This is a genomic window from Brevibacterium sp. Lmc1 (genome assembly GCF_057654315.1).
Map to the genome: position 1 here is coordinate 1,491,870 of NZ_CM172803.1, position 230,686 is coordinate 1,722,555.

At 64.6% G+C, this 230,686-nt stretch carries 196 protein-coding genes (2 of these 196 only partly in view); 106 read left to right on the forward strand and 90 right to left on the reverse strand.

All coding sequences use genetic code 11. The features are described from left to right. Both AC239G_RS06570 and ppk2 read left to right on the forward strand, forming a co-directional pair. On the forward strand, window positions 1-1,223 hold the 3' portion of the coding sequence (locus AC239G_RS06570; RefSeq protein ID WP_172168655.1) for an MFS transporter. 64 nt of this gene lie to the left of the window's left edge; only the last 1,223 of its 1,287 coding nucleotides appear in the window; its start codon lies beyond the left edge, outside the window; the stop codon is at window positions 1,221-1,223. Window positions 1,224-1,290: 67 nt separating this feature from the next. Next, complete coding sequence (ppk2, locus tag AC239G_RS06575; RefSeq protein ID WP_139469655.1) at window positions 1,291-2,193, forward strand: polyphosphate kinase 2; 903 nt, start codon at window positions 1,291-1,293, stop codon at window positions 2,191-2,193. 199 nt (window positions 2,194-2,392) lie between these two features. Here ppk2 and AC239G_RS06580 read toward each other — a convergent pair whose 3' ends face one another. The 5 genes from AC239G_RS06580 to AC239G_RS06600 all read right to left on the reverse strand — a co-directional run bounded on the left by AC239G_RS06580 (window position 2,393) and on the right by AC239G_RS06600 (window position 5,931). After that, entirely contained in the window at window positions 2,393-3,577 is a 1,185-nt protein-coding gene (locus AC239G_RS06580) for a TIGR01906 family membrane protein (protein ID WP_139469654.1), read from the reverse strand. 68 nt (window positions 3,578-3,645) lie between these two features. Continuing rightward, window positions 3,646-4,572: an AEC family transporter gene (locus tag AC239G_RS06585; protein ID WP_139469653.1), complete on the reverse strand. Its 927-nt coding sequence runs from the start codon at window positions 4,570-4,572 to the stop codon at window positions 3,646-3,648. A 161-nt stretch (window positions 4,573-4,733) separates the two neighbouring features. Further along, complete coding sequence (locus AC239G_RS06590; protein WP_229663872.1) at window positions 4,734-5,051, reverse strand: hypothetical protein; 318 nt, start codon at window positions 5,049-5,051, stop codon at window positions 4,734-4,736. A gap of 140 nt (window positions 5,052-5,191) precedes the next feature. Continuing rightward, on the reverse strand, window positions 5,192-5,539 hold the full coding sequence (locus AC239G_RS06595; protein ID WP_139907387.1) for a DUF202 domain-containing protein: 348 nt from the start codon (window positions 5,537-5,539) through the stop codon (window positions 5,192-5,194). Next, on the reverse strand, window positions 5,539-5,931 hold the full coding sequence (locus AC239G_RS06600; protein ID WP_139469651.1) for a YidH family protein: 393 nt from the start codon (window positions 5,929-5,931) through the stop codon (window positions 5,539-5,541). The genes AC239G_RS06595 and AC239G_RS06600 overlap by 1 nt, the downstream gene beginning before the upstream one ends. A gap of 51 nt (window positions 5,932-5,982) precedes the next feature. Here AC239G_RS06600 and AC239G_RS06605 point away from each other — a divergent pair, with 51 nt between their 5' ends. The 3 genes from AC239G_RS06605 (at window position 5,983) to hrpA (ending at window position 12,438) form a co-directional block, all read left to right on the forward strand. After that, entirely contained in the window at window positions 5,983-6,570 is a 588-nt protein-coding gene (locus tag AC239G_RS06605; protein ID WP_420097526.1) for a DinB family protein, read from the forward strand. A gap of 186 nt (window positions 6,571-6,756) precedes the next feature. Then, window positions 6,757-8,079, forward strand: coding sequence for an Nramp family divalent metal transporter (locus AC239G_RS06610; protein WP_218973669.1), 1,323 nt, complete (start codon window positions 6,757-6,759; stop codon window positions 8,077-8,079). Between the two features lie 51 nt (window positions 8,080-8,130). Next, window positions 8,131-12,438 (forward strand): ATP-dependent RNA helicase HrpA, encoded by a 4,308-nt coding sequence (hrpA, locus tag AC239G_RS06615; RefSeq protein ID WP_487489992.1) that lies wholly within the window; start codon window positions 8,131-8,133, stop codon window positions 12,436-12,438. Between the two features lie 178 nt (window positions 12,439-12,616). Here hrpA and AC239G_RS06620 read toward each other — a convergent pair whose 3' ends face one another. Beyond that, complete coding sequence (locus AC239G_RS06620; RefSeq protein ID WP_181270305.1) at window positions 12,617-12,985, reverse strand: hypothetical protein; 369 nt, start codon at window positions 12,983-12,985, stop codon at window positions 12,617-12,619. Window positions 12,986-13,148: 163 nt separating this feature from the next. On the opposite strand from AC239G_RS06620, the gene AC239G_RS06625 reads away from it, so the two are divergent. From AC239G_RS06625 to AC239G_RS06675, 11 genes are all read left to right on the forward strand, one after another. Then, on the forward strand, window positions 13,149-14,741 hold the full coding sequence (locus AC239G_RS06625) for a peptide chain release factor 3 (RefSeq protein WP_181270306.1): 1,593 nt from the start codon (window positions 13,149-13,151) through the stop codon (window positions 14,739-14,741). 152 nt (window positions 14,742-14,893) lie between these two features. Then, the gene (locus AC239G_RS06630) at window positions 14,894-15,979 is read left to right on the forward strand and encodes an inositol-3-phosphate synthase (protein WP_101545123.1); all 1,086 of its coding nucleotides are present in this window, start codon (window positions 14,894-14,896) and stop codon (window positions 15,977-15,979) included. A gap of 299 nt (window positions 15,980-16,278) precedes the next feature. After that, a complete protein-coding gene (locus tag AC239G_RS06635; RefSeq protein ID WP_181270307.1) occupies window positions 16,279-17,862 on the forward strand; it encodes an AbgT family transporter in 1,584 nt (527 codons plus the stop codon). Window positions 17,863-18,079: 217 nt separating this feature from the next. Then, window positions 18,080-18,862, forward strand: a complete 783-nt coding sequence (locus tag AC239G_RS06640) for a Bax inhibitor-1/YccA family protein (protein ID WP_139469709.1) — start codon at window positions 18,080-18,082, stop codon at window positions 18,860-18,862. Window positions 18,863-19,079: 217 nt separating this feature from the next. Next, window positions 19,080-19,976 (forward strand): dihydrodipicolinate synthase family protein, encoded by an 897-nt coding sequence (locus tag AC239G_RS06645; protein ID WP_139469645.1) that lies wholly within the window; start codon window positions 19,080-19,082, stop codon window positions 19,974-19,976. Further along, window positions 19,973-21,490 (forward strand): aldehyde dehydrogenase family protein, encoded by a 1,518-nt coding sequence (locus AC239G_RS06650; protein ID WP_139469644.1) that lies wholly within the window; start codon window positions 19,973-19,975, stop codon window positions 21,488-21,490. Before AC239G_RS06645 ends, AC239G_RS06650 begins: the two co-directional genes overlap by 4 nt. A gap of 53 nt (window positions 21,491-21,543) precedes the next feature. Next, the gene (locus tag AC239G_RS06655) at window positions 21,544-21,870 is read left to right on the forward strand and encodes a hypothetical protein (RefSeq protein ID WP_181270309.1); all 327 of its coding nucleotides are present in this window, start codon (window positions 21,544-21,546) and stop codon (window positions 21,868-21,870) included. Between the two features lie 20 nt (window positions 21,871-21,890). After that, window positions 21,891-23,489, forward strand: a complete 1,599-nt coding sequence (locus tag AC239G_RS06660) for a molybdopterin-dependent oxidoreductase (RefSeq protein ID WP_181270310.1) — start codon at window positions 21,891-21,893, stop codon at window positions 23,487-23,489. Window positions 23,490-23,655: 166 nt separating this feature from the next. Further along, the gene (locus tag AC239G_RS06665; protein ID WP_139469641.1) at window positions 23,656-23,862 is read left to right on the forward strand and encodes a hypothetical protein; all 207 of its coding nucleotides are present in this window, start codon (window positions 23,656-23,658) and stop codon (window positions 23,860-23,862) included. Beyond that, complete coding sequence (locus AC239G_RS06670) at window positions 23,859-25,397, forward strand: sodium/proline symporter (RefSeq protein WP_181270311.1); 1,539 nt, start codon at window positions 23,859-23,861, stop codon at window positions 25,395-25,397. Before AC239G_RS06665 ends, AC239G_RS06670 begins: the two co-directional genes overlap by 4 nt. A gap of 1 nt (window position 25,398) precedes the next feature. Continuing rightward, window positions 25,399-25,983: a hypothetical protein gene (locus tag AC239G_RS06675; protein WP_482401589.1), complete on the forward strand. Its 585-nt coding sequence runs from the start codon at window positions 25,399-25,401 to the stop codon at window positions 25,981-25,983. A 29-nt stretch (window positions 25,984-26,012) separates the two neighbouring features. On the opposite strand, the gene AC239G_RS06680 is transcribed toward AC239G_RS06675, so the two are convergent. Continuing rightward, window positions 26,013-26,435 carry a VOC family protein gene (locus tag AC239G_RS06680; RefSeq protein WP_482401590.1) on the reverse strand — a complete coding sequence of 141 codons (423 nt, stop codon included), beginning with the start codon at window positions 26,433-26,435 and terminating at the stop codon, window positions 26,013-26,015. Window positions 26,436-26,453: 18 nt separating this feature from the next. Between AC239G_RS06680 and AC239G_RS06685 the strand changes: the two genes are divergently transcribed. After that, window positions 26,454-27,365, forward strand: coding sequence for a DUF6597 domain-containing transcriptional factor (locus tag AC239G_RS06685; RefSeq protein ID WP_487489993.1), 912 nt, complete (start codon window positions 26,454-26,456; stop codon window positions 27,363-27,365). A gap of 6 nt (window positions 27,366-27,371) precedes the next feature. Here the strand turns inward: AC239G_RS06685 and iadA are convergent, their stop codons facing one another. The 7 genes from iadA to AC239G_RS06720 form a co-directional block, all read right to left on the reverse strand. Continuing rightward, window positions 27,372-28,526 (reverse strand): beta-aspartyl-peptidase, encoded by a 1,155-nt coding sequence (iadA, locus tag AC239G_RS06690; RefSeq protein WP_487489994.1) that lies wholly within the window; start codon window positions 28,524-28,526, stop codon window positions 27,372-27,374. A gap of 50 nt (window positions 28,527-28,576) precedes the next feature. Next, window positions 28,577-29,413, reverse strand: a complete 837-nt coding sequence (locus tag AC239G_RS06695) for an ABC transporter ATP-binding protein (protein WP_139469635.1) — start codon at window positions 29,411-29,413, stop codon at window positions 28,577-28,579. Beyond that, a complete protein-coding gene (locus AC239G_RS06700) occupies window positions 29,410-30,201 on the reverse strand; it encodes an ABC transporter ATP-binding protein (protein WP_139469634.1) in 792 nt (263 codons plus the stop codon). The genes AC239G_RS06695 and AC239G_RS06700 overlap by 4 nt, the downstream gene beginning before the upstream one ends. Continuing rightward, entirely contained in the window at window positions 30,198-31,130 is a 933-nt protein-coding gene (locus tag AC239G_RS06705) for an ABC transporter permease (protein WP_139469633.1), read from the reverse strand. Before AC239G_RS06705 ends, AC239G_RS06700 begins: the two co-directional genes overlap by 4 nt. Beyond that, entirely contained in the window at window positions 31,127-32,239 is a 1,113-nt protein-coding gene (locus tag AC239G_RS06710; protein ID WP_248284051.1) for an ABC transporter permease, read from the reverse strand. Before AC239G_RS06710 ends, AC239G_RS06705 begins: the two co-directional genes overlap by 4 nt. 2 nt (window positions 32,240-32,241) lie before the next feature. Further along, entirely contained in the window at window positions 32,242-33,804 is a 1,563-nt protein-coding gene (locus AC239G_RS06715) for an ABC transporter substrate-binding protein (RefSeq protein ID WP_139469632.1), read from the reverse strand. 212 nt (window positions 33,805-34,016) lie between these two features. Next, window positions 34,017-35,498: a malate:quinone oxidoreductase gene (locus tag AC239G_RS06720; protein WP_487489995.1), complete on the reverse strand. Its 1,482-nt coding sequence runs from the start codon at window positions 35,496-35,498 to the stop codon at window positions 34,017-34,019. Between the two features lie 64 nt (window positions 35,499-35,562). Between AC239G_RS06720 and AC239G_RS06725 the strand changes: the two genes are divergently transcribed. After that, the gene (locus AC239G_RS06725) at window positions 35,563-36,474 is read left to right on the forward strand and encodes a LysR family transcriptional regulator (RefSeq protein WP_487489996.1); all 912 of its coding nucleotides are present in this window, start codon (window positions 35,563-35,565) and stop codon (window positions 36,472-36,474) included. A gap of 69 nt (window positions 36,475-36,543) precedes the next feature. On the opposite strand, the gene AC239G_RS06730 is transcribed toward AC239G_RS06725, so the two are convergent. Further along, window positions 36,544-37,464, reverse strand: coding sequence for a LysR family transcriptional regulator (locus tag AC239G_RS06730; protein ID WP_139469629.1), 921 nt, complete (start codon window positions 37,462-37,464; stop codon window positions 36,544-36,546). Between the two features lie 113 nt (window positions 37,465-37,577). Here AC239G_RS06730 and AC239G_RS06735 point away from each other — a divergent pair, with 113 nt between their 5' ends. Beyond that, complete coding sequence (locus AC239G_RS06735; protein WP_139469628.1) at window positions 37,578-38,711, forward strand: PrpF domain-containing protein; 1,134 nt, start codon at window positions 37,578-37,580, stop codon at window positions 38,709-38,711. A 70-nt stretch (window positions 38,712-38,781) separates the two neighbouring features. Then, window positions 38,782-40,146 carry an SLC13 family permease gene (locus AC239G_RS06740; protein WP_139469627.1) on the forward strand — a complete coding sequence of 455 codons (1,365 nt, stop codon included), beginning with the start codon at window positions 38,782-38,784 and terminating at the stop codon, window positions 40,144-40,146. Between the two features lie 160 nt (window positions 40,147-40,306). Here the strand turns inward: AC239G_RS06740 and AC239G_RS06745 are convergent, their stop codons facing one another. From AC239G_RS06745 to AC239G_RS06755, 3 genes are all read right to left on the reverse strand, one after another. Next, window positions 40,307-42,442 (reverse strand): iron ABC transporter permease, encoded by a 2,136-nt coding sequence (locus AC239G_RS06745; RefSeq protein WP_258041918.1) that lies wholly within the window; start codon window positions 42,440-42,442, stop codon window positions 40,307-40,309. Between the two features lie 3 nt (window positions 42,443-42,445). Further along, entirely contained in the window at window positions 42,446-43,489 is a 1,044-nt protein-coding gene (locus AC239G_RS06750; protein ID WP_139469626.1) for an ABC transporter substrate-binding protein, read from the reverse strand. An 85-nt stretch (window positions 43,490-43,574) separates the two neighbouring features. After that, window positions 43,575-44,399 (reverse strand): ABC transporter ATP-binding protein, encoded by an 825-nt coding sequence (locus AC239G_RS06755; protein WP_139469625.1) that lies wholly within the window; start codon window positions 44,397-44,399, stop codon window positions 43,575-43,577. A gap of 122 nt (window positions 44,400-44,521) precedes the next feature. On the opposite strand from AC239G_RS06755, the gene AC239G_RS06760 reads away from it, so the two are divergent. Genes AC239G_RS06760 through AC239G_RS06770 form a run of 3 tightly spaced genes read left to right on the forward strand, consistent with a single transcriptional unit; the run spans window position 44,522 to window position 48,543 of the window. Next, window positions 44,522-45,655 (forward strand): metallophosphoesterase family protein, encoded by a 1,134-nt coding sequence (locus AC239G_RS06760; protein WP_487489997.1) that lies wholly within the window; start codon window positions 44,522-44,524, stop codon window positions 45,653-45,655. Beyond that, entirely contained in the window at window positions 45,652-48,255 is a 2,604-nt protein-coding gene (locus AC239G_RS06765) for an AAA family ATPase (RefSeq protein WP_139907408.1), read from the forward strand. Before AC239G_RS06760 ends, AC239G_RS06765 begins: the two co-directional genes overlap by 4 nt. Window positions 48,256-48,309: 54 nt before the next feature. Continuing rightward, window positions 48,310-48,543, forward strand: coding sequence for a hypothetical protein (locus AC239G_RS06770; RefSeq protein WP_139469622.1), 234 nt, complete (start codon window positions 48,310-48,312; stop codon window positions 48,541-48,543). Window positions 48,544-48,597: 54 nt separating this feature from the next. Here the strand turns inward: AC239G_RS06770 and AC239G_RS06775 are convergent, their stop codons facing one another. The 4 genes from AC239G_RS06775 to AC239G_RS06790 form a co-directional block, all read right to left on the reverse strand. Then, complete coding sequence (locus AC239G_RS06775) at window positions 48,598-50,316, reverse strand: class I adenylate-forming enzyme family protein (RefSeq protein ID WP_487489998.1); 1,719 nt, start codon at window positions 50,314-50,316, stop codon at window positions 48,598-48,600. Between the two features lie 85 nt (window positions 50,317-50,401). After that, window positions 50,402-51,607 (reverse strand): acyl-CoA dehydrogenase family protein, encoded by a 1,206-nt coding sequence (locus AC239G_RS06780; protein ID WP_139469620.1) that lies wholly within the window; start codon window positions 51,605-51,607, stop codon window positions 50,402-50,404. A gap of 82 nt (window positions 51,608-51,689) precedes the next feature. Further along, the gene (locus AC239G_RS06785) at window positions 51,690-52,484 is read right to left on the reverse strand and encodes an SDR family oxidoreductase (RefSeq protein ID WP_139907411.1); all 795 of its coding nucleotides are present in this window, start codon (window positions 52,482-52,484) and stop codon (window positions 51,690-51,692) included. Beyond that, a complete protein-coding gene (locus AC239G_RS06790; RefSeq protein ID WP_420097187.1) occupies window positions 52,481-53,503 on the reverse strand; it encodes a phosphotransferase family protein in 1,023 nt (340 codons plus the stop codon). The genes AC239G_RS06785 and AC239G_RS06790 overlap by 4 nt, the downstream gene beginning before the upstream one ends. Window positions 53,504-53,679: 176 nt before the next feature. Between AC239G_RS06790 and AC239G_RS06795 the strand changes: the two genes are divergently transcribed. After that, entirely contained in the window at window positions 53,680-54,651 is a 972-nt protein-coding gene (locus AC239G_RS06795; protein WP_139469617.1) for an NADPH:quinone oxidoreductase family protein, read from the forward strand. A gap of 12 nt (window positions 54,652-54,663) precedes the next feature. Here AC239G_RS06795 and AC239G_RS06800 read toward each other — a convergent pair whose 3' ends face one another. After that, window positions 54,664-55,830 (reverse strand): acyl-CoA dehydrogenase family protein, encoded by a 1,167-nt coding sequence (locus AC239G_RS06800; RefSeq protein WP_139907414.1) that lies wholly within the window; start codon window positions 55,828-55,830, stop codon window positions 54,664-54,666. A gap of 230 nt (window positions 55,831-56,060) precedes the next feature. Between AC239G_RS06800 and AC239G_RS06805 the strand changes: the two genes are divergently transcribed. After that, a complete protein-coding gene (locus AC239G_RS06805) occupies window positions 56,061-56,705 on the forward strand; it encodes a TetR/AcrR family transcriptional regulator (protein WP_482401599.1) in 645 nt (214 codons plus the stop codon). A gap of 42 nt (window positions 56,706-56,747) precedes the next feature. Here the strand turns inward: AC239G_RS06805 and AC239G_RS06810 are convergent, their stop codons facing one another. The 9 genes from AC239G_RS06810 to AC239G_RS06850 form a co-directional block, all read right to left on the reverse strand. Continuing rightward, window positions 56,748-58,364, reverse strand: coding sequence for a nuclease-related domain-containing DEAD/DEAH box helicase (locus AC239G_RS06810; protein ID WP_482401600.1), 1,617 nt, complete (start codon window positions 58,362-58,364; stop codon window positions 56,748-56,750). 131 nt (window positions 58,365-58,495) lie between these two features. Continuing rightward, window positions 58,496-59,878, reverse strand: a complete 1,383-nt coding sequence (locus AC239G_RS06815) for an MFS transporter (protein WP_139469613.1) — start codon at window positions 59,876-59,878, stop codon at window positions 58,496-58,498. Window positions 59,879-60,180: 302 nt separating this feature from the next. Further along, on the reverse strand, window positions 60,181-60,852 hold the full coding sequence (locus AC239G_RS06820; RefSeq protein WP_487489999.1) for a transporter substrate-binding domain-containing protein: 672 nt from the start codon (window positions 60,850-60,852) through the stop codon (window positions 60,181-60,183). A 526-nt stretch (window positions 60,853-61,378) separates the two neighbouring features. Next, on the reverse strand, window positions 61,379-62,836 hold the full coding sequence (locus tag AC239G_RS06825; protein WP_482401602.1) for an amino acid permease: 1,458 nt from the start codon (window positions 62,834-62,836) through the stop codon (window positions 61,379-61,381). A 162-nt stretch (window positions 62,837-62,998) separates the two neighbouring features. Next, window positions 62,999-63,724 carry a DeoR/GlpR family DNA-binding transcription regulator gene (locus AC239G_RS06830; RefSeq protein WP_482401603.1) on the reverse strand — a complete coding sequence of 242 codons (726 nt, stop codon included), beginning with the start codon at window positions 63,722-63,724 and terminating at the stop codon, window positions 62,999-63,001. A 66-nt stretch (window positions 63,725-63,790) separates the two neighbouring features. Beyond that, window positions 63,791-64,837 carry a 4-hydroxythreonine-4-phosphate dehydrogenase PdxA gene (gene pdxA, locus AC239G_RS06835; RefSeq protein WP_139469610.1) on the reverse strand — a complete coding sequence of 349 codons (1,047 nt, stop codon included), beginning with the start codon at window positions 64,835-64,837 and terminating at the stop codon, window positions 63,791-63,793. Window positions 64,838-64,902: 65 nt separating this feature from the next. Next, window positions 64,903-66,309 carry a four-carbon acid sugar kinase family protein gene (locus tag AC239G_RS06840; protein WP_253903671.1) on the reverse strand — a complete coding sequence of 469 codons (1,407 nt, stop codon included), beginning with the start codon at window positions 66,307-66,309 and terminating at the stop codon, window positions 64,903-64,905. Further along, window positions 66,306-67,751 carry a GntP family permease gene (locus AC239G_RS06845; protein WP_482401604.1) on the reverse strand — a complete coding sequence of 482 codons (1,446 nt, stop codon included), beginning with the start codon at window positions 67,749-67,751 and terminating at the stop codon, window positions 66,306-66,308. The genes AC239G_RS06840 and AC239G_RS06845 overlap by 4 nt, the downstream gene beginning before the upstream one ends. Before the next feature lie 346 nt (window positions 67,752-68,097). After that, window positions 68,098-69,159: a 2,3-butanediol dehydrogenase gene (locus AC239G_RS06850; RefSeq protein WP_482401605.1), complete on the reverse strand. Its 1,062-nt coding sequence runs from the start codon at window positions 69,157-69,159 to the stop codon at window positions 68,098-68,100. A gap of 143 nt (window positions 69,160-69,302) precedes the next feature. On the opposite strand from AC239G_RS06850, the gene AC239G_RS06855 reads away from it, so the two are divergent. After that, window positions 69,303-71,486: a heavy metal translocating P-type ATPase gene (locus AC239G_RS06855; RefSeq protein WP_487490000.1), complete on the forward strand. Its 2,184-nt coding sequence runs from the start codon at window positions 69,303-69,305 to the stop codon at window positions 71,484-71,486. A gap of 92 nt (window positions 71,487-71,578) precedes the next feature. Here AC239G_RS06855 and AC239G_RS06860 read toward each other — a convergent pair whose 3' ends face one another. Together AC239G_RS06860 and AC239G_RS06865 are read right to left on the reverse strand one after the other, a co-directional pair. Beyond that, window positions 71,579-72,529 (reverse strand): VOC family protein, encoded by a 951-nt coding sequence (locus AC239G_RS06860; protein WP_487490001.1) that lies wholly within the window; start codon window positions 72,527-72,529, stop codon window positions 71,579-71,581. Window positions 72,530-72,633: 104 nt separating this feature from the next. Next, complete coding sequence (locus AC239G_RS06865) at window positions 72,634-73,368, reverse strand: IclR family transcriptional regulator (RefSeq protein ID WP_180345666.1); 735 nt, start codon at window positions 73,366-73,368, stop codon at window positions 72,634-72,636. A 190-nt stretch (window positions 73,369-73,558) separates the two neighbouring features. On the opposite strand from AC239G_RS06865, the gene AC239G_RS06870 reads away from it, so the two are divergent. The 6 genes from AC239G_RS06870 to AC239G_RS06895 all read left to right on the forward strand — a co-directional run bounded on the left by AC239G_RS06870 (window position 73,559) and on the right by AC239G_RS06895 (window position 79,287). Next, window positions 73,559-74,908, forward strand: coding sequence for an RraA family protein (locus AC239G_RS06870; RefSeq protein WP_139469703.1), 1,350 nt, complete (start codon window positions 73,559-73,561; stop codon window positions 74,906-74,908). Then, a complete protein-coding gene (locus AC239G_RS06875; RefSeq protein WP_139469605.1) occupies window positions 74,905-76,326 on the forward strand; it encodes a TRAP transporter large permease subunit in 1,422 nt (473 codons plus the stop codon). Before AC239G_RS06870 ends, AC239G_RS06875 begins: the two co-directional genes overlap by 4 nt. A 30-nt stretch (window positions 76,327-76,356) precedes the next feature. Further along, window positions 76,357-76,623, forward strand: a complete 267-nt coding sequence (locus AC239G_RS06880) for a hypothetical protein (protein ID WP_218973667.1) — start codon at window positions 76,357-76,359, stop codon at window positions 76,621-76,623. Beyond that, on the forward strand, window positions 76,610-77,581 hold the full coding sequence (locus AC239G_RS06885) for a cyclase family protein (RefSeq protein ID WP_487490002.1): 972 nt from the start codon (window positions 76,610-76,612) through the stop codon (window positions 77,579-77,581). Before AC239G_RS06880 ends, AC239G_RS06885 begins: the two co-directional genes overlap by 14 nt. Before the next feature lie 115 nt (window positions 77,582-77,696). Beyond that, window positions 77,697-78,197 carry a thiamine pyrophosphate-binding protein gene (locus AC239G_RS06890; protein WP_487490003.1) on the forward strand — a complete coding sequence of 167 codons (501 nt, stop codon included), beginning with the start codon at window positions 77,697-77,699 and terminating at the stop codon, window positions 78,195-78,197. Next, a complete protein-coding gene (locus AC239G_RS06895; protein ID WP_487490109.1) occupies window positions 78,100-79,287 on the forward strand; it encodes an acetolactate synthase large subunit in 1,188 nt (395 codons plus the stop codon). Before AC239G_RS06890 ends, AC239G_RS06895 begins: the two co-directional genes overlap by 98 nt. Before the next feature lie 48 nt (window positions 79,288-79,335). Here AC239G_RS06895 and AC239G_RS06900 read toward each other — a convergent pair whose 3' ends face one another. Both AC239G_RS06900 and AC239G_RS06905 read right to left on the reverse strand, forming a co-directional pair. After that, on the reverse strand, window positions 79,336-80,235 hold the full coding sequence (locus AC239G_RS06900) for a DUF6282 family protein (RefSeq protein ID WP_139469603.1): 900 nt from the start codon (window positions 80,233-80,235) through the stop codon (window positions 79,336-79,338). Beyond that, window positions 80,225-81,514: an MFS transporter gene (locus tag AC239G_RS06905; protein WP_482401611.1), complete on the reverse strand. Its 1,290-nt coding sequence runs from the start codon at window positions 81,512-81,514 to the stop codon at window positions 80,225-80,227. Before AC239G_RS06905 ends, AC239G_RS06900 begins: the two co-directional genes overlap by 11 nt. 239 nt (window positions 81,515-81,753) lie before the next feature. Here AC239G_RS06905 and AC239G_RS06910 point away from each other — a divergent pair, with 239 nt between their 5' ends. From AC239G_RS06910 to AC239G_RS06955, 10 genes are all read left to right on the forward strand, one after another. After that, window positions 81,754-82,548, forward strand: a complete 795-nt coding sequence (locus AC239G_RS06910; protein ID WP_139469601.1) for an IclR family transcriptional regulator — start codon at window positions 81,754-81,756, stop codon at window positions 82,546-82,548. Between the two features lie 277 nt (window positions 82,549-82,825). After that, entirely contained in the window at window positions 82,826-84,094 is a 1,269-nt protein-coding gene (locus AC239G_RS06915) for a cytochrome P450 (protein ID WP_139469600.1), read from the forward strand. An 11-nt stretch (window positions 84,095-84,105) separates the two neighbouring features. Next, window positions 84,106-85,203 (forward strand): PEP/pyruvate-binding domain-containing protein, encoded by a 1,098-nt coding sequence (locus AC239G_RS06920; protein WP_487490004.1) that lies wholly within the window; start codon window positions 84,106-84,108, stop codon window positions 85,201-85,203. A 64-nt stretch (window positions 85,204-85,267) separates the two neighbouring features. Next, entirely contained in the window at window positions 85,268-87,154 is a 1,887-nt protein-coding gene (locus tag AC239G_RS06925) for a PEP-utilizing enzyme (protein ID WP_446655792.1), read from the forward strand. A 3-nt stretch (window positions 87,155-87,157) separates the two neighbouring features. Beyond that, window positions 87,158-87,904, forward strand: a complete 747-nt coding sequence (locus AC239G_RS06930; protein WP_487490005.1) for an SDR family NAD(P)-dependent oxidoreductase — start codon at window positions 87,158-87,160, stop codon at window positions 87,902-87,904. A gap of 65 nt (window positions 87,905-87,969) precedes the next feature. Then, entirely contained in the window at window positions 87,970-88,290 is a 321-nt protein-coding gene (locus AC239G_RS06935) for a 2Fe-2S iron-sulfur cluster-binding protein (RefSeq protein WP_446655790.1), read from the forward strand. 1 nt (window position 88,291) lies between these two features. Beyond that, window positions 88,292-89,608, forward strand: coding sequence for an NAD(P)/FAD-dependent oxidoreductase (locus tag AC239G_RS06940; RefSeq protein WP_487490006.1), 1,317 nt, complete (start codon window positions 88,292-88,294; stop codon window positions 89,606-89,608). Beyond that, window positions 89,605-90,366, forward strand: a complete 762-nt coding sequence (locus AC239G_RS06945) for an HD domain-containing protein (RefSeq protein ID WP_139469594.1) — start codon at window positions 89,605-89,607, stop codon at window positions 90,364-90,366. The genes AC239G_RS06940 and AC239G_RS06945 overlap by 4 nt, the downstream gene beginning before the upstream one ends. Further along, on the forward strand, window positions 90,363-91,880 hold the full coding sequence (locus AC239G_RS06950) for an aldehyde dehydrogenase family protein (RefSeq protein WP_487490007.1): 1,518 nt from the start codon (window positions 90,363-90,365) through the stop codon (window positions 91,878-91,880). The genes AC239G_RS06945 and AC239G_RS06950 overlap by 4 nt, the downstream gene beginning before the upstream one ends. Before the next feature lie 108 nt (window positions 91,881-91,988). Then, window positions 91,989-92,498 (forward strand): hypothetical protein, encoded by a 510-nt coding sequence (locus tag AC239G_RS06955; protein WP_139469592.1) that lies wholly within the window; start codon window positions 91,989-91,991, stop codon window positions 92,496-92,498. A gap of 12 nt (window positions 92,499-92,510) precedes the next feature. On the opposite strand, the gene rraA is transcribed toward AC239G_RS06955, so the two are convergent. From rraA to AC239G_RS06980, 5 genes are all read right to left on the reverse strand, one after another. After that, window positions 92,511-92,978, reverse strand: a complete 468-nt coding sequence (gene rraA, locus AC239G_RS06960) for a ribonuclease E activity regulator RraA (protein ID WP_101545050.1) — start codon at window positions 92,976-92,978, stop codon at window positions 92,511-92,513. Between the two features lie 38 nt (window positions 92,979-93,016). Then, window positions 93,017-94,039: a D-cysteine desulfhydrase family protein gene (locus AC239G_RS06965; RefSeq protein ID WP_139469591.1), complete on the reverse strand. Its 1,023-nt coding sequence runs from the start codon at window positions 94,037-94,039 to the stop codon at window positions 93,017-93,019. Between the two features lie 83 nt (window positions 94,040-94,122). Then, complete coding sequence (locus tag AC239G_RS06970; RefSeq protein WP_139469590.1) at window positions 94,123-94,563, reverse strand: hypothetical protein; 441 nt, start codon at window positions 94,561-94,563, stop codon at window positions 94,123-94,125. 202 nt (window positions 94,564-94,765) lie between these two features. Beyond that, window positions 94,766-96,085, reverse strand: a complete 1,320-nt coding sequence (locus tag AC239G_RS06975; RefSeq protein ID WP_139469589.1) for a dicarboxylate/amino acid:cation symporter — start codon at window positions 96,083-96,085, stop codon at window positions 94,766-94,768. Between the two features lie 168 nt (window positions 96,086-96,253). After that, complete coding sequence (locus AC239G_RS06980; RefSeq protein WP_096641259.1) at window positions 96,254-96,481, reverse strand: hypothetical protein; 228 nt, start codon at window positions 96,479-96,481, stop codon at window positions 96,254-96,256. A 174-nt stretch (window positions 96,482-96,655) separates the two neighbouring features. Between AC239G_RS06980 and AC239G_RS06985 the strand changes: the two genes are divergently transcribed. Beyond that, window positions 96,656-98,512, forward strand: coding sequence for an acyl-CoA dehydrogenase (locus tag AC239G_RS06985; RefSeq protein ID WP_487490008.1), 1,857 nt, complete (start codon window positions 96,656-96,658; stop codon window positions 98,510-98,512). Between the two features lie 6 nt (window positions 98,513-98,518). Here AC239G_RS06985 and AC239G_RS06990 read toward each other — a convergent pair whose 3' ends face one another. From AC239G_RS06990 to AC239G_RS07000, 3 genes are all read right to left on the reverse strand, one after another. Next, complete coding sequence (locus tag AC239G_RS06990; protein ID WP_248284046.1) at window positions 98,519-99,253, reverse strand: phosphatase PAP2 family protein; 735 nt, start codon at window positions 99,251-99,253, stop codon at window positions 98,519-98,521. Window positions 99,254-99,361: 108 nt separating this feature from the next. Then, window positions 99,362-100,027 (reverse strand): response regulator, encoded by a 666-nt coding sequence (locus tag AC239G_RS06995; protein ID WP_139469587.1) that lies wholly within the window; start codon window positions 100,025-100,027, stop codon window positions 99,362-99,364. Window positions 100,028-100,177: 150 nt separating this feature from the next. Then, entirely contained in the window at window positions 100,178-101,599 is a 1,422-nt protein-coding gene (locus AC239G_RS07000; RefSeq protein WP_482401618.1) for a sensor histidine kinase, read from the reverse strand. Window positions 101,600-101,758: 159 nt separating this feature from the next. Between AC239G_RS07000 and AC239G_RS07005 the strand changes: the two genes are divergently transcribed. Continuing rightward, window positions 101,759-102,559: a DUF4352 domain-containing protein gene (locus AC239G_RS07005; RefSeq protein ID WP_139469586.1), complete on the forward strand. Its 801-nt coding sequence runs from the start codon at window positions 101,759-101,761 to the stop codon at window positions 102,557-102,559. A gap of 2 nt (window positions 102,560-102,561) precedes the next feature. Here the strand turns inward: AC239G_RS07005 and AC239G_RS07010 are convergent, their stop codons facing one another. Together AC239G_RS07010 and AC239G_RS07015 are read right to left on the reverse strand one after the other, a co-directional pair. Continuing rightward, the gene (locus AC239G_RS07010; RefSeq protein WP_139469585.1) at window positions 102,562-103,350 is read right to left on the reverse strand and encodes a fructosamine kinase family protein; all 789 of its coding nucleotides are present in this window, start codon (window positions 103,348-103,350) and stop codon (window positions 102,562-102,564) included. A gap of 44 nt (window positions 103,351-103,394) precedes the next feature. Next, entirely contained in the window at window positions 103,395-104,138 is a 744-nt protein-coding gene (locus AC239G_RS07015) for a 3-keto-5-aminohexanoate cleavage protein (protein WP_487490009.1), read from the reverse strand. Window positions 104,139-104,357: 219 nt separating this feature from the next. On the opposite strand from AC239G_RS07015, the gene AC239G_RS07020 reads away from it, so the two are divergent. Together AC239G_RS07020 and AC239G_RS07025 are read left to right on the forward strand one after the other, a co-directional pair. Continuing rightward, complete coding sequence (locus tag AC239G_RS07020) at window positions 104,358-104,501, forward strand: GPGG-motif small membrane protein (RefSeq protein ID WP_167443931.1); 144 nt, start codon at window positions 104,358-104,360, stop codon at window positions 104,499-104,501. Between the two features lie 103 nt (window positions 104,502-104,604). Continuing rightward, window positions 104,605-105,615 carry a formylglycine-generating enzyme family protein gene (locus tag AC239G_RS07025; RefSeq protein WP_248284044.1) on the forward strand — a complete coding sequence of 337 codons (1,011 nt, stop codon included), beginning with the start codon at window positions 104,605-104,607 and terminating at the stop codon, window positions 105,613-105,615. Between the two features lie 2 nt (window positions 105,616-105,617). Here the strand turns inward: AC239G_RS07025 and AC239G_RS07030 are convergent, their stop codons facing one another. Next, on the reverse strand, window positions 105,618-106,550 hold the full coding sequence (locus AC239G_RS07030) for a LysR family transcriptional regulator (RefSeq protein ID WP_482401620.1): 933 nt from the start codon (window positions 106,548-106,550) through the stop codon (window positions 105,618-105,620). 175 nt (window positions 106,551-106,725) lie between these two features. On the opposite strand from AC239G_RS07030, the gene AC239G_RS07035 reads away from it, so the two are divergent. Continuing rightward, on the forward strand, window positions 106,726-108,075 hold the full coding sequence (locus tag AC239G_RS07035) for an MFS transporter (protein WP_482401621.1): 1,350 nt from the start codon (window positions 106,726-106,728) through the stop codon (window positions 108,073-108,075). Between the two features lie 10 nt (window positions 108,076-108,085). Then, window positions 108,086-109,591: a succinyl-CoA:acetate CoA-transferase ScpC gene (gene scpC, locus AC239G_RS07040; RefSeq protein WP_482401622.1), complete on the forward strand. Its 1,506-nt coding sequence runs from the start codon at window positions 108,086-108,088 to the stop codon at window positions 109,589-109,591. A 28-nt stretch (window positions 109,592-109,619) separates the two neighbouring features. Here scpC and AC239G_RS07045 read toward each other — a convergent pair whose 3' ends face one another. After that, complete coding sequence (locus AC239G_RS07045; RefSeq protein WP_139469580.1) at window positions 109,620-110,885, reverse strand: SLC13 family permease; 1,266 nt, start codon at window positions 110,883-110,885, stop codon at window positions 109,620-109,622. Window positions 110,886-111,196: 311 nt separating this feature from the next. On the opposite strand from AC239G_RS07045, the gene AC239G_RS07050 reads away from it, so the two are divergent. From AC239G_RS07050 to AC239G_RS07070, 5 genes are all read left to right on the forward strand, one after another. Continuing rightward, on the forward strand, window positions 111,197-111,676 hold the full coding sequence (locus tag AC239G_RS07050; RefSeq protein ID WP_139469579.1) for a YybH family protein: 480 nt from the start codon (window positions 111,197-111,199) through the stop codon (window positions 111,674-111,676). Continuing rightward, complete coding sequence (locus AC239G_RS07055; RefSeq protein ID WP_248284042.1) at window positions 111,673-113,046, forward strand: purine-cytosine permease family protein; 1,374 nt, start codon at window positions 111,673-111,675, stop codon at window positions 113,044-113,046. Before AC239G_RS07050 ends, AC239G_RS07055 begins: the two co-directional genes overlap by 4 nt. A 145-nt stretch (window positions 113,047-113,191) precedes the next feature. After that, entirely contained in the window at window positions 113,192-114,472 is a 1,281-nt protein-coding gene (locus tag AC239G_RS07060) for a sensor histidine kinase (RefSeq protein ID WP_487490010.1), read from the forward strand. Then, window positions 114,469-115,119, forward strand: coding sequence for a response regulator (locus tag AC239G_RS07065; RefSeq protein WP_487490011.1), 651 nt, complete (start codon window positions 114,469-114,471; stop codon window positions 115,117-115,119). Before AC239G_RS07060 ends, AC239G_RS07065 begins: the two co-directional genes overlap by 4 nt. Window positions 115,120-115,222: 103 nt before the next feature. Continuing rightward, complete coding sequence (locus AC239G_RS07070) at window positions 115,223-116,398, forward strand: fatty acid desaturase family protein (RefSeq protein WP_229663882.1); 1,176 nt, start codon at window positions 115,223-115,225, stop codon at window positions 116,396-116,398. 46 nt (window positions 116,399-116,444) lie between these two features. On the opposite strand, the gene AC239G_RS07075 is transcribed toward AC239G_RS07070, so the two are convergent. After that, window positions 116,445-117,272, reverse strand: a complete 828-nt coding sequence (locus tag AC239G_RS07075) for an MBL fold metallo-hydrolase (protein ID WP_139469576.1) — start codon at window positions 117,270-117,272, stop codon at window positions 116,445-116,447. 105 nt (window positions 117,273-117,377) lie between these two features. Continuing rightward, window positions 117,378-118,562 carry an ABC transporter permease gene (locus AC239G_RS07080; protein ID WP_139469575.1) on the reverse strand — a complete coding sequence of 395 codons (1,185 nt, stop codon included), beginning with the start codon at window positions 118,560-118,562 and terminating at the stop codon, window positions 117,378-117,380. 124 nt (window positions 118,563-118,686) lie between these two features. Here AC239G_RS07080 and AC239G_RS07085 point away from each other — a divergent pair, with 124 nt between their 5' ends. Then, window positions 118,687-119,256, forward strand: coding sequence for a TetR/AcrR family transcriptional regulator (locus tag AC239G_RS07085; protein ID WP_139469574.1), 570 nt, complete (start codon window positions 118,687-118,689; stop codon window positions 119,254-119,256). Between the two features lie 13 nt (window positions 119,257-119,269). On the opposite strand, the gene AC239G_RS07090 is transcribed toward AC239G_RS07085, so the two are convergent. Further along, the gene (locus AC239G_RS07090) at window positions 119,270-119,986 is read right to left on the reverse strand and encodes an MgtC/SapB family protein (RefSeq protein ID WP_181270631.1); all 717 of its coding nucleotides are present in this window, start codon (window positions 119,984-119,986) and stop codon (window positions 119,270-119,272) included. 156 nt (window positions 119,987-120,142) lie between these two features. After that, a complete protein-coding gene (locus AC239G_RS07095; protein ID WP_434594722.1) occupies window positions 120,143-122,518 on the reverse strand; it encodes an ABC transporter permease in 2,376 nt (791 codons plus the stop codon). Between the two features lie 133 nt (window positions 122,519-122,651). Between AC239G_RS07095 and AC239G_RS07100 the strand changes: the two genes are divergently transcribed. Beyond that, complete coding sequence (locus tag AC239G_RS07100) at window positions 122,652-123,308, forward strand: TetR/AcrR family transcriptional regulator (RefSeq protein WP_139469571.1); 657 nt, start codon at window positions 122,652-122,654, stop codon at window positions 123,306-123,308. A gap of 108 nt (window positions 123,309-123,416) precedes the next feature. Here the strand turns inward: AC239G_RS07100 and AC239G_RS07105 are convergent, their stop codons facing one another. From AC239G_RS07105 to AC239G_RS07115, 3 genes are all read right to left on the reverse strand, one after another. Next, the gene (locus AC239G_RS07105) at window positions 123,417-124,151 is read right to left on the reverse strand and encodes a DsbA family oxidoreductase (RefSeq protein WP_139469570.1); all 735 of its coding nucleotides are present in this window, start codon (window positions 124,149-124,151) and stop codon (window positions 123,417-123,419) included. 46 nt (window positions 124,152-124,197) lie between these two features. Further along, window positions 124,198-125,274: an Rv2578c family radical SAM protein gene (locus AC239G_RS07110; RefSeq protein ID WP_487490012.1), complete on the reverse strand. Its 1,077-nt coding sequence runs from the start codon at window positions 125,272-125,274 to the stop codon at window positions 124,198-124,200. 61 nt (window positions 125,275-125,335) lie between these two features. Then, on the reverse strand, window positions 125,336-125,866 hold the full coding sequence (locus AC239G_RS07115; protein WP_487490013.1) for a flavin reductase family protein: 531 nt from the start codon (window positions 125,864-125,866) through the stop codon (window positions 125,336-125,338). A 312-nt stretch (window positions 125,867-126,178) separates the two neighbouring features. Between AC239G_RS07115 and AC239G_RS07120 the strand changes: the two genes are divergently transcribed. From AC239G_RS07120 to AC239G_RS07145, 6 genes are all read left to right on the forward strand, one after another. Next, complete coding sequence (locus tag AC239G_RS07120) at window positions 126,179-127,510, forward strand: MFS transporter (protein WP_487490014.1); 1,332 nt, start codon at window positions 126,179-126,181, stop codon at window positions 127,508-127,510. 58 nt (window positions 127,511-127,568) lie between these two features. Then, window positions 127,569-128,948, forward strand: a complete 1,380-nt coding sequence (locus AC239G_RS07125) for an LLM class flavin-dependent oxidoreductase (protein ID WP_139469566.1) — start codon at window positions 127,569-127,571, stop codon at window positions 128,946-128,948. 89 nt (window positions 128,949-129,037) lie between these two features. After that, window positions 129,038-130,321 carry an MFS transporter gene (locus AC239G_RS07130; protein WP_434594736.1) on the forward strand — a complete coding sequence of 428 codons (1,284 nt, stop codon included), beginning with the start codon at window positions 129,038-129,040 and terminating at the stop codon, window positions 130,319-130,321. A gap of 113 nt (window positions 130,322-130,434) precedes the next feature. After that, on the forward strand, window positions 130,435-131,925 hold the full coding sequence (locus tag AC239G_RS07135; protein ID WP_139469564.1) for an MFS transporter: 1,491 nt from the start codon (window positions 130,435-130,437) through the stop codon (window positions 131,923-131,925). A gap of 333 nt (window positions 131,926-132,258) precedes the next feature. Beyond that, complete coding sequence (locus AC239G_RS07140; RefSeq protein ID WP_139469563.1) at window positions 132,259-133,776, forward strand: NCS1 family nucleobase:cation symporter-1; 1,518 nt, start codon at window positions 132,259-132,261, stop codon at window positions 133,774-133,776. Between the two features lie 13 nt (window positions 133,777-133,789). After that, window positions 133,790-134,620: an aspartate/glutamate racemase family protein gene (locus AC239G_RS07145; protein ID WP_139469562.1), complete on the forward strand. Its 831-nt coding sequence runs from the start codon at window positions 133,790-133,792 to the stop codon at window positions 134,618-134,620. Here the strand turns inward: AC239G_RS07145 and AC239G_RS07150 are convergent. Further along, window positions 134,506-135,285 (reverse strand): GntR family transcriptional regulator, encoded by a 780-nt coding sequence (locus AC239G_RS07150; RefSeq protein WP_139469561.1) that lies wholly within the window; start codon window positions 135,283-135,285, stop codon window positions 134,506-134,508. The genes AC239G_RS07145 and AC239G_RS07150 overlap by 115 nt on opposite strands. A 13-nt stretch (window positions 135,286-135,298) precedes the next feature. After that, window positions 135,299-136,972 carry a DUF885 domain-containing protein gene (locus AC239G_RS07155; protein WP_487490015.1) on the reverse strand — a complete coding sequence of 558 codons (1,674 nt, stop codon included), beginning with the start codon at window positions 136,970-136,972 and terminating at the stop codon, window positions 135,299-135,301. Between the two features lie 118 nt (window positions 136,973-137,090). Between AC239G_RS07155 and AC239G_RS07160 the strand changes: the two genes are divergently transcribed. The 3 genes from AC239G_RS07160 to AC239G_RS07170 all read left to right on the forward strand — a co-directional run bounded on the left by AC239G_RS07160 (window position 137,091) and on the right by AC239G_RS07170 (window position 139,951). Continuing rightward, window positions 137,091-138,287: an MFS transporter gene (locus AC239G_RS07160; protein ID WP_487490016.1), complete on the forward strand. Its 1,197-nt coding sequence runs from the start codon at window positions 137,091-137,093 to the stop codon at window positions 138,285-138,287. Between the two features lie 110 nt (window positions 138,288-138,397). Further along, entirely contained in the window at window positions 138,398-139,195 is a 798-nt protein-coding gene (locus AC239G_RS07165; protein WP_482401627.1) for a nitrilase-related carbon-nitrogen hydrolase, read from the forward strand. A 60-nt stretch (window positions 139,196-139,255) separates the two neighbouring features. Next, window positions 139,256-139,951 carry a TetR/AcrR family transcriptional regulator gene (locus tag AC239G_RS07170; protein WP_487490017.1) on the forward strand — a complete coding sequence of 232 codons (696 nt, stop codon included), beginning with the start codon at window positions 139,256-139,258 and terminating at the stop codon, window positions 139,949-139,951. Between the two features lie 46 nt (window positions 139,952-139,997). Here the strand turns inward: AC239G_RS07170 and AC239G_RS07175 are convergent, their stop codons facing one another. Together AC239G_RS07175 and AC239G_RS07180 are read right to left on the reverse strand one after the other, a co-directional pair. Further along, window positions 139,998-140,378 carry a hypothetical protein gene (locus AC239G_RS07175; protein WP_253903675.1) on the reverse strand — a complete coding sequence of 127 codons (381 nt, stop codon included), beginning with the start codon at window positions 140,376-140,378 and terminating at the stop codon, window positions 139,998-140,000. Next, window positions 140,375-141,955 carry an acyl-CoA carboxylase subunit beta gene (locus AC239G_RS07180; RefSeq protein ID WP_139470250.1) on the reverse strand — a complete coding sequence of 527 codons (1,581 nt, stop codon included), beginning with the start codon at window positions 141,953-141,955 and terminating at the stop codon, window positions 140,375-140,377. The genes AC239G_RS07175 and AC239G_RS07180 overlap by 4 nt, the downstream gene beginning before the upstream one ends. Before the next feature lie 67 nt (window positions 141,956-142,022). Between AC239G_RS07180 and AC239G_RS07185 the strand changes: the two genes are divergently transcribed. Together AC239G_RS07185 and AC239G_RS07190 are read left to right on the forward strand one after the other, a co-directional pair. Then, the gene (locus AC239G_RS07185) at window positions 142,023-142,895 is read left to right on the forward strand and encodes a biotin--[acetyl-CoA-carboxylase] ligase (RefSeq protein WP_139470252.1); all 873 of its coding nucleotides are present in this window, start codon (window positions 142,023-142,025) and stop codon (window positions 142,893-142,895) included. Further along, a complete protein-coding gene (locus AC239G_RS07190; RefSeq protein WP_487490018.1) occupies window positions 142,895-144,607 on the forward strand; it encodes an adenylate/guanylate cyclase domain-containing protein in 1,713 nt (570 codons plus the stop codon). Before AC239G_RS07185 ends, AC239G_RS07190 begins: the two co-directional genes overlap by 1 nt. A 136-nt stretch (window positions 144,608-144,743) precedes the next feature. On the opposite strand, the gene AC239G_RS07195 is transcribed toward AC239G_RS07190, so the two are convergent. The 3 genes from AC239G_RS07195 to AC239G_RS07205 all read right to left on the reverse strand — a co-directional run bounded on the left by AC239G_RS07195 (window position 144,744) and on the right by AC239G_RS07205 (window position 151,152). Then, window positions 144,744-147,500: a DNA gyrase/topoisomerase IV subunit A gene (locus AC239G_RS07195; RefSeq protein ID WP_139470256.1), complete on the reverse strand. Its 2,757-nt coding sequence runs from the start codon at window positions 147,498-147,500 to the stop codon at window positions 144,744-144,746. A 147-nt stretch (window positions 147,501-147,647) separates the two neighbouring features. Then, entirely contained in the window at window positions 147,648-148,202 is a 555-nt protein-coding gene (locus AC239G_RS07200) for a TetR/AcrR family transcriptional regulator (protein ID WP_139470258.1), read from the reverse strand. 277 nt (window positions 148,203-148,479) lie between these two features. Further along, complete coding sequence (locus AC239G_RS07205; RefSeq protein ID WP_376906828.1) at window positions 148,480-151,152, reverse strand: bifunctional acetate--CoA ligase family protein/GNAT family N-acetyltransferase; 2,673 nt, start codon at window positions 151,150-151,152, stop codon at window positions 148,480-148,482. A gap of 80 nt (window positions 151,153-151,232) precedes the next feature. Here AC239G_RS07205 and AC239G_RS07210 point away from each other — a divergent pair, with 80 nt between their 5' ends. The 9 genes from AC239G_RS07210 (at window position 151,233) to manA (ending at window position 163,900) form a co-directional block, all read left to right on the forward strand. Further along, entirely contained in the window at window positions 151,233-151,820 is a 588-nt protein-coding gene (locus AC239G_RS07210; RefSeq protein ID WP_101546592.1) for a DUF5998 family protein, read from the forward strand. An 80-nt stretch (window positions 151,821-151,900) separates the two neighbouring features. Continuing rightward, entirely contained in the window at window positions 151,901-153,010 is a 1,110-nt protein-coding gene (locus AC239G_RS07215) for an alkaline phosphatase family protein (protein WP_229663886.1), read from the forward strand. Between the two features lie 53 nt (window positions 153,011-153,063). Then, window positions 153,064-154,335: a methyltransferase gene (locus tag AC239G_RS07220; RefSeq protein WP_487490019.1), complete on the forward strand. Its 1,272-nt coding sequence runs from the start codon at window positions 153,064-153,066 to the stop codon at window positions 154,333-154,335. 66 nt (window positions 154,336-154,401) lie between these two features. Continuing rightward, on the forward strand, window positions 154,402-155,604 hold the full coding sequence (locus tag AC239G_RS07225) for a 5-(carboxyamino)imidazole ribonucleotide synthase (RefSeq protein ID WP_487490020.1): 1,203 nt from the start codon (window positions 154,402-154,404) through the stop codon (window positions 155,602-155,604). A 78-nt stretch (window positions 155,605-155,682) separates the two neighbouring features. Beyond that, on the forward strand, window positions 155,683-156,210 hold the full coding sequence (purE, locus tag AC239G_RS07230; protein WP_139470269.1) for a 5-(carboxyamino)imidazole ribonucleotide mutase: 528 nt from the start codon (window positions 155,683-155,685) through the stop codon (window positions 156,208-156,210). Between the two features lie 38 nt (window positions 156,211-156,248). After that, entirely contained in the window at window positions 156,249-157,397 is a 1,149-nt protein-coding gene (locus AC239G_RS07235; protein WP_139470308.1) for an acyl-CoA dehydrogenase family protein, read from the forward strand. A gap of 344 nt (window positions 157,398-157,741) precedes the next feature. Further along, window positions 157,742-159,262 (forward strand): LCP family protein, encoded by a 1,521-nt coding sequence (locus AC239G_RS07240; protein WP_487490021.1) that lies wholly within the window; start codon window positions 157,742-157,744, stop codon window positions 159,260-159,262. 265 nt (window positions 159,263-159,527) lie between these two features. After that, a complete protein-coding gene (locus AC239G_RS07245; RefSeq protein WP_218973680.1) occupies window positions 159,528-162,290 on the forward strand; it encodes an NlpC/P60 family protein in 2,763 nt (920 codons plus the stop codon). A gap of 290 nt (window positions 162,291-162,580) precedes the next feature. Continuing rightward, window positions 162,581-163,900 carry a mannose-6-phosphate isomerase, class I gene (gene manA / locus AC239G_RS07250; RefSeq protein ID WP_139470273.1) on the forward strand — a complete coding sequence of 440 codons (1,320 nt, stop codon included), beginning with the start codon at window positions 162,581-162,583 and terminating at the stop codon, window positions 163,898-163,900. 408 nt (window positions 163,901-164,308) lie between these two features. On the opposite strand, the gene AC239G_RS07255 is transcribed toward manA, so the two are convergent. From AC239G_RS07255 to AC239G_RS07270, 4 genes are read right to left on the reverse strand one after another with little or no spacing between them, the layout of a single operon-like run. Beyond that, entirely contained in the window at window positions 164,309-164,971 is a 663-nt protein-coding gene (locus AC239G_RS07255) for a CoA transferase subunit B (RefSeq protein WP_101546544.1), read from the reverse strand. Between the two features lie 12 nt (window positions 164,972-164,983). Then, the gene (locus AC239G_RS07260; protein WP_487490022.1) at window positions 164,984-165,754 is read right to left on the reverse strand and encodes a CoA transferase subunit A; all 771 of its coding nucleotides are present in this window, start codon (window positions 165,752-165,754) and stop codon (window positions 164,984-164,986) included. Further along, the gene (locus tag AC239G_RS07265) at window positions 165,742-166,434 is read right to left on the reverse strand and encodes a hypothetical protein (protein ID WP_139907464.1); all 693 of its coding nucleotides are present in this window, start codon (window positions 166,432-166,434) and stop codon (window positions 165,742-165,744) included. Before AC239G_RS07265 ends, AC239G_RS07260 begins: the two co-directional genes overlap by 13 nt. Window positions 166,435-166,478: 44 nt before the next feature. Then, window positions 166,479-167,606: a coenzyme F420-0:L-glutamate ligase gene (locus AC239G_RS07270; RefSeq protein ID WP_487490023.1), complete on the reverse strand. Its 1,128-nt coding sequence runs from the start codon at window positions 167,604-167,606 to the stop codon at window positions 166,479-166,481. A 349-nt stretch (window positions 167,607-167,955) separates the two neighbouring features. Here AC239G_RS07270 and AC239G_RS07275 point away from each other — a divergent pair, with 349 nt between their 5' ends. Genes AC239G_RS07275 through AC239G_RS07285 form a run of 3 tightly spaced genes read left to right on the forward strand, consistent with a single transcriptional unit; the run spans window position 167,956 to window position 172,948 of the window. After that, window positions 167,956-168,396: a WhiB family transcriptional regulator gene (locus AC239G_RS07275; RefSeq protein WP_276330045.1), complete on the forward strand. Its 441-nt coding sequence runs from the start codon at window positions 167,956-167,958 to the stop codon at window positions 168,394-168,396. Beyond that, window positions 168,393-171,494, forward strand: coding sequence for a glycosyltransferase family protein (locus AC239G_RS07280; protein WP_139470280.1), 3,102 nt, complete (start codon window positions 168,393-168,395; stop codon window positions 171,492-171,494). The genes AC239G_RS07275 and AC239G_RS07280 overlap by 4 nt, the downstream gene beginning before the upstream one ends. Beyond that, a complete protein-coding gene (locus AC239G_RS07285; protein ID WP_139470282.1) occupies window positions 171,491-172,948 on the forward strand; it encodes a DUF5719 family protein in 1,458 nt (485 codons plus the stop codon). Before AC239G_RS07280 ends, AC239G_RS07285 begins: the two co-directional genes overlap by 4 nt. Before the next feature lie 37 nt (window positions 172,949-172,985). On the opposite strand, the gene AC239G_RS07290 is transcribed toward AC239G_RS07285, so the two are convergent. Then, the gene (locus AC239G_RS07290; protein WP_139470284.1) at window positions 172,986-173,348 is read right to left on the reverse strand and encodes a metallopeptidase family protein; all 363 of its coding nucleotides are present in this window, start codon (window positions 173,346-173,348) and stop codon (window positions 172,986-172,988) included. Between the two features lie 88 nt (window positions 173,349-173,436). Between AC239G_RS07290 and AC239G_RS07295 the strand changes: the two genes are divergently transcribed. From AC239G_RS07295 to ahcY, 3 genes are all read left to right on the forward strand, one after another. Then, window positions 173,437-173,793, forward strand: a complete 357-nt coding sequence (locus AC239G_RS07295) for a DUF3499 domain-containing protein (RefSeq protein ID WP_139470312.1) — start codon at window positions 173,437-173,439, stop codon at window positions 173,791-173,793. Continuing rightward, window positions 173,790-175,274 carry a phosphohexomutase domain-containing protein gene (locus AC239G_RS07300; RefSeq protein WP_487490024.1) on the forward strand — a complete coding sequence of 495 codons (1,485 nt, stop codon included), beginning with the start codon at window positions 173,790-173,792 and terminating at the stop codon, window positions 175,272-175,274. Before AC239G_RS07295 ends, AC239G_RS07300 begins: the two co-directional genes overlap by 4 nt. Window positions 175,275-175,461: 187 nt before the next feature. Then, window positions 175,462-176,922, forward strand: coding sequence for an adenosylhomocysteinase (gene ahcY, locus AC239G_RS07305; RefSeq protein ID WP_139470288.1), 1,461 nt, complete (start codon window positions 175,462-175,464; stop codon window positions 176,920-176,922). A 119-nt stretch (window positions 176,923-177,041) separates the two neighbouring features. Here the strand turns inward: ahcY and AC239G_RS07310 are convergent, their stop codons facing one another. Further along, the gene (locus AC239G_RS07310) at window positions 177,042-177,866 is read right to left on the reverse strand and encodes an RDD family protein (RefSeq protein ID WP_248284099.1); all 825 of its coding nucleotides are present in this window, start codon (window positions 177,864-177,866) and stop codon (window positions 177,042-177,044) included. Window positions 177,867-177,979: 113 nt separating this feature from the next. Between AC239G_RS07310 and AC239G_RS07315 the strand changes: the two genes are divergently transcribed. Further along, window positions 177,980-178,978, forward strand: coding sequence for a stage II sporulation protein M (locus AC239G_RS07315; RefSeq protein WP_139470290.1), 999 nt, complete (start codon window positions 177,980-177,982; stop codon window positions 178,976-178,978). A 41-nt stretch (window positions 178,979-179,019) separates the two neighbouring features. On the opposite strand, the gene AC239G_RS07320 is transcribed toward AC239G_RS07315, so the two are convergent. Genes AC239G_RS07320 through AC239G_RS07340 form a run of 5 tightly spaced genes read right to left on the reverse strand, consistent with a single transcriptional unit; the run spans window position 179,020 to window position 184,419 of the window. Beyond that, on the reverse strand, window positions 179,020-180,306 hold the full coding sequence (locus AC239G_RS07320) for a DUF58 domain-containing protein (RefSeq protein WP_487490025.1): 1,287 nt from the start codon (window positions 180,304-180,306) through the stop codon (window positions 179,020-179,022). Continuing rightward, window positions 180,307-181,392 (reverse strand): AAA family ATPase, encoded by a 1,086-nt coding sequence (locus AC239G_RS07325; RefSeq protein ID WP_139470294.1) that lies wholly within the window; start codon window positions 181,390-181,392, stop codon window positions 180,307-180,309. Then, complete coding sequence (locus AC239G_RS07330) at window positions 181,389-182,648, reverse strand: DUF4350 domain-containing protein (RefSeq protein WP_172168862.1); 1,260 nt, start codon at window positions 182,646-182,648, stop codon at window positions 181,389-181,391. Before AC239G_RS07330 ends, AC239G_RS07325 begins: the two co-directional genes overlap by 4 nt. Next, entirely contained in the window at window positions 182,645-183,373 is a 729-nt protein-coding gene (locus AC239G_RS07335; RefSeq protein ID WP_487490026.1) for a DUF4129 domain-containing protein, read from the reverse strand. The genes AC239G_RS07330 and AC239G_RS07335 overlap by 4 nt, the downstream gene beginning before the upstream one ends. Next, window positions 183,370-184,419: a DUF7847 domain-containing protein gene (locus AC239G_RS07340; RefSeq protein WP_139470300.1), complete on the reverse strand. Its 1,050-nt coding sequence runs from the start codon at window positions 184,417-184,419 to the stop codon at window positions 183,370-183,372. Before AC239G_RS07340 ends, AC239G_RS07335 begins: the two co-directional genes overlap by 4 nt. Before the next feature lie 343 nt (window positions 184,420-184,762). Between AC239G_RS07340 and mtrA the strand changes: the two genes are divergently transcribed. From mtrA to secA, 7 genes are all read left to right on the forward strand, one after another. Then, complete coding sequence (mtrA, locus tag AC239G_RS07345; RefSeq protein ID WP_062861422.1) at window positions 184,763-185,443, forward strand: MtrAB system response regulator MtrA; 681 nt, start codon at window positions 184,763-184,765, stop codon at window positions 185,441-185,443. After that, a complete protein-coding gene (gene mtrB / locus AC239G_RS07350; protein WP_487490027.1) occupies window positions 185,440-187,383 on the forward strand; it encodes an MtrAB system histidine kinase MtrB in 1,944 nt (647 codons plus the stop codon). Before mtrA ends, mtrB begins: the two co-directional genes overlap by 4 nt. After that, window positions 187,380-189,110 carry an LpqB family beta-propeller domain-containing protein gene (locus AC239G_RS07355; protein ID WP_229663890.1) on the forward strand — a complete coding sequence of 577 codons (1,731 nt, stop codon included), beginning with the start codon at window positions 187,380-187,382 and terminating at the stop codon, window positions 189,108-189,110. Before mtrB ends, AC239G_RS07355 begins: the two co-directional genes overlap by 4 nt. A 137-nt stretch (window positions 189,111-189,247) precedes the next feature. Further along, complete coding sequence (locus AC239G_RS07360; RefSeq protein ID WP_139470303.1) at window positions 189,248-189,970, forward strand: ComF family protein; 723 nt, start codon at window positions 189,248-189,250, stop codon at window positions 189,968-189,970. A gap of 66 nt (window positions 189,971-190,036) precedes the next feature. Continuing rightward, window positions 190,037-190,699: a ribosome hibernation-promoting factor, HPF/YfiA family gene (gene hpf / locus AC239G_RS07365; RefSeq protein WP_139470306.1), complete on the forward strand. Its 663-nt coding sequence runs from the start codon at window positions 190,037-190,039 to the stop codon at window positions 190,697-190,699. A gap of 86 nt (window positions 190,700-190,785) precedes the next feature. Continuing rightward, window positions 190,786-192,027: a winged helix-turn-helix domain-containing protein gene (locus AC239G_RS07370; protein ID WP_259356631.1), complete on the forward strand. Its 1,242-nt coding sequence runs from the start codon at window positions 190,786-190,788 to the stop codon at window positions 192,025-192,027. A 54-nt stretch (window positions 192,028-192,081) separates the two neighbouring features. Then, window positions 192,082-194,772, forward strand: a complete 2,691-nt coding sequence (gene secA, locus AC239G_RS07375; RefSeq protein WP_139907480.1) for a preprotein translocase subunit SecA — start codon at window positions 192,082-192,084, stop codon at window positions 194,770-194,772. 18 nt (window positions 194,773-194,790) lie between these two features. Here the strand turns inward: secA and AC239G_RS07380 are convergent, their stop codons facing one another. Continuing rightward, entirely contained in the window at window positions 194,791-195,261 is a 471-nt protein-coding gene (locus AC239G_RS07380; protein WP_139466776.1) for an Rv3235 family protein, read from the reverse strand. After that, window positions 195,258-196,160, reverse strand: a complete 903-nt coding sequence (locus AC239G_RS07385) for a hypothetical protein (protein ID WP_487490028.1) — start codon at window positions 196,158-196,160, stop codon at window positions 195,258-195,260. Before AC239G_RS07385 ends, AC239G_RS07380 begins: the two co-directional genes overlap by 4 nt. A 149-nt stretch (window positions 196,161-196,309) precedes the next feature. On the opposite strand from AC239G_RS07385, the gene AC239G_RS07390 reads away from it, so the two are divergent. Then, window positions 196,310-196,825, forward strand: coding sequence for a hypothetical protein (locus tag AC239G_RS07390; protein ID WP_181270381.1), 516 nt, complete (start codon window positions 196,310-196,312; stop codon window positions 196,823-196,825). A gap of 37 nt (window positions 196,826-196,862) precedes the next feature. On the opposite strand, the gene AC239G_RS07395 is transcribed toward AC239G_RS07390, so the two are convergent. Then, a complete protein-coding gene (locus AC239G_RS07395; protein ID WP_025780784.1) occupies window positions 196,863-197,084 on the reverse strand; it encodes a helix-turn-helix domain-containing protein in 222 nt (73 codons plus the stop codon). 159 nt (window positions 197,085-197,243) lie between these two features. Between AC239G_RS07395 and AC239G_RS07400 the strand changes: the two genes are divergently transcribed. The 3 genes from AC239G_RS07400 to AC239G_RS07410 are packed head-to-tail and all read left to right on the forward strand — an operon-like array spanning window position 197,244 to window position 199,655. After that, the gene (locus AC239G_RS07400; RefSeq protein WP_181270382.1) at window positions 197,244-197,891 is read left to right on the forward strand and encodes an SAF domain-containing protein; all 648 of its coding nucleotides are present in this window, start codon (window positions 197,244-197,246) and stop codon (window positions 197,889-197,891) included. Then, window positions 197,891-199,168 carry a CpaE/TadZ family protein gene (locus AC239G_RS07405; protein ID WP_181270383.1) on the forward strand — a complete coding sequence of 426 codons (1,278 nt, stop codon included), beginning with the start codon at window positions 197,891-197,893 and terminating at the stop codon, window positions 199,166-199,168. Before AC239G_RS07400 ends, AC239G_RS07405 begins: the two co-directional genes overlap by 1 nt. Before the next feature lie 10 nt (window positions 199,169-199,178). Beyond that, entirely contained in the window at window positions 199,179-199,655 is a 477-nt protein-coding gene (locus tag AC239G_RS07410) for a DUF6912 family protein (RefSeq protein ID WP_139466789.1), read from the forward strand. A 19-nt stretch (window positions 199,656-199,674) separates the two neighbouring features. On the opposite strand, the gene AC239G_RS07415 is transcribed toward AC239G_RS07410, so the two are convergent. After that, window positions 199,675-200,139 (reverse strand): DUF2505 domain-containing protein, encoded by a 465-nt coding sequence (locus AC239G_RS07415; RefSeq protein ID WP_139466790.1) that lies wholly within the window; start codon window positions 200,137-200,139, stop codon window positions 199,675-199,677. Between the two features lie 141 nt (window positions 200,140-200,280). Between AC239G_RS07415 and AC239G_RS07420 the strand changes: the two genes are divergently transcribed. Together AC239G_RS07420 and AC239G_RS07425 are read left to right on the forward strand one after the other, a co-directional pair. After that, a complete protein-coding gene (locus AC239G_RS07420) occupies window positions 200,281-205,161 on the forward strand; it encodes an NAD-glutamate dehydrogenase (protein ID WP_248283826.1) in 4,881 nt (1,626 codons plus the stop codon). A gap of 234 nt (window positions 205,162-205,395) precedes the next feature. Continuing rightward, window positions 205,396-206,913, forward strand: a complete 1,518-nt coding sequence (locus AC239G_RS07425; RefSeq protein WP_216656708.1) for a sensor histidine kinase — start codon at window positions 205,396-205,398, stop codon at window positions 206,911-206,913. 213 nt (window positions 206,914-207,126) lie between these two features. Here AC239G_RS07425 and AC239G_RS07430 read toward each other — a convergent pair whose 3' ends face one another. Beyond that, the gene (locus tag AC239G_RS07430; RefSeq protein ID WP_009374875.1) at window positions 207,127-207,375 is read right to left on the reverse strand and encodes a WhiB family transcriptional regulator; all 249 of its coding nucleotides are present in this window, start codon (window positions 207,373-207,375) and stop codon (window positions 207,127-207,129) included. 283 nt (window positions 207,376-207,658) lie between these two features. Between AC239G_RS07430 and AC239G_RS07435 the strand changes: the two genes are divergently transcribed. The 4 genes from AC239G_RS07435 to AC239G_RS07450 all read left to right on the forward strand — a co-directional run bounded on the left by AC239G_RS07435 (window position 207,659) and on the right by AC239G_RS07450 (window position 211,501). After that, window positions 207,659-208,210, forward strand: coding sequence for a gamma carbonic anhydrase family protein (locus AC239G_RS07435; protein ID WP_139466793.1), 552 nt, complete (start codon window positions 207,659-207,661; stop codon window positions 208,208-208,210). Between the two features lie 126 nt (window positions 208,211-208,336). Continuing rightward, window positions 208,337-209,761 carry an NAD(P)H-quinone dehydrogenase gene (locus AC239G_RS07440; RefSeq protein WP_139466795.1) on the forward strand — a complete coding sequence of 475 codons (1,425 nt, stop codon included), beginning with the start codon at window positions 208,337-208,339 and terminating at the stop codon, window positions 209,759-209,761. Window positions 209,762-209,882: 121 nt separating this feature from the next. Further along, on the forward strand, window positions 209,883-210,224 hold the full coding sequence (locus AC239G_RS07445) for a YciI family protein (RefSeq protein WP_139907488.1): 342 nt from the start codon (window positions 209,883-209,885) through the stop codon (window positions 210,222-210,224). Further along, window positions 210,224-211,501, forward strand: coding sequence for an RNA polymerase sigma factor (locus AC239G_RS07450; protein WP_487490029.1), 1,278 nt, complete (start codon window positions 210,224-210,226; stop codon window positions 211,499-211,501). The genes AC239G_RS07445 and AC239G_RS07450 overlap by 1 nt, the downstream gene beginning before the upstream one ends. A 73-nt stretch (window positions 211,502-211,574) precedes the next feature. Here the strand turns inward: AC239G_RS07450 and AC239G_RS07455 are convergent, their stop codons facing one another. The 3 genes from AC239G_RS07455 to AC239G_RS07465 form a co-directional block, all read right to left on the reverse strand. Beyond that, window positions 211,575-213,386, reverse strand: coding sequence for an acetyl/propionyl/methylcrotonyl-CoA carboxylase subunit alpha (locus tag AC239G_RS07455; RefSeq protein ID WP_139466801.1), 1,812 nt, complete (start codon window positions 213,384-213,386; stop codon window positions 211,575-211,577). A 123-nt stretch (window positions 213,387-213,509) separates the two neighbouring features. Next, window positions 213,510-214,247: a Maf family protein gene (locus AC239G_RS07460; RefSeq protein ID WP_181270387.1), complete on the reverse strand. Its 738-nt coding sequence runs from the start codon at window positions 214,245-214,247 to the stop codon at window positions 213,510-213,512. Next, complete coding sequence (locus AC239G_RS07465; protein ID WP_229663892.1) at window positions 214,244-215,275, reverse strand: SGNH/GDSL hydrolase family protein; 1,032 nt, start codon at window positions 215,273-215,275, stop codon at window positions 214,244-214,246. The genes AC239G_RS07460 and AC239G_RS07465 overlap by 4 nt, the downstream gene beginning before the upstream one ends. A gap of 64 nt (window positions 215,276-215,339) precedes the next feature. Here AC239G_RS07465 and AC239G_RS07470 point away from each other — a divergent pair, with 64 nt between their 5' ends. Further along, window positions 215,340-216,800: an AI-2E family transporter gene (locus tag AC239G_RS07470; protein ID WP_139466805.1), complete on the forward strand. Its 1,461-nt coding sequence runs from the start codon at window positions 215,340-215,342 to the stop codon at window positions 216,798-216,800. A 125-nt stretch (window positions 216,801-216,925) separates the two neighbouring features. Here the strand turns inward: AC239G_RS07470 and greA are convergent, their stop codons facing one another. Both greA and AC239G_RS07480 read right to left on the reverse strand, forming a co-directional pair. Further along, window positions 216,926-217,420 carry a transcription elongation factor GreA gene (gene greA, locus AC239G_RS07475; RefSeq protein ID WP_101546580.1) on the reverse strand — a complete coding sequence of 165 codons (495 nt, stop codon included), beginning with the start codon at window positions 217,418-217,420 and terminating at the stop codon, window positions 216,926-216,928. A gap of 259 nt (window positions 217,421-217,679) precedes the next feature. Continuing rightward, on the reverse strand, window positions 217,680-218,105 hold the full coding sequence (locus tag AC239G_RS07480; RefSeq protein ID WP_139466807.1) for a DUF4307 domain-containing protein: 426 nt from the start codon (window positions 218,103-218,105) through the stop codon (window positions 217,680-217,682). A 123-nt stretch (window positions 218,106-218,228) separates the two neighbouring features. Here AC239G_RS07480 and mca point away from each other — a divergent pair, with 123 nt between their 5' ends. Further along, the gene (gene mca, locus AC239G_RS07485) at window positions 218,229-219,239 is read left to right on the forward strand and encodes a mycothiol conjugate amidase Mca (RefSeq protein WP_434594853.1); all 1,011 of its coding nucleotides are present in this window, start codon (window positions 218,229-218,231) and stop codon (window positions 219,237-219,239) included. Continuing rightward, window positions 219,236-219,619, forward strand: coding sequence for a hypothetical protein (locus tag AC239G_RS07490; protein ID WP_180987841.1), 384 nt, complete (start codon window positions 219,236-219,238; stop codon window positions 219,617-219,619). The genes mca and AC239G_RS07490 overlap by 4 nt, the downstream gene beginning before the upstream one ends. Window positions 219,620-219,716: 97 nt before the next feature. Here the strand turns inward: AC239G_RS07490 and trhA are convergent, their stop codons facing one another. Further along, window positions 219,717-220,502: a PAQR family membrane homeostasis protein TrhA gene (gene trhA, locus AC239G_RS07495; RefSeq protein WP_487490030.1), complete on the reverse strand. Its 786-nt coding sequence runs from the start codon at window positions 220,500-220,502 to the stop codon at window positions 219,717-219,719. Window positions 220,503-220,605: 103 nt separating this feature from the next. On the opposite strand from trhA, the gene AC239G_RS07500 reads away from it, so the two are divergent. Further along, a complete protein-coding gene (locus AC239G_RS07500) occupies window positions 220,606-221,367 on the forward strand; it encodes an isoprenyl transferase (protein WP_310650266.1) in 762 nt (253 codons plus the stop codon). Window positions 221,368-221,578: 211 nt separating this feature from the next. Continuing rightward, window positions 221,579-222,886: an RNA 5'-3' helicase PhoH2 gene (gene phoH2, locus AC239G_RS07505; RefSeq protein WP_139907495.1), complete on the forward strand. Its 1,308-nt coding sequence runs from the start codon at window positions 221,579-221,581 to the stop codon at window positions 222,884-222,886. Between the two features lie 150 nt (window positions 222,887-223,036). Here phoH2 and AC239G_RS07510 read toward each other — a convergent pair whose 3' ends face one another. The 3 genes from AC239G_RS07510 to glpX all read right to left on the reverse strand — a co-directional run bounded on the left by AC239G_RS07510 (window position 223,037) and on the right by glpX (window position 226,343). Beyond that, window positions 223,037-224,440 carry a class II fumarate hydratase gene (locus tag AC239G_RS07510; RefSeq protein WP_139907496.1) on the reverse strand — a complete coding sequence of 468 codons (1,404 nt, stop codon included), beginning with the start codon at window positions 224,438-224,440 and terminating at the stop codon, window positions 223,037-223,039. 91 nt (window positions 224,441-224,531) lie between these two features. Then, entirely contained in the window at window positions 224,532-225,158 is a 627-nt protein-coding gene (locus AC239G_RS07515; protein WP_139466820.1) for a carbonic anhydrase, read from the reverse strand. Window positions 225,159-225,218: 60 nt separating this feature from the next. Continuing rightward, window positions 225,219-226,343, reverse strand: a complete 1,125-nt coding sequence (glpX, locus tag AC239G_RS07520) for a class II fructose-bisphosphatase (RefSeq protein ID WP_139466822.1) — start codon at window positions 226,341-226,343, stop codon at window positions 225,219-225,221. 198 nt (window positions 226,344-226,541) lie between these two features. Between glpX and AC239G_RS07525 the strand changes: the two genes are divergently transcribed. Next, complete coding sequence (locus tag AC239G_RS07525; RefSeq protein WP_487490031.1) at window positions 226,542-227,111, forward strand: DUF4245 domain-containing protein; 570 nt, start codon at window positions 226,542-226,544, stop codon at window positions 227,109-227,111. A gap of 20 nt (window positions 227,112-227,131) precedes the next feature. Here the strand turns inward: AC239G_RS07525 and AC239G_RS07530 are convergent, their stop codons facing one another. Both AC239G_RS07530 and xseA read right to left on the reverse strand, forming a co-directional pair. Then, window positions 227,132-227,371 carry an exodeoxyribonuclease VII small subunit gene (locus tag AC239G_RS07530; protein ID WP_172168901.1) on the reverse strand — a complete coding sequence of 80 codons (240 nt, stop codon included), beginning with the start codon at window positions 227,369-227,371 and terminating at the stop codon, window positions 227,132-227,134. A gap of 52 nt (window positions 227,372-227,423) precedes the next feature. Further along, complete coding sequence (gene xseA / locus AC239G_RS07535; RefSeq protein WP_139907500.1) at window positions 227,424-228,731, reverse strand: exodeoxyribonuclease VII large subunit; 1,308 nt, start codon at window positions 228,729-228,731, stop codon at window positions 227,424-227,426. Between the two features lie 91 nt (window positions 228,732-228,822). Between xseA and AC239G_RS07540 the strand changes: the two genes are divergently transcribed. Beyond that, on the forward strand, window positions 228,823-229,839 hold the full coding sequence (locus AC239G_RS07540) for a 4-hydroxy-3-methylbut-2-enyl diphosphate reductase (protein WP_139907501.1): 1,017 nt from the start codon (window positions 228,823-228,825) through the stop codon (window positions 229,837-229,839). 72 nt (window positions 229,840-229,911) lie between these two features. On the opposite strand, the gene AC239G_RS07545 is transcribed toward AC239G_RS07540, so the two are convergent. Next, window positions 229,912-230,686 carry the 3' portion of a DNA recombination protein RmuC gene (locus tag AC239G_RS07545; protein WP_487490032.1) on the reverse strand. Its footprint extends 422 nt past the window's final position, so 775 of the gene's 1,197 nt are visible here — the last part of the coding sequence; its start codon lies off the right edge, out of view — the gene reads right to left on this strand; the stop codon is at window positions 229,912-229,914.

Genomic DNA, 230,686 nt, shown 5'->3' on the forward strand with positions numbered 1-230,686 from the left:
TGGCGGCGACCATCGCGATCGCCGGACCCGCCTTCCTCATCCCCTATATGCACTCCGACCTCGGGTTCACACTCACCCAGGCCGGCACCGTCGCGGCCGCACCGAGCTTCGGACTCATCCTCACCCTCATCGCCTGGGGCGCATTCGCCGACCGATTCGGCGAACGTCTGGCGATGACATTGGGCATCGGACTGACGGCTGCCTTCTCGGCCGCCGCCGTGCTCGTCGTCGACTCGCCGATCTGGATGGTCATTGTCATCGCCGCCTCCGGTGCCGCGGCCGCCTCGGTCAACTCTGCATCCGGCCGCGTCGTCATGGGCTGGTTCCCCCGCCACCGCCGAGGACTGGCCATGGGCATTCGCCAGATGTCCCAACCACTGGGCACGAGCGTGGCCGCTGTGACCATCCCACCGATCGCCGCGGCCGGCGGATTCCCCGCCTACCTCTGGTTCGTCGCCGCCGTGACCGGCGTCCTCGCCCTCATCTGCTTCGCCCTCATCCGCAACCCACCGGACCCGACCCCCACCCGCGCCGAGGTGGCCGACCCCGACCGCGACACCCTACCGGAGGCGGAACGACACGGACAGAACGAACCGGGCACCGCCTCGGCGGGGGAGGGGAAGCCCAGCGCCGCCTCGACGATCAATCCCTACCGCAGCGACTCCTTCCTGTGGCGCATCCACGCGGTCTCCGCGCTCCTCGTCGTCCCGCAGTTCGCGTTCTCCACCTACGGACTCGTCTGGCTCATCGTCGTCCAAGGGATCGGCGCGGGCGCCGCCGGAGCGATCGTCGCGATCGCGCAGATCGTCGGAGCAGTCGGCCGCATGGTCGTCGGCGCGCTCTCCGACCGCACGGGATCCCGCGTCGGCCTCATGCGCATCGTCGCCGTCGCAGCCGTGATCGTCGTCGTGGCCATCGCCATCCTGTCGTTGACGGAGCTGCCCGCCGTCGCCGCAGTCGTCTTCATCCTCGCCTCAGCCGTCTCCGTGGCCGACAACGGACTGGCCTTCGCCTCGGTCGCCGAAGCCGCCGGACCGCGCTGGTCGGGCAAAGCGCTGGGAGCCCAGAACACGGGACAGTTCGTCATGTCGGCCCTGCTCGGCCCCGGATTCGGTGCCCTGGTGACGGCATTCGGCTACCCGCTGTCCTTCGGACTCATCGCCATCGCCCCACTGTTGAGCGTCGGAATCATCCCGCGACGCGACGTCGATCGCATAACCTGATATTCATCTCGGCACATTATCGTGCACGAGGCACACCCCGGTGTCGACAGCGAAAGGGAAGGATCTCGTGAACAATCTGTTCCAAGAGAATCTGCGGGAGTACATCGACAAACTCCGCCTCGAAGGGTACACCGTCGAGGACAGTCAGACCACGGATCCGCACCTCATCGACCCCATGGGCCGGGCCGTCGAAACGTGGCGGGAAGGATACCCGTACGACGAACAGATGGACCGGGAAGAGTACGAACTCGAGAAGTACAGACTGCAGGTCGAACTGCTGAAATTCCAGTACTGGGGTCAGGACACGGGCGCCAAACACGTCATCGTCTTCGAAGGTCGTGACGCCGCCGGCAAGGGCGGAACGATCAAACGCTTCACCGAACACCTCAACCCGCGTGCCGCCCGCGTCGTCGCACTCAACAAACCCTCCGACCGCGAAGCCGGACAGTGGTACTTCCAGCGCTACATCTCCCACCTGCCCACGAGCGGGGAGATCGTCATGTTCGACCGCTCCTGGTACAACCGGGGCAACGTCGAGAGGGTCATGGGATTCTGCACCGACGACGAATACGAGACCTTCATGGAACAGGCTCCGGTGTTCGAGAAGATGCTCATCGACTCCGGAGTCCACGTCACGAAGTTCTGGTTCTCCGTGACCCAGAGAGAGCAGCGGACCCGGTTTGCGATCCGTCAGATCGACCCGGTGCGGCGGTGGAAGCTCTCACCGATGGATCTCGAGTCCCTCGATCGCTGGGACGACTACACGGAGGCGAAGGAAGAGACGTTCCGCCGCACGGACACCGACCACGCTCCGTGGATCACGATCAAGAGCAATGACAAGAAACGCGCCCGCCTCAACGCGATGCGCTACTTCCTCAACCAGTTCGACTATGAGGACAAAGACCCCTCGGTCGTCTACGAAGCCGACCCGCTGCTCGTCCGCCGCGGCCGCGACGCCGTCGACGACTAGCCCGCAGTCGTCCACCGTCACCGAGGCGGGGGATCGGAGATCGCTGGTCTCATACGCGGATGATTTCGGACAGAAATTCGGCCGGGTGGAAGGGGAAAGACCACCCGGCCGGAACCGTGGAGCGGGACTCGAACCCGCTGTGCAATGACGCGCCTCTGTGCCGCCGGAGGCCGATGCTCCGGACTGCGGCGAAACCGAATCAGATCTCTGCGGCGGCGTCCTTCCGTGCCTTGCGCAGCGCCCGGCGCTTCTTGTGCCCGGTGAAGCTGAGCAGGAAGAGGATGATCGCCAGGAGCACGAAGAGCCCGCCGCCGGCGATGCCCGCATCGACCCAGAACTGAGGCGGGAAGAGGCGGATGAGCGAATCATCGGCGTAGAACTCCCAGGTCCCATCGGCGAAGAACACCTTGTGGAACCCGCGGAAGAAGCTGTCCCAGCCGAGGACGGCGACAACGGCGACAGCGGCCATGAAGATGATGCTGAAGATCGACCCCAGACGCACGCCTGCATGGATGCCCGATCCGTTCTTGCGGCACATGTAGATGCCGAACAGCACAGATCCGATGATGCCGACGAGAGCCACGAGGTAGAGCAGCGAGATCAGACCCTTGACGTCAGCCATATGGCTGAGCTCGTCGGAGATGAAGATCGGCTCTCCGTTGGGCATGACGATATCGGCGAGGTAGCGCCGGGAATCGAAGTTGTGCAGGTAGTCGATGACATAGGTCCCGTAGTGCTCACGGTCGGCGGCACTGAAGCCGAACCGATCGGCCGGGAAGCCGGGCCGGAAGTACTCGAACTTGAGGAAGATCCCCGAGGCGACGAAGCGCACTGCCAGAGCCAACAGGACGAAGGGGGTGGCGAGCATGATCCAGATTGTGCCGATGACATCGAGCACGGACCGGCGTCGTTCGGGCACCTCGGGATCGCGGGCATCGGTCGACGTCGCCGCCTTCGACACGGCGGCCCAATCGGCTTCGCTCATCACTGCGGTGCGCGCATTCTGCGGCACCTCGCGTGTGGTCCCGGTATCGGTCGAGGATGATGCCCCGGCTGTCGATGCAACGGCGGCCGAATCCGTGCCGGCGGACTTCTGCGCGGCGGTGTGATCGGCGGTACGCGTGCTCGCGGGCTGAGAGGCCGGATTCGTCGAGTGGGCGGGAGTCACCCTCACCGGGCCCGTCGAGGGCTTCGCATCCGCGGAATGCTTGGGGGCATCCTCGGCGATGGGATCCGTGATCGGATCGAACGCCTCGGTGTCGGTCGAGGGATCATTGGCCGCCTCCAGAGGGGCCTGCGACTGCTTATCGGCAGCACTGGCAGACCCTGAACTCATCCGCCTGCTCAGGAGGTCTTCGGTCTCGTTCTTCTCGTCTCTGGACACATCCCCATTGTCAGTGACCACAGGGTCCTAGCCCGGGAGGACACGCCACGGCGGCCGATTTCGCGGAGTCAGCCGAGGAGGGCGGCGATGATGACGAGAGCCGGAACGGAGAGCACGGTGGTGATGAAGACGGCATCGCGCATGAGCGCCTCGGATTGTCGGTACTGCATCGAGTAGATGTAGACGTTCTGCGCGGTCGGCAGCGCGGAGGTGACGACGATGGCGAAGAGGTCGACCCCGTCGTAGCCGAGCAGAGGGCCGCCGATGGCCCACGCGATGACCGGTTGAGCGATGAGTTTGGCGCCGGTGATGTAGCTCAGCTGTGCGCGGCTGCCCTTGACGGGGATTCCCCACCCGTCCTTAAGCGAGATGCCGAACGCCAACAGGGCACCCGGGACCGCGGTGGCGCCGATCATGTCGATGGGCTCGAAGACGAAGCGCGGCAGCTCGAAGCCCGTCGCCGAGGCGGCCACACCGGCTGCAGCACCGAGGACGATGGGGTTCTTGAGCACTTGGAGGATCGCGGAGTACCAGTGCGAATCATGTTGCTTCTTGCCCGCACCGTCGAGCACGGCCATGCCGATGGGGGCGAGGACGAGCAGCTGGAAGAGCAGGACCGGGGCGACATAGCCGATGTCGCGGAGGACATAGGCGGCGATCGGGATGCCGAGATTGCCGATGTTGACGTAGCTGGTCGCCCACGCGGAGAACATCGCCTCCCCGGTGCTGCGCTTTCTGATCCACTTAGTGAGGACGAAGAGAGCGGCACCGACGATGAGCGCCGAGCCGCCGGTGGCGAAGAGCGCGGTGTTGAAGATCAGCCCGAGGTCGGTCTCGGAGACTGTGATATAGAGCAGCGTCGGGGTGCCGGCGTAGAAGACGAGCTTCGCGATGACCTGCTGACCGTGCGGACCGAGAACGCCGGAGCGGCCGAGGACGAACCCGACCAGAATGACTCCGGCGATGACGGCGAAACCTTCGAATACGGCCAGCATGGGCTGCTCGGCTCCTCGCTTCCTGCGTCTGGGAGTGCCGCGGTCAGTCTGGTGCGGCTGGTGTCAGTCCCGTAGAGCGGGTATCAGTTCGGGACGGTCGGGATCGTCGCCGGGCGGAATCCGCGGCGGGGTGCGGAGGTCGGGCCTCCTCGGCGGTGGGGTCAGTCCGCCTCGGCGATATCGGAGACGACATAGGAGGCTGCGGCGCTGACCGCACTGACGGCGAACACGGCCGGCCATGCGCCGATCTTCTTCGCCAGGGGATGGGAGGCACCGAACCCGCCGAGGTAGGCCAAGCTCAGTCCGGTGGCGGCGGGCCAGCCCTTCTTCACATACCAGGAGCGGGCGGCGTAGGCACCCGCTGCGGCGAGGACGACTCCGCCGAGGGGGCGGATCCCGGTCTCGCGGGCGGTGAGGAAGCCGCCGATGAGGCCGACGGCGACGAGTGGGGCGGTGGAGACTTCGCGTGCATCCTTCATACGCACCAGTTTAGGCGTGCAGTTCAGCGGACCGGACGGCGGTCTCATAACGCGGCATGCGCGGTGGGCGTGCGCGGTGTCGATCGGGAGCAGGTGGGATGCCGATCAGGAGGTCTGGGAGGTTGAGCGGCTGGAGAGCCTCAGAGCAGGCTGATCTTGATGACCGAGGCGATGCTCAGCACCGAAATGAGGCACACCGAGGTGGTGAGGAAGATGACCGCCCACGGCGACGGCCGACCGCGTTCGGCCCGAATCGAGACCGAACCTAGCCGGTAGCGTCTGACCTGCATGGCGATGGCGACGATGGCCATGCCCATGCACACGACGAAGAGCGCCACCGACCAGCCTTGGAAGACGTGGATGAAGCGCATGAAGATGAGGCTGACGACCGTCATCGTCAGACTCGTGCGCAGCCATGATTGGACGGTGCGTTCCGGCTGCAGAGCCGGATCGTCATGCGGCTGCGGTCGCGGTGAGCGGGTCGGCATCACAGTAGGCCGGCGAACACCAGGACGAGGAGACCGGCTCCCAGCGCCGAGGCGAGGCTGACGATGGGGATGATGAGCGGCAGCGGCAGCGAGGTCTTGCGACGCATCGCCGATTCGATGCGATGCCAGCGGACGGCGGCACCGGCGGCGAGGATGAAGCCGATGACCATGAGCACGATCGACAGGGTCGCCCGCAGACCGGTGCCGAAGATCTCCGAGGTGAAGGCCTCGACGGCGATTCCGCCGCCGATGAACGCCAACGCGGTGCGGATCCAGGACAGGAAGGTCCGCTCGTTGGCCAGGGTGAAGCGAGGATCGGGGTCGACTCCGTCGGGGAAGACCCGTCGGGCGATGCGGCTGCGGGAGTCCTGCGACGAATTGTTCTCACTCACCCTTCGAGGATAACCGTAGACGGCGCAGAGATGGTGTGGAAGCCTATGCTCATGAGCGACGACGAGACGATGAAGTCCTTCCTGCAGGAGTCCCTGCGCCGGGGTCGGACGAACCTGCGATGGAAGCTGTCCGGACTCGATGAGAGGTCCCTGAGGTGGCCGCGCACCCCGACCGGATTCAACCTCCTCGGCGCACTCAAACACATGGCACAGGTCGAGATCGTCTACTTCGGCGACACTTTCGGCCGAACCTGGCCGAACCGGGAAGAGGTCGTCAGCGACGCGGACATCGACCTCGATCCGCAGGCCGACTGGTGCGCGACCGAGTCCGAGACGACCGCGTATCTGCTCGACTTCTACACTCGCGTCTCAGACTTCGCCGACGAGACCATCGACTCGCTCAGCCTGGATTCGCCGGGACGGGTGCCGCATTGGCCCACGGGCCGCGACGAGACCACCTTGGGACAGATCATGGTTCACGTCCTCGTCGACCTCACCCGGCATGTGGGCCAGATCGACATTGTCCGGGAAGGCATCGACGGCGCCGCCGGACTCTCCGAGGCAGCTCCGAACCTCCCGGAGGACTTCGACCACGACACGTATCTCGAACGCCTGCGAACCATCGCCGACCGTTTCTGAGGCGCGGCGGGACGGGGCCGACCGTCGCGAGGGATGGTGACCGATGACACGACAGCGCCGTTGTCACCTATCATGACTGTGGACATGCTGAGACCGCTGCGCCGCCGAAATGCGGGAGAACCCGATGGAGGATCCCCGACCGCTCGGTGAGTCTGTGCGCGGCCGAAGATGAAAGCGAAAAACTCCATGAGTGAGCAGTCGAACGGTTCCGGCCCCGGCTACGGGGGCGACGCAGAGACCGTTTCCGGAATCGAAGAGGCCTCCGGCCCGGCCAAATGGAAGGTCATCGGTCCCGGCCTCGTCGTCGCGGCCACCGGCGTCGGTGCCGCGGATATGGTGGCGACCCTGGTGGCCGGCAGCCAGTTCGGCTACGGACTGCTGTGGGCAGTGATCGTCGGCGTCATCCTCAAGATCGTCCTCGTCGAAGGAGCCGGCAGGTTCAGCCTCGCGACCGGCAAGACGATCTTCGAGGGGTGGCGATCGCTCGGCCGCTGGACCACGTGGTACTTCGGGCCGTACATCATCATCTGGGGCTTCGTCTACGGAGCCACGGCGATGAGTTCGGCGGCGCTTCCGCTGGCCGCGCTCTTCCCCGGCCTCAACCTCACAGTGTGGTCGGTGCTCATGGGCCTGGCCGGCTTCGTCATGGTGTGGTTCGGCCGCTACGGCGTGTTCGAGAAGATCACCGCCGTCCTCGTCGGGATCATGTTCATCACCGTCGTGGGACTGGCGATCATCGCCGCCCCGAACATTCCCGATATGCTCACCGGACTGATCCCCATCATCCCCGAGGGCGGAGTGATCTACACGCTCGCGCTCGCCGGAGGCGTCGGCGGCACCATCACCCTGGCCGCCTACGGCTACTGGCTGCGTGAGAAGGGCTGGCACACTCCGAAGTGGATGCGGGTGATGCGCATCGACAACTCGATGGCCTACGTGATGACCGGCATCTTCGTCATCGCTATGCTCATCGTCGGTGCCGAGGTCGTCCGTGCCGCGGGAGTCTCGATCTCTGCCGAGGACAAGGGACTGCTCGACCTCGCCGACGTCCTCAAAGCCCGCTACGGCGAGGTCGTGGGCATCGGCTTCCTCGTCGGATTCTGGGCCGCTTCCTTCTCCTCGATCATCGGAGTCTGGAACGGAGTGTCCCTGATGTTCGCCGACTTCTGGGGCCATATGCGCAAGAAGCCGGGCGGACATCCCGACACCCTGACCGGCGGCAAGTACTTCAAGTTCTATGTGCTGTGGCTGACGTTCCCGCCGATGCTGCTGTTCATCCTCGGCAAACCGATCGGACTCATCCTCGCCTACGGCGTCCTCGGCTCGCTGTTCATGCCGTTCCTCGCAGTCACTCTGCTCGGGCTCCTCAACGGCAAGAAGATCCCCAAGGAATGGGCCAACAAGCTGCACACGAACATCGCTCTGGCGATCACGGCACTGCTGTTCATCATCCTCGGCATCCAGCAGCTCTACTCGGCGCTCGCCCCACTCTGGGGCGGCGGGGAGTAACCCGCCTGGGCGGGGCCGAGTCTGGGCATTGCCGCTAAGCTGGGAGACGCAATGGCAGAAGAGAACCCGACCCCGTCGACCACCCCAGCGAACACGAATCCAGGACGGCCGCCTCGGCGCGGGAAGAACGGACGTGGGCGTTCGCAGCAGCGACGCAGAATCACGGCAGCGCACCATCAGCAGCGCCGAGCCCGGCTCAAGGACGCCCGCGCTGCCCATCCGGTCACCGTCACCTACCCCGAGGATCTGCCGGTCACCGCGGCGAAGGACGAGATCGCCGAGGCGATCCGGGACAACCAGGTCGTCATCATCGCCGGCGAGACGGGATCGGGAAAGACCACCCAGCTGCCGAAGATCTGCCTCGACCTCGGCCTCGGGGTCGACGGACTCATCGGCCACACCCAGCCTCGGCGCATCGCCGCCCGGACTGTGGCCGAGCGCATCGCCGACGAACTCGACGAGGAGCTCGGCAGCACCATCGGCTACCAGGTGCGGTTCACCGCGCAGGTCGCCGATTCCACTCGGGTGAAGGTGATGACCGACGGCATTCTGCTGTCCGAGCTCTCGCGCGACAAACTGCTGCGCGACTACGAAGTCATCATCATCGACGAGGCACACGAACGCAGCCTCAACATCGACTTCCTCCTCGGCTATCTCAAGGAAGTGCTCGACCGACGTCCCGACCTCAAAGTCATCATCACCTCGGCGACGATCGACCCCGAATCGTTCTCCGCTCACTTCGATGACGCTCCGATCATCTCCGTCGAAGGCCGCACCTTCCCCGTCGAGGTGCGGTACCGGCCTCTCGGGGACGATCCTGCCGATGACGATGTCGACGGGCCCGGCGAATCCGGGAACTACGAAACCGGAGTCGAGGAGCAGACCGACGGAATCATCGCCGCCGTCGATGAACTCGCAGCCGAGGCACCCGGTGACATCCTCGTCTTCCTCTCCGGCGAACGGGAGATCCGCGACACGGCCGATGCCCTGACCGACCACCTGCGCAGACGTCCGCGGATGAGCAGCTGGGAGGTCGTGCCGCTGTTCGCCCGACTCTCGGCGGGGGAGCAGCAGAAGGTCTTCCAACCCCATTCACGACCTCGCATCGTCCTGGCCACGAACGTCGCCGAGACCTCGCTGACGGTGCCCGGAATCAAATACGTCATCGACGTCGGCACCGCCCGCATCTCCCGCTACTCCAACCGCACCCGGGTGCAGCGACTGCCGATCGAGCGTATCTCCCAAGCCAGTGCGAACCAGCGCAAAGGCCGCTCCGGGCGCACCAGTGACGGCATCTGCATCCGCCTGTACTCGGAAGACGACTTCGACTCGCGTCCCGAATTCACCGATCCGGAGATCCTGCGCACGAACCTCGCCAGCGTCATCCTGCAGATGGCCTCACTGGGATTCGCCGCAAGCGATCAGGAGATCCTCGACTTCCCATTCCTCACCCTGCCAGAGGCCAGGGCCGTCCGTGACGGACGGACGATGCTCACCGAACTCGGGGCGCTGACCAGCGACTCGGCAGGGAAGATCCACGTCACCGAGATCGGTCGGAAACTCACAGTGCTGCCGATCGACCCCCGCCTGGCCCGAATGGTCATCGCCGGGGCGGAGGCCGGCTGCGGGGGAGAGGTCACCGTCATCGTCGCCGCGCTGTCCATCCAGGACCCGCGGGAACGTCCGGCGGAGGTCCGAGCCGCCGCCGATGAGAAGCACGCCCGATTCACCCACCGAGGCAGTGACTTCCTGTCCTACCTCAACCTGTGGAACTACCTGCAGAGTCTGCAGGCGGACATGGGATCCTCGAAGTTCCGTCGCCGCTGCAAGGACGAGTTCCTCAACTTCGTGCGCATCCGCGAATGGCAGGACCTCGTCGGTCAGCTGCGTTCTCTGCTCGGCTCGGCCGGCATTCGCATCGAGAGATCCGTCTGGCAGCCGGGCGACGATGCCGACACGGCCGTATCCGCGCTCGATAGCGAGGGCGGCAAGACGAATGCTGCTGGGTCCGGTGACGGTTCCGACCGTGGTCAAGGCGGTCGCAGCGGTCGAGGTCGTGAGGGTCAGAATGCTCCTGGCGGTCAGGGCACCCGCGGCGGTCGGGGCGAAGGAAGCGCTCAGGGCGGACGAGGTGCGAACGGCAAGATCGGATTCGCCGAGCTCAGCGCCGCCAAACGCAGCGCGAAGAAGCAGGGCGCGACCGGTCCGGCCGGGGACACCGGGAAGCAGGTGGCGGCTGCCAAACTCGACCCGCATGCCGCCGCCATCCACCGGTCCCTGCTCACCGGTCTGCTGACGATGATCGGCTCACGGTCGGAGCGGCACAAGGACTATCAGGGAGCTCGCGGCACCCGATTCGCGATCTTCCCCGGATCCGGACTCTTCAAGGTCAACCCCGACTTCGTCATGGCTGCCGAACTCGTCGAGACCTCCCGCCTGTGGGCCCGCACCGTGGCCGCGATCGACCCGGACTGGGTCGTCGGAGCCGCCGGTGACCTGGTCACCCGCCAACATTCGGATCCGCACTGGTCGACGAAGGCCGGCGCATCGATGGTGTACGAGAAGATCTCCCTCTACGGGGTCACTCTTGTCAGCGACCGTCGTGCCGGCTACGGCACCATCGACGCCGAGGCCGCCCGGGACGCGTTCATCCGCAAGGGTCTCATCGAAGGCGACTGGCACGAACGCTTCGGCTTCCTCGAACACAACGCGGCCGTCATCGACGAGGCCGAGGAACTGGCTTCGCGGACACGGAACCGTCGCGTGCTCGACCAGGACGATGCCCTCTACGAATTCTTCGACGAACGGATTCCGGAGGGGATCACCTCGGCGGCGGATTTCCGGGGGTGGTGGAAGAAGCAGAAACGACGGGACGCGCACCTGCTCGACCTCACCACCTCGGTGCTGCTCAGCGACGACAGTGAGGAGCTGACCGCCTCGGTGGCCTCGGATTTCCCGATGGAATGGGAACTGACCGACGGTACGCGGGCGAAGCTGCGCTACTCCTTCGACCCCGGCAGCACCGACGACGGGGTGACCGTGGAGATCCCCGCCGAGGCGGTGCCCGCGGTCGACGCGGACGAATTCAGCTGGCAGGTCCCCGGCCTGCGCGAAGAACTCGTCGCCGCCTATATCCGGTCATTGCCGAAGAGCAAACGCCGCTACTTCGTTCCCGCTCCCGACGTCGCCCGCGAGATCCTGCCGGCGCTCACCCCGTACCAGGGAAACCTGCCGGACGTGCTCGCCGCGTACTTGAGCGAACGCGCCGGCGGGGGAGGGCTGAACGACCTCGTGCCGATCACGGTCACCGCCGACGATTTCGACCGATCGCGGATCCCCGCCCATCTGCGGCTGACCTTCCGGGTCGTCGATGGAAAGAAGACCGTCGGTCTCGGCGAGGATCTGTCTGCTCTGAGAACGAAAGCCACACCCCAGGTGCGCAAGGCCCGCCAGAAGCAGAGCGCGTTCACCCCGAAGACCGGTCTGACGGACTGGTCGTTCGGTGAGCTGGCCGATCCCGATCAGGCCGCAGTCGGTGTCGTTCCGGGGCTCGCGGACCGTGCGACATCGGTCGACCTCGTGGCCTTCGACACCGCAGCACAAGCGCGCCTGGCCACGCGAGAAGCGATCATCACCCTGCTGGGCCAGCACACGTCTGACGCACTGAAGTACCTGCAGGACGGGCTGACCACTCAGGAGAAGCTCATCCTCGCCGGTCATCAGAAGACCGCCGACGAGCTCCTGGTCGGACTGATTCGTGTCGGGATCCGCGGCCTCGTCGCCGACCGGTTGGGGCCGGCCGAGACGTCATGGGTGGCCAACGCCGATGAGTTCGCGCAGCTGCGAAAGGACGTCGACGCCGAGCTGCCGCTGACCTGTTCATCGCTGCTGCCGTCCCTGATGAAGGCGCTGCAGGCGGCGACCGAGCTCGACAAACTCGTTTCGAAGGCATCCTCGTTGGCGATCCTGTCCAACCTCGCCGATGTGCAGGCGTGGCGAGCCTCCCGGACGACCGCAGCCGCCATTGCGGCGATGACTCCGCAGATGCTGCGCGAGCTGCCCCGCTGGGTGCAGGCCGAAGTGGTGCGCATCGGCGGAATGCAGGACTCGCCGATCCGTGACAAGCAGCTCATGGATCGAGTCACCGGCTGCAGCAGCGATGTGGTCAAGAAGATCGGCAATCGATTCCCGGCACTGGCGAAGGCCGAGTGGCCGCAGCTGATCGTGTCGCTGCCTGCCGAATGGGTCGAAGTCGTTGTGATGCTCGAAGAGCTGCGGGTGTCGCTGTTCGCGAATTCGCTGGGCACGGCACATCCGGTGTCGGAGAAGCGCATCGCGAAGGCTCTCGCCCAGCTCTGACCCGAGCATCCCTCACCGGCAGCGGCACAACACCTGGTTGCAGAGGGGCGTTGTGTCACGAAGAGTGAGTGACGCGCGAGTACCTGTAGGAGAAGTCGCCAGCGGGAGGTGTTGCCGCCAAACGTAGGAATTGCGAGGACCTGTGTGGGTCAGCGGCCGTCTCGGCAGCGGGTGAGGGTCAGACGTCGGCGAAGAAGCCGCTGCAGAGCCACCACAACGGCAGAGCTCCGGCGGCAAGAAGGGTGGCGACGCTCCACCAGATGCGCCACTTCCACGTGCGACGGCGAGTGCCGATGAAGAGGAACGCGAGATAGAAGATGAGGCAGAAGGCCCCGGACAGGCTGAGCAGCACCATCCCGGCCGCCTCGGTGCCGGAGGTGCCGAGATCGAAGAGGTACTTCGTCGTCTGCGCTATCTGCCAGGAGAACCAGATCGCCGCGCACAGCAGCGGGACTCCAAGGACTCCCGAGACGATGAGCGGCAAGGCTTTGAGCCAGCGTTCCTTCGGCTCCGAACGGCCGGCGTATTCGACGAATTCCTCAGACATCGTCCCCCAGCATATGGGCCGATTCCGACAGGACGCTGGATGCAACGCCCCACGGGCCTCCTCGCACATACGGTTCCGGCCGCCGGACGCCCGGCACAAGCTGGCCCCACACTGTGACTGAACGGACACGCCGGATGGGCGCGAAGAACGATAGGATATTGCGGTGACTTCTGGCCAGTATTCCGTCAAGGACATCCGACACGAGGCGTCCCGCCGCCGCACGTTCGCTGTCATCTCCCACCCCGACGCGGGCAAATCGACGACCACCGAGGCGCTCGCCCTCCACGCCCGCGCCATCGGCCAGGCCGGAGCCACCCACGGCAAGGCCGGTCGCCGCGCCACCGTCTCCGACTGGATGCAGATGGAGCAGGACCGCGGAATCTCGATCTCCTCCGCCGCCCTGCAGTTCGAGTACCGCGACGCCGTGTTCAACCTCGTCGACACCCCTGGCCACGCCGACTTCTCCGAGGACACCTACCGTGTGCTCTCCGCCGTCGACTGCGCCGTCATGCTCATCGATGCCGCCAAAGGCCTCGAGGCACAGACGATGAAGCTCTTCGAAGTCTGTGCCCACCGCAATATCCCGATCATCACGGTCGTCAACAAGTGGGACCGTCCCGGCCTCGACGCGCTCGAACTCATGGACGAGGTTCAGCAGCGCACCGGCCTCCTGCCCACCCCGATCACCTGGCCCGTCGGCCAGTCCGGAGACTTCCGCGGAGTCCTCGACCGCACCAGTGGCGAGTACACGAAATACACCCGCACCGACGGAGGCGCCACGATCGCCGGTGAGGACACCTACACGTCCGAAGCGGCTGCTGACCTCGAAGGCGATGCGTGGACGACCGCTGTCGACGAGTCCGATCTGCTGGAGATGGAAGACCAGAACCACGACCAGGAGACCTTCCTCGCCGGCAAGTCGACCCCGGTGATGTTCGCCTCGGCCGTGCTCAACTTCGGCATCCACAAACTCCTCGACCTCCTCGTCGACCTCGCCCCGCCCGCCGAGGCCCGCCTGGACAAGGACGACCAGCCCCGCCCCGTCGACGATCCCTTCTCCGGATTCGTCTTCAAGGTACAGGCCGGAATGGACTCCCACCATCGCGACCGACTCGCCTACATCCGAGTCTGTTCGGGAGTCTTCGAACGCGGAACCGTGCTCACTCACGCCAGCACCGGCAAGCCCTTCGCCACGAAATACGCTCAGCAGGTCTTCGGTCGCGACCGCGATGTCGTCGACGAAGCGTTCCCGGGAGATGTCGTCGGATTGGTCAACGCCTCCGCCCTGCGCGTCGGTGACTCCCTCTACCTCGACAAAAAGGTCGAGTTCCCCGGCATCCCGACGTTCTCACCCGAACACTTCATGGTCATCCGCGCCAAGGACTCCTCGAAGTACAAGCAGTTCCGCCGCGGCATCGAACAGCTCGACCACGAAGGCGTCATCCAGGTGCTGCGCTCGGATCTGCGCGGTGATCAGGCACCCGTGCTCGGCGCCGTCGGACCCATGCAGTTCGAAGTCGCCGAAGACCGGATGACCAACGAATTCAACGCTCCCTGCACCCTGGAGCGTCTCAACTTCTCCCTCGCCCGACGTACCACTCCCGAATGCGTGCCGACCCTGGCACGGGAACGCTCGGTCGAGGTCCTCCACCGTTCCGATGGAGAGCTGCTGGCGCTGTTCTCCGACCGGTGGCGGCTGCAGGGCGTGCAGAAGAACCACCCCGACCTGGTTCTCGAACCTCTGGTCGTCAGCTGAGACGAGCACTGCCGCGTTCGAAGGCCGGTGTCCGGCATTTTGACGCGGAGATTATTATGGATAGTTGGGGCCGAAGCGAAGCCCTACAGGGCCAACCGCCCGCGTGGGACATTCCCGCCGCTCGGTGAAACCCAAACAGACAAAGGAGAATTGTGGGAACGAAATCGATTCGAGTCGCGATTGCCGGACTGGGCAACTGCGCCTCGTCCCTGATCCAAGGCGTGGAGTACTACCGGAACGCGTCGCCCGGGACGAAGGTTCCCGGCCTCATGCACGTGGAATTCGGGGACTATCACGTCGGTGACATCGATTTCGTTGCCGCCTTCGACGTCGACGGCAAGAAGGTCGGCGTCGACATCGCCGAGGCGATCACCGCCAGCGAGAACAACACCATCAAGCTCGCCGATGTGGAGCCGACCGGCATCGAGGTCCTGCGCGGACCCACCCTCGACGGACTCGGCGAGTACTACCGCGACACGATCGTCGAATCCGACCGCGAGGCCGTCGACGTGGTGAAGGCGCTCAAGGACGCCGAGGCGGATGTCCTCGTGTGCTACCTGCCCGTCGGTTCGCAGAAGGCCGTCGAGTTCTATGCTCAGGCCGCGATCGACGCGAAGGTCGCCTTCGTCAATGCCCTGCCCGTGTTCATCGCCGGCACCAAGGAATGGGACGAGAAGTTCCGCGCCGCAGGTGTCCCCATCGTCGGCGACGACATCAAGTCCCAGATCGGTGCGACCATCACTCACCGTGTGATGGCGAAGCTGTTCGAAGACCGCGGCGTCGTCCTCGACCGGACCTACCAGCTCAACGTCGGCGGCAACATGGACTTCAAGAACATGCTCGAGCGGCAGCGCCTCGAATCGAAGAAGATCTCGAAGACTCAGGCCGTGACCTCGAACACCTCCGCCCAGCTGTCCGACCGCGACGTCCACATCGGACCCAGCGACTACGTCGAATGGCTCGACGACCGCAAGTGGGCCTTCGTCCGCCTCGAAGGCCGCAACTTCGGCGACGCCCCAGTGTCCCTGGAATACAAGCTCGAGGTGTGGGACTCGCCGAACTCCGCCGGCGTCATCATCGACGCGGTGCGTGCGGCGAAGATCGGCCTCGACCGCGGAATCGGCGGAGCCCTCATCTCCGCCTCCTCGTACTTCATGAAGTCGCCCCCGGAGCAGCAGGACGACGACGCCGCCCACGAAGCCGTCGAAGCGTTCATCCGCGGCGACCTCGAACGCTGATATCGCCGAGGCGGCCCACCCTGTTCTGAGGTGCTGAGTCGCCTGCCGGTCGAGAGGGCGCCGATCGCAGATTCTGCGGTCGGCGCCCTCGCACATTCACCGACGTCGGTGAGAACGGAACCGCACGACCGCCTCGGCGGGGTTCGGGTGGCGCCCCACCCCGGTGCATCCGGTATTTGAGACCGCCGTGACACAACGGGGATTGTTCAAGATACTTGTCTCTTCGACGTGATCGCACTCACATGTGCGGCACACGGCCCAGCGCACCGATCGGTGCCGAGACGACCGAGGAGACCCCTATGGCGAGCACCTCCGCTGCCACCGATGAGAAGCAGAGCGACAAGTCAGAACTCAGCTGGCTGATGCGCGTCCTCGTCATCATCGAGAAGGCCGGCAACAAACTGCCCCACCCGTTCTGGCTGTTCCTCTCGCTGGCAGTCATCGTCATGATCCTCTCGGCGATCTTCGCGTCCACCGGGCTCAACGCCGTCAACCCGGCAACGGACGAGAAAGTGACGGTGACGAATCTCTTCTCCACCGAGTCGCTGCGTGAGATCGTCGCGGGAGCCACGAACAACTTCGTCACCTTCCCGCCTTTGGGACTCGTCCTCATCGTGCTCATCGGCGTAGCCGTGGCCGAGCAGTCCGGACTCATCCCGGCGATGCTGCGCGGAACCATCGCCGGAGCCTCGCCGAAGTGGATCACGTTCATCGTCGCCCTGGCCGGAACCGCCTCATCGATCGCCTCGGACGCGTCCTACATGATCATGATTCCCCTCGGCGGACTCGCGTTCAAAGCCGTCGGCCGCAATCCGCTGCTCGGCTGCCTCGTCGCCTATGCCGCGACCTCGGGAGGCTATTCGGCGGCTCCGATGGTCAACTCGCTCGACACGATCCTCGGCGGCCTGTCCACCTCGGCCGCCCAGATCATCGACGCCGACTACTCCGTCAGCCCGGTCGCGAACTTCTACTTCAACTTCATCTCCATGTTCGTCGTCGCTGCCGCGGTGACCCTGGTGACCGAGCTGGTTCTGTCCAAGCGAGCCGACCAGATCGAACTCGACGAGGAGACCGACGACGATCCTGACAACTTCGACGTCAAGATGGCCCTCGACGCCAACGAGAAGCGCGGAATCATCATCGCCGTTGTCGCCATCGTCATCTGCGCGGCGGTGCTGTTCGCCCTCGCCTGGCCCGCCGGGTCATTCCTCCGCGATGAAGCCGGAGGCTTCGGTCCCGATTCGGGTCTGATGGCCGGAATCGCCGCGATCATCGGCTTCGGCTTCTTCATCGTCGGCATCGTCTACGGCTACGCCACCGGATCGATCAAGCACACCGCCGATATCCCGGAGATGATGGGCAAGGGGCTGCTGCCGTTCGTACCGGTCATCGTCCTGTTCTTCGCCGCCAGCCAGTTCCTCGCGCTGTTCAAGATGTCCAACCTCGGCGAGATCATGGCGATCAAGGGTGCCGAGGTCTTCGGGGCGCTCAACACCGGACCGTTCGTCATCCTCCTCGGTGGATGGCTGCTCGTCGCAGTGGGTGCACTGTTCCTCACCTCCGGCTCGGGACTGTGGACGCTCATGGCACCGGTGCTCGTCCCGATGTTCATGCTGCTGTCGATCTCCCCGGAGACCACACAGGCTCTCTACCGCATCGGTGACTCGACGACGAACATCATCTCCCCGATGAGCCCGTACTTCGTCGTCGTCCTCGGCTTCATCCAGCGATACAAGAAGGATGCCGGCATCGGCACGGTGCTCTCATTCACGATCCCACTGTCCTTCGCCATGTTCATCCTGTGGGGACTGCTGTTCTTCATCTGGTGGGCCACCGGAATTCCGTGGGGACCGGGTGCGGCCACTCACTATCAGATGGGCTGAGTCGGTCACCCGATGGGCCGATCCGGGAATTCTCGCGCATGATCGGGTGTTGTCCACCACAGCATCACGATCGTGCAACGTCGGACGCTGTAGGCGGGAATCCTCAGTTCCCGTCCAGACCGTCCGGTTAGACTGTGACCGTGAACGATCATCTGTGCAGCCTCCCGGCTGCGCATATTCTACTCAGATCGAAAGGATCTCGACCGTGAGTAACCCCATGATGAACCGGGCTATCAACCAGGGCGCCCAGGCTGGACGCAACCAGCCGGTCATGTCCGATCAGGAGCTCAACAACCTCTTCAACCAGCCTGCCGCGGAGAACCGCAACGCCGGGCCCCAGGTCGCCGACCGTGCGATGACCTATGACGATGTGATGATGAAGACCGGTGTGCTCTTCGCCATCCTCCTCGCCGGTGCCGTCGTCGGCTGGCTCGTGCCTGTCCTCGCCCTCCCGGCGATGCTCATCGGCCTCGTCCTCGGCCTCGTCAACGCCTTCAAGAAGGAACCGAACAAGGCCCTGATCATCAGCTATGCCGCGTTCGAGGGTGTGTTCCTCGGCGGCATCTCCGCGATCTTCGAGTCCATGTACTCCGGCATCGTCGTCCAGGCCGTGCTCGCCACTCTCAGCGTCTTCGCGATCATGCTCGCCCTCTTCAAGTTCAAGGGCGTGCGCTACGGCTCGAAGATGATGAAGTTCATGGTGATCGCCGTCGGCGGCTACGCGATCTTCTCGATCGTCAACCTCGTCTTCGGACTGGCCTTCGGAACCGGAGGGGTCCGCAGCATGGAGATCTTCGGAATTCCGCTGGGCATCGTCATCGGCCTCGTCGCCACAGTGCTCGCTGCGATGACACTGATCATGGACTTCCAGATGATCGAAGAGGGCGTCAAGCACAAGATCCCGGAGAAGTACTCCTGGATGTGCGCGTTCTCGCTCATGGTCACCCTCATCTGGCTCTACGTCGAGATCCTGCGCCTCATCTCCTACTTCAGAGACTGAGAGACGTGACCGCTCCACAACTGTGGGTCGCGGCCGAACGCTGAACGAAGGGCGGATCCCCGAGAAGGGGGTCCGCCCTTCGTCGTGCGTTGCGAGCTGCCCATTGCTTGTGATCACTTTTCTGCCTATCGTCTGAGATACCGACGAGAAGCGTCGGCGGACCGTCTTCATCGATGAAGCGCGGACCAGAGACCTCATGGCCTGAGAGGACGATTCGATGACGAATCCGATGCGCGGTGTGTTCGCCGTTCCGACGACCCCCTATTCCGACGACGGAGACCAGAACCTCGACGCCCTGGGCAGTCGCGTCGAGGAGGTGCTCGCCTCAGGAGTGACCGGGCTTCTCGGCCTCGGCGCCACGGGGGAGGCGCTGGCACTCAGCGCCGCTGAGCGGGAAGCACAGATCAAGACCATCGTCTCCGCCGTCGACGGTCGGGCGCACGTGGTCATCGGCTGTATGGCCTACACCCCGGCAGAGATGTCGGCCCAGATCTCGGATGCCGCCGGCTGGGGCGCCGACGCCGTCATGGTCACCCCTCCCTTCTACGGCGGACTCGAACCAGACGCCGTCATCGCCGCCTTGCACCCGGTGCTGACCGCGTCCGAACTGCCGGTCATGGTCTACAACAATCCCCACTCCACCGGCACCGACCTGCTCCCGGACCACCTCGCCGCGCTCCAGCACACCGGCCGACTCTGGAGCGTCAAAGAGACCTCCGGCGAAGCCACACGGATCCGGGAGCTGCGCGACCGCCTCGGCGAGGATACCGAGATCTTCGTCGGGGCCGACGGAATCGCCCTCGAGGGCTTCGCCCAGGGCGCCAGCGGCTGGGTGGCGGCCTCGGCGTGGCTGCTGCCCGATCACTGCCAGAGACTGTGGGAGCTGGCCGACAGCGGTGATTGGGCCGGCGCCGTCGACCTATGGAGAAGCCTCGGGCATGCCCTCGGACTCATCGAGGGTGACTCCGCCTTCATCTCACTCATCAAACAGGCGCTCGGCCGAACCGGTCACGAACAGGGACCGGTGCGTCCACCCCTGCCGACAGCCGGTCCCGACTCATTGGCGTCGCTGCTCGACGCGATCGCCGAACTGGAGAGGAAACACGCAGCATGAGCCCTACGTCTTCAACTGACAGCACCCTCGTCGACCGCGGTCGAACCGCGCTTCGGGCCATCATCGACGGCAATTTCGGACAGTGGATCGGCGGCCGCGCCGTCACCGGCACCGGCGACGAGATCGGTCTCATCTCACCGAGCGACGGAACAGTGATCGGAAGCCTGTCCGCGGCCAGCGTTCAGCAGCTCGATGACACCGTCGCCACAGCGCGCACCGCCTTCAACGAGGCCGACTGGGCAGGAGACGCGAAGCTGCGGGCGCGGGTGCTGCGTCGCCTCGCCGACCTCGTCGAAGCCGATGCCGCAGAGATCGCCTACCTCGACGGCATCGAAGCCGGAAAGGTCGCCCTCGGCAGCGTCGAGGAAGACGTCCCCGATGTCGCCGCGAACCTCAGACTGAGCGCCGACCTCATCTCGCGCGACGACGGACGCTACCTGCAGAATCCTGACGGTTGGGGCTGGGTGACGAAGGTGCCCAGCGGGGTCGTCGGAGCGATCCTGCCGTGGAACTATCCCGTGGCCATGCTCGGCTGGAAGATCGCCCCGGCGCTGGCCGCCGGCAATGCGATGGTCGTCAAGACCTCTGAGGATTCGACGCTCAGCGCCCTCCACCTCGCCAGGCTCGCCACCGAGGCGGGGGTGCCCGACGGCATTCTCAACGTCCTCACCGGCACCGGCTCAGCGATCGGCGCCGCGATGGGTCTGCACAACGACATCGACGTGCTCACCTTCACCGGTTCGGGACCCGTCGGCAGGTCCTTCCTCGAGTCCTCGGCCCGGTCGAACCTCAAGAAGGTGTCCCTCGAACTCGGCGGACGGGCCGGTTATATCGTCGACTCCGCACACGCCACGGATTTCGAGGCGATCGCCGCCGACATCGCCGGTGCGTCCTTCGGCACCAGCGGCCAGAACTGCACCGCCGCCTCTCGGGTGATCTACGTCGGCGACGATGACGAGAGGTTCGCCGAGTTCCGCACCGCACTCATCACCGCGACCGAGGCACTCACCGTCGGCGATCCGTTCGACGCCGATACGGACGTCGGCCCGGTGATCAATGCTCGCGCCCGCGATCGTATCACCGCCTGGGTCGACGAAGCCGTGGAGAAGGGAGCGCGGATCCTCAACACCCGTGCCGACGTCCCCGACATCGGCACCTGGTATCCGCCGACCGTCATCGAAGGCGTGCCCGATGCCAGCGAACTCGGCCGTGGAGAGATCTTCGGCCCCGTGACCCAGCTGCTGCGACGCACCAATCGCGACGACGCTGTGGACCTCATCAACGGCGAACCCTATGGGCTGGCGTCGAGCGTGTGGTGCGAGGACATCGCCCAAGTGCGGTGGTGGGCGAGCCGGATCCGCGTGGGCACCCTCGCGGTCAACGGCTACAGCGAAGGCACCGAAGCCACTCCGTTCGGCGGACTGCGACAGTCCGGATTCTGGGGCCGCGACAACGGCCCGGAAGCCCTGGACACCTATCAGGAAACCATGACCGTCTGGGTGGCCGACACCTGATCATCGTCTGAGGTTCCGCCGCTGTTCCCATCGACGAGGACTATCATGAGTCCATGACCACGGCAGCGGCGGAACTCGAGACCGAGGTGCGCCGTCTGCGCATCCGGATCATCTCCCTGACCACTGCCCAACTCGACGAGGCGGCCCCACCGGCACCGAGCAGACGTGCAGTCATCCGTGAGGCCCTGGCCGAGTTCTCATGGATCGGCTCCGAGGCCCGGCCGGTCCCAGAACTCGGAGATCAGACCCTCGCCGATCAGGTCGTCGTGCTCCTCGAACACGGACTGCGTTCGGCTCGGACACTGCCCGAACCCGATCGCGAGAACCGCATCAGCGCCCTCACCGAGGCGGTCGTGCGCCTGCGTCGAAACCTGGCCTGAGCATGGGGGAGAAGGAGGGCATGGTGGGGAGTACTCAGCGCACGTGGCCCTCTGTGCTCGCCGGGGTCGTTGCGACACTCATCTATTTCGGCACGGCCGAACTCATCGCCCGCAGCCTGGACGTGGCGTCGGCTCCTGCTCTGCTCATCGGCCAGGCACTCATCCCGCTGATGCCTACCGTGCTCATCAAGTCCGCGATCGCGGTCTTCGGCACTCACGACAAATTCGCCCTCGTCATCACCATCGTGGCAGGAGGGGCGGGGTGCGGTGCGATCATCGGGTGGATCGGCGCTCGCCGTCGCGGTCTGGCGCTCGTCCTGCTCATCGGTTTCGGCCTGCTGCCTGCCGTCGTCGGCTTCAGCTCCGGTGCCGGGCTTGTGGCCACCCTGCCGAGTCTCGGCGGAATCGCCGCCGGGGCCGCAGCCTTCCTCGTCCTCCTTCACGTCGCGACAGTTCCGGCTCGCACCGGTGGAGGCACTGAGGCTCGCTCCGACGCCGAGGACGCCGGAGCCGACACGCAGCATCGAACTCCGGCCAGGCCGGGTCGACGGGCCTTCTTCGGGCTGGCCGCGGGACTGAGCGCGGTCGGCATCGCCGCCGTCGCGGCCGGGCAGTCCGCGGCCACACTGGCCCGCAGTGCGGCAGGAACGGTGACGAAGCTCGTCCTCCCGCGACCGGCCGCCTCGGCGCCGGAGATTCCCACCGGAGCGGAACTCGACGTGCCCGGACTGACCCCGCTGGTCACGGAGACCCAGGATTTCTACCGCATCGACACAGCGCTCTTCCCGCCGTCGATCGACGCGGGAACATGGATGCTGCGCGTCCACGGCATGGTCGAGCACGAGTTCACGATCACGATGGCCGAACTCCTCGACCTCCCGCTCCAGGAGCACTATGTGACCCTGGCCTGCGTCTCGAACGAGGTCGGCGGCGACCTGGTGGGCAATGCGAAATGGCTGGGCTATCCGATCCGGGACCTGCTGGCACGGGCGAAACCGCACTCCGGTGCGGACATGGTGCTCTCGGGCTCCGATGACGGTTTCACCGCCTCCACCCCACTCGAAGTGCTCACCGACGATCGCGCGGCCCTGCTGGCCGTGGCCATGAACGGTCATGCTCTGCCACGCGACCACGGATACCCGGCACGCCTGGTCGTCCCCGGACTCTACGGCTACGTCTCGGCAACGAAATGGGTGACCGATCTCGAAATCACCCGGTTCGCGGACAAAGAGGCATATTGGACGACGCGCGGCTGGGCCACGCACGGACCCGTGCTGGTGGCCTCGCGCATCGACGTGCCCCGCCCCGGGGCCACTGTCACGCCCAAGAGCGGCGGCCGGGTCGTCACCGCAGGCATGGCCTGGGCGCAGCACACAGGCATCGAGAAGGTGCAGGTGCGCATCGACAACGGCGACTGGGCGGAAGCGGAACTCAGCGAAGAACTCACCGCCGACACCTGGCGCCAGTGGCGATGCGAGCACACGGGACTGAGCACCGGCACGCACACGGTCAGCGTGCGCGCGGTCGACCAGGACGGAAACGTGCAGACCTCGGAACGCCGGCCCGCCATTCCGGGTGCCGCGACGGGACTCCACGAGCGCCAGTTCACCGTTGAGTGAGCCCGCGCTGCGGAACGGACACGCGCATCGAACCGACAGGTCGGTCAGACAGTCGTGCCCCGCGTTCCCACCATGCGAACTTGGCGCTGCAGACTCAGGCTTCTCGCGATAACTTGTAATCTCATTCACATCATCTGTATTCCCGCATCACAACGAGGTGGTCAACGTGTTCGGTCTTCCGACGGCGACGGTCGTCATCATCGTCGGCATCCCCGCGATCTGGGTGATCTACACCCTCGTCTTCGTCTTCCTCTCCCGCGGTTGGAAGGCCGAGGACATGGCTGAGGATCAGGCCCTGGCGAGAACCGCGAACGGAGCGGACGGACGAGACGGCGGGGCCGCCTCGGCGAAAGGAAACGGGGGAGCGGCATGAACATCGAAACCTGGTTCCTCGTCATCTACTTCCTCGCCATGGCCGGCATCGGCGTGTGGACGCTCAAGATAGGTTCGAAGGGCAGCGAGGGATATCTGCTCGGCGGTCGCAGCCTGGGCGCTGCGGTCACGGCTCTGCGCCTGCAGTCGTCGTCGATGTCGGGGTACATGTTCCTCGGTGCGGGATCGCTGGCGTATACGAAGGGCTACTTCTCTCTGTGGTACGCGATGGGCGACATCGGCGGCGGTGTTCTCAACCTCTCGATCCTGGGCCGGCGGATGCGCAAGCTCTCCCAGATCCTCGGGTCGCTCACCTCGATCGAATACCTCGAACATCGATATCCGTCGAAGTGGATCCGCGCGATCGCCGCGCCGGTCGCCCTGTTCTGCATCTTCTTCTATGTGATGAGTCAGTTCATCGCCGGCGGGCGCGGACTCGAGATGGTCACCGGCATTCCGTATGCCTGGGCGCTGCTCATCGCCGTCGGCGTCATCGTCTTCTACACCTTTCTCGGCGGCTACCTCGCCGTGGCCTACACCGACTTCGTGCAGGCGATCATCATGCTCATCGGCATGGTGTGGATCCTCATCGGATGTCTGCAGGCCGTGGGCGGGTGGACAGCCGGCAACGAGACGGTCGGACAGATCAACCCGAACCTGCTGACCATGTGGGGACCGGACGGGATCGAATCCGTCCAATGGGGAGTCATCGTCGGCGCCGTCCTCGTCTTCTCTATCGGCTATATGGGCTGGCCGCACGTCAACGTCAGCCATATGGCGATGAAGCGGCCCTCGGTGGCCAGGCGCGCCAGCCTCTACGCCACCGGCTTCAACCTGCTGTTCATCCCCGCTCCCTACATCGTCGGCATCATGGCGCTCATCCTGCTGCCGACTCTGGACAATCCGGAGCTCGCGGTCTTCGAAGTCGCAGACACTGTGCTGCCGAACTTCGCCGTAGGCATCGTCATGGCAGGAATCATGGCTGCGATCATGTCCACAGCCGACGCTCTGCTGCTGCAGTCGGGCACGATCGCCAGCCAAGATCTGTTCCAACGCTTCTTCAAGAAGGACATGTCCGACCAGCAGTCCGTCTGGGTCTCCCGGTTCACCGTTCTCGTGCTGGCGATCATCGGCTACTTCGTCGCGGTGAATGATCCGCCGGCCGTCGCCGAGGTGGTCATCTTCTCGACCACGGTGCTCGGTGCCGCGTTCGTCCCCGTCTACATCGCCGCCGCCTGGTGGAAGAAGGCGAACGTGCCCGGAGCGATCTGGTCGATGATCGCCGGCACTGTGTCGTCGGTCGTGTGGCAGCTGACAGGACTCGTCGACGTCACCGGAGTCGACCCGATGGGAGTAGGCATCGTGTGCTCGACCCTGGCCCTCATCCTCGTCTCCCTGGCCACTCAGCGCTCGCATCCGGTGCCTGCCCACGTCCTCGAGGCGATGAAGGAGACCGACAAGATCGGCGCGATCCCAGCACACATGCTCACCGGTCAGAACGATTCCCTGGCCGGTCAGGTTCCGAAGGACGTCTGAGATGAGTGCCGAGATCGGAACCGGGCGCCCGGTCGGCCCGGATCTGCAGACTGAGGATCCGGTGCGGATGGACCCGCACGTCACCGCCGCCGAGGCGCTCGCCGTCTTCCAGCGCAAACTCCCTGACGCGCTCGCCGAGGTCCAAGCGGTGCATCATCCGTTCTGGTGGGCCGCCCTCGACGTGCGCACCCGCGGACTCTTCCGTCGGAGCGCATCCGGGCCGGTGCAGCGGATGGACGTGCTCGTCAACGCCTTGTCGGGCAGGGGTATGATCGCCGACTTCACCCCTCGCGGCGCCACGGCGGGATCATCGGAGTGGTCGAGTCTGATCGGCGAGCAGTCGGGACCGCCGCCGACTCGGGATGAGGCGGAGCGGACCGCGCGATCATTGGCACGTGCGAAGGTCGTCAAGACGGTGAAGCTCGGTATGGGCATCGATATCACTCCTGCTGGCGGTCTGCGCGGAGTGCTCAAGCCCAACTGGATCGTCTCCGGAGGGAATGCGAGGCATGAGGCGACGATCCTCGTCGATGGTCTCGATGGGTCTCACTACATTGTGCGGGCGGACAAGGCCGGGCGGAGCTGAGAGCTCGGCTGTCAGGTCTGCGGGGATGCTCAGCCCCAGTTCTTCGCGTCCGAGATGCAGAACGGATGACCGGCGGGATCGAGGAGCACGACCCAGGTCTCACCAGGCTGCGTTTCGGCTCGGGTAGCTCCGAGTTCGACGCAGCGATCGGCTGCCGCATGGATGTCGTCGGCGGCGAGGTCGAGGTGGAACTGCTTGTGTCCGTCGTCGGGCCAGCTCGGTCGCTGATAGTCCGGGATCGTGCCGATGCCCAGTGCATGGCTGGGACCAGTGAGCATGGCATAACTCTCGTCCGAATAGGCGATGGGCCAGCCGAGGACTGAAGAGTAGAACTCTCCGAGAACGGCAGCGTTCGGGGCGTCAAGGGTGACCATCGCCAGTGTGGCGACGGGTGCTGTAGTGGAGTTGTCGGCGGTGGTCGCGGCGGTGTCGGTCTTCTGTGTTTCAGTCATGTCTGACATTCTTGTGCCATGGACGACGACGTCACTAGGAAAAATGCGTCACCGGGAGAAGAGATGCCGCAGCACTTCTTCGGACGTGTGCTCAAGCCGGGGGAGATGCTCGAGCATGCGCGCTATTCGTCCGTTCGTGTCGTCGCCGAGCGCCTGCGCCCCTTCGTCAAACGCTATTGGGCCGTCGAGTGGGATCTGCCGAAGGGCGAGAGCTATCAGACGGCTACCTTGTCCGAACCGACCATCCATCTGACCTTCGAGTTCGGCGACAGCCGGCGGGCGCACGTGGACGGGCCTGGGGCATGGGTGACCGGTCCGGTCACCAAACGGCGCTTCGATGTGGGAATCTTCGGGCGCGGCGGAGTCTTCGGCGTGAACTTTCAGCCTGGTGCGACACTGGCGTTCTCCGAGGAGAAGCCGGCGAGCATCCGTGATTCGACCGTCCCTGCCGAACTGTGGTTTCCGAGGTTGGATGCCGACCTCGGACTCTCCGAGATGTTTGCGCAGTCGCAGAGTGCCGGGGCGCCCGACTTCAGCGAATTGGCCGCATCGGTGGAAAGCTGGCTGCTGTCCTGGCGGCCGCAGATGACCCCGTCGTTCGAACGATTGAAGCGGGTGCTCGACATCCTGTCCGACCCCGAAGTCGTGAGCCTGAAGGTCCTCTCGGAGAGAGCCGATCTCGGTGAGCGTACGCTGCAGCGGATATTCAGCAGCTTCTGCGGAGTCGGGGTGAAGAAGGTCTTGGCCAGGGCACGGATCATCGACGCGGTCGCAGCGATCGACCGCGGGTGGGACGGAACTCTGGCCGACCTCGGCGCGCACTTCGGATGGTTCGATCAATCGCACTTCAGCACGGATTTCGTTCGCGTCACCGGTTTCAGCCCTGCCGAGTACGCGCAGCGGAAGTCCGCGCGGGTCACGCGAGGCTGACCGGGTTCAGCGTGGCCTCTGATCGAATGTGCTTCTGACCAGCAGCTCGCCCCTGCTGATGGTCGGCCGGCCCAGTGCGAATCCGTGCTCGATTGAGTGCTCTGCGTCGACGAGCAGCAGATCGGCGTCACCGCCCGGACGGATTCGTCCCTTGCGTGGGAGCTTCAGGGCGTCTGCAGTGTTGGTGGTGACGAACGAAAGAGCCTGCGACAGGGGCAGGCCGCTGGAATCAGCGCACGCCCACACCTGGTCGTACAGCGTCGTCTGGTATGCCACCTGGAGTTCCGTCAGACGTCCGTGAGCATCGAACTTCGGCAGGCTGCCGTTGGCGTCCGAGGACAGGGTGAGTCGGTCGAGATGGCCGCCGAATTCAACGAACTTCTTCACCGCTTCGACGGTGGACGCTCCGGCGGTCATGTCGACGAAGGCGCCTTTGGCCGCGAGGTCGACCGCCTCGGCGATGAGCTCGTCATCACGGGTGATGTGGGTGGCATACACGGCGGGCGGGGCAATCGGATAATCGTCGAGGAGACGATGCAGGGGTGCGAGCCGAGTCGAATGCGATCCGACGTGGAAGTGAGTGACACCGGCCTTTCCGCTGAGCAGCCCGCCGACATGGCATTGGCTGACGATGTCGGCGAGTTCTTCGATCGTCGGTTGGAACGACCGACTTTCGGAGATGGCGATCTCGCCGGCCCCGATCACTTTGTCGATGAGGACGATGTCGTCGGCGACGGAACCGGTGACAGTTCGTGCCGGAAGCTGGTAGCTGCCGGTGTAGACGAATGTCGTGATGCCCTCTTCCTCGAGGCCTCGTGCTTTGGCAAGGAGGCCGCGGTGAGAGCGGGTGATGGAGTCGGTGCCGAGGCAGCCGACGACAGTGGTCACTCCTGCGCGGATGATGTCGCCGATGTCGATCTCGGGAGTGCGGGTCGCGTATCCGCCTTCGCCTCCGCCTCCGATGATGTGCACATGGGGGTCGATGAAACCGGGCACAGCAGTCAGGCCGTCGGCATCGATGACTGCCGAAGCCGGCAACTGCGCGACTATGTCGCGATCCACCTGGCCGAGGTGGGCGATACGTGAGCCCTCCACGAGGATGTCGCGCACTCCGAGCGGCTCGGGGGCACAGATCTCTGCCCCGCGAATCAGGATGACCATGACTCTCGTGTCCTTTCGATGTCGCTCGGGACCGCCGGCTGCTTGGCAGATCAGTCGCTGCCGGGGATGATTCCCTTGCCGTCGACCTGGGGAATCGCGGCCAGGAGCTTCTTCGTATACGGGTGCTGCGGATCGTTCCAGATCTGGTCGGTCGGGGCGACTTCGACGATGCGTCCGGCTTCCATCACTGCGACCCTGTCTGCGATATCGCGAACGACCGAGAGATCGTGGCTGATGAAGATCATCGAGGCACCGGAGTCGATGGCGAGGTCGCGCATCATCCGAGCGATCCGCGCTTGGAGGAACGCATCGAGAGAGGCGATGGGTTCATCACCGACGAGCACTTTCGGACCCGCCGCCAGGGCACGAGCGATGGCGATGCGCTGCCTCTGTCCGCCGGAGAACGAATGCGAATAGCGCTGTGCGGAGTCGGCAGGCAGGTCGACGGCGTCCAACAGCGATTCCACGGTCCAACCGCCGTCAGGATTGAGGGCCAGCGCATCGTCGAGCTGGTCGCGGATCCGCCTGCGCGGATTGAGCGACGCGTAGGGGTTCTGGAAGACCATCTGAATGCCGAGCAGTTCCTTCGCTCTCTTCTTCAGCCCGAGCGCTCTGACCGGATGACCGTCGAAGGTGACGGTGCCGTCTGCCGGCTTCTCCAACCCGCAGATGAGTTTGGCCAGCGTCGATTTGCCGCAGCCGGATTCGCCGACGAGCCCGAGCACCTCCGAACGACCCAGTTGCAGAGACACTCCGTTAACGGCTCGGAAGCGGCCGCCGCCGTCGAGTTTGTATTCGCATGCCACGGAATCGAGTTCCAGGAGCGGAGCCCCTGCTGCGGGGGAGTGAGCGGTGGCGGCGGCCGGGGCCTGGTCGATCGATGTCATGGGGAGACCTCCGCTCCTGGCAGCGATTCGATGAGCGAACGCGTGTATTCGTGTTGAGGAGCAGTGATGACCGCCTCCCGTTCACCGGTTTCGACGACGACGCCGTTCTTCATGACCACGATGGTGTCCGCGACCGAGGAGAGCACTCCGAAGTCGTGGGTGACCAGCAGCACGGCGAGGTCGAGATCGTCGCAGAGTTCACGCAGCAGCCGAAGGATGCCTGCCTGCACGGTGACATCGAGTGCTGTGGTCGGTTCGTCGGCGATGAGCACCTTCGGATCGCAGATGATCGCCGAGGCGAAAGCGATTCGCTGCAGCTGTCCGCCGGAGAACTGGTGCGGGTACTTCTTCACCGCCTCCTTCGGGTGCGGCACCCTGGTTCGGCCGAGGATCTCGACGGCTTTGGCCAGGGCGTCTTTCTTCGACACTTTCTGGTGGTGTCGAAGGTGGTCGGTGATCTGGTCGCCGACCGTGAGCATGGGATGGAACGCCGAGGCCGGATCCTGAAAGACCATCGACAGCTGCACTCCGCGCAGGCGGTTGTGCTGCTTGGCGGGCATTCCCACCAGTTCGACTCCGTCGAAATCGATGCTTCCGCTCAGTTCCGCGCCCGCGGGCGAGAGCCCCATGACGGCCAGACCGGTCTGGGTCTTGCCGGATCCAGACGCACCTGCGACACCGGTGATGCGACCTGCTTCGAGGTCGAACGAGACGTCTTTGAGGATATGAGTGGTCTTCTTGCCTGCAGTGACCGACAGGTTGAGGTCTCTGATGCTGATCATGCTCATGAGGTCGTCTCACCGACTTCCTGGGCGGTATGGGGATCGAGGGTGTCGCGCAGACTGTCGCCGATGAAGTTGAACGCCATGACGATGGTGAGGATGCAGAGGCCGGGGAAGAAGGCGATCCACCAGGCAGCGAACTGAGAGACGCCTTCGCTGATCATTGCGCCCCAATCGGGGGTCGGCGGAACGGCACCGAGAGACAGAAACGACAGTCCTGCCATGGTGAGGATCGCCGAACCGACATCGAGGGTGGCGAGCACGACGACGGGAGAGATGACGTTCGGTGCGATTTCGCGGGCCAGTGATCTGCCCGCGCTGAATCCGAGCAGGCGTCCGGCGATGACGTACTCACTGCCCCGCGCTGTCATCACCAGCGATCTGGTGACACGCGCGTAGGACGGCCAGGAGACGAGCAGGATCGCGATTATCGCGTTCTTCAAGCCCGGACCGAGGGCGGCTGCGATGACCATGGCGAGGATGATCGTGGGGAAGGCGAACACCAGATCGGCGATGCGCATGATGATCTCGTCGACGGCTCGACCGAAGTATCCGGCAATGGCCCCGAGGACCGAGCCGAGCAGCGCAGAGCAGATGACGACGAACACCGCGGCGGGCAAGGTGGTGCGGGCAGCAACGAGGATGCGGGAAAGCACGTCTCGGCCCAGTGTGTCGGTACCGAGCAGATTCTCCCCGTTGGGAGCCGAGAGCCTCGGAAAGTTCTGCGCCAGAGCATCGAACGGCGCCAGCAGCGGTGCGAAGATCGCTGCGATCAGCCAGAGCACGAGGATTCCAGCGCCCACGATCCCCAGCGGAGTGCGCAGGGCTTTCGGGAAGCGGATCTGCCACCTTTTGAGTCCGGGGTCGACGGGATCGCGGCGGGCCGCCTCGGTGATGGGGGCATTGGCGGGCTGTTTCGGGGTGCCGATGCTCATCTCACCCTCACTCTCGGATCCACGAAGCCGTAGATCAGGTCGACGATGAAGTTCACGAGGATATAGACGATGCCGATGACGAGGCCGACGCCCATGATGACGGGCAGGTCGAGCGTTGTCGCTCCCCGGTAGGCATATTGGCCGAGTCCGTTCCAGGCGAAGACGGTCTCAGTCAGCACAGCTCCGGAGAGCAGGGAGCCGAAGGCCAGACCGACGACGGTGATGATCGGGACCAGCGCGCCGCGGAAGATGTATTTGAAGACCACTGTCCGAGCCGGCAGCCCTTTCGCCTTGGCGGCGGTGACGTAGTCGAGCCTGATGATGTCGAGGACGCTCGAACGGCTGAAACGTGTGAGCAGGCCGATGGTGAAGAGGGCGAGAACGCACGACGGCAGAATGAGGTGGCCCAGCGCATTGGCGAAAGTCGCCATCTGACCCGCCAAGAGCGAGTCGAGCGTGTAGAGGCCGGTCACTTTCGGCGGTGGGGTGATCCAGGGGTCGAGCCGACCGGCGCCGGGGACGACTCGAAGTCTGAAGAAGAAGACGAAGTAGGCGACGGTGGCGATCCAGAAAGTCGGTGCCGAGATGCCGATGAGGCTGAGGGTGCGGATGGCGTGGTCGACGAGACTGTTCTGTTTGAGAGCACTGAGCAGACCGAGCAGCAGTCCGAGGATCACTGAGATGAGAATCGCTCCGATGCCAAGCTCGATCGATGCGGGGAAGACCTGTCCGATCGAGGCGAGCACGGGTGTGCGGGTCTGATTGGAGACACCCAGATCTCCCTGCAGCAGATTTCCCAGATACGTGAAGTACTGGACGAGGAGCGGTTGGTCGAGTCCGAGCTTCTCCCGTGTCTGCGCGACGATCTCGGGATCTGCCGCGGCCCGGTCACCGAGGATGGCGGCGACCGGATCGGTGGGCACGAGGTTGGTGAGCAGGAACGTCACCACGGTCACGCCCCAGATCAGAATGAGCGAAATCCCGATCCGGATGAGGATGAACCGGAGCAGTGGGTGGAGCTTCGGTGGTCTGACTCGCTGCGCCGCGTCCGCCTCACCAGAAGCGGACGCGACATCAGTATCGTGCGGCGCTGTGGTGGCTTCCGCCATCCTCACTCTGCCTTTGCGAAGTCGAACGAGATGTCGGCGTTGGAGACGAACTTCTCAATGCTCGAACCGACGGCGACGGTGCTGACCGGCTGGACGAGCGGGATCCACACCGCGGTGTCGGTGGTCGCCTTGAACAGCTTCGCGTAGGCGGCATCGCGCGCATCACCCTTCGCCTTGGCAGCTTCGTCCGCAAGCTTCTTCAGCTTCGGGTCCTCGCTCCAGTTCACGCGATCGGCAACGTCGCCGCCGGGAATGAAGACGTTGTAGTTCGTCGGATCGGGGAAGTCCGCGCCCCAGGTTCCGATGCCCATCGGCTGTTTGGCAGAGCGGAAGCCGTCGAGCTGAGTCGAGCTCGGAGCAGGTTTGAGATCGAGGTTGATGCCGGCCTCCTTCAGCTGCGCCTGCAGGGTTTCGGCGAGCTGTGCGAGGTCGACTCCATTGACGGCCTGATCACTCGAATAGTGGAAGGGGACCTTCTCTCCGTCGTAGCCAGCCTCCTTCAGCAGCTTCTTCGCCTTCTCGAGGTCGCGTTCAGGAGCCTCGTCCTTCGGGACGGCACCGACGAACTCGTTCGGCACGAGACTGGCCATGCGCTGGGATCCCTTCCCTGCGAGGTCGATGAGTTTGTCGTAGTCGATCGCCGCCATGACGGCCTTGCGGAAGTTCGGGTCCGCTGCGGGGCCGCCGATCTTCTCATCGGCGTTGTTGAAGATGTAGAGGCTGCGAGTCGAGGGCAGGCTGGAGATCTTGCCCATCGACTCATCGATCTGCTTCGCCTGATCGGCGTTGAGGTCGTAGGCGACCTGCGCCTGACCCGACTGGATGTCGGTCAGCTGCGTCTCTGCGGAGACATTGCGCAGGACCACTCGCTTGTACTTCGGTTCCGGACCGTTGTAATGCTCGTTCGCGGTCAGCACGACCTGGCTGTCGGCGTCGTACTTCTCCACCTTGTACGGTCCCGAGCCCTGTGAGTTCTCATTGAGGAACTGTTCGGCGCCGTCCTTCTCATCTGTGGTTCCCTCGTTCTCCTTGACCACCTTCGAATTGACGATGCCGATCGAGGAGTTGGGGAGGATGTAGGGCAGCGCAGGGTTGGGCTCTGCGCTGGTGAGCGTGACCGTCTTGTCGTCGACCTTCTTCACCTTGACCCCGTCGAGGAAGAACGAGGGGTTGCCCTTGATGCCCTGAAGGCGTTCGAAGGAGAAGACGATGTCGTCGGCGGTGACGGGATCGCCGTTGGAGAATTTCGCATCCTCGTCTTTGAGGGTCAGCGTCATCTCCTTGCTGTCCTCGGACATTTCGAATGAGCAGAGGCCATCGGTGGGCTTGGTGAGGTCACCGTCCTCGAATTCGAGCGCCGTCTGGTAGATGGCGCTGTCGATCGTCGAACCGGTGAACTCGAATTGTCGATGCGGGTCGATCGTCTTGAGGTTGAAGGCGGTCTCGGCCACGATCGTGTCGCCGGCGCCGCCGGCTTCGTCGGAGCCGCTGCCGCAGGCGGCGAGTCCGGCGGTCAGTGCGAGAGTGGAGCAGATTGCGACGAAATTGCGGGTCAGACGCCTCATGTGTGATCTCCCTAACAGTAAGTGTTGTGAGTCACATTAGAGTCGAAAGCCCTCCCATGCAATTCAACCTGCCACAAAGCTGTCGGATTTCCACTGTGCACTTCCGCCAACGGCACAAGCAGTGGAATGAGGTCTCTGATCTGCGGCTTATGTCGACAGGCGATTGCCTCGCCGTCCGCTGGCCGAGTACGCGCAGCGGAAGTCCGCGCGGGTCACGCGAAGTTGACCGGGGACAGGCCGAGCGCTCCATCGGTCGTGGCGTGGGAACGAGCGACCGCCTCGGCGGTCCAGTCGGTGCGATCGAGGTCGGGGACCGCCTCGGCGATCTGGGACCCCCAGCTGTCGTGCCATTGGGCGGGGAAGGCCTGCTTGAGCAGATCGACCATGATCGGCACCGCCGTCGATGCTCCGGGGGAGGCCCCGAGCAGACCCGCGATCGAGCCGTCGGCGGAGACGACGAGTTCGGTGCCCTGCTGCAGGACGCCGATCTTCTGCCGATCCGGTTTGACCAGCTGGGCCCTCTGCCCGGCCGGCAACAGGGCCCACTCATTGCGTCGGGCCAGGGGCAGATAGCGTCGCAGCTGCGCGAATTTCCGGGACGGGCTGGCGGCGAGCTCCTTGACGAGGAACGACACGAGACTGAGGTTCTGCAGACCGGCGGCCGCGATGACATGCAGGTTGTCAGGCCGCACCGTCGTGAAGAAGTCGGAGAGGCGACCGTGCTTGAGCAGCTTCGTGCTGAAGGTCGCGTAGGGGCCGAATAGCAGATGCTCCTTGCCGTCGACGACTCTGCGGTCCAGATGCGGCACCGACATCGGCGGGGCGCCCACATCGGCCTGACCATAGACCTTCGCATCATGGCGGGAGACGACCGCCGGGGTCGAACACCGGTAGAAAGCGGCCCCGACCGGCAGGACGGCGTAGCCGCGGACTTCGGGGATCCTGGCTTTCTGCAGGAGTCGCAGCGCGAAGCCGCCGGCCCCGACGAACACGGTCTTCGCGTGCACGGCGAACGGTCCCGCCGGTGTCGATCCGCTGACCGTCCAGCCCGATGTGCGCGATTCGAGCCCGGTCACTGTGTGACCCGCTCGCACCTCGGTGGACCCGATGCTCAGCAGTGCCGACGTCAGAGCGCCGAAATCGACATCGGTGCCGCGAGGGTGACGGGCCGCCGCCATGGGCTCGTCGCTGTCGGCTCGTCCCTCCATCGTCAGGGGAGCCCACCGGGCGATAGTGTCCGGATCCTCTGTGTACTCCATTGCGGAGAACAGCGGGTCAGCTTTCAGGGTGTCGACGCGTCGACGCAGGTAGGTGACGTCCGTGTCCCCGAAGACGAGGTTCATGTGTGGGGCCGAGTGGATGAATTCCGCTGGGTCGAGGAGCCCGAGTCGGACGAGATGGGCCCACCATTGGCGGGTGAGGTGGAATTGTCCGGCGATCTCTGCCGGTTTCGCGCCATCGGCGGGGTCAGGCATGTAGTTGAGTTCGCAGTACCCCGAATGCCCGGTGCCGGCATTGTTCCACGGGTCGCTGCTCTCTCCGGCGATGTATTCGGCCTTCTCCAGAACGAGGATCCGCAGATCGGGATCGAGCAGAGTCAGCATCGAACCGAGAGTCGCGGACATGATGCCCGCGCCGATGAGGACGACATCGGCATCGGGCAGCTGGTCGGTGTGCTTGGGGTTCGCAGTCATATTCTCACCATGCGCCCCCATGAATCATCCGTCCAATGCGCGATCGGAACTGTATGATCCGAGTATGGAACGATCATCCGAGTCCCGCGCGGCGCCGCTGACGGCGCTGCGGGAACTCGTCGAGCTGGCCGATCAGGACGGGCATCTGACCGAGGCCGCCGCCGCCCTCGGCATACCCCAATCCACGATGAGCCGACGTATCCGCGCCCTCGAAAGCCACCTCGGGGTGCCATTGACCGTTCCGCGCGGACGCGCCATCGGTCTGACGACGGCAGCGCTGGATCTCGTGGCTGCGGTGCGTGCCCCGCTGACGGAGATCGATGCGGCGCTGGCCGATCTCGCCGAGGTGGCCGATCCCGAGCACGGCACGATTCGGTTCGGATTTCCGCTGACGATGGGCGCCGGTGAGGTGCCCGACCTGCTCGCGGCTTTCAACCGGGCTCATCCTGGCATCCGCCTCGATCTCAAACAGGCCCACGGTGCCGAGCTCGTCGCTGATCTGCAGCGGGGCACTCTCGATCTGGCGATCATCATTCCGCCGCCGCCCGAGGTCAGCCACGAGGTGCTCGCACGACAGACGATCATCGCGGCGCTGCCCGATGTGCACCCGCTGGCAGGTGTCCGCAGCATCACCCTGGATCGGTTGGCGTCCGAGGAATTCATCGCCACCCCTGCGAGTTACAACCTCCGGGTGCTGACCGACCGCTGGTGTCAGGCCAGCGGATTCGATCCGGAGGTGAAGATCGAGGTCACCGAGTTCTCGACGATCCGCGAATTCGTCGGTCGTGGAATGGGCGTGGCATTGATCCCGCCCGCGGTGCGTCCGGTCGACGGAATCACCGAGGTGGCTCTGGACGGGGCCGAATACGTGCGTGAGGTCGCGCTGTGTTCGGCTGTGCGTCGGCCCGGCCGCGTCGTCGAGCGCCTGCGTGATTTCATCCGCGCGCACGCGGCCGCGTGGGCAATCGGGGGCTGAAGCGAAAGTGCGTACATCGTTGAGACCGTCGCTTGTGAGGAAGCTCGGTCCTGGAGTCGGAGGGAGCTGCTAGGTCCGCCATTCCTTCGCGCTGGCGATCTTGCGGAATGCGCGAACCAGAGACAGCACGGCCGGTGATGGCACTCGTTCGGGCAGTTGGGAAAGGACGATGCGTCTCGGCGCTGGATTTCCTCTGATGGAGACGACCTTCACGTCGGGGCTATGAAAATGGACTGCAAGGCGAGGGGCGATGGCCACCCCCAGCCCGGCGGCGACCATGCCCAGAAGCTCTTGGTAGTCATTGGCCTCGAAGACGATGCGCGGCGCGAACCCGGCATCACTGCATATCCGTCCGAGCACCGAGGCAACGGGGTGGGAAGAGCGAGTGATCCATGGATTGTCCGCCACCTCTTTGAGCTCCACGACTCTGCGTCGTGCTAAGGCGTGAGTTGATGGCAGAAGCAGCATCGTGGGCTCTTTGAGCAGCGTCGTCGTCACGGGGATCTGGTCGTCGATCGGCGCCCAGGGGTAGTCCCACACTGTCGCGAGATCGACTTCGCGGCGTTCGAGCGCCTCTTGGATGCGGTCGAGACGGTAACTCTTGACCGTCACATCGAGGTCTGGATGCAGTTCATGGAAATGCTGAAGGATCTTCGGCATCACCGACGCGGCGAAGGTCGGAAATGTGGCAATCCGAACTTCGCCTCGGTCGAGCTGAGCAAACGCGGACATGTCGTTCCTTGCGGCCGTGAGCGCATTGTCGATGGTCGCCGCATAAGACGAGAGTTTGACTCCGGCATCTGTCAGGCGCATGCCCTTCGGGTGACGGACGACAAGCGGAAGGCCTACTTCGCGTTCCAGTTTGCTGATCTGCTGTGACACTGCCGAGGTCGATAACGCGAGTTCGTCGGCGGCGGCGGAGAGGCTGCCTGTCCGAAAGACGAGAAGCAGCAGGAGGAGGCGGTCGACGTTGTAGGGCGCTGAACTCATAGTTTAAGCGTAGCTTATAGAGAGGTTACCAAGTGTTGATTGAACTTAACTAGACGATGTGAAAACTTGATGTTCGTCGTCGCAGACAGCGGCGATGGACCAAGGAGATGCGAGTGGAAAGTCAGCTCCACGGACAGTGGTACAGAGGCGGAACGTCCAAGTGCTGGTTGTTCGCCAATGACGAGATGCCGGCGGACAGAGCTGGGATCGCGCAAGCCTTGTCTGCGGCCTTCGGGTCGGGAGATGACCGTCAGCTCAACGGAGTCGGTGGGGCTTCCTCGACGACCTCCAAGGCTGCCGTCATTTCGCCGTCGGCGATCCCCGGCATCGACGTCAGCTACCTGTTCGCGCAGGTCGGAATCGGCCGGTCGGCGGTCGAGTTCACGTCGAACTGCGGCAATTGCGCTTCGGCTGTCGCGCTCTACGCGGTCCAGAACGGATTGGTCCGACCTGGCGGCGAAGTCACTCCGGTGAGGATGGTGAATGAGAATACGCGTTCCGTCGTGGTCGCTCATGTAGCTACACCCGGAAAGAAGATTCCATCGAACGGCTCCGAAACGATACCGGGAAGCTCGATGCCGGGCATTCCGGTCAACGTCTTCTTCGAAAACGTCGACGGTGCTTCAACCGGCGAGCTGCTGCCGACCGGAGAGGCAGCCACCGAGGTGAGTTGCGACGGAGTTTCGATCACCGTCAGCTGCATCGACGCCGGTGCTCCGGCTTGCTTCGTCAGTGCCGCTGAGCTCGGACTGTCCGGGGCCGAGCCGACCGCGGAGATCCGTCTGAGACTCAATGAGCTCGTCGAGATTCGATCGGCCGCATCGAGGTCAATGGGACTGAGCGCCGAAGGCGAGGAGCCGAGCCCCGCCGTACCCAAGGTGGGCCTCATCGCGCCGCCGTCCGACTACACCAGCATCTCCGGAGAGAGGATCTCCGCCGGAGACTACGACATCTCTGCGCGGATGGTTTCGATGTTCGATCTGCATCCCGCAATCGGAATCACTTCGGCGATCGCCCTGGCACGGGCTTCATTCGTGGAAGGAAGTCTTGTCAATGACGTCATCGACAAGCGGGCTCTTCAGCACACCGACGCCGACGACGAGGTGGCTATCCGAATCGGCACCCCCGTCGGAGTCATCGTCTGTCGAGTTCAGCTCACCGGGTCGGGGCAAGTCGCTCGTCTCGGAGTCAGACGGGTGGCGCGGCGGATTGCCCACGCAGACATAGATCTGCCCCTGGTCTCATGAACGACCGTCCCTAGGAATACCTGAATCTTTTCAAGGAAGATCAGCTGACAATGAAGTTGGAGGAACACCCATGTCCCTAGTTCAGATACTCATGCTCGTGGTGCTGGTGGTGATGTTCATCGCCGCCACCAAATGGCCCATCAATATCGGGATCATGGGCCTCGTCGGGGCTTTCGTCTTCGGCACCTTCGTCTTCGGCATGGATGACAAGGAGATCCTTGAGGAGTTTCCCGCGAGCATCGTGCTGACGATCGTCGGCGTGACTTTCTTCTTCAGCATCGCCCAGAAGAACGGGACCATTAGGGTCCTCGTGGATCTGGCTATCCGCGCAGTCCGGGGTCGTATCAATATCGTGCCGTGGATCTTCTTCGTCGTCTCCTCGCTGCTGACAGCGATGGGCACATTCTCTCCCGCCGCAGTTGCTCTGCTGGCACCGGCAGCCATGGGCTTCTGTGCCTCGACTGGCTACAGCGGAGTAGTCATGGGAGCGATGGTCATCAACGGCGCACACGCCGGTGGGTTCTCACCGATCTCCGTGTCCGGAAACATTGTTCGTGACATTGCCGAGGCCAATGGCTTCGAGATCAACGGCGGGGCTCTCTTCCTCGCAGCCTATGTCATCAACTTGTTGGTCACTATTCTCACTGTCGTCGTGATGAAGGCCCTCGGGCGACTGCGTACAGTGCCCGACCCGGACAACCTTGAGAGTTGGGGAGCTCATGGAGACTCCGGTGTGGGAAGCAAAGGGCCCGACTCTGACGGTAGGATGCCTCGGCAGGGAAGCGGTTCTGGAACGGCAGTCGCAGTAGAGACCGAGGTGCGCACAGCGACATCGCCGATGACTCGTCAGGTGTGGCTGACCATAGGCCTCATCGTCGTCATGGTTGTCGGCGCGGTCGGATTCGAGCTGCCGATCGGCTTCCTCGGACTGGCATGCGGACTCGTGCTGGCGTTCACCTCCTTGAAGAGCTCCGAGAACCTCGTCTCAGGAATCTCGTGGTCGACCGTCCTTCTGGTGTCGGGCATGATCGTCTATGTCAGCCTGCTCACCCACGCCGGCGTCATCGATTCGCTCTCGAAGATGGCGGTGGCAATTGGTGCTCCACTCATCGTCGCGATCGTCCTCTGCTACGTCATCGGAGTGAGTTCTGCCTTCGCATCCTCGACTGCGCTGCTCACCGCCCTGATTCCGATGTCCATCCCTCTGCTCGAGCAGAGTGCCCTCAGCGCGACAGCCGTCATGTCGGCGCTCGCGGTATCGGCGACGATCGTCGATGTCTCTCCGTTCTCGACAGACGGTGCGCTCATCATTGCCAACACACAGGGCGGCGAAGCCAAAACAATCTGGCGCGACCTCATGATCTACGCCGGGTTCGTCGTCCTCATCGCCCCGCTTCTTGCGTGGGCTCTGCTGGTGCCGACGGGAATCATCTGACAACCGAACGATACACAGGTCGCCGCCGAATGCCATCGTGACTCGGCGGCGACCTTTCATCTGCTGATCGTTACTCGGATCGGCTGGAGAGTGCACATCGAATTGCAAGGCGACCGGGCAGGCGAGGAGCAGCGCGGGACCTTGCGAGTCTCACGCAATGTCAGGCGCGGGTGCGTGCCAGCAGGTAGACGAAGTACGGGGCGCCGATGAGGGCGACGATGAGACCGGCCGGTATCTGCGCCGGAGCGATGACCGTGCGCCCCACGGCGTCGGCGACGACAAGGCCCACGGCTCCGAGCAGCATCGCCGTGGGCACGACCCGGATATGACGGGCGCCGACCAGAGCGCGCGCAGCGTGCGGGGCGACGAGGCCGATGAATCCGACGACGCCGACTGCCGATACGCTCACCGCCGCGAGCACGGCGGCGGTGATGAGCACTGCCAGACGCACCGGTTCACGCGGAACCCCGACCAGCCGTGGGGTGTCATCATCAAGGGCGAGCAGGTCGAGCTCGCGCGTCCACACGAACGCCAGCGGTACGGCGACGAGCAGGGCGAGGGCGACTGGTGCGATGTCCGCCCACGCCCTTCCGTACGTCGATCCGGACAGCCACGTGAAGAGGGCAGGCGTGTCCCAGGGATTGGCACGGACGAGGAACAGTGTCGTCAGGGCGGTGAACCCGAACCACAGCCCGATGCCGATGAGGACGAGGCGATCGGTATTCATCCCACCTCGCCATGAGAGTCCGTAGACGATGGCGAAGGCAACCAGCGCGCCGACGATCCCGACCGCGGAGACGAGTCCGACCCCAGCGCCGGGAATGAGGGTGACGACGATGACGGCACCCAGCCCGGCCCCGCCGGTGATGCCGAGCAGGCCGGGTTCGGCCAGAGGGTTGCGTGCACTGGCCTGAACGAGGGTGCCGGAGAGTCCGAGCGCGGCACCGGCAGCCAGAGCAGCGGCGACGCGGGGCGCGCGTGAGTCGAAGGCGAAATCGATGACGGGGGCCGCCCGGTCCTGGAACCACAGCAGAACATCGCCGAGGAGGTAGAACCGTTCCCCGGTGAGCAGACCGATCACGGCGACGAGGATGAGGACCATGATGCCGATGCCGATGACGAGCCCGGCACGTCGCGGACCTACCACAGCCGAGTTCGCCGCCGAGGTGGCCGCGGCCGGTGATGCCGTGCGCATCGATCGCGCCAGAAGTACGAGCACGATCGCCCCGAGCACAGTCGTCGTCACTCCCGACGGGAGGGTGATCGCCTCGGTGGCGCCGACGATCGCGCGCAGCAGGGCATCGGCGACGATGACGATGATCGCACCGATGAGACCGGCGGCGGGAAAGAGCACGGCATGACGGCCGAGGCTCGGTACGACGCGGGCGAGGAGCCGGGCGATGACCGGGGCACAGAGGCCGACGAAGCCGATCGGACCGGCCAGGGTCACCGCAGTGGCGGTGAGCATGACGGCGAGGAGGATCCCGATGGCCCGCGTCGACCTGACCGGAACCCCGAGCACCGAGGCGGCGTCGTCGCCGAGACCGAGCAGGTCCAGACGCCTCGACAGCAGGATCGCACCGCCGGCGATGACAGCGATGACGGGAATGCTGCGCAGGGCCGCGGTGCCATCGAGCTGATTGAGAGTGCCCGAACCCCAGGAGAAGAGACTCGTCGTCTCTTCGGCGAAGAGGATGAGCAGAGTCGATGTCGCCGCCTGCAGCGCCATCGCCGTGGCCGTGCCCGCCAGCACGAGCCGAGTCGTCGAGGCTCCTGCGCCTCCGGCCAGGCCGAGGACCAGGGCTGCGGCAAGCAGGCCGCCGAGGAAGGCGACCCCTCCCGAGGCCCAGATCGGAATCGCAATGCCGAAGGCAGTGACCACGGTGACGGCGAAGTACGCACCGCCGGTGACCGCCAGCGTGTCCGGCGATGCCAAGGGGTTGCGCGCCAGCGATTGGAACAGGGCGCCGGCCACACCCAAGGCGAGGCCGACGAGGATGCCCGCCCCCACGCGCGGCAGCCGGGATCCGAGGAGGATGTCACGGGCACTGGGGCCATCCTCGGCGGGGGAGAGCGTGCCGGTCACGGCCGTGAACAGTTCCCTGATGCCGATGCCCGAGGTGCCCTGCGTGATATGCCAGGCGGAGGCGATGACGAGGACGGCAATGAGGCCGAGCAGTGCGGCGGCGGTCGACAGGGCACCGACGATTCCGCGGCCGCGGACCGGAACCATGGTCGGTTCCGGTGCCGCAGCCGTCTGCTGGGAGGTGTTCGGACGGGTCAGGGGAGAGGCCACGGTCTACTTGGTCAGTGCGTCGACGTAGGCGTCGAGGGCCTGCTCGGACGACTTGGGTCCGCCGAAGGTCCAAATGCCTGCCGGGAAGGCCGTGGTGCGGTCGTCCTTCACTGCGGGGATGTTCGCCCAGATGTCGTTCTTCTTCAGCAGCTCCACATAGTCCTCGGACTCAGGGTCCTCGGTCCCGGTGTAGAAGAAGTTCGCGTCACCGACCTTCGAGATGCCTTCGATATCGGTCTGGCCGAGTCCGTACGCGGGGTCGACCTCACCGGTCCACGCGTTCTTCAGGCCCAGTTCCTCGCCGAGTTCGCCGATGAGTGAACCCTGGCCGAAGGGACGCAGCGCCACATTCGAACCGTTGACCCAGCCGTCGAAGTAGACGAATTCGGTGGTGGCCGGGTCCGCCTCGGCGATGGCCTTCTTCGATTCTTCGAGCTTCGCATCGAAATCGCCGAGCACGGTGTCGGCGCGCTCGGTGCGACCGGTCGCCTCGGCGACGGTGGTGAACGTGTCCTTCATGTACTTGACGGGATCCTTGCCGTCGGCGCCGGCCATCGCCATCACAGGGATTCCCTGCTTCTCGAGCTGACCGACGATCTTGTCCTTGCGGTTCGTCGTTTCGATGATGACGAGATCCGGATCGGCCGACAGGATCGATTCGACGTTGGGTTCCTGGCGAGTGCCGACGTCGGTGGTGGAGTCGGGCAGCTTCTCTGCCGTGTCCCAGGTGGTGAAGCCCTTCGCATCGGCGACAGCGGCGGGATCGACGCAGAGCGAGAGAAGATCCTCGGTGTACTGCCATTCGAGAGAGACGACCTTCGCCGCCGGCTTGTCCAGTTCGATCTCGTGGCCGGTGTCGTCGGTGACGGTGACCGGATCCGCCGAGGTGGTGCTCGAGTCGTCCGCGCACGATGCGGAGGTCTGTCCCTTCGCATCAGCAGGGGCGTCGGTATCGGTGGTGCCGCACCCGGTCAGGGCCAGTGCGCAGACCGCCGTTGCCGAGGCGAAGGCGGCGAACGAGGTGCGTGACAGAGGTGTTCTGGTCATGGTGTTCTTTCTGTGAACCGATCGGCGATCGGAGATGAGGTGGTGCGATTTCTGGGTGTGACTGTCAGAAGGTGCGGTGGGGTGCTCAGAGAGCTGCGGCCGGGCGACGAGTCCGTCGGTGGAGGGCTTCGACCCGGACCAGGCCGGTGTCGGCATCGATCCGGGTCGAGATAGGCAGCCCGTAGACCTCGCTCAGCGTCTCGGCGGTGAAGACGTCTTCGCAGGTGCCGACCGAGCGGATGCGGCCCTGTTCGAGCAGGACCACGTGATCGGCGACGGTGGCGGCATGTTCCAGGTCATGGAGGACGACGCCGACGGCGATGGAGTGGTCGTCGGCGAGTTCGCGCATGAGGTCGAGGATCTCCGACTGGTAGCGCAGGTCGAGATGGTTCGTCGGTTCGTCGAGCAGGAGGACTCCGGTGTCCTGGGCCAGACAGGTCGCCAACCAGACGCGTTGGAGCTCGCCGCCGGAGAGCTGGTCGACCGGACGGTCGGCCATCGCCATGGTGCCGGTGAGGGAGAGGCCGCGATCGATGGCAGCGCGATCGACGTCGGTGAGCCCGGCGAAGCGCTTACGGTGCGGGTGGCGGCCGAAGGTGACGATCTCACGGACACTGAGGCCCGACGGGTGCGGGCGCGACTGGGACAGCAGGGTGACGAACCGGGCGAACTCTCTGGCCGTCAGAGTGCTTGATGGAGTGTCTGCGTCGGCCTCGGTGATGACGACGTCGCCCGAGGTGATCGGGTGCAGCCGGGCCAGTGAGCGCAGGACGGTGGACTTGCCCGACCCATTGGGTCCGAGCAGGGCGGTGACCCGTCCGGGGACGATCGTCAGGCTCACGTCATGGACGACCTCGGTGCGGTCGTAGCCCAGATTGAGGCCGGTGGCAGTCAGTGCAATCGCATTCACAAATGTTTAGCCTAACCTAAGTCAGCGTTTGAGGGTATCTGTGTGGTGCAGAACACCCGCGTCAGTGCCTGCCGATAGTGTGGGCCTGCGACCGTAGGATGGGACCGATTGAGGAGGAGCAGATGAGATTCATCGCCACGGGGGACTGGCAGCTCGGCATGACCGCGCACTACCTCAGCGACGAGGCCCGGCCTAGGTTCCACCGCGCCCGCCTCGACGCCGTTGCCCGCATCGGAGCGCTCGCCGCCGAGACGGGCGCGGAGTTCGTCCTCGTCTGCGGGGACGTGTTCGAAACCAACCAGCTCGACCGCGCGATCATCGCCCGGACTTTCGAAGTCCTCAACGCTTTCACCGTGCCGGTCGTGCTGCTTCCCGGCAACCATGACCCCTTGGACGCCGCATCGATCTATGACTCCCCGGCCTTCTCCTCACGGGTGCCCTCGCATGTGCATGTCCTGCGCGGCAGCGACCCGTTCACCGTCGTTTCCGGGGTCGAGATCATCGGCGCCCCCTGGTCTTCCAAACATCCTCAAGGGGATCTCGTCGCCACAGCGACGAAAGACCTCGCCGAGGTGGCTGCCGGTGATATCCGGATCATCGCCGGCCACGGAGCCGTGAGCGTCCTCGACCCGGATCGGGAATCGCTGGCCACCATCGACACCGACCATCTGCAGGCACTGCTGCGCGACGACCGGGCCCAGTTCGTCGCGCTCGGCGACCGGCACGCGACCTTCGAGGTCGCCGACCGCATCTGGTATCCGGGAGCACCGGAAGTGACCTCTCGGCGGGAGACCGATCCGGGCAACGTGCTCCTCGTCGACATCGATGCCGACACCCACCGGGCCGAGGTCGAGAAGGTCCGCGTCGGCACATGGGCATTCACCGTCATCCAAGCCGACCTCAACTCCGCCGAGGATGTCGCCGATTTCGAAGAGCGGATGAATGCCGTTCCCGACAAGGACCGCACGGCGGTGTGGCTGATCCTGCGCGGCACTCTGCCGACGGCGGCGAAGGCCCGACTCGACGAACAGCTCGACCACTTCTCCGACCTGTTCGCGCTCGTCTCACTCTGGGAGCGTCACATGGACCTGGCCGTCGTCGCTGCGGACGACGACTTCGCCGATCTCGGACTGAGCGGATACCTGCAGGAGACTCTTGACGAACTCTCCGCACGTGCCACCGCAGACGACGACTCAGCAGTCACGGCCCAAGACGCACTCGGTCTGCTCTACCGATTCGCCAGGAGCGGCTCATGAGACTCCATTCCATCCGCCTCATCGACTACCGCGCGATCAGCGACGCCACCGTCGACTTCAGCTCCGGGGTGACGATCGTCGAAGGCCCGAACGAGGTCGGGAAGTCCTCGATCCATCAGGCCATCACGCAGCTGCGCGAGGACAAGGACAGCTCCCGCAAGGCCAGCGTCAAAGACACCCAACCGGTCGGTTCCGACGTCGGTCCGCAAGTCGAACTGCACCTGAGCACCGGGGACTACGAACTCCGATACAGCAAACGCTGGATCAAACAGCCCTTCACCGAGCTGAGCATTCTCAACCCCGCCCCCCAACAGCTCAGCGGCAGCGAAGCACATGAGCGGTTCTTGGCGATCCTCGACGAAACCGTCGATGTCGACCTGCTCGACGCTCTCGACGTCGCTCAGGGCCGGAGCCTCGACCAGGCTTCCCTGGCCGAGATCAAGGCACTGCACGGTGCTCTGGGCGAGGCCGGGGAGGAACCGGCTGACCACGATGCCTTCCTCGACAGAGTCGAAACCGAATACCTGAGGTTCTTCACGGCAAAGGGCAAGGAGACGGGTGAGCTGCGAAGGCTCACCGAAGAACTCCCCGGCGCCGAAGAGCAGCATCGTGAACTGAAGGCTCGCAGCGCCGATATGGACGGGCTCGTCGACCGGCATGCTCGAGCAGCCGAGCGGCTGACGAATGGGCGTACTCAGCTGGCATCGGCCGTGACCGAACGCGAAGAGGCTGAACAGGCTGTGCAGTCCGTGTCCGGGCTCAAGACCGAACTCGATCGAGCTCTCGAACGCGCGGGCGTCGCACAGAGAGAACGTCAGCGTGCCGAGGAGGCGCGAGACCGACGTCAGGCACTCATCACCGAGGTCACCGCGGCCGAAGAGTCGGTGAAGACTGCCGACGATGCACTCAAGACGGTCACGACCGCACAGCAGGAAGAGGACTCGTCTCTCGCCGAGGCGCAGAAGGGCCTCGAGGCCGAACAGACCGCACTCCTCACCGCTCAGGTTGAAGCGAAGACCGCAGCCGCCGATCTCGCTCGGGCCCGCGCACGCAGAGAGGTCGAGACTCTGCGGAAGAGGCTGGCCGACATCCGCGACCAGGAACGCAGAGCAGCCGAGGCGAAAGCGACGATCGGGTCGATCACCGTGACCGCGAAAGACGTGGAGAAACTCGGAGGACTGTTCACCGAGCTGCGCATTGCGCAGAACGCGAAGACCGCGGCCGCCGCACAGATCGTCGCCCGCCGCCTCGGCGATACCGCCGTGAGCATCGACGGAACCGATGTGCCCAAGGGGTCCGCCGAGGAATTCGCCGTCACCTCGGACCTGCAGATCCTCGTCGACTCCGTCGTCGACATCACTGTGCGACCGGGACAGTCACCAGCCGAACTCGACCGGGCCCTCGACTCCGCGCAGACCTTTCTCGACGCGGAACTCGACCGGCTCGGCGTGACCTCCCTAGAACAGGCACGCGAACGCAGCGAGGTGCGCACCGATGCCGAGTCCGTGCTGGCCGAAGCCTCATCGACTCTGCGGGTGCTCATCGGCGACGACGACCGCGACGGACTCGATGCCGCGCTCACCCGAGCCGAACACGTGGCGGGGGACCCCGCTGATACGAGCGGAACCGCCGCATCGATCGACGACCTCGAAGCACTGGTCGAATCGACGTCAGCAGCCGTCGACGATGCGACCGCGCAGGTCGAGACGGCCAGAACCACGCTCGAACGCATTCGCACCGACCGGGATGAGGCACGTGTGGCAGCCGTGCGTGCACAGTCGACGCGCGAACAGGCGGCGACGACGCTGCAGAACCTCAGCACCCGCCTGAGCATGGACAGGGAAGCGAACTCCGATGAGTCCCTCGACGAAGCACTGACCGCTGCCACGGCGACACTGACACAGGCTGAGGACGAAGCCGCTGCCGCACGCTCCGCATACGAGGCCGCCGACCCCGAGACTCTTGAGATGCGACTGCAGAACGCTCTCCAGCTCGTCGACAGCAAACAGAAGCAGCAGGAGAAGGACCGGCAGGAGGTCGATCAGCTCGCGGCTCTCATCGATGACCGTGCGGCCGAGGGCATCTACGACAAGCTCAAAGCTGCAGAGCAGAACGTGGAGTCCATTCGGTCAAAGCTGGCTCGCATGCAGCGGCAGGCAAATGCGATCCGACTGTTGCGCGACACCGTGCTCGCACACAAGGAAGAGGCTCAGCGGAGGTACGTCGCCCCGTTCAAGGAGGCGATCGAGAAGCTGGGTCGGGTGATCTTCGGTCAGGGACTGTCGGTGGAGATCTCCGAGAACCTCGAAATCGTCTCTCGCACGCTCGACGGACGCACCGTGGCCTTCGACGCGCTCTCGGGTGGGACGAAGGAACAGTTGGCGCTCATCGGCCGACTCGCCGTCGCCACCCTCGTCGATGCGGAAGCCGGAGCACCGGTCATCCTCGACGATGCCTTCGGCTTCTCCGATGAGCAGCGCCTGGCCGCGCTCAACGTCATCCTCGGCAATGTCGGCCGCACGGCTCAGGTCATTCTGCTCACCTGTCAGCCCGACCGCTTCGCCTCCATCGGCGGCGCCGAAACCGTCAGCCTGGGCTGAATCTCGGCGTCCAGTCTCGACGTCGTTAAGGGGCCTTGCGTTAACCTGGGGGTCATGAGCGAGAAGACCTATGCCGATGAAGTCATCGTCCGCTGCTCCGGCGGCGGGTACTACCGCACTCGCTGGATTCCGCTGATGTCATTCAAATCCATCCGCTTCGGCGCGTATCGCTTTCAGCGTTGCCCGGTCCATGGCCGATGGGAGATGGCAGGCATCGTCGAGGACGACGAGCAGACTCCGGAGATCATCAGCGAAGCAGACAAGTATCCGGCATCCCGCGTCCCCTGAACGACGCCGACGCCGCGGAAGCCGGAATCGCGCAAGACAGGCCCGACCTCAGCCTCAGTCGGCAGACCCCGCTGCCGCTTTGGCTGCCTGGGCGGCTTCGACGGCATCGGCGCGGATGGTCCGCCGCAGGATCTTGCCCGAACTCGTCTTCGGCAGCTGATCGATGAACGTCACCTGGTGCGGAGCCTTATAGGAAGCGAGCTTCTGCCGGCAGAATGACATGATCTCGTCAGCGGTCGCCTCGGCGCCGGGCTGCAGGGTGACGAAGGCCGACACATCCTCGCCGCGGTAGTCATCGGGGATGCCCACGACAGCTGCCTCCTGGATGGCCGGGTGCATGTAGAGCACATCCTCGACTTCCCGCGGCCAGACCTTGAAGCCGGAGGCATTGATCATGTCCTTCTTCCGGTCGACGATGAACAGCCACCCGTCTTCATTCATGAACCCGACATCGCCGGTGTGCAGCTCGCCGTTGGGGATCTGCTCCGCGGTGGCCTGCGGGTTGTTGAGGTAACTGGAGACCACCTGCGGTCCGGAGATCGCAATCTCTCCGACCTCCCCGGGGCCCATGGGCTGACCGTGGTCATCGAGGATGCGGATCATCACATCAGGCTGCGGCAGACCGCAGGCGAGGTTCCCGCTGTCCGGGTCGACCGGGGCTTGGAATCCATGCGGCACGGTGGCGACCTGGGCGCAGGTCTCCGACAGGCCGTAGCCCTGACCGACATAGATATCGGCACGCTCTTCGAATTTGTTGACCAGTCCTTCGGGCAGCGGTGCACCGCCGGACATGAGGGATTTGAAGGATGCGAACTTCTCGGCGCTGAAGGCGGGGTGCGCCATCATCGCCGTATATATCGTGGCCGGGCCGGCCATGTACGCAGGCTTCTGCCGATCACATAGAGCGATGAGCGAACCGGGTTCGAAACGATAGTTCAGGATGAGCCGGGCACCGCCGGCCACGGCCGCAAGGAACTGGCAGATGAATCCGGTGATGTGGAACAGGGGAGCCAGTGAGACGTAGCCGTCGCCGGGACCCAGGATCGGGTTGCGCAGGCAGTAGCGCGAGTTGCTCGAGATATTCGCATGAGTCGCTGCCGCTCCCTTCGACCGTCCCGAGGTGCCGGACGTGTAGGCGATGAGACCGAGGTCCGACGGAGCAGGGGAGTACGGGGTGAAGTCGGTATCGAGGTTGTCCTCCACCGCCTCTGCGAACGCAAAACGTCCTTCGGCCGGCGGCAGGTCCTCGAAGCGCGGCAGCTTGTCGAACATCGCATAGATCGCATCAGGGCCATCCGTCTGGAAGCTCCGGTCATCACTGAGCACAACCAGCGGCAGGTCCGAGGTATAGTCCTTGACCCGGTCGAGATAGGCAGCCTGAGAGACGATGAGTCCCTTGACCTCGGAGTCGGCGAAGATGTGCTCGAGCTCGCCGCGGTACATGGGGTTGAGGGGGACGACGGTGCCTCCGGCTTTCCAGACCCCATAGGTGGAGATCACGAACGCGGGGGTGTTCTGATCATAGATGCCGACACGGTCGCCGGGCTTGATCCCGTGGGCCGAGAGGAAAGCAGCGAAAGCTGTCGACCACCGGTCGAACTCCGCCCAGGTCAGGGTGAATCCGTAGTAGTTGATGCCTTCCTCGTCGCCACGGGCGTCGACTGTTGCAGCCAGGTCGGCCAAGGGCGTGGAATCCGGCAGCACATAGGGCTCCTGAGCGAGATCGCCCAAAGTGGTGATCCATGGGCGATCCTCAAACCAATTGTTCGTCATTGAACATCCTTTCGCAGGCGGTGCCGGACCCGTGCACACTGCTGCGGGCCCGGTGGGGTCTCACTGTATCGCGGAAGAGCCGACCTCAGCCGCGGTATTTCCTGATCTCATTGCGGGCGATGGAGCGCTTGTGCACTTCATCCGGTCCATCGGCCAGACGCAGGGTGCGCATATGCGCCCACATCCGGGCCAGTGGGAAGTCCTCGGTGACTCCGCCGCCGCCGTGGACCTGAACCGCCCGATCGATGACCTTCAGCGCCATCGTCGGTGCGACGACCTTGATCTCAGCGATCTCGTTCTTCGCCACCTTGTTGCCGTACTTGTCCATCATGTCCGCGGCGTGCAGGGTCAGCAACCGAGCCTGATCGATCTCGATCCGGGACTCGGCGATCCAGTCTTGGATGTTCGCCCGGTTCGACAGCTTCTCACCGAAAGTCACGCGAGATTCTGCGCGCTTGACCATGAGTTCGAGCGCGCGCTCGGCGGCTCCGATGGCACGCATGCAGTGGTGGATGCGGCCCGGGCCCAGTCGCGCCTGACTGATGGCGAAGCCTTCGCCCTCGCCCTTGAGAATGTCCTTGAACGGCACGAGCACGTTCTCGAAGATGATCTCGGCATGGCCCTCCCGGTCGGCGTAGCCGTATACGGGCAGGTTGCGCACCACGGTGACTCCGGCGGCATCGATCGGCACGACGAGCATCGACTGCTGACGGTGCACCTCGGCGGTGGGATCGGTCTTGCCCATGACGATGAGCACCCGGCAGTTCGGGTGCATCGCGTTCGACGCAAACCACTTGCGGCCGTTGAGCACGAATCCGTCGTCGGTGCGCTCCATGCTCATCTCGACGTTCGTCGCATCGGAGCTGGCCACGGCCGGCTCGGTCATGGCGAAGGCCGAAGCGATCTCACCCTCGAGCAGGGGCCCCAGGTACTTCTCCTTGTGCTCATCCGTGCCGAAGACCGTGAAGACCTCCATATTGCCGGTGTCCGGTGCATTGCAGTTGATCGCTTCGGGGGCGATCTCCAGGCTGCGCCCGGTGATCTCGGCCAATGGAGCGTATTCGAGGTTCGTCAGCCCGGGTCCCCATTCCGGGTGCGGGTGGAAGAGGTTCCACAGGCCCTGCTTCTTCGCTTCGGCTTTGAGGTCTTCGAGGATCTGCGGCTGTGTGTGGGGGCTGGCCGCCGCGGCCATCTGCTCGGCGTAGACCGGCTCGGCCGGGTAGACGAATTCGTCCATGAAGGCGTTCAGACGCTCCTGATACTCGCGTCCGCGTTCGCTGGTTTCCAACACGTGGGCTCCTTGCTTCTCGGTGGGTCTCACACTGCTGTGAGGTCTGGTCTCGGGTGAGTCTCACTCGGTGGTGGGATCGGTGTCACTGTTCGCTGAGTCGGGCTTGGTATCGGGACATTCCGCGCAGCCAGCGGTCGTAGTCGCTGCCTTTCATCCGGTACATCTCGAGGACTTCGGGGTGCGGCAGGATGAGGAACTGCTCGTTCTCGACGGCGTCGAGGACGATGGCGGCCACCTCGGCGGGTTCCAGGACGGTTCCGGCTGAGGTCACGGCCTTCTGGGCGGCGCCGCCGGCGGATCCGGCGTCGTCGAGCAGATTCGTGTTCACTCCCATCGGGCAGACCACCGAGGCGCGGATTCCGTCATCGCGATAGGTCATGGCCAACCATTCCGCGAATCCGACTGACGCATGCTTGGTCACCGAATACGCGGCCGAGCCGATCTGCGTGAGCAGTCCTGCCGCCGAGGCGGTGGCGACGAAATACCCGGAACCGGCCTCCTGCCAGCGGGGGACGAGTGCCTGCGCGGCGCGGATATGGGCGCGCATGTTGACGTCGATGATCGCGTCCCAGTCGGCGTCGGAGTCTCCGAGCATCGCCGGACCGATGATTCCGGCATTGGCGAAGTACAGATCGATCCCGCCGAGGCGGTCGTCGGCAGAATCGATGAGCGCACCGATTCCTTCGACCGATGACACGTCCCCCGTCCACGCGAATGCCGAGGTGCCGAGTTCGGCGGCGGTGTCGACGACCGTGGGGGAGAGGTCCGCGAGAACGACTGACGCACCGCGTTCGATGAGCTCGGCGGCCAAAGCGGCGCCGATTCCACCGGCGGCCCCGGTGACCACTGCACGTTTGCCAGCCAGGGATGAGGTCATGATCTCTCCAACAGGTCGAGGGCTTGGCGAGCGAGGTCTTCGACCCCGGCTCCGGCCTCTTCCGGGTCGAGATCGAGGTCGCCCATCTTGCCAGTCGCCAGTCGTGTGTAGACGCCTTCACGGATACAGGCCAGTTTCCACATCGCGAACGCCGAGTAGTAGCTGACATCGTGGACTTCGTGCCCGCTGACTTCCTGATAGCGGTCGATGAGTTCGTCTGTGGTGGGGAAACCGTCGTCGGCTCGGGGTACCCAGATGCTGGTGTACTGTTCGGGCACCGTGAGCATGGCGACGAAATAGCCGAGGTCGGTGAGCACCTCGCCGATGGCTGTCAGCTCCCAGTCGACGACGGCGTTGACCGACCCCGAAGGGGCGAAGATCATATTGTTCGGTTTGAAGTCCCCGTGTGCGATTCCCACGGGCGAGCCCGCAGGGTCGGGCATGGCCTCGCGGAGGACATCGTGGACCTCGTGGATGATCGGAGTCTCGCGCATCGCGATCTTCTCGACCTGCCCGATCCAACGACGCAGCTGCCGGTCGATGAGTCCGCCGGGTCGACGCAGATCGGACAATCCGACAGCATCGACGTCGACGGAATGGATCGCCGCCAGCGCGTCGACCATGCCGAATGCACAGTCGCGGCGGTTCTCAGGTGGGATGGACTCCCACTCGGTGGGAGTGTTGATCGGGAATCCCGGGCAGTGGTCCATGAACACGAAGGGCACGTCGAGGACCTCGGGGTCGTCGACGATGTCGAGGACGGTCGGCACCGGAACGTCACTGTCATTGAGCGCTGCCATGATCCGGCCCTCGCGGGCGACATTGTGAGCGCTGCCGCCCTCGTGGCCCAGGGGAGGGCGGCGCAGGACCCAGCGTGGGTTGCCGTCGACGAGGATGGTGAACGTCAGATTCGACCGACCGACTGACATCACTTCGACGTCGAAATCGCTGATCCCGAATCTCCGCTCGATCCATCTGCCGATGCTGTCCGCATCGAACCCTGCCGGTGATTGTGTCATCCTTGACCTTCCCGAGTGAACAGTCGTTCAGTAGAGTTCACAGTATTCATCCCGAGCGGGGGAGTCAAGCCGTGAAAGTGATCACGGTCATAGCCGCTCGGTGTGATAGAGGTGAGAAGACCGCTGACACCGGAGCTCGAGTGTTCCGTGTGCGTCACAACGATAGCGAGGAAACAATGAAAGCCATTCGCGTCACCGCTCTGACCGGCCCCGATGATGTGGAGCATCTCGATGTGGAGCGCCCGTCGCCGGGGCCGGGCCAGGTGCTCATCAAGGTCGCATATGCCGGCGTGACGTTCCCCGAAGTCCTGCAGACTCGCGGAATGTACCAGGTCAAGCACGACCTGCCCTTCACTCTGGGTTCCGAGGCCTCCGGCGTCGTCGCCGAGGTGGGTCCGGACTCCCGCTACTCCGTCGGGGACCGCGTTGCTGCGATCACCGGAAAGGGTACCTTCGCCGAATACCTCGTAGCCGGTGACGAGGCCACCGTGAAGGTTCCGGATTCGGTTTCCTTGGCCGATGCCGCAGGCATGCCGATGAACGTGCTCACCGCTGACTTCGCACTGCGGGTGCGCGCGAATGCCCAGCCTGGCCAGAGCCTCCTCGTCCACGGAGCCGCAGGCGGTCTCGGTTCGGCCGCAGTGCAGCTGGGTCTGGCGATGGGCCTCGAAGTCATCGCCGTCGTCTCGACCCAGGCGAAGGCTGAAGCGGTTCGCGAGATCGGCGCCACGCATGTCGTCCTCGCCGACGGCTTCAAGGACGCGGCGAAGGAGATCTGTCCGGGCGGCGTCGATTTCGTCTTCGACCCCGTCGGCGGCGACCGATTCACCGATTCGACACGAGTGCTCGCGCCGTTCGGTCGGCTTCTCGTTCTCGGCTTCACTGCCGGTGAAATCCCCTCGATCAAGGTCAATCGCCTGTTGCTGAAGAACATCTCTGTCGACGGCGTCGCTTGGGGCGCGGCGGCCTGGGGTCACCCGAACTTCATCCACGAGCAGTGGGACGTCGTCCTCGGGCACGTTGCCGCAGGTGACCTCAACCCGCGCATCCACGCGAACTACCCGCTGACCGAGGCTGCCTCGGCGATCAAGGAGCTCGACGGCCGTTCCGTGATGGGAAAGGTCGTTCTCGAAGTCGCGGGAGAGTAGCCGCGGGCGTTATCACCTCTTGCGGTTGCGCTTGGCGATATCGCGTCCGATGAGTTCCTTCATCACCTCGTTCGCTCCGCCGAAGATTGCCTGGATGCGGTTGTCCTTGTAGGCGCGAGCGATGGGGAACTCGAGCATATAGCCGTAGCCGCCGAAGAGCTGCAGGCAGCGATTGACGACCTCGATCTCGAGGTCCGAGCCCAAGTACTTCGCCTTGGCGGCGTCGACCGCGGTGAGTTCGCCTTCGTTGAGAGCCAGGGCACAGCGGTCGACGAACGCCTCCAGGGCGTCTACGCGGGTTTCGAGCTCGGCGAGTTCGAAACGAGTGTTCTGGAAGTCGCCGATGGTCTGACCGAAAGCGGGGCGGTCGAAGACGTATTCGGCCGTCCATGCCAGCGCTGCCCGCGCCGATGCCAGGGTTCCCGATCCGATGAGGAGGCGTTCGGTGGGGAGGTTGACCATGAGGTGGATGAACCCCTGATCGAGTTCGCCGAGGAGGGCATCGGCCGGCACCCGGACATCGGTGAACGAGAGTTCGGCGGTGTCCTGGGCGTCCAGGCCGAGCTTTTTCAGTTTGCGGCCCTTCTCGAACCCAGGTGTGCCTGCCTCGACGATGAACAGCGAAGTGCCTTGAGACGCCTTCGCCTCCGGGTTCGTGCGGGCGACGACGATGACGAAATCACAGTGGATGCCGTTGGTGATGAAGGTCTTGGCGCCGTTGATGATCCAATCGTCGCCGTCGCGGACAGCCTTCGTGGTGATGCCCTGCAGATCCGAACCGGCATCCGGTTCGGTCATGGCGATCGCCCCGATCATCGCGCCCGAGGTCAGTCCAGTCAGATACTTCTGTTTCTGCGCCCGAGTGCCCAACTCCATGAGATAGCCGGGGACGATTCCGTCTGAGACGCCCCAGCCGCTCGTGGCCGCACCGACACCACGGCGGGCGATCTCTTCGGCTCGCACCATCTCGAACCGGAAGTCGGAGACGCCGCCACCGCCGAACTCCTCGGGGATGGCCAGGCCGATGATGCCCGACTGCGCTGCCTTGCGCCACATCTCCCGATCGACGAGGTGGTTCTCCTCCCAATCCTCGAAGTGGGGGACGACTTCGCGGTCGAGGAACGCAGCGACCGATCCTCGGAATGCCTCGTGATCCTCGTTGTACAGATTCCTCTTCATCGATTGCGTCCTCTTCTCAAGCAGTGGTTGTCGCTGGGCGGGCAGGCAGGCCGGTCTTCGGGCCGAGGCGATGATGTGTGCTCGGTCACTGAGCGTGCGTTCAGTCTGGCATCCGCCTGAAAAACAGTCAATACAGACTGGATCTGTGAGATAGTCGGAAGCAGCCCGTTTCGACCGCAGTTCTGCGGTGTCGAACAGCTCCAGAACGGAACACGGCAGAAGGGGATGCGATGGATGCCGGCAACCAGGCCGAACGCACTGCGCGCTCACGCGACCTCATCCTCGATGCCACGATCGAATGCCTGCTGCGCGAAGGATATGCGGCGACGACGACGGTGAGAGTCCAATCGATCGCGGGGGTGACTAGGGGGCGTCTGCTCCACCACTTTCCCTCAAAGCAGGATCTGCTCACGGCCGCAGTCAGCCGCCTCGGCGAACAGAGACTCAGCCGACGGCTGGAGGACCAGGACGACGAATTCGGTCGGATACTGGAAACGGAACGACCCGACGCCGCCGACGCCGAGGCCAGAAGCGATTGGGCGATTCGGACCCTGTGGACGGGGCTGATGCACGGCAGCTTCTTCTCTGCCCTCGAACTGTGGACGGCTTCGCGCACCGACGACGAACTGGCCGGGAACGTCCGTGAGCACGAGAGGATCGTCCTCGAACGCGTCAGGGACAATGCCCGCGAGCTCTTCGGACCGGCGGTCACGCGGAACCCGGAGTTCGATGAGGTCTTCACGATGATCTTCGCGAGCATGCGCGGAATGGCCGTGACCTACATGTTTTCCCGACGTGACCCGCATCGGGAGCCGATGCTCACCACCTGGCAGCGGACCGCGCGAACCCTGCTCTTGGGTGCGGCGCCGGACTGACATCGCAGACCCACCGACGAAACCCGGTGAGAACCTGAGCGATCAGTTCCCGTAGATCTCGTCGAAGATGGTCAGGTCACCGACGACGATGAGCTTCGTCGTCGCTCTCGACATACCGACGTAGAGCATGTCGATGGCTCGCTGGGGGTCTCTGAACCCGTTGAGGCAGAGCACCACGGCGGGCCTTTCGAGTCCTTTGAAACCGAGCACATGCCCGTAGAAGACGTCCTCTTCAGCGAAGAACTGATCCCAGTAGGCTGCGATCCCCTCGCTCTCCACGATGTTCTTCTGCTCCGGATGCCTGGATCCGGTGGTCAGCAGTGCGACCTGGCCGGCGTTCCACCCGGCATCCATGAGTGCTTCGACCTGCCCATCTGCTTCGGCTACGGCATCCTCGAGGCCGACGTCGATCCACTCGATTTCGTCGCCGGGCCCGTTGCGTGCGATCGGCGGTTCCAACGCGAGGTCGGCGATTCCGGCGACGATCTGCGATGAATTGCGGAGATTCTCGTCTAGCTGGATGGGGTTCATCGTGATCGGTGATTCGCCGTGACGGTCGAAGATCCGTTGGCGCTCATCGGTGAAGACGTAGAGGGTGTCGGCAAGCTGATTGCGCAGGCAGGATTGGACGGCTTCCCACCACAGCAGGCTGAAGTCCTGGCCTTCGTCGATGACGATGGCGTCGAAGAGTCTCTTGCGCGGACGCTCGTCGGCGAGTTCCTTGAGCATCGTGGGCAGTCGCTGTTCCCAGTACTCCGAGTCGTCGTCGCTGCCGGTGGGCGCACCCCAGCTGATGGGCAGGTCGTGGAAGAGCCCGACGAACGCGGGCCGGTCGACTTCGGGCCATTGTGCGGTGAAGAGCTGGAGGAAGCGGCCGAGCCCGCGGGAATAGCACATGAGGGCGACCTTCTTCCCCTCCTGCGTCAGCGCTCTGGCCTTGAGCAGGGCCAGATAGGTCTTGCCCGATCCTGCACCGCCGCTGATCTCGGCACGATTCTGGTGGCGGAGGATGCGGATGAGCTTCGCCTGCTCACGGCTGAGTGCATCGGCTCGGTCAGAGATTTCGGAGGCTCTGAGCTTGAGATTCTCCACCGCCTGGTTGGTCCTGCGGAGGTTCTTCAGCACGAACTCGTGGCCGGCCGTGAGGTCGTGGCGTTCGGGGTCGAAGTCGAAGCGCAGCTGAGTGGCGATCTTCGATGCCAGGGAACCGATCTCGGTGCCGTCGACGAGCTGACGCCTCGGCGCGTCCGGCTGGTCCCAGTCGCTCGGCAGTTCCGTGTAGGGGAGGACCGCAAGGTGGCTGATCGGTCCGGGGAGGCGGGAGAGCCGCGGGCGCAGATAGTCCACGAGGGTGTGCTTGGCGATCATCGCCTGCTCGAGGGGAGAGGTGGGCAGTCGGTTTCGCTTTCCCTGGGCGCCGGAGGTGAACCAAGCGCCGTCGACGACGTCGACGCGTCCGCCTTTGACCTCGACGACGGCGATGCCGGCGCCCGGCCACAGGATGAGGAAATCGATCTCGACATCCTTGTCATCGCCGGTCAGTCGTTGACCATGGATGATCGCCGCTGCATCGGGCAGCTGCCGGCACAGAGCATTCCACACGAGCTCCTCGGCCGTGGACCCATTGAAATCTGGCTGTTCGGGAATCAACGTGACCATGATCCGAGACTAACCCAGACTCGGTCGCAGAAGACCGGCGACACTGCAACGGAAGTTCCGTTGCGGTGCCGCCGGTCTGCTCCGTCGGAGGTGACGCGTCACTCAGCCCCGGTCACGAGAGGCCGGGACGATCATTTCGCGTCGTTGACGAGCTCCGATTCGTCGAGGATGACGTCCGCGCCGGTCTCAGGGAGGCCGCAGCCGCGCAACGAGGCACCGTTCGTCTCCTTCATGAAGATCGTGGCAATCAGACCGATCGCGCATGCAGCCATGACGAGGTAGGCGGGAATGATGGTGTTTCCCGTTGCGCCGATGAGTCCATCGCTGATCGAGGGCGCGGTGCCGCCGAACAGTGCGGTGGAGACGTTGTAGGCGATCGCGAAGCCTGCGAAGCGCACAGGTCCGGGGAACATCGCTGGGAAGGTCGCCGAGATGGTCGAGATCTGCGGGATGTAGAGGACACCGAGGACGGCCAGTCCGATGAGTGCCCACACGAAGCCGTTGGCCATGAGCATGAACATCGGAATCGCCGCGACGAAGAGTCCGATGAGAGAGAAGTACCAGACCGGCTTGCGCCCGACCTTGTCCGAAAGCATTCCTCCGAACGGGATGAGGATCATCATGAACGCCTGCGCAAGGAACATCACGGTCAGCGAGGCGTTCGCGCTCATGCCGACGGGATCCTGCAGGTACGTGGGCATGTAGGACAGCAGCGTGTAATTGACCACGTTGACCGCGACGACCATGCCGCCGAGGACGAGCAGCTGCTTCTTGTAATTCGCGAACAGGGTCGCGAAGACTTCCTTGACCGTCTTGTCGTTGTCGCCACTATCAAGTTCCTCATAGACGGGCGACTCGTCGAGCTGCGAGCGCAGGTACAGGCCGACGACGCCTAGAACACCGGCGAAGACGAACGGAATCCGCCATGCCCAGTCCGTCATCGTCTGTTCGCCGAGCCCGAGCTGCAGAAGGAGGACGAACAGCGAACCGGCCGCCATTCCGGCCAGAGTGCCGAATTCGAGGAAGCTGCCGAAGAATCCGCGCCGGTTGTCCGGGGCGTATTCGGCCATGAAAGTGGCGGCACCACCATACTCACCGCCTGAGGAGAAGCCCTGGATGACGCGGAGCAGAACGAGGATGATGGGTGCGGCGACGCCGATCGTGGCGTAGGACGGCAGCAGCGCGATGCAGAAGGTGGAACCGGCCATGAGCAGAATCGTCAGCGCCAGTACGCGTTTGCGGCCGAGGCGATCACCCATCGGGCCCCAGATGATTCCGCCGAGAGGGCGGAAGATGAAGGACACGGCGAATGTCAGCAGCGCCATCAGCTGAGCATGCTCGCCGGGGAAGAAGTGCTGAGCGAGATAGGTGACTGAGACGGCGTAAAGACCGTAGTCGAACCACTCCGTCGCATTGCCCAGGGCGGAGGCGGCGACGGCCTTGCGGACCGTCTTGAGATCGGGTTCGGGCGGGGAAGCAGGTGATGCGGATCCTGAGGTATCGGGGATGCTCATGAATTCCTCCAGTCATTCGGATCACAGTCGAAGTGATCCTTCTTTCGAACCGAAGCCACGTTACGAGCCTGTGCTCAGCTTCTCAATCGAAGAATCCTGTCAAATCATCGGCGTGTCATTAGGAGAATATTCGGTTTTGGTGCACCTGACCTGGAGGAACGTTCTGCGTCGCCAATATCGGCGCGGCAAGTCGTCTTCACAGGGAACAGTGAAGTTATCGTTATGGCAATCGGGTTGACAGAAAACTCAATCAATGACCGAATTTGTCTGTGCAAGCGAAAAGAGTAGTCTTCTCTTTCGAGCTATCCGAACCATTTCTTCTCGGCCCCGGCATAGGTGCCGTCGTGCTGGGTGATGCGCAGCCAAGTGTTGAGGTATTCAAGCATCTGGTCGTCGCCTGAACGTATTGCATAGCCCTGTTCGCTGAAGTTCAAGGGTTTGTCCGGGTTGACGGCGCAGAGTTCCGGTTCTTCATGGGCTACCCACTTGGTCTCTGGTGCGTCGGTCACCATGACATCGGCCTTGCCTTTGATGATCTGGTCGAAGATCGTATTGTTGTCGTCCCATTTGATGACCTTGGCCTCGGGAAAGTGCTCCGCGGCGAACTCTTCGTTGGTGCCACCTTTTGGCGTGATGACTTCAACACCGTCATCGTTGATCTTGTCAATCGAGTCGTACTTGTCCACCTTCCCACACTGGGTGATGGGAGTCTTACCGTCCTGCGTGGTCGGATCCGACATATACAGTTGTGCGGCCCGCTCTGTGGTGATAGAGAGCCCTCCCATGCCTATGTCGCACGCGCCTTTTCGAATCTTAGATGGGAATTCGTCCCAGTCGATTCTGACGAATTCTGGTTTCGCGTCGAGGTCGTCGGCGAAAGTGCGACCCATGTCGACGTCAATGCCCGACCATTCCTTCGCCTTCGGGTCGAAATAGGTGAAAGGACGGTAGTCCCCGGTAGTACAGATCTTCACGACTCCCGACGATTCGATTCGGCTCAATGTCGGGGAAGATCCGTGCGACTCTGTCGGCTTCGGACCTTCGGCAGCATTCTGATCGGAATCGCCGGTTGACGTACACCCGGCAAGTGCAAGAGAGATCGCACAGACTCCAGCGATGGTGGGAGCGAATTTGCTTGTGAACTGCATGACTTCGATGTCCTAGGTGAGGCGGGCGCGTCGGTTCGCAGGATCGTGCGTGATTAGAGTCTAGCTCGATGCATCGGGGAGACGGGTTAGTCTATCTGCGGTCAGGAAGGCGACCGATCTCATCCGCATGGCAGTTCCCACCTCCGCCGATGCCGGTGCCCATAGCCGACGGCCGACGGCACCTGCACCGGCTCATCCGGTGGACGATACCCTCGTTTTTGCGCCGAGCGCCGTAGATCGGATCGAAAACGTCGAAACCAGATGAATGAGCGGAGGGACCGCGCGTATGCACGGTCCCTCCACTCAATCGACTCAGGCCGAATGGCTCAGGTGTCAGAACGGTGGTGCTGGATCAGGATGCCGCAGATTCCTCTGCCGCGGCTGCTGCACGCTGATCCATCGCCGGAGACGTATCGATCCCGCGAGCGTTGAGGCGACGCTTGACCAGCGGCCACACGGCGAAGAGCACCGCAGTGGCGACTAGGCTCGTCCACACCTGTGCCCGGCCGTCCTCGCTGAGGAGCATGATGACGACGACGCCGATGACGACGATGATGAGGAAGATGTTGAGGATCGGCGTCAGCCACGATTTCAAGGTCAGAGCTTCTCGCTCGGCCGGGCTGAGTTTGAGTCGCATGCGCCACTGGGCGAGGGCAATGAAGACATAGACGAAGAGGGCTACGAGACCGCCGGAGTTCATGATGAAGTCGAAGATCCCTGATGCCGGGACGGTGAAGTTGGCGACAACTGCCGCCAGTGCACCGAGGCTCGAAGCGATGAGAGCGGCCACTGGGACGTTCGTCTTCGAGCGCTTGCGGATGAGCGCGGGCGCATACCCTTTGTCGGCCAGGGAAGCGAACATGCGGGAGGCCGAATAGAGGCCGGAGTTGAGCACCGAGATGACGGCGGTGAAGAGGACGATCGTCATGATCGCCGAGGCGCCCGGCAGACCGAAGAGACCGTAGACATGAGCGAACGGAGCGATCGTATCGGGATCGGGCAGCTCATCCCAGGGAACCGCGGTGACGATGATGAGCACGCCGCCGACGAAGAACAACATGATCCGCCAGATGACGGTCCGAGTGGCCTGGTTGATGCCGCGAGCCGGATCGACCGACTCGGCCGATGCCATGACAGCGATCTCGGTGCCGAAGTAGCTGAAGATGACGGTGGCCACGCCGATCATCACGGCACTGAAGCCCATGGGCATGAAACCGCCGTGGTCCCACAGGTTGGATACGGAATTCGTCGCGTTGGGCCAGGCGCCGAACACGAAGAGTGCACCGACGATGAGGAAGACGACGATCGTGATGACCTTGATGCTCGCGAGCCAGAACTCGACCTCACCGAAGACGCGGACCGAGAGGACGTTCGTGCCGATGAAGACGATGACGAGGAGGAGGGACCAGAGCCAGGTGGGAATCGCGGGGAACCAGCCTGACATGATTCCGCCGCCGACGACCGCTTCATAGGCGATGACGCCGACCCAGAAGTACCAATACAGCCAGCCGACGAGGTAGGCGGCCCACCCGCCCAAGGACTCGTTCGCGTACTCCATGAAGGAGCCGACGGCAGGTCGTCGCGCCGACATCTCACCGAGCATCCGCATGGCGAGGAAGACGAGAAGTCCGCCGATGAGATAGGAGAGGATGGCAGCCGGTCCAGTCGAGCGGATGACGTTTCCGGATCCGACGAAGAGGCTTGCACCGATGATGCCGCCGAGCGTGATCATGGTGATGTGCCGGTTGCGCAGCTTGCCGCCCCCAGCGGCGTTGTCAGTGTCAGCACCCGAGTTGTGGGGTTCGCTCATAGAGCTTTCTCCTTGTGAGACCAGGGCTCGGATTTCGCACGAATGCCGAGCCTCCAGGCAGTCACTGTTGAAACTGCCTCCGGGATTCTACACAGAAGTCGCGAGAATCAGATGTCGTCGATCACACGGTGGTCGGCGAATGGAGTTGTCAGCGCAGTATTGTCAATCGTGCCGGTGGGACGCGTGCTCGTCGATCCACGTCCAGCCGGGCGGCATCGGTGCCCATGCGGCGACATCGCGGCCGGCTTTCGAGCTGTCGGCGAGGACGACGACTGCTCCGGCCCGCTCGGCGATGAGCTCTTTCGTGCGTGCTTCGTCGAGACTCGGTTCGCCGAGGCCCTGTGCCGGATCCACGGCATCGGCACCGAGGAATGCAATGTCGACATGGATGCGCGACAGCGCATGATCGGACAGCGCGCCGGTGGTGCCGTGCGACAGTGTCGAGACCTCGCCGCCGACCATGATCACTGTGGGGCCGGCGGGATGAGCCAAGGCCAGCGCGATCTCGAGACCGCGAGTGAACACGGTGAGCTCTTTGCGGTCCCTGATCCGCTCGGCCAAACGCACGGTCGTCGAACCCGCGTCGAGGAAGACGGTTCGCACTCGGGCGTCGTCGAGTTGTTCGAGCGCTCGTGCGGCGATCGTGTCCTTCGCCTCCGCCTGCTGCTCCATGCGCTCGCCCAAAGGCGGTTCGACATAGCCGGCGGCTGCGGCTCCGCCGATGGTGCGGATGATCTCGCCGTCTGCGGCCAACTCACGCAGGTCGCGGCGGATCGTCGATTCCGAGGTCTCGAGAGCCTCGGCCAGGCGAGGTATGCTCCACGAGCCGGTTTTGAGCAGGCCGAGAATGGCTTCGCGGCGGCGCTGAGTCCCTGAGCGGATCGCCATCTGTTCTCCCTCTCATTCGGCAGTGATCCGGCCGCAGCGACGCCGCGGCCGGAGATACGACTCAGCCTACTGCGGCAGGTACTCCGCGCGGATGCCGTCGACGAACGGAGCGTAGCCGATGGCCGCGCGGTAGGCCGAGCGCATGGTGCCCGCATCGGCGATTCCCTGACCGGCGATGTCGAAGGCGGTTCCGTGATCGACCGACGTGCGCAGGATCGGCAATCCGACGGTGACCGAGATGGTGCCGTCGAAGTCGAAGGTCTTCGATGCGATGTGCCCCTGATCGTGGTACTGAGAGAGGATTCCGTCATAGCGGCCGGTCAGCCCCTGGTGGAAGACGGAATCCGCCGGGATCGGTCCGGCGACTTCGAAGGCGCCACCCGCATTGACCTTCTCCACGGCCGGGCGGAGGATCTCGATCTCCTCGTCGCCGAAGGCGCCGTTCTCGCCACCGTGGGGGTTGAGAGCAGCGACGGCCAGTCTCGGCGAGGTGACGCCGTAGAGCTGGAGGGCACGATGGGCGCGTTCGATGGAGTCGACCTGAGTGTCCACGGTCAGGGCGTCGAGAGCCTTGCGCAGGGACATGTGGCGGGTGGCGAAGAAGATCTGGAGTTTGTGGTCGGGGACCTTCGTGTTCTCCACGACGAACATCGTGTCCTGCTTCGTCACTCCGGTCAGCTCACCGAGCATCTCGGTGTGCCCGAGGTGCTGCGAACCGGACTTCCATACGGCTTCCTTGTTGATCGGGCCGGTGACGATGCCGGCGACCTGCTGATCCATGGCCGCCTTGGTGGCGAGCTCGATCGCGGCCACCGAAGCCCTGCCGGCGCGGGCATCGACGACTCCCCAGTCAGGAAGGTCATCCCCGAGAACGCCGATATCGAAGACGTCGATGACGCCTTCACCGGCTGACGGGGTCGACCAGTCGGAGATGGAGCGCAGTTCGACGTCGAGTCCGAGGACGTCGACGGCCCGTTTCATCACGGCCAGATCCGCCACAGCGATTCCATGCTGATCGTCTCTGCCGGCGAACTCCGCAAGCACCGTGGCGGTGATCTCCGGTCCGATTCCGACCGGGTCACCCACGGTCACGGCGAGTGCTGGTGCTGTCATTTCTGTCTCCTCAGATGGTTCGGATGGATGTCGGTGGGTGGGGCGTTGGGGTCGTCGTGCACGATTCAGTCTCGCCTGACGCGAGCAGTCGTCGACAGGAATTCGAGGCAGTCGACGGCGGTGCCGGTGTCACCGATGAGTCCGCCTTTCGTGACGATCGGCAGTCCGTCAGCGCTTCCGCCGACGAGGCGACCGCCCACGGCCAGAGGCACGATCTCCTTGTCGATCTCCATCCCCATCGCACCGAGCTCGCGCATCACCGTGGCAGTGACGTCCCCGCCGGTGGTGTAGAGGCCGGAGACCGGGATGGCGGACATGACCGCCGAGGCGATCAGTGCCAGGCGCCGTGTCGTCTCTTCGGATTCAGCGTCGGTGAGTTCGCGCAGGTCGCTGGTCTCGAGGACGGTGGCGATGATGATCGCCCGCGCCGAGGCGGTCCGATCGATGAGGCCGAGTGCGGCCTCGACATCGGGCAGTCCCGCGTCGTCCAAAGGTGCACGCAGGACCGTGATCGTGGGGTCCTCGGCCACTGCTGCAAGCTGTGCACGGGTGACCTCAGTGGCCGATCCCGAAATGCCGAGCAGAATGCCGTCGGCGCGAGTCGGCAGCCGAGACTGAGCCAGGGCGAGGCTGCCGGGCCCGGGGTCGATGGTCACCCAGTCCAACCGCTCACCGTCGGCCAGACCTGCCCGGTCGCGGATGTCGGGGGAAGCCGCCTCGGCGAGCTCGTGGCTGATCTCAGCCATGACGGACCCGACGAGGTCGATGTGGTCGGTGGTCAGGGCATCGGCGATGAGCACGTCCGTTCCTTCGCCGATGGCGTCGAGTACGGCGGTGCGTACGGCATCCCGACCGGCCAGCACCGTGGCGATATCGATGAGGCGGCTGTTGAGATCCGTGCCGGCGGCAAGGATGTCCTCGATGACGGAGGTGCGCATGGGGGAGCGGACGTCATGGGCGAGCTCGGTGTGTTCGAGCAAACGACCGCCCAGCAGCTGTCGCCCCTGCACGGTGGTTCTGCCTGCGGCAGGGAACGCCGGCACGCACAGGCCCAGTACGCGGTGGCGTGGCCCGTCGGTCGCGGCGAGAGATCGTCTGCGGGCCGAGATGGCGGCGGCCGCGGCGGGTCCGACGTTGCCGCGCAGGGTGGTGTCGATTCGGCATGCTACGAGGTCGACAGCCCCGGCGGTTTCGATGAGCTCGGTGTAGAGCTCACTTGCCTGCCGTGCGGGCAGGTGCCGGGAGTCGGTGTTGACGACGACCGCGTCGAAGTCATCGAGCAGTCCGCTGATGTCGAGGTTGCCGGCCGGCCTGGTATCGGTGACGGTGATCGTCCGCAGCCCCGCCTCGGCGAACAGGGCTCCGCACGCATTTCCGCCGGTGAGGTCGTCGGCGACGATGAGGATGCGCGGACTCGCCTGGGCCGAGGCGGCTGCGGTCGTTTCGGAGTCGGACATTCGGGAGGCGCTCATACGACCAAGTCGAGCACGAACAGCAGCGGAAGGGAACAGATCCACACGGCGGTGGTGATTCCCGACCAGCCCTTGATGGCATTGATTCCGTCGAGGCCGGTGAACCGGGTGACGACCCAGAAGTAGGAGTCGTTGAAGTAGGAGAAGACCATCGAACCGGCGGTGCAGGCCATCACGGCCACCAGCGGGTCGAGTCCCAGCGGGGCGATGAGCGGAGCCGTCACCGAGGCGGCGGTGATCATCGCGACCGTGCCCGATCCCTGAGCCAGACGCACGAGCGAGGCGATGAGGAACGGGACGAGGAGGGCCGGCAGGCTGATCGAGGCGATCGCCTCGGCGAGGGCATCACCGACGCCCGACTCGCGCAGCACCAGTCCGAAGCTTCCCCCGGCGCCGGTGATGAGCAGGATGAGTCCGGCTGAGGCGGCGCCGTCGGCCAGCCAACTCTGCACCTGGTTGCGTGGGGTTACGCGGGGCAGCAGTGTGTAGACGGCGAGGACGAGGCCGATGATGAGAGCGACGACGGGGTTGCCGAGGAAGGCCAGAGGTGCGACCCAGGCGGAGGGCTCGTAGGCGTCTCCGGAGAGCTCGCCCTGAGCGTTCTTGTCGATCGCGGTGCTCACCGTGTTGGCGACGATGAGCAGCAGCGGGACGATGAGCGGCAGGAAGCCGAGGAAGGCGCCCGGCTTCTTGCCGGTGCCCGGGGCGGGGCCGGTGCCGGCCGAGTCTCCGCCTTCGGCGGTGAGGACGGTGCCTCCGGCGGAACCTGATGCGGTTTCGGCGACCGCCTCGGCGTAGACATCACGCTTGACCTGGGCGTTGAGGACGGGTTCGAGCTTCGGTCCGATCCACCGGGCGTAGACGACGACAACGGGCAGGAGGATGACGGTGAAGACGAGTCCGGCGAGGATGACCGATCCGATGTCGGCGCCGAGGATGCCGGTGGCCGCCAGCGGACCGGGCGTCGGCGGCACCATATGGTGGGTCAGTGTCATTCCGCAGCCCAGAGCCAGGGCGAGGGTGACGTAGCCGCCCTTCTTCACACGGGCGATGGAGCGTGCCAGCGGGTTCATGATGACGTACCCGGAGTCGCAGAAGACCGGGATGGAGACGAGGGAGCCGACGGTGCCCATCGCCCAGGGCTCACGGCCCTTGCCGAAGGCGCGCAGGAAGGCCCGGGCCAGGGAGTCGGCGGCACCGGAGACCTCGAGGATCTTGCCGATGCCGACGCCGAGTCCGATGACGATGCCGATGCTGGCCAGGGTGTCGCCGAAGCCCGTGGTGATGGAGTCGACGATCGAGAGCAGGTCCTGACCGGCGACGATGCCGGTGACGACGGCTGCCAGGAGCAGAGCGATGAAGGCGTCGAGTCGGGTCGCGAGCACGATGACGACGATCGTCGCGATTCCGGCGATCAGCGCCAGGATGAGTTGCAGGTCCATAAGGTCCTCCGCGGTGAGGCCGGCTCAGGGAGCCAGGGTGTGTGGTTCTCATTGGCTTCGACCTGATGTGCGATGCCCGTTGGGCAGTCGACGATCAGAAGCGAAGTTGAACAGTATGAGCAAGTATGAGTCATAACTGCACGTTTATGCAATGTCGAACGCGGGTGCGTTCCTCCTGCGGGGAGGGTGCGTGAATGCGGGGCCAAGCGTGTGAGTGCGGAGGCGCGTGCGTGAATGCAGAAATTCGAGGGAGCGGAATGTTGATTTCAGCGGACTGAATCGACATTCTGCTCCCTCGAAACTGCGGAGTGCTCGTCAAGAGGGTGCCGAGGAGGTTCCTGATGGCTCAGGCGCGGGGGTCGACGATGATCTTCACGTGGTGTTCGTTGTTGTCGATGAGCTCGTCGAAACCGCCGGTGATGAGGTCGTCCAAGCCGATGCGCGCGGTGATGAATGCGGAGAGGTCGATCGTTCCTTCGGAGACGAGGCGGATCGTCTCAGGGTGGTCTCCGGCGTAGCCGATCGTGCCACAGAGGTCGATCTCCTTGAGCACGAGACTGGGCAGATCGACTTCAGGTCTGTGTCCCCAGATGGACACGTTGACGATGACTCCACCCGGACGGGTGGCATCGATGAGCATGTCCAGGACGGCGGGGACAGAGGAGCATTCAAACCCGACGTCGGCGCCTTTGCCGTCGGTTCGTTGGCGGACCGACTCAGCGACATCGGATTCTCTGGGGTCGAAGACTTCGTCGGCCACTCCCGTTGACTCTGCCATGGCCTTCCGCGCTTCCGAGAGTTCAGAGATGAAGACGGTCAGGCCCTTGGCTTTGAGGACGGCTGCAGTCAGAAGGCCGATCGGGCCTGCTCCGCCGACGATGGCGGTCTGGCCTGCAGCGGCGCCGGAGCGTGTGGCTGCGTGGTGGGCAACTGACAATGGTTCGATCAACGCAGCCTGGTCGAGCGGAATATCGCCGATCGGGTGCACCCAACGGCGTTGGACGACGATCTTCTCCGAGAGTCCGCCGCCGTGCCCGCCGAGGCCGATGAAGTTCATGTCTTTCGACAGCTGATAGCTCTGGCCGGGGCCGGTGTCGACGTCTTCGGCAATGATGTAGGGCTCGACGACGACGTTCTGCCCTACCTCCAGATCATCCACTCCTTGGCCAAGCGCTGTGATCGTGCCGGAGAATTCGTGCCCCATCGTGACAGGCGCGGACTCGCCGGAAATCGGATGGGGGTGCCCTGCCGGAGGGACGAAGATCGGCCCTTCGAGGTATTCGTGGAGGTCCGTTCCGCAGATCCCGCACCATGCGACGTCGATGGCGACAGTGCCTGGACGCAGTTCGGGCTCTGGGATGTCTTCGATCCGGATGTCGTTGCGCGCGTGGAAACGTGCTGCTCTCATGGTGATTCCTTCCGCGGTCTGAGAATGCCGTTCGGCATTCTTTGACGCTAGGGCGCGTGAGGCGATCGAGCCAGGGTTGCAAGGGATTGCATGTGGGCGGCGTCACCGTTGATTTATACCCCCTAGGGGTATAAATTGAAGGCATGGACAGACAGCAGAATCATCAGCAATACGGAATGCAGTCTGCTGAGACGGGCCATTCCGCACACACTGAGGCCATCGCCCACTCCGATCACGCTCAGCATGACCACAGTGGTCATGGCGACCACTCCGGTCACGAGAGCCACTCCGGCCATTCGGGCCACGCGGGTCATGCCGGCCATGGCGATCATGTCGCGCAGTTCCGGCGCCTGTTCTGGATCATGCTCGTCATCGCCGTCCCTGTCGTCGCGTTCAGCCCGATGTTCGGCCACCTCGTCGGGTATGAGATTCCCGAAACCGGCCTCCTCGGTGCGCTTCGCTGGCTCGCTCCGATCCTCGGCACCGTCATGTACGTCTGGGGTGGTAGGCCGTTCCTGACCGGCGGCCTCGACGAGATCAAGGAGCGCAGCCCCGGCATGATGCTGCTCATCGCCTTAGCGATCACGGTCGCCTTCATCTCCTCCTGGGGCTCGTCGTTGGGTCTGCTCGATCCGCAGCTCGACTTCTGGTGGGAGCTGGCCCTGTTGGTCGTGATCATGCTCGCCGGTCACTGGATGGAGATGCGTTCTCTGGCACAGACCACCTCGGCGCTTGACGGTCTCGCCGCGCTGCTGCCGGATGAGGCCGAGAAGATCATCGATGGGGAGACGGTGAGCGTCGCTCCGTCCGACCTCGTCGTCGGGGACATCGTCCTCGTTCGACCCGGTGCCTCGGTGCCCGCCGACGGACGGATCATCGACGGTTCGGCCCATATGGACGAATCCATGGTCACCGGAGAATCGACGACGGTCCGACGCGGCGAAGGCGACTCGGTTGTGGCCGGCACCGTCGCCGCCGATTCCGGGCTTCGGGTCGAGATCACCGCGATCGGTGGCGACACAACGCTGGCCGGTATCCAGAAGCTGGTCTCCGACGCTCAGAGCTCGTCATCGCGAGCCCAGCGCATCGCCGATCGAGCCTCGGCCTGGCTGTTCTGGTTCGCTCTCGGCGCTGCCGTCATCACAGTGGTCGTCTGGACGCTCATCGGCATGCCCGATTCGGCGGTCGTGCGCACGATCACCGTGCTCGTCATCGCCTGTCCTCACGCCTTGGGTCTGGCCATTCCGCTGGTCGTGTCGATCGCCACCGAACGTGCCGCCCGTGCCGGCGTCCTCGTCAAGGACCGGCTCGCGCTCGAGACGATGCGCACGGTCGATTCCGTGCTCTTCGACAAGACCGGCACTCTGACGAAGGGTCAGCCGACGGTCACCGCCATCGAAGTCGTCGAGGGTGCCGGGGCCACGCGGGCCGAGAGTGAAGTGCTTGGTCTGGCGGCTGCGGCCGAAGCCGACAGCGAGCACCCGCTGGCCGCAGCCATCGTCACGGCTGCGGCTGAACGGGGGATCGACGTGCCGACAGCATCCGACTTCTCGTCGTCACCTGCGGTTGGGGTCAAGGCCGTCATCGCAGGCCAGACGGTCGAGGTGGGTGGTCCCAGACTGCTCGAGGCGTATGACGCGCCCGAGGCGAAGTCTGCGGAGGCCTGGCGAGCCGAAGGTGCCATCATCCTCCACGTGCTCGTCAACGGATCTGTCGTCGGAGCCCTGCGGTTGGCCGATGAGATCCGGCCGGAGTCTCGCGATGCCGTCGATGCACTCCACGCCATCGGTGCACAGGTCGTGATGATCACCGGAGACGCCGAGGCGGTCGCGCAGTCCGTTGCCTCCGAGCTCGGCATCGACCGTGTCTTTGCCGGCGTTCATCCCGCCGACAAGGCGGCGAAGGTCTCCGAGCTGCAGGGGGAGGGGCGTCGTGTGGCGATGGTCGGTGACGGTGTCAATGACGCTCCTGCGCTCGCGCAGGCCGATGTCGGCATCGCCATCGGGGCCGGAACCGATGTGGCCATCGGCTCTGCCGGAGTCATCCTCGCTTCCGACGATCCGCGGTCCGTGCTCTCGATCGTCGAGCTTTCTCGGGCGACCTATCGGAAGATGAAGCAGAATTTGTGGTGGGCGGCCGGATACAACCTCCTGTCGGTGCCGTTGGCAGCAGGAATCCTCGCTCCCATCGGGTTCGTTCTGCCGATGAGCGTGGGCGCGATCCTGATGTCGATCTCGACGATCGTCGTCGCCCTCAACGCTCAGCTGCTGCGCCGACTCGACCTGCATCCGCATGCGGCTGTCGAGCGAGTGCGTTCCAAGAACTGATCTCGGCGCAGACGACTGAGGCGGGTGATGCCGTTGAGCATCACCCGCCTCAGCGTGTTCTGGCCGGTGGAGCTCTTCGCCCCGGCGGAGTGTCAGCGCGCCAGCGTCTCGTCGATGGAGCTGGTTCCGATGGCGAGAGTGACCTGCGTGCCCCACGGGTCGACGACTCGCACAGAACGTCCGTCATCAGCGAAATCGAGGCTGTGCGCACGCAGACGCGCGACCAGTGCATCGAGATCCTCGCGGCCGGGAACGGTGATCGCCACATCCCCGAGACCGAGGCTGGCCGCCCGGGGGCCGGCACCGCGGCTGTTCCAGGTGTTCATGGCCACGTGGTGGTGGTATCCGCCGGTCGCAGCGAAGAGGACTCCGGGCATCGACGACAGTGACGGTTCGAAGCCGAGCGCGTCGACGTAGAACTCACGGGCCTGCGGGATGTTGCCGACCTGCAGATGGACGTGGCCGACGATGCCGGGTTCGGCCACGGTGTTCGCGAGGACGTCCTGGTTGAGGTGACGCTCGAGGAAACGGTTCGGATCGAGGTGGATCGAATCCATCTGGACCTCTCCGTCGATGGAGTGCGTCCATTCCGAGCGAACCCGGTCGACGTAGAGTTCGATGCCGTTGCCCTCGGGGTCGGTGAAGTAGAAGGCCTGGCTGACCAGGTGGTCGCTGGATCCGACGAAAGTGCTGTTCGTGTTCTGAGCGGCATGGGCGACGGTGGCCGCCAAAGCTTCCTTGTCGTCGAAGAGGAACGCGGTGTGGAACAGGCCGGCCTGCTTGGGGTCGACACCGGGAAGGCCCGGGGTGGCGACGAGCTTGACCAGGGGAGTGGTGCCGCGGCCGAGCACGCGGTGGACTTCGCCATCGCGGGAGGTCTCCTCGAGAGGTTCCATCGCCAGGGCGTTCGAGTAGTAGTTCGACATCTCCTCGAGATCGCCGACGCGCAGAGTCACGGCGTCCATTCCGGTGGCGGCGCTGAGTGTGGTGTCATTGACGGCCGGTGAGGCGGTCGTATCGGTGGGGGTGTCGGTGACGGTCATGCGGCTCTCCTGAACACGGTGTGCTGATAGATCCAGTGTAGATCTATCTAGTTGAACATTCAACAACCATGCTGGTGGTTCTTATTCCCAGAGGTCGGAGCGGGTTAGTTTCCCGGTAGCTCAGGAAGGCCGTGGCCGATGGAGATCGCCGCCTGTCGAACCTGACGGCCCAGCGATTGAGTCTTCTCTTCGGGGAAGTCGTCGATTGTTCCGGTGACCTGGATGGCGGCAAGGATTCCATAGTCGCCCGGAATTGCGGCGGCGACGCTGGCGACCCCGGGCTCGCGTTCTTCCCGGGAGATCGAATAGCCGCGATCTCGGATCCCGGCAACGTCGAGCATCAGTGCGTCGAGCTCGGGGGTCTGCTCAGGTTTCGCCGCCTGCTCCTGATGCAGTGTCATGATGTCGTCGTCCTTGAGCTGGGCGAGGATGGCCTTTCCGCCGCCTGTGGTGAGTGGGAGCCGAGAGCCGACGACGAGTTCGTAGCCGAAGTTGCGGGCAATGCCCGCACGGGAGAGGGCGACTCTCTGTCCATTGTGTTCGCGGTACAGCGTTGAGGTCAGGCCGGTGATTGAGGCGAGTTCGATGAGCACCGGGCGGGCTGCGCGGATCAGGGGGTTGGTCGTTGAGAAGGCGTGTGCGCCGAATGTTAGAGCAATGCCCGGGCGGTAGCCGTTGCTGTCTCGCTCCACTCGATCGCGGGACTCGAGGACGGCGAGGATTCGCTGAGTGGTTGCCACCGGGAGTTCGGCGCGCCGAGCGATCTCATTCAGGCGTAGCGGTCCTCGTGAGCTGTCGAGGATCTCGAGAACGTCGATGGCTCTCTCGAGTGACCTCATCGGGGATTTCTGGGCAGGCATTCGGTCCCTCCGGTCGGCTGTTGGGTGCGTCGGACTCCCATGCAGTGAGATTCTACCTTCCGGAAATGATGTTCCGTTTTCATTTAGCGGATTCACGGTGTTGACAATCACTTCCGCGCACTGCAGTATTTCGTACTGCGACATTAAGTCTCATAGAATGGGTGCAAGGATGCATATAGCGGTAATTGGTTTGGGTGAAGCGGGAACGCTCTACGCCCGTGGCCTCGTCGAACTCGGTTGGGAGGTCACCGGATTCGACCCGGCCGACATTCCGACTCCGCGCGGAGTCTCACGCGTAGCGTCGCCGAAGGATTTGGTCGAATCCGCGGACGCAGTGATGTGCCTCGTCGGCGGTCGTGCGGCCGTGCCCGCCGCCGCCTCGGTGGCCGAATTCCTGTCACGGGACGCGTTCTTCATCGACATGAACTCTGCGTCGGCAGAGATTAAGGCACACGTTGCCAGCGTCGTCGGTGTCCGCAGGTATGCCGACGTCGCTGTCGTCGGCTCAGTTCCCGAACACGGCGCAGCCACGCCGCTGGTCATCAGCGGTGCCGCCTCGGGCCGAGCGGCGGAGGTCTTCTCCGCGCTCGGGGCCGCTGTCGAGGACATCGCCGGAGAACCCGGCGATGCCGCACGGCGCAAGCTCCTGCGCAGCTCATTCATGAAGGGCCTTGGGGCGCTCATCGTCGAAACGCTTCGCGCAGGCGAGGCGATGGGGGCCGAAGACTGGGCCCTCGCACAGATCGCCGACGAACACTCCGGAGGAGCCGAATCGGTCGAGCGCCTCAGAACCGGGACGATCAAGCACGCAGACCGTCGCGGACATGAGGCAGAAGAAGCCGCAGAGATGCTTGAACAGCTCGGCGTGCGAGCGACGATGTCGCACGCGGCGGCGCATTCTCATGCACAGATCGTCAACGACGCGGCCCGGTCCGAGCAGGACCTACTCAAGGCCTACTCGACGATCCCGGCCGCCAACGTCGGCGATGCCCGCGACCGAATGGGAATGCTCGACGGCGGCATCAGGGCGCTGTGGCCAGGTGCCAAAGCGGTGGGGTGGGCGAGGACCGTCTGGGTACCGGCCGGCGACAACCTCCGTCTGCGCGAAGCACTCGACCGGATCGAGCCCGGCGATATCCTTGTCGTCAACGGCCATGGACACACAGACCGCGCACTCATGGGCGAACTCATGGCGGAGAAGGCCAAGGCACGCGGCGCAGTCGGAGTCATCGCGGACGGCGCACTCCGAGACGCCCGCGATCTCGAGGAGATCGGATTCTCCGCCTGGGCCCGGGCGGTCAGTCCTGCGGGGCCGTACAAGAACGGACCCGGACAGATCGACGTCCCGGTCGCGGTCGGCGGGGTCGTCGTCGAGCCTGGTGACCTCATCGTCGCCGACGACGACGGAGTCATCGTGGTCCCAGCGGGAGAAGCCGCGTCAACACTGCCCAAGGCACTGTCTGTCCAGGAGGACGAAGCAGGACGTCGCGCGCAGATCCTCAGAGGTGACCTGACATGATGGCCGTTCTCGCGCTCGTTGTCTTCATCGCCGTCATCATCGTCTGGAATGCCGTCGTCGGTCGCAACATCGGCGAGGCGATGACTCTGGGTTTCCTCTCCATCTGCGTTTTCGCCTTCATCGCCGGTCCCTCCGGCGAGGACTCGGTGCTGACGATGATCTGGGCATCCGTCTCCGACGCTCTGACGGAAGAGATCATGTTCGCCGCGCTCGCCTTCGTCTTCGTGTCCTATGTGCTCGAGCGAACTCCCGTGCTCACCAAGCTCGTCGATCTGCTCAATTCCCTGCTAGGGCGATTCCGCGGAGGCCACCTCTACACCACCACGGTGGCCGGAGCGATCTTCGGCGCCATCGCACATATCGGCGCTGCCATCACCGCTGCAGTCGGATCGATCACGATTCCCTGGATGAAGAAGTCCGGGGTCAAACCGGAGATCGCCGCTACCGTGGCATCGGGACTTGCCGGCTTCGGTGTCAGCTTTCCATTTTCGGGAACGATGTTCATCCTCGTCGGCGGCCTTGTTGCGCAAGGAGCGATGGAGTCCCATGAGATCGTCATGCCCTTGTTCTTCGCCGGGCTGTGGGCGCTCGTCTACCGTCTGATCGTGGCGTTCTGGATAGTTCGGAAATACAAGATTCCGGCAGTGCCGTCTGAAGATCGACTGCCCATCCGCACGAGTCTGTCCCAGGGATGGACGACGATTCTGCTCCTGGTTCCCATTTTCGTTCCCCTGGTCCTGTCGTTCGGTCCGCTCGCGGATTTCCTCGCGGACTTCACTGGCGTCAGTGCAGAATCCGAACCTGGCAAGACTCTTGCTGACGGCACAGTTCTCGATCCGACACCGCTGGCGATGCCGGACGTCGTCAGTCTGCTCACCTGGATTCCGGTGCTGATGATCGTCTTCGTGCTCATCCTCGGGCGCAAGTCACTGCCGAGATCGGCCTCGGGGTGGTGGAAGCTCATCGAGGGATCTGCCTCATCGTTCGGCGTCATCGGCATCACGATCTTCGCGGCATTCTCCGCATCGAATCTCCTCGGGGAGATCGGTCTGGCTGCCGAACTCGAGGCGCTGCTGTCCTATCTCGATGTGCCGAAGTGGCTGATGGCGATCGCAATCGGAGTGATCATCATTCTCATTGCTGTGCCGCTGACCGCCAGCGCGACCATGGCTGCGATCGGGCCCGTCGCGGTGATGACGATGGCGAGTACGGGCATTCCCGTGCCGGTTGCAGCGGCGGCAGCCCTGATCTTCGCCTCGACGGAGGGGGCCTCTCCGCCATCAGGGGCTCCGATCTACGTGGCAGCGGGCATCGCTGAGGTGAATCCCGGTAAGACATTCGTCCCGCTGCTCAAGTACTACTGCGTCCCGTTGCTGGGCGTCGGCACGCTCATCGCCCTCGGGTTCCTCCCGATCTGAGCCGCGAGAAGTCAAGAAAGGAACCAGACAATGAATGTTTCGACGAATCGAAGCCGTGGCCGCTTCGAAGCGATGTGCTCTCAGCTCTTCGCCGCCTCGACAGTGCTATTCCTCCTCGGAGGGGCAGTGATCGTCATCTTCCAGATCGTCCTCATCGTCGCGGGGAAGGGCATGATGGCTATGGACGTCGCCGAGGCGGTCGGACCGTATGCCTTCGGCATGTCGTCGATCGCGGGGCTCCTGGCCTTCGTCCTCACCTATTTCCACAAAGGAGCGTCGAAAGATGGAGAAGACTGAATACCCGACCTACGCCCAATTGGAGGAAAACACTCCGCCCGGATCATCGTGGGGTGTCTTCGCCGACGCGGATCGGGGCACAGCGAACTTCGCCGATGGTGAAGATGTCCGTGAGGCTGCAGCATCGGTGTCGAGGGGAGAGGTGTTCAACCTCGACTATGCGCTCGATGCGTTTGACCCGCCGATGGCTCGTGCCAGGCGCGCACCGGAGCACGAGATCCTCTCGGCGCACTCGGAGTCCCGCGATGATGTTCTCCGCGAGTTCTTCCTGCAGGCGACCTCACAGGTCGATGGTCTTCGACATCGACGCGCCTCCGGATACGGCTTCTACAACGGTGTCGCAGACGCATCGATCCGGCCCGGGGCTCCCGACCTCGGTGTCCAAGCCTGGGCAGAACGGCCGATCGTGGGACGGGGCATTCTTCTCGATATTGCGGGCCTCCTCGCTGATGAGGGCACACCTCTGGAGCACCGAGGCGGTCCCGTCCTTGAGGTCGACCACCTTGAGCGAGCATGTGCGCGACAGGGCGTGAGCGTTCGTTCCGGCGACATCGTCATGGTGCACACCGGTTGGTCCACATGGTTCATCGGCTCCACCGACGATGTCCGCGATGAGGTTCGATCTGGGCGGCGCGCTACGGGTTTCCGGCAGTCGAAGGGCCTGGCACGGTGGATCTGGGAACATCAGGTGGCGACATTCGCAACCGACACCTTCGCCGTTGAGGTCCTACCTGTTGTCGCTGACAGCGACTTCCACGAATCGGCGCCCGAGGACAGGGGGATGATGCATCAGGAGCTCATTGCCAAGCTCGGAGTGCCGCTCGGAGAGCTGTGGAATCTCGAAGCGCTGCTCGAGGACTCATTGCGTACGGGGCGTTGGGACGCGATGTGCGTCATCAAACCGCTCAACCTCGTCGGAGGAGTCGGCTCTCCGCCGAACGCCACCGCGATTCGGTGACGAAAGTCTTCGGCGAACGGCTCGGCCGTCGCCCTCGGGAATGTGGTACGACAGAGGGCACATGCTGTCTGAGGGTGCGACTGCAGCGATGACCGACGTCGAAGGAGATGCTGGCATGAACGGTGCCGAGAGCCTGGTGGAAACGCTGGGACACAATGGAGTCGAGGTGTGTTTCGCGAATCCCGGAACTTCGGAGATGCACTTCGTGGCGGCCTTGGACAGGCAACCGCGTGTCCGTGGTGTGCTCGGACTCTTCGAAGGGATAGTCACCGGAGCCGCCGACGGCTATTCGCGACTGCTTGATCGGCCCGCGGCGACTCTGCTACATCTCGGTCCGGGCGCGGCCAACGGACTGTCCGCACTGCACAATGCGCTCCGGGCACGTTCCTCGATCGTCAATATCGTCGGCGACCACGCCGGTTACCACCGAGGCCTCGATGCGCCGCTGACCTCGGATATCGAGGGGGGCGCTGCGGCCTTTCAGCGACTGGGTGCGCACTTCTCATTCGGCGAACTCGATCGCCGGCGACGCCGCCGACGCCATCGGCTTCAGTCTGCCGGGACGGATCAGCTCACTCATCCTTCCCGCCGATACGGCATGGAATTCCGCCGATGAATACTCGACTCCGCCGAAAGCGGTCGAACCGATGCAGCGTGCGATCGATCCCGGCGAGGTCGACGCTGCAGCGGAACGTCTGAAGGATTCGGGTCGTCGTACCGCAATCCTTCTGGGCGGGCGTGCTCTGCGCTCGAGGCAGCTCGAAACCGCGGCGCAGATCGCGGGGGCCACCGGTGCCTCGGTGCTGGCCGAAACCTTCGCTCCACGCACCGAGAGAGGTGCGGGACGGCCGACGGTGGCGAAGATCCCCTATCCTGTCGAGCCGTCCGTCAAGCTGCTGAGCAGCTTCGATGCCGTAATTCTTGTCGATGCCAAACCGCCCGTCGCCTTCTTCGCCTATCCGGACAAGCCGAGTGTACTTACCCGGCCGGGGACGACGTTCTACACACTCAGCCCCATCGGGGCGGACTCGTCGGTGGCACTGGAGGCTCTGCAGGACGCGATCGGCCCCGCAGCGAAAAGGCCCGTCCTCGCAGACCCGGCCGCGACCGGATCTGTCCTGCCCTCGGTTCTGGCGAAATCGACTTCGGCTCCCCGTCCGGAGGGGGCGATCACCCCCGCCAAGCTCGCAGCGTGGCTTTCAGGGGCGATCCCTGAGAACGCGATCGTCCTCGACGAGTCGATCACCACCGGCCGGGACTTCTACGACCGGACGGAGACATCGGCTCCGCACGATTGCCTGGGCGGCGCCGGAGGATCCATCGGCTGGGCACTGCCGGTCGGAGTCGGGGCGGCGGTCTCGAGCCCGGACCGGAAGGTCATCGTTCTCGAGTCCGACGGCTCGGGAATGTACACCCCGCAGGCGCTGTGGACTTATGCCAGAGAGCAGCTCGACGTCATCGTGCTCTTGTTCGCCAATCGGAAATACCAGATACTGCGCGATGAAATGTCCAATGTCGGGGTACCTGACTTCGGACCCGAGGCACAGCGCCTGCTTGACATCGACAATCCCGATATCGATTGGGTCAGCCTCGCGAAAGGCCTGGGTGTCCCGGCGACGCGGGTGGAGACCATTGCCGAACTCGATCGCGACTTCAGGGCAGGCGTGGCCGATGCGGGTCCGCGGTTGATCGAAGTGTCGCTCTAGAGATCTGAAACGTCCTTCCGGAGCAACGCCGCAGATCGCGGCATATCGTCAGTTTGCTAAGGCTCTGCGCGGATTCTCAACGATCATCTGTCTGATGGCGGCGGATTCGACACCGTGATCGAGCAGAATTCTCGCCCACATGGGCAACCCGGCGGCGATGCTTCCGAACTCGGGTTGGCCGAGGTCGCCGCTGAGAACGGTCGACTGCGGCCCGCACTGCTCGATCACCCGGAGGACTCGATCGAGCGTCACTTTTCCCGTGGCCAAGGAGTTCATCGTGTGTTCGATGAGGGCGCCGCGTCGGGCCATCTCGACTTGCGCAGGGATTGAGATATCGAGATGAGGCAGGCACGGGTGAGTGACGATGACGTTGTCGAGTCCGCGGTTGTCGGCCAGGTCGAGGACGACGAAGATCTCATTCTGATCCAAATGCCCGGTGGCCAGCACCAACGAGTTGCGCACTGCCGCGTCGATGACATCGACGAGCGCATCGACGGGTCTGCCGCCGTCGATGATCCGGACGGGATTCCGATGTGAGTCGGGTTCCGAGAGCGAGGTGGATCTCTCGAACCGGCACTGGATCCTGCTGTCCTTCGTCGGCAGCCACACGACCTTGGCCCCCATCCGCGCTGCGATGTCGACTGCGTCCGGGTTGAGACCGCCGACTGACCGGTTGAGCGTGATCGACGCCAGTGGGCGGGAGGGAAGGCCTGCGGGTGCCATGGAGACCATCGTCGTCGTCGGAATGGAATGGGACTTGACGACGAATCCGGCAATACCGGCCGAACCGAAGTCCCACGCCGCCTCATCAATTGACTGCGAACGAGCCACGATATCCGGACTCGGATGCGTGTGAAGGTCGATTCCGCCCTCTGTCACCGCGACAACCTCATCTGCGAGAAGTGCGCTCAGGCCGCCGTTGAGTCGGCTTTCAATGTCACCTGTCATCGATCTTCGACCTCCCGACGGTGAGGACGGTTGCCAGCCCGATGATGGAAGCGCACGTCATATAGGCTGCAGGGGCGAGTGTCCATCCGGTGAGGTCAGTCAACCACTGTGCGACGTAGGGGCCGAATCCGCCTCCCACGATCGTGCCGATCGAGAAGCCGAACGCGACACCCGTCAAACGCGCGGTCGATCTGAACAGCTCAGTGAAGAGGGGATAGCCGATCGCCTGCGCGAAGACCCAGGGAACGAATGAGATCGCCATCGTCAGCGGGAGAGGCCAGCCGCTTGCGGGACTCATGAGGGCGAAGCTGGGAATTGTGAGCAGAATGTATCCGACCATCGCGTACGCGTAGGTGCGGCCGCGACCGATGCGGTCGGACACGAGGGCAGCGAAGGGCATGAGGATGGCGAACAGGACGGTGATGACCGCGTTCGTGCCGAACGCCTCGCTGGTCGAATAGTCGAGTTCAGTGGTCAGATAGGTATTGAGGTATACGTGTCCGACATAACCGGTCAGGGACATCGAAAAGGCGAGAAGAATGAGCTTGATGGTCGCCGTGCGTTCATGTCGGAGGACCGAGACTATCGGGGGCGGGCCGGCCGACGCGGTCTTTGCGGAGAATTTCGCGGACTCGGGAAGAGTGTTCCTGATCCACAGGATGATGATGCTCAAGGGCAGAGACAGCAGGAACGGCAATCTCCATCCCCATTCGGCCATGGCGCTGTCGCCGAAGACGGTGCTGACGAGAGAAGCGACTCCGCTCGCCGCGGCCGTTCCCAAGGCGATCCCGGCTGGGGTGAAGGCTCCGAAGAACCCGCGACGTTCGGGCGGCGCCATCTCCGCGATGTACGTCGCTGCTCCACTGGCCTCGCCGCCTGCGCAGAGCCCCTGGACCAGCCTCAGCAGCACGAGGAGGACAGGCGCAGTCAAGCCGATATCGGAGTATGCAGGAATCAGGCCCATCAGCGAGCTGACCGCGCCCATCATGATGACGCTCGTCAGAAGCGATGCCCTGCGACCGTGCCGATCGCCGAGCCAGCCGAAGAACAGTGCGCCGATCGGGCGCATGAGGAAACCGCTGCCGAACACGGCGAGAGTTGCCAACAGAGCGATGGTGGGGTCGGATTGGGGCATCAGCGCAGCTGCCACAAAGATCGCGAGGGTGGCGAAGAGGGAATAGTCGTAGTATTCGAGCAGTGAACCGGCGCCGCCGGTCAGGGCGGTCTTCCAGACCGTTCGTCGAGTCGTTTTCGCAGTCTTGATTTCTTCAGTCAACATCACTGTTGTCTCCTTATCGGGCACCATTGCCCCCGGTCCGACGGGGTTATGTAGGCAAGTGTCTGCCAGTCGCAACCCTCACATATTTACCATTAGATGATAAGTGCATATCGGGGCGTGATTTCAGCATACATGCAGTGGAAATTCCAGCAAAGTGTGTGTCGATTCCGCCGACGTCAACAGTGGCCTCGGGGCAGTGGAGGGAGGTCGGCGTTGACAGGTCCGATAGATTCTCGAGCATGGAGCACAATCAGCGTCCGGAGGTGCCGAAGGCCGGCCGCACCGTCACTCACAAGGTCCTCAGTCTGCTGACGACATTCGAAGAGCCGCGGCGCAGCTTCACCCTCACCGAGCTCGCCGACGCGGCGCAGATTCCACTGAGCACGGCGCACCGCCTGGTCAATGAGCTCGTCGAATGGGAGTTTCTCTCCCGCACCCCGCAGGGTCGGTATCAGCTGGGCCTGCGACTGTGGGAGATGGGGCAGAACGTCGGCAGGCAGCTGCGCGAGACTGCTCGACCATTCATCCAGGATCTCTATTCATTCACGGGCGAGACGTCCCAGCTTGCGATCCGCGACGGTCGTGAGGTGCTCTACATCGACCGCGTCTATGGGACGGAGAGGGTCCCGCGCGCGTCACGGGTCGGCGGGCGCCTGCCGATGCATTCCACCGCGGTCGGAAAGGTGCTGCTGGCTTTCGAGGAAGACTGGCTCTCCGAAGCCTACCTGCGGCAGCCGCTCGACCAGGTCGCGCCGCGGACCGTGACGAACCCCGGTCTGCTTGCCGAGCAGCTCGAGCAGATCCGGACCGAAGGGTTCTCTGTGACCAACGAAGAGCAGAGACCCGGCGCCTGCTCGATCGCGGTCCCCGTCTTCCATACCGGACGCATCGGTTCGAGCATCGGTCTCGTCGTCGCCTCCGAGAAGGCCAGCACGTTGACGCGCCATCTGGCGACGCTCAAGGGAGTCAGCGAGCGCATCGAGGCGGCAACCGCGAGGATTCCTCTCGAAACCTTGCTGGGGTCGCATCGCTGAAGGGGCGGATCAACAAGTTCGATTGTCGATCGTCGGGTTTCTGGGGAAAGTCTCGTCGAACCTGCACGTCGTTTCTGGTCTGGTGCTTCGTCGAGGTTGGGTGCGTCTCTCTGGCATAACGCTGACCTCGAAAAAGGCGCCGCCGACGCCGCCTGAGACGGCTCTTTGGAGGCTTCCAGGTCGCTTCCGCTGAACGGAAGCCACGTCATCGAAAATCTTCGCTGTGCCTGTAGGGTGATCATCACTGTCAGCAGTGACCCGCATCACAGGAGATGGAATGACTTTGCAATCCGCAGCAGAGACCGGCAAGTGCCCCTACAGCGGCGCGGCTGAAGGCTCTCACCACGGGTACGAACCCTTCGACATGAAGAACCCTTTCCCGGCCTATGCCGAGATGCGCAAGGAAGAACCCGTGATGTTCGATGAGCGAGTCGGCTACTGGGTCGTGACACGCTACGAGGACATCAAAGCGGTCTTCGAAGACTGGGAGACCTTCTCCTCGGAGAACGCGCAGGCTCCGGTGCGCAAACGCGGACCGCAGGCCACGAAGATCATGAAAGACGGAGGCTTCACCGCCTACTCCGGGCTCTCGGCACGCATCCCGCCGGAGCACACCCGCATTCGTGAGATCGTGCAGAAGGCATTCACGCCGCGACGCTTCAAGAAGCTCGAACCAGAGATCCGCGACAACGTCGTCAGCCGCATCGAAACGATGCTTGCGCGTCCTGACAAAGACGGTGAGATAATCCGCGATCTCGCCTATGACATCCCGACCATCACCATCCTCACGCTCATCGGTGCCGATATCGACAAGGTCGATACCTACAAACGCTGGTCCGACTCCCGCGCCGCCATGACGTGGGGAGACCTGTCGGACGAGGAGCAGATCCCACACGCCCACAACCTCGTCGAGTATTGGCAGGAATGTCTGAGCATCGTCGCCGACGCCCATGAGAACGGCGGAGATTCGATGACCGCCGACCTGGTCACAGCACAGTCCGAAGGCGCGGAGATCAGCGACCATGAGATCGCGTCCGTCCTCTACTCGCTCCTCTTCGCCGGCCACGAGACGACGACAACGCTGATCGGCAACACCCTGCGAGTGCTGTTGGTCCATCCAGATCAATGGCAGGCGCTCATCGACGATGAGAAGAAGATACCCAAAGCGGTCGACGAGGTCCTCAGGTACTCCGGTTCGATCGTCGGCTGGCGCCGCAAAGCGCTGAAGGACGCCGAGGTGGGAGGCGTGAAGATCGCCGAGGGCGACGAACTGCTGCTGCTCATGGGCTCAGCCAACCGTGACGAGTCCCGCTTCGACGGCGGAGAGGACTTCGACATCGACCGACCCAACGCCCGTGAACATCTGTCCTTCGGATTCGGCATCCACTACTGCCTGGGCAATATGCTCGCGAAGCTGCAGGCGAAGATCTGCCTGCAGGAGATCACCCGCCTGGCACCGAATCTCAAGCTCGTCGACGGTGAGAACATCGACTTCCGGGAGAACCTGTCGTTCCGTGTCCCCACATCCGTTCCGGTGACCTGGTGAAGGAGAAGTCCATGAGTTTCGTACAATCATTCGACTCCACGTCCGAACCCCGCCTGGAAGACCTCGGCGGCAAGGGTGCCTCGCTGGTGACCATGACGCAGGCAGGAATGCCCGTGCCACCCGGATTCGTCGTCACAACCGAATCTTTCGACTCCTTCGTCTCCGAATCCGGCATCGCCGAGGAGATCGTCACCGAACTCGGAGCTCTCAATCCCGATGACGTAACTGAGGTCGACGAGATCTCCGCTCGCATCCGCCGTCGGCTCACCGACTCCGAGGTGCCCGAAGCTGTTCGGAGCGCCACGAAGACCGCTTACGACGAGCTCGTTGCCGCCTGCGGGGGAGAAGTACCCATGGCTGTGCGGTCCTCGGCCACGGCAGAAGACCTGCCCGACGCCAGTTTTGCCGGCCAGCAGGACACCTACCTGTGGCTGAGCGGATACGCAGCGGTGACCGAACACATCCGCCGGTGCTGGGCTTCCCTCTACACGTCCCGAGCCATCATCTACCGGCTGAAGAACAACATTCCCGATGAGGGCCTGTCGATGGCCGTCGTCGTGCAGAAGATGGTGAATGCGAAGACCGCGGGAGTGGCGATCACGATGAACCCCGCCAACGGCGACCGGTCGAAGATCGCCATCGACGCGTCTTGGGGCGTCGGAGAGACCGTCGTCTCCGGTCTCGTCACTCCCGACAACATTCTGCTGGACAAAATCACCCTCCAGGTCGTCAACGAACATATCGGAGAGAAGCACATCGAACTCGTCCCCGCCGACGGGGAGCTCGCCGAACGCGAAGTGCCGGTCGAACGCGCCGAAGTCCGGTGCCTCTCTGATGAGGAGCTCACCGAAGTGGCGACCCTGGCCAAGCGGGCGGAGAAGCACTACAAATGCCCGCAGGACATCGAATGGGCAATTGATCGGGACCTGCCGGAGGGTGAGAACCTGCTCCTGCTGCAGTCCCGACCGGAGACGGTGCATTCCTCTGCAGAGAAGAAGACCGAGAAAGAACACGCGGCCGCGACGAAGCCGGCTGCGCCTGCGGCAGCCTCGACCGGCGGAATCGACCTCGGATCGATCACTGCCTCCCTGATGAAGAAGACCGGCTGAACCCCGCCGCAGCGAACCTCACTTACGACCCAACTCACGAACCACCGATGCAATGGAGCAGACAATGTCAATGAAGTCGTTTCCCCGTCCCTCCGATCTTCCCGTCCCAGCCGGCGCCGAAGGCTGGGAGAGGATCTACCCCTACTACCTCGTATTCCAGGACAGCCTGAAGGAGATTGAGGACGAGAAGTTCTGGTTCTGCGATTCTCAGCACTGGCCGACCGTGTTCAAGCCGTTCGAGACCATCGGCGGAGAGTTCGCCGTCAAGTGTCTCGGCCAGTACAACGCCCGTCACCTGATGATTCCCAATGCCAACGGCATCGACTTCCGCATCCACCAGGGCTACCTCTACATGTCGCCCATCCCCGTGCCCGAAGACCAGATCGAGGCTCGGCTGCCGGAGTTCCAAGCCCGCATCGGCCACTACTTCGCCAACTGGGAACCGCTCCTGGACCAGTGGAAGACGAAGGTCCGGGGAACCATCGACGAGATAGAGGCGCTCGACTTCTCGAAGCTTCCCGATATGGTCCCCATGGATGACATCCTCTCCGGCAAGGCCAAGGACGGATCCGAGCGACTGCTCGAGAACTTCGACCGCCTCATCCAGCTCGCCTACCAGAACTGGCAGTACCACTTCGAGTTCCTCAACCTCGGCTACATCGCCTATCTCGACTTCTTCAACTACTGCAAGGAGATCTTCCCCGACATTCCCGACCAGTCGATCGCAACGATGGTCCAGGGCGTGGACATGGAGCTCTTCCGCCCCGACGACGAACTCAAACAGCTGGCAACCACAGCCGTCGAACTCGGCCTGCAGGCTGCATTCGACAACACCGACGACGCCGAGGCGACGCTTGAGGCCATCGCCGCAGCCGATGGCGGCACTGCCTGGCTGGCCCAGTGGGAGAAAGCTCAGGACCCTTGGTTCAACTTCACCACCGGAAACGGCTTCTACGCCCACGACGAGTACTGGAAAGAGAACTTCTCGATCCCGCTCGGCTTCATCGCCGACTACATTCGCCGCCTCGACGAGGGGCAGACGATCATGCGGCCGACCGAAGCACTCATCGAGGAGAAGGAGCGCATCGTCTCCGAGTATCGCGATCTTCTCGATGACGAGCAGGGTGCGACCTTCGAAGCCAAACGACATTTGGCCGCCACCGCCTACCCGTATGTGGAGAACCATAACTTCTACATCGAGCACTGGACGATGGGCGTGTTCTGGCGCAAGGTCCGCGAACTCGCCGCGACCCTCGTCGAGCACGGAGTCTTCGCCGAAACAGGCGACTTCCTCTACCTCAACCGCAATGAAGTCCGTGATGTCCTCTTCGACCTCGTCACCGCATGGGGAGTGGGCGCCCCACAGGGTCCGATCGCCCCTGCCTACTGGCCGCCGATCATCGAAGAGCGCAAGAAGATCGTCGCCGCCCTCAAGACCGCTCGTCCGCAGCCGGCGCTGAATACCCCGCCGGAGGCCATCACCGAACCGTTCACCCGGATGCTGTGGGGAATCACCACCGAGCAGGTCCAGTCCTGGCTCGAAGCCGATTCCGACAACGTCACCGGCCTGCGCGGAATGGCCGCCTCACCCGGCGTCGTCGAAGGAGTGGCCCGAGTCGTCATGGACGCGTCACAGATCCACGAGATCGAACAGGACGAGATCCTCGTCGCCCCGGTCACCGCACCCAGCTGGGGGCCGATCTTCGGCAAACTCAAGGCCACCGTCACCGACATCGGCGGCATGATGAGCCACGCCGCGATCGTCTGCCGTGAGTACGCGCTGCCGGCCGTGACCGGCACGGGCAATGCCTCGACGACGATCCGGACGGGTCAGCGACTGCGCGTGGACGGAACCCGCGGCACCGTGGAGATCCTCGACCTCGAGGACTCGGTCCCCGAAGTCAGCGGCCCCGGTGCCCACAGCCATGCCCACGCCACGGCAGCGAGCTGAACGATGACTGAGCCACGCACCGTGCTCATCACCGGCGCAGCCGGGGGACTGGGACGCGCCTTCGCCGAAGGGTTCGCAGCGGCCGGCGACCGAGTGGTCGTCGCCGATATCAACCTGGCCGGCGCGGAGGAGACGGCCTCGGCTCTGCGCGCCGCCTCGGCGGAGACACTGGCCTGCGAGGTCGACGTCACCGACCGAACCTCGACGCAGGCCCTCGCCGAGGCGGCCGCCGACTTCGGCGGAGGCAGCATCGACGTCGTCATCAACAACGCCGCGATCTACGCCGGGATCACCCGGTCTCCCTTCGAAGACATCGCCGAAGACGAATGGGATCTCGTGATGGGAGTCAACCTCAAGGGGCCCTGGCAGATGACCCGGGCAGTCAGCCCGTATCTGCCTGCAGGCGGCAGAGTCGTCAACCTGTCCTCGGCCACGGTGATGTCCGGATCCACACAGTGGGCTCACTATGTGGCGTCCAAGGGAGGGGTCATCGCACTCACCAGGGTGCTGGCGAAGGAACTGGGCACCAGGGACATCACGGTCAACGCGATCGCTCCCGGGTTCACGCTCACCGAGGCCAGCTATGAGCTCATGGACGATGCAGCGACCTACGGAGTCGACCGCGGCGCCATCCGCCGTGCCAGCCAACCCGACGACATCGTCGGCGCCACGATGTTCCTCGCCTCACCCGACGCCGGATACATCACCGGCCAGACACTCGTCGTCGACGGCGGCCGACAGTTCATCTGAACACTGACGCCACAGGCGACACCGCAACCGCAGACCACCAGCACCACTGTAGGAAAGGGAATGACATGCCGACCGTACATTTCACCGATTCCGAAGGCACCACCCGCGACATCGACGCCAAAGTCGGCGACTCCGTGATGGAGACCGCGGTGCGCAACGGAGTGCCCGGCATCGTCGCCGAATGCGGCGGGTCCCTCTCATGCGCCACCTGTCACGTCTTCGTCGACGAATCCGACTTCGATGGGCTCGATCCGATGTCGGAGATGGAAGACGAGATGCTGTGGGGCACGACCGAAGATCGGGAGGACAACTCCCGTCTGTCCTGCCAGCTCAAGGTCACTGATGACACCGACCTGCACGTGACCACTCCGGAAACCCAGGTGTGACATGACGACGACAACGCAGACGGCACCGGCCGACGCACAGGATCGACCGGCCCGCACACAGACCGGGATGCTCATCATCGGAGCCTCCCAGGCCGGAGTGCAGCTGGCGATCTCATTGCGGGGGACCGGATTCACCGAATCGATCACCCTCCTCGGCGAAGAGGACCATCGGCCCTACCAGCGGCCGGCCCTGTCGAAGGAGTTTCTGCAGGGAACAGTCGACAAAGAGAACCTCATCTTCCGCAGCGCGGAGTACTGGGACGAGCACAACATCGAACTCGTCAAGAACACGCGCATCGAGAAGATCGACAAGAACCCGGACGGCTCCGGAGTCGCCATCGCCACCGACGGTGAGGAATACCCCTTCGCCCGTGTGGCACTCGCCGTCGGAGCGCGAGCCAGACCGCTGGAGGTTCCCGGCGCCGACCTTGCGGGAGTGACCTATCTGCGCAGCGCCGATGACGCGCTGTCGCTGAAAGGCAGCCTCGATGACTTCACCGATGTCGTCGTCATCGGCGGCGGATTCATCGGTCTCGAAGTCGCCTGCTCCCTGCACGGGATGGGCAAGAACGCCACCGTGCTCGAACACGGCCCCCGCCTCATCGGGCGCGCCGTCGGAGAGGAGACTTCCGAGTACTTCTACCAGGCGCACCGAGAACGGGACCTCGACATCATCCTCAACTCCCGGGTCGAAACACTGATCGACGACGGCAGCGGGCGCGTGTCCGGAGTGGCACTGGCCGACGGGACCGTAGTCCCGGCCCAGCTGGTCATCGTCGGCATCGGCGTCATCCCGAACACCGGACTGGCCGAGCAGATGGGCTTGAAGACCGAGAACGGAATCGTCGTCGACCGCTATGCGCTCGCCTCCGATGGTACGACCATCGCGGTGGGAGACGTGGCGAACATGCCCAACCCGCTTCCGGACGCGCCGGAGGGGGAGCGGATCCGCCTCGAGAGCGTGAACAATGCGATCGAACATGCAAAGGTCGCCGCCTATTCGGTCTCAGGTCGACGTGGAGAATACGCCGGCATTCCCTGGTTCTGGTCGAATCAGGCCGATATGAAGCTGCAGATCGCCGGACTGTCGATGGGCTTCGACTCCACCGTGGTGCGTCGTGATGACGAAAAAGGCAAGTTCAGCGTCTTGTACTACCGCGAGGGCCAGATCATCGCAGCCGACTGCGTCAATGCTCCCCTGGACTTCATGGCGGTGCGCACCGCTCTGGCCAAGAACCAGCAGATACCTGCCGACCAGGCCGGCGATATGAGCGTCACGCTCAAATCCATCGCCGTCGACCGAGAGGATCCCCGATGAATACCCGAACCGAAAGCAGCAGCCGCGAACAGGACTATCCGAGCTGGGCGGCAGCGGAGTCCGGTGACACCGCCGACGACCCTCGAGCCGTCCGTTTCGCCACCGACTACCCCGTCCGCCCTATCCCGATGGAAGGGACGGTCGACACACAGCCGATCTGTTCGACTCCGAGCAGTGGATTCGAGGCGCTGTGGAAGCAGATCGAACCCGAGACGCGCACTCGCGGCAACGATGTGCACCTGCCGATTTCGGCCGCCTATGCCGAGCGACTCTGCGACGCCTACCCCTCGGCCGACCGTGAGCTCGTGCTCGTGACGATCATCCTCCACGACACCGGCTGGGCACATGTCGACGAATCCCGAATCATCTCAGAAGGCTTCGGCGGTGACTGGCGCAAAGCCACGATCCGGTTCGAACACGAACGGGAAGGCTGCCTCGTCGCACGCCGGGTCCTGCCGGGCCTCGGCTATTCCGAGGACTTCGTCGAACGCGTCTGCGAGATCATCGACGGCCACGACACCCGTCCGGTCGCCTTCAGCCTCGAGGACGCCCTGGTCCGTGACGCCGACCGTCAGTGGCGCTTCGACCGGGCCGGAATCGCCCTGTCCGCGTCGTGGTTCGACATGGACATGGCCACCTACACCGACCGGCTTGAGAGGGAGATCATCCCTGAACTCATCACCGAAGCAGCAGTGACCATGGCCGAAGCAGACCTGCGCCGTCAGCGGGACCTGCTGCGCACCGAGGTCATCCGATGAGCACCGTCGACACCGTCTCTCCGACACTGACCCGAGCCGGCCTGCGCCGAGACCTGCCGTACAGCCACGTCGATGACCATTTCATCGGCGGCGTCTGGACGCCCGCCGCCGATTCCGAACGCAACCCGGTCATCGATCCGGCGACGGACGAAGTGTGGGGCTCTGTGCCGGCAGCCACCTCGGCGGAACTCGATCGCGCCGTGACCGCAGCCCAGGCATCGATGAACGAATGGGCGAGCCTGACCGCGGCCGAGCGGGCGGAATATCTGGTGCGGATCGCCGAGGAGATCGAAGCGCGAAGCGAAGACCTGGCACGGACGAGCACCCTGGAGAACGGCACCCCGATCTCCGAGACCCGGGGAGCGGCGGCGAATGCGGCTGGAATCTTCCGCCACTTCGCCACCTTGTCCGCGTGGATCGACGATGAGGACATTCGTGACTTCCCAGCCGCCGTCGACTCCTATTCGGTGGTGCGCAAGGACCCGATCGGAGTCTGCGCACTGATCGCACCGTGGAACTTCCCGATCAACCTCGTCGTCGTCAAGCTCGCTCCCGCGCTTCTGGCCGGGTGCGCCGTAGTCATCAAACCAGCGTCGGTGACTCCATTGTCCATTCGCTTCATTATCGATGCCGTCGCCGCCGCCGGAGTGCCCGCCGGCGTGGTCAACCTGCTCACCGGTCCCGGACGATTCGGCGATGCCCTCGTCCGCCACCCGGGAATCAGCAAGGTGGCGTTCACCGGTTCGACCCCGGTGGGCCGGCGCATCGCCGCTGTCTGTGGCGAACTGCTGCGCCCGGTGACGCTGGAGCTCGGCGGCAAATCCTCGGCGATCGTGCTGCCCGATGCCGATCTGGAGGCGATGGGGCGAGTGCTCGTGCGATCGTGCATGCGCAACACCGGACAGACCTGCTATATCTCCACCCGGATCATCGCACCGGCTTCCCGGTACGACGAGGTCGCTGAGGTGGTGGGACGGACGATCGCCGAGGGGCGGCAAGGGGATCCGCTTGCCGAAGACACAGTGTTCGGGCCTGTGGCATCGCGGTCCCAGTACACGACCGTCATGGAATACATCGCCTCCGCTCACGAGGAGGGCGCTCTTCCCGTCACCGGGGGAGCTGCAGCAGAAGTCGACATCGACGGAAAGGCCGGGATGTTCATCCAACCAACGGTCTTCGCCGAGGTTACCCCGCAGATGCGCATCGCGCGGGAGGAAATCTTCGGCCCCGTGATCTCGATCCTGCGCTACGACGATTCGCAGGGCTCCGACGAAGCCGTCTCCCTGGCCAACAACACTGAGTTCGGACTCGGCGGCATCGTCTTCGGCGCCGACGCAGAGGCCGCTCAGGCAGTAGCCGAACAGGTCGATTCAGGATCGGTGGGAGTGAACTTCTTCGGTTCGAATCATTCGGCACCCTTCGGCGGGCGTCATGACTCCGGCCTCGGCGTCGAATACGGCGTCGAAGGGCTCAGTCAGTACATCACGTACAAATCGATCCACCGGAAGCGGTGAGACCGAGCACGGTGCGACTGTGCCTTGTGCGACCGGGCCCGGTGTGAGCGCCCACGGTACGACCGAGGCGATGCGGTACCAACGCGCGCCCGCCGATAGGCTGGTGCCATGAGGTTCGAATCGAAGTCCGCCCCTGCTCTCGCCGGGCTCCTGACCGCCGCATTCATCGCTCTCAGCGGCTGCGGTTCCGATTCCGCCTCATCGTCGGAACCCGAAACGACGCCGACGGCGACACTGGATGTCGTGGAGCAGGGCTTCGATTCCCTCGACGAGCTCTCGGATTATGTGGCGCAGTCCTTGGACGGTGTCGAGGTGAGTCTCGAATCCGAGACGAACCCCGACTTCAACGAGGAGGCCGAACCCGAACGCCTCCATGTCCACTTCGCCTCGACTGAGGACAGAGTCAAAGACTTGGAAGCTACGGCGTTCATCGTCCAAGCGACGTCACGGGCGGGTTTCGACTATGACATCCTCGTGGTCACCGGAGTCGTGTCGGCAGGGGAGTGGGCGTACCTCTACGACCGGTCGACTGTCGTAGAGCTCACCGCTGATGGTCAGATCGCTGTTGCCGATATCTGGGACTCAGCCGAACAGAGCTTCGACACCATTCACCGCTGAGTCTCTGCCGCCCTACTTCTCGACGGCAACGCCGTCGGCGTCGGCGAAGACCATCGCTCCCGGGCGGATCGTCGCGCCGCCGATCTCCACGGTCACGTCGATCTCACCGGCACCGTCTTTCGCGCTCTTGCGCGGGTTGCTGGCCAGAGCCTTGATGCCGAACTCCATCTCGGCCAGAGCCTCACGGTCACGGACGGCACCGTTGATGACGACACCGTTCCAGCCGTTTCGAACTCCTGCCTCGGCGATCATGTCACCCATGAGGGCGGTGGCGATCGATCCGTCACCGTCGATGACGAGCACGGCGCCGTCGCCGGGCTGGTTGAGGGTCTGCTTGACCAGTCCGTTGTCCTGGTAGCAGCGGATGGTGCGGGCCGGCCCGGAGAATGACGTTTTGGCTCCGAAGTCGCCGAAGTTCAGGGCGATCGAATAGAGCTCGTCGCCGCGTTCATCCCACAGGTCTGCTGTCGAAACTGTCATCTGGGTGCCTTCCGTCGGTGGTGGGAGTTGAGTGGTGCTCAGGCAAACGCCTGGGCACGGGCGTAGAGTCCGGGGACTCCGCCGGAATGGATAGAGACGACCGCGTCCTCGGAAGAGAAACGGCCGGATCTGATGAGGTCGATGAGGCCGGCCGCTGCCTTGCCGGTGTAGACCGGGTCGAGGACGATGCCCTCGGTGCGGGCGAAGAGACGCACGGCCTCGACCATCTCGGGAGTCGGCAGAGCGTATCCCGTCCCGACATAGTCGCCGAGTCCCACTGTGGCGTCGCGAGGGACCGGGGGCAGATCGAGGAAGTGCGCCGTGGAATCGACGAGGTCGACGATCTTCGGCTCCTGCTCCGCCTGTGTCCGGCTGACGTTGATGCCGATGACCGGAGCATCGCTCCCTGCACTGTGGAGGCCGACGATGAGTCCGGCCTGCATTCCGGCCGAACCGCTGGGCGTGACGATCGTGGGCGAATCCAGTCCCGCCTCGGCGAATTGGTCGAGCATCTCAACGGCACAGTCGACGTACCCGAGCGCACCGATCGGGTTCGACCCGCCCACCGGGATGACGTAGGGCTTCCTGCCCTCGCCGCGCAGCTTCTCAGCCAGTTCTTCAGCCTCGCCGAGGAGGTCGGCCCCGTGGCCGAGCACCGTGACCGAATCCGCGCCGAGGAGGTCGAAGAGCAGGAAATTGCCCGTGTACTCCGGCGGGTTCGACCCTGTCGGTCCGAGGGCGCTGCCTTCAGGTCCGAGGTCCTCTTCGACGATCAGGTGACAGTCGAGGCCCTCGACTCGTGCAGCGGACAAGGTCAGTCGACAGTGATTGGACTGCACCCCGCCGACGGTGATGAGCGTGTCCGCGCCCTGTTCCAGGGCGTCGGCGATGAGGAACTCGAGTTTGCGCGTCTTATTCCCGCCCTGAGTCAGTCCCAGCTGGTCATCGCGTTTGATCCAGATCTGCGGTCCGCCGAGTTCGGCGGACAGGCTCCGCAGATGTTGGAGAGGCGTCGGCCCCGCGGTGTAGCGGCGGCGTGGGACTTCATTCAGGGCGACCATGGTTCCCGAGTCTACCGAGCTGGTCAGCCCTGCTGACAAGACGCCGACCAGAATCTGGTCAACGGGATGTCAACGGGTCGTTCTCAGCCGACGAACTCGACCTCACGAATGGCATCGCGGCCCTTGTTCGCGGCGAGCGCGTTTCTCACTGTCAGATTCATAACCTCATGCGTGTCCAGGTTCGTATAGGACACCCAGGTGAATCCCTTGCCGGAATCGGCTGAGCTGCGGTGCCAGCGTTCGGAGTGCCCGTGGCTGTGTTCGATCAGTGCCGTCACGACGTTCTTGGTGGCGAGACGATCCATAGTCCGGTCATCCCCATTGCCGAAGGCGGTGACGAGTTTGTCCGCGTACCCGGCTGCCTTGACCGGGTAGCCGGAGGTCTGGGGAGCCTGAGCGGCACTGGGCACGGGTGCGGCTTCGCCGGACGCGGCTGCCGGCCCGACTGCGAGACCCAGGGAAGCGAGGCCGGCTAATGCGGCGACGCCCCACTTTGCGGCGTGAGTGCTGAGGATGGCGGGCATGGTGACATCTCCTCTTACAGATCAGGAACATTGCTGGAATCGAGTATCGTCAGCCCAGGTGAGAGCCTTTTGCCCGAAACTGAACAGAAGCTGAGATGCCGAGTCGCAAATGCGGAAGTTCTATTGCGTTCCTATGACATCTCCGAGACATTCGGCCAGAAGGAGCCTTGTCCGAATCTACGAGCTCGGGAGTGTGACAGATTCACTGAGCATACGGAACCGAATCGTGATCATCCTCTTTGGCTTTGTCCATCCAGTCCTTGCCGTCGAGGATGCGCGCGACCATCATCGAGCTCGCCTGATCGCCGACGGAATTGACCGTGGTGGCCGGGGGATCGATGACGGTCCCGATGATCTGGATGATCGGCAGTGCCGCGGCCGGGAAGCCGTAGAGGGTGATGATCATGAGCTCGCCGATGAAGCCGCCTGAGGGGATTCCTGCCATGACCATTCCGGCCAGCAGCGCCACGGCGATGGCGATGAGGATGTTCTCCAGGGTGAAGAAGTCGCGCTGGAACACGGCAAAGAGGAAGGCGATCTTGAGGATCGCGGACAGGCTCGAGCCTTCCATGTGGATCGTGGCACCGATCGGCACGATCGTCTCCCGGATGTCACGGGGGACTCCGATCTTCTCTCCGGCACGCAGGTTCGCCGGGATCGCCGCCACCGAGGAGGATGTGCCCAAAGAGATCGCCGTGGGCTCGAGGATATTGCTCCAGAACCGAGAGACGCCTCGGCGGCCACCGGCCAGGCAGGAGTAGAACGTGAACGCGAGGATGAAGTAGGCGATCGCCACCGGATAGTAGACGAGGAAAGCGCGAACATAGTCCCCGACGAGCTGGGAGCCGAGGTCACCGATGAGAGCGGCGAAGTAGGCCCCGAGACCGATAGGGGCGTAGTACATGATGATCGAGGTGAACTTGAGGAACACCTCGGTGCCGGAATTGAGGAACTGGGCGAACGGCTTGCCCGCATCGCCGATCCTGCTGGTGGCGAAGCCGACGATGACGGCGAAGACGATGAGGGCGAGCATGTGCTCGGCGGACAGGATCTTAGAGAAGTCGTCGACGACGACGGTCTGGACGAGCTGGTCGCCGATGGACCCTACGTCCTCGACGTTCTCCGGCTCCTGCATCTCCACCTGGACGCCGTCGGTGGCGTTGAAGATGCGCAGCGCGGCGACCATGACGATGGAGGCGATGATGCCGGTGACGGCGAAGACTCCGAGCATGCTGCCCATGATCTTGCCCAGTCGCGCGGCCGAGGACATTCCCGCGACTGCGGAAGCGATGGAGAAGAACACGAGCGGCACGACAAGAGTGAACATCATGTTGATGAACAGCGTGCCGAACGGTTTGATGACGGTGGCACGTTCCCCGAAGATGAGGCCGATGACGGCACCGACGACCACGCCGGTGAGGATGAAGAGCGGGAAGCGGTAGTTGCGCAGGATCCGGAGGAATCCCGACGGCTGTGTCTTCGTGTCGGAGGACTGCGCAGGCGAGGCAGTGGGGGAGGGCATAGGCTCTGCCTTTCAGATCAGCATCATTGTTCCGCCGACAATGCGGCGTGGGGTCATGGCCCTGGCGATCCTACCTGGGGCACAGCAGGACCCGGCACGCGGATAGCCGTGTACCGGGCTGCTGATGTTCGCTCGAGCCGACGAATCAGCTCTCAGGCTGATCGATGATCAGTCGTCGTAGCTCGAGTGGGATTCGTCGACAGCGAGATGAGAGCCGTCGGGATTGCGGTAGAGCTTCACTCCCTCGTGTTCGGCCGTGGCTTGCAGCCGTTCTTCGGAGCTGTCCTCTCGGTAGCCGACCTTCTGCCCCTGGCCGATGTTGGCGCTCTTGAACGCCTTCGAGAACTTTTCGATCGTCTCTGCCAACTTCGATGATCGATGCGTTTCTGCGGTCATGATCCTTCGCCCCATTCCCACGCAGATTGTAGAGAGAATTATAGCTCTCGCGGGGGCCTAAACCCAGGGATGAGGAGCGTTTGGCGGACCTCACAACTGATCAATAGCCAAACCTTTGCACTGTGAGAGGGCGAATCGCTTTACTTAACGAACGTTTAGCTCTAGTTTGGTCTCGTGACTGAACAGAGCAAAGGCAATGGCGTCTTGACGACTGCGACAGAATCCATCCTCTCCGCCAAGGACATCGAGTTCCAACTCTACGACTGGCTCAAGGTCGACGAACTCTGCGACCGACCTCGCTTCTCCGACCATTCGCGTGAGGTCTTCGACTCCGTGCTCGAAGCCAGCGAGGAGCTTGCTAAGGAGCGGTTCGCGACCCATGCACGGAAGTCCGACCTCAATGAACCGACTTTCGACGGCACTGCGGTGACGTTGATTCCTGAGATCAAGTCTGCACTCGACCAGTTCGCCGGCATCGGTCTGCTGTCGGCGACGATGGATGAGAGTGTCGGCGGAATTCAGCTGCCGCAGACGGTCGCGAAGGCCTGTTTCGCCTGGTTCCAGGCGGCTAATATCGGCACCGCCAGCTACCCGATGCTGACCATGGCCAACGCCAATCTGCTGCTCGAGTACGGCACCGAAGAACAGATCGAGAAGTACGTTGTGCCCGAGCTCGACGGCCGCTTCTTCGGCACCATGTGCCTGTCCGAACCCGAGGTCGGCTCCTCGCTGGGAGATGTCTCGACGAGAGCCGTTCCGGATCCCCAGGGCGGCGACGATGCGTTCCGCGTCCACGGCACGAAGATGTGGATCTCCGGCGGCGACCACGAACTCTCGGAGAACATCGTCCACCTCGTCCTGGCCCGTGCCGAGGGTGACCAGCCAGGTGTCAAAGGCCTGAGTCTGTTCCTCGTTCCGAAGTACCTCGTCAACGACGATGGCAGCCTCGGAGAACGCAATGATGTCGTTCTGTCAGGGCTCAATCACAAGATGGGGTGGCGCGGAACGACGAACACTCTGCTCAACTTCGGTGAGGGCACGCACACTCCGGCCGGTTCCGCTGGTGCTGTGGGCTACCTCGTGGGGGAGCGGGGCAAGGGTCTGGCCTGTATGTTCCACATGATGAACGAGGCTCGCATCGGTGTCGGAGCAGGTGCGGTCGGACTGGGGTACCACGGGTACCTCGATGCCCTCCGCTATGCCCGCGACCGCCGCCAGGGTCGTCCCGACGGTGCGAAGGGATCCGCTGGTGAGCCGATCCCGATCGCGGAACACTCCGATGTCCGGCGCATGCTGCTGTCGTCGAAGAGCTACGTCGAGGGCGGGCTCGGACTCATCCTCTATGCCGCGCGTCTGCTCGACGAATCCGAAACTGCTGATTCCGAGGCCGAGCGTGACCGTGCGGCACTGCTGCTCGATGTGCTCACCCCGATCGTCAAGACCTGGCCGAGCGTGTGGTGCCTGAAAGCCAACGACCACGCCATTCAGGTGCTCGGCGGAGCGGGATACACTCGCGATCATGATGTGGAGCAGCTCTACCGCGACAATCGGCTCAACCCGATCCACGAGGGCACGCACGGCATCCAGGCCAAGGATCTGCTCGGCCGTAAGGTCATCATGAAGGGTGGGGCCGGTCTGCAGGTGCTGCTGGAGCAGATGCGGGAGACCCTCGCCGAGGCGACCGACCGATCCGAATGGTCAGGTGAGACCGCGGCACTGACGTCAGCCGTCGATCGCATCGAATCCGTGACTGCCGCAGTGTGGTCGAGCGGGGATCCAACGGTGGCCCTCGACAATGCGTGGACCTATTTGGAAGCAGTGGGCCATACGGTGATGGCGTGGCTGTGGCTGCAGCAGGGAATGGCTGCTGAGGCGACCGTCGGTGAACGTGGCGACTCTGCTTTCCTCAGGGGAAAGATCGCCGCGGCGCGGTATTTCTTCGCCCACGAACTGCCGCAGACCGGCCCATGGTTCGATCTCGTTGAGAGCAGGGCGACGACATTCATGGAGCTCGACGATTCCTGGCTGTGAGTGCCGTCAGGTTCTGGGGTCAGGTATTCGCCGATCGGCGATGATGAGCAGTCGCAGGAAGAATCCGCCGATCAGCAGACCTCCGATGAGGTCGGTGGCCCAGTGCCAGCCGAGGGCGAAGGACACGACCACGGAGTTCACGCTGACCGCTGCGACGCCCCAGCACAATAGGCGCACGGTTCTGGTGGAGACCTTGCCGTAAGTGGCAATGAGGTAGGCGACCGCGCCGTAGATGAGCACGGCTTCGGCCGCGTGCCCGGACGGATAGCTGATTCCGCGGCCGCCGATTTCGATGAGACCGCCTTGGAAGAACCGCGGATCGTGCAGGGTGGTCGCCGGTCGAGCGAGGAGGACCTTGAGTGAACCGATGCCGAGGTAGAAGGCCGCTTCGACAGCGATCGCGAAGACGATCGGTCGCCAGGACCGACGTTTGCGCGACAGCACGATCGCGGTGATCGCCAAGACGGGAAGACAGACTGCCTGGCCTGCGATGGGGTCGAGGATGTGCTGAACGAACCAGACGAGATCGGGTTCGAAGAGATAGAGCCACCGTCGATTGAGCTTGTAGTCCCAGACTCGCAGCGGGCCGGCTGCGGCGAATGTGACGACGATGAAAGCGATCGCCAAGACCCAGATTGAGGTTGCCCAGGACAGCAACCCCTGTGCTCGTTCTGTCCACTGACTGCGATCTGAGGGGTTGCTGATCAGCTTCTCGGATTCGACATAGGGTTCAGCAACCATCAGAGTCGATTTTAGACGGAGTCGACAATCACTTCTGCTGTGGGGGATAAAGAAACGGTGAATTCTTGCGAGGATTCTCTGAAAGTCGCGCCGGTCGATCTATCGGAATCAGTGCCCGCGGGCGCGAACGACCATCGTGGCGATGCGCACGCGATTGTTCGTGTCCAGCTTGACGTTGATTCGATTGAGGTGAGTCTTGACCGTAGCCAGGCTCATGAACGTCTCCTCGGCGATCTCCTGATTCGACAGACCGTCGGCCACGAGCTCGGCGATCTGCCGCTCGCGATCGGTGAGTCCGGCCAGCAACTCAAGGGCCTCCCTCTGTAGCCGATGGTCGGAGTTCGACCTGACCTTGGCGATGACCTGCCGCATCGACTGCGGGGCGAGAATGGGCTCACCTGCGTGGACCTTGCGGACCGCAGCAGCGAGATCCACAGGGCCGATGTCCTTGAGGAGGTATCCGGCGGCTCCCGCCTCGAGCGCCCTGAAGAGGTGATCGTCGCTGCTCATGCTCGTCAGAGACACCACCTTCGGCGGTCGTACACTGTTGAGCAGACGCTGAGTAGCTTCGATCCCGCCGATTCCGGGCATCCGTATGTCCATGAGCACGACATCGGGAAAATGCAGACCTGCCTGCTCGACGGACTCTTCCCCGCTCAACGCCGAGGCGACGACGTCGATGCCGTCGGCCGCCTGGAGTATCCCCCTGATCCCGGTGATGACCATGGGATCGTCATCGACGACCATGACTCGGATCGGGGCGGCTTGGTTCATGAATGTCACAATACCTGAGGCTGCTGTCACAGCTTGTCGCAGCGCTGAAGTCGCTGTTCCACATGGCTCTTTCGGCCGTTATCGGCAGACGTTCCGGCAGAATGCGAAACAGTCCGGACAGGATCGGAAACAGTCCGGAGAGGCTGCGAATCAGTTCGGAGGAGAGAAGGACCGGAAGCTCACCTGGACGTGGAACTCATTGCCGACCACCCCGATCGACGCGTCTCCGCCGAACATCTCGGCGCGCTCCCGGATGCCGACAATCCCGGATCCCGACCCGGTCGACGCCAAGTGCGCTTCGTGCGGCACCGGACTCGTCCCGGGCAGCCCCCACTTCTGAGCGGGCGCACCGGCGCCGGGTTCTCGCGCCGAACCCGGTGCGTATCGGGGGCGAGGCGGAACATCGACCGGGGCTGAACCACGCGGAAGCGGATTGCTCACCGAGATCTGGATTCCGCGAGCTGCCGAGACGGCGACGTCCACCGTCACGGGCACGTTCGGTGCATGCTTCATCGCGTTGGTCAGAGCCTCCTGAACAATGCGAAAGGCCGCACGGTCGAGCGCAGGCGGGCACGAGTCCACGTCCTGGATGACGACGAAGGGGCGGATGACCGTACCGGTGGAGGCCACAGAGGAGATGAGCTCGGGAATCGCTGACATCGTCGCACGGCTCGGAGGCGACGAGATACCATGGCCAGGCCGCGGACGGGCCAGATCTCCGCTCCTCACACCACCCACCAGATGACGCAGATCCTCCATGGACGCACGGGCCTCCTCCCGCAGGGCAGACGCCGTCGCAGCGACCTCGGGGTCGGTGCGTGCCCCGACCTCAAGGGCACCGGTATGCAGAGATATCACCGACAGTCGGTGGGAGAGCGTGTCGTGAAGCTCGCGTGCCAAGAGCTCTCGTTCCGACTGCCGCGCGATCTCGGCCGTGAGCGACTCATTGCGCAGAGCTTCGCGTTCGGCGATCGACTCGACCGCCCTCATCTTCCGAGTCCGACGCAGAAGCGCACCGACTCCCAGCGCCGTACACAGTCCGATGACTCCGGCAGCGACCGTGATGATACTGATCGCCAGGTGCGCATCCTCCGGCGGAATGGTCGCCTCGAGCCCGGTGACCTGAGCCGGATCGGGCAGGAAGAAGATGCTGAAGGGATTGTGCTCAGCGGGTGCCAGACACATCCTCACCGTGGAGAACGCGATCAGTCCGGTGCCCACCGCCGAGGCGGTGATCGCCTGCCGCCGGGGTGCTCGGACGACGAGGTGGAAGACCGCAATGAGCAGCATCAGCGCATCGCCCCAACCCGCGGTGAGCAGTCCTCCGGCGACGAAGGGCACCCACGGCCATCGGTGACGGAGGAAGACGAGTCCCCACACGAGGAACAGCAGCAGGACGGCAACGAGTCCGGTGTCGTTGAGTTCCCCGTCGGAGAAGGCCCAGGCATGGGCCGTCACCGCCATTGACGAGGTGAAGAACCCGAAGAGGTAGAGAATGACGCCGACGAGGATGCTGCCGGCGATGCGCACGCCGCGCGGGATTCTGCGGCGAGGGGCGGATTGTACTGACACAAGAGAATCGTAACCGCGGGGGCTGACACACGTAGTCCACCTTTCAGCTGGACGGGATCAACCGATCGGCTGGTGCGGTCCAGCCCGATTGCGGACGCGCCGGGGCGCGGACGGGACGAAGCTGGAGCAGTCAGCCAGAACCAGCTTCGAAGGAGCGTCATGTCCCATTCGCGGAATCCCCAGAACACCCCGCAGCAGCCGCAGTCACCACAGCCTCAGCACCAATGGTCCCCGCAGCACCAGCCCCCTCACAGCAACCACCAGCAGCCAGCTCATAACTTCGACCCCCAACAGTGGGCACCAGCACAGAACGCACCTGCCTACGGAGCCGGCGGCTACCCGCAGCAGCCCTACGGCCAGAAGCCGCCGAAGCGGAAGAAGCCGTTGCTGAAGCGCTGGTGGTTCTGGCTGCTCGTCGTCATCGTCATCATCGCCGTTGCCAGCGCGATCGGAGGCGGGGGAGATGACACCAACACTGCGGAGGGCGGCTCGTCCGACGCTCAGCAGTCGGGGGAGTCCACGAAGAAGAAGGAGGCCGCCGACAAACCCGCCGAGGAGGCTTCGTACGGTATCGGAGACACCGTGGCCGCCGATGACTGGGAGATCACCGTCGCAGAGGTCGAGGATGGTGTCTCACAGGTCGGCGACGAATTCCTCAACGCCAAGGCACAGGGACAGTTCGTCCAGATCGAACTGTCGGTGAAGAACACCGGATCGGATCCGAACTTCTTCTTCGAAGACGACATCAAACTCGGTGATGAGTCCGGCAACACCTACTCTGCGGACTCAGAAGCCGGTATCTATGCGGCCGAGAACAACATCCTCTTCCTCGAAGAGATCAACCCCGGAAACACCGCCGAGGGTGTCCTCGTCTTCGACGTGCCCGAAGACGCCGACCCGAACAAGCTGACCTTCGCCGGCGGACTGTTCTCCGACCCGGTGGAGATCTCCTTGAAGTGACCTCACCGGTGCAGCTGTTCCGCCCGGGCGATGATCGACCGGGCGGCGCTGACCGCCTGCCCGAGGAATCCGCGCCCGAACAGACGGATATGAGCGAGCAGAGCGAAGAAGCTGTGCGCCGGCAGGTCCTCCTGCCAACCGTCCGGCATCGGGTGGGCCTGTTCGTAGCCGGAGAAGATCTCCCCGAGAAACGGGGCACCGAAAAGGGCGAGCAACGCGAGGTCTTCCAGTCGGTGACCGCCGTGGGCGGCCGGATCGATGAGCGTCACCCCGGTCGGTGACCACATAAGATTCCCCGCCCACAGATCGCCGTGGACGCGGGCCGGCGTCTCCGCACCCTCACCGCAGATGCCGGCGAAGGCGCCAGACGCGATGGCATCGATCGCCGAGGCGACCGTCGCCCGGTCCTCACCTCTGAGATCCCCGGCAACCGCAGAGGTCAGGGGTCGTAAGCGCTGCCCGACCCAATAGTCGGTGAAATCGTCGACGGGCTCGGCAGGCACCTCGAAGGGACTGTCGAGGGGGCCGAAGAATGACTGCGGGGCCGGTGACCAACCGAAACCGGGAGCACCCGCATCGTGGAGCCCGGCGAGGGCACGACCGAAGGCAGCGGCCTCCTCGGCGTCGGGACCGGTCTCCCGGAGACGGTGCAGCCGCAGAAAATCCGGCCCGTGTTCGAGCACTTCGACGACCGGGACCACATCTGGTTCGGCCAGCCACCTCAGCCCGGCGGCCTCGGCGGCGAAGAAGCCGTCCGGGGCGGACTTCCGCAGTTTGAGGAAATCAGTCATGGCCACAGGTTAGCCGGGGGAACCGTTGTCCGTCAGACCTCGGGTCAGTTCCCGAGCTCGGCGAGGAGACCGGCGGCAACCGAAACGAGGTCGCCATTGCCGGTTGCCCGAGTGCCGTCGATGAGGACCGGAGTGTCCTCCAAACCGGTGCGGATGCCGTGGCCGCGCCTGATGGCTCGGGCATTGACGACCCAGGAGGCGATGCCCTCCCCATGGTGGACCTGCGGCAGTTCGATGCCCGCATCGGCAAGGACCCGCTCGATCGCGGCGGCCTCAGCCAAGGCATGATCCGGATCGGTCACAGTGGGTTCGACGAGCACACGTGCGCATCGGTCGGCCAGCCCGGAATCGACGAATGCCGCTGCATCGTCGAGGCTGAGCAGACCTGCCTCGACTCGAACACCGCGCTCGATGAGCAGTTCGCACACTTCGCGAATTCCCGACTCACCTTGATTGGCACTGACGAAGTCAGGCAGCTCGGTCCATTCGGAGATGAGCGTGAGACGGACCTGCGGATCGGGTTCGATTTCGGCCGCGGTGCTCAAAGAGATCGGAATGCCCGGGCACGCGGCACGCACCTCAAGAATCGTGGCCGAGACCGGTTCGGCATGAAAGGTCTGCCGGCCGGTCGCATCGAAGGGGTGGAGGTGGATGGCCTGAGCACCTGCTGCCACGGCGGCGGCCGCCTCGGCGGCGATGGACTGCGGTGTCCGCGGAGTCGCCGGGTGGTCGCGATCACCGTTGAGGGCGGCATGCAGCAGCGGTTCGTGCGAAGCTGATCCGTTCATCTGTCCACTGTCTCGCATTCGTGACGGCGAGTACAGGTCCCTTCTGCAAGACCGTGAGAAGTCAGCCTCGAATCACTGCGAAGACACCGCGCGGGCACGCCCCGATCATGATGGGGTTCGGTGCGGCGTGTTGTTCGGAATGAGCCCGAATGACGGCAGATGTCGTGCAAGGATGAACCATCCTCGACCGAGGTGTCTCACATGGAAATAGGAGCTCAAATGGCTTTCGTCCTCTGGATCATCGCAGCGATCCTCGTCATCTCCGGCATCTTTGCGATCTTCCGCAAACAGCTGCTGTGGGGAATCGTCCTCATCGTCGTCGGCTGCCTCGTGGGGCCGGGCGGAGTCAGCCTCTTCACCTGACCGTCAGGTCCCGGACTGTCCCCAGCCCCGGCTGAGGTCATAGGGTGATCCCAGAGTCCGCCCAGCATCGAGACGGACCCGGAGAGAAAAGGGGCGCCCACGCGTGACAGAGACCGGAGACCTGAGTACTGCCGGGGCGCAGAACGGCCATTCGTGCTGCGCCCCGGCGACCAGCCGCGCCGAGGCGGTGGACAGTCATGTTTCGCACCCTGGTGCTGATCCTGCCGTGAATTCGGAGTCGGAGCCCGAGTTCAGCTTCGACTTCGTCACCGCCGGCGGCGCCTTCGACATGGGCGATCCCTTCGGCGACGGGCATCCCACCGACGGTGAGGGACCACGCCACCGTGTGAACCTCACCGAATTCGAGATCGCGACGACAAGCGTGACGAATGATGATTTCGCCCGGTTCGTCGCTGACACGGGGTTCGTCACCACCGCGGAGCGTTTGGGCACCTCGGCGGTCTTCGCCATGCTTTTGGAATCCAATCCGGGAGCAGAGGCTCACATCCTCGGTCAGGCTCCAGGCGTGCCCTGGTGGGTCGAAGTCTCCGGGGCGAACTGGGCCGCACCCGAAGGTCCGGGATCGAGCATCGACAATCGAAAAGACCATCCTGTCGTCCACATCAGCTGGGACGACGCCCATGCCTATTGCACGTGGTCCGGGACGCGGCTGCCGAGCGAAGCCGAATGGGAGCTCGCCGCTCGCGGGGGCCTCAAGGGCCGCCGCTATCCGTGGGGCAATCGGCTGCTGACCGACGGGGGATGGAACTGCAATATCTGGCAGGGCGAGTTCCCGCGTATGAACACCCTCGACGACGGCTTCATCGGCACCGCACCGGCCCGACACTTCGCGCCCAATGGGCTGGGCCTGTTCAACACCGTCGGCAATGTATGGGAATGGTGCGCCGACTGGTTCACCCGCGACTACTACCAGCATTCCCCGCAATCCGATCCCCAGGGCCCCGACATCGGAGACAAGCGGATCATGCGCGGAGGATCGTTCCTGTGCCATGACTCCTACTGCAATCGCTACCGGGTGGCTGCCCGCTCCTCGAACACTCCGGACTCATCGGCGTCGAACATCGGATTCCGAGTCGTCCGAAAAGCACACTGAGCTCAGTCCCGGAGCTCCGCACCGAGGCGGCTCATCAGGTGCTCCGTCTCGACCGACAACGTCTTGAGAGCGAACGCCACAGTCTCACGGGCATCCGCTCCGGTCCGGGTCACGGCCGTGATGTGCCGTGACGGGGCATTGTCACCGCTGATGGGGATTCGGCGCACCGGGTGAAGATCCTGCGAGCGCGACATCCTTGACGCCACACATACTCCGAAGCCGCCGTGGACGAGAGCGGTTCCCGTGTTCCAGTCATCGGCGAAATGCCCGATGCGGGGTGCGAACCCGGCCGACGCGCAGCTGGCCATGACGAGCTGGTGGTAGCCGGTGCCTGGCCTGCCCAGAATCCATATCTCATCGATGGTATCGGCGATTGTGACCGTTGCGCGGTCCGCCAAGGGGTGGTCGAGGGGAACCATGAGGTCGAGCGGGTCGTCGATGAGGAAGTGGTGGCTGAACCGATCATCACCGCCGGCGGGGATGTCGGGAGCCGCGACGACGATGCCGATATCGGCATCTCCGGAGAGCAGGAAGTCGTAGCATTCGCTGGGTTCGGCTTCGATCGTCTGAGTCTGCATATGCGGGAACTGCTGGTTGAGAGCCCGCATCGTCGGCGGCAGCAGCAGACTGGCGGCGGTGGAGAAACCGCACAGTCCCAGCGAGCCGGACACAGTCTCGGAGTAGCGACCGAGATCGGCCAGCGCCATCTCCCACTCCGCCGACATGACATCGACATGGCGCAGCAGTGCCTCGGCAGCCGGGGTGAGCCTGACATTGCGCCCGTGCTGTTCGAGCAGTGTCACTCCGAGCTCGGCAGCGAGCTGTTTGACCTGGTGGGACACAGTTGACGGCGAGTAGCGCAGCGAGTGTGCCGCGGCAGTGACCGTGCCGTGTCGCTGGATCATGCTCAACATGGTGAGCCGACTGTCGATCATGTGATCCTATCGAATGGTTTCGTGGGGTTTCTTACGATATACAACAATACTCTCGTGACCCCATCATGGAATCGACAGGGCGATGCGAGCAGTCACCAGGAGGTCGCAGAGCAGACTCGGAGACGCAGCCGCAGTCACCGGGGGAACAGACGACGCGAAGAGATGGAGGCTCCGTTTGGCCGAGAACGCACGTATCAGAGGGACGAGGCGACAGCTGTGGTTCGGTGCGTTGGTCCTGCTCATTCTCTCGGCAGCCGCGAACATGGCCAGCCCTCTGTATCCGCTGCTGCAGGAGGCCCACGGGATGTCGGAGTCCGTGATGACTTCGCTCTATGCGACCTATGTCTTCAGCTGTCTGCCGTCGCTGCTGCTGTTCGGCTCGGCTGCTGATGCGTTCGGCCGCAAGCCGGTGCTGCTGGCGGCGATCGCTCTGGTCGGCTTCGGCACTGCGATTTTCGGGATCGACACGGCGGGAGTCGCCGGTCTGTTCATCGGCAGAGCCCTGGTCGGCATCGGACTCGGGTTGGGCACCGGCGCCGGAATCGCTCTCATGGTCGAGGCCTCGCCGGCGCGGCGAGTCTGGTTCGGGTCGACTCTGGCGACGATTTCATTCGTCTTGGGGTCGGGCCTCGGCCCGATGCTTGCAGGCGTCGTGTCATCGCTGTCGACGGCGCCGCTCGCTCTGCCGTTCCTCGTCATGGTGTTCCTGATCGTCATCGTCATGGTCCTCATCGCGATGATGCCGCTGCAGCGGCCGATCACTCGGCAGCGGTGGAGGCCGACCTGGCCGTCAGTGCCCGGCGCCATGCGCACAAGCTTCAACATCGCCGCTCTGACCGGATTCATCGGCTGGACGGCGCTCGGCCTCTTCCTTGCCCTGCTGCCTTCGATGGCACAGTCGATCATTCCGAACTCGGGCACCCTGACCTCCGGCCTCATCGTCGGCTCGGTTCTCGTCGTCTCGGCCGCGAGCCAACTGATAGCCCCGAAGTTCCAACCGCGGGCGGCTCAGACCCTGGGGCTGACGCTCATGGGGCTCGGGGCAGCACTCCTGCTGTCATCGAATCTGCCCGAGATCAGTCCCGCGGCGGTGAAGGTCATCATGGTGTTCGCGGCCGTGGCCACTGGCATCGGGCACGGGCTGAGTTACTGGGGAGCGAATCGGGAGATCGACGTGCTCACTCCGCCGAAGAACCGAGCCGGCATCTCCGCGGCACTCTATCTCGCCTTCTATGCCGGGGCCGGTGCTCCGGCTGTCGTCGTCGGAGTGCTGGCGCTGAGTATGCCGCTGGTCGTCGGCACGATGATCTTCACCTTGGCTCTGCTGCTGGCGACGATCGTCACGATTCCGGTTCCGAGTCTCTCCCAGACGGTGATTCGGCAGTCGAAGGCCGCGGTCGCGGTAGCGGACGCCGTGCCGGAGCCGGCTCTCAACGTTGTTGAAGCGCAATGGTTCGACAGCGGATACGGCGTCTCCGGCCACGACAGCGGGACCGCCTCGGCCGGGCACCCGGCAGCCCGATAGACTGCGAGTCATGTCGAGAATCACCTGCCCCGAACTGAGCACGAAGACCGTCACCGCTGAGGAAGCAGCCCGCCATATCGACAATGGCCAACGCGTGGCTATGAGCGGTTTCACCGGTTCCGGGTACCCGAAGGCAGTGCCGGGGGCGGTGGCCGCACGTGCTCAGGCCGCCCACGACCGTGGTGAGGACTTCCGCATCGAACTGTGGACGGGAGCATCGACGGCGCCGGAACTCGACGGGGTACTCGCCGAAGCGAACGCGGTGAGCAAACGGCTGCCGTTCCAATCCGATCCGGCTATGCGGGCCTCGATCAATTCCGGTGACACCGCTTATGTCGACACTCACCTCAGCCATTCGGCTCAGCAGGCATGGTTCGGCTTCTACGGCAACCTCGACGTCGCCGTCGTCGAAGTCGCGGCGATCCTGCCCAACGGTCTGCTCGTTCCCGGCAGTTCCGTCGGGAACTCGAAGACATGGCTCGACCTGGCCGACAAGGTCATCCTCGAGGTCAATGACTGGCATCCGCGCGGCTACGAAGGCTTCCACGATGTCTACTACGGAACCCGGCGTCCGCCCGAGCGGCTGCCGATCCAACTGCTCGAGCCGATGCAGCGCATCGGTGACCCCTATCTGCGTGTCGACCCGGCGAAGGTCGTCGCCGTGGTGGAGACGAACGCTCCGGACCGGAACCTGCCGTTCAAACCTGCCGACGAGGACTCGAAGGAGATTGCCGGCCACCTCGTTGATTTCCTCCGCCATGAGATCGCCGCAGATCGGCTGCCGCCGGAGCTGCTGCCGCTGCAGTCAGGCGTCGGCAATGTCGCCAATGCGGTGATGGGCAATCTCGCCGACAGTGAGTTCGAGGGACTGACCGCCTATACGGAAGTCATCCAGGACGGAATGCTCGACCTCATCGACAGCGGAAAGCTCACCTCGGTGTCGGCGACGGCGTTCTCGCTCTCGGCCGAACGGGCAGCGGACTTCAATGACCGGATCGAGTCGTACAAGGGCAGGATCCTGCTGCGCACCCAGGAGATGTCGAACCACCCGGAAGCCATCCGTCGCCTCGGCATCATCGCCATCAACGGGATGGTCGAGGCCGATATCTACGGCAACGTCAACTCCACGCATGTGACCGGTTCGTCGATCATCAACGGCATCGGCGGCTCCGGTGACTTCGCCCGCAACGCCTACCTCAACTTCTTCGTGTCGAATTCGCAGGCCAAAGCGGGAGCGATCTCTGCGATCGTGCCGTTCGCCAGCCATATCGACCACACCGAACACGACACTCAGATCCTGGTCACCGAACAGGGCCTGGCCGATCTGCGCGGACTGCCGCCGGTGGCCAGGGCACGGAAGATCATCGACAACTGCGCCCACCCGGACTACCGCGATCGTCTCAACGACTACCTCGAGCGTGCGATCGCCGCGAATCCGACCGGTCGGCATACCCCGCACATCCTCGCCGAGGCCCTGTCCTGGCACGAGAAGTTCCTCACGACCGGGCACATGTGAGCTGCAGCGGGGCACCGACCCCGCCGGTTCAGCCGCTGACCACGGTCGGCACTGCGGCGACCACCCAGGCGAGTCCTGGCCCGATGAGGCACATGAGGCCGGCGTAGCCGATCATCTGTCGGTAGTAGCGGTCGCGGATGCTCGGATGGACATTGGCCAGGAGCATCGCGCCGTTGGTCGAGAACGGACTGATATCGACGATGGTCGCGGCGATCGCCAGCGCCGCGACGAACCCTCCGACATGCACGTCGCCCGACTCGAGGAACGGCACCGCCAGGGCGATGACGACACCGATGATCGCCAAGGACGACGCCAGCGCGGAGATCAGGCCGGACATGTAGAACAGCAGCAGCGCTGCCAGCAGGGGGACGCCGATCGCTGAGATGCCGGCCGAGACCCATTCGACGGTTCCGGCCTCCTGCAGCACGGCGATGTAGGTGAGCACTCCGCAGATGAGGATGACGATCGACCATGAGACCTTCGACAGCGCGGCCTTGCCTGCGGCCGGGTCGATGGCGGCGAGCACTACCGAGATCGTGATGGTCACCAGGCCCACATCCCAGCTGAAGATGATCACGGACAGCGCCATCGCGATGAGCCCGATCAGGGTCGGGATCTGAGAGCGTGTGAGACGGATGGTCGTTCCGCCGTCGGGCTCGGCCTCGGGGTGGGGGTGAGCCCCATCTGCCTCCGCGCGCAGTCCTGGCCGGCGACGGAGGACGAACCAGACAACGACCGCGAAGACGGTATTGAAGATGAACGGGGCGAGGAACAAGGTCAGCGGCGCAGGGGTGAGGCCGTTCTTCGTCAGATAGTCGTTGATGAAGATGCCGTAGACGCTGATGGGCGAGAACGCGCCGGCCAGGGCACCGTGGACGACGAGCAGACCGACCATGAACTGATTGATCCTATGACGCCGCGCGAACGACAGCGCCAGCGGCGCGATGATGGCCACGGCGAAGAGCGCCCCGAGCGAGATGAGGACAGCTGTCAGTGCGAAGAAGATCCAGGGCATGAGTCCGATGCGCCCGCCGACGAGCTTCACGCACCAGCGGACGATGACTTCGATCGCGCCGTTGTTCTGGGCGAAGCCGAAGAGGTAGGTCAGGCCGACGAGCGTAAGGAAGAGGTCGACGGGAAATCCTGCGAGGAACTCTTCGGGCGCCTGGTGCAGGACGAGGCCGCCGACGCCCGCGGCCGCGATGAAGCCGAGCAGGCCCATATTGATGTCCCGCCAGGTTCCGATGACGAACATCAGTCCGAGGACGATTACGCAGATCAGTTCTGCACTCATGGGTTCAGCTTCTCCTTCGAACGTCAGCCGCGGAATGTCCGGCGGCACATGGGCATGCGACTCAAATTAATGCATGTCACCTGGTGCGATCAGGTCCATTCGGCATATGAACTCACAGCGACGCTCAGCGGAAGGACTCAGGAGCCGATTCGCCGCTTCGTATAACTGAGGGCAGAATTCGTCCATCGCGGATAGTGCGGACGATCACAGACTCGTTAGTGTGTCATTCAGCTTCATCGGGCCGCACGAGAGTCGTTTGGACTCAGCGCGGCATCCTCCTTCTCTCAGTCTGCGAAAGGTCGCCGTCGATCATGAACGAATCCACACCGGAACCCAGCGAATCCGATGTGCTCACGGCCGCCTCGGCGATCGTCGATGCCTTCGCCGCCACGGACACTCAGTCGTATTTCTCCCGATTCGCCGAGGACGCCTCGTTCGTCTTCCACCCCGAAGCGCGACGCCTGAACACTCGTGCGGAATATGAAAGGGAGTGGGCTTCGTGGTTGGCCGACGGCTGGTCAGTGGCCGCCTGCGCGTCATCGGACCAGCTCGTCCAGACCTTCCCCGGCGGAGCCGTGTTCTCCCACACCGTCGATACGACCGTGAACACCGCAGACGGGCGGGAATCGTACCGGGAACGCGAATCGATCGTCTTCCGCCGCCTCGGTGACGGTGGGCTCATTGCCATCCACGAACACCTCTCCACGGTCCCGGACCCTGCCGACGGCTCGTCGGCGGCTGGTCCCAATGCCGCCGAAAGCAAGCCCGGCGCCGAGGAGGTCGCGCGGTGAACTGGTACCGCCGTTTGGAACAGCGATTGGAATCCGGCCACGATTCCGGAGTCATCCGCGGAACCCTGAGCGGGGGACGGATGTTCATGATCTGGCTGGCCGCGAACCTCGTCGTCACGACCCTGTTGACCGGAACCCTGTTCGTCCCCGGCGTCGACTTCACCACAGCGGTCATCGTCATCATCGTCGGCACGCTCATCGGCACCGTCGTGCTCACGCTCATCGGCAACATCGGCACCCGCACGGGCCTGGCCACCATGGCCATCACCCGCGGTGCCTTCGGCGCCAAGGGCAGCTTCCTGCCGGTCGCCGCCAACGTCATCATCCTCATGGGCTGGAGCTGGGTGCAGGCCATGTTGGCGGGAATCAGCGTCAACTACGTCGTCGCACAGACGACGGGATTCTCCAACCCGATCCTCTTCTCGGTGCTCTGCCAGGCGCTCGTCGTCGGACTGGCGATCCTCGGCCACGAAGGGATCGAGAAGGCCGAACCCTGGTTCGCTCTTCTCATCCTGCTGGTCATGGCCTATGTCTTCGTCATCGCGTTCACGGGACACTCACCCGGCGAATACGCAGGAATCGAGAGCCTGCCGGAGCTCGAGTTCACTCCGGTCCTCGCACTCGATATCGTCATCTCCACAGCCATCTCCTGGACCGTGCTCTCCGGCGACCTCAACCGTTTGGCCGGGACTCAGAAGGCCGGAATCGTCGGATCGGGTCTGGGCTACCTGACCTCGACCGTGCTGGCGATGCTGCTGGGTCTCACCGCGTTCAGCTTCATCCTGCTCGACGGGGGAGACCCGGCCGAATTCGACCCGACGGCCCTAGCCGCGGAATTCGGATGGGCGCTGGCCATCGTCATCTTCCTCTCCGTCATGGCCACGAACACGATGGTCGTCTACGGAATGGTCAACTCCGTCGTCGGCGCACAGAGCAGGACGAAGCTGAAGTTCCTGCCGACGGCCCTCATCCTCGGCGCGATCTCGATCATCGGTTCGACCTGGCTGGCCCTGCTCGACCAGTACACCGACTTCCTCACGATGATCGGGGCGTTCTTCGTCCCCGTCTTCGCCATCCTCATCGTCGACTACTACATCATCAAACGCGGTGCCTACTCACCCGACATCCTCAAGGACTCCGGCGGCCTCTACTCCTACACCCGCGGAGTCAACTGGGTGGCCGTCGGGGTGTGGGTCCTCGGGGCGTTGGCGTCCTATGTGCTCACCTACGCCTATCCCAGCCCGATCGGAGCGACGATCCCGTCCTTCGCCATCTCCTTCGTGCTCTACCTCGTGCTGTCCTGGGGCAGCCGAGCGAAGTTCGCGGGAACTCGGCATGCGCACCTGGCCGACGGGATCCGCGGAAGCTGAACGGGGAGTTCTCGGTTCCGGGCCGCGAACTGACCACTATGTGCCGTTCACAGGTGATGAAGCAGCACAGGCGCTATGATCGCAACGGTCGGCCGGAATCACAGAAGGGAACCGGGTGTCTGTGATGGTAGTCTTCGACAGGTTCATGCCCCCGAACCGTCGACTCAACCCCGAGGCGCTGGCCTGGGTCGCGGTGATCGTGCTTGCCATCGTCATGCTCGCGGTGGAATCGTCGATCGCCGTCTCGGTCAATGAGGCCCCCGTCGCATTGGCCTTCGTCGTCACCATCGTCCACGTCGGGTCCATGCCGCTGTCCATGCTGCGCCCGCTCTTCGGCACGATCATGTCGATCGCCGCCTGCACTGTGCTGCCGCTGCTGGGGCCGCTCGTGTCGGGTGTGCCGTGGCCGTGGATGGTTCCGATGATGATCACTCAGATCGTCATCATCCTCGTCATCGGCCTCCGCGCCCACTGGGGAGTGGCCCTGGCTGCACTGCTCGGCAGCATCGCAAGTTCGGCGGCCGCGGTGCTCATCACTCATCTGCTCGTCGCAGACACCCGCACCGACGGTGCCATTGTCAACATCCTCATTTACTCCTGCATCGCCGGCGGCGTCTACCTCGCCGCGGTCATCATCCAGCAATGGCAGCTCATCCGCTCCCAACTGGTCCAGGAGAAGGAGAACACCGCGGAGGAGCACTCCAAACGCGTGACCGTCGAGGAGAAGGCCCGCATCGCCAGGGAACTCCACGACATCGTCGCCCACAGCATGTCGATCATCAACATCCAGGCCTCCAGCGCACCGTTCCGCCATGCCGGGATCGACTCAGAAGTGGCCAAAGAGTTCGAAGACATCTCCAGCTCCGCCCGCACAGCGCTGACCGAGATGCGCGGACTGCTCAGCGTCCTGCGCAACGATGAAGGCGGAGGCGAACTGGCGCCGCAGCCGAAGTTCTCCGAGATCGACCCGCTCATCGAGAAGGCCCGACAGGCCGGAGTGCAGGTCACCGTCGAACGCAGCGGCGAACCGATCGACCACCTCATGCGCGACAGCACCGGACTCGCCGGCTACCGCATCATCCAAGAAGCCCTGAGCAACGCGATCCGCCACGCCCGCAACTCCGCCATCTCCATTAGCATCCGCGGTGGCAACTCGGCCGTCTGGATCAGCGTCACCAATGACCACGGCGACGGTCCCGGCGAGGCCGCGAAACACGAGAAGCACAGCCGGCAGGGACTGATCGGCATGCGCGAACGGGCAGCCTCCGTCGGTGGGGAGATCCGCAGCGGAGCCACTGCCGACGGAGGCTTCGAAGTCGAAGCAGTGCTGCCGCTTTCGCCCCGCGAACGCTCGACCGACGACGGTGAACCGAGCGTCGACACACCGGTCACGGACACTTCGGCCACGGACAAGGAGACCCCATGATCAGGATCGTCATCGCCGATGACCAAGCGATGGTCCGCGCCGGCTTCGCCGCGCTGCTGAGCGCTCATGCAGATATCGAGGTCATCGGACAGGGCGAAGACGGTGCACACTGCGTCGAGCTCGTCGCCGACCTTGGCCCCGATATCGTCCTTATGGACGTCCGAATGCCGCTGATGGACGGAATCGAAGCAACCCGCACGATCGTCGCCGCGAATGCCGAGACCCGGATCATCATGCTCACCACCTTCGACATCGACGACTATGTCTTCGATGCCATCCGCGCCGGGGCCAGCGGTTTCCTCCTCAAGGATGCCCCGCCCAGTGAACTCGCCGAGGCGGTCCGCATCGTCGCCGGAGGCGAAGCGCTCCTGGCGCCGAGCGTGACGAAACGGGTCATCGAACACTTCGCCACCGGAGGACAGAAGCCCAACCGCACAGCGCTGCCCGAACTCACCGACCGAGAACGCGAGATCCTCATCCAAGTCGCCCGCGGAGCGTCCAACACGGAGATCGCGGCGAGTCTGCACATCGCAGTGCAGACCGTGAAGACCCACGTCTCCCGGATCCTGTACAAACTCGATGCCCGAGATCGCGCCCAAGCAGTCATCGCCGCCTACGAATCAGGTCTCATCGTCCCCAACAGCTGAGTTCTGCACCTGTCCTCACCTCGGACCCCCTACCCGAGTAGGGGGTGAAGAACGGCACCCAGGGGTGACGAAAAACGGCGCGGGCATCCATACGGTGGGAACCATGAACCCGTCTGACCTCATGACTTCCGAACCGTCTTCCCCAACTGCGACCGAACTGTCGACTCCGGCACCGGATCGGGCCACGCGGGCCGCAGTGCTCGAACGCAGGCGAGCGAAGAGGGGAACCGCCGAACAGGAATTCACCAGCGACTTCAGCGCGCTGATGGCGCAGGTCAAAGAAGCGGGCCTGCTGGCCAGACGGCCGGGCTGGAACACCCTGCGCTTCGTCCTCCTCGGGCTCGGCTACGTCGCATCCTTCGCCATGCTCTTCCTCATCGGTGAGAGCTGGTGGCAGATGGCGACCGCAGTTGTCTTCGGTGCACTGTTCACCCAGACCGCCTATGTCGCCCATGACGCAGCACACCGGCAGATCTTCACCAGCGGAAAGGTGGGGGAGTGGGTGTCGACGATCATCGGCAACCTCTTCATCGGACTGAGCTACGGATGGTGGCTGAAGAAGCACAATGCACTTCACCACGCCAATCCGAACAAGGCCGGAGTCGACGGAGACATCGCTCCTGGCGCCCTCGTCTTCACTCCCGAGGATGCACGTGAACGCACAGGCCTGGCCAAATGGTTCGCCGCACGTCAGGGCTGGTTCTTCCTGCCGCTGCTGACCCTGGCCGGCCTCCAGCTGCACGTCGAATCCGTCAAAGCCATCGTCCGGGGACAGTCGTCGATCAAACGCCGTTGGATCGAAGGCGTCTTCATCGGAATCCGCCTCATCGGGTTCCCTGCGCTCGCCATCTGGGCGGCAGGTCCTCTCATCGGCAGCGTCTTCTTCCTCGTCCAGCTCGCCGTCTTCGGCGTGCATATGGGCGGATCATTCGCCCCCAACCACAAAGGACAGCCGATCGTACCCAAAGATGTGAAGATCGACTTCCTGCGCCGTCAGACGCTGATGTCACGCAATATCTCCGGCGGTCGCTTCATGGGATTCCTCATGGGCGGTCTGAACTATCAGATCGAACACCACCTGTTCCCCAGCATGCCGAGCGTCAACCTGCACCGGGTGCAGCCGATGGTCCGCGAATACTGCCGCCAGAAGGACATCACCTACACCGAGACGACTCTGCTCGAGTCCTACAAGATCATCATCGCCTACCTCAACCGGGTGGGCCTCGGCGAAGCAGACCCCTTCGATTGTCCCGTCACCGCGCAGTTCCGGTCGCGCTGACCGGCGGGCCTTATTCGGTTCGCACCGAGGGACCGTCGGGGGAAACTCAGGTGAGGTGATCGTGGTCGCCGGAGACCCATTCGGCATAGCGTTCTGCTGAGGTCTGCACTGCAGAGTGTGCCCCGGAACCGATCGACTGACCGAAGTTGCCGTACATGCGGTCGAAGTCGAGATCGATCACCGAGGCGGCGATGCGCCTGACGACCGTGGCCGATAACGGCAGATAGTTCGGGAAGCTGCGCATGAACGTCACCCACCCCGATCGCGCCACCGGACCGATCGAATCGCCGCTGAGCATGACCCCGGCGCCGTCGGCGCCCGTCCAGACTGCCACCGCACTGCCGGGGAAATGACCTCCCGTCCTCCGGAGCCTCACCCCAGGCACCGGCTCCGCCTCGTGGAAATAGGGGCAGACGGCCCGGCCGGTCCGCTGCACCCATTCGAGGTCGGCCCGGCACACGAAGACGGGAGCTCCATCGAATGCGGCACTCCATTCCAACTGGGTGCCGAACATGTGCGGGTGGCTGGCGGCGATCGCCGCAACTCCGCCGAGGTCCCGGATCGCCGCGACCGCCTCGGCGTCGATATAGGCGGGAACATCGAAGAGCACATTGCCGGAATCGGTGCACACGAGATAGCAGGTCTGCCCGATCCCGAGCTTCGGTTCGACGCGGATGGCGAAGAGACCGGGTTCCCTCTCCGTGGTGGCGATGCGGTGGCCCTCGGATTCGAGGTCTGCCCGAGTCGTCCACTGTTGGCCGGAGGCAGGAACCCATTGCCGATCGTCCTCGCAGATCGGACACAGCTGTGGTGGAGGCGTCGTCGTCTCCACCCCGCAGGTGCGGCAGATCGTCACATCGGAAAATGCCACCATGTCATCCTCTCGGTTCCACAGAGGAAACCACAGACTCCCACCGAGCCTAGTCCTCACATGAAGTGAAGACCAGGATCGATGGGAGTCCAACGACGCGGCAGCTTGTCAGTGGGCGGCCGTGTGCGCCTTCCTGTGGGCGAGGACGTGGCCGACGAGGATGAGCGCGATGCCGACGACGAGCCAGGCGGTGAGCACCCACCACTGGAGAGCCGACGGCGCGTCAGGGAAGTAGGAGAGATCGCGCAGCAGCGTGCCCGCCGCTCCGGGCACGAAGAACTGACCGATATCGCCCCAGGAGCCGGCGAGGAACTCCTTCGGCTGATTGAGCGAGGCGATCGGATTGCCGATGAGCATGGTGAGCACTGCACCGAACGCGATGCCGGCAGGTCCGATGAGGGAGACGAAGCCGTTGATCAGGCCGACCGTGGCCGCGATCGACAAGCCGATCGCCAGGGCATTGATCGCGAAGTTCCCCTGCAGGATCCCGAACCAGGTCTGCATGATCAGGGCCAGTGCCAGTCCTCCGACGACTCCGTAGACGATGGTGCCGACCAGGCGCATCCGCCGTGAACGGATGCCCATGCTGGTGAGCACACCGCCGACGATGCCGCCAAGGGTCAACGGCAGACCCGCGATGGCCAGGCCCGCACCGGAGGGATCGTCGTCGGAGAGCGGCACGACGTCGGTGATCTTCACCTGCGGAACCTCCGTCGCCGAGGCGGCCGGATCGGCGCCGTCTCCGGCCGGGTTGCCCTGCGGCGGGGCCTGACCGGAGGCAGCGGCCTCGAGAGCCTTCTGCATCTGCTCCTGCATCTTCTTCGTGCCTTCCTGGAGGCCCGAGATCGCCTGTTGGTCGATGTTGTGCTGCATCTGGGTGCCGATTCCGCTGAGCTGCTGCGCGACAGCAGGGGAGGCGGCCTTGGCGATGAGGATCTCCGGTTCGTCCTCGAGGACGAAGGCGCCGTAGACCTCTCGCTGTTCGATGAGGTTCACCGCCTCGGCGCGTGAGTCGACGGTCTTGAGATCGAGCATGCCGTCCGGGGCGTTCTCAGCGATCTGGTCGATCTGCTCTTCGTCTCCGACCGCTGCGATCGGCAGGTCTTTGGGGTCCGAGGTCACGGTCGGCCAGCTGAAGGCGAGCATGACGAGGCTGACGACGGCGGCGGCGAGGACGGCGACGAGGATCGCGCGTCCGAACTGTGGGGGAGCGGCCTGCGCCGCCTTCTCCGGTGTCTCGCTCACCGCCGAGTGGTCGGCCTTGTCTTCTCTGCTGAGTATCTGGGTCGGCATGTCTGTCCAATCATCGAAAACGAATACTCGTTCATTATGAATCCATCCGCTAGGATATATCAAGAATGGTCATTCGTTTTTTGGGGGAGATGTGCCGAAGGTCACCGAGGAGCACAGGAGTGCGATGCGTGCCAGGATTCAGGATGCGGCGCTGGCCTGTTTCGCGCGCAGGGGGTTCGCCGGTGCGTCCATGGCCGACATCGTCAAGGAAGCGGGGCTGTCGGCCGGAGCGGTCTATGTCTACTATGCGTCGAAGGCCGACCTGATGATCGACGTCGCCCGCCGGGTGATGGAGCCGCGCATGGCGGTGCTCGAGGCGGCCAAGTCCGGAAGTGAGGTGACAGCTCCTGCCGAGGTGTTCGTCGAGCTCATCGATTCCCTGCTCATCGACAATCCGTTCGCCTCGGTCATGGTTCAGGTCTGGGGGGAGTCTTCCTACGACAAGGAGTTCGCGAGTTTCGCCGGTGGGGTCTTCGAGACGCTCATCGAAGAATTCACCGTTTATCTTGCTGCCTATCTGCAGGATCAGCGGGGAGCGGACGCTGAAGGCGCGCGGGCTCGTGCCGCGGCAATGGTGCCCGGGCTGCTGGCAATGATCCAGGGGGCCGTCGTCCAGTCGACCGTCTTCGGCGAATCCTCCCGGCTGCGGGTCCGGGCCGGAATCGAAGCAGTGATCTCCAGCGTCGATTTCTGAGTTCGTCGGCTGCTCATACGGAATCGCCGTCGTCATCGACCGAGTGGACGCGGTCTTCGCGCATGCTCACCGTTTCGACGCCGCTCAGTTCCATGAGCGGGGCGACGAGCAGGTGCAGAGGCCGCTTTCCGTCGAACCTCACATCGACCTGCACCATCCGCGTCTCGTCGGGGGACTCGAAGCGGCGCGAATCGACGATGGTATTCGCAAAACCCATTCGGCCGGCCAGAGCGAGGATCTCGCGGAGGACACCGGCCCCGTCGTGGTAGGTGATGCGCAGGAGTTTGCGATGGTCGCTGTTGGGGATCCTGCGGATGAGAGGCGCGATGACGAACAGCGTGAACAGGTGCAGAGCAGTGAGCATGGCGGCCAAGGGCAGCATTCCCGCACCGCAGGCCATTCCGACGGCCGCGGTGACCCAGATCGTTGCGGCGGTGGTGAGTCCGCGGACCATGTTGCGTCCTTTGAAGATGACTCCGGCGCCGAGGAAGCCGATTCCGGAGACGATCTGCGCGGAGATTCGTGAAGGGTCGAGGCGGACGTCGTTCTCGAGCACTCCGGCGAATCCATACGCGGAGATCAGAGTGAAAGCGCAGGTGCCGATGCCCACGAGCACGTGGGTGCGGTACCCGGCGGCCTTCTGCCTGAACTGCCGCTCGAAGCCGATGAGGGAGCACAGGACGAAGCTGGCCAGCAGCAGGCCGGCTTCCAACAGGCCGGTGCTGCTCATGATGTTCTCAATCGACGCGGAGTTGACCATAGTGCCTTCACCATAGCCCCACCCCCAACGAACAACCCCCAATTACTACCTGACGGCGGCCCGGCAACCTCGCGCGAGGTTGCTGGGCCGCCGTCAGGTAGCAGGTCAGACTGTGGAGGGGATTGACTACTCGTGAGGTCTGCGGCTGCGGGCCTGACCGTCGCCGGCTGTCGGGGCTCGGCGATCCGACTCCTGCGCGTCGGTGCCGTCGTCGACGATGGAGCCTTGAACGGTCTGGTACGACTCCTGGCTGGGCGCGGAGTCCTGATCGGCCGCCTCGGCGTCGGACTTCGCATGATCCGGGGACATGCCCAACGCCAATGCCTGCTTCCGTTGTTCCTTGGCGATCTCTCGCTCGCGTTCGAGGTGGAGATTGCCGAAATCATGGGCCGTGCGCGGCGGTTTGATGCCATCGATGAGGAAGACGAGAGCCAGCGACACCAGTCCCCACAGGCCGAGGACCTGCAGATGTTCGGTCACGACATCGCCGTCGAAATACAGGATCGAGCGGATGGTCTCGACCGAGGCGGCCATCGGCAGAAAATCGTGCAATGTGGCGAAGAACTTCGGCACCATATACTGCGAGAGGGCTCCGTTCGACGACGGCACGCCGGCGAACATGAGCGTGCCGATGACCGGGATGATCGCGAACATGCCCAAGAGCCTTTCGAAGACCATGGCGAACATGGAGATGCAGGCGATGGCGATGATGCCGGCACCCCACAGCGCCGCGAAATGCCCGTCGACGGCTCCTGTGATCGGACCGGCGATGGTCGCGACGATCAGCGACATAAACGGTGCGTAGACGACGATGATCGGCAGCATCCGCTTCAGCGGCCTGGTCCACGGGTTGGCGTTAGCGGCAACGATGACGACCATGAAGCCGGCGAGGATCCATCCCATCGCCACGTACATCACAACCACGCCGTTCTTGTCCCGATCGGGCAAGGGCTTCAGGTCGTCGACCGTGAGATCGGAGTCCTGCGCCTGAGCCACCTGTTCGAAGACCTGTACGGCCACACGGTAGGAAGCGTTGTTGCCGGCCTGGTTGGCCAAGAGCTCGAAATCCGGATTCTTCTCGCTGGGTAGGACGAGCGCGGCGACCTCATCGCGGTTCTCCACGAGCCGACGGGCTTCGCCCTTGTCATCGAGCGCGGTGAACTCGAACTTTCCGTCCATCTGCTCATCGAGCTGCTTGATCGTGTCTTCGGCCTGTTCGACCGAGGACCCGACGACCGCGACCGGCATGTCCTTCGGCGTCGGCGAATGCATCGCTCCGAGCATGAACGTGATCATCATGGTCACCATCGCCAGCGGGAAGAGGGTCAGCGAGATGTAGCGCATGAGCTTCGTATCCGGCCTCCGGCCGCCGTGGATCGCTGCCACATTGACATCCAGCGGCACAGGGTGTTCATTGCGCTTGGCGTAGAAGTGGTCGTAGACCTTCGTCAGCAGCAGACCGGCCACCGCGCCGAGGGCGAGGACGAACAGGTGTCCGGTGACTCCGTTGCCGTCGAAGTAGAGCACGGAGCGCAGGGACTCGCCGATCGCCGGCATCGGCAGGAACTCGTGGGTGAAGCGGAAGAACTTCGGCATGCTGTACACCGGCATCGCCATATTCGACGACGGCATGCCGAGGACCATGAGGAAGAGGATCCCGAGAATCACACCCAGTGCCCCGACGAGGCGGGTGATGAAGAGCTGGACGGAGGAGATGGCGAAAACGCCCAGCCAGGCGATGCCGAGGACGGCCGCCGTGTCCTTGACATCGACGACATCGAGGATCGGGCAGGCCACGGTCCACACGAGGCCGGCGATGGCAGCCGACCACCCGGCGAGGATCGGCACGATGCGTTTGAACTTCAGCAGTTCAGGCGAATTCGACCGCAGAACGCTGAAGGGCATGTAGCCGGCCATGACGATGGAAGTCATGAGGAACATCGCCGCCATCCCGGACGGATCGTTGTCCGGCAACGGGACGATGTCGTCGGTGTTGACCGTGAAACCGTCTTCAGCGAGCGCGGGACGCACGAGCTGCTCGACGGTGGTCGACTGTTGGATCCCGGCTCCGCTGGCGGTGACGATCGTCGCGGTATCGCCCTTGACGATGATCGCCGCCGAGGCCTCCCTGTCATAGACGTCCTGGCGGGCGTCGTAGACATCATCGGTCGTCTCGATTTCGAAGGCGTCGGGTTCGGCGCCGTTGATCGCAAATGCCACATCATCGGCCTTGGCCGATGACCCCGCCACCACGATGGGCATGTCGTTGGCTTCGGGGGAGTGCATCGTCCCCAGGTAGCTCGTGATCATCATGCCCACGAAGATGAGCGGCATGAGGAAGATCGCAACGGTGCGGCCGATGAATTCGGCCTTCGCGCGTTTGGCCGCTGCTTGGTCCTCGGTGGTCGCAGTCGAGCCGGCCTCGGAGTCGGAAGCCGGGTGCGATGTCGGGTGCTCGGACTCGAGGGCCTCTTTTCTCGTTCGCGGTTGGCTATCGGACATTGTCGTCCCCTTCAAGGATCGGAAATCGTGTGATCCTCGTCGACCACGGTGAACTTCGCCAGTTTAAGACACGTGACTTAAAACTGTGAAATCGAGAACTTGTGATTTCGAGAGCGAATGGAAAGATGAGGGAATGACCATCCAGAGTGACCGGGCGCGGGATGCCCTGCTCGACGCCGCCGAAGAGCTGTTCGCGCGCAATGGGATCGATGCGGTATCGAACAGGCGCATCGTCGAACACGCGGGGGCTGCGAATCACTCGGCGATCGCTTACCATTTCGGCGGCCGCGAGGGGCTGCTGCGCGCACTCGTCGAGCGCCACCATGACGAAATGGCTCGGCGCAGGCGTGAGCTGACGGAGCAGCTGGGCGAGACGCCGAACATCCACGAGCTCGTCACGACTCGTCTGCGCCCGCTCATCGAGCTGCTCGACAGTCTTCCGAAGCCGAGCTGGCGGGCGCAGTTCATGTCTCAGATCTCGGCTGTCCCCTCCGCCGTCGAGGTGGCCAAAGAGGTGATCGGGGACGCGGACCTGCCCGATGACCTGCGATTCATCAACGGAGCGGTCGACGGGATCCCCGAAGGGGTTCTGCGCGGTCGCGCCTATCTGCTGGGGAGCATGGTCGTCGGCGTCTGCGCCGACCAGGAGGCGAAGATGAATGAAGACGCCAATAAGGGCAGCTGGGAACAGGTCGGCCGCTTCCTCATCGATGCGGCGGCGGGAATGCTCGGGGCACCGGTGACCGACCCGGACGGTGCCGTGCGCTACCCGAGCGTTCCCCTGCTCTGATCAGCTGACAGCCCCGCCCGAATCTCCTGTTATTACTACCTGACGGCGGCCCAGCAACCTCGCGCGAGGTTGCTGGGCCGCCGTCAGGTAGCAATAGGGGTGTTTTGGTCAGTTGCAGCCGTCGGGGCCGCAGACCGCGCCGTCGGCGAAGTCCTCGGCCGCGTCCTTGCCTGCTGACTGCGGAGTCCCGGCGAGCACCGTGAGCTTCTGTCCCTCGTCCCAGGCCGTCTCGAGTGCCTGAGAGAAGACCTCCGCCGGTTGGGCTCCGGAGATCCCGTACTTGCGGTCGATGACGAAGAACGGGACTCCATTGGCGCCGAGCGAGCGGGCCTCACTGATATCGGCCCGTACCTCATCCGAGAATTCATCGGTTGCGAGGATCCGGCGGACCTCGACGGGATCGAGGCCGATCTCACGTCCCACCTCGGCGAGGTAGTCGACGTCACCGATGTCGCGACCCTTCTCGAAATGGCCCGAGAGCAGCACCTCCTTGGCCTCGGACATGAGTCCGTGAGTCTTGGCGAAGTGGAGGAAGCGGTGCGCGGTGAAGCTGTTGGCCACGACGATCGAGTCGAAGTCGTAGTTCAGGCCGACTCCGGCAGCCTGCTGTGTGACATGATCGAACATCTGTCGCACCTGAGCGGCGGGCATGCCCTTCATCTGACTGAGGTATTCGGTCTCGGTGCCGTCGAAGTGATCGGGCAGGCTCGGGTCGAGCTGGAAGCTGCGCCATTGGACGTCGACGTCATCCTTGTGAGCGAAGCCTTCGAGGGCATCCTCGAAGCGACGTTTTCCGATATAGCACCAGGGGCAGGCGATGTCCGACCAGATCTCAATCTTCATATCAATGCTAACCGTGCCCATCTCATGGTTATTCCGCAGGTCCGGCTCAGAACAGAGCCTGCTGCGATGGGGCGGCGAGCTGCTGCGTCGGAGCCGCTGGCACGCCCACCGTCTGCCGGTTTTGGCCCGACTCTGGGCGACCGCGCATCCGCGAGGTCGCAGGGTAGTCGTCATCGCTGCGTCCGCGCAGGTCATATCGGTCGATAAGGGGGTTGATGCGCTCACTGAGCCACCGACGATACTCCTTCGATGCGTAGGATGAGCCGGCGTACATCCTGCGATAGCGGGGGAGCAGCTCGGGGCGGTTGTGTTCGAGCCATTCGAAGAACCATTCGCGGGCGCCAGGGCGCAGGTGCAGCGCCCCGTAGACGACTCGCGCGGCTCCGGCGTCCCTGATCGCCCGAAGAGCGGATTCGAGGTGGTCACGGGAGTCGGTGAGCTTCGGCATGATCGGCATCATGAACACGGTGACAGCGAACCCGAGTTCGGCGGCCGCGCGCACGGTGGCCAGTCTGGCCTTCGTCGTCGGCGTGCCGGGCTCGAGGCTCTGCTGCAGAGCGTCGTCGTGAACGGCGATCGACATGCTGATCTCAACAGGAGCGTCTTCGGCGACGCGGGCCAGCAGAGGCAGATCCCGTCGCAGCAGCGTGCCCTTGGTCAGAATCGACATCGGAGTCGACTGTTCGGCCAGTGCGCTGATGATGCCCGGCATGAGGGAGTAGCGGCCTTCGGCGCGCTGATAGGGGTCGGTGTTCGTGCCGAGTGCGACATGGTCTCGCTTCCATGTCGGACGCGCCACCTCGGCGGCGAGGACGTCGGCGATATTGATCTTGACGACGACCTGGCGATCGAAGTCGGTCCCGGAATCGAGATCGAGGTAACGGTGAGTGTTCCTGGCGAAGCAGTACACGCAGGCGTGTGAGCAGCCGCGGTAGGGGTTGACGGTCCAGGAGAAGGGCATCGAGCTGGACTGGGGAACCCTGTTCAGCGCCGACTTCGCCAGCACCTCGTGGAAGGTGATTCCTGAGAATTCCGGCGTCTGCACCGACCGGACCAGTCCCTTCGTCCCGAAGAGGACAGGTGTGCTGGGGTCGGTGCTGGCGCTCGCTTCGTTCCACCGCATGACATCAGTCGAACACGAGTTCGAATGTGAGTCAAGGGTGGGGCATTGCGTTCAGACGGGGTCAGGAAACGCGCAGTCCCTTGAACTCGCTGCGGTGGAAGACCAGGGCCTCGGGTCCGTCGTCATTGCGAGTGCCGAGGATCTCGAGCAGGGCCACGGTGTGGTCGCCGGCCGCGACCTCATCGTAGAGCCGGGTCCAGAGGAACGCTGAGCTGCCGGGGATCGTCAGTGCGCCTCCGGCAGCGACCTCAGGGCTGACGCCGGTGAATCGTCGACTGCGATCCTTCGCCGCCAACTGCCTGGCCAGGTGCTCTTGGTCGGTGCCCAGCAGGGAGATCCCCAGCTCGGGAGCTCGACGCAGGGTGGGCCAGGTGGTCGATGTGTTCTGGACGGCGACGCTGACCAAGGGTGGGTCGAGGGAGACGCCGACGGTGAGGGTGGAGGCGACGAGACCCAGGGGCGCCGCATCGATTTCGGCGCCGATGAAGGCGACTCCCTGGGGAAAATGGGAGAAGGCCTCGCGGAGAGCCTCGGGTGTTGCGGGGGTCACCGGGGACGGTGACTGTGCGGTGCGGTCTGCCAAGAGTGTCATTCCTTCACCTCTGCGTTCGTGTGGTCGTCGGTGTCTCAGATGCCGGCTGATGCGATGACGCGTGCCGGTCCGTTGAGCAATCCAAGAGTGTGGGGTCGTCTGTCGGGGTCGTTGAGGTCGATCATTGCAAAGCGGAAGCGCCGGTGTCGTGGCCGAGGTCATATGAAGACGACTTATGACCGCATATGACGCTGAGAGTCGGGGCGTGACGGAAACGTGCGGCCGGTGACGGGGTTCGGGCATAGATTGCTCAGCGAATCATGCGCTCGTCAGGCAGCGAGCCTCCCGAACCCCGCCGCAGAGGAGAACCCTATGACGCAGACGCCGGTCACCGCACCGAGCACCCAGGACCCGCCGCAGCGGTTCCTGTCCGGAAAGAAGCGGGTGCTGGCCTCGGCCTTCGCCGGGACGACGATCGAGTGGTACGACTTCTACCTCTACGGCACCGCCGCGGCCCTGATCTTCAACGTCCAGTTCTTCCCCTCCGACAGTGAGCTCGGCAGCCGACTCGCGTCCTTCGCTACTCTCGCCGTCGGATTCTTCGCTCGGCCCTTGGGCGGAATCGTCGCCGGCCACCTCGGCGACCGTGTAGGTCGCAAGGCTCTGCTCGTCGTCTCCCTTCTGTCCATGGGGACGGCGTCGACGCTCATCGGCCTGGTCCCGAACTTCGACGCCATCGGCTGGTGGGCCGCTGTCTCCCTCGTCGTTCTGCGTATCGTCCAGGGCCTGTCGGCAGGTGCCGAATGGGGCGGATCGGCTCTGCTGTCCGTCGAACATGCACCCGCCCGCAAACGCGGTCTCTTCGGATCCTTCACCCAGATCGGATCTGCGGCGGGAATGCTGTTGGCCACCAGCTCCTTCTTCCTCGTCCAGAACCTGATGAGTGATGAAGCGTTCGAGGCCTTCGGCTGGCGCATCCCCTTCCTCGCCTCCGCGCTGCTCGTGGCACTGGGACTGTGGATCCGCCTCGGCGTCTCCGATGCGCCTGAGTTCCAGGAGCTCAAGGATTCCGGAAAGGTCGCCAAAGCACCGCTGCGGGAGGTGCTGACCGCTCATCCGCGGGTCCTGCTCGTCACCATCGGACTGCGCCTGGCACAGAACAGCGTCTTCTACCTCATCACCGTCTACATGCTCAGCTACCTGGCGGAGAATCGCGGCGATTCGACCTCGGGAGTCACAGCCGTCATGATCGCCTCGGCGGTCGGACTGGTGACCGGACCGGCTTGGGGGTGGGCCTCGGACCGGATCGGTCGCAAGCCCGTGACGATCTTCGGACTCATCGGCATCGCAGTATTCGGCTGGTTCTACTTCGCCTTCCTCGACGCAGGTCCGCTGGGACTGCTGCCCCTGGTCGTCATCCTCGGCATGAATCTCGCCCACGATGCCGTCTATGGTCCCCAGGCGGCCTGGTTCGCCGAACAGTTCCCCATCGAAGTCCGCTACTCGGGTGTGAACATGGGCTACCAGCTGGGCACCGTCATCGGCGGCGGAATCATGCCGATGGTCGCGGCCCTGCTCTACGTCGCCGGCGGCCACTCGCCGTGGCTCATCTGCGGCTACCTCACCCTGCTGTGCGTCCTCTCGCTCATCGCCGCCATCGGCGCCAAAGATCCTGCCCGAGCGCTCGCGCGCACCGCGGCCTGAACACACCCGCCGGTACGTCGGCCCGCACCCATCGCACCACCATGATTAGGAGACTCCTATGACGAAACCGATTCTGCTCAACGCCTTCGACATGATGACCCCGGTCCACCAGTCACCCGGACTGTGGCGCCACCCGGAATCGAGAGTCGACGAATTCACCCAACTGTCCTTCTGGACGGACCTGGCCAAGACCCTCGAGGACGGCGGATTCTCCTCCCTCTTCCTCGCCGACATCCTCGGCGTCTATGACGTGTACGGCGGCAACGCGGATGTCACGAACCGTGGGGGAGTGCAGTTCCCACTGCTCGACCCCCTCGTCGCCGTCCCCGCCATGGCCGCAGCCACGACGACGCTGGGATTCGGCGTGACCGCCTCGGTGACCTATGAGAAGCCCTACCTGCTCGCCCGCACCCTGACCACCCTCGATCACTTCACGAACGGACGTGTGGCCTGGAACATCGTCACCAGCTATGTCGACTCCGCTGCCCGCAACCTCGGGCTCAAGGGCCAGATCCCGCACGATGAGCGCTACGACCGGGCCGATGAGTTCATGGAGGTCATGTACAAGCTGTTCGAGGGCTCGATCACTCCGGACGCACTCAAAGCCGATGCCGACGCCAACGTCTTCGTCGACCCGAACGAGGTCCACGACATCGGCCACGACGGCAAGTTCTTCACCGTCCCCGGTCAGGCGCTCGCCGTCCCCGGACCGCAGGGCACCCCGCTGCTCTTCCAGGCCGGCGCATCCAAACGCGGCCAGGAATTCGCGCTCGACCACGCCGAGGCGATCTTCTTCTCCGGACCGACCCCGGAGATCCTGCGCAGCTGGGTCGACAAGGTCCGTGACGGACTCGAAGAGCGCGGACGCGCCCGTGACGCGGTGAAGATCTTCGCTCTGGCCACCGTCATCGTCGACGACACTGACGAAGCCGCCGAGGCTCGCCTGGCCGACTATCGCCGCTACGTCGACACCGAATCCGCGCTGTCCCTGTTCGGCGGATGGACCGGAGTCGACCTCTCGGGAGCTGACCCCGAAGACACCCTCGAATACGTCTCGACCGAAGCCAACCAATCCGCGCTCGCCTCCTTCACCACCATGGCCGGAGACAAACCCTGGACGATTCGGGACCTCGCGGAGTTCGTCGCCCTCGGCGGACGCGGACCGGTCATCACTGGATCGCCGGAGACCATCGTCGACGAGTTCGAACGGTGGATGACCGAAGCCGATATCGACGGATTCAACATCGCCGCGGCCGTGCGCCCGGCCGATGCCGAACGCTTCACGAAGTACGTCTCGCCCGAACTGCGCCGCCGCGGACTCCTGCCCGAACCGACCGCAGGTGCCACGGTGCGCGAGCAGCTCACCGGGGCCGGCCCCCGCCTGGCCGAGGACCACACGGGTGCCCGGTTCCGCCTCGGCGAGGGTGCCCGCGTCTGATCACACGGGGTCCGACGAATCGGGGAACGGCCGTGGGGCATAATGGTCTGCGGCCGTTTTCCGATCCGTGAACCGAACTGAGACCGCGAATGAGTGCATCGACTCCGCTGACCACCACTGATGATTCGGGCGATCGCGGATACCGGCGCAGAGCTCTCGTCGCCGCGGCTGTCGGCTACGGACTCGACGGCTTCGACCTCCTCATTCTCAGCTTCGCCCTATCGGGCATCATCGCCTCATTCGGGCTCAGCGACATCGCAGCCGGGTCCCTGTCGACGATCACTCTGCTTGGCGCAGTGGTCGGCGGAATCGTCTTCGGTGCCCTCGCTGACCGTCACGGCCGGGTACGGGTGCTCACCTGGACGGTCCTCATCTTCGCGGTGTTCACCGGACTGTCGGCGCTGGCACAGGGGTATTGGGATCTCGCGGCCTACCGGTTCATCGCCGGAATCGGAATCGGCGGTGAGTTCGGCATCGGCATGGCCCTGGCCGCCGAGGCGGTGCGTGCCGACCAGCGAGCGCGGGCCACATCATGGGTGGGAGTGGGGTTCCAACTCGGCGTATTCGCCGCAGCCGTCGTCTCGGCTCCCGTCATCGCCCTGTGGGGTTGGCGGGCACTGTTCGTCATCGGACTCGTCCCCGCTGTCTTCGCTTTCGTCATCCGTCGCGGAGTCGAGGAGCCGGAGACTTTCATCCGGGCCCGGGAGCACAAGGAGACGGAGGCCGAAGTCGCCCGTGGGAACCTCGATACGGACGGAGTGCCGACCTCCTTCGGTGCGAAGATCGCCGCGCTGTTCAAGGATCGGGAGACGGTGAAGATCACCCTGGCCCTGACGATTCTCACCAGCGTGCAGAACTTCGGCTACTTCGGCATCATCACCTGGCTGCCGAACTACCTGTCCGAGCAGATGGATCTGGGAGTCACCAAGGGTTCGCTGTGGACAGCGGTGACGGTCATGGGAATGCTCGCCGGGATCCTCATCTTCGGCCAGGTCGCCGACCGCCTCGGTCGACGTCCCGCCTTCTGGATCTTCCAGGCCGGAGCCATCGTCACCATCCTCGCCTACAGCCAGCTCACCGATCCGAGTGCTCTGCTGGCCGGCGGATTCTTCATGGGCGCCTTCGCCAACGGAATGCTGGGAGGCCATGGGGCGCTGCTTGCCGAGCTCTATCCCACGGCGATCAGGGCGACGGCGCAGAACGTCATCTTCAACATCGGCCGTGCCCTCGGGGGGCTGGCACCGGTCGTCATCGCCCTTCTTGCGGGGCATCTCGGCTTCGGCTTCGCTCTGGCGCTGCTGCCGATCATCTACCTCATCCAATTCCTCGCTATGTTCCTCATTCCGGAGCGCCGCGGCCACCGCCTCGACTGAGCTGTGAGTGCGGTTGCAGCGTTTCCGGGTGCGCTGTGCCTGCACCGGCGTTCGTGACGAACTGTGACGGCAGGTGACAGCGCGCGGCCGCCGCGACACCATACTTGTCGACTGTGACTTCGACAGATCCCGCCGCGAACGCGGCACAGACACCCTCTGCGGCCGCTCAGAACAGGCAGGCCGGAACGCAGACTCCGCGCATCGTCTCCTCGGCGGCCGATATCCATTCGATCCTCGCTGAATTCGGCTCTCAGGGTACGAAGACGACGGCGGTGATCATCCTCGCGCTCGGCGGGATCTTCATGGACGCCTACGACTTCTCGTCCCTGGCCTTCGGCATCACCGCCATCCAGGAGCAGTTCGGCCTCAACGGCTTCATGACCGGACTCGTCAACGCCTCGATCATGGTCGGTGCCGTCATCGGCGCTCTCTTCGGCGGATACCTCGTCGACCGGTTCGGGCGGTACCGACTCTTCATGGCCGATATGGTCTTCTTCGTCGTCGCAGCCATCGGCTGCGCCGTGGCACCGAACGAATGGGTCCTCATCGCCTTCCGCTTCGTCATGGGCATCGGCGTCGGTCTCGACCTGCCGGTGGCGATGGCCTTCCTCGCCGAATTCTCCAAGCTCAAAGGCAAGGGGAACCGCTCGCAGCGGGTCAACGCCTGGTCGCCGGCCTGGTACTTCGCCACCGGTATGGGCTACGTCATCGTGCTCATCATCTTCATCACCCTGCCCTACGACCAACATGCCATTCTGTGGCGCATCGTCGTCGGCTTCGGTGCCGTGCCCGCCCTCATCGTCCTCCTCGTTCGTCGCCGCTACCTTGCCGAATCACCCGAATGGCTGGCCAACCAGGGCGATCTGCGCGGCGCCGTCGAAGTCATGCGCAGCCATCACAACCTCAATGTCGAACTCGCTCCCGAGGGGGAACGCGAGACCGCGAACGCCTCGGACAGTTCGGCCAAGGGCGGACGGTGGGCCGGGTTCGCCGAACTCTTCTCCCCGCGCTACCGGGTCCGTACGATCGTCGCTCTCTGCGTCTCCGTGTTCTCGACGTTCGGCTACAACGCCGTCGCCTACGGCACCCCGCTCATCATCACCACGCTCTTCCACCAGACTCCGCTGATCACGATCATCGCCTCACTGGTCATCAATCTGGGCTTCGGCACGCTCGGGGGACTCCTGGGCATGAGCATCGTCAACCGCTTCGGGACCCGGAGGATCACCCTGTTCGGATTCGTGATCCAAGCCCTGGCGCTGGGAACGCTGGCGATCGTGGGCATCCCGAACGGGGCTCTCGTCCTCGTCGCGGTGGCCATGCTCGCTGCGTTCGTCTTCGCTCAAGCCGGGGGACCGGGAGCGAACCTCATGAACTATGCGACCCTGTCGTATCCGACCCGTCTGCGCGGTATCGGCATCGGTTTCAACCAGTCGGTCCTGCGTGCCTTCTCGATCGTCTCACTCATCATGTTCCCGATCCTTGCGGCCTCCCTGGGCACCGGTGTGTTCTGGATCGTCGCCTGCGCACCGTTGGCGGGTGCGATCGCCGTCGGCATCGTCGCCTGGGATCCGACGGCCAAGGACGTCGAGCACGAAGACTGAGGCCCGCGACCGGCGGTGACTGCCCAGAGCAGTGCACTTCAGATGGGACGTGCCCGAGCGGCCATGACCAGCGGGAACGGTCACATTGAGAATGAATGGTATGCCATCGAGTGAAATGCTCGTTCGGCTGTTCCCCGGCCGCGTCCCCGAGCGACCCGGATGCGGTTGCGAGTCGCATATCTAAGGCTGCAGCGAAATCGCCCGGCCTGACTCATTGCCAGTGGGGTGTGAGCTGGGTTACTCTGAATCGGTCAGATGAACGGTGTCACAGAGCTGTGTTTACTTTTTTGGTATCCCAGTTTGGGCGCTGACCGGATCCAAGGAGTGGACTGCATGAGGAAGACCGAATCGGCGGAGGCACCAGTGCCCACACGCCTGGGGCCCAGCCCCGAACAGTTGGCGGCTCATCGCATCAGTCCGCGCTTCTACAACGCCGATCTCGCCCCATCCCGCAAGGAGGGGCGCAGTTGGACGGCCTACAGCGTCTTCACCCTGTGGGCCAACGACGTGCACTCTCTGGGCAACTACGGCTTCGCACTCGGACTCTTCGCACTCGGCCTCGGGGCCTGGCAGATCCTCGTCGCCCTCCTCGTCGGTGCAGCCCTGCTGTTCTTCCTGCTCACCCTCTCCGGTTTCATGGGCTACAAGACAGGCGTGCCCTATCCCGTGATGAGCCGGATCTCCTTCGGCATCCACGGGGCCCAGCTGGCCGCCTCGGTGCGGGGCATCGTCGCCATCGCCTGGTTCGGCATCCAGACCTACCTGGCCTCGAGCGTCCTCAACGTCATGCTGCTGACGATGTTCCCCGGACTGCAGTCATGGGCCGATGCCGAATTCCTCGGACTCTCCGGGCTCGGCTGGTTCTCCTTCACCCTGCTGTGGGTCATCCAAGTCATCATCGTCAGCTACGGGATGGAGATGATCCGCCGCTACGAAGCCATCGCCGGACCGATCATCCTCGTGACCTTCCTCGCCCTGGCCGTCTGGATGCTCATCCGCGTCGACTTCTCCATCGCGTGGTCGACCGACGACGCGCTCAGCGGCTGGGAGATGTGGGCGCACATCTTCGGCGGAGGCGCATTATGGGTGTCCATCTACGGCACCTTCGTGCTCAACTTCTCCGACTTCACGAGGGCCGCGAAGAAGCGCGGCTCGATCGTCGTCGGCAACTTCTGGGGCATCCCGGTGAACATGCTCGTCTTCGGACTCGTCGTCATCTCGCTGGCCGGCGCCCAGTACAAGATCGACGGCACCGTCATCACCTCACCGGCCGATATCGTCCAGTCGATCGGCAGTCCTGTCCTGCTCGTGCTGGCTTCCCTGTCTCTTCTCCTGCTCACCGTCGCAGTCAACCTCATGGCGAACTTCGTCGCCCCGACCTATGCGCTGACGAACTTGTTCCCGCGCCACCTGAACTTCCGCAGCGCCGCCATCATCTCCGCCGTCATCGGCTTCGTCATCCTGCCCTGGAACCTGTATGACTCACCAGTGGTCATCGTCTACTTCCTCGGTGGACTCGGCGCCCTGCTCGGACCCCTGTTCGGCGTGATCATGGTCGACTACTGGGTGGTGCGCAGAACGAAGGTCAATGTGCCTCAGCTCTACACCGAAGCCGGCGACGGTGAGTACTTCTACCACCGCGGAGTCAACTGGCGAGCCATCGGAGCCTTCATCCCCGCCTCGGCGATCTCACTGGTCTTCGCACTCGTGCCCGCGTTCTCCGGCATCTCCGAGTTCTCCTGGTTCTCCGGGGCCGCGATCGCCGCGCTCATCTACTTCGTCATCGCCCGCCGCGACTTCACCTTCCGTGAGGTCGACGGTGAGGAGATCGCCGTCCCGACCCATCACTGATCGGAGCCGAATCGTGAGAATCCTCGTCGTCAACGTCAATACGACCGAGTCCATGACCGAGGGCATCGCCCGCGTGGCACGGCAGGCCGCCTCGGCGGGAACCGAGATCATCGGTCTGACCCCCGAATTCGGAGCCGAATCCTGCGAAGGCAACGTCGAAAGCCATCTCGCGGCGCTCGGCGTCATGGACGCCGTCCTGAAATATCCCGGCGAATTCGACGCCGTGATCCAGGCCGGGTACGGAGAGCACGGCCGCGAGGGCCTGCAGGAGCTGTTGGATGTGCCCGTCGTCGACATCACCGAGGCGGGGGCGGCCCTGGCGATGTTCCTCGGCCGCCGCTATTCCGTCGTCACCACGCTCGACCGGACCCTCCCGCTCATCGAGGACAGACTGCTGCTGGCCGGTCTCGACTCCCACTGCGTGTCCGTGCGGGCATCGGGAATGGCCGTGCTCGAGCTCGAAGAGAATCCGCAGGCTGCGATCGAGGCGATCACCGATCAGGCCGCCGAGGCGGTCGACCGTGACCGTGCCGAGGTCATCGTGCTCGGCTGCGGTGGGATGGCCGAGCTCGGGGCGACGATCACGGAACGCTGTGCCGTGCCCGTCGTCGACGGGGTCGCTGCCGCCGTGCGCGTGGCCGAATCACTCGTCGGACTGGGGCTGAGCACGTCGAAGGTGCGCACCTATGCGCCCGCCCGTGAGAAGAAGCTCAGCGGCTGGCCGCTCGGTCAGTCGACGTCGGCCGGATCCGCTGCGGCAGGCTCTGCATCCTCTGCGGCCGGGACCGCGACGGACTCGGCCGCAGCAGGTTCGGCGGGATCGGCGGCGGCAGGTTCGGCCTGAGCTTCTTCGGGTCCGGTCTCGGCCAACCGCTTCGAATGCTTGTCGTGCTGCTCCTGACTCGTTCCCAGATGACGACCGGCCAGCGACCCGGCCAGCGTCTGATCCCGGCGGGCGATGGCGTCGAAGAGCTCGGCATGCTCGGTGGCGACGACGGCAAGGTCATCATGCTGACTCAGCTGCCACCGCATCCGTGAATCCAGCAGGGCACCGATCTCGCCGAGGAGCTCATTGCCCGAGAGCTCGGTGACGATGGCGTGGAATTCCGCGGCACAGCGATGGGCACCGGCGACGTCCCCGGCATCGGCGAGCTCTCGGCCCTTGAGCATCGTGGCCTCCAGTCGGGCCAGGCCCTCGCGGGTATGGCGCTGAGCGGCGAGTTCGAACGAGAGGACGTCGAAGACCGTGCGCACCTCGTTGAGGTCGGCGATGTCGCTGGGGGAGAACTCCCTGACCGTCGACCAGGTGTTGGGCCGGTTCGTCACCAGCCCTTCCGAGGCGAGCTTCTTCAGCGCCTCGCGGATGGGCACCCGTGAGACGCCGAGCTCGGTGGCGAGGTTGCGTTCGACGAGCCGTGAACCCGGTCGACGGTGGCCTTCGATGATCTCATTGCGCAGCGCCTCGGTGACCCGCATGGTCTCCGACTGGGGACTCTCGGCAGACTTCATCCGGTCCCTCACCTCACTGTGAGCGCTTCATGGCACGGCCCAGAGTATCGAGCCCGACCGAGCCGAGACCCAGCGCCCGGGTGTGGAAGACCTTGAGATCGAAATCGGCACCCGCCGCAGCCTTCGCCTCGTCACGGTACTGCTCCCACAGTCTCTGACCGATCTTGTAGCTCGGTGCCTGCCCGGGCCAGCCGAGGTAGCGGTCGAGCTCGAAGGCCAGGAACGACCGGTCCATGGCCACATTGTCGGTGAGGAACTGCCACGCCTTCTCCCGGTTCCAGATCCCGCCGCCGAGGCTCTCAGGTGCCTCGAGGCCGAGGTGGAAGCCGATGTCGAGGACGACACGGGCGGCACGCAGCCGCTGCGAATCGAGCATGCCGAGATAGTCGCCGGGATCGTCGAGGAACCCGAGATCGGCCATGAGCTTCTCCGCGTACAGCGCCCACCCCTCACCGTGGCCGGATACCCAGCACATGAGGCGGCGCCAGCGGTTGAGGGTGTCGGAGACGTAGGTGGCCTGACCGACTTGGAGATGGTGGCCGGGCACACCCTCGTGGTAGACGGTGGTCTTCTCCTGCCAGGTGGCGAAGTCCGTGACGCCTTCGGGCACCGACCACCACATGCGGCCGGGTCGGGAGAAATCGTCGGTCGGGCCGGTGTAGTAGATGCCGCCGGTGGCCGAAGGCGCGATCATGCACTCGATCGTGCGCACGGGTTCGGGAATGTCGAAATGGGACTTGCCGAGTTCGCGGATCGCCTCATCGGCCACACCCTGCATCCAGTCCCGCAGCGCCTCGGTGCCGTGCAGGGTCCGCTGCGGGGCGTTGTTGAGAGCGTCCATGACCTCGAACAGGTCGGCGCCGGGCATGATCTTCTCTGCCACTTCTCGCTGTTCGGCGTCGATGCGCTCGAGTTCTTCGAGGCCCCATGCATAGGTTTCATCGAAGTCCACTTCGGCGCCGAGGAAGTCGCGGGAATACAGCGCGTATGCTTCGCGACCGCACGCTTCGTCGTCACCGGCGGCGGGCAGCACCTGTTCGCCGAGGAATTCGGCCAGGTCCGAGGCGGACTTGCGGGCCGCCTCGGCGTGGGTGTCGAGATCCGAACGCAGAGCGTCGGGAACATCGGCACCGGCGACGAGACGATCGAAGTTGCTGCCGGGCTCGGCCAGGGCGCGGGCCTGTTCGATGACCTTCTCGACCTGGATACGGGCGGCGACGCGACCGTTGTCACGCGCCATCGCCAGGGACTCCTGGTATCCGGCCAGCGAGCCGGGCACGGCAGCCAGGGTGGTCGAAATCGTCTCCCAATCGGCCACGGTATCCGTGGGCATGAGGTCGAAGGCGTCGCGGACCTGCTGCAGCGGCGATTCGATGACATTGAGGCTGGCGTGCTTGATTCCGGCGGCGAAGTAGTCCCGGTCGACGCCGAGGCGATCACGCATCGCATCGATGGTCACGAGGTCGACATCGTCGAGGTCGGAAGAGTCCGCGACATCATCGAGGCGAGCCAGCGTCCGCACGGTGACATCATTGAGCGCGGAGAGTCCGGCCGGCGAGAAGTCGTCGAAGCCCTGTGCACCGTCGAGTCCGAGGTAGAGGGCGAGAGAGGGGGAGAGGGCGAGCATGTCATCGACGTAGTCTTCAGCGACCGCATCGACGGCGGAGGAGGTTCTCTTCACAGTCATGATGACCACCCTATCGCGAGCTGGGTCACATCCGCGGTGGACCGGACCACGCAATCGTCGCGAACCCGCTAATGTGTCACTGTTCCCCGCAGGCAGCAGAAAGTGAGACCGATCTCCAGTGGCACGAGCGAAGCTGTGGACGAAGGACTTCATCGTCGGAATCGGGCTCAACCTCTCGATGTCGATGGTCTTCTACCTGCTCATGACGTCGATGGCCGGGTACGCGGTGGCGCGGTTCTCCGCCGGCGAGGCCGCAGCCGGCTTCGCCTCCTCATCGTTCGTCGTCGGTGCCGTGGTCGCTCGCGTGCTCACCGGGAAGTATCTCGACTTCATCGGGCGGCGCAAACTGCTCATCATCACCATGGCGGTCTCCGTGCTCGCCTCACTGGCCTATATCTTCGCCGGCGACCTCACTCTGCTCCTGACGCTGCGCATCGTCCACGGAATCGCCTTCGGCGCCGGAAACACGGCGATCATGACGGCCATCCAGAGCATCATCCCGGCCTCCCGCCGGGGAGAGGGCACCGGATACTTCGGCACGGCGACGACTCTGTCGACGGCGCTCGGACCGTACCTCGGCGTCATTCTGCCCCGCGAGTTCGACTTCGTCATGCTCTTCGTCGCCTCGGCGTTCATGTCCGTCCTCGCCCTCATCTGCTGTTTCCTCATCCGGCTGCCCGTGCAGGAGATCAGCGACTATCAGCGGCGCACGAAATGGCATCTCAAACTCGGCACCCTCGTCGATCGGGACGGGCTGCGGATCGGCTCGGTCATGCTTCTGGCCGGCATCGCCTACGCGGCGGCGCTGGTGTTCCTCGCCGGCTATGCGACCGAGTACGGCGTCGCCTCCGCCGCGTCCCTGTTCTTCGTGGCCTTCGCTGTGGCCTCCCTGTTCGCCCGTCTGTTCGTGGGACGGCTGCAGGACACCTTCGGCGACAATGCGGTGATCTTCCCCGTCTTCATCGCCGATATCGCCGGCAATGTCCTGCTGGCGCTGTGGCCGACGATGACGGGGATCGTCCTCGCCGGAGTGCTCATCGGCCTCGGCTTCGGCTCCCTCATGCCGTGCATGCAGGCAATCACCGTCAAATCCGTGCCGATGAGCCGCGTTCCCGTGGCCACGGCGTCGTTCTTCCTCCTCCTCGACGCAGGGTCCGGCATCGGCCCGGTCGTCCTCGGATTCCTCTACTCGTTCACCGGCGGAAACGGAATGTTCTTGGTCTGTGCCGGGCTCGTCGTGGTCGCCATCGGCGTGTACGTGTGGGTGCACGGACGTCGCCGAGGCGGTCGCCCCGGCCGCGAATACCTCACCTGATCCCGCTAATTGCTACCTGACGGGGGCCCAGCAACCTCGCGCCAGGTTGCTGGGCCCCCGTCAGGTAGTAATTGGGGAGATAGGGTGGAGGGAACGACTGGAGGATGAGAATGAAGTTCGCGCTCGCTCAGATCAACACCACCACCGAGGTGGCCGACAACCTTGAGAAGGTCCGTTCCTATTCCCGCCGGGCCGCCGCGGCAGGCGCACGGTTCGTCGTCTTCCCCGAAGCGACGATGTCGGCGTTCGGATCCGGCCTGCGCACCATCGCCGAGGAGCACTCCGAGTCGTGGCGGGCCGCGCTGAGCGAGCTCGCCGCCGAGACCGGAATCACCGTCGTCGTCGGCGAATTCGCGGCCACGGACGACAAGGTCATCAACCTGCTCGCCGTCTATTCCCCTGACGGCCGGCGCAGCGACTATGCGAAGATCCACCTCTACGACGCCTTCGGATTCAAGGAGTCCGACACCGTCGAGGCGGGAGAGGCGCCGGTGCTCTTCACCATCGACGGCGAGGACATCGGCCTGGCTCTGTGCTACGACATCCGGTTCCCGAAGCTCTTCGCCGAACTCAGTCGGCGGGGCGCACGCCTGACCGTCGTCGCCGCCTCCTGGGGTGCGGGACCGCGCAAGGCCGAACAGTGGGAGATCCTCGCCCGCGCCCGTGCCCTGGACTCGAATATGTTCATCGCCGCCCTCGGCCAAGCCGATCCCGAAGTGACCGGCGTCCCGGTTCCGAAGAAGGGGCCGACCGGGGTCGGCCACAGTCTGGTCTCCGACCCTCTCGGGAAGGTGCTGAACTCACTCGACGGTGCCGAACGACTCGAGATCGTCGAGATCGACCTCAGCGCCGCCGATACCGCAGCGGAGACGGTTCCGGTGCTCACGAACGCGAAACTCGGGTACTGAGCTCGAGACGGGCGCTCAACGCATTTCCGGTGAAAATGCAGCGACTGCAATACTGTTCCCATGAGTTCTGGTTCAGAGGTCCAAGCGTCACCGCCGGTCGAGGGACTGCGCGAACGCAAGAAGCGTGAACGCGGGCAGGCTCTTCGCCGTGCCGCCATCGACCTGGCCCTGGAGAAGGGCTATCACAACGTCACCGTCGAAGACATCTGTGAGCGCTGCGGAGTCTCCCGACGAACCTTCTTCAACTACTACTCATCGAAGGACGAGGCGCTGCTCGGTCGCGCGGACACCGTCTTCGACGAAGAGGACCAACCGGCCATCGAGGAATTCGAAGCCGGTGGACCTCATGGTCGTCTCGTCGCCGACCTCGAACATCTGCTCGCATTCATCGTCGCCACTCGGATGGAGAAGCGCGACGATATGCACCAGTACCATCTCATGCTGAAAAAGGACCCGTCGCTGATACCGCTGCAGATGTCGCGGATGGGCAACAACGAACGGCTCTTCCGGCAGATCATCCAACGCCGACTCGACGGGACCTCCTCGGCGCCGGTGGACGTCATGGGGGCTCACTCCGGTGACTATGCCGACGACGATATCGAAGTCTCCCCGCGAGCCGAAGCCGTCGCCGCCTTGGCGATGATGGCGCTCAAGGCGACGTTCACCCGGATGCGACGAGTCGACGGAGAACCGGGACCAGTGATCGACAGACTCTTCGACGAACTGCGTGCGCTCTTCCGCGAAGAAGCCGACTAGAGAAACAGCAGACGGGAGTCCGTCGAGGGCCGGGTCCGGCGGGGCCTCAGCGACCCAGGTGCTGGTCCCAGGTCTGGGGGAGGCGCTTGCGCACATTGCGGCGTGGAGCCCGGAAACCCGCCCGATCGCCCTTGCGGGTTTCGGACTCGGCCTCCGCGCTGGCCTGCTGGGCCGCATAGGCGATCGCCACCTGACGGATCGCCACGACCGCGGCCACAGCCGCCGCACTGGCCATCTCGTCGCTGATCGGTTCGCCATCATCGGCGCGCACCTGTGAGCGTCCCTCCACGGAGGGCACCCGCAGCGCCCCGTCTGAGGCTGTGGCCGCGCCCTCCTCGGCGGCCGCGTCCTCGCCGGGGCCGGTCACCTCGGCGTCGACTTCGCCGGGCAGGTCCGCCTCGGCGTCGGTCTGCAGATCATCGCTCATAGGGGGATGTTACCGTGCTTGCGCGCGGGAGCGTCGACGTGCTTGTTCTTCAGCGCACGCAGGGAACGCACGATCCGGCTGCGGGTCTCGCTCGGCTTGATGACGGCGTCGATGTAGCCTTCCTCGGCGGCCAGGTACGGGTTGAGCAGCGCATCCTCGTAGTCCTGGATGAGTTCGGCACGCGCCGCTTCGACGTCCTCTCCGGCCTCTTCGACGGCCTTGAGCTTACGGCGATAGACGATGTTCGCCGCACCCTGGGCGCCCATGACCGCGATCTGCGCGCTCGGCCAGGCGAGATTGATATCGGCACCGAGCTGCTTCGACCCCATCACGCAGTACGCGCCGCCGTAGGCCTTGCGGGTGATGAGGGTGACGAGCGGAACGGTGGCCTCGCCGTAGGCGTAGATGAGCTTGGCGCCGCGGCGGATGATGCCGCCGTACTCCTGGTCGGTGCCCGGCAGGAACCCGGGCACATCGACGAAGGTGAGGATCGGCAGGTTGAAGGCATCGCAGAGGCGCACGAAGCGTGCGGCCTTCTCCGAGGCGTCGATGTCGAGGGTGCCGGCCAGCTGCATGGGCTGGTTGGCGATGACGCCGACGCTCACACCTTCGACGCGGCCGAAGCCGGTGACGACGTTCGGAGCGAAGAGCTCGGAGACCTGCAGGAAATCGCCGTCGTCGAGGATCGTGGTGACGACGTCGAGGATGTCGTAGGGCTGCGAAGGCGAATCCGGCATGAGCGTATCCAGCGCCTCGTCCTCGGGAGTCACCGACAGATCGGACTCGAACTCGTCGGCATCGGCCGGGTCGAGGTTGTTCTGCGGCAGGAACGAAAGCAGATCGCGCACATAGTTGAGCGCATCGTCCTCATCCGAGGCCAGGTAGTGCGCGTTTCCGGACACGGTGTTGTTCGTCCGTCCGCCGCCGAGCTCCTCATGGCCGACGGACTCTCCCGTGACGGTCTTGATGACGTCGGGGCCGGTGATGTACATGTGGCTGATCTGATCGACCATGATCGTGACGTCGGTCAGTGCGGGGGAGTACACGGCGCCGCCGGCCGAGGGACCCATGATGAGCGAGATCTGGGGGATCACTCCCGACGAGGCGACATTGAGGCGGAAGATCTCGGCGAACAGCGCAATCGATCCGACGCCCTCCTGGATCCGGGCGCCTCCCGAGTCGTTGATGCCGATGATCGGGCAGCCGAGCTTGAGAGCGAGCTTCTGCACCTTGACGATCTTGCGGCCGTTGGCTTCGGCGAGGGATCCGCCGAGGACGGTGAAGTCGTGAGCGAAGACCGCGACGGTCTTGCCTTCGATCGTGCCCAATCCGCAGACGACTCCGTCACCGTCGGGGCGGTTGTCCTGCATCCCGAACTGGTGATTGTGATGGCGGGCGAATTCGTCGATCTCTTGGAAGGAGTCGGCGTCGAGGAGAGCGTCGATGCGTTCACGGGCGGTCTGTTTGCCGCGCTTGTGCTGGTTGTCCACCGAGCGCTGATTGCCCGTGTGGGCTGCTTCTCGGCGCTGGGTGAATGCGTCGATGCGCTCGGCTGTGGTCCGTGGGGTATCCGTCATGTCTCCACAATAACGATGACGTGAGACTTCGTTGTGCACTCTCACCAAAAGAATCTAGAGTGGTCTGGTGAACAGCCAACACAATTCCCTTCTCGTCGACGTCGACTCAGTGCGCCGCACCGCTGCGGATCGTGGTCTCTCGCTCCCGCCGCTGATCTGGGACGATAGCTGCACGTCGACGAATGACGAACTTGCGCGAGTGGTCCGGGAAGGAGCCGACGCCGGTTCGCCCGTGGCCGAATTCACCATCCGCGGCACCGACTTCCAGAACGCCGGACACGGCCGACTGGGCCGGACCTGGACGGTACCCGCCCGCCGGTCGCTGACGTGGTCGATTCTGCTCACACCCCCGGCCGGGTTCTCCCAATGGGGATGGATCCCGCTCATCGCCGGTGAGGCCGTGCACTCCGCCGTCACCGAGGCGGGAGTGCCCGCTGCGATCAAATGGCCCAACGACGTGCTCACCGCCGAGGGCAGGAAGCTGTGCGGGATCCTCGCACGCGTCGAACCCCTGGCCGGCGGACCGCAGATCGTGTTGGGGATGGGGCTGAACACCCGGTTGGAGCCTGCTGATCTGCCGCGCGAAGACGCGAGCTCAATAGCGATCGAAACCGGAATCGACGGTTCAGAAATTGATCATGAAGCATTGCTAGTCTCGATTCTCGGCACACTGATCCCCTGCTACAGAGAGCTGATCGACTATGGAGATGAGGATTTCCGCGACAGCCGCACAGCGCGGAGAGTGCGTGATCATATGGTGACGCTCGGGTCGCGGGTTCGGGTGGAGAAGCCTGACGGTTCCGACATCATCGGCACCGCCACGGGGCTGGACGCAGGAGCCGACCTCATCATCGACGATCAGGTGTGCTTAAGCGCCGGAGACGTCCACCATCTGCGTCCGGCCGCGGCCCCGACCGCTGCGGAGAGGAGCCAAGACTGATGGCGGTTTCGGACTTCACCGCCGGATTCGACATCGTCGAACCGGAACGGCTGGGCACACCCGAGGTCGGAGAAGCCGCAGGCACCTCCGCAGAGACTCGGCCGGCCGACGCCGGCACCCAGTCGCACAGCGACGCGCCCCGGTCCGCCGACGCATCGCAGCCGACCGCTCAGTCCCAGTCCGATGCCGTACCCCGGACGGAGTCGGATAGCCGGTCCGCCCCCGATTCTTCGCCGAGCCCGGAGCCGAAGGACGACGGTGAGACCTCGTCGACCGCCGAGGCGGACGATCGTTCCCCGGACACCCTCCCCGAGGAGGCGGCCGAGTCGAGTGCGGGCGATCCGTATGATGACGTCGACGGCGATGACGAGCCTGTCGGCGGCCTGACGGGGTCCGCTCCTCAGGCAGGAGAGGTCGGCGCGCAGCTCGCCGACGAGGTCACGGCTGATCCTGGCGCACCCCCCGCGGATGCTGCCGATGCGGATGCTGCCGATGCGGATGCGGATGCGGCCGACCCGGACATCGACGTCGATGAGGACTTCTTCAGCGGACTGCGTGAGGATCCGCGCACCACAGCGCTGCCGATCATCGACGAGGACGACGCCGACGGAGCTCTCGACGCGGACGGTCCCGACTTCGACGACACGATCTATGAGACCCGAACCGCGGCCGAACGACTCGAAGAGATCCTGCTCGACGGCAAGCGCGTCCTCGACCGACGGGAGGCCGCGAAACTCGGCGGGATCTCCACGGTCTCGGCCCGGAAGATGTGGCGGGCCCTCGGCATGTCCCAGGCGAAGCCGACGGATAAGGCCTACACCGTCAGCGATGCGCACGCCCTGCGGATCTGGGCCAAGCCCGTCGCCGACGGTCTCATCGACCAGACCACCGCGCTGTCCCTGGCCAGGGCGATCGGCCAGACGACGGACCGCCTCGTCGTCTGGCAGATGGAGACCCTTGTCGAATTCCTCACCGAGGAGAAGGGACTGACCGACCCGGAAGCACGCCGGGATGCCCTGGCCGTCGTCGAAGAGATGATCGACCCGCTGCAAAAGATGCTCACCTACTCCTGGCGGCGCAACCTCGCCGACGTCATGGGCCGTCTCAACGTCAATGTCTCCGACGGGCTGGCCATGGACAACAGGCAGGGCTGGTACGACTCCTCGATGCCGTTGGCCCGCGCCGTCGGATTCATCGATCTCGTCTCCTTCACCCGCCTGTCGCAGAAGATGGAGCCACGGCAGCTGGCGGACATGGTCCAGGAGTTCCAGGGCATGGCCTACAACATCGTCGCCACCGGCGGCGGACGGGTCATCAAGACCGTCGGCGATGAAGTGTTCTTCGCCGCGTCGACCCCTCTGGCCGGGGCCGAGATCGCCATGACGCTGATGGAGCGCGTGACCGCCGCCGAGGACCTGCCCCAGGCGCGCGTCGGCTTCGTCTGGGGACGGGTGCTCTCCCGCCTCGGCGATATCTTCGGCTCCAGCGTCAACCTCGCCGCCCGCCTGACGGCCGTGGCCGATCCCGGGACGATCTTCACCGACGAGGAGACCGCACGAGTGCTCTCGGCCTCGGACGACTACGTCTTCGAACCGCGCGATTCGATTTCGCTGCACGGACTCGGCGAGACCGCCATCGGTGAGATGAAGCGCGGCACGGCAGCCAAGATGCGCCTCGACCTCGACGACGATCCCGAGAACTCAGACCAGTGAGCGGCTGCAGCGGCCGCTGACAGCACAGGCGGCAGACAGCTGAGCCCAGCACCGGGGTGCTGGGCTCAGCTGCTGAAACGGCCGACGGGCCGAGTGGTTCGCCAGAGCAGGGCTCTCCGTCAGGGCCGGTCCGAGCTCAGAACAGGGCGGAGTCGTCGTCCTCGTCGTCATCGTCATGAGAGACGATCACGGCGCCTTCGGTGTCGAACTTCGACCGCGCGATCTCGTCCTTGGCCTCATCGAGGTCGAGATCGAGCTCATCGAAACTGGTCGCCAGTCCTTGCTGCCCCTGCTGCTCCTTGCGTGCTGATCGCTTTCCGCCGGACTTCGGCTTCTCTTCGCCGGTGCCGGATGCAGAATCAGCGTCAGCTTCGGCTGATGCCTCAGCCGATTCGTCGCCGTCGGCCGCCGGGGAACGGTCGGCGGATTCGGCACCGCCGAGGCGGGGCAGGGTGCCGATGACATCGATCTTCGATTCCAACGGCGATCCCGTCCCATCGCGACGGGACAGTTCGGCCGGAAGCGTGCGTGCACCGCCGGCGGTGGCAGCAGCCTGCGGAGAGTCGCCGACCCAGGCCAGTGACAGTTCGGTCTCGCCCTTGAGGAACTTGTGGGCGCGCACCCCGGAGGTGGCTCGCCCTTTGGTCGGGAACTCGGAGAATTCGCTGACCTTGATCGACGACGAAGGGGCGCCGTAGAAGTTCTCACCGCTGGCGATCGTGACGACCGCGAAGCTGCCGAGCTCGGCATCCGCGGCACCGTCCTCGTCGGTCTTCGCCGCCTTCGGAGTCATTCCGAAGAAGATCACCTTCGCCTCGGCGGCCACCTTGATTCCGGCCACACCCGAGGCGTTCCAGCCCTGTGCACGCAGACCGGAGGCGTCGAAGGCGAGCAGCTGAGCATTCGAGGTCACGAATACGGAGAGGGAATCGTCGATGTCCTCGGGTTGGGCGACCCCGACGACGGAGTCCTTTCCCTTGAGGGTGATGGCTTCCCACTCGTTCTTGTTCGGCCGACCGGCCACCGACACGCGTTTGACGACGCCGTCGGCGGTGCCGAGGACGAATTCCCGGTCGAGGTCGATCAGACCGATGATCTTCTCGTTCTTCTCCAGCGCCGCATATTCGGCGATCTTCACACCGCCGGCGACATTGGGCCGTGCCGCGGCCGGCGGCAGGGCGGGCAGATCGACGACGTCGACCATGTGCAGTCGACCGGTGGTGGTGATGGCGCCGACCTTGCCCTGAGTGGTGGTGACGATCTCCGAGACCAGCGCATCATGGCTGGAGCGGCGACCCTCACGTGCCAGCGGAGCGGCATCCGAGGTGCGCGCAATGCGTCCGGAGGTCGACAGCAGCACCCGGCAGGGAGAATCGGCGATCTTGAGGTTCGTCGGAGCCTTTTTGCCCTTGGCCGTCAGCTCCTTCATCGAGCCTTCGATGAGGACGGTGCGTCGCGGAGAGCCGATGACCTCGGCCGTGGACTCCAGTTCCGAGGCGACGAGTTCCCGCAGCTTCGCCTCATCGGCGAGCAGCGATTCGAGGTAGTCGATCGTCTTCTTCAGCTCGTCGCGTTCGGCCTCGAGTTCGAGACGCGAGAACTTCGTGAGCCGACGCAGCTGCAGATCGAGGATGTAGGTCGCCTGCAGCTCGGAGAGCTCGAAGACGTCCATGAGGCGGGTGCGGGCCGTGGCCGCATCGTCCGAGGAGCGGATGAGCTGGATGACCTCATCGATGTCGAGGATCGCAATGAGCAGACCTTCGACGAGGTGGAGCCGGTCCTTGGCCTTGCGCAGCTGGAAGACCGTGCGCCTGCGCACCACGTCGATGCGATGGGAGAGGTAGACCATGAGCAGCTCGCGCAGTCCCAGGGTCCGCGGCTGTCCCTCGACGAGGCAGACGTTGTTGATGCTGAACGATTCCTCGAGGGGAGTCTGGCGGTAGAGCTCGGCCAGCACCGCCTCGGGGTTGAAGCCGTTCTTCACGCCGATGACCAGACGCATGCCGTTCTTGCGATCCGAATAGTCATCGATCGAGGCGATTCCGGACAGCTTCTTCGCCCCGACCGCGTCCTTGACCTTCGACACGACCTTCTCCGGTCCCACGAGGTAGGGCAGCTCGGTGACGACGATTCCCTTGCGGCGGGCACTGATGTTCTCGATGGACACGGTGGCGCGGGTGCGGAAGGTGCCGCGACCGGTCTCATAGGCCTCGCGCACTCCGTCGAGGCCGATGATCCGTCCGCCGGTGGGCAGATCCGGGCCGGGGATGTAGCGCATGAGCTCCGAGAGTCCGGCATCGGGATTGCGGATGAGGTGGGCGCAGGCGGCGATGACTTCGCCGGGATTGTGCGGGGCCATGTTCGTGGCCATGCCGACGGCGATGCCCGAGGCGCCGTTGATGAGCAGATTCGGGAAGGCGCTGGGCAGGACCTCGGGCTGGGTGAGCGTGTTGTCGTAGTTCGGCACGAAGTCGACGACGTCTTCGTCGAGCCCGGCGATCATGTGCATCGACGCGGTCGTCAGTCGAGCCTCGGTGTAGCGCGGGGCAGCGGGACCATCGTCGAGGGAGCCGAAGTTGCCGTGGCCGTCGACCAGGGGCACACGCATGATGAAGCCCTGGCTGAGGCGCACGAGGGCGTCGTAGATCGCGGTGTCGCCGTGCGGGTGGAGCTTGCCCATGACATCGCCGACGATGCGCGAGGACTTCACATGTCCGCGGTCGGGGCGCAGCCCCATGTCGCCCATCTGGTAGACGATGCGCCGTTGGACGGGTTTGAGGCCGTCCCTGGCGTCGGGCAGTGCGCGGGAGTGGATGACCGAGACCGCATATTCGAGGAACGAACTCTCCATCTCTGAGGAGACGTCGACTTCGATGACTCTGCCTTCGGGCATGGAACTCCTTTGACGCACGAACTGTTCGATTCGAACACCCGCCCGCGCCGAGGCTAGACCTCAGCGGGGGAGGGCACCCGTCGATTCTAGCGTTCGATTTGCGAACTCCTGCTCAATCGGGCGTTCCCGGAGGGGTCGTGTCGGAGCTCAGGCATCGTCGCGGCCGCTGCGCAGCCACTGGAAGAACTCCTTGAGGTATGCCTCGACATGCGAGCGCTCAGCCGTGCCGGCGACGAGTTCGCTGACCATCATGCCCGCGACCGAGCTGTTGACCCGTTGCGCGTATTCGGCGTCGATGCCGGCGAAGCGCATGATGAATTCCCTGATCGCGCGGAGGTTCTTCTCCTTGGCGATCACTGCCTCAGGCGGCAGAGCCGGATCCAGGCTGAGCATCATCATCGTGTAGAACCGGTTGCGGTCCGTGGTCAGCCAGTTCATGCAGAAGTCGATGGCGACCTCGATCGGGTCAGCGCCCGGAGCACGTACCAGCTCCGGCAGGCGTTCGAGCTGCTGGGAGTTGAGCTCTCCGATGCGTTCCATGATTCCGGTGATCAGGGCATCGCGGGTGCGGTAGACATTCGAAGTCGACCCCACCGGCAGTTCGGCCAGTGCATCGACTGCCCGATGGGTGAGTCCGCGGACTCCTTGTTCGGCGACTACGGCGATCGCGGAGTCGGTGACGACGTCTCTGCGCGAAATCATGACTGTGAGGCCTCGCTCTCATGGGACACCTGCTGAACGCGGGCGCCTGGGACGGTGGATGACCAGTGACTGGCCACAGACAATGGCCGCCGGAGCGGCCATTCATTAAAACACGAATTCATAACATTTCGTGGTGAACGGATACAGACACTACCCGTCAAGTCTGCGAATTGGTATAGGACGCGCCAATATGCCGCTGTGACAGTGAAATTCGAAGACGGCCTGCGGCGGGTGTGGATTCTCCTTTCAGCTGGGCGGGCGTCTGCTCCGATCCGTCTCAGCTCAGCAGTCGACGGGTGCTGTCGATCCGAGTCGGGTCGGGCAGGAGGTCGACGTGGGCGCTGAGAACATGCGACTCGGTCTCTGTGGCGACCATCGGGTGGATGACGAGCTCGAGGATCTGCGGATGGTTCTCCACCAGCACAGCGAGCCTCTCCAGCACATTGCGCAGCGGTTCGATGTTCATCGGCGGCAGACCGCGATAGCCGAACAGCCGCGGGGAGGCCTTGATCGACCGGATCATGTCCCCGGCCTCCTTGTCGGTGATCGGGGCAACCCGATGAGCGACATCGCCGAGCAGCTCCGTGGTGTCCCCGGCCAAAGAGAACGCCAGCAGCGGACCGAGCAGCGGATCCTCACCGGCGCGGAGGACGCAGGGGACACCATGCGGGGCCATAGCTTGGACGTCGACGAGCGGCTCATCCTCACCGGCCAGCTGCCGGATGGTCTCCTGGATCGCGGTGAAATCCTCGGCGAGCTCCTCTGGGGTGTCGATGTTCAGGCGCACACCGCCGAGCTCCATCCGGTGCCGCAGCACCGTGGTCACGGCCTTGAGGGCGACCGGATACCCGATCTTCTCAGCCGCGGCGATTCCTTCGTCCACCGAGGAGGCCGTGACGTAGGGAAGCACCTCGATTCCGTAGGCGCTGAGCAGGTCGCGGACGTCGTCGCGTTCGAGCCTGACGGGGGAGCCCGGCTGTGCCCCCTCCAGGGCTGCGTCGATGATCGTCCGCACCTTCTTGTCATCGATGTCGTCGAGCTCGGTGTAGCGCCCGTGGTCGGCGGCCCTCCACCGGGCATAGTCCGTGGCCCTGGCCAGAGCCCACACAGCATCTTCGGGACCGATATAGCTGGGGACGGTGTGGGAGACCCGGCTGCCGGCCTCATCGGTGAGGTACGTGGTCAGTTCGTCTTGGACACCGTGGATGCCGAGGAAGCAGGCGACCGTGGTCTTCCCCGAGCGTGCGGCCGACTCGGACAGCAGGCCGGCGATCTCCGTCTCCTCCGCACCGGCCGACGGGGTGAAGGTGACGATGACCGAGTCGACGTCGTCGCGGGCATACATCGCATCGAGTTCGGTCCGGAAAGTCTCCGCATCGACCTCGGGGTGCAGGGACACGGGCTCGGTGTCGACGCGCAGACCTTCGGAACGGGCGCGCTGCATGATCAGGGTGCTCATCGCCGCGGAGTTGCCGATGACCCCGACCCGGCGGCCCGCCGGCAGCTTCTGGGTCGAGAACACCTGGGTGAGGTCGAAGAGCTGGTGGATCGTATCCGCGCGGATCACTCCCGCCTGCTCGAGCACCTGGTCGAGGGTGTTCGGCGCCAGGGAAGAGGTACGCACGATATGCCCGGGCGGCAGCTCCCGCCCCGTGAGGTCGGACTTGATGACGACGACGGGTTTGACGCGCGAGACTCGACGGGCGATGCGCGAGAACTTGCGCGGGTTGCCGATGGATTCGAGGTAGAGACCGACGGTCTGCGTGGCCGGATCCTCCTCCCAATACTGGAGGAGGTCATTGCCGGAGAGGTCGGCGCGGTTGCCTGCGGAGACGAAGGTGGAGATGCCCAGTCCGCGGGTCTTCGCCGCCGCGAGCAGGGCGGTGCCCAGCGCCCCGGACTGACTGAAGAGCCCGAGCGTTCCGGAAGCCGGGAGGAACGGGGCCAGAGAGGCGTTGAGCGAGATGTCGGCGGCCTCGTTGACCAATCCGAAGGAGTTCGGCCCGACCACGCGCATTCCGTAGGCGCGGGAGGTTGCGACCATGCGGCGCTGGAGTTCGGCCCCCTCGGGACCGGTCTCGGCGAATCCGGAGGAGATGACGAGCACGGCTTTGACCCCGTGCACGGCACAGTCCTTGACCACCTCGGTGACGGACTCGGCGGGCACGGCGATGACCGCGAGGTCGGCCTTGCCCGGCAGATCGGCGAGGCTCGGATAGGCCTGGACGCCGGCGATCTGATCGGCTTCGGGGTGGACGACCCACAGGTCGCCGGTGAACTTCGCGGCCGTGATGTTGCGGATGAGCAGATGTCCGGTGGAGTTGCGTTTGCGGCTGGCGCCGATCACCGCCACCGAGGCGGGGTGGAGGACCGTGCGCACGCTCAGGGCCTCGGCCCTGTGTTCCCTGGAGGCCTGCACTTCGATGGACCGTGCCGTGGGATCGATGTCGAACTTCACGGCCACGACACCGTCATCGAAACCGCGGGAGACCTCGTAGCCGGCGGCCTGGAAGACCTGCAGCATCGACCGGTTCTGGGGAAGCACCTCGGCGGTGAATCGCTGGATCCCCGATTCGCGCGCGGCCGCGGCCAGATGCTCCAGCAGGATCGAACCGACCCCGCGACCCTGGTGGGCGTCGGCGATGTTGAACGCCACCTCGGCGTCGGTGTCGGTGATCCGATCGAAGCGGCCGACGCCGATGATGTCGTCGCCGATGAGCATGATCAGCGCCACTCGGTCGTGGTGGTCGACGTTGACGAAGCGGTCGAGGTCGCGTTTGGGAAGCCGGGGCAGCGGAGCGAAGAAGCGCAGATAGACGGACTCCGGCGATTGGGCCTCGTGCATGCGGGCCAGAGCAGCGGAATCGTCAGGGGTGATCGGGCGAAGGTGGGCGGTGCCGCCGTCGCGGAGGACGACATCGGCTTCCCACCCGGCAGGATAGTCTTCCATGGTCCCAGCATATGCGTCGGGCGTCCTGATATGGCCGACCTCGCTGGGACAAGTCAGAGGAGTGGGGCACAATAGTGGGCATGGCATTACCCGAAGTTCTCGTTCACGATCTGCAGTCGGCCGGCTACTATCCCCAGCTCACTCAGGGCATCCTCGCCGACTCGCTCTACGACGAACCGGTCTTGGCCCACTTCGTCCACATCGACACACATGTCGACATCGAATCCATCCACCGGCATGTCACCGCCTTCGTCCTCACCGAGACCCGCCTCCTACTGGCTCACGTCGATGACGATCCGAACGCGGAACCCGGCGCCAAACCCCGCGCCGTCACGAGCAGCGAGGACATCGAACTCGATCGCCTGGGTACCGTGATGGTCGGCCGCACGTTCGCCGATCCGGCCGCCTACAAGCCCGGTGACAAGCCCGTCGAGGTTTCGCTGACCATGTCCTGGGGTGCGTCGAAGCGCATCGAGGCCTTCCCCGAGACCTGCGGAGATCCCAACTGCATGGGCGATCACGGATACGGCGGATCGATCTTCGCCGAGGATGTCATGCTCCGGGTCTCGGCCGAGGCCGAAGGGCAGGCCGCCGTCGACCGAATGGCCGACTTCGCCGGGAAGCTGCGCGCCGCAGTCTTCCACGCCCGGCTGCGGTCGCGCCGCTGATGAGCGAGGACTCGACGAGTCAAAGGCAGCAGGACCCATCCGGTGCTGAGCACCTGGGGCCCCCGGACTATGCGGGTCCCATGCTCTCCGATGTCGTTCCCGCCGCGGCGCTGAGCCTCGGTGCGGCCGACGCCCTCGATGCGCCGATGTCCGATCGTGCACGAACGCTCGGACTCGACCGGGAGTCCCGGGCGACGATCGTTGTGCTCATCGACGGTCTCGGGGAGCAGCAGCTGCGCCGCTACAGCGGGTACACTCCCTTCTTCCGGTCGCAGGCCGGAACACGCCGTACCCTGTCCGCCGGATTCCCGTCGACGACGGCGAACTCTCTGTCGTCGTTGGCCACGGGCCGCCTGCCCGGCGCCCACGGCGTGGTCGGCTACCGCGTCCTCGACCCGGAGAAGGACGCGGTGTTCAACCAGCTGACGTGGAACCTCGACGTCGACCCCGTCGCCTGGGTCCCCGATGCGACGCTCTTCGAACGCCTCACCGATGCCGGAATCGATGTGGTCAGCCTCGGAGAGAAGAAGTTCGCCGGACGCGGCCTCAACCGGGCCTCGCTGCGCGGAGGCAGATTCCGGGACTCGAAGAGCCTGGAGGAGCGCTGTGCCCAGGCTCTCGCCGAGGCGAGGGCTCCGGGTCGCCGCCTCGTCTACCTCTATTGGGGCAATCTCGACAAGACCGGTCATGTGCACGGTGCGGACTCCGCCGCTTGGACAGAAGAACTCGAACGCGTCGATCTCGCCCTGTCCCGACTCGCCTCCGACCTGCCGCACGACGCGACCATGCTCATCACCGCCGACCACGGCATGGTCGACGTCGACCACGAACGTCGTTTCGACCTCGCTGAACTCCCTGAGCTCAAGGCCGGCCTGCGCCACGTCGGCGGAGAGCCGCGCGCACTGCATCTCTACGCTGCTGAGGGCGCGGAGGCGGACGTGCTCTCGGTCTGGCAGGAGACGCTCGACGACCGCGGGCTCATCCTGCCGAAGGCCTCGGCGATCGACCGCGGCTATTTCGGTCCAGTCGCCCCGCACGTCTATCCGCGGATCGGGGATTTCCTCGTCATCTGCACCGATGGCTTCGCCGTGGTCGATTCGGAAGTGGAATCCGCCTCGGCGCTGGCCCTCATCGGTCACCATGGTTCCACCACGGAGCAGGAGCTGGAGATCCCGCTGCTCGTCGTGTGAGCGGTGCCGACTGCAGCCGAGATGACTCACCACCGACCTTCTGGGAGCACCCGTTGACGACGATCCGCTGGACTGAGGACGGCATCGGCCGCACAGCCCACTGGCATTCTGAGAACGGGGCGCCGCCTCCCGCGACTGTGCAGATCATCGGAGACGAGACAACCGCCGACGAAGCCTGCCGATTGACACGCGCCGGAGTGGGACTGCTGTGGCGCGGAGACTTCCACAACGGCCGTCAACTCGTCCAGGCGATGAGCCGTCGGCTCAGAGGCGACCGCGGCGGAACCCGTGAAGGCACAGGGGGTCGACGTTCCGGCGGCCGTCGCGGCGGCCGGGGTCGATCCCGCGACAGACGGGGCAGAGACCGATTCGTGGGACCCGGGGACAGCGATGGCCCTGCTCTCGATCCCGCGCTGTCATTCTTCGCGGAACGTGACGCCATCGAGCAGCGGGCCCGGCTGCTCGGCAGAGTCGTCGTCGAGCTCGGCCCGGACTTCGACCTCGCCCTGCGCCGTGCCCCCGACGTCGCCGCCGCCTGCCGCGCCGCCTACGGCCCGGCCGACGGACCGGTCTGCGTGTCGCTCACCGAACTCGGCGGAGTGCTCAGCGCTTATGAATGGCAGCTGCGAGGAGTCGAGATCCCGGCTCTGGGCGATTCCGTCCATCCGCGCCACGGCGTCTTCTCGCCTGTGCGGGGAGAGTACCTCGATCTCGTCGCGCAGACGCCCCTGCCGTGGGGAAGGAACGTCGGTCCGGTTTCGACCGACACGGATTCCGCGCAGACGACCGGCACCGCATTCGACCTCGGAACGGGGACCGGAGTCCTCGCCGCGATCCTGCTGCGGCGCGGCGCTGCGACAGTGGTGGCCACCGACATCAACCCGCGCGCCGTCGCCTGCGCCAGTGAGAACCTCGACCGTCTCTGTCCTGGTGCCGATGTGAGCGTGATCGAGACCGACCTGTTTCCGCCCGGTCGTGCCGACCTCATCGTGTGCAATCCGCCGTGGCTGCCGGCCCAGCCGACCTCCGCACTCGAGATCGGCATCTACGATCCGGACTCCGCTGTCCTCCATCGCTTCGTCGAGAGGCTGACCGACCACCTCACACCGGCTGGGGAGGGATGGCTGATCATCTCCGACCTCGCCGAACGATTGGGCCTCAGGCCCTCAGGTGAGCTCCGCGAACGCATCGAGGCGGCAGGACTGCGCGTGCTCGAACGCATCGACACGGTGCCCCGCCATCCCCGCGCCGCTGATACCGCCGACGCGCTCCACGCTGCCCGCAGCGCCGAAGTGACCTCACTGTGGCGACTGGGACTGAGATGAGCTGCCGACCGCTCGGCCGATCCACAATTTGACCGCAGTCGATCCGCGACCGGCGCGGAAGATAGGATGGAACACGTGACTTTTCCTCGAATCGGTGTCATTGGCGGCGGACAACTGGCACGCATGCTCGCCCCCGCCGCAGAAGCCCTCGGCGTCCGTTTCTCCGTTCTCGCGGAGACCGCCGACGCCCCCGCCACACAGGTCATCAACGAGGTGACCGTCGGTGACTATACGGACTACCCGACGCTCAAGGCTTTCGCCGAGACCGTCGACGTCATCACCTTCGACCACGAACACGTCCCACCGGAGCATCTGCAGGCTCTCGTCGAGGCCGGACATGCAGTGCGCCCCGGACCCGATGCCCTTATCTTCGCCCAGGACAAGATCCGGATGCGTACGAAGATGGACGAACTCGGTCTGCCCAACCCCGCATGGGCGGAGATCACCTCGGCCGCCGATGTCGAAGCGTTCGCCGCTCGCGTCGGATACCCATTCATCCTCAAGACGCCCCGCGGAGGCTATGACGGCAAGGGCGTGCGCGTCATCGACAGCCTCGACGAGGCCGTCGAGTGGCTGAACGAGTTGCCCCAGCTGCTCGCCGAGGAGAAGGTCGACTTCACCCGGGAGCTCGCAGTCATGGTCGGAAGGTCGCCGATGGGGCAGACCGCAGTGTGGCCGGTCGTCGAGACCTGGCAGCAGAACGGCGTGTGCAAGGAGGCCATCGCCCCGGCTCCCGATCTGCGTGATGAGAAGGCGCGGGCCATCACCGAAGCGATCCTCACTGTCGCCGGCACCCTCGAAGTCACCGGCGTCATGGCGATGGAGATGTTCGAGACCGCCGAGGGCTTCCTCATCAACGAATTCGCGATGCGTCCGCACAATACCGGTCACTGGACCCAGGACGGAGCGGTGACGAGTCAATTCGAGCAGCACCTCCGCGCGGTCCTCGACCTTCCGCTCGGCAGCCCCGCGGCACGGGAGGACGTGTCCGTGATGGTCAACATCCTCGGCGCTGATCATGAGGACCTCTATCAGCCGTACCTGCACGTCATGGCTCACGACCCGGCGGTCAAGGTTCACCTCTACGGCAAGGGGGTGCGCCCGGGTCGGAAGGTCGGCCACGTGAACGCCTACGGCGAGGATCGGCAGCTCGTGCTCGCTCGAGCGCGGCATGCCGCCGATTTCATCGCCGGCGTCGACGTCGATCCGCATCCTCAGATGCCCGCTCCGGAGAATCTCCGGGCCGAGAGCGAACCCGGCGCACGCTGAGTCCCGGCGCCGACTGCACCCCGGACCCACCCGGCACCGATACGCGGATATCAACCGCCTGCAACGAAGGAAGCACAGATGACCACAGCGAATGAAGACTCCACTGACACGGCGGCTCCGGTCGGCATCGTCATGGGCTCGGACTCGGACTGGCCGACGATGAAAGCAGCCGCCGACGCCCTCGACGAACTCGGCATCGAATCGAGCGCCGAGGTGGTCTCCGCCCACCGCATGCCCGAGGACATGGTCGACTGGGCGAAGTCCGCGGCCGCGCGAGGCGTCCGGGTTATCATCGCCGGAGCCGGGGGAGCGGCCCATCTGCCCGGAATGATCGCTTCGATGACCTCGCTTCCGGTCATCGGAGTCCCCGTGCCCCTGAAGTACCTCGACGGAATGGACTCGCTGCTGTCCATCGTGCAGATGCCCGGAGGAGTTCCCGTGGCCACCGTTTCGATCGGCGGCGCCAAGAACGCCGGCCTGCTGGCGGCGCGCATCCTCGGGGCAGGTCAGGGCGCCGAAGCCGAGGCTGTGCGCACGCGTCTCGACGACTATCGGAGCCAGCTGCGGCAGGTCGCTCTCGACAAAGGCCGGGCACTGCAGGAATAATAGGGCTTGCTGAACGTTTGATAAGTCTGAGGAGAATGATGTTCGACCTGTACCAGCCCAGCGAAGAGCACGAAGAGATCCGCGCCGCGGTCCGCAATGTCGTCGAGAAGAAGATCGCGCCGTTCGCGGCCGAGGTCGATGCGGACTCCCGCTACCCGCAGGAGGCGCACGACGCCCTCGTCGAGACGGACTTCTTCGCCGCGCACATCCCCGAAGAGTACGGGGGCATGGGCGCTGATGCGCTGGCCGTGGCGATCATCATCGAAGAGGTCGCACGCGGCTGCGTCTCGTCCTCGCTCATTCCGGCTGTGAACAAGCTCGGCAGCATGCCCGTCCAGCTCGGAGGCAGCGAAGAGATCAAGAAGAAGTACTTCCCGTCCGTGGCCGCCGGAGAAGCAGGATTCTCCTACGGACTGTCCGAGCGCGAAGCCGGATCCGACACCGCATCGATGAAGACCCGCGCCGAACGCGACGGCGACGACTGGATCCTCAATGGTGTCAAGACCTGGATCACCAACGCCGGAGAATCCGAGTACTACACGGTCATGGCCGTGACCGACCCCGACGGAGCCCGCGGACGCAACATCTCCGCCTTCGTCGTCGAGAAGTCCGATGAGGGCTTCACCTTCGGTGAGAAGGAGCGCAAGCTCGGCATCAAGGGCTCGCCCACCCGCGAGCTCCTCTTCGACAATGTCCGCCTGCCCGGCGACCGCATCGTCGGTGAGCCCGGGGAAGGCCTGAAGATCGCCCTGCGCACCCTCGACCACACTCGAGTCACGATCGCCGCGCAGGCCGTCGGCGTCGCCCAGGGCGCGCTCGACTACGCCCTGGCCTACGTCAAGGATCGGCAGCAGTTCGGCAAGTCGATCGCCGATAATCAGGCGATCCAGTTCATGCTCGCCGATATGGGCATGAAGCTCGAGGCGGCACGCCAGCTGACCTACACCGCTGCCGCCAAGAGCGAACGCGGCGATGAGGACCTCACGTACTTCGGCGCCGCGGCGAAGGCCTTCGCCTCCGATGCCGCGATGGAGATCACCACTGACGCCGTGCAGCTGCTCGGCGGTGCCGGCTACGTCGTGGACCACCCGGTCGAGCGGATGATGCGCGATGCGAAGATCACGCAGATCTACGAAGGCACCAATCAGATCCAGCGGATGGTGATGGGACGCAAACTCCTCGCCTGAACCGGGTTCGGACGCTCTGCGGCAGGCCGCACCTGGTCAAGGCTGCACGGTGCCGTCCGGTCTGTATCGAACGGGCGCCGCGGATTCCCCAGACGGGAGTCTGCGGCGCCCGTTCTTCTGTCTGTGAAGAATCGCACACGCGACGAATCCGACATGCGCGGCGCGGATGTGCCGGAATCGATGGTTCTCACGCGACACAATAGGTGAACACAGTGGACTCTGAAGTGTCTTTGGCACAGTTGTCTGCTGTGGACACCCGATGGGGCGATACGGCCCGTGTGGCCACCCGCGGATGTCGATGCCGGAAGCAGTCCGTGAGCAGAGCCTGAAGCGAAGGGAAGTCAGTGGCTGAGACGAGATATGTGGACCCGATCCGCCACCCGTCGTATGCTTCGCAGCCGACGCGTGATGTGCGGGCGTGGCTTCTGCTGCTCGTCACGGCTCTCGTGCCCGGGGGAGTGCAGCTGCTCTTCGGCCACCGCCGCTGGGCGAAGATCTCTCTGTCGATCACCGCCATCAGCTGGATCCTTGCCCTGATCGCCGGTGTGATCGTCCTCATCAGCCGGACGTTCCTCTTCACCATCGGCACGAACCCCTTCATCCTCACCTTTCTGACCATCTGGGTGCCCGTCATCGCGATCAACTGGGCGGTGTGCCTGTTCGACACCCTGCGGCGCATCCGGATCGTCACGATCTCCCGAAGGGCCCGCAAACGCTTCGTGGCGGCCTTCTGTGCCCTCCTGCTCATCGTCGTGGGTCCCTTGGCTTGGGGGACGACGATTCTCAACTCGCAGCGCGGACTGATGAGCGACCTGTTCGCCTCGGGCAAGGCACTCAAACCCGTCGACGGCCGATACAACATCCTGCTGCTGGGTTCGGACGCCGGAAAAGGGCGGACAGGAATCCGACCGGACTCGCTGTCGCTGGTCTCGATCGATGCGAAGACCGGCAAAACCGTCATCATCGGCCTGCCTCGGAATATGGAGAACGTGCCGTTCCCGGACGACTCGCCGTTGCACAAGCACTACCCGCAGGGATACAACTGCGGGGACGAATGTCTGCTCAATGCCGTCTTCCAGCAGGGCGAACAGCACAAAGATGAGTTCGAGGACCCGAAGACTGCCGGCGAGCAGGCGACGATGGACGCCGTTTCGGGCGCCACCGGACTCGAGGTCCAGTACTACGCGATGATCAATCTCAAGGGATTCGAGAACCTCATCGACTCCCTCGGCGGAATCACCCTCGTCTCCGGCAAGCGAGTGCCGATCTCGTCGAAGGTCGATCCGACCACGGGCGAGCATGGGCCGGTCAAGGGATGGATCGAACCGGGCAAACAGAAGCTCGACGGCTTCCATGCGCTGTGGTTCGCCCGCTCCCGAGAGTTCTCCAGCGACTACGAGCGGATGGTCCGCCAGCGCTGCGTGCAGACGGCGATGGTCAAACAGCTCGACCCGGCCACCGTCCTCACCCGCTACCAGTCGATTGCGAAAGCCACTCCGGGGGCCGTGTCGACTGATATCCCCTCGTCTCAGGTGGACTCGTTCGTCGACCTCGCGCTCAAGGTGAAGTCGCAGAAGATCGAATCCGTCGACCTCACCCCGCCGCGTATCACTCCGTCACAGCCCGACTTCGATGTGGCACATCAGCTGGTAGCCGATAAGATCGAGGAGTCGTCGAAGTCCTCCGAAGAGGACAAAGGCGCGTTCTCGGTTCCCGGAAGCGACCTGTCAGCCGCTGCCGGAGTCGATGCGGGACTCGATCCGAACTCCGGTTCAGGGCCGCAGCTGCTGGCACAGGGTGCCGGCGACACCTCAGCTGACAAAGGCGAAGAAGCCGACGCAAAGGCGATCTGCTACGTGCCGTGAGGCGCTGCTGTGAGGTCGGTCGTGATGAGACCAATTACCGAATCGGTCGATCCCATGACGATTCCGGGAAAATCTTTTGCTCGGTGTGTCCCTTGTCAATACTGGGAACCACACTCGTGTAATTAGAATATTCTGCTCTGTGGCTAGTCTGACACGCCGAAAATGTGTAACAATTTTGAGATGTTGGGGTTGCCCACCGTTCTGCCAACGGTGAAGGGGACCTCGAGGCCTGAACTTCCCTGTCTTCCTCGAAAAGGCTGTAACGATGAAATATCTATTGCCCACTGTTGCGGGCTGCGCTTCTATTGCGCTGGTCGGCACCTTAGCGGTCACGGCACCGTCGGCTTCCGCAGCCACGACGACGCCTGATGTGTCCAAAGAGGCGCTGAACGTCAGCAAAGAGGGACTCAACGTCCCCGGTGCCCGCGATTCCAGTGATTCCACCGCCACTGCCGCCAACCAGAGCGCCACGAGCAATCTGCCGAATATCTTCAAGTCGCAGACTGCACTGGCCTCGGCCAAGGTGCCCGATATCGTCAACGCTTCGGCGTCGGCATCTGCGGCTTCGGTCAACAACGTCTCCGCCGGACTGACCTCCGGGGGCGACGACGCCGCGCCGTCCGAGGGATCGGCGCCGTCCGAGGGATCGGCGCCGTCCGAGACCGAGCAGGCTCCTGCCGAGGGTGCAGAGACCGAGACCCCGAAGTCCGAGGACGAGGACGCGAAGGATTCGTCCGACGAGTCGAAGGCCGAGGGCGAAGACGACATCTCCGGTTCGGTCCGTCAGAAGACCGAAGACGGAGTGAACATCGCGCTCATCTCCGATGTCCTCGACGTTCCCGCGAACAACCCGAGCCTTGTCGGCTTCACCTTCTCCGAGTCGAAGTCCAATATCCGCATCCAGGTCCGCACCAAGCAGGGTTCGGAATGGGGCAATTGGGACACCCTGGACGAAGAGCAGCAGGAAGAAGCCCAGAACAAGGGTTCGGAGCCGATGACGGTGTCGAACGCTTCCGCTGTGCAGATGCGCATCCTCGGTGACTCCGCGCCGAGCGAGGCCGAACTCGTCCTCGTCGATCCGAAGCGGGACGCCGGCGACGCTCAGGCCGTCGCCGAGAACGATCCCGTCGAGCTCGACGATCAGGTCAGCGGCGACTCTGCCGGTGCTGAAACCGCGCCGGAGCAGTCGACCGAGGACTCGACCGACGCCGAGGCGGCATCCGCAGAGAACGTCGATGCGGCCGCCGGCGCGACGGTGACCAACCAGAACTACGTACCCGGATCGTCGACGGTGGACACCGTGGCGAAGAAGGTGTCGAAGCCGAAGATCGGCTCGCGCAGCTCGTGGGGTGCCAAGGCCTACCGCGGCAGCCCCGATTACGCCAGCGGCATCAAGCAGGCCGTCGTTCACCACACCTCCGGTTCGAACAGCTACTCGGCTGCCGATGTTCCCGGAATCATCCGCGGTATCCAGGCCTACCACCAGCAGGGCCGCGGCTGGAACGACATCGGATACAACGTCGTCGCAGACAAGTACGGCCGCCTCTGGCACGCTCGCGGCGGTGACGTTTCGAAGGCCGTCATCGGCGCTCACGTCGCCGGACACAACACCGGAACCTTCGGCATCTCCGTGCTGGGTACCTACAACAGCGCGGCCCCGCCGAAGAAGACACGCGATGCCGTCGCCTCGGCGATCGCCTGGAAGTTCTCGATCAACGGAATCTCCAAAGCGACGAAGTCGAACCTGGTCGGCCACCGCGATCTGGGGCAGACCGACTGCCCGGGTGACGCCTTCTACGCCAAGCTGGGTGAGATGCGTTCGACGGTCAATTCGATCCTGAAGACCGGCGAACAGCCCAGCGACAGCAAGGACGACGACAAGTCCAAGGACGACGACAAGAAGACCGAGAAGCCGAAGGCGAAGACCTCGATCGAGAAGTACGCCGAGAAGAACAAGCTCGGCAAGGCTCTCGGCAAGGAATACGACGTCAAGGGCGTTTCTGGCGCCAAGGCACAGAAGTTCGAGAAGGGCACTGTCTACTGGTCCAAGAAGACCGGTGCCTACCACCTGTCCGGAGCGATCGCTTCGGCGTACAAGGGCAATGCAGTCACCGACTTGGGGCTGCCCACCTCTGCGGAGAAGGGCGGCCTCAAGGGCGGGGGCGTCGCACAGCGCTTCGAAAAGGGCTCGTTCTACTGGTCGAAGAACACCGGCGCCCACTACACCTCCGGCACCATCATGAAGTACTGGGGTGACAAGGGGACCGTCAAGGGTCACCTCGGTTACCCCAAGTCGGACGTGGTCTACAAGAAGGGCCGCGGTGAGCAGCTCTTCGAAGGCGCACGTCTGGTCTGGGCCGAAGGCTACGGAACCACCGAGTTCTCTCCCAAGGGTTCGATCGCCGGCGGAGTCAGCGACGACAATGCTCCGGGCGGCGCGACGCCGCCGGGAGACGATTCCACCGATGACAAGTCGCCTGCAGACTCCGGGGAAGGTTCTGCAGACGACAAGGACTCGAAGGACGATAAGTCCAAGGATGATTCCAAGAAGGACGATAAGTCCAAGGATGATTCCAAGAAGGACGACAAGTCCAAGGACGACAAGTCCAAGGACGACAAGAAGAAGGACGACGACAAGAAGAAGGACAAGCCGTCCAAGGCCGAGAAGATCGCGGCCCAGCGTGCGTCCATCATCAAGGATGCGAAGGCCAACCTCGGCGTCAAGTACGTCTGGGGCGGGACCTCGCCGAAGTCCGGTTGGGACTGCTCGGGTTACACCCAGTACGTCTATGGCAAGAACGGCATCAAGCTGCCGCGCACAACCAGTCAGCAGCGTTACGCCGGCAAGGAGATCTCGCTCAAGGACGCCAAGGCCGGCGACCTGATCTGGATCCCCGGTCATATCGGAATCATCTCCGAGACCAAGGGCCAGATGTACGATGCCGGCTCGACGCGGACGAACACCACGAAGCGCAGCTACAGCTGGATGCTGAACCGTGGAGCCAAGGTCATCCGCGTAGTCGGCTGACACCAGGCATCGAGGACAGGGCGTGCAGCGCCTGCCGGACAGTGCCCCGAGGACGAACCCATTGTGGATCTCCCTCGGGGCACTGTCTGGTTTCCCGGACGATTCCGGTTGCGGCAGTGACCGGTCGATATGTATCTGCGCAGGTGACAAGCGGTGAATAGATTGTGACTTCGGCTGAACAGTCAGTGAAGTGCCGACCCCGGCCACGACAGCGGGGCTAGGCTGGACTGAGCACAACCGGAAATCACCGGATGTGAATCCAAATCGATCCTGTCAAAAGGGGGCCCGCAGTGCATCGTCTGCACAATACGGTCAAGAAGTTCGAATGGGGCAGCACCGACGCGATTCCCGCGATCCTCGGCACAGTCCCGGACGGCACCCCCTGCGCGGAACTCTGGCTCGGAGCCCACCCGGTCAGCCCCTCTCGACTCGACGTCGGGCACACGCCGTCCCAGGCTCCGCTGGAACGGCAGAACCGCCTCGGCGGGCAGCAGCCGACGGGCGGCGTGGCGACGGAGGCCGAGCCTCGGCTCGGACCCAACCTCATCGAGTACCTGGTGGGGGACCCTGAAGGTCTGCTCGGCCACGACTCCCTCGAGTCCTTCGGAGCGCGACTGCCGTTCCTGCTCAAGGTGCTCTCGGCGAGCAAGGCCCTGTCGATCCAGGTGCACCCGAATCGCGAACAGGCCCGGGCCGGATTCGCCGCCGAGGAAGCGGCCGGACCGGCGCTGGACGCTCCCGACCGGAACTTCAAGGACGCCTCGGCGAAACCGGAGCTCATCTACGCGCTCACCGACTTCCACGCGCTCACGGGGTTCCGCCCGCGCAAGGCCGTGCGAGCCACGTTCGAACGGATGCTCTCCCAGCCGCTGACTCCGCCGTCCTTGGACGTGCTCGGAGCGATCATCGCAGCGCTGAAGTCTTTCAGCGAATCCAAGGCGCTGTCACGCGCCGTTGAAATCATCCTCAGCGATCCGCGGACGCCCGGGCTCGTCGACGAGGTCGCCGCCCATGGGATCGACGAACTGCCGGTCGGACACATCAGCCGGTCAGGCAGCGCGGTCGACCCGGCGCAGACATTCTGCGAGCTGGTCACCGACTATCCCCATGACCCCGGCGCGCTGGTCGGACTCATGCTCAACCGAGTTCACCTGCAGCCGGGAGAAGCGCTGACCATGGACGCCGGAGTGCTGCATGCCTACCTCTTCGGCACAGGCATAGAGATCATGGCCTCGAGCGACAACGTCGTGCGCGGCGGGCTGACCTCGAAGCACGTCGACATCGAACAGCTGTCGAAGATCACGGACTTCCACGCCGGTGCACCCCGGATGGTCGAACCCGATCACTCGGGAATGCTGCTGGGACCCACCGATGACTTCGCTCTGCAGGCACTGCGGTGCCCGCGCACGACAACGGTGGAACGGCGCGGTGCGGCGATCGTGCTGTGCACCGCGGGAACTGTCACACTCAGCTCGCTCGGCTCGACGCTCACCCTCGAACGTGGGCAGAGCGCCTTCATCGCGGCCAACGAACCGACGGTGACGGCCGATGGCCACGGCGATGTGTTCGTAGCGACCACCGGACTGAATTCCGGAGCTGCCGGCCGCTGAGCGCGCGCTGTCCGCCACCACCGGCGGCTGAGCTCGTCTGCTCAACTCGCCCCAGCGAATGCTTACTCACCCCTGCGAACCGGTGTGCAGGGCCCCCGCAGAATTGTTGGGTCGATCCGCGGTGATTTCTTCAACGTAACCACCGTGGATCGACCCAACAATCTGCGTTTCCGACGGTGTCGAGCAACGTCCGACGGTCCTGACGGACGAATCCGGTGTTCGGCGGCGGTCGACGCCAGCGCGTGGGTGGTCAAGACTGCGGTGCGCTGGCAGCAGAACACAGAACAGTGGTCACGTTCGGATGCTTCTGAGCGATCAGAGAGAGCATCCGAACGTGACCACTGTTCGATCACCAAGTGTCCTCGTTCGGACACTGCACGCGTGAGGCCCGGGCCGGTCACCTGGAACTCAGGCGGCGACCTCGATGGTGGGGACGTCCTCGGGGACGATCACCTCGGCGCCTGTCTTCTCCTTGACTTCGTCGACGGTCACGCCCGGGGCGAGTTCGACGAGGGTGAACGCGTCACCGCTGACGTCGAGGACGGCGATATCGGTGATGATGCGCTCGACGACGCCCTTTCCTGTCAGCGGCAGCTCGCACGACTTCAACAGCTTGTGCGAACCGTCCTTGGCGACATGGTCCATGATGACGATGACGCGCTGGGCACCGTGCACGAGGTCCATTGCGCCACCCATGCCCTTGACCATCTTGCCCGGGATCATCCAGTTCGCGATGTCTCCGTTCGTGGCCACCTGCATGGCGCCGAGGATCGCGGCGTTGATCTTGCCGCCGCGGATCATCCCGAAGCTCGCCGCTGAGTCGAAGTACGCGGCGCCCGGGTTCATCGTGACGATCTCCTTGCCCGCGTTGATGAGGTCGGGGTCGATCTCATCCTCGGTCGGGTACGGGCCGACGCCGAGCAGGCCGTTCTCCGACTGGAGCACGAGGTGGACACCCTCGGGCAGAAAATTGGGCACCAGGGTCGGCATGCCGATGCCGAGGTTGACGTAGCTGCCGTCTTCGAGTTCCTGGGCGGCACGGGCCGCCATCTGATTGCGTGTCAATGACATTTCTGTGTCTCCTCAGGCTTCTCGTACGGTGCGCTTCTCGATGGGCTTGTCCGCCACCTGTTCGGGCGTCAGCGGCACCACGCGGTGGACGAAGACGCCAGGCACGTGGACCATGTCCGGATCGATCTCTCCGGGTTCGACGAGCTTTTCGACCTCGGCGATGGTGATGCGAGCCGACTGTGCGGCCGGGGGATTGAAGTTCCGTGCCGAGGAGTGGAAGACGAGGTTGCCGTGCCGGTCACCGATCGCGGCGCGCACAAGTGCGTAGTCGGGAGCCAGGGACTTCTCGAGGACGTATTCCTTCTCTTCTCCGAAGGTGTCGAAGACCTTCGTCTCCTTGGCCGGAGATTCCTTGACGACGTTGCCGTCCGCGTCGTACTTCCAGGGCATGCCGCCCTCGGCGACCTGCGTCCCGGCGCCGGTGATGGTGTAGAAACCAGGGACGCCGGCTCCTCCTGCACGCAGCTTCTCCGCCAGGGTGCCCTGCGGGGTGAGTTCGACCTCGAGTTCACCGGAGAGGTACTGACGGGCGAATTCCTTGTTCTCGCCGACATACGAGGCGATGATGCGGCGGAGTCGTCCGTCGGCGAGCAGAATGCCCAGTCCGCGGCCGTCGACGCCGGCGTTGTTGGAGATCACCTCGAGGTCTTTGGCTCCCTGGTCCTGGAGGGCCCGAATGAGGAATTCGGGCACGCCCACGACACCGAAGCCGCCCACGGCGATCGATGATCCATCTGCAATGTCGGCCACCGCTGCTGCGGGGGTATCAACTACTTTGTCCATGTGCCCAGTGTGCCATGGACCACTCCCAGCCCGGCGGCCAGGTCCGTGATGCGAGCATCGTCGACTCTGCTGGTGAGCAGGACCTCACCACCGCCGAGGAGGTGCTGCAGAAAGCGCGGCCATTCGCTCGGCAGCGGGGTCGAGTTCGAGGCGAGCAGTCCCTGCGGGCGGGCAGCGTCGGTCGATTCGGAACTCGTCCAGTCGATGATCTGACCGTCCACTTCGAGGATTCCCGAAGCGTCGAGGCGACGCGCTGTGACATCGGGGTAGGCGCGGATGGCGGAATTGACGTCGATGAAGTCGGTATCGACCGGGGTGCTCAGCGCCAGGGCCGGGGGATTGAAGACGAAGACCTCGTCGGCGTCGGCCACCTGGTCATCATCCTCGTGGCCGAAGGGGACGAAGGCCATGAAGTCCTCGTCCGGTGCCTCGTGCGCGATGACGACGCGGCCCCCTGCCAGCAGGACACTGAGGACAGCGACGAGTTCGCGCCAGTGCAGCCCCTCCGGCAGAGGAGCGAAGAGAGTGAAGTCCGGTCCGAGGTCGTAGTCGCCGAAGAGGCCGACTCCCTTATTCACCCAGTTCGAGACGACGGGACCGGTGAGGTCGAGTCGATCGAAATCGGGTCCGCGCCAGATGAGGACGGGCCCGCCGGTGCGCGCGATGACTGAGAGATCCATATCCGCTTCCATGATTGTGTTCCGAATGCAGTCTGTCGGGAGGATCAGTGAACGATGAGGCCGATGTCGATCGTCACCCCGCGGGGGAAGGCCCCGAGCTCACCATCGACCCAGTGATAGCGCGTGGAGGCGCTGAGATCCTCGGCGAAGAGGGCTGTATGGAGGCGTTCGACGAGCGATCCGAGCCCGACCATCGCCTCGAGCAGGGGCGGACCGCCCGATTGGGCGGTCGCCGGTGAGTCAGAGGGGCTGAGCGTGATCCGCGATCCCGATCCCTCGATCCGCATCCGCCAGGCTGCATGGCCGGGAGTCCGCGACTGCCCGGCGCGGACGACGCGGATCGCTCGAGACACCCTTTCGAGGATGTCGTCGCTGTTGTCGCCGGCAGGGGCGCTGCCGGGCAGGTCGGTGACTCCCAGGCCGCGCTGAATGGCTTCAACATGGCCGTGTCGGAACCAGTCCTCGCCGAGGTCGCGGGAGAGTGCACGGGCGCCTTCGTCGCCGTTGTCGAGGTATCCGCCGGCTCCGCGGACCAACGCCATGGGCAGTCCGCGGGAGGAGCCCTTGACCAAGTCGGCGGCCGCTGCGATCTCATCGGCGATCGCGCGTACCGTCACGGTCTGGACGCGCCCGTCGTCGTCGGGGCGACCGCGCTGGTCGTCGAGGCCGGAGAACCCGGACAGGCCGATGGCGATATCGCCGACCCCGACCCGCCACGGCCGTGAGCTCGTATCCGAGATGACCAGACCGATGCGCACCTCGAAGGCCTGTTCGACCCGTCGGCGCAGGCCGTCGGCGGACCGGTCGCTGTCGAGTGGGTGGAGGATGACGGCACCGCCGGAGTTCGACTGGTCGAGGCCCGCTGCGGCCTGGACGGTGCCTGCCGGGGTGCGCACGATCTGGACGGTGGTGCCGGAGCGATAGGAGCGTTCAGCGACCAAGTGGGTGCCGGTCTCCGCGACGAGTTCCTCGAACTCGGCGCGATCTGAGACCGTGCGCAGGCGTCCCTCGGCCTTGGAGACGACTTTCGAGGCGACGACGAGGATATCGCCGTCCTTGAGGTCGATGCGGTTGCGCCGGAGGGCGTTGATGAGGATCGCGGAGAGGTCGGAGCCCGACGCGATCTCTTCCTCGACGGGAGGCGCGTAGACGGTGAGCAGACGGTCATTCATGCCGGGCCACCGGTGATTCCACTCTCATCTCTCCATAATCCCATTGTGGGTGCCCACTTTCTAAATTCTCCAGGTTTGCTCAGGCGAATCCCACAGGTTGTGCCTTATGACTGGGCCGTGACCTATATATGGGGTTACGGGCGCGTGTGCATGTGAACGCATGTTCGAATAGCGTCTCACGGGGTGTCTCGATACTCCATAAGGGCTTGACGGGGCGGTAATGACACGCGTGTAATTTATACCTAAGGGGAACGCGCCGAGCAGGGATCCTTCAGGATTCGACCGTACATCGGACTGATCGCCTCAGTCACGGTACTGGACCTGCTCGAGCGTGAGAAAGGGGAAAACCGTGCAAAGTGCACAGAGAGAATGGCGGGAGAGAGAAGACTTCACCGCCGCACCGGGAGTCACCTCCCGCCGTGCCGAAGACTGGTTCATCGAACCGGGAGCACGTACACCCGAGACGCTGCCGGATCCGCTGGCCGTCGATCCGAGTGATCTGACGCCGCTGCCGCCGGACAACTCCGCCGTCTCTCCGCTGTCCCTGCTGCTGGGAGCCGCAGACGACGGCGAACTGTCCTGGCAGGACCAGGCCCTCTGCGCTCAGACCGACCCCGAGGCGTTCTTCCCGGAGAAGGGCGGATCGACTCGTGAAGCCAAGCGGGTCTGCGCCTCCTGCGACGTCCGTTCCGAATGCCTCGAATATGCGCTCGCCAACGATGAGCGCTTCGGCATCTGGGGCGGAATGTCCGAACGCGAACGCCGCCGGCTCAAGAAAAAGGTCGTGTGAGGCAAGCCGTCACCATCGTCGTCGTCTCCGGCGACGATGCCAGCAAGGTCGAGCTCGAAACAGCTCTGCGTCCGCACTACCCCGAGATCCCCGTGGTGGATCTCGGGGGGCGGACGGTCCGCGAAGCCGGTGAGATGCCGGAGATCGCGGAATCGGATTTCCTGTGGTTCCTCACCCCTGACTCCCGTCCCGAACCAGACTGCCTCGATGAGCTGCTCGACGCCATCGGGGAGACGGAATCCATCGCCGCCGTCGGACCGAAGCTCATATGCTCCGGGCGCATCGTCTCCGCCGGAGTGAGCACCACCTCGGCGGGGGAGCGCTTCAACCCCGTCGGCTCCGGGGAGATCGACCAGGGGCAGCGCGACAGTCAGATCGAAACACTGGGTCTCGACCTGCCGGGCCTGCTCATGGCCACCACCGAACTCGAGCGCATCGGGGCACCGTCCCGAGTTCTCGGCCCCGCCTATTCCGGTCTCGAATACTCCCGTCGTCTGCGCGACCTCGGCGCCCGCGTGCTGCTGGCCCCGCGAGCGCGGATGGAGATCTCCGCTGCGTCCGCTGCCCGACTCGGCTCCTCGCCCCACCCACCGAGGTCGAAGACTCAGATCCGGACTGAGCAGCGCTACCGCCTCAGCCTCGCCGGTCAGGGGCTGGTCTCACTGTTCTGCTTTCTGGCGCTCGGCCACCTCGGCCGCATCGTCGGCGGGCTGCTGTCGAACAACTTCCGACCTGCCGGGTGGCACTTCGGTGCGCTCATCGGTCTTCCCGCGGATGTGTCGACGACCGCCCCGCTGAGACGCGCCAACGCCCGTCGCAACCGTGTGGCCAGACGATCGAACACCGGACATGTCGCCGCGCTCTACGCCGATGACGAAGAACTCGCCGTCCAACGCCGGACGATGAGCGGTGAGAGCGATGACTCTCGCCCGGCCGAGGTTCCCACCGGCGGTCCCGATACCGATGCCGAACTCAACCCGGTCGGCGACACCGAAGAGGCCATCGACTCCTTCTCACGTCTGGAGATCTCCGGCGGTTCCAGTCTGCTGCGGGCACCCCTGACCTATGTGATCCTCGCCGCCGTGGTGATGAGCGGGGTCATCAGCTTCCGACTCTTCGGCCCCGGCCACCTCGCCGGCGGCGCCCTGGGTTCGACCGACATCGGCTTCGGCGAGATCGTCGACCGTCTCCTCGGGCGTCACCTCGACGTTTCGACCGGTGCGGCGGTGCCGGCCGACCCCTACCACCTCGTCCTCGGCGTGCTCTCCCTCCTCTTCTTCGGCCATGTCGATGTCATGGTCCGCTCCCTGCTGCTGGCCGCGCCGATCCTGGCTGCCATCACCGCGTACGCGGGCGCGGGGAGTGTGCGGGCGCGGCGGTGGGTGCGCGGCTTCGCCGCACTGCTGTGGATCGCGTCTCCGCTGTTCACGGCCGCGCTGTCGGACGGCCGCCTCGGTGTGATCCTCGTCTGGATCTGTGCACCGCTGGCGGTGCTGACTCTGCGCCGCAGCCTGACGACCGGATCGATCGCCGCGGCAGCCGGCACCGGCCTGCTGCTGTTCGTCATCACCGCAGGCATTCCACTGCTCCTGCTGGTCACGGTCCTCGGCACCGCGGTGCTTCTGGTGGCAGGTCGCGGTCTGCGCCATCTGTGGCTGCTCGCCCCGACCGTGTTCCTGGGCTGGGCGTGGCTGTGGGCCGTCGTCCGCGAGCCGGGAACTCTTCTCACGATGCCCGGGCAGACCACGGCCACCGAGTCCGCCCCGACCTATCTGCTCGCCGTCGGGTTCCCCGCTCCGCTCGACATGTCCTGGCTGACGAAGCTGATCTCAGATCTCGGCTTCGGCGGGGTCTCTGCCGGCACCCTCGAGCTCTGGGCTCCGGTCCTGATGCTGCCGATGCTCATCCTGGCCTTCTTCACCCTCATCGAGGCCCGGCTCGAACTCTCTCGCCTGACCTGGGCGGTCGGACTCTACGTCGGCGGTCTCATCCTCGCCGCGATCCAGGTGCATCTGCCCGCGGAGACGGGACCGTTCCACCTCATCGCCTCATACCCCGCAGCGGGACTGACCCTGGTCAGCCTGGGATCGATCCTGCTGCTGTCCCTCGGCGCCGACCGCACCGTCGGTCGCCGCCCCGGGCGCAGCCGAGACACCGGTTCGTCCTCTGCGAAGAGTTCGGCCAAGGGAGCCTCCGCGGCATCCGGCCGGCTGCCGATGCGCGGCCTTGTCGGACTCGTGACCGTAGCGGCCATCGGGCTCATCGCCATCGGCGCCGGACGGGCCACATCCTCGCCCGAAGCGGTCACCGCGACCTCAGACAGCAACGTCCCCGCACTGGCCTCTGACCGCGCCGCGGGGGAGACCCAAGCGCGCACCCTCCGCCTGGACAATGTCGACGGAGAAGTTCTGGCCACCCTCATCGCCTCCGCCGACGGCACGGTGCTGGGCACATCGACGGTGACCTCGGCAGAAACCGTGGGAGGGTGGCCGTGGCAGCGCCGCCCGCTGCCGATCACCCCCGACCAGGTGCTCGTGGCTCAGGCCGCGTCCGCGCTCTCGGCCGATGACTCCGGTGACCTCGGCAGCATCCTCGGTGAACTCGGAGTCGATTTCGTCCTCGTCGGCCCCGATGCCGGCAGCCTGACCAACTCGGTATCCGTCTCCGAGGGCCTCCTGCCGGTCGGACCGACCTCGTCCGGACAGCTGTGGCGCGTCGACAAACCCTACAGCGGCCGATTCCTCATCCGCGACGCCGAAGGGAAGGTGTCAACGGCGGCGATGAAAGGCACCACCGCAACGGTGCCGGCCGGTCAGGAGGGGCGCACCTTGACCATCGCCGATGCAGCGCACGGCATCACCGCAAGCATCGACGGTGAGCCGCTGCCGCAGCCGAAGCCCGGCGAAGAGGCGTGGGCAAGCGAATTCGACCTCCCCGCAGCCGGGGGAACGGTCGAGATCTCGCTGAACTCACCGCTCTACCCGATCGGCGTCATCGTCGGATGGGTGCTCGGACTGCTCAGCCTCATCGTCGCCATCCCCTTCGGCCGGGCGGGGAATGTGACGCGGAAGCCCGGCCGTGAGGAGCAGAAGGCATGAAGCACCAGCGCAGCATCGTGACCTTCGCGGCCATTGCCGTGCCCGGGGTGCTCGTGGCCATGACCTCGTTCCTCACCCCGCTGACCCCCGGCACGCTGGACCGCAGTCCGGAACAGGTGCGCATGCCCACCGCGGATACCCGCGTCGTCTGTCCCGGCCCCCTGCTCACAGCCGGAGAAGCCGAAGGCACCGATGCCGAATTCGTCGACGACTCGAAGGTCTCAACCCGTGTCGTCTCCGCCTCCGCACCGATCGGAGCCGCAGACGGTTCGACCTCCTCGGCTCGTCTCCAGGTCGCCGATCTCGGCGGTTCGATCGACTTCGACAATCCCTCCGGCCAGGGTTTCGTCTCCGGAGACGACAGCATCGACTCGACGAAGCTCGTCACCGGTTTCGCCCGCCCCGGGGCTCCGGCCCTGACGACCGGCCTCGAAACCGTCGAAGGCAGCTCCGGTGACCTCACGGGCCTCGCCACCCTCACCTGCGCCCAGGCATCGAGCAGCTTCCGGATCGTCGCCGGATCCGGAGCCACCGGCTCGAACTCGCAGCTGCTGCTGAGCAACCCGGGAGACGTTCCCGTCCAGGCGAAGGTTGCCCTCATGACCCCGGGCGGCGAATCCGCCGAACCGACCGAACTGAGCATCAAGGCCGGTCAGCAGCGTGCCGTCCCGCTGGGTGGTCTGGCTGGAGGGGCAGAGGCTCTTGCCGTCGACGTCACCGTCGACGGTGGAGTCCTGGCCGGTTCCGTCCAGGAGACCGTCCTCGACGGACTCAAGCCGCAGGGCATCGACCTCGCGGCCGGTGGGGCAGGAGCCGATCGCCAGCAGGTGCTCACCGGGCTCAGCGGCAAAGATGTGCGAGTCCGGGTCGCGAACCCGAGCGGTGACCTCGCCGAGGTGTCCCTGAAGGCGTACGGGCCGGACGGAGAGATCGACATTCCCCGTTCCTCGATGACCGTCGTCGGTCGCGGGGTCGCCGAGGCCGACCTCGGGGATCTCGACGCCACGAGTCTCGTCGTCGAATCCTCTCAGCGCGTCCAGGCCGGAGCCTTCATCGGCAAAGACGGTGGGAAGGGAGCCGCCGACTTCGGCAGCATCCCGTCGACCGACTCCCTCGCCGAGACCCAGATTCTGGCGCTTCCTCGCACCGGTGAGTCCTCCCTGAACCTCTCTCCCGGTCAGGGACATGTGCAGGTGCAGGGAATGCTCGACGACGGAACGCTTACCGATCCTCAATCGATCGACCTCAACCCGACGGGAACGACCGTGCTCAATCCGAGCGACGTCTCCGAGGAGTCGGTGCGCGCACTCGTCCTCAAGGGATCCCAAGCCTCGGGCTCACAGTCCGATGGGGTGCATGCGACCCTCGTCGTGACCACCGAGGACGGAATCTCCACGGTCGTCCCGGCGCCTGCCCCGGCAGGCGTGGCCTACCGGGATATCCGGCTCGGCTGAGGTCTCACGAACCAGGTTCCTGCGGTGACTGCGGATCTCAGGTGCGACGGAGGATATCGACCTGGTCCGCCACCACCTCGGCGATGAGTCCATCCCGGGCCTCAGCACCGGCATGATCTTCGATCACCCGTCGATAGAGGACGATATGGGTGGGACGGTCCCCGGCCGCCGGGAACACACGGCCGAAGCTCGGTTCGGTCGAACTCGCCGGCGGCACGGAATCGACGGCCAGCACCACCTCGGCGAGGAGAACGGGTTCGTGCCTGCGCATGCGGGCGAATTCGGCGGCCGCGACCTTCGCAAAACTCTCCGCCCGACTCAGCCGCGCGGGCACCTCGGCCCGGTGCAGCGGAGACCGCAGACCCCGCCCATGTCGGTCGCGATGTCGCCTTGGTCTCATAGCACTTCATTCTACGGGCGGCGCCGCCGTGCCTGAGCGAATCGGCGGGGCGCGGCGTGTAGAGTGTGGGACTGTGTCAGCCGTGAGAATGTGTTCAAAAGTCAGCTGTTCGCGCCCCGCCGCCGCCACCATGACGTACGTGCACGCCGATGCGACCGTCGTCATCGGACCTCTGGGCAGGCGCGCCGAACCGGGCGCTCATGACCTGTGCGCCGAACATGCGGCGAAGCTGACCCCGCCCGTGGATTGGCAGCTCATCCGGATCGACTCCGGGCAGGCCCCGCCCGAACGCAGCCATGACGACCTGCTGGCGATCGCCGACGCCGTCCGCGAAGCCGCCGATCGTGCCGATCAGACCCCGGCCCGGACCGCACCGGGACCGGCCGACGATCCGGCCGCCTCGGGACGTCGACACGGTCACCTGCGCATCATCGGCGACTCATGAGCCACCGAGAGCCGAGCTCGACCCGAATCGAACCCGCACAGCAGATCCTGATCGACTCCGAACTCGGACAGGCCCGGACGGCCGCCCTCGACGCCGCCGTCGGAGCCTATGACATCCGCGGTCGGATTCCCGACCAGCTCGACGACGACATCCTGTTCGCCCTCGGTTGGGCCACGGCCCGAGCCATGGCAGAGATCCACACCGCCACCGAGGTGGTCATCGGCCACGATATGCGCCCGAGCTCTCCCGGATTCGCCCACTCCTTCGCCGCAGGAGTCGACGCTGCCGGCTCGACAGCCGTCCTGCTCGGCCTGTGCTCGACCGATCAGCTCTACTTCGCCTCGGGCATCTTCGATCTGCCCGGAGCCATGATCACGGCCAGCCACAATCCCGCCGACTACAACGGAATCAAGATCTGCGGACCCCGCGCCGCCGGAGTCAGCCTGGCCTCCGGACTCTCCCGAGTCAGAGAACTCGCGATCACTGCACCGCAGACCGACGGCCGGACCATCGCCGAAGACGAGACTGCCGCATCCCGGATGCGGGAACAGTACGCGGCACGGATCCGCGAACTCACCCACGTCGATAAGGTCACGGGACTGTCGATCGTGCTCGACGCGGGAAACGGAATGGCCGGGCGCCTCCTCGGGGAGGTCTTCGGCACGGACGCGGGAGCCGCCTCGGTGCCCTTCGACGTCATCGGCCTCTTCACCGAGCTCGACGGGACCTTCCCCAACCACGAGGCGAACCCGCTCAAACCCGAGAACCTCGTCGACGCGGCACGCGCTGTCGTCGACAACGGCGCCGATCTCGGGCTCGTCTTCGACGGGGACGCCGACCGCTGCTTCTTCATCGACGAGACCGGCGCGACGATGTCGGCCTCGGCCGTCGGCGCACTCGTCGCCGAACGCGAGATCGCACGGGCCCGGGCACTCGGCGACGACCGACCCACAGTCATCCACAACCTCATCACCTCCCGCAGCGTGGCCGAGACGATCACCGCCGCCGGCGGACACGCACTGCGGTCGAAGGTCGGCCATTCGGGAATCAAGTCGCTCATGCGCGAAACCGGAGCCGTCTTCGCCTGCGAACACTCGGCTCACTTCTACTTCGATGAGTTCTTCGGGGCGGACTCGGGGATGCTCGCCGCCTGTCACCTCATCGCCGCCCTCGCCGAGTCGCGCGGCCCCGCCTCCCGGCTGGTTGCCGACTATGACCGGTTCGTGCAGTCGGGGGAGATCAACTTCACCGTCGCCGATCCCGACGCTGTGCTCGCCGACTTCGCCGCGCATGCCGGCGAGTTCCCCGAGAACACCGTCGACGACCTCGACGGAATCGGCCTGCAGGGTGCGGACTGGTGGGTGAACCTGCGCAAGTCCAACACCGAACCCCTTGTCCGGCTCAACGTCGAAGCGGCCGATTCGCCGCAGGTGGACGCGCTCACCCGCCAGGTCACGGACTTCCTCAACGCTCGGGCCTGAAGCTGGATCGACGGCAGCCGGTTCTCTGCTTCCGTTTCTCGGCAGTAGTGCGGTAGGGCAGTAGGGCGGTAGGGATATGACCGTTCGCTGACGGTCTTCGCTGTCCGCAGAACGAGCATGACGCGACAAGCCGCCTGCCCGGCAATAGACTCGAAGCCGATCAGACAGCCCGCCGTATGGAGGTACCGTGCTCGATTCCACTGACTTCAAGGTCGCCGATCTCAGCTTGGCCGAGGCCGGCCGACACCAGATCCGCCTCGCCGAAAGGGAGATGCCGGGCCTCATGGCGCTGCGGGAGGAATACGCCTCGACGGCTCCGCTGGCCGGGGCCCGCATCGCCGGCAGCCTGCACATGACCGTGCAGACCGCTGTCCTCATCGAAACCCTCGTCGCACTCGGTGCAGACGTCCGGTGGGCCAGCTGCAATATCTTCTCCACGCAGGACGAGGCCGCCGCGGCCGTCGTCGTCGGATCCGGCACCCCTGAGGCCCCGGCCGGCGTCCCCGTCTTCGCATGGAAGGGCGAGACCCTCGAAGAGTACTGGTGGGCCGCGGACAAGATCTTCGACTTCGCGGACGGACCGAACCTCATCCTCGACGACGGCGGCGACGCCACCATGTACGTGCTCAAGGGCACCGAATTCGAAGCCGCCGGGGGAGTGCCGACCGCCGGCGCCGAGGACTCGGAGGAGTTCAAGGTCCTGCTCAAGCAGATCGCCGCGACCATCGAGGCGGCCCCCGGACGCTTCGCCCGTCTGGCCGCCGGAATCAAGGGCGTGAGCGAGGAGACGACGACCGGAGTCAACCGCCTCTACCGCCTAGCCGAACAGGGAACTCTGCCGTTCCCCGCCATCAACGTCAACGACTCGGTGACGAAGTCGAAGTTCGACAACCGCTACGGCATCCGCCATTCGCTGCCCGACGGACTCAACCGCGCCACCGATGTCCTCATCGGTGGAAAGATCGCCGTCGTCATCGGCTACGGCGACGTCGGCAAAGGTGCCGCCGAGGCGCTGCGCGGGCAGGGAGCGCGCGTCATCGTCACTGAGATCGATCCGATCTGTGCGCTGCAGGCCACGATGGACGGCTACCAGGTCGACCTCCTCGCCGAGGTGGCTCCCCACGCCGACATCATCATCACCACGACCGGAAACACCCGGGTCCTCGACGTCGATGTGCTGCAGACTCTCAAACCCGGCGCAATCGTCGGCAACGTCGGCCACTTCGATGAGGAGATCGACCTGGCAGGGCTGTCCCGCCTGCCCGGAGTGGAGAAGATCGAGATCAAACCGCAGGTCCACGAATGGAGTGTGCCCGTGCCCGCCGAGGCGGGACTCGGCCGCGACCGCACGGACTTCCTCGTCCTCTCCGAAGGGCGCCTGCTCAACCTGGGCAACGCCACCGGTCATCCGTCGTTCGTGATGAGTGCGTCATTCAGCAATCAGGTGCTCGCCCAGATCGAGCTGTGGCACGCCCATGATGACTACGGCAACTCGGTGCATCGGCTGGCGAAGGAGCTCGACGAGAAGGTGGCGCGCCTGCACCTGCCGGCTCTCGGGGCGAAGCTGTCGGAACTGAGCAAGGAACAGGCCGAATACATCGGCGTCGACGTGGCAGGACCGTTCAAACCCGAGCACTACCGGTACTGATCGAGCACTGCCGGATCTCTTCGGCCAGGCGGCGGAGTGGGCGAACCCGGTCGAGGTCCGCTCCGCCGACCGGTGGCAGTCGAGCCGCCTCGTCAGCGGCGGGCAGTCAGCCTGAGGCGTCAGCGGCGGGTGAGGCTGAGACCGTGGGGGAGCGTGTCGACCCCGGACCGGAATGCGTTTGCACGGTCGGTCCTTCGGCGCTGCTTCTCGACTTCGGCGATGCGCTGCCGATGGATGACCGCGGACAGGAACTGTTCGGGAAACGTTCCCTCCGGCGGGGCCGGAGCCACATAGGGATTGAGCTCGGTGGCGAGCTCGATCGCTCGCTGCCACCTCGACTCCGCACCGAGCTGGGGCGCCATGGCGAGGAACGCGACGATGCGCCGATGCAGACCATCGGGGATCGCGGTCACGTCGGTGCTGTTGAGCCACTCGTGCAGATGAGGGGCCACATGGGTGTGCATGGGCGGCAGAGGTCGGCTGCGTTCGCTGACGGCGATGGTTCCGGCCAGATAGTCGCCGAGGCGCTTGGCCTGCGGTGAGAGGAGACCGGACAGCGCCGCGATGCCGCCGCCGCTGGAGACGATCTCGAACGGAAACAGCAGAGCGCGGATGAAGGAATGGCGCAGCCGGACCGCGCCGCCGTCGTCGCGGACCACACGCAGCCCGAGGATGAGCTTGCCCAGCGAGCGACCATGGCTGAGCACTTCGACGAGCATCGGCAGCAGCACGAACACGAAGATCGTCATGACGGTCATGAGCGAACCGAGGAGCAGCCCGTTGAGATCGAGCACCTTGAGCATGAGCCAGAACATGGCGATGAGCAGACCGATATTCACCAACGAATAGACGATGTAGTCGATGAGACAGCTCAATGCCCGCGCCGCGAGAGCGGCCGGTTGGACATTGAGTTCGACGGCTTCACCGGTGATCAGAGTACTCACCCGACCATCGTGTCATATCGCCGCGTTCCGAGGCAGTCGTTTCGCCGAGAGCATGCCGTGAGCCTCTCGCCGCGTCGGAGGTGCTCATGCGTCGTCTCCGATAGGGTGGAGGGATGGATCCGAACCTGCTGGCCCAGCTGCATGGTGATGACTGGCTGGAGCTCTCGGCACTGGCGAAGAAGAACACGCTGACACCCGAGCAGACGACCCGTTTCCTCGAGCTGTACCGGACCGCGTCGAAGGATCTGTCGCGGATCACGACGGTGGCCCCAGACTCTCTCGAAGCCGCTCGGCTCTCGGCGATCGTCCACCGCTCCCGCAACCATCTTTCGTCCGTGCCCAGCGGAGGACTGTCCGGGTTCGCACGGTTCTTCGTCATCAGTCTGCCGCTGTCGCTGTACCGGCTGCGGTGGGACTTCGTCATCGTGGCCGCCGGATTCCTCGCCGTCGCCGTCCTGTCGGGCATCTGGGCGGGAACGCACCCGGAAGTGCTCGAGACCTTCGGGGATCGAGAGTTCCGACGTCAGTTCGCCGAACATGATTTCGTCGACTACTACAAAGAGAACCCGAACGGCTTCTTCGCCGTCGGCGTGTGGACGAACAACGCGTGGATCGCCGTCCAGTTCGTCCTCCTCGGCATCACCGGCGGCTATGTCATCGTCGGACTGTTCTCGAATGCCGTCAACGTCGGCTTCTCCGGGGCGATGATGTTCGAGTTCGACCGGGCCTCCGACTTCTTCCTCTACATCCTTCCGCACGGGATCCCGGAGATCAGCTGCATCATCCTCGCCGCTGCCGCAGGTCTGCGTCTCTTCTTCGCCTGGGTGGTGCCGGGCCCCAGGCCGCGTCGCGACAAGCTCGCCTCCGAAGCTCGGTCACTGCTCGTCGTCGCCGGCGGTCTCGTGCTGCTGCTGTTCGGTTCGGGACTCATCGAGGGCTTCGTGACCCCGAACCCGATTCCGCCGGCGGTCAAGATCGCGATCGGCGTGGCCTATACCGCGGCCGTCGTCGTCTACGCGTGGCACTTCGGCAAGCGCGCCGCCGCAGCCGGACTCAGCGCCGATCTCGACGAGCATCTGGCCGGATACTCGGTCATCTCCACCGATCGCTGATCAAGTTGTCGCTGACAGTTCGCCGCTGAGCGGGGTCGCGGTCACAGGCCGCCGGTGACCTTGAGTCGGATGTAGAGATCGGCCAACGCTCCGGGAAGCTTCTCCGGCAGAGCCTGGACGCAAGCGACACCGAGTCCGCGCAGCCGAGACTGCAGCGACGCCGCTGCGAGCATCTCGGCCTCGGCGGCCGCCGCCGTATAGACGTCGTCGACGTCGCCGCGCCGGGCAGCCAGAACCGCAAGCGCGGGATCTTCGACTCCGGCGACGACGACCCGGTGGTGAGTCGTGAGAGTCGGCAGCACGGGCAGGATGTCCTCGGCGATTGTCGCCTCATCGAGCTGAGTGACCAAGACGACGAGCGCCTGCTGCCGGGAGGTCTGCAGAACCGCCGCGGCGATCGACTCCCAGTTCGCCTCGTAGAGCTCCGGGTACACGGGCGTCAGCGCCACCGACAGGTCATGGACCGGATCATGAGCCCGATGGCTCGACGCGACGGCCCGCACCCGGGCATCGGCGACGATGACATCGACCCGATCGCCGGCACCCGTGGCCAGAGCCGTCAGCAGCAGCGAAGCCTCGAGCGCGGCGTCGAAGACCGTTCCCTCGCCACAGCGACGGGCGGCGAACCGGGAAGAATCGACGACGATGACGACGCGACGATCCTTCTCCGGCCGCCAGGTCTTGACCACGAGGTTCTGCGCGCGGGCGCTGGCCCGCCAGTCGATCGACCGGACATCGTCACCGTCGACATAGTCGCGCAGCGAATCGAATTCCGTGCCCATCCCGCGGATCATCACCGCCGACCGTCCCTCGAGCTCCCGCAGCTTCTGCGTCTTCGACGGCAGCTCACGCCGGGACACGAAAGGAGGCAGAACACGCACAGAGGCGGGAACATCGATGCTCTTCTGCCGCTGGACGAGCCCGAGCATGCTGCGACTGCGCACGGTCACCAGATCGCCGGGCAGCGCGCCTCGTCGAGTCGGCTCCAGCTCGGTGATCACCTCTGTCTGCTCACCCGGTTCCAGCACGTGACGAGAACGAGTCTCGACCGCCCCGGCACTCGGTGCCCAGGCGTCGCGGACGTGGAGGCGCAGCCGGCGGCTGGTCCCATTGATGATAGTCAGCGTGCTGTGGGTGCTGTCGCCGAGGCGGACCATCGGTCCCGGTGTGCGCTGGACTTCCAACCCGTGGATCCGGGGGACGAAGAAGAAATCGAGAACCGCTGCCAGGACGATCACCCCGGCCACGATCATGGCCGTCGGCCATGAGGGCACCAGCATGATCGGCACGAGACCGAGAAAGGTGAGCAGGAACAGTCGGGTGGTCATTCAGCGGGGCACTTCGGTCGTGGCGATGATCGAATCGAGGACCTGACCGACGTCCAGACCGTCCATCTGCGCCTCGGGGCGCAGGATGACCCGGTGCGACAGAGACATATGGGCCAGAGCTTTGACGTCATCGGGGGTGACATAGTGCCGACCGCTCAGCCACGCATGAGCGCGGGCGGCTCCGAGCATCCTCGTCGCTCCGCGAGGTGAGACGCCCAAGGCCAGGGACGGGGTCTGGCGGGTGGCTCGGGCGAGGTCGACGATATAGGTGATGATCTGTGGGGCGATGTAGATCTTGGCGATGGCTTCGCGGGCCCGGCCGATGAGTTCGGCATCGGCGACCGGACGCAGACCTGCCGCGGCCAGGGACCCGGCGTCGAAGCCCCGGGCATGGCGGTCGAGGATCTCGAATTCGTGATCCCGCTCGGGCAGGTCGAGGACGAGCTTGAAGAGGAACCGGTCGAGCTGAGCCTCCGGGAGCGGATAGGTGCCTTCGTATTCGACGGGGTTCTGGGTGGCTGCGACGAGGAACGGTTCAGGCAGCTTGCGTGAGCGTCCACCGACGGACACCTGATGCTCCTCCATCGCTTCGAGGAGGGCCGACTGGGTCTTCGGCGGGGTGCGGTTGATCTCATCGGCGATGAGGATGTTCGTGAAAACCGGGCCGGGACGGAATGAGAAGTCCGAGGCGGAAGCATCGTAGACCAGCGAACCGGTGACATCGCTGGGCATGAGGTCGGGAGTGAACTGCACACGCGAGCTGTCCAGGCTGACCGCGGCGGCGAAGCTGCGCACGAGCAGAGTCTTCGCCACTCCGGGAACCCCTTCGAGAAGCACGTGACCCTGGCACAGCAGTGCGATGAGCATTCCCGTCACTGCCTGGTCCTGGCCGACGACGGCCTTGGCGATCTCGGTGCGCACACCGGTGAACGCCTCCCTGAGCGGGTCCGGCTCAGCCTGCGGAGCCTGCGCGCTGTCCGCAGCAGGGGTCTGCGGCACGACCGGCTCCTGGGGCCGAGGTGCGGCCGGAGGCTGAGAGGCGACCGGTTCCTGAGAATTCGTAGGGCCCTGGGGCGGCTGAGTCATGGGATCTCACTTTCGATCTGGGTGAGCTGATGGACGAGTTCGGTGAGTTCGGCGTCGGTGTGAGCCGACGCGGAGACGAAGACATAGTGGAGACGGCCCGGATCGGCCCCGGTGACGGTCGCGATGTGAGCGATGATGTCGGGTGTGCGGGCATCGGGGCTGAGACCGAGTCGTTTGGCGATGCGCAGCAGGGCTCCGGCCCGGAGCGTGTGCAGCGCCCCGTCGCGATCGTGGCTGCGCGAGCTCAGGGCTGCCCGACCGTGCACGGTCTCCACGGCAGGCACGATGACCGGCAGACGTTCGAGAGCCAGCGGCCCGAACCGGCGCCCGATGACGAGCAGCAGGACGAGGAGGCAGGGGACCAGCCACAGGACTCCTGCGAGGAACCAGCCGGGCACGAAATCGATCGTCGACGGAGGCGACTGCCCCTGTCCCGAACCGTCGAAGGTCGGATAGTAGACGACGAGGTTCTGCGTCTGGGACAGCTGCGAGAGCACAAGAGAGGCATTGCCCTCTTCGTCGATGTTCTCATTGGTCACCCAGTCGGGGCTGCCGAGCACGGTCAGCGGAACGGAACCGCCCGAATCGGTGAGGAACTGTCCGCGCGCAGACCCTGGAGCCACCTCGGTGCCGTCGATCTCGGCGACCCCCGGGCCGGTGAACGGGTAGCAGGCGGTGATCCCCTCGGTGCCCTTCTCCGTCTCCGCGTATTCGACCTCGCCGGTGGACACGGCACCGGCACTGCGGGCGATCGGTGAATCGCAGGACGGTGCGGACGTGGCCTCCGGATCGGCCAACGGGCCGAGGTTGTCGTTGACCGTGATCCGGTCGGTGAACTCCGACACCGTCGGACCGGGATCGACGAGGACGAGCCGGTTGCCGTGGGTGCGCAGAGCGTACTCGAGGCCGGCGATGTCCCCGGGGGACAGAGCCGCGGTGTTCGCGGGAATGAGCAGGGTGGTGTCGGGTCGGGCGGCGGCCGAGCGGGCCTGCTCCTGATCCTCGGTGGTGGTGACATCGACGTCATGGTCGCGCAGGGTCTCGACGAGGGCCTTCGTGCCGGTGCGCTCCGTCGAGTCATAGTGCAGGGGCTCTGCGGACTCCTCGTCGCCGGTCAGCAGCACGAGCACGATCACGGTGACGAGGATGACGAAGGCCGCGACGATCCACACGGCAGCCGACCGCAGCCGAGCGCGCAGCGGAACCCGCGAGGTCGACCGGGTGCCGCGGGCGGCGACATCCAACTGTGCGCTCATACAGCTGCCTCCCGGCGGACCGGCAGTGCACTCAGCGTCCGGTCGAGTGCGCACAGATCCGCATAGACCTCGCCGAGGCTGCGGTCGGCACGTGTCTTCGCCGCGGTCGCCTCCCCGTAGCGGAGGTCGTTGAAGACCTCGGCCACCCCGTGGACGGCGGATCCGTGCTCGGGCAGGGCCACCTCGGCGGAACGGGCGATCTCACTCGCTGTGGCCGAGGACTCGAGCGAGACGATCTGCTTGACGGACAGGATCGCGAAGATCGCTCGGGATTCGTCGATGACCGCGGTCTCGAAGTCCCCGGCCTGCGCGGCCCGGGCCGCGCTCTCGCGCCACGGGCCCGGTTCGGGCTGGGAGACCACGGGATCGAATGCGGACAGCGGGACGCCGACACGGCGGAATCCGGCCCGACGCACGCGCCAGACGATGAAGGCGACGATCGCGGCGAGGCCGAGGACGACGACGATGAGCAGCCACGGGGAGTTCGCGCCCAGGGCGGCATGGACGAGCGAATCCCACAGGGAGGACAGCCACCGGCCGATCCGTTCCAAGGGGGTGAGATCGTTGGCGGCGTATTCCGGTTTCGAGAGTTCGTGCTCTACCCATTCGCGGCCGGTGTCCCGGTCGATATTCGCCGAGGCGGCGCGAAGCTGTGCCGCGCCCGGCTGGGAGGACGCGGCGGTGTGGAGGTGGCGGGCCGCCTCGGTGATGAGGGAGAGGATCATCGGTCCTCCTCGGCGCGGATGAGGACGAGGTCGAGCCCCTCCGAGCGCATCTGCTGATCGAAGAAGCAGACCGTGACCAGGCAGGCGAAATAGGCGAAGAGGACGGCGGAGGAGATGAGCGTGAGTGCGAGCAGCAGACCCACGGAGACGATGGCGATGGCCGCCTGCGCCGTCGTCGACTCGGTTGTCGTCGTCATGCCGACGCCCAGGAGAACCGAGATGATGAAGACGATCGGGGTGATGATGAGTTGGACGAGCTGATTGGACAGGAAATAACCGAGCGCCAGCTGGCCGAGCATTCGCCAGAAGCCGCGCCCGGTCAGTTTCCAAGACCGGCGGATTCCGGCACGGACGCTCAGGTCCTCGACCGCGATCGCCGAACCCAGGAACGCCAGGCGCAGGTTGACCCAGATGAGCGCGACGAACCACAGCAGGGCGGCCAATGCGGCCCAGACTAAGGCGAGGATCGCCGAATCGGCGCCGAGGAACAGCAGCGTCGGGGCGGTGAGGGCCAGCAGCAGGCCGAGGTTGATTCCACTCATCAGCAGTGTGGCCAGGATGAGGCGCAGGCGGCGACCGGACAGGGACTTCCACGCCATCGACAGAGTGGTCCTGCGGGCGCCGAAGGAGGCGCGGGTTCCGGTGGCGATGATGCCGGAGAGCAGATGGGCCAAACCGAGGCTGAGCAGGCTGAGTGCCACCGAACCCAGCTGGGCCAGGGCGATGAAGCCGGAGGCGGCATCCTCATTGCCGCTGAGGTCGTTGAAGAACGGCAGGAACTGCACTGCGATGAGGGCACCGATCGCGGCGAGCAGCAGGCTCCAGAGGGAGAAGACGATGAGAGAGGAGCCGATGGACAGAGTCGGGACGAAACGCAGCAGGCGGAATCCCGAATCCAGCGCCTCGATGAAAGTCAGCGGACGTTTGGGCAGGAGCCCGCGTGGGGGAGGCGGCTGCCATCCGCGCGAGGGCGGGGACGGCGAACGCCGCTGCCAGCGGCCGGTGTGCCAGTCGACCTCCGAGGTCCATGCATTCGTCTGTCCCATCACGCCAATCCTGCCATGATTCGCCGGCAAGTGCCGAGAGGCCTCCCTGTCGGATTCGGTGCGCGTCGGCCGTGTCGATCCCGGCCGTCGGGGGACGGCCCGGGGACGGTTCGGGGTTGGTCTGAGGGGCGATCGGGAAAGGCGATCGGGAGGGAGGTCGGGCGGCCGTTCCGACGGTCGGCCTCGGGGAGTGAATGGCCCGCTGCAGGGGGCCGTGCGGCGCGGCAGCTGAACCGTCGGTCTCCGCTGTCGGCGGATCCGGTGCATGAGGCAGTCGACAACGCCCGATAGGCTAGGAGTGTCGGGAACCGAAGAACACGCGAACATAAGGGACAATGGGAGCATGAACGCTCGAATCCTCGTAGTTGATGATGACACGGCTTTGGCCGAAATGATCGGAATTGTGCTCAAAAGCGAAGGCTTCGAGCCCTTCTTCTGCGCCACCGGAGACCAGGCCTTCGAAGAATTCCAGAAGGTCAATCCGGACCTCGTGCTCCTCGACCTCATGCTGCCCGGCAAGGACGGACTCGAAGTCTGCCGGGAGATCCGTGAGATCTCCTCGGTGCCGATCATCATGCTCACGGCGAAGTCCGACACCGTCGATGTCGTCCTCGGCCTCGAATCCGGTGCCGACGACTATGTGCCGAAGCCATTCAAGCCCAAGGAGCTCATCGCCCGTGTCCGCGCTCGGCTGCGGATCTCCGAACCGCAGGCTCCCGAGCTGCTGACCGTCGGCGACGTCGTCGTCGACGTCGCCGGCCACACGGTGACCAAGGGCGGATCACCGGTGTCGCTGACCCCTCTCGAGTTCGACCTCCTTGTCGCCCTGGCTCGCAAGCCGTGGCAGGTGTTCTCCCGCGAGACCCTGCTCGAAGAGGTGTGGGGCTATCGTCATGCCGCCGACACCCGACTGGTCAATGTCCATGTGCAGCGTCTGCGGTCGAAGATCGAACGCGATCCGGAGAAGCCGGATATCATCGTCACCGTCCGCGGCGTCGGCTATAAGGCCGGCCGAGCCGCGTGACTTCCGAGTCAGCCGCGGACGGACCCGTTCGCACCGCGGCCTCGGCGCTGAAGACGTTCTGGAACTTCATCCTCCGATCGTTCAGCCACTCCCTGCAGGTCCGCATCGTCGTGCTCACGATCGTGCTCACTTCGGTGGCGATCTTCGGCGTCGGAACCTATATGTCCCAGCAGATCGCCCGCGGTCTCTTCGACACCCGCCTGGATTCCCTGTCCTCTCAGACTCGGTCGATCCTGGCCGAGCTGCGCTCCCTGGCACCCGTCGACGGGCAGGCGGTCACCCAGGACACGCTGAGTTCGCAGCTGTCCTCGATCTACAACCGTTCGGCCGGGTCGGTGTACTCGCTGACCCTGCAGCCGAAGGACCCGAACTCCTCCTTCTCGACGATCACCGCCGGTGGGTCGAATGAGGACGGTGAGGCCACGCAGGTGCCCGTCTCCGATGAACTCCGCGAGGCCATCCGCAAGGCCCCGACCGACGACAAGCTCTACCAGTCGGTGAGCTTGCCCGACGGGACCGGACCGGGTCTGCTCATCACCCAGGAGCTGCAGATCCCGGGCGCCGGCCAGTTCCAGCTCTACTACCTCGGCGACCTCAGCGAACAGCAGGACACGCTCAACTTCGTGCAGCGTTCGATGTTCGTCGCCGCCCTCGTCCTCGTCGTCCTCGTCGGTGCCGTCGCCTGGATCGTCACCCGACTCGTCGTCACACCGGTGCGCACCGGGGCCGAGGTGGCCCGGCTCATCGCCGATGGTGACCTCGACGAACGCATGCCCGTCCACGGCAACGATGAGATCGCCGTCCTCGGTGAGAGCTTCAACGATATGGCCGACACCCTCCAGCACCAGATCGAGCAGATGGAACGGCTGTCGGTGCTGCAGAGGCAGTTCGTCTCCGACGTCTCCCACGAACTGCGGACACCCCTGACGACGATCCGTGCCGCAGCGGACCTCATCTACGATTCCCGTGACGACCTCGACCCCGTCACCGCGCGCAGCGCGGAACTGCTCAACTCGCAGGCAGAACGGTTCGACAACCTGCTCTCCGACCTGCTGGAGATCTCCCGCTACGATGCCGGTGCCGCGGCGCTGGTGCCCAAACCCGTCGATATCGGCGCGATCGTGACCTCGGTGATCGAGACCGTGTCGATGGTGGCCGAACAGATGGACACCGCCATCGTCGTCCACGCTCCTTCCTCACCGGTCATGGCCGAGGTCGACCGGGTGCGGATCACCCGGATCGTGCGCAACCTCGTCGTCAACGCCATCGAACACGGTGAGAACAACCCCGTCGACGTCTATGTCGCCTCCAACGCCGAGGCGGTGGCTGTGAGCGTGCGCGACCACGGAGTGGGCATGAACGAAGAGCAGGTCGAGCACGTCTTCGACCGGTTCTGGCGTGCCGATCCGGCACGCAAGCGCACCCTCGGCGGGTCGGGTCTGGGCTTGGCGATCTCACTCGAGGACGCGCACCTGCACAACGGCTGGCTGCAGGTCTGGGGCAAACTCGGCGAAGGATCGTGCTTCCGGCTGACGATTCCCCGGCGCCCCGATCAGGAGATCACCTCCTCACCTCTGCCTCTGCCGCCTCGCGATGCGCAGATCCGCGGTTCCGCGCTCGTGGCGGGACCGCTGTCCTCGGACGGCTCAGTCCGCATCCAGACCGGATCGATCCCGATCGTCGTCGAAACCGAGCCGGAGATGCTCGAAGATGACAACGAATCCGTCGCCGAGGCGGCCCCGCAGTCATCATCGCCGGAGACGACCACGACTTCCTTTGAGGCGGTCTCGGACGATGGGGCCGCCGCCGACGAGTCGGACAGCGCGGCTGCCGACGGCTCTGAGACAGGCACCGCCGAGACTGGGCCGCGGTCCACGGACGTCGGCGATCCGGACCTGGACGGTGACGGCATGGACGACGGAGAAGGAGGACGGTCATGATGCGCACGAAGCCCAGAGGGCTGCGAGTGAAGACCGTGTTGGTCTCCGTGTTCACCGCCTTGACCCTCGTCGGCTGCTCGTCGATCCCGACGTCATCGCCTGTCGGCCATATCGAAGACGACTCGGGCGATGCAGGTGCGAACAACGCGCGGATCCCCGACGGTCCCGAACCCGGGGACAGCCCATCGGACATCGTGCGCGGGTTCCTCCGTGCAGGAGCGGGCGCCGGCAACAACTTCTCCGTGGCCCGGTCATTCCTCACCGAGGGTGAGGCGCAGAAATGGAGCCCACAGGAATCGGTGTCGGTGCTGCCCAACGGCACAGATCTCGACTCCTTGAACGTCGGAACCACCTCCGACCAGAAGACGATGAGCATCTCGCCCCCGGTCGTCGGTCTCGTCGACTCCTCCGGAGTGTACAACTCCACCGAACCGGGCACTCGGTCCACGATGGAATTCTCGCTGCGGCAGGAGAACGGGGAGTGGAGGATCTCCTCGGCGCCGGACGGGCTTCTCATCAGCCAGACCGACTTCCAGACGATCTTCCTCAACTATTCGCTGCAGTTCTTCACCTCCGACTATTCGTATCTCGTCCCTGACTCCCGCTGGTTCCTCCGGTCTTCCTCGACCCCGACGGTGCTGATGAACGAGCTGCTCAGCGGACCCGCTCCCTACCTCTCGGGAGCGGTGATCACGTCGATTCCCGATGGTGCCAAGCTCAGCGATTCGGATTCGAACGTGGTGACGATCGAGAACGGCGTCGCCAATGTGGCCCTGGGACCGCAGAACCCGGCCCCGTCCGACCGCGAAAAGGGACTTATCCGTCAGCAGATCGCCACCACCCTGCAGGTCATTCCCTCGATCTCGGCAATCGATCTGAGCATCGGCGGGCAGACGGTTCCGGCCAGTCTGCAGCCGAAGACCGATACGTCGGTCCAGGTGGACGGGCCACCCGTGGTTCTCGCCGACGACCACCTCTCTCGGGTTTCGGGCACCACCGTGGCCAAGGTCGAGAACAGTCCGAATCTGAAGAAGGCGAAGGCGAGCGATCCCGCGGTGTCATTGGACGACTCTCTCTACGTCTATCTGGCCGACGACGGCAAGCAGCTCATGCGGTTGAAGTCCGACGCCGTCGACGCTACTCCGATCCTCAAGGGCAAGAAGCTCGTGCGCCCCAGCATCGATCGCTTCAACACGACATGGACGGGTGAGGCTGAGAACAAGGGCGAGCTCAAGGCCGTCGGTCGTGACGGCAAATCCTCCACCGTCGCCGCCGACTTCCTCAACGGTCGACAGCTCATCGATATCGAGGTCTCCCGAGACGGCACTCGTATCGCGCTGCTCAGTCGCCACAAAGGGGAACCGGATCGCGTCGATGTGGTCGGCATCCCCAGGGACAAGGCGGGCAATCCGGCCGGTCATGTCTCTGAAACGCCGATCGAAGTGGGTGCGAATTTCCACGAGATCAAGGATGTCTCATGGGCAGGGGCGACGTCTCTCGTGGCTCTGGCCGCAGGGGAAGGCGAATCAGCGCAGCCGTTCCGCATCGGAGTCACCGGCCCTGCTGAACAGCTCGGTGAGGTCTCGGACGGAAGCCGCATCGCCGGTGGAGTGGACGGACGCTCGATCCTGGTCACCGGTGCCGATGGCGCGCTGTACAGCTACAACTCGAACGCCTGGCAGAAACTCGTCGACGTCGAAGCGAAGGATCCCTCCTATCCCGGTTGACCCGCACAGCATTGCCTGTCCCCGCTGACCCACGGCGCCTTTCCCTTCCCGGCTGGGCCGTCGGGCGGCGGTGCGCGGCTGTTCTGGAAAGCGGCTCATCGCCGCCCCCCGATCCGGGCATGCAGTAGATTTCTCCCATGGGGCTGCTCGGGGAGTTCGGCGAACTGCTCCTGCCTCGCCGGTGTGCCGGCTGCGGGCGGGAGAACGTGTCCCTGTGCACCCGCTGCCTGCAGCTGCTCGGTGGGATCCCACGGGCGATGGAACCGCGCTACGGCACGATTCCGGTCGTCGGGGTCTGCGAATACAACTCGCAGATCTCGAAGATGGTCGTCGGCTTCAAGGACGACGGACGCCGGGACATCCTCGATCCCTTGGCCCTGGCTCTGACCCGTTCGATCGTCGCGGCCCTCGAGCTCATCGGCTACTCGGGTGGGGCGATCCGACTGTTTCCGGCGCCCAGTTCGGATCGGGCCAGACGTCGTCGAGGCGGATCGCATACGGCCGCCCTGGCGAATCGGGCGAAGGAGCTGTCGCCGGAGCTGCCTCTGGAAGTCCACGATGTGCTCGCGGCGAAACGATCGCGTGACCAGGTTGGACTCGGGGCGATCGAGCGGGCTCAGAATGCTCAGCGGACCCAATATCTCGACCGGAGGAGAATCGCTGAGATCGCGGAAGTCCGTCCCGTGTCGGGCACCGAATCCGCGCCGACGGACCTGCTCATCGATGACTTCTCCACCACCGGCGCAACCTTGGCAGAAAGCGCACGTCTGCTAGCATCGGTGCAGATCAGGCCCGCTGTAGGAGCTGTTCTCGGTCTCGGTCGCGGGGGCACTCGATTTGTCTCTCCCTTTACTGTATAACGGTGTTTACCCATCCAAGGGCATGGGATCGGATGAATCCGACGAGCGAGTCGCTAAGGACACATCATGGACATTGTTGTCAACGGCCGTCAACTGACCATCTCCGACAGCTTTCGAGCCCACATCGAGGACAAGATCGCCAAGGTCGAGCAGCTTGCCCCTCGCGCTCAGCGTGTCGAAGTGCATGTCACTCACGAGAAGAACTCCCGCCAGCCCGAGACGAGTGAGCGGGTCGAGCTCACGGTTGTGGCGAAGGGACCGGCAATTCGGGCAGAGGCCATGGCAAGCGACAAATATGCGGCACTCGATCTGGCATGGGCGAAGCTCGTCGAACGACTGAGGCGAGCGAGAGACCGGCACAAGGTGCCCCGGTCGGGACATCACCGCAAGGAATCCACCGCCGAGGTGCTGGCGAAGATGCCGGTGGCCGAACCGATGGTTCCCGATGCGAACGCCGACGACGCGAAGTCTGCAGCGGACCACAGCGTCGACCAGACGAACGGCCGCATCAAGGCCGAAGGCGATTCGCCGGTGGTTCTGCGAGAGAAGACCTTCACCGCCTCACCCATCGGCATCGAAGAGGCGTTGAACAGAATGGAACTCGTCGGACACGACTTCTACCTGTTCATCGACGAAGAGTCGAGCAAGCCGTCCGTCGTCTATCGCCGTAAGGGCTGGAGCTACGGAGTCATCGCCCTCGACCACGACCTCGAAGAAGCCATCGACTGACCAATTACTACCTGACGGCGGCCCAGCAACCTCGCGCGAGGTTGCTGGGCCGCCGTCAGGTAGCAATTGGGGTATAGCGTTGGGGTATGCAGAGGATGACACGTGCCGCGGCCCGCAGGACGGCGATCGCGGCAACGGGACTGGACCGACCGCGACCGGTGAAGGTCACCGCCCGACACCTCAAGAAGGTCTTCGCCACCCTGGGACTGACCCAGATCGACTCAGTCGCCCGAGTCGTCCGATCCCACTATCTGCCCTTCTACTCTCGTCTGGGTCCCTACCCGCGGGAGACCCTCGACCGCCTCTTCTACTCTTCTCCGCGCATGGGCGTCGAGTACTGGGCACACGCCGCGGCCTTCGTGCCGCCGCAGACATGGAAGCACTTCGCCCGCGCCCACAGCGAATGGTGGCGCAACGACTTCGGACAGCGCCACCCGGAGACCGGGGAGGAGTTCCGAAACCTCCAGACTCGCGTCCTCACCGCCCTGTCCACCCGGCCGATGACGGCACGTGAAGTCGCCGAGGTGGTCGACCACGATCTGCCGGAGATCCACCGCGGACATTGGGGCTGGAATCCCAGCCAGGTGAAAGTCGCTCTCGAAGCGCTGTTCGCCGGTGGAGTCATCAGCGCCTCGGGACGCAACGACCACTTCGAACGCATCTATGCCCTGGCCCGTGACGTCTCACCCCAGCTGCCGCAGCTGCCATTGAATTACGGGCCGCCGGAGGATCCTCGGCTGGGGCTGGACCCGAATGCGGAGCTTCCACGCGGAATATCCGGGGTCGAAAACAATGTCTACGAACTCACCCGTATCGCGGCACGTGCCCTGGGGATCTCCCGGTCCGAGGACATCGCCGACTACTTTCGGCAGCGGCGGGCACCGACCGACGCCGCCATCACCGAACTCGTCGCCTCAGGCGAGCTGCGCGAAGTCGACGTGGAAGGTGTACCCGCCTTGAAATGGCATGAGGCTCGGACCCCGCGCATCGTGAATGCCCGAGCGTTGCTGGCGCCGTTCGACCCCTTGGTCTTCTACCGGCCGCGCATCGAATGGCTCTTCGACTTCCACTACCGCATCGAGATCTACACCCCGGCGGCCAAGCGTGTGCACGGCTACTACGTCACTCCGTTCCTCCTCGGTGATCGCCTCGTCGGGCGAGTCGACCTGCACAGGGATCGGGCGGCGGGCATCCTGCGTGCTCACCAGGTGACATGGGAGCCGGGGGAGGAGCACATCACCGAGCTGACGGACGAGCTCATGACGATGGCTGCGTGGCTGGGCCTGACCGCCGTGGACCTCGAAGGTACTCACCTGCCATTAAGCTAGGGGCTATACAGTCGTTCGAGTCGTTGTCCGGCAGACATGCCGATTAGGAGAAAAGTGGCTAATTTCCTCGAGAAGCTTCTGCGCACAGGTGAAGGCAGAACTCTGAAGAAGCTCCGCCGATACACGGATGCCATCAATCAGCTGTCCGATGAGTTCAGCGAGATGACGGACACCGAACTGCGGGAGGAAACCGGCCGGTTCAAGGAGCGCTACAAGGACGGCGAGAGCCTCGACTCCCTGCTTCCCGAAGCCTTCGCCACCGTTCGTGAGGCATCGAGCCGGACCCTGGGTCTGCGGCACTTCGACGTCCAGCTCATGGGCGGCGCCGCTCTGCACCTGGGCAACATCGCCGAGATGAAGACCGGTGAGGGCAAGACTCTCGTCGCCACGGCCCCGGCCTACCTCAACGCGCTCACCGGCGATCCGGTCCACATCATCACGGTCAACGACTACCTGGCTACCTACCAGTCCGAACTGATGGGCCGCGTATTCCGCTTTCTCGGCATGGAGACCGGCTGCATCCAGGCGAATATGCCCTCGGACCTGCGCCGCAAGCAGTACGCCGCAGACATCACATACGGCACGAACAACGAGTTCGGCTTCGACTACCTGCGCGACAACATGGCCTGGTCCGCGGACGAGCTCGTCCAGCGCGGTCATGCCTTCGCCATCGTCGACGAGGTCGACTCGATCCTCATCGACGAGGCGCGCACCCCGCTCATCATCTCGGGTCCTGCCGAAGGCGATGCGAACCGCTGGTACGGCGAATTCGCCAAGGTCGTCAAGCGCCTGAAGACCGATCGCGACTACGAAGTCGATGAGAAGAAGCGCACCGTCGGCGTCCTCGAACCCGGAATCGAACGCGTCGAGGACTACCTGGGCATCGGCAACCTGTACGATGCGGAGAATACCCCGCTCATCAGCTTCCTCAACAACGCCATCCGCGCCAAGGAGCTGTTCAAGAAAGACAAGGACTACGTCGTCCTCGACGGCGAAGTCCTCATCGTCGACGAGCACACGGGGCGTGTGCTCAAGGGCCGCCGCTACAACGAGGGCCTGCACCAGGCCATCGAGGCGAAGGAAGGGGTGAAGGTTCAGGCAGAGAACCAGACCCTGGCGACGATCACTCTGCAGAACTTCTTCCGCCTCTACGAAAAGCTCTCGGGAATGACCGGTACGGCCGAGACCGAAGCCGCGGAGTTCATGTCGACCTACAAGCTCGGTGTCGTCCCGATTCCGACGAACAAGCCGATGCAGCGTGTCGACCAGTCCGACTTCGTCTATAAGAACGAGGTCGCGAAGTTCGACGCCGTCGTCGACGATATCGTCGAACGCCACGAGACCGGACAGCCCGTCCTCGTCGGCACGACGAGCGTCGAGAAGAGCGAATACCTGTCGAAGCATCTAGCCAAACGCGGCGTCAAGCATGAGGTCCTCAACGCGAAGAACCACGCCCGTGAGGCGTCGATCGTGGCGATGGCCGGACGCAAGAACGCCGTCACTGTGGCCACGAACATGGCCGGACGCGGTACCGACATCATGCTCGGCGGAAACGCCGAGTTTCTCGCGGTCGCGGAAATGGAACGTCGAGGCCTCGACCCTGCCGAGAACGAGGATCAGTACGAGTCCGAATGGCCGGAGGTGCTCAAGGCCGCCGAAGACAAGGTCAAGGAAGAGGCCGAAGAGGTCGTCGAGCTCGGAGGACTCTATGTGCTCGGCACCGAACGCCACGAATCCCGTCGCATCGACAATCAGCTGCGCGGACGCTCCGGCCGCCAGGGAGACCCCGGCGAATCCCGGTTCTACCTGTCTTTGACCGATGATCTCATGCGGCTCTTCGGTTCGGGGGCTGCCGAACGGATCATGGCCACAGCGAACGTGCCCGATGATGTGCCGCTGGAATCGAAGATGGTCTCCCGTGCCATCCTCTCGGCCCAGTCGCAGATCGAGCAGCGCAATGCCGAGCAGCGCAAGAACGTGCTCAAATACGATGATGTGCTCAACCGTCAGCGCACTGTGATCTACGATGAGCGCCGCCGTGTGCTCGACGGCGCCGACCTCGAAGATCAGGTCGCGAACTTCCGTGAAGAGGTCATCGACGCCTATGTCGCCCAGGCGACGACGGGACCGGTCGAGGAATGGCAGGTCGACGAGCTCTTCGAGGCTCTCGGAAAGATCTACTCACCGTCGATCACCCCCGACGACCTCGCCGAGGAACTCGGTGGCCTCGGCAACCTGACGAAGAACCGCCTCAATCAGGAGATCCAGTCCGACATCGCACTGTTCTACTCCCAGCGCGAAGAGGAACTCGGAGAGGATGCCACCCGCGAACTCGAACGCCGCGTGGTGCTCTCTGTCATCGACAAGCGCTGGCGTGAGCACCTCTACGAGATGGACTACCTCAAGAACGGCATCGGACTGCGGGCGATGGCCCAGCGCGATCCGCTGGTGGAATACCAGCGCGAGGGCTTCGAGATGTTCACTACCATGCAGGACGGGATCAAGGAGGACGTCGTTCGCCTGACCAATACTCTGCAGGTTCAGGTGACCTCATCGGCCGGTTCCGATGGTGACGAACCCGAGGTCGAGGTCGACGCTGAGGAGCTGCGTCACAAGACTCCCAAGATGCAGCTGTCGGCGCCGTCCGAGGGTGGTTCCGCCTCGGTTTCCGAATCCGAAGACGAAGACGAGCCGGCTCCGGTCAATCGCGCCGAACGTCGCGCGAAGAAGAAGGCCAAGAGCTGACTCCGAGCCGACAGCGGCTCACATCGTCTGCAGCGCAGTCAGCGTCCACCGGGTAGTGAGCAGTTCCAAGCGGACTGCCACCGCCCGGACGCGATTTGCGGCGGCCACGATGACTGTGACCTCGGCGATCTCAGGGCTGATCTGGCAGACGTGCGCCGTTCCCGGCCTCACCGTCCGTGTTCCGGGCACGGTCGCCCTGTGGGGTGCCACCTCGGCGCGCAGCTGACAGCGGTGGTCGATCTTCGCCAGCAGCTCCGGTTGGACCCATCGGGCGATCGTCTCGCTGCGTCTGACGCCGGAGAGGACTTCGAGGCAGGCTACCGCCAACGAGGTGGCCGTGGCCGCGATCCGCGCCCGGTCGTCCGCGATTTCCAGGCCCCGGACCTGCCCGCTGACCCGGCGATTCTGCGATTCCGTGGACGACGCTGCGACCTCTCGCCGAGGCGGTGCCGACGCCTGCGGCCGAGTGAGGGTGAGTGGGGCGGTCATTTCTGAATCTCCAATCTCTGACCTGCGATGATGAGGCTCGGATCGGGTCCGATGGTGTCCTCATTGGCGGCATAGACGTGCGCGACGAGCTGGGGGATCTCTTCTGGGGTCTCGGCCAGATCGGCAGCTATCGACCACAGGCTTTCCCCTTGAGCCACAACATGTGTGGCGGTTTCAGGATCCGTAGGCTCGGCTGCAGAGTCACTGTCGCCTGGCTCATTCGGCTCCCTGCTGTGGTCGGATTCGCCTGACCGGTCGGATTCGCCGGGCCCCTCCATCGGCCCGTTCGACGGCCGGTCGGTCGGTGGTGCTGAAGGCGCTCTGTCTGCGGGCGGTTCTGTGGGCCAGCCGGGATCGGGCGGGCGGACTCGGTCGGGTGGCTCGGATTCCTTACGCGGCTTGGAACCGTCTGGCGGCTGCTCATCCTGAGACCGTCCCGCATCGTCGGATGGGTCCGCAGAGCTCTGATCATCGTCGATCGTCGGCCAGCCGGGGTCGGCAGGGGCGGACGGAGTATGCGCAGACGGCGCAGCGACGGAAGGAGCCTGTGCGGACGATGCGGGGTCAGGGCCGGGACCAGCGAGCGGTGCTGCTTGAGCGGAGTGGACCACGAGGCCGGCAGAGACGATGGCAAGAACACTCGACGCGAGTATCCGGGGCATTGCCTTGACGACCAATCCGGCAAGCGCCGACCGGAAACGGCCGGTGGGAAGGACCTGCAGCAGCAGGGCCAGCAGAGAGATGAGTCCGATCCGTGCGAACAGGAACGATCCGGTGCCGATGATGACGATGACGACGACGTCGCTGGTCGTCCACGGCTGAGGAAGCCGCTCCCACGCAGCGGCGAACGAACCGAGCAGGACCAGCCACGAACTCGCACATGCGATCAAGAGATACATCTAGACATCCTCCATTGGATATTGAACATAATGATGCCGTTAGATGTTATTTGGTGTCAATGGGTCAGCTCTAACTACATGACTGTAGTTCGGTGCGTCTTCATTTCAAGTCTTGAAAGTGGACTACAGCTGGGGCAGGCTTGGCGATTATGGACGATCGGATCGATGCACTACTGGCGGATATCGAAGCCGCCGACGCGGCAGCGCAGGCGCACGTCAGGAGAGGCGAATTCGGTGACGAGGTGTCCGGTCAGGCGGCCGAGAGGACTCTGCTCGAACGGATGCGCGGGGCGCTGGGATCGACGGTGCAGGTGACGATGCCGGATCGGGATATCACGGGGACGGCGTGCTTCCTCGGTCGGAACATCATCGTCCTCGCCGGCGTCGAAGTCTCCGTCATTGCAATCAGGGCTGTCCGCGGATTCAGGCTGACCACGAGAGTGCATCGATTCGACGCTGGCGGGCTGGAGAGATTGGGCCTGGGATCGGCGCTGCGCCGCTGGTCAGCCGCCTATGAAGAGGTGTCGATCGATGTCGCGGACCGTGCGGGCAACATTCGGGGGCGATGCGCGCTCGTTGCTTCCGACTATGTCGAAATCGCTGGCAGGATCATTCCCTTCGCGGCGATCAACGCCGTCCACGCCCGGACGAATCCCTTCGGATGACTCGTCCATGATGGAGATCAGAGCCGAAGCGAGTGGGTCAGTCCTCGATAGAACCGGTCTTGATCTGGTACTCGGTGCGCTCGTACATGCGCTGGATATACGCTTCGATCTCGGACTTCTCGACACGCCACTGGCCGCGCCCTCCGACTTTGATGGCGCGGAGATCGCCGGAGCGGACCAGGGCCCGAGCCTGTGCGATCGAGACATTGAGCAGCTCGGCCACATCGGTCAGCGGCAGGAAGCGACTTTCGACGGCCATGAGGTGTCTTCTCCCATTCCAAATGTCCATCTGCCACCAGATGTCCATCTGCTTGTTGGTGCATTTGGCCAAAAACCTTGCTTTGGCATCATTTGATGCCCAATATTATCACTGAGAAGCAGTTTCTGTCAGCGAAACTTCTGCGAATCTGGAGATGCAATGGAGCTCTCGAAAAGAATCCGACGCCCCCGCTGGACCGATGCGCGCCTCCTCGTCGGTGCGATGCTCGTCGTCCTCGCGGTCGTCGGAACCTACCTGCTCGTCACCTCGGCGAACTCGACCACCCGGGTCTGGGCGAGCGCACGCGCACTCGTCCCCGGTGAGATCCTCGAACCGGCCGACCTCACAGTGGCCGAGGTCAATCTCGCCGATCTCGGCAGGAAGTATCTCTCTGCCGATTCCGAGCTGCCGACGAATACGAGCGTGCGCAGCGTCGTGGCGGCAGGCGAACTGCTGGCTGCCTCGGCGGTGGCGCCAGTGTCAGAACTCGAGGGGCGAGTCGTAGCCATCGACATCGCCGGCTCAGTCCCGAGCGTCGTCGACTCGGGCAGCCTCGTCGACGTCTGGGCCCAGCCGGAGCAGAACGGGCTCGACGATGACGGCTCACCGCCGGAGCAGATCGTCGATTCGGCCCCGGTCGCTCATATCAATCGAGATGTAGGCAGCTTCGGGGCAGGTGACGGCGCCCGCATCGAAGTGTTCGTCGGCTCGGTGGACCTGCCCGGCGTGCTTGCCGCACTCGACGGACGCAGTGTGCTCTCCGTGGTCGGTGCCCCGTCCGTTCCTGCCGATGAAAGCGAGCAGTGATGACGCAGGTCCTGCTGGCGGTCGACTTCGAATACGACCTCATCCTCTTCGAGCTGCTCAGCGAGATCGACGACGTCACGATCGTCGCCCGCCCCGCCGACGAGGTGGAGCTGCTGGCACACTGCCGCACCGGCGGAGCCGATGTCGTCATCATCGGCCGCTACTTTCCCGGCCTCGACGCGGAGGTGGTTGCCGCGATCACGGCCTCCGGTGCGAAGGTGCTCGGATTCGGCGACGACGCGCACGCCCTCGAAGCAGTCGGCATCAGCGCCGTCGTCGCAACGGACGCCGACCCGACGACGATGGCCGCGGCGATCGACGACCTCCGTGCCTCCACCGTGGTCCCGCCGCGTCCGATGTCGCCGCCGGGGCCGGTCGGGGGAGCGGGAATGATCATCACGGTCTGGGGGACCGGTTCGTCGCCCGGACGCACTCTCACTGCCGTCAACCTCGCTGATCAGGCCTCCCGTCAGGGCAAGCGCAGCGTCGTCGTCGACGCTGACACGGTTTCCGGCATGGTCGCGTCCACCCTCGGGCTGACAGAGGAATCTTCGCATCTGGCCAGCCTCTGCCGGTCGCAGTCTGACCCGGCGGGGCGATTCGGCGCGCATGCGGTGCCGCATGCATCGATCGGTGAGAGCTTCCATGCGGTGACCGGGCTGACTCGGCCCGAGCGGTGGCCGGAGATCCGCGCCTCCGTCCTCGAGGCTGTGCTCAAACGCCTGGCCAAGGTCTACGACGTCGTCATCGTCGACGTCAGCGACCGCATCGATCCCGATGACGAGCTCGCCGACCCCTTCTACGACCGGCACTGCGCCACCCGTGCCGCGCTCGAGGCCGCCGATATCGTGCTCGTCCTCGCAGCAGGGGAGCCGATCGGCCTACAGCGACTGGTCAAACTCCTCGGCACACCACGGGCCGAGGCGGTGCGCGAGAAGATGCGGCTGGTGATCACGAAGGTGCGCCCGAGTGCGGTCGGCCATCCCGCTGAGACACGGATCAGTGAAGTCCTCGACCGATTCGCCCGGATCACTCCGGACTTCATTCTCAGAGATGACCGGCCCACGGCCGATGCGGCGATGCTCGCCGGCCACACCCTGCACGAGCAGAATCCCCGGTCCGTCCTCGTCGGGGACCTCGCGGCGATGATCGACGAGCTGCTGCCGGGTCGCCGCCGTTCCCGCAGATCCGTCGGAGGCCGTGACCGTCGCGGCGCCGGCCGCCGCGGACGCCCGCAGAAAGTCAGGGTGAGCCAGGGGAGCGGACCACAGGACTAGGATGAGGGGCATGGCCATTCGCTGCTACATTCCCACCACCCTGACCGCGCTGCGTTCGACGCTGACCGACGTCCGCGCCGTCGCCCCCGACGCTCAGGGGCGCCGTCTGCGCGGTGAGGAGTTCGAATCCGCTGAATTCGACGCCATGTGCATCGCCGCGGCACTGGCCGCGAACGCAGTGTTCGCTCCTGCTGAAGCCGAGACCGGCACCGAGGCGGCTCCCGAGCGGCGTGTCATCGTGGCCTATGACGCCCCAGAGTCCAGCCCGGCCGCGCCGCTGACCGAAGGCTTCGAGCTCATCACCCTTGCCGATGTCGACATGGTCCGGATTGCGAGCTTCCACCTCGACGAGGACGCCGTCTGGGATGAGGCGGTGCAGCTGGCCGAGGACACGGACTCCAGTGCAGCCGAGGACCACCTCGGCGCTTCCGATCTGCTGTGGTACGACTCTTCCGAACTGGAACAGCTGCTCGGCGACCAGGCCTGAACCGACGCCGGCCCCGGGATCAGGCGGATTCGAAGCGGCGCAGCCGGTCGCTCAGGCGCTTCTCCAGGATCGGGACCACAGCCTGTTCGATCATTGCGCCGAACATCGGGATCGACGAGCTGATCTCGGCATGAGCGGCCAGCTTCGTCACTGACTCGGCCTCGCGCAGTTCGAGGACCGCATCGATCTCGACGGGGACGCCTGCGGCGCGTGCGGACATGCGGATCTCGGCATCATCACCGAGGACATCCCCGGGAATCATGTACACCTCGACCAGCACGGTGTTGTCGGGAAGCCGAGAGGCCAGAGCCGATGGAAGCTCGGCCTTGGGCATCGGGGTCCGCACGGTCATCTCCGTGTCGGGGTCGATGTATTCGGCACTGGCCTCGGAACCGAGCTTCTCCCACACGCCGGGGTCGGCGAGTTTGGCCAAGAATGTCGACAGATCAACCGAATATTCATGATTGAGAGTCAGAGATCGCATAGCTCCAGTTTGCCAGCGAATGAACGGTACTTCACCGTAGGCCGCTCGGCGTGCCTTTCTCGATATTTGGGCATAGTGTGGGGAATGACGATTCGGCGTCGAATCGCGTGACGAATGCTCGTTGATCATAGAGGTGAAACAGTGACTCAGGTCTCAATTTCGAACGTTGCAGAAGAGTGGAGAAAGCAGAGGGGGCAATCGGCTCCCGACAACTTCCTCGATGCGTACTATCCGCGGTTCGAAACAGGGGCGACCGATCCCGAGGCCTACGCGGCCGCGGCGGCCCGTCACTTCGCGCTCGGCACCGAATACGACGGTGAGCGTCCGGCGATCGCGATCTACAATCCGAGCGTCGACTCGCCGGAATTCAGCGACAACCACACGGTCATCGCCATCGTGCTCGCCGATATGCCCCATCTCGTGTCCTCGATCGTCAGCGACCTCGCTGCCAACGGCAGGGCGATCCGCCGCGTGCACCACCCGATCATCACAGTCACCGGCAACGGCCCGGACGAGAAGATCCTCTCCCCGGCAGAGGCCCCCACGCTCAGTGCGGACACGGCGAGCATTCCGACGGTCTCCGAAGATCCTGCCGACAGCGAAGACGGCGCCCCACAGCAGCAGTCCTGGATCCGCCTCGAGATCGACCGCATCTCCGAAAGCGACTTCGATGCACTCGAAGAACGGCTGCGCGGGGTCCTCGACTACGTGGCCGCGGCAGCGCGCGATGCCCAGGCGATGGCCGCGAAGGCCAAAGACATCGCCGCCGAGCTGAGCGCACACGCGCCGCGCCCGGAGCTGGCCTCAGAAGCCGAATCCGCCGCCGCCCTGCTCACCTGGCTCGACGGACACTTCACCTTCCTCGGCTACCGCGAATACGACTACACCCACGACGCCGAACACAGCAGCCTCGAACCGATCGAGGACACCTCGATGGGCATCTCCGCACTGCGCCCCCTCGTGAAGTCACCGCTCAGCCGGGCGGTCGCCGACAAAGCGCTCGAACCGCATGTGCTGGTGCTGACGAAGGCGAACTCCCGCTCCCGCGTCATCCGATCCTCATTCATGGACTACATCGGCGTGAAGACCTTCGATGCCGACGGTGAGATCGTCGGCGAGCGGCGCTTCGTCGGAGTGTTCAAACCCGAGTTCTACAACGACAGCGTCCTCAACATCCCGGTCATCGACAGGAAGGTCGCGAAGATCCTCTCGGCCAGCGGATTCCCCACCGGATCCCACTCGGCCAATGAACTTCTCGGCGTCCTTGAGAACTATCCCCGCGAGGACCTGCTCCACGAGGGCACCGAGGAGATCTATGACGTCGTCATGGAGATCGTCGACATGCAGGAGCGTCGTGAGTCCCGCGTGTTCGTCCGCACCGACCCCTACCAGCGCTTCGTCTCCGTCATCCTCTACCTCCCGCGCGACCTCTACAACACCGACGCTCGAGTGCGCGTGCAGGAAGTGCTGCGCAAGTTCTACAACGCCGACAGCGTCGACTTCGATGTGCTGCTGAGTGAATCCGCGCTGGCCCGCATCCACTTCGTGGCCCGCGTCGCCCGTGACTGCGAACTGCCGCAGATCGGCGCCGACGAGGTCGAGGCACGCATCGTCGGGGCCGTTCGCTCCTGGTCCGAAGACGTCCACGCGTTCCTCGTCCCCGCCGAGACCGGCGATTCCGGCGCCTCGCATGCCCGGGCCGACCTGTGGTCGAAGGCGTTCCCTCCCAGCTACGGCGAGCACCACACCCCCGCCGAGGCGGTCGCCGATGTCGGTCGGTTCGAAGCCCTCGACGCCGGTCACGGTCCGGCGGTGCGCCTCTACCGTCCCGAACAGAACACCGACGCCTCTGTGCGCCTCGTCCTCTATCGTCGTGACCGGGTCAGCCTGTCCGAGGTCCTGCCCTTCCTCACGGCCTTCGGCGCCGACGTCGTCGACGAACGACCCCACGAACTCGACCTCGCCGACGGTTCACATCGTTACATCTACGACTTCGGACTCAGCTTCTCGGAAGAGCTGGCCGATGACGACTACGACCGCATCGCCGAGGCCTTCATGGCCGGTTGGGACGGCAAGAAGGAAGCTGGGGTCTTCGACCGCCTCGTCGTCGCCGGACTCTCCTGGCAGCATGTGACGATCATCCGCGCACTGGGCAAGTACCTGCGCCAGGCGGGCTTCACCTATTCCGACGCCTATGTCGGTGAGGTCTACAGCGACAACCCGCAGATCTCGAAGCTGCTCGTCGACTACTTCTCCGCCAAGTTCGATCCCGACGTCGACGACGCCGGACGCGAAGCGACGATGACCGAGATCGACGACGCGATCGAAGCCGCCCTCAGCGAAGTGGCCAGCCTCGACGCCGACCGTGTGCTGCGCTCCTCGCTGGAACTGCTGCGGGCGACCCTGCGCACGAACTACTACATCGACGAATCCGGTGCTCTGCCCACCGCCCTGGTGCTCAAGATCCGGCCCGACGAGCTCAGCTTCGTGCCGAAGCCGAAGCCGGCTCTGGAGATGTGGGTGTATTCCCCGCAGGTCGAGGGCGTGCACCTGCGTTTCGGCACCGTCGCCCGCGGAGGGCTGCGGTGGTCGGATCGTCGCGATGACTTCCGCACTGAAGTCCTCGGTCTCGTCAAGGCCCAGATGGTCAAGAACGCGCTCATCGTGCCCACCGGGGCGAAGGGCGGCTTCTTCCCCAAGCAGCTGCCGCCGATGAGCGATCGGGACGCGTGGATGGCCGCCGGTCAGGCCGCCTACGAGGTGTTCATCGAAACCATGCTCGAGGTTGCGGACAACCTCACCTACGGCAGCGACGACTCCAGCGTCGTCGTCCACCCCGACCGTGTCGTCCGCCACGATGGAGACGACTACTATCTCGTCGTCGCCGCCGACAAGGGCACGGCACGGTTCTCCGATGTGGCCAACGCGATCGCCGAACGACGCGGATTCTGGCTCGGCGACGCCTTCGCATCCGGCGGATCGGTCGGCTACGACCACAAGGCGATGGCCATCACCTCCCGGGGCGCGTGGAAATCCGTCGAACGCCACTTCCGCGAACTCGGACTCAACACCGCCGCCGAGGACTTCACCGTCGTGGGCATCGGCGATATGAGCGGTGACGTCTTCGGCAACGGCATGCTGCGCAGCGAGCACATCCGCCTCGTCGCGGCATTCGACCACCGGGACATCTTCCTCGATCCGAACCCCGACGCCGCCCGCAGCTTCGTCGAACGCCAACGCCTCTTCGACCTGCCGCGTTCGAGCTGGCAGGACTACGACAGGGACCTCATCTCCTCAGGAGGCGGAGTCTTCTCCCGGTCGGCGAAGTCGATCGACCTCAGCCCCGAAGCCGCCTCGGTGCTCGGAGTCGAACCCGGAAAGCGCAGCCCCGCCGACCTCATGTCGGAGATCCTCAAGGCACCGGTCGACCTCGTCTACAACGGCGGTATCGGCACCTATATCAAGGCCTCGAGCGAGAGCCACGCCGACGTCGGCGATAAGTCCAACGATGCCATCCGCATCGACGGCGCCGATGTGCGGGCGCGGGTGATCGGCGAGGGCGGCAATCTCGGTGTGACACAGCTGGGACGTGTCGAGGCCGCCCTGGGCGGCGTCGAGGTCAACACCGACGCCGTCGACAACTCGGCCGGCGTCGACAGCTCCGACCACGAGGTCAACATCAAGCTGCTCCTGCGTACGCTCTTGCACAAGGGAGCCTTCGCCGCGGAAGAACGGGAGGCGGTCCTGCACTCGTTCACCGACCAGGTCGCCGACCGGGTGCTGGCGAACAACTACTCGCAGAACGTCGTCCTCGGCGAGGCTCGGGCCCAGACCGAATCGATGTCGGGCACCTATGGCCGGCTGCTGGGCTATCTGGAGAAGAACGCCGATCTCGACCGGGCGGTCGAATTCCTGCCCAACGCCGATGAGCTCGCCAAACGCGAGTTCAGCTACTACGTGTCGCCTGAACTGGCCGTGCTGCTGGCCTATGTGAAGATGCACGCCGCCGATGAGGTCCTTGCCAGCACCGTGCCGGACGAGACGTGGATGCGGCGCGAACTCGTGTCCTACTTCCCGGATGCTCTGCAGGAGAAATACGGCGAACTCATCCCCGAACACCCGCTGCACCGGGAGATCGCGACGGCGAAGCTCGTCAACCGGCTCGTCGACCGCGGCGGACTGACCTACATCTACCGGATGTTGGAAGAGACACCGGCGTCGGTGCCGCAGATCGCACGCGTGTTCGTCGTGGTCTCGGAGATCTTCGGACTCGATGACTTCTTCGACGCAGTGTGCGCACTCGACAACCAGGTGCCGACCGAGGTGCAGGTGAAACTCCAGCACGACTATGTGCGTGTCCTCGATCGTTCCTCGCGCTGGCTCGTGCAGCAGGCGCCGGACAGCCTCGACGTCGATTCCGGCATCGAGATGTACGGAAAGGTCGTCGAAGCACTGCGCTCCCGGGTCCCGGACCTCGTCGACGGCTACGATGCCGAGACCATGCAGGCGAAGGCGCAGAGCTACATCGACGAAGGCGTGCCGAGCGAACTCGCGTGGCGCTCCGCCGCCCTGCTCGACGAGTTCGTGCTGCTCGACATCACCCAGCTGGCAGCTCGGGCGAACGAATCCGCCGAGGATGTCGCAGAGGTCTACTACGCCGTGAACGAACGCTTCTCCGGTTCGCAGATCCTCACCCTCATCGGAGAGCTCGATCGCAGCGACCGGTGGTCTGCGCTGGCCCGCGGATCCATGCGTGACGACTACTACGCCGCGATCCTGTCGGTGACCGGCACGGTTCTGGCCGCCACGGATTCGCCGATCTCCGGAACCCCGGACGAACGGGCGAAGCAGCGCCTGGCCGAATGGCTCGAACGCAACGAGACTGTCGTGGGACGGGTGCTGGAGACGACGGAGACGATCCTCGGTCTCGATTCCGTCACCCAGGCGCCGCTGTCTGTGCTGCTGCGCTCACTGCGGTCGATGGTCCGCTCCTCGGCCTGGGAGAGCGAACACAACGGCTGAGGCCGATTGCGGTCGCGGTCGACACCATGGTCGCCCGCGACCGGCCGGACACTCCTGATCGGTTCGACAGCGGTGACCGGCAGGTTGACCACGATCGGCAGGTCAGTTGGGATCGTGCGGACACAGTCGCCTCGGTGGGTCCGAACACCGACCGATTAAGTGGTAGCGTCTGAACATCGACATCTCAGCAGATCCGCGCAACGCGGGTCTGCTGATCTCACCTTGGAGGAACGTATGGTGCTCAACGAACTGCTGGCGGCCGAGGGCATCACGGATGAGTCAGACGTCGAACACATCCATCTGCTCGTCGGCGACTGGCAGCTGTTGGCCGACCTCTCCTTCGCCGATCTCGTGCTGTGGGTGCCGTCGCCCAACGGTGCCTACACGGTCCTGGCTCATGCCCGATCGACGACCGGGGCGACATTGTTCAACCGGGATCTGATCGGAGCGCGTGCGACCGGTCTGGAGAAAGAGCTGCTTGACCGGGCCAGCAGCACCCGCAGCTCTGTCTCCCACGTTGCCGCGGCCCGAGAGATGGGAATCAGCGCCGGATCCTCTGACGTCGACATCCTCGCCGAGGCGGTGCCGATCATCCGCAGCGGCGAGGCCATCGCGCTCGTCGTCCGGTATTCGGAGGAGGTCCGACGCAGAGGTTCGTCTCGCCTGGAGAAGTACTACCGGGAAACGGCGATGGCTCTGATGCGGATGATCGTGCAGGGAACGTTCCCCGATCGCGATGCCCCGTCCGGGGCCCGGCACGGCGAACCGCGAGTCGGCGACGGCATCTTCATCCTCGACCGCGATTCGCATGTGCAGTATGCCTCCCCGAACGCCGTATCGCTCATGCACCGGCTCGGCTACGGAGGAGAGATCGAAGGCAGCTATCTCTCCGAGGTGGTCTCGAACCTCAGTGCAGAGCTGCGTCAGGTCGATGAGACCCTCCCACTGGTGCTCACCGGGCGTGCCCCGTGGCGGACCGAACTCGAAGTCGGGCGCACGAGTGTGTCACTGCGCGCGATTCCGCTGACGGACGAGGGCGAGAGGGTCGGTGCGATCGTCCTCGCCCGTGACGTCTCCGAGATCCGCCGCCGCAAGCGCGAGCTGCTCTCCCGCGACGCGATGATCAAGGAGATGCACCACAGGGTGAAGAACAATCTGCAGACCGTGTCCGCTCTGCTGCGGCTGCAGACCCGCCGCATCGACAGCCCCGAGGCCAAGGGGGCGCTGACCGAGGCGATGCGCCGGGTCTCGATCATCGCCGTGGTCCACGATGTGCTCAGTCAAGGCGTCGAATCCGAAGTGGACTTCGACGAAGTCGTCGACAAGGGACTGCGTCTGACTCCCGAGCTGACCAGCCCGCTGGTGCATATCGAACTCAAACGGTGCGGAAGCTTCGGAACCATCTCCTCCGCCGATGCCACCTCTCTGGCCCTGGCCATCACGGAGCTGATCACGAACGCGATCGAACACGGATTCCCCACCGAGAACCTCGAGAGCCTGGAACCGGGGGAGACGCTCAACGGCCATGTGTGGGTGACCCCGGAACGCAACGGCGATCACCTGAGCGTGACGATCGCCGATGACGGCATCGGGTTGGGAGAGACGCAGAATCCGGGCAATGGTCTGGGCACGCAGATCGTGCGCACGCTGGTCTCGGCCGACCTGGCAGGTTCGATCCAATGGCAGGCGCGCGAAGGCGGCGGAACAGTTGCCGTCCTCGACGTTCCGCTGCGCCCGGACTCCTACGACTGAGCGAGGCCCGTCGGACCGACCCGCAGAGCTGCCACGCTCCGGTGTCGGTCGACATTCGGCCGGACGCTCGTGCGCGCACACGACTGAGTCCCTTGTTCCGACGACGATCTTTCGCCGTCGGGACAAGGGACTCAGTCTTCGGTGCAGGTGTGGCTGGTGATTCAGTTATGGCTTCGGCAGTCCGGGGGAACCGCCTTCTCAATGGCCGGCGACTCAGCCGGCGCGGCGGGCGCGAGCGGCACGACGCTTGAGAGCGCGGCGCTCGTCCTCGCTCAGACCGCCCCAGACTCCGGCATCCTGACCGGATTCGAGGGCCCACTGCAGGCAGGTCTCTGCGACTTCACAACGGCGACAGACAGTCTTTGCTTCCTCAATCTGGAGCAGCGCGGGTCCGGTGTTGCCGATCGGGAAGAAGAGCTCCGGATCCTCATTGAGGCATGCTGCACGGTGTCGCCAATCCATGGTGACCTTTCGACGAATTCAGTGAACGCGGTTGGCTACGCCCGAATTCCGGGCGCGCAACTCTCACAGTCAAGGTTCACATAACGCAATTGGGCGCACAAGGGTCCGGCAGTGTGAAATTTCTGACAAGAATTTTCCCCATTGTCCTGCTATGAGGGCGATCGCGCAAATCGGTCCGCGATTCGTCTTTTCGGGCCTGTCTGAGCGTCTCCGCCTAGACTGTCAGGCACATGCAGACAGCAGGTGAATGCACATAGACATCACGTGAACCAATGGAGGACTCATGACCAACGATCTCGCCAGCCCACGCATCGTCTCCGTCGGCGGACACACACCTCAGATCGATCCGGAGGCGTTCGTCGCAGCCGGTGCCACTCTCGTCGGCGACGTGCACGTGAAGAAGGGCGCCAGCGTCTTCTACGGCTGTGTTCTGCGCGCCGAAGCCGCCCCGATCACGATCGGTGAGGACTCGAACGTACAGGACAACACCGTCATGCACACCGACGCCGGCAAACCCGTCGTCATCGGCGCCCGCGTCTCCATCGGCCACCAAGCGCTCGTCCACGGTGCCGTGGTCGATGACGATGTGCTCATCGGAATGCACTCCACAGTGCTCAACGACGCCCATATCGGCAGCGAGTCCCTCGTCGCCGCGGGCGCCGTCGTCCTCGAAGGCACGCAGATCCCCGCACGGTCGCTCGTCGCCGGTGTGCCCGCGAAGGTGCGCCGGGAGATGACCGATGAAGGAGTGGAGAAGGTCCGGCAGAACGCCCAGTCCTATGTGCGTCTGTCGACCCTGCACAAGGACACCGCCGAGGTGGTCGACCCGAACTGATCGGACCGTAACCGGACCGATTGCGGACCGGCCCAGGCCTGATCTCCACCAGATCCCAAAGGAACCATTCGGTCGATCCCCAGGGGGCCGTTCGCCAGCATCGTGGCGATTTGAGACAATCAGTATGTGAACACTGAATTTGATTCCACTGCAGATCGCGTCGTCATCATCGGCGGCGGCCCCGGCGGCTACGAAGCCGCGCTCGTCGCGGCTCAGCTCGGTGCCGATGTCATGCTCATCGAGCAGAATCGGTGCGGTGGTTCCGCCGTGCTCACCGACGTCGTGCCGTCGAAGTCGCTCATCGCCACCGCGGAGATGATGGACGAGATCGAGCGCTCCGACGGGCTCGGAATCCGGATCGAGAACTCCGAGGACACCGAGGCCGTTGCGCGCCGAGTCACCGCCGACCTCGAAGCGGTCAACAAGCGCATCCTCTCCCTCGCCGACGCTCAGGCCAACGACATCTACGAGGGCCTCATTCGGGCCGGTGTCAAAGCCATCCAGGGCAAGGCGACTCTGGCCGGTCGCGACCAGGTCCATGTCGTCGAATCCGGCGGCACCGAGTACACCCTCGAGGCCTCGACGATCCTGCTCTCGGTCGGCGCCCACCCGCGTGAGCTGCCCACTGCGCAGCCTGACGGTGAGCGCATCCTCACCTGGACTCAGCTGTACGACCTCGACGAACTGCCCGAGCACCTCATCGTCGTCGGTTCCGGTGTCACCGGTGCCGAGTTCGCTTCGGCTTATCGGGCACTGGGCACCGAGGTGACCCTCGTGTCCTCGCGTGAGAAGGTCCTGCCCGGCCAGGACGAGGACGCAGCCGATGTGCTCGAATTCGTCTTCCGCAACAAGGGCATGAATGTCCTCTCCCGCTCCCGCGCCGCCTCGGTGACTCGCACCGACGACGGAGTCGAAGTCGTGCTCGCCGATGGTCGCCGTGTCGAAGGATCCCACTGCCTCATGGCCGTCGGTTCGATTCCGAACACCGAAGGTCTCGGCCTGGAGAAGGCCGGTGTCCGGGTCAGCGAATCCGGACACATCGTCGTCGACGGCGTTTCGCGGACCTCGCGGGCCGGAATCTACGCGGCCGGTGACTGCACCGGTGTGCTGCCGCTGGCCTCGGTGGCAGCGATGCAGGGGCGGATCGCCATGAACCACGCGCTCGGCGACGCCGTGCAGCCTCTCAAATTGCGCAATGTCGCATCGAACGTGTTCACCGCACCCGAGATCGCCACCGTCGGCTTCACTCAGCAGAACTACCGCGAGAACCCGACGGACATCGACACCGTGATGCTGCCGCTGGACACGAACCCGCGCGCCAAGATGCTCGGCATCGAGGACGGCTTCGTCAAGATCTTCGCTCGGCGCGGATCCGGCTCCATCCTCGGCGGAGTCGTCGTCGGTCCCCGAGCCAGTGAGCTCATTCTGCCGATCACCATGGCAGTGGAGAACCGGCTGACCGTCGATCAGCTCTCCGCCTCCTTCGTCGTCTACCCCTCGGTGAGCGGTTCGCTGACCGAAGCGGCACGGAAGCTCCACCGTCACCTCTGAATCGTCGATCCGACGATCGCAGGAAAGTTTTTCTCCGCAGCTGTCGATCCGGTCGCTCCTCGACCGTCATCATGGTGTCAGGCCGCCCGGCATGACATGAGGAACGACGAAGGAGAACGACATGAAATACGCACTTCTGCTCATGGGACGCACACAGGATCCTGACTGCGGTGAGGACGGCGGAGCGGACCCTGAAGAATTCATGGCATTCGACAAGGAGATCAGCGAGGCGGGGATCGTCGTCGGCGGCTTCGCCCTCGAAGGACCCGAACTCGGGGTCCGGGTGAGCGGATCCGGAGGCGAATCGCTTGTCACCTCGGGCCCGTTCGCTGAATCGAACGAGTTCGTCGGCGGCAGCTACGTCATCGACGTCGCCGATATCGACGAGGCGATCGCCTGGGCGAAGAAGAGCCCCGCAGCCAAGGCCGGACACATCGAGATCCGTCCGGTGGCCGACTACTGATGGACCCCGACCCCGATGCGGCCGCCCGCGTCCTCAGCGCCATCGGCGAGGAGGACTACGGGCGGCTGCTCGCGGCGCTGGTCACCCGGTTCCGTGACTTCGACCTCGCCGAGGAGGCCCTCCACGATGCCGTGCTGCGCGCGGTCGAGACGTGGTCGGGCAGGGGAGTGCCCGAACGCCCTCAGGCGTGGCTGATGGCCACGGCGAAGAACCGCGCCATCGATCTCATCCGCTCCGATGAGGCGCGCACCCGGCATCTCGCCCGCCTGCGCATCGAGGACGAGCTGCGACCAGGTGACCACGACGATCACGCGGAGCGCCTCGGCGAGGAGATGGATGCCGCGGATCTGCCCGACGAGCGCCTCGGCTTGTTCTTCACCTGCTCCCACCCGACCCTGCGCGAGGACGAACGCATCGTGCTCATCCTGCGCTTCCTCTCGGGGCTGACCACCGCCGAGGTGGCCGCCGGGTTCCTCATCGAGACCGCGACGATGCAACAGCGGATCGTCCGTGCCAAACAGCGGATCCTCAAGACCGGGATTCCCTTCGGCCGCCCAGCGCCCGATGAACTCGGCAACCGGCTGCCCGGAGTGCTGCGCGTCCTCTATCTCATCTTCACTCAGGGCATCAACGCCACTGTAGGACCCGAACATACTCGAGTCGATCTGCAGCACGAAGCCATCCGGCTGACCCGACTGCTCGTCGGATACCTGCCCGAGCAGACCGAAGCCCGTGGCCTGCTGGCTCTGCTTCTGCTCACACGGGCACGTGAGACCGCCCGTGTGACGCCGGATGGCCGGCCGGTGCCGCTGGCCGAGCAGGACCGCAGCCTGTGGGACTCACGCCTCATCGCCGAAGGGACCGGACTCGTCGACGTGGCCGCCGGCGAACCGGGAGCCGGGGCATTCACCATCCAGGCGGCGATCGCCGCCCTTCACGCCGACGCCGCGCGATTCGCCGACACGGACTGGAAGCAGATCCTCGTGCTCTATCGGATGCTGTCCGGCCTCGATCCGTCGCCGGTCGTCGCTCTCAACACCGCGATCGCCCTCGGGCAGGTCTCGGGTCCCGAAGCGGCCATGAGCACACTCGATGAACTGGCCCACGATCCGCAGCTGCTGCGTTACCGGCCCTTCCACATCGCACGGGCGATCACCCTCGATGAACTCGGTCGTACGGCGGAGGCCGAGGACGCCTATGCCGCGGGTCTGGAATGTCCCGGCAACGATGCCGAATCCGAATACATCACTGCCCGGATCACCGATCTTCGACGGTGATCCGGGCAGGGACTTCTGTGTTCGTGACTCCTGACCGCAGGCCGGAGCGAACGGAGGCAGGAGCGGGAGCGGCTCAGGCGGCGAAGCGGATGATCGCCTCACCGGACTTCACCGAGGCGCCTGCGCCGACGAGCACCTCGGAGACGGTGCCGGAGTGGCCGGCCTTGAGCGGCTGTTCCATCTTCATGGCCTCGATGACGGCGAGGGTGTCACCGGCTTCGACGGTGTCACCGGGGTTGACAGAGACGGAGACGATGGTGCCCTGCATGGGAGCGTTGAGCGCATTCGAGTCGTCGGCGATCTTCGCACCCTTGCGGCTGCTCAGCCCGCGCTTGCGCCGCGGCACGCTGGGGCTGGGAACATGACCGAGGTCCGAGATGACGTCCTTGGGGACCGAAACGGTCATGCGGCGGCCATCGACCTCGACCACAACGCTGAAGCTGTCGGTTGCAGTATTCATCTGTTCTCCTAGCTGTGGATCGACAAGCGGATTGACGAAAGCGGTTTCGAGCCAGTTGGTCCAGACCTTGAAATCGGTCGCGAAGGCCTGTTCGTTCACGAGCACCCGATGCAGCGGCAGCAGCGTCGAGACGCCCTCGATGCGGTATTCGGACAGGGCCCGGCGTGCTCGTGCCAGGGCCTCGTCACGGGTGGCGCCGGTGACGACGAGCTTGGCCAGCATCGGGTCGAAGTCCGTGCCGACGACGCTGGCTTCGCCGATGCCGGAATCCAGACGCACTCCGGGACCCGAAGGCGCACGGTAGTTCTTCACTGCGCCGGTGGCGGGGAAGAACGTCGTGGGGTCTTCGGCGTTGATGCGGAACTGGAAGGAGTGTCCGCGCACGGCGGGGAATTCGTCGGGCAGCGCCTCGCCCGAAGCGATGCGCACCTGCCAACCGACGAGGTCGACTCCGGTGACCTCCTCGGTGACGGTGTGCTCGACCTGGATGCGCGCGTTGGCTTCCATGAAGATGATCGTGCCGTCCTCGCCGAGGAGGAACTCACACGTCGCGGCGCCGACGTAGCCGACGTGGGCGAGCAGGCGTGCCGAGGCTTCGGAGACGATGCGCTCCTGTTCGGCGGTGAGGAACGGAGCGGGTGCTTCCTCGATGATCTTCTGGTTGCGGCGCTGCAGAGTGCAGTCACGCGTGGACACGATCCGCACGTTGCCGTGGGCATCGGCCAGGCACTGGGTCTCGAGGTGACGGGGGCGCACGATCTGCTTCTCGATGAGGCACTCACCGCGCCCGAAGGCACTCTGTGCCTCGCGGGTCGCTGCAGTATAGGCGGCTTCGAGGTCTTCGGCAGCGGCGCAGGCGCGGAAGCCACGCCCGCCTCCGCCGTGGACGGCCTTGACGACGACGGGGAACCCGATCCGGCCGGCCACTTCGGCGGCTTCTGTCAGATCGGCTACGGCGCCGTCGGAACCGGGAGCGACGGGAGCGTCGACGGCTTCGGCGACGGCACGGGCTCCGGACTTGTCACCGAGGAGTTTGATCGCCGCCGGGGGAGGACCGACCCAGATCAGCCCGGCATCGATGACGGCCTGCGCGAACTGCGCGTTCTCGGCCATGTAGCCGTAACCGGGGTGGACGGCATCGGCGCCGGAGCGCTTTGCCAAGGCGAGGATCTTCTCGATGTCGAGATACGTCTCCCCGGCTCCGGAACCGTCCAGCAGCCACGCGTCGTCGGCGAGTTCGACGAAGTCGGCATCGGAATCGGCGCGGGTGTACACGGCGACGGCCTTGATACCGAGGTCGTGGGCGGCCCGGATGATGCGCAGAGCGATCTCACCGCGGTTGGCGATGAGGACTCGGCGGACGGCCCCGGTCGGAACAGTGGTGCTCAGTACCGAGGTCGTGGAGTCGGAGAGGACTGTGGTCATGGTGCTCCTTTGTACGATCACAGAACAATTTAGAGAGCAGCACCAAGGGTTTGTAGGACAGCGATAAAAAACTGGGACGAGAACTTCAATGTCCTCGGGCGTGTCACCGGACCAGGGTCGAGTCTACCGCTTGAGAGTCCACAGATCGGGCCAGAACAGCCCCATGTCGGTGACCAATTCGCGCACGACGGGCAGGCTGAGGCCGAGCACGGTGAGGTGGTCGCCGTCGAGCCGGTCGACGAAGGCCCCACCATAGCCGTCGATCGTCAGCGCCCCGGCCACGTGGAAGGGCTCTTCGGTGGCGATGTACGCCTCGAGCTCCTCCGTGCTGGGTGAGCCGATGAGCACCGAGGTGGCCGACCGCTGCGAGCGCAGAGCGCCGAGTTCGAAGGGCGCCGAGCCGGTTCGATCAGCACTGTCGGGGCCGTCACTGCGGACATCGTCTCCCGCTCGCCCGACTGCGCCGTTCGACTGCTGCGCCCGCGTGAGCACTGCGACCGTATGGCCCGAATGCAGCTGTGTCCACTGACCGGCGATCGCCGACCACACGTTGCGAGTGCGATCGGCCGTTCCCGGTTTGCCGATGGCCTGTCCGTCGAATTCGAGCAGGGAATCCCCGGCGATGACGACCACGGTGTCCGCGCCGTCAAGTGTCGGGGGAGCGGACGCGATGATCCGGTCGATGACCGCACGCGCCTTCGCCTCCGACAACGCTGTGGTGAGTTCGCCGACGGAGCCGGTGAAATCGTCCTCGATGGCACGTTCGTCGACCTCGGAGACGATGATGACCGGGTCGATCCCGCCGTCCCGGAGGATCTGGCGACGTGAAGGAGATTGGGAGGCGAGGACGACGGGGATCACGAGGCTGCTTCCGAACGATTCGGGACCGGTTCGGGGCTGGCGTCTTCTGTCACTGCTGTTTTTTCGGCATCTGGCTGCGCCTCGGCGCCGGTCTGCGCCTCGATATCCGAATCGTTCTGAGCAGCAGATTGCGCCTCGGCGCCGGGGACCAGTTCGTGTCGGCGGGCGGTTTCGCCCTTCTCGGGGATGTCGAGGCTGCGGTCGACGACGACCGGTGCATCGATGCGTTCGGCGATTGCGGCCAGCAGCGTCGAGGACAGTTGCGCATAGCCGAGTTCGCTGGGGAATCGGCCCGAGTCGTTGAGCAGAGACCGGCGTGTCGTTCCGCTCAGCGATCCCGTCGACCGCAGTGGAACCGCACGCGCGGCCAGGGCGGCCAGCCATTGAGAGCCGGCGAGGACCCGCGAGGTTCGGCGCAGCGACGTCTTGAGAGGATCGCGCAGCCCCGGCAGACCGCCGAGATTGGGGCAGACGAGAACGAACACGGTGTAGCGGCCCTCGCGTTGGAGCCGGTTGATGGCCTGGTTGAGCACGGGTACGCCGATGGTCGCCTGGATCGGGTGGATGATGTCGCCGGTGCCGATCGAGACTATCGCGAACCGGCGGTCGTCGCTCCAGCGGTCCGAGAGCTGGCGGGAGAGCCACGGCGAGCGCAGGACTTCGTCGACCTGTCGGTGCAGATCATCCGACAGTGCCGAGGGGCGTGCGGTTGTCTGGACCCGGACGGTGGTGCCGAGCATCCGCGCCAGGCCTCTCCCGATGAGGGTCGGGGGCGCCTGCTCCGGGTCGACGTCGACCCCGCACAGCCAGGAGTCGCCGATGATGGCAAGAGCGGCGGAGTCGTCATCGTCGTTGTCACGTGGGGCGGCGATCGCCTCGGTGAAGGTGGAGAAGCGACGGTTCTTGTCGTCGTCGAAGGAACGGCGCAGCGATCCGGCCTGGTGGCGGAGCAGTCCCGCCGCCGAGGCGCCGGCGCCGACGACGGTCGCCCCCATGGTCGCCAGCGTGTAGATCAAGCGTCTTCCCACTGATTTCCCTCCTCCGGCGTCATCATTGCACCTTTGTCACTGCATCAACAACTATTGTTGAGTCATGAGCGAAAACGATCAGCAGCATCCTCCGAACCGACTCCGAGGAGCATGGGAGGCGTTCCGGCGCGGACGCGGCTCCTCTCACTCCTCGTCCGAACCCGAAGCAACCCCATCGCAGGCAGTCAGTCCCGAGGAGATCGCACTCAGCCGAATCGAAGCCGAGGCCAAACCGTATGTGGCTCCCGGTCTTAAGCTAGCTGCCGCATGGTCGTGGCGGTCGATCGTCGTGCTCGTGGCGATCGGTGTGGCGCTGTGGCTCCTGTCGAAGATCTCCAGCGTCGTGCTGCCCGTGCTCATTGCTCTGCTGTTGGCAGCGCTGCTCGCGCCCCTGACCGGATGGCTGAAGAAGAAGGGCGTGCCTCGAGGAGGGGCCGCCGCGATCTCCTTCATCGGGTTCATCGTCGTCGTGCTCGGACTCTTCGGCCTCGTCGGTCAGCAGATCTATTCCGGCATGCCCGACCTCGTCAAACAGGTCATCGCCGGTGTGTCCGGGATCAGCGGATGGCTGGCTTCGAGCCCCTTCGGCATCGACGCAACGACGATCTCGAGCTATATCGACGACGCCATCAAAACCGCGACGAACTTCTTCCAGAACAACAGCAGCCAGCTTCTCGGCGGCGCCCTGGAGGCCACCTCCTCGGTGGGCACCTTCCTCACCGGTATGGCCGTCTGCCTGTTCGCGACGTTCTTCTTCCTCTACGACGGGCAGAACATCTTCAGGTGGGTGATGAACCTGCTGCCGGTCCCGGCCCGTCCCGTCGCCACGGGTGCCGCTCTGAAGGGGTGGACGACCCTCGTGCAGTACGTGAGGGTCCAGATCCTCGTCGCCGCCGTCGATGCGATCGGCATCGGCATCGGCGCTGCGTTCCTCGGGATCCCGCTGGTCATCCCCATGACCGTGCTCGTCTTCCTCACCTCGTTCGTCCCCGTCGTCGGAGCCATCGCCTCCGGTGCGGTCGCCGTGCTCGTGGCATTGGTATCGAACGGTCTGGTCAGTGCCGTCATCATGCTCGCGGTTGTCATTGCCGTCCAGCAGATCGAAAGCCAGGTGCTGCAGCCGTTCCTCATGGGCAAGGCAGTGTCGGTCCATCCGCTGGCTGTGATCCTCGCAGTCACCGGAGGCGGCTTCCTCTTCGGCATCGTCGGCGCTCTCTTCGCCGTTCCCTTGGTTGCCGTGCTCAACAGCGTCGTCAGCTATATCGTGCGTACGAACGCCGGTGATTCGGACGAAGACGAAGCGGAGGACGACGCCGAGCGTGACCCGGACGAACGCGAGGCCACGGCAGTCCTCGAGACGGCGAAGGAAAGGCTCACCGATGCCGTCCACGAGTCCGCGGAAGACGAACGTGCATCAGGTTCCGGACAGACCGATTCGACGGAAACCGGATCAACCGGTCCGACCCCGTCGCGTGAGACCGGTTCGGCCGAACCCGGACGGCCGAAGAAGGGCCCCGATGCCTGAGGCTCGGACCAGACGACCCGGCAGGACTCGTCTGAATCGGGGTCCGGCAGGACGCGCCTGAACCGGAATGAATAGAGAAGTGGGCGGGTGCGATCGCACCCGCCCACTTCTCTATTCGGTCTCGATCAGCCGGTGAAGGCTTCGACGGAATCGACCTTGACCTCGATGGTCTTGCCGTTCGGAGCCTCGTATGAGGTCTTGTCTCCGGCCTTGACGCCGAGGACAGCCGCTCCGAGCGGCGACTTCTCCGAGAAGACGTCGATATCGGAGTCTCCGGCGATCTCGCGGTTGCCCAGCAGGAATCGCATGGAGTTGCCGGCAACGCTGGCGGTCACGACGGTTCCGGGTGCCACGGTCTTGCCGTCGCTGTCGCTGGAGCCGACCTTCGCGTTCCGCAGCAGCACTTCGAGCTGGCGGATGCGTGCTTCCTGTTTGCCCTGCTCATCACGCGCAGCGTGATAACCGCTGTTCTCCTTCAAGTCACCCTCGTCGCGGGCGGCTTCGATCTTCTCAGCAATCTCTGCACGACCCGGTCCGGAGAGATGCTCGAGTTCCTTCGACAGGCGGTCAAAGGCTTCCTGGGTCAACCATGTCTCTTCCTGGGTGACTTCCTCGGTCATGACTTCTCCTTCTTCGGTCGGTGCACTGACGGGCGTGTCAGGCAACGAAAAAACCGGGCGTATGGGCACGCCCGGAAGTTGAATGAAACTACAGTGTAACGCATCTGCGGAGAAAAACGATGAGTTCGATCACGTCCCCGGCCGTGAGGCGGAGGTTCGCGACCGCAAGATGCGTTCCCGTGCGAGAACTATTCGAAGAGACTCGTGCGACCGGGTTCCTGTGCTTCCACCAGGCGGTCGAAGCGGTCGAAGGTTCGGCCTATTCGAACCAGCAGGAGTCCACGTGGCCGGAGGCGGCCAGCTGAGTTGTGGCCAGGTCCACGTCGATGCGCTTCGGCGAATTCGGATCGGCGTTCGGATCGGCGGGAACGGTCACCTCGGTGAATCCGACGATCGCTTCCTGCTCATTGGTGGCCTGGACGATGCAGTGCACGTCGCGTTTCTGATCAGGAAATATTCCGACGCTGACGCGCGTTGAAGAATCGTCGACAACCGAATAGTCAAGAGTGCGCGGTGTTGTGGGATTCGTCTGCGGGCGGAATGCCCAGACAGCGATGACGGCGACCACCACGGCGAGGACGATGACGGCGATGATCTTCGCCCGACGACTCAGCTCTCGCTTGGGTCTGCTGGTCCGGCCGTAGCGATCATCATGCAGTGGTGGTGCCACTGTTACCTCAGTCATTGAATTCCTCTTTAAGTACTTCGCGCACTAATCTAGAGTAGTCGATCCTCTGCCGGCGATCATGTCAGCCGCAGCGCTGGCAGCAGGTGGCCACCAGGCTGAATCGAAAGGGACATTTAGGATATGACTTCGCTTCCGTACCATGGGCTGCGCCTGTTGGCCGTCCATGCCCACCCCGACGACGAATCCTCCAAGGGTGCGGCAACGAGCGCGAAGTACGCTTCACTGGGTGCCCGGGTGCTCATCGCCACCATGACCGGTGGCGAGGCCGGCGATATCCTCAATCCCGCTCTCCTGCAGAGCCCGAAGGCCAGCCGCGACATCGCCGGTCTCCGTCGGGAGGAGATGGCGACCGCTGCCGCAGCCCTCGGAGCCGAACATGTCTGGGTCGGTCACGTCGACTCGGGACTGCCCGACGGCGATTTCGACAACCAGACTCCTCCCGGATGCTTCTATCGAGTCCCCGACGAGGTGGCGATGCTTCCTCTCGTGCACATCATCCGCACCTTCCGTCCTCAGGTGGTGACCACCTACGACGAGCTCGGCGGATATCCGCACCCCGACCACATCAAGAACCATGCCGTGACCATGGCCGCCGTCGAAGCAGCCGCAGATGCGACCTCGCATCCCGAGCTCGGAGAACCGTGGCAGGTGCAGAAGATCTACTTCAACCAGGACCTGTCGGCGAAGAAGTGGATCACGATCCACGAGAAGATGCTCGAGGCGGGACTCAAGTCCCCGTTCGCCGACCACCTGGAGGATTTCAAGAAGCGCGACAATCAGCGCCACAACTGGCTGAGCACCCGCATCTCCTGCTCCGAGTTCTTCTCTGCCCGCGATCGTGCGCTGCTCTCCCACGCCACTCAGATCGATCCCGAAGGCGGTTTCTTCTCCGCATCGCGCAAGGCCGCTCGCACTTACTGGCCGACCGAAGAGTTCGAGCTGGCTCTCGACCTCACCGGGCGTGAGCCACTGGACCGGGAGCTGGACTTCCAGGAGACCGACCTGTTCGCTGCCGTGACCTTCGATGACGGTCGTCGCGTTCCCGCCGAGGGGATGCTCCCGGACTCGCCGGCTGCCGACGACCTCGACGCTGATTCCGCCGTCCCGACCGAAAGCGACACCCGCGCATGATCTTCGCGTCCTCTCCAGCCCCGACTCCGGACGGAGGCGCACCGGACCCGGATCTGGTGACGCCCGGAACCGTCGGCTTCCTGGCCACCCTCGCCATCGTCGTCCTGACGATCTTCCTCATCAGGGACGCCCTGCGCCGTGTCCGTCGGGTGCGGGCGCACTCGGGCGCCAGCGATGCCTATCCGATCCCGCTGCGCAGGCATGTGGTGCCCAACCAGTCGAAGCTCTCAGGGCCGGAGGCACCCGAACCGGAGACCGCTGACAGCGACTCCGACGCGTCCGCCGATACCGGACCATCCGATGCAGATCGCCGAGGCGGCTCGGCGGAGGAGCCGATCGATTCCTCCGAATCCACCGACGAACGCAATGAACGAGCCTGAGCTCTGAGGCTTTGAGGTCCTGCGCACACAGACAACGGCGCGATCACCGATCGGTGATCGCGCCGTGTGCGTCCGTGCGGACTCAGTCGATTGGAGTTCAGTAGGCTGCGACGGCGGCGATGATGAGTGCGGCGAGGTGGCCGCCGTAGCCGAGGATCGTGAAGATGTGGAAGATCTCATGGAAGCCGAGCCACTTCGGTGAGGGGTTCGGGCGCTTGATCCCGTAGATCACCGCGCCGGCGATGTAGCACACGCCGCCGAGGACGACGAGGAGTCCGACGGGGAAGTTCGTGGCCCAGATCTGGGGAATGTACCCGACTCCGGCGACGCCGAACCCGACGTAGATCGGGACGAAGAGCCACCTCGGTGCGGTGGTGAAGATCGTACGGAAGGCAGCGCCGAGTGCGGCGGCACCCCACAGCACGGACAGCAGGAGGACTGCCTGGTCGGTGCGGAGCATCAGCACTGCCAGCGGTGTGTACGTACCGGCGGTGATGAGGAAGATATTCGCGTGGTCGAGCCGCCGCAGGACGAGGCGGACGCGGGTGCGCCAGCGGCCTCGGTGATAGACGGCGGAGGTGCCGAAGAGCAGCATGCCGGTGACGGCGAAGATCGCGGCGGCGATGCGCGACTCGATGGTCGGGGAGATGATCACCAAAGCCAGGCCGCCGATCATCGCCAGAGGGAACGCCCCGGCGTGGAACCAACCGCGCAGCTTCGGCTTGACCTGACCCGCCAACTTCGTCAGTTCGGCGCGCAGTGCTGAGCGGCGACGGGCGATGCGGTGGTCATCGGCGGGCGGAACGTCATCCGCGCCCGCTGAACCGACCGGCCCGGCGCCGTCGGGAACGACCGGAGAGGAATCGGTGAGCGAAGCATTCATAGCTCCATGGTAGCCAGCGGACCTGAGGCCTCATTCAGCATCATCGGCTAGTAGTCTGTACAGTATTCGAACCGACCGACGACCCATGTGGAAGAGGACAGCTGTGGCGCGACCCGTGAACCTGCTCTATCGGCTGTACGAGCGACGGCTCAAACGTGAGCTCGACAAGTCGGTTCCGGTTCCACGTCACGTCGGAGTCATCACCGACGGCAACCGCAGGTGGGCCAAGGAGTTCGGTGCGACGACCGCTGACGGTCACCGCGCCGGAGCGGCGAAGATCGTCGAGTTCCTCGGCTGGTGCCACGAGATCGATGTGGAGATCGTCACTCTCTACGTTCTGTCCAAAGAGAACCTCGCCCGCTCGGCAGAAGAGGTTTCGATCCTCATCGAGATCATCTCGGACCTGGTGGAGAAGATCGCGGCACTCGACGGCGTCGGCGTCCAGCTCGTCGGTGATCTCGACATCGTTCCCCCGGATCTGCGTGCCCGCCTCGAAGCGGTGTCGACGACCGAGAACTGTGGAATGCGCGTCAACGTCGCCGTCGGCTACGGCGGTCGGCAGGAGATCGTCAATGCTGTGAAGTCCCTGCTGCGCACACGGACCGACGACGGCATGGACCTGGAGTCGATAATCTCCGAACTGTCGCCGGAGCAGATCGGCGAACACCTCTACACCAAGGGCCAACCCGATCCCGACCTCATCATCCGCTCCTCGGGAGAGCAGCGACTCTCCGGCTTCCTCATGTGGCAGAGCGCCTATTCGGAGTTCTATTTCTGCGAAGCCTATTGGCCGGACTTCCGCCGTACGGACTTCCTCCGAGCCGTGCGCGACTACGGTCTGCGGCAGCGGCGCTTCGGCAAATAGGTCGTGCCCGGCGTCGGCGAGACCCAGCGGCCGTCTGACGGGGGAATCCCGCATTCACTCGAAGTTCATGACCCTGACTTGCCCGAGCACGCGTGCCGCTACCGCCTGCGGGGGCGAACCGGGTTAGGTTGGCTGTAGTTGGTCGACACCAACCCGAGATCGGGGGATGTCAGAACCGGATCTCGGCGGAACTCACGCCTCAGAGGTCCTCATGGCTGAAAAAGTCCACACCTACGTTCTCGACACCTCGGTGCTGCTGTCGGATCCCGGAGCGCTTCTGCGCTTCGCCGAACACCACGTCGTCATCCCGCTCATCGTCGTCTCCGAACTCGAGGGCAAACGCAATCATCCCGAACTCGGATTCACCGCACGCAAAGCCCTCCACATCCTCGACGACTTCCGTTCTGACTACGACCGGTTGGATCAGCCCATTCCCGTCGGTGACGCAGGCGGAACGCTGCGGGTCGAGCTCAACCACATCGACGCCTCCACGATGCCGGTCGGCTTCGACCGGACGGAGAACGACACCCGCATCCTGGCCGTGGCCCGCAACCTCTCTGCCGAAGGCTGTGACGTGGTTGTCGTGACCAAGGACGTGCCGATGCGAGTGAAAGCTTCGGCCCTGGGTCTGCACGCGGAGGAGTATCTGGCGGAGCTGGCCGTCGACTCCGGGTTCACCGGGATGAGCGAGCTCGGCCTCGACGACGAGCAGATGAACGAGTTCTACGATTCGGGGTCGGTCGTCACCGAGGATGTCTCCGACGAGGTGGTCAACACCGGGGTCGTCATCACCTCACCGCGCGGATCCGGACTGGGACGTGTGCGCAGCGGCAACCGAGTGTCGATGGTGCGTGGCGATCGTGACATCTTCGGCGTCCACGGACGGTCGGCAGAACAGCGGATCGCCATCGACATGCTGCTCGACGACGCCCTGGGGATCGTGTCGATGGGAGGGCGAGCCGGAACGGGGAAGTCCGCGCTGGCCCTCATGGCAGGTCTGCAGAAGGTGCTCGAGGAGAACAAGCACTCGAAGATCATGGTCTTCCGTCCCCTCTACGCAGTGGGCGGACAGAACCTCGGCTACCTGCCCGGCAGCGAAGGTGAGAAGATGAACCCCTGGGCGGAGGCCGTATTCGACACCCTCAGTGCGCTGGTGAGCAAGAACGTCATCGACGAGGTGGTCAACAGGGAGATCCTCGAGGTGCTTCCGCTCACCCACATCCGCGGACGGTCCCTCCACGATGCATTCGTCATCGTCGATGAAGCGCAGTCGTTGGAGCGCAATGTTCTGCTGACCGTGCTCTCGCGCATCGGAATGAACTCGAAGGTGGTGCTCACCCACGATGTCGCCCAGCGCGACAACCTGCGAGTGGGCAGGCACGACGGAGTCGCCGCGGTGATCGAGAAGCTCAAGGGCCACGAACTGTTCGCGCATGTCACGCTGACGCGGTCGGAGCGGTCGGAGATCGCCGCCCTGGTCACCGATGTGCTCGAGGAATTCGACCCGTTCCGGTCCTGAGCCTCTGCTCCGGTCGCCGACCGCTCACGTTACCGCCGATGTCTCGCGATGTTCGGTGAGCGGTCGACGGGACGCTGAGCGGCCGCCAACACGAAACGGCGCCCGGACGGTATCCGTCCGGGCGCCGTTTCGTTCTGTCAGATCGGAGGCTTACTTGTAGCTGCCGATCATGGTGGTGACGTCGAGGGCCTTGTCGAGGTCCGCCTCGGTGATGGAGCCGTTCTCGACGAAGCCGAGCGCGATCGTCGCTTCCTTGACGGTCATCTTCTCAGCCACGGCGTGCTTCGCGATCTTCGCGGCCGCCTCGTAGCCGATGACCTTGTTCAGCGGGGTGACGATGGAGGGGCTCGCCTCGGCGAGGAAGCGGGCACGCTCCTCGTTGGCGGTGAGTCCGTCGATCATCTTCTCGGCCATGACGGTCGAGGCGTTCGCGAGCAGGCGGATCGACTCGAGCAGGTTCGAGGCCATGACGGGGATGCCGACGTTGAGCTCGAACGCGCCGTTGGTCGACGACAGCGACACGGAGGTGTCATTGCCGATGACCTGTGCGGCGACCTGAATGGTGGCCTCGCAGATGACCGGGTTGACCTTGCCGGGCATGATCGACGAACCGGGCTGCAGGTCGGGGATGGCGATCTCGCCGAGGCCGGTGTTCGGTCCCGAACCCATCCAGCGCAGGTCGTTGCAGATCTTCATGTAGCCGTAGGCGATGGTCCGCAGCTGACCGGAGGCCTCGATGAGTCCGTCGCGGTTGGCCTGGGCCTCGAAGTGGTTGCGAGCCTCGGTGATCGGCAGTCCGGTCTCCTCGGCGAGGATCTCGACCACGCGGGAGGAGAAGCCGTCGGGGGTGTTGATGCCGGTGCCCACAGCGGTTCCGCCCTGCGGGACCTCTGCCACGCGCGGCAGGGAAGCTTCGATGCGCTCGATCCCGTAACGGACCTGAGCTGCGTAGCCGCCGAACTCCTGACCGAGAGTCACCGGAGTGGCATCCATGAGGTGGGTGCGTCCGGACTTGACGATCGAGGAGAACTCCTTCGCCTTCTTCTCCAGCGAAGTCGCCAGGGTGTCCATGGCCGGGATGAGGGTGTTGACCAGGGCCTTGGTCACTGCCAGGTGCACCGAGGTGGGGAAGACGTCGTTCGACGACTGCGAGGCGTTGACGTGGTCGTTCGGGTGGACGTTGATTCCGTCGGCTTCGAGCGCCTTGGTCGCCAACGAGGCAAGGACCTCGTTGGTGTTCATGTTCGACGAGGTTCCCGAGCCGGTCTGGAACACGTCGATCGGGAAGTGGGCGTCGAATTCGCCTGCGATGACCCGGTCGGCGGCGTTCTGGATGGCTGTGGCGCGGGCCTCGTCAAGCACGCCGAGTTCGGCGTTGGCCTTCGCAGCGGCCTTCTTCACCTGAGCCAGTGCGGCGATGTGAGCGGATTCGAGGGTCTTGCCCGAGATCGGGAAGTTCTCGACGGCACGCTGGGTCTGTGCGCTGTAGAGGGCGTCCTTGGGGACTTTGACCTCACCCATGGTGTCGTGTTCGATGCGAAATTCTTCGGTCATTGTTGTCCTTTCCGTTGGGTGCCTGGGAAATGATTGCGGAGCTCAGGCTCGTTGGGAGACTGAACGGCTGTCCACCGAGGTGGCCGGTCGCTCAGGAAGCATAGGTGGAGACCGCGGCCTCGTCGCCTCCGTACTGGGCGACGACCGTGGTGTGGCCGTCGTGGAGTTGGTAGGTGAGTCCGACGATGATGAGTCGGCCCTCTTCGACGGCGGTCTTGATGATCGTGGACAGCTGCATGATCTTGTCGACCGTGTCCATGGTGTTCTGCCCGACGGTCTCGTTGATGGTGGTGCGCCCGTTCTTGCGCGCCCGGGCCACCGTCGGCAGGATGCGGGCGACGACGTCGGAGATGAATCCCGGGGGAGTCTCACCCGAGTCGTAGGCGTTGTATGCCGCGGTCACGGCCCCGCAGCTGTCGTGGCCGAGCACGACGAGCAGGGGAGTGCCGAGCATCTCGACTCCGTATTCGAGCGAGCCCAAGGTGACCGGGTCGACGACCTGTCCGGCATTGCGCACGACGAACATGTCACCGAGGCCGACATCGAAGATCATCTCTGCGGCGACTCGGGAATCCGAGCAGCCGAAGAGAGTGACGAACGGGGTCTGGCTGCCCGACAGTGACTCACGTCGCGCCGTGTCCTGGTTGGGGTGCTGAGGGACATCGTCGACGAAACGCTGGTTTCCCTCGAGGAGTCGCTTCCACGCCTGATTGGGCATTGCTTTCGCACCTGCTTCCGAGTTGTGTGCATCGCGCCCGGGACCGGGTGCGATTGGAGGTCAGACCAATCCGCGGCGTGCGGCTTCTTCGGCGGCCTCCACGTAGGAGTGGGTCTTCGCGGCCTGGTGCTCGGCGAAGACCTGCCGGACGGTCCCCGACTTCGACCTCATCACCAGGGAATGCGTGGTGACGTGGCCACCCTGGAACTTCACTCCGTCGAGCAGGTCGCCGTTCGTGATGCCTGTGGCGACGAAGTAGCTGTTGTCACCGGTGACGAGGTCATCGGTGTTGAGCACCTGATTGATGTCGAGACCGGCCTTGGCAGCGGCCTCGCGCTCTGTGTCGTCCTGCGGCCACAGACGGCCCTGGATGACTCCGCCGAGTGCTTTGATGGCGCAGGCGGTGATGATGCCTTCGGGGGTACCGCCGATGCCCATGAGCATGTCGACGCCGGTTCCGGGACGACAGGCGGCGATGGCTCCAGCGACGTCGCCATCGGTGATGAGCTGGATGCGAGCTCCGGCGGCGCGGATCTCATCGATCATCTGCTGGTGGCGGGGGCGGTCGAGGATCATCACCGTCACCGAGGCGGGATCTTTCGTTCCCTTCGCCTTGGCAACGCGGCGGATGTTCTCAGCGATCGGCAGACGCATGTCGACGGCATCAGCGGCATCGGGGCCGGTGACGAGCTTCTCCATGTAGAACACGGCCGAGGGGTCATACATCGCACCGTCTTCGGTCACAGCCATGACCGAGATCGCATTGGGCATGCCCAGAGCGGTCAGGCGAGTGCCATCGATCGGGTCGACAGCAACATCGCAGTGCGGTCCTCCGCCGTCGCCGACCTGCTCGCCGTTGAAGAGCATCGGAGCTTCGTCCTTCTCACCTTCGCCGATGACGACGGTGCCGGCCATGCGGACGGTGGAGATGACATTGCGCATCGCGGCCACGGCTGCTCCGTCGGCTGCGTTCTTGTCGCCGCGGCCGACCCAGGGGGCGGCGGCGATGGCTGCGGCCTCGGTGACTCGGACGAGCTCCAGAGCCAAGTTGCGGTCGGGAGCATCCGACTCGACCTGAGCCTTCTGTGACCATGAGTCGGTCACTGCGACAGGCGGAGCCTCCTCATCAACTCGTCCTCGGTCATGGTGAGATTTCACGTCAACAGGCTCTTTGGAGTCACTCATGCCTCCAATTGTGCCACCCCTGTGATCGAGGTCGCGACAGCGGTGTCCGCTTGTGGCCGCAGTCACGTCCTCGGGCCGGAATTGGCCCTTCGCGCGCGAGCCGAGGACAATGGCGGTGTGAATGTCCGAAATGCTGCCGACGAGACGGGTACTCGAACGGTCGTCGACGAGGCGACGCCGAGTCCTAGGGGAGAGTCCATGGCTGATGAGTCCGGAGTGATGCTGCCGGGGTCCCGGGAAGAGATGCGCTTCCTGCGCAAGAACTCGAACTGGGTCAATATGGTCATCGCGATCCTCGCCTGTCTGGCGGTCGCCGTCGGGATCCTGTTCCTCGCCCCGCAGCCCGAAGTCGACTCAGAACGTGTCGTCGACTATCAGGGGATCGCCGAGCAGTCCCAGGGCAACGCCGATTTCGACCTCATCGTTCCGCAGATCCCGCGCGGATGGACGTCGAACGAAGCCAGCCTCGACCGCGTGGGCGACTCCGAATACACCTCGTGGTACATGTCGTTCATCGGCCCCGACGACCAATGGGTGAGCATCGAACAGGCCGAAGCGAGTGCGAACTGGGCGAAGCGGAAGACCGATGAGGCTGTCGCCGCCGAGAAGGTGACCGTCGGCGGCGCCGACTTCCAGGTCTACCGCACCGAGGAAGCTAAGAAATACTGGGTCACGCACAAGGGCGATATGTATGTCGTTCTGACTGCCACCGCTGCGCCGGACACCGTCAACAGCTTCGCCGATCAGGTCGCCGCCGAACTGAAGTGATCCCAGGCTGACCTGAAGTTCTATTCGGTGTCGTTTGAGGTCTCCTCACGGGCCTTGTCGAGGCGTTCCCGTGCTCCGTCGAGCCACGCCTGGCACCGGTCGGCCAGGGCCTCGCCGCGCTCCCACAGCCGCAGTGACTCTTCGAGCGGCAGGTTGCCGGTCTCCAGACGCTTGACGGTCATGACGAGTTCTTCGCGCGCCTGCTCGTAGCTGAGCGTGCTGATATCGGGCTGGTCCTGTTGGGTCGTCGGTTCGGTCATCGGTGTCTCCTTCGCAGAGTGTGTGGAACGTGTACAGAGTGTGGAGTTGTAGTCAGTCGTCGGTCGTCGAATCGTCGGTCTCCGGAGTGACCTCGGTGATATCTGCGTCGAAACGACCACGAGCGACCCGGACATGGACGGTGTCGCCGGCGGCGACTTCGGCGGCATTGCGGACGGCCTGACCCTCGTCGGTCTGCACCACGGCGTAGCCGCGCTCCAACGTCCGCAGGGGAGAGAGGGACCTGGCTTGGGAACGAAGATGCTGGATCTCGTTCTGAGCTTGGATGAGCCGTCCGTTCGTCGCCTGCAGGCTGCGGCGGCGGATCGTTGTCAGCTCGTTCTCATGCGCGGTGATCATCGTCTGCGGTTCGGCGAGCACCGGCCGTGATCGCACGGCGGTGAGCATCTCCTGTTCGCGGTCGAGGATGCGATTGACGGCAGCTTCGAGCTCGGCACGGGCACGCAGCAGATTCATGCCTTCCTCGGCGACATCCGGAACAATCCTCTTTGCGGCATCTGTTGGTGTTGACGCCCGCATGTCAGCGACCTCATCGAGGATGGGCCGGTCCGCCTCGTGCCCGATCGCCGAGACGACCGGTGTCTGCGCGGCGGAGACGGCACGGACGAGTGCTTCGTTGGAGAACGGCAGGAGGTCTTCCATGCTGCCGCCGCCGCGGGCGATGACGATGACATCGATCTGCGGGTCCGCGTCGAGTTCGGCGAGGTTCTTCATCACTCCCGGCACGGCATCCGGGCCTTGCACTGCACAGTTGCGGACTTCGAATTCGGCGGCAGGCCAGCGAAGGTGCACATTGCGGATGACGTCCTTCTGCGCATCCGAATCCCGTCCGGTGATCAGCCCGATCCGGTTCGGCAGGAACGGCAGGCGCAGCTTCCGGTTGGGATCGAAGAGCCCCTCGGCGCCCAGCTGTTTCTTCAATCGTTCGAGGCGGGCGAGGAGTTCGCCGAGGCCGACGGCGCGGATATCGTTGGCGCGCATCGTCAGCCGACCGGTCTTAGTCCAGAAATCGGCTTTGAGATTGGCGACGACGTGGCTGCCCTCGGTCAGAGGAGCCCCGGTGCGGTCGAGGACGTTCTTCCAGATCTGGACCGGCAAGGACATCTCGACATCGGTGTCGCGCAGGGTCAGGTAGCTGGCCTTGCCTCGATGGTTGAGCTCGACGACCTGCCCTTCGATCCACACGCTCGACATGCGGTCGATATAGGATTTCATCTTCGAAGACAGCAGACTCAGCGGCCACGGATTCTCCGCCGTGGTCTCGGCTGCGGTGGCGGCGAGCTCCTTCGGCTCGGCTGTTTCACCGAGCGTGCCGGGAGTGCCGGAAATTCTTTGCGCCATTTAAGTCCCCTTCCGAATCCCAAGCCTAACGAACGGCACTGACGCAGCCCATTCCTGGCCGCAGTCGATGGCTCCGGCTTAGACTGAACGGGTGAGCGTCGTTTCAGTACCTGCCCCGACCATTCCGCGCCGGCGTTTGGCACCGGGCGAGATCCGCACTCCGGTCAATGCAGACAAGAGGGTGCTGCTGGCCGCACCGCGAGGCTATTGTGCCGGCGTCGATCGTGCTGTCATCGCCGTTGAGCGCGCCCTCGTGCACTTCGGCGCACCGATCTATGTCCGCAAAGAGATCGTGCACAACCGACATGTCGTCGAGACCCTGTCCGAACGCGGGGCCGTCTTCGTCGATGACACCGATGAAGTCCCGGAAGGTGCTCGGGTCGTGTTCTCCGCTCACGGAGTCTCACCGGCCGTGCACACCGAGGCTGCCCAGCGTTCGCTGTCGACGATCGATGCGACATGCCCGTTGGTGACGAAAGTCCACAAGGAGGCCATCCGGTTCGCCCGGGACGGCTTCCGCATCCTCCTCGTCGGCCATGCCGGGCATGAAGAGGTCGAAGGCACCATGGGCGAGGCGCCGGAGCACATCACACTGGTGCAGAGCCCGGAAGAGGCCCGCACCATCGAGGTTCCCGATGCCGAGAAGCTGGTGTGGATCTCACAGACGACCTTGAGCGTGGACGAGACCATGGAAACGGTTGAGATCCTGCGTGAGCGCTTCCCGCACCTGCAGAATCCACCCAGCGATGACATCTGCTACGCGACACAGAACCGGCAGGTCGCGGTGAAGAAGGTCGGGCCCGACGCGGATCTCGTCATCGTCGTCGGGTCGGCGAACTCCTCGAACTCCGTTCGCCTCGTCGAAGTCGCTCTCGAACACGGGGCGAAGGCTGCCTACCGTGTCGACTTCGCCCGCGAGATCGACGAGACATGGTTCCACGACGTGGCCACGGTCGGTGTCACCTCAGGTGCGAGCGTTCCGGAGAACCTCGTCCAGGACGTGCTGCAGCTGCTGGCCGAATACGGATTCGACACCGTCGAAGAGGTCGTCACCGCCGAAGAGGACCTCATCTTCTCGCTGCCGAAGGAACTGCGCAAACTCGGCTGAGCTGAGCAATTCCGCTGCGCGACGCGACGGGGACTTCCACGACTCAACGGAGTCGACGAACGCTGTCGATTCTCAGCTTGTCCCCGTCTGCCGACCGCGCAGATGAGTCGGACCACGATCATCGAAGTCCATGGCCCGCGGCCGACTGAGTTCCTCGGCGCTGATGCCGCGAGAACGAGTATCGAGTTCGGCCACGGCGTCGAGCTCGTCGGCGACGATTCCCGTCGAGGGGAACTTTCGCGCGGTGACGAGGAAGCGCGACTCCAGCGAGGAGACGAACCGGTTGTAGTCCTCGACCGAGCGGTCCAGGCTGGCACCCATCCGTGACACGTGGGTGACAAGGGTGCCGATACGTTCGTAGAGTTCCGTGCCGAGTCGGAGCACCTCGGCCGCCGAGGTGGACATGTCCGCCTGCCGCCAGTTGAGCGCCACGGTCTTCAACAGCACCAGCAGAGTCGCTGGTGAGGCGAGGACGACGTTCTTGCCCAGTGCATGATCGATCATCTTCGGGTAGCTTGCCGCGGCCGCGGAGAGCAGACCGTCGGTGGGCACGAAGCAGACGACGAAGTCGGGGGAGGCATCGAACGCCTTCCAGTACTCCTTCGACGCCAGGGCATCAACATGTCGCAACAGGGCGCGGGCATGGTCCTGACCGCCCGTGCCGGAGTCGGCCGCCTCGACGGAGTCCTTGTTCATCCGTGCCGACAACGGTGTCTTCGCATCGATGACGATCGTGCCGCCGCCGGGCAGATGGACGACCATATCGGGGCGGTGGCGCTTGCCGTCCCGGTCGGCGCTGACCTGCGTGTCGAAGTCGACGTGGGGGAGGAGGCCGGCATATTCGACG

What these genes read in the sequence shown, in the direction of transcription:
- AC239G_RS06585 (WP_139469653.1), bottom strand. Translation starts at nt 4,572, where the DNA reads ATGCTGGCCGTATTCGAAGGTTTCGCCGTCATCGCCGGAGTCATTCTG.
- AC239G_RS06590 (WP_229663872.1), bottom strand. Translation starts at nt 5,051, where the DNA reads ATGAAGGATGCACGCGAAGTCTCCACCGCCCCACTCGTCGCCGTCGGC.
- AC239G_RS06595 (WP_139907387.1), bottom strand. Translation starts at nt 5,539, where the DNA reads ATGCCGACCCGCTCACCGCGACCGCAGCCGCATGACGATCCGGCTCTG.
- AC239G_RS06605 (WP_420097526.1), top strand. Translation starts at nt 5,983, where the DNA reads ATGAGCGACGACGAGACGATGAAGTCCTTCCTGCAGGAGTCCCTGCGC.
- AC239G_RS06610 (WP_218973669.1), top strand. Translation starts at nt 6,757, where the DNA reads ATGAGTGAGCAGTCGAACGGTTCCGGCCCCGGCTACGGGGGCGACGCA.
- hrpA (WP_487489992.1), top strand. Translation starts at nt 8,131, where the DNA reads ATGGCAGAAGAGAACCCGACCCCGTCGACCACCCCAGCGAACACGAAT.
- AC239G_RS06620 (WP_181270305.1), bottom strand. Translation starts at nt 12,985, where the DNA reads ATGTCTGAGGAATTCGTCGAATACGCCGGCCGTTCGGAGCCGAAGGAA.
- AC239G_RS06635 (WP_181270307.1), top strand. Translation starts at nt 16,279, where the DNA reads ATGGCGAGCACCTCCGCTGCCACCGATGAGAAGCAGAGCGACAAGTCA.
- AC239G_RS06640 (WP_139469709.1), top strand. Translation starts at nt 18,080, where the DNA reads ATGATGAACCGGGCTATCAACCAGGGCGCCCAGGCTGGACGCAACCAG.
- AC239G_RS06645 (WP_139469645.1), top strand. Translation starts at nt 19,080, where the DNA reads ATGACGAATCCGATGCGCGGTGTGTTCGCCGTTCCGACGACCCCCTAT.
- AC239G_RS06650 (WP_139469644.1), top strand. Translation starts at nt 19,973, where the DNA reads ATGAGCCCTACGTCTTCAACTGACAGCACCCTCGTCGACCGCGGTCGA.
- AC239G_RS06655 (WP_181270309.1), top strand. Translation starts at nt 21,544, where the DNA reads ATGACCACGGCAGCGGCGGAACTCGAGACCGAGGTGCGCCGTCTGCGC.
- AC239G_RS06660 (WP_181270310.1), top strand. Translation starts at nt 21,891, where the DNA reads ATGGTGGGGAGTACTCAGCGCACGTGGCCCTCTGTGCTCGCCGGGGTC.
- AC239G_RS06670 (WP_181270311.1), top strand. Translation starts at nt 23,859, where the DNA reads ATGAACATCGAAACCTGGTTCCTCGTCATCTACTTCCTCGCCATGGCC.
- AC239G_RS06675 (WP_482401589.1), top strand. Translation starts at nt 25,399, where the DNA reads ATGAGTGCCGAGATCGGAACCGGGCGCCCGGTCGGCCCGGATCTGCAG.
- AC239G_RS06680 (WP_482401590.1), bottom strand. Translation starts at nt 26,435, where the DNA reads ATGACTGAAACACAGAAGACCGACACCGCCGCGACCACCGCCGACAAC.
- AC239G_RS06685 (WP_487489993.1), top strand. Translation starts at nt 26,454, where the DNA reads ATGGACGACGACGTCACTAGGAAAAATGCGTCACCGGGAGAAGAGATG.
- iadA (WP_487489994.1), bottom strand. Translation starts at nt 28,526, where the DNA reads ATGGTCATCCTGATTCGCGGGGCAGAGATCTGTGCCCCCGAGCCGCTC.
- AC239G_RS06695 (WP_139469635.1), bottom strand. Translation starts at nt 29,413, where the DNA reads ATGACATCGATCGACCAGGCCCCGGCCGCCGCCACCGCTCACTCCCCC.
- AC239G_RS06700 (WP_139469634.1), bottom strand. Translation starts at nt 30,201, where the DNA reads ATGAGCATGATCAGCATCAGAGACCTCAACCTGTCGGTCACTGCAGGC.
- AC239G_RS06705 (WP_139469633.1), bottom strand. Translation starts at nt 31,130, where the DNA reads ATGAGCATCGGCACCCCGAAACAGCCCGCCAATGCCCCCATCACCGAG.
- AC239G_RS06710 (WP_248284051.1), bottom strand. Translation starts at nt 32,239, where the DNA reads ATGGCGGAAGCCACCACAGCGCCGCACGATACTGATGTCGCGTCCGCT.
- AC239G_RS06715 (WP_139469632.1), bottom strand. Translation starts at nt 33,804, where the DNA reads ATGAGGCGTCTGACCCGCAATTTCGTCGCAATCTGCTCCACTCTCGCA.
- AC239G_RS06720 (WP_487489995.1), bottom strand. Translation starts at nt 35,498, where the DNA reads ATGACTGCGAACCCCAAGCACACCGACCAGCTGCCCGATGCCGATGTC.
- AC239G_RS06725 (WP_487489996.1), top strand. Translation starts at nt 35,563, where the DNA reads ATGGAACGATCATCCGAGTCCCGCGCGGCGCCGCTGACGGCGCTGCGG.
- AC239G_RS06730 (WP_139469629.1), bottom strand. Translation starts at nt 37,464, where the DNA reads ATGAGTTCAGCGCCCTACAACGTCGACCGCCTCCTCCTGCTGCTTCTC.
- AC239G_RS06740 (WP_139469627.1), top strand. Translation starts at nt 38,782, where the DNA reads ATGTCCCTAGTTCAGATACTCATGCTCGTGGTGCTGGTGGTGATGTTC.
- AC239G_RS06750 (WP_139469626.1), bottom strand. Translation starts at nt 43,489, where the DNA reads ATGACCAGAACACCTCTGTCACGCACCTCGTTCGCCGCCTTCGCCTCG.
- AC239G_RS06760 (WP_487489997.1), top strand. Translation starts at nt 44,522, where the DNA reads ATGAGATTCATCGCCACGGGGGACTGGCAGCTCGGCATGACCGCGCAC.
- AC239G_RS06765 (WP_139907408.1), top strand. Translation starts at nt 45,652, where the DNA reads ATGAGACTCCATTCCATCCGCCTCATCGACTACCGCGCGATCAGCGAC.
- AC239G_RS06770 (WP_139469622.1), top strand. Translation starts at nt 48,310, where the DNA reads ATGAGCGAGAAGACCTATGCCGATGAAGTCATCGTCCGCTGCTCCGGC.
- AC239G_RS06775 (WP_487489998.1), bottom strand. Translation starts at nt 50,316, where the DNA reads ATGACGAACAATTGGTTTGAGGATCGCCCATGGATCACCACTTTGGGC.
- AC239G_RS06785 (WP_139907411.1), bottom strand. Translation starts at nt 52,484, where the DNA reads ATGACCTCATCCCTGGCTGGCAAACGTGCAGTGGTCACCGGGGCCGCC.
- AC239G_RS06790 (WP_420097187.1), bottom strand. Translation starts at nt 53,503, where the DNA reads ATGACACAATCACCGGCAGGGTTCGATGCGGACAGCATCGGCAGATGG.
- AC239G_RS06795 (WP_139469617.1), top strand. Translation starts at nt 53,680, where the DNA reads ATGAAAGCCATTCGCGTCACCGCTCTGACCGGCCCCGATGATGTGGAG.
- AC239G_RS06800 (WP_139907414.1), bottom strand. Translation starts at nt 55,830, where the DNA reads ATGAAGAGGAATCTGTACAACGAGGATCACGAGGCATTCCGAGGATCG.
- AC239G_RS06805 (WP_482401599.1), top strand. Translation starts at nt 56,061, where the DNA reads ATGGATGCCGGCAACCAGGCCGAACGCACTGCGCGCTCACGCGACCTC.
- AC239G_RS06810 (WP_482401600.1), bottom strand. Translation starts at nt 58,364, where the DNA reads ATGGTCACGTTGATTCCCGAACAGCCAGATTTCAATGGGTCCACGGCC.
- AC239G_RS06815 (WP_139469613.1), bottom strand. Translation starts at nt 59,878, where the DNA reads ATGAGCATCCCCGATACCTCAGGATCCGCATCACCTGCTTCCCCGCCC.
- AC239G_RS06825 (WP_482401602.1), bottom strand. Translation starts at nt 62,836, where the DNA reads ATGAGCGAACCCCACAACTCGGGTGCTGACACTGACAACGCCGCTGGG.
- AC239G_RS06830 (WP_482401603.1), bottom strand. Translation starts at nt 63,724, where the DNA reads ATGGCGATCCGCTCAGGGACTCAGCGCCGCCGCGAAGCCATTCTCGGC.
- pdxA (WP_139469610.1), bottom strand. Translation starts at nt 64,837, where the DNA reads ATGACAGCACCAGCACTCGCCGTGACCGTGGGTGACCCGGTCGGAATC.
- AC239G_RS06840 (WP_253903671.1), bottom strand. Translation starts at nt 66,309, where the DNA reads ATGAGCGCCTCCCGAATGTCCGACTCCGAAACGACCGCAGCCGCCTCG.
- AC239G_RS06845 (WP_482401604.1), bottom strand. Translation starts at nt 67,751, where the DNA reads ATGGACCTGCAACTCATCCTGGCGCTGATCGCCGGAATCGCGACGATC.
- AC239G_RS06850 (WP_482401605.1), bottom strand. Translation starts at nt 69,159, where the DNA reads ATGAGAGCAGCACGTTTCCACGCGCGCAACGACATCCGGATCGAAGAC.
- AC239G_RS06855 (WP_487490000.1), top strand. Translation starts at nt 69,303, where the DNA reads ATGGACAGACAGCAGAATCATCAGCAATACGGAATGCAGTCTGCTGAG.
- AC239G_RS06860 (WP_487490001.1), bottom strand. Translation starts at nt 72,529, where the DNA reads ATGACCGTCACCGACACCCCCACCGATACGACCGCCTCACCGGCCGTC.
- AC239G_RS06865 (WP_180345666.1), bottom strand. Translation starts at nt 73,368, where the DNA reads ATGAGGTCACTCGAGAGAGCCATCGACGTTCTCGAGATCCTCGACAGC.
- AC239G_RS06870 (WP_139469703.1), top strand. Translation starts at nt 73,559, where the DNA reads ATGCATATAGCGGTAATTGGTTTGGGTGAAGCGGGAACGCTCTACGCC.
- AC239G_RS06875 (WP_139469605.1), top strand. Translation starts at nt 74,905, where the DNA reads ATGATGGCCGTTCTCGCGCTCGTTGTCTTCATCGCCGTCATCATCGTC.
- AC239G_RS06880 (WP_218973667.1), top strand. Translation starts at nt 76,357, where the DNA reads ATGAATGTTTCGACGAATCGAAGCCGTGGCCGCTTCGAAGCGATGTGC.
- AC239G_RS06885 (WP_487490002.1), top strand. Translation starts at nt 76,610, where the DNA reads ATGGAGAAGACTGAATACCCGACCTACGCCCAATTGGAGGAAAACACT.
- AC239G_RS06890 (WP_487490003.1), top strand. Translation starts at nt 77,697, where the DNA reads ATGAACGGTGCCGAGAGCCTGGTGGAAACGCTGGGACACAATGGAGTC.
- AC239G_RS06900 (WP_139469603.1), bottom strand. Translation starts at nt 80,235, where the DNA reads ATGACAGGTGACATTGAAAGCCGACTCAACGGCGGCCTGAGCGCACTT.
- AC239G_RS06905 (WP_482401611.1), bottom strand. Translation starts at nt 81,514, where the DNA reads ATGTTGACTGAAGAAATCAAGACTGCGAAAACGACTCGACGAACGGTC.
- AC239G_RS06910 (WP_139469601.1), top strand. Translation starts at nt 81,754, where the DNA reads ATGGAGCACAATCAGCGTCCGGAGGTGCCGAAGGCCGGCCGCACCGTC.
- AC239G_RS06915 (WP_139469600.1), top strand. Translation starts at nt 82,826, where the DNA reads ATGACTTTGCAATCCGCAGCAGAGACCGGCAAGTGCCCCTACAGCGGC.
- AC239G_RS06920 (WP_487490004.1), top strand. Translation starts at nt 84,106, where the DNA reads ATGAGTTTCGTACAATCATTCGACTCCACGTCCGAACCCCGCCTGGAA.
- AC239G_RS06925 (WP_446655792.1), top strand. Translation starts at nt 85,268, where the DNA reads ATGTCAATGAAGTCGTTTCCCCGTCCCTCCGATCTTCCCGTCCCAGCC.
- AC239G_RS06930 (WP_487490005.1), top strand. Translation starts at nt 87,158, where the DNA reads ATGACTGAGCCACGCACCGTGCTCATCACCGGCGCAGCCGGGGGACTG.
- AC239G_RS06935 (WP_446655790.1), top strand. Translation starts at nt 87,970, where the DNA reads ATGCCGACCGTACATTTCACCGATTCCGAAGGCACCACCCGCGACATC.
- AC239G_RS06940 (WP_487490006.1), top strand. Translation starts at nt 88,292, where the DNA reads ATGACGACGACAACGCAGACGGCACCGGCCGACGCACAGGATCGACCG.
- AC239G_RS06945 (WP_139469594.1), top strand. Translation starts at nt 89,605, where the DNA reads ATGAATACCCGAACCGAAAGCAGCAGCCGCGAACAGGACTATCCGAGC.
- AC239G_RS06950 (WP_487490007.1), top strand. Translation starts at nt 90,363, where the DNA reads ATGAGCACCGTCGACACCGTCTCTCCGACACTGACCCGAGCCGGCCTG.
- AC239G_RS06955 (WP_139469592.1), top strand. Translation starts at nt 91,989, where the DNA reads ATGAGGTTCGAATCGAAGTCCGCCCCTGCTCTCGCCGGGCTCCTGACC.
- rraA (WP_101545050.1), bottom strand. Translation starts at nt 92,978, where the DNA reads ATGACAGTTTCGACAGCAGACCTGTGGGATGAACGCGGCGACGAGCTC.
- AC239G_RS06965 (WP_139469591.1), bottom strand. Translation starts at nt 94,039, where the DNA reads ATGGTCGCCCTGAATGAAGTCCCACGCCGCCGCTACACCGCGGGGCCG.
- AC239G_RS06970 (WP_139469590.1), bottom strand. Translation starts at nt 94,563, where the DNA reads ATGCCCGCCATCCTCAGCACTCACGCCGCAAAGTGGGGCGTCGCCGCA.
- AC239G_RS06975 (WP_139469589.1), bottom strand. Translation starts at nt 96,085, where the DNA reads ATGCCCTCCCCCACTGCCTCGCCTGCGCAGTCCTCCGACACGAAGACA.
- AC239G_RS06980 (WP_096641259.1), bottom strand. Translation starts at nt 96,481, where the DNA reads ATGACCGCAGAAACGCATCGATCATCGAAGTTGGCAGAGACGATCGAA.
- AC239G_RS06990 (WP_248284046.1), bottom strand. Translation starts at nt 99,253, where the DNA reads ATGGTTGCTGAACCCTATGTCGAATCCGAGAAGCTGATCAGCAACCCC.
- AC239G_RS06995 (WP_139469587.1), bottom strand. Translation starts at nt 100,027, where the DNA reads ATGAACCAAGCCGCCCCGATCCGAGTCATGGTCGTCGATGACGATCCC.
- AC239G_RS07005 (WP_139469586.1), top strand. Translation starts at nt 101,759, where the DNA reads ATGTCCCATTCGCGGAATCCCCAGAACACCCCGCAGCAGCCGCAGTCA.
- AC239G_RS07010 (WP_139469585.1), bottom strand. Translation starts at nt 103,350, where the DNA reads ATGACTGATTTCCTCAAACTGCGGAAGTCCGCCCCGGACGGCTTCTTC.
- AC239G_RS07015 (WP_487490009.1), bottom strand. Translation starts at nt 104,138, where the DNA reads ATGAACGGATCAGCTTCGCACGAACCGCTGCTGCATGCCGCCCTCAAC.
- AC239G_RS07020 (WP_167443931.1), top strand. Translation starts at nt 104,358, where the DNA reads ATGGCTTTCGTCCTCTGGATCATCGCAGCGATCCTCGTCATCTCCGGC.
- AC239G_RS07030 (WP_482401620.1), bottom strand. Translation starts at nt 106,550, where the DNA reads ATGATCGACAGTCGGCTCACCATGTTGAGCATGATCCAGCGACACGGC.
- scpC (WP_482401622.1), top strand. Translation starts at nt 108,086, where the DNA reads ATGTCGAGAATCACCTGCCCCGAACTGAGCACGAAGACCGTCACCGCT.
- AC239G_RS07045 (WP_139469580.1), bottom strand. Translation starts at nt 110,885, where the DNA reads ATGAGTGCAGAACTGATCTGCGTAATCGTCCTCGGACTGATGTTCGTC.
- AC239G_RS07050 (WP_139469579.1), top strand. Translation starts at nt 111,197, where the DNA reads ATGAACGAATCCACACCGGAACCCAGCGAATCCGATGTGCTCACGGCC.
- AC239G_RS07060 (WP_487490010.1), top strand. Translation starts at nt 113,192, where the DNA reads ATGCCCCCGAACCGTCGACTCAACCCCGAGGCGCTGGCCTGGGTCGCG.
- AC239G_RS07065 (WP_487490011.1), top strand. Translation starts at nt 114,469, where the DNA reads ATGATCAGGATCGTCATCGCCGATGACCAAGCGATGGTCCGCGCCGGC.
- AC239G_RS07070 (WP_229663882.1), top strand. Translation starts at nt 115,223, where the DNA reads ATGAACCCGTCTGACCTCATGACTTCCGAACCGTCTTCCCCAACTGCG.
- AC239G_RS07075 (WP_139469576.1), bottom strand. Translation starts at nt 117,272, where the DNA reads ATGGTGGCATTTTCCGATGTGACGATCTGCCGCACCTGCGGGGTGGAG.
- AC239G_RS07080 (WP_139469575.1), bottom strand. Translation starts at nt 118,562, where the DNA reads ATGCCGACCCAGATACTCAGCAGAGAAGACAAGGCCGACCACTCGGCG.
- AC239G_RS07085 (WP_139469574.1), top strand. Translation starts at nt 118,687, where the DNA reads ATGCGTGCCAGGATTCAGGATGCGGCGCTGGCCTGTTTCGCGCGCAGG.
- AC239G_RS07090 (WP_181270631.1), bottom strand. Translation starts at nt 119,986, where the DNA reads ATGAGCAGCACCGGCCTGTTGGAAGCCGGCCTGCTGCTGGCCAGCTTC.
- AC239G_RS07095 (WP_434594722.1), bottom strand. Translation starts at nt 122,518, where the DNA reads ATGTCCGATAGCCAACCGCGAACGAGAAAAGAGGCCCTCGAGTCCGAG.
- AC239G_RS07100 (WP_139469571.1), top strand. Translation starts at nt 122,652, where the DNA reads ATGACCATCCAGAGTGACCGGGCGCGGGATGCCCTGCTCGACGCCGCC.
- AC239G_RS07105 (WP_139469570.1), bottom strand. Translation starts at nt 124,151, where the DNA reads ATGAAGATTGAGATCTGGTCGGACATCGCCTGCCCCTGGTGCTATATC.
- AC239G_RS07110 (WP_487490012.1), bottom strand. Translation starts at nt 125,274, where the DNA reads ATGCGGTGGAACGAAGCGAGCGCCAGCACCGACCCCAGCACACCTGTC.
- AC239G_RS07115 (WP_487490013.1), bottom strand. Translation starts at nt 125,866, where the DNA reads ATGACACTCTTGGCAGACCGCACCGCACAGTCACCGTCCCCGGTGACC.
- AC239G_RS07120 (WP_487490014.1), top strand. Translation starts at nt 126,179, where the DNA reads ATGACGCAGACGCCGGTCACCGCACCGAGCACCCAGGACCCGCCGCAG.
- AC239G_RS07125 (WP_139469566.1), top strand. Translation starts at nt 127,569, where the DNA reads ATGACGAAACCGATTCTGCTCAACGCCTTCGACATGATGACCCCGGTC.
- AC239G_RS07130 (WP_434594736.1), top strand. Translation starts at nt 129,038, where the DNA reads ATGAGTGCATCGACTCCGCTGACCACCACTGATGATTCGGGCGATCGC.
- AC239G_RS07140 (WP_139469563.1), top strand. Translation starts at nt 132,259, where the DNA reads ATGAGGAAGACCGAATCGGCGGAGGCACCAGTGCCCACACGCCTGGGG.
- AC239G_RS07150 (WP_139469561.1), bottom strand. Translation starts at nt 135,285, where the DNA reads ATGAAGTCTGCCGAGAGTCCCCAGTCGGAGACCATGCGGGTCACCGAG.
- AC239G_RS07155 (WP_487490015.1), bottom strand. Translation starts at nt 136,972, where the DNA reads ATGACTGTGAAGAGAACCTCCTCCGCCGTCGATGCGGTCGCTGAAGAC.
- AC239G_RS07165 (WP_482401627.1), top strand. Translation starts at nt 138,398, where the DNA reads ATGAAGTTCGCGCTCGCTCAGATCAACACCACCACCGAGGTGGCCGAC.
- AC239G_RS07170 (WP_487490017.1), top strand. Translation starts at nt 139,256, where the DNA reads ATGAGTTCTGGTTCAGAGGTCCAAGCGTCACCGCCGGTCGAGGGACTG.
- AC239G_RS07175 (WP_253903675.1), bottom strand. Translation starts at nt 140,378, where the DNA reads ATGAGCGATGATCTGCAGACCGACGCCGAGGCGGACCTGCCCGGCGAA.
- AC239G_RS07180 (WP_139470250.1), bottom strand. Translation starts at nt 141,955, where the DNA reads ATGACGGATACCCCACGGACCACAGCCGAGCGCATCGACGCATTCACC.
- AC239G_RS07190 (WP_487490018.1), top strand. Translation starts at nt 142,895, where the DNA reads ATGGCGGTTTCGGACTTCACCGCCGGATTCGACATCGTCGAACCGGAA.
- AC239G_RS07195 (WP_139470256.1), bottom strand. Translation starts at nt 147,500, where the DNA reads ATGCCCGAAGGCAGAGTCATCGAAGTCGACGTCTCCTCAGAGATGGAG.
- AC239G_RS07200 (WP_139470258.1), bottom strand. Translation starts at nt 148,202, where the DNA reads ATGATTTCGCGCAGAGACGTCGTCACCGACTCCGCGATCGCCGTAGTC.
- AC239G_RS07205 (WP_376906828.1), bottom strand. Translation starts at nt 151,152, where the DNA reads ATGGAAGACTATCCTGCCGGGTGGGAAGCCGATGTCGTCCTCCGCGAC.
- AC239G_RS07210 (WP_101546592.1), top strand. Translation starts at nt 151,233, where the DNA reads ATGGCATTACCCGAAGTTCTCGTTCACGATCTGCAGTCGGCCGGCTAC.
- AC239G_RS07215 (WP_229663886.1), top strand. Translation starts at nt 151,901, where the DNA reads ATGCTCTCCGATGTCGTTCCCGCCGCGGCGCTGAGCCTCGGTGCGGCC.
- AC239G_RS07225 (WP_487490020.1), top strand. Translation starts at nt 154,402, where the DNA reads ATGGAACACGTGACTTTTCCTCGAATCGGTGTCATTGGCGGCGGACAA.
- purE (WP_139470269.1), top strand. Translation starts at nt 155,683, where the DNA reads ATGACCACAGCGAATGAAGACTCCACTGACACGGCGGCTCCGGTCGGC.
- AC239G_RS07235 (WP_139470308.1), top strand. Translation starts at nt 156,249, where the DNA reads ATGTTCGACCTGTACCAGCCCAGCGAAGAGCACGAAGAGATCCGCGCC.
- AC239G_RS07245 (WP_218973680.1), top strand. Translation starts at nt 159,528, where the DNA reads ATGAAATATCTATTGCCCACTGTTGCGGGCTGCGCTTCTATTGCGCTG.
- AC239G_RS07255 (WP_101546544.1), bottom strand. Translation starts at nt 164,971, where the DNA reads ATGTCATTGACACGCAATCAGATGGCGGCCCGTGCCGCCCAGGAACTC.
- AC239G_RS07260 (WP_487490022.1), bottom strand. Translation starts at nt 165,754, where the DNA reads ATGGACAAAGTAGTTGATACCCCCGCAGCAGCGGTGGCCGACATTGCA.
- AC239G_RS07265 (WP_139907464.1), bottom strand. Translation starts at nt 166,434, where the DNA reads ATGGATCTCTCAGTCATCGCGCGCACCGGCGGGCCCGTCCTCATCTGG.
- AC239G_RS07270 (WP_487490023.1), bottom strand. Translation starts at nt 167,606, where the DNA reads ATGAATGACCGTCTGCTCACCGTCTACGCGCCTCCCGTCGAGGAAGAG.
- AC239G_RS07285 (WP_139470282.1), top strand. Translation starts at nt 171,491, where the DNA reads ATGAAGCACCAGCGCAGCATCGTGACCTTCGCGGCCATTGCCGTGCCC.
- AC239G_RS07290 (WP_139470284.1), bottom strand. Translation starts at nt 173,348, where the DNA reads ATGAGACCAAGGCGACATCGCGACCGACATGGGCGGGGTCTGCGGTCT.
- AC239G_RS07295 (WP_139470312.1), top strand. Translation starts at nt 173,437, where the DNA reads ATGTGTTCAAAAGTCAGCTGTTCGCGCCCCGCCGCCGCCACCATGACG.
- AC239G_RS07300 (WP_487490024.1), top strand. Translation starts at nt 173,790, where the DNA reads ATGAGCCACCGAGAGCCGAGCTCGACCCGAATCGAACCCGCACAGCAG.
- AC239G_RS07315 (WP_139470290.1), top strand. Translation starts at nt 177,980, where the DNA reads ATGGATCCGAACCTGCTGGCCCAGCTGCATGGTGATGACTGGCTGGAG.
- AC239G_RS07320 (WP_487490025.1), bottom strand. Translation starts at nt 180,306, where the DNA reads ATGACCACCCGACTGTTCCTGCTCACCTTTCTCGGTCTCGTGCCGATC.
- AC239G_RS07325 (WP_139470294.1), bottom strand. Translation starts at nt 181,392, where the DNA reads ATGACTCAGCCGCCCCAGGGCCCTACGAATTCTCAGGAACCGGTCGCC.
- AC239G_RS07330 (WP_172168862.1), bottom strand. Translation starts at nt 182,648, where the DNA reads ATGAGCGCACAGTTGGATGTCGCCGCCCGCGGCACCCGGTCGACCTCG.
- AC239G_RS07335 (WP_487490026.1), bottom strand. Translation starts at nt 183,373, where the DNA reads ATGATCCTCTCCCTCATCACCGAGGCGGCCCGCCACCTCCACACCGCC.
- AC239G_RS07340 (WP_139470300.1), bottom strand. Translation starts at nt 184,419, where the DNA reads ATGGGACAGACGAATGCATGGACCTCGGAGGTCGACTGGCACACCGGC.
- mtrA (WP_062861422.1), top strand. Translation starts at nt 184,763, where the DNA reads ATGAACGCTCGAATCCTCGTAGTTGATGATGACACGGCTTTGGCCGAA.
- AC239G_RS07355 (WP_229663890.1), top strand. Translation starts at nt 187,380, where the DNA reads ATGATGCGCACGAAGCCCAGAGGGCTGCGAGTGAAGACCGTGTTGGTC.
- AC239G_RS07360 (WP_139470303.1), top strand. Translation starts at nt 189,248, where the DNA reads ATGGGGCTGCTCGGGGAGTTCGGCGAACTGCTCCTGCCTCGCCGGTGT.
- hpf (WP_139470306.1), top strand. Translation starts at nt 190,037, where the DNA reads ATGGACATTGTTGTCAACGGCCGTCAACTGACCATCTCCGACAGCTTT.
- AC239G_RS07370 (WP_259356631.1), top strand. Translation starts at nt 190,786, where the DNA reads ATGCAGAGGATGACACGTGCCGCGGCCCGCAGGACGGCGATCGCGGCA.
- AC239G_RS07380 (WP_139466776.1), bottom strand. Translation starts at nt 195,261, where the DNA reads ATGACCGCCCCACTCACCCTCACTCGGCCGCAGGCGTCGGCACCGCCT.
- AC239G_RS07385 (WP_487490028.1), bottom strand. Translation starts at nt 196,160, where the DNA reads ATGTATCTCTTGATCGCATGTGCGAGTTCGTGGCTGGTCCTGCTCGGT.
- AC239G_RS07390 (WP_181270381.1), top strand. Translation starts at nt 196,310, where the DNA reads ATGGACGATCGGATCGATGCACTACTGGCGGATATCGAAGCCGCCGAC.
- AC239G_RS07395 (WP_025780784.1), bottom strand. Translation starts at nt 197,084, where the DNA reads ATGGCCGTCGAAAGTCGCTTCCTGCCGCTGACCGATGTGGCCGAGCTG.
- AC239G_RS07400 (WP_181270382.1), top strand. Translation starts at nt 197,244, where the DNA reads ATGGAGCTCTCGAAAAGAATCCGACGCCCCCGCTGGACCGATGCGCGC.
- AC239G_RS07405 (WP_181270383.1), top strand. Translation starts at nt 197,891, where the DNA reads ATGACGCAGGTCCTGCTGGCGGTCGACTTCGAATACGACCTCATCCTC.
- AC239G_RS07410 (WP_139466789.1), top strand. Translation starts at nt 199,179, where the DNA reads ATGGCCATTCGCTGCTACATTCCCACCACCCTGACCGCGCTGCGTTCG.
- AC239G_RS07415 (WP_139466790.1), bottom strand. Translation starts at nt 200,139, where the DNA reads ATGCGATCTCTGACTCTCAATCATGAATATTCGGTTGATCTGTCGACA.
- AC239G_RS07425 (WP_216656708.1), top strand. Translation starts at nt 205,396, where the DNA reads ATGGTGCTCAACGAACTGCTGGCGGCCGAGGGCATCACGGATGAGTCA.
- AC239G_RS07430 (WP_009374875.1), bottom strand. Translation starts at nt 207,375, where the DNA reads ATGGATTGGCGACACCGTGCAGCATGCCTCAATGAGGATCCGGAGCTC.
- AC239G_RS07435 (WP_139466793.1), top strand. Translation starts at nt 207,659, where the DNA reads ATGACCAACGATCTCGCCAGCCCACGCATCGTCTCCGTCGGCGGACAC.
- AC239G_RS07445 (WP_139907488.1), top strand. Translation starts at nt 209,883, where the DNA reads ATGAAATACGCACTTCTGCTCATGGGACGCACACAGGATCCTGACTGC.
- AC239G_RS07450 (WP_487490029.1), top strand. Translation starts at nt 210,224, where the DNA reads ATGGACCCCGACCCCGATGCGGCCGCCCGCGTCCTCAGCGCCATCGGC.
- AC239G_RS07455 (WP_139466801.1), bottom strand. Translation starts at nt 213,386, where the DNA reads ATGACCACAGTCCTCTCCGACTCCACGACCTCGGTACTGAGCACCACT.
- AC239G_RS07470 (WP_139466805.1), top strand. Translation starts at nt 215,340, where the DNA reads ATGAGCGAAAACGATCAGCAGCATCCTCCGAACCGACTCCGAGGAGCA.
- greA (WP_101546580.1), bottom strand. Translation starts at nt 217,420, where the DNA reads ATGACCGAGGAAGTCACCCAGGAAGAGACATGGTTGACCCAGGAAGCC.
- AC239G_RS07480 (WP_139466807.1), bottom strand. Translation starts at nt 218,105, where the DNA reads ATGACTGAGGTAACAGTGGCACCACCACTGCATGATGATCGCTACGGC.
- mca (WP_434594853.1), top strand. Translation starts at nt 218,229, where the DNA reads ATGACTTCGCTTCCGTACCATGGGCTGCGCCTGTTGGCCGTCCATGCC.
- AC239G_RS07490 (WP_180987841.1), top strand. Translation starts at nt 219,236, where the DNA reads ATGATCTTCGCGTCCTCTCCAGCCCCGACTCCGGACGGAGGCGCACCG.
- trhA (WP_487490030.1), bottom strand. Translation starts at nt 220,502, where the DNA reads ATGAATGCTTCGCTCACCGATTCCTCTCCGGTCGTTCCCGACGGCGCC.
- phoH2 (WP_139907495.1), top strand. Translation starts at nt 221,579, where the DNA reads ATGGCTGAAAAAGTCCACACCTACGTTCTCGACACCTCGGTGCTGCTG.
- AC239G_RS07510 (WP_139907496.1), bottom strand. Translation starts at nt 224,440, where the DNA reads ATGACCGAAGAATTTCGCATCGAACACGACACCATGGGTGAGGTCAAA.
- AC239G_RS07515 (WP_139466820.1), bottom strand. Translation starts at nt 225,158, where the DNA reads ATGCCCAATCAGGCGTGGAAGCGACTCCTCGAGGGAAACCAGCGTTTC.
- glpX (WP_139466822.1), bottom strand. Translation starts at nt 226,343, where the DNA reads ATGAGTGACTCCAAAGAGCCTGTTGACGTGAAATCTCACCATGACCGA.
- AC239G_RS07525 (WP_487490031.1), top strand. Translation starts at nt 226,542, where the DNA reads ATGGCTGATGAGTCCGGAGTGATGCTGCCGGGGTCCCGGGAAGAGATG.
- AC239G_RS07530 (WP_172168901.1), bottom strand. Translation starts at nt 227,371, where the DNA reads ATGACCGAACCGACGACCCAACAGGACCAGCCCGATATCAGCACGCTC.
- xseA (WP_139907500.1), bottom strand. Translation starts at nt 228,731, where the DNA reads ATGGCGCAAAGAATTTCCGGCACTCCCGGCACGCTCGGTGAAACAGCC.